Source organism: Helicobacter anatolicus (genome assembly GCF_021300615.1).
In the GTDB taxonomy this organism is placed as follows: domain Bacteria; phylum Campylobacterota; class Campylobacteria; order Campylobacterales; family Helicobacteraceae; genus Helicobacter_H; species Helicobacter_H anatolicus.
Genome location: NZ_JAJTMY010000001.1, coordinates 226,790 through 457,475 on the forward strand (window position 1 = coordinate 226,790; position 230,686 = coordinate 457,475).

A 230,686-nucleotide genomic window follows, 5' to 3' on the forward strand; every position below is an offset into this window, starting at 1 on the left:
GCATCTTGTGTTTCTTGCAAACTTGCGCTAGGAATAGAAGAGATATGCTCTTTTGTCGCGGGGTTATAAACTTTGATAAATTCGCCTTTATGTTCGATAAATTCGCCGTTGATAAAATTCTGATAAGTTTTCATTTTATTCCTTTTTAAGATTTTTTATGGTTTTTTACAATGAGTGAAGGGAAAAAATTATGGAGGAGAATAGGTAATTAAAAACTTCATAGTATTCCTTTAATCAAGATGAAAAACTTCTGTAATATCAAGCCAAGGGGAGTTTTCTCCCATGGGGATTTGACAAGCATCTGTTTGTATCCACCATTTTTGTGTAAAAGAGTCTTGCGCGATTTGTTGCATATCTTTTGAAAAGTCCTCTCCTGTATATTCAAAATATGCAAAGAGATAATCTCCGTAATGATAGATGCTATAGTTTTGAATATGAGCCTTTTTGAGTGTGTCATTGATTTCTTTCCATGCGTTGTAATGCAGGTTTTTATAAGTTTCTAACATATCTTGTTTGATTTTTGTAATCTGTGAGAATCTTTGCTTTTTGGGCAAAATCTCATAACATTCCATAGCATTTTTTGTAAAAATTTTTTGTATATTTTCGTGAGATATATGGAGATTTAAGAGTTTTGTATAAAGTATTTTTACCCAAAGATATGGGGGAATTTTACTTACAGGATAATTGCTGCCAAATAAAAGTTTTTCTACAGGAAAATAAGAAAAAATAATTTTTAAGATCTTGTCTAGGTTTTGTTCTGCTATTTGTATATCAAAACTATCACAAGGAGAAAGCTTGCAATAAATATTTGCAATTTTTGCTAATGTTTTTATTTTGTGTGTATAGCTTTCAAGATCGTTAAAATCTGGATTTCCAAAATGATTAATTACAATTTTTAACTTAGGAAATTTTGTAGCAATTTTTTCTAGTAGCAATAAATCTTTTTCTAGCAAACATGCTTCAAAAACAATTTTTGTATTTTCTTTGTAGATTTTTTCTATAGATTGTAAAATTTCTTCTTCGCAAGGAATTTCTTTATGCATGATTTTTCGTATCGCACAGGTTTTTGGTGATTTTTGCTTAGAAAAAAAGGTTTCTTGAGGAATGCAAATGCCTAAAATTTGATCCTTTTGTCTTGCAAGGTTTTGAATATATGCAAGTTCTTTTTCCTTTTGTGTGGAATCTACTTCAATATAAATTCCTCCATAAAAATTAAGATCTTTATAGGATTTTACATAGTCTTTGAAAGTAAAATTCCTGTCAAATTCGCTATTTTTAATCCATTCTATAGCAAAAAATTCTCTTTCCCAAATATGAAAATGCGTGTCAATGATTTTTAAATTTTTCATTATTTTTCCTTTGATCCAATAAATCCATAGTAAGAGACAAATAAAAAGCAAATTGTAAGGATTAAATATCCCATACTTGTGCCATAGAGATCATTAAAATATCCCATGATACTTGGCATAATTGCACCACCAACAATGCTCATAATTAATAAAGAACTTGCAAGCTTAACTTGGGATTGTGGGAGTGTGCTAATAGAGATTGCAAAGATTGTGGGGAATGAAATGCTCATAAAGAAAAAGATGGCAATTAAAGCAATTACTCCGCTAAATCCACTAGAGAAATACAAATACATACAAAGTAATGCATTAATCATGCTATAGATTCCTAGGATTTTATGAGATGAAATCTTTTTCATCAAAGGCGTGGTAAAAATTCTTCCTAGCATAAAAGCAATGAGTGCAATGCTAAAATAATATGCTGCTTGAGAGTCGCTGATATCTGTGTTATGTTCTGTAACATAATTGATAAAAAATGCTCCTGCGCCAACTTGTGCAGCGATATAAAGAAATTGTGCAAATAATCCTAAAGAAAAAATTTTATTTTTAAAGCAAGTTAGAATATTTTGAGATTGTTGAGTGGTGATTTCTTCTTTTTGTTCAGGTAGTTTTGCAAAAATAAAAGCCAACATTGTGAAAAACACAACAACAGCAATTGCTACATAGATGAGCTGAACATTTCCCATATTTTTTTGTAATAATTCTTCTATTATTTCTATAGGGGCATCTTTTGGTGCTTTAGTAATGGATAAAAAAAGTTGTCCCGCAATAATGGGTCCGATAAATTGACCAATACCATTGAAGCTCTGTGCAGCATTGATTCTAAAGCTTGAATTTTTAGAATCCCCTAATTTTGTAATATAGGAATTTGCATTAGTTTCTAGAGTGCCAAGTCCACAAGCTAGGATAAAAAATGCAAATAAAAATAAAGCAAAATTTGCAGAATTTGTTGCAGGAATAATCAAAAGACAACCAATAGCATAGAGTGCCAATCCCATTAAGATTCCAATTTTATAGGAAAATTTTTGTGCAATAAATCCTGCGGGTAGAGCGATAATAAAATACGCACCAAAATAGGCCATTTGTAAATAACCGCTTTCATGTTGGGTAATATGCAAGTGGTTTTGCAAGTTTTTGTTCATTACATCAATAAGACCATAACTAAGTCCCCAGAGAAAAAATAGAAAAGTAACAAGAGTAATAGCAATTCTTAACTGTATAGGTGAAATTTTCATGATTGATCCTTGAGTACTGTGGTTTGGTTTAATCCCAATTTAATGCTCTATCTAAGTGGACATATCCGCCATCAATATGGAATATTTGTCCTGTGGTGTGTGAGCTTTTGGGACTGATAATAAAAGTAGCAAAATCTGCAATTTCTTCAATTGTGGTAAATCTTTTGCCCAATGGGATTTTTGAAGCAATGTTGTTGTATTGAGCTTTTGGGTCTTTAAAATTTTGTAACCATTTTTCATAAAGTGGAGTCATAACTTCAGCAGGTGCTATGGCATTTACTCTCACATTATCTTTTGCAAAGGCACATGCCCATTCTCTTGTAAACCCTATTTGTGCAGCTTTTGCCGATGCGTATGCAGAGGTTTTTCCTTGTCCTGTGATTCCTGTTTTTGAAACAATATTTAAGATATTTCCTTGATTTTTTTGGATACTAGGAAATAGGATTCTTGTGAGTTCGTAGTAGTGAAAAAGATTGTTTTCATAGCTTTCTATGAGTTTTTTTACAGGTGTTTGTAGTATGTCTAAATTATCATTCATTCCAGCATTATTGACTAATGCATAGATGTTTGGGAATTTTTGTAAAATATTTTTAGTTAGATTCTCAATTTCTTGATGATTTTTGAGATCAAAATAATAAATTGCATAGTTTTTTGTGATTTTTTGCAGTTTTTCTTCAAAGGCTTTATTTTCTGTTCTTGAAATAATAATAGGGATAGCACCTTCTTTTGCTAAAGACAAAGTAATGCCCCCGCCAATTCCTTTTAATCCGCCTGTAATGATAATATTTTTATTTTGAAGTTGTAGATCCATTTTTTGCTCCTTTTAACATGTTGTAGCTAGACGCCAGATTGAAAAATCATTTTGTTTATTAATTTCTGCTTTTGTAAGTTCTCCTTGCGAGAGTTTGATAACAAATTCTAAAATTTCCTCCTTTTTTTCTTCCATAGTTTTTTTGCCATCTAAAATATCTCCTGCATTAATATCAATGCAATCTTGCATATTTAAAAAAGTTTTTGTGTTGGAGGAAACTTTGATAGTTGGAGTAATGGGAGAGCCTGTTGGAGTACCTCTTCCTGTGGTAAAAATACAAAGATTGCATCCACCAGCGACCATTCCAGAGAGTTGTTCTATATCATTTCCTGGAGTGTTCATTAGCGTTAGACCCTTTTGTGTGATTTTATGAGCATATTCTTTTACATCAACAAGGGGCTTACTTCCGGCCTTGTAAATACATCCCAAAGATTTTTCTTCAATACTAGAAAGTCCTCCCGCGATATTTCCAGGACTTGGATTTGCTCCTCTAATATCTGCATGAGAGTTAAGAACAAGCTGTTCAAAATTATTAATTGTGCTATAAACTTTGTTTTTGATTTCTTCATTGATTGCGCGTTTTGCAAGAAGGTGCTCTGCACCAATTAATTCTGTTGTTTCTGCTAAAATTACACTACCATCATGCTCGATGATAAAATCGCTAACTGCTCCTAATGCAGGATTTGCAGAAAGTCCTGAAAAAGCATCGCTTCCGCCACATTCTGTACCTAAAACAATATCTGACCAATCTCCAAAACTTTGTGTTTGTTTTTGTGCATTTAAAAGCATTTGTTTGACGATTGCATCACCCTTTTTTGTGGTATTTAAAACTCCACCTTCTTCTTGAATAATGAGGTGATGTACTTCTTTATATGGAGTGTTTTCTTTGATATTTTTAGCAAGATTATCAGCGCTAATTACCTCGCATCCAAGCCCTATAATCAACACGCCATAGACATTTGGATTTGTTCCATGCCCTGCCAAAACCATTTGGGTTTGCTTAGCATCATAATCAAGCTGGGAGCATCCGTGTTGATGTGTAATATATACACTATCGGGATTTAATTTTGCGATATTTTCTACACATTTATTTGCACAATGCACACTCGGGATAATAATAACTTTATTACGAAGACCAAAAGAATTATCCTCTCTTCTAAAGCCTAGTATTTTTGTATTTTTCATTGTTTATCTCCTCGTCCTCGGATTCCTTCAATATTGTGAATATGGACATGCGATCCTTTTTTAATATCACAGCTAGCTTGCGCGATAACTTCTCCGTATTTCACAATGTTCTCACCTTTTAAAATATCCTTAATGGCAAATTTGTGACCATTTTTGATATCTTGTAATAATGTAACATCTCCTAATTTTTCTCCACTTTTGCAATCTTTTAATGTGGTGGCAACATTGTCTAATTGGTTGATAATGATAAATTGCATGTTAGATCCTAAAGACTACTTAATCCCACTTCTTGGTGGATCTCTTGAATAATTTTTTTAGCCTCTTGTTTTTTAGTTTCAAAGCTTGCTGTAATATTTTCATGGATAGGGTGTGGACTTACTAGGCTGTTGAAATTAAAGCCTCTAGCTTCTAAAAGACATGCGTATCCTAAAGGAAATGGCAGACTTGATGCAAATGAAATTGCTTTAATGATGGATTTTTGAAGTTTTTGAGCGGTAGAGAAATCTTGATTGTGGAAGTTTTGATAGATTTTGCTCATGATCTCTGGAAATACGCCCCCACAAGAAGTCATTGAACCCTTAGCACCATTGATTAATGCTCCAAGATAATATTCCTCTCTACCTACAAAAATATCAAAATTACATACATCCATAAAATGTGCAAAATCCACCGCTGATCCTGAAGAATCCTTCATTCCTATAATATTTTCAATTTTGCTTAGGGTCTTTGCTACCTTGAGGCTGATAGGAGGGGCAAAAAGTGGAATATTATAGATATAGAGTGGAAGACTAATTTTTTTTGCAATTTGACTAAAATAGGCAATCATATTTTCTTCGCTAATGGGATAGTAAAATGGAGGTTGTAAAAGCAAGGCATCTACACCAATTTCTTTTGCTTTTTGTGCAAGCGCTAGAGTTTCTTCATAAATTACGCTACCAATTCCACTAATTACGGGGACTTCTTTTTTTGCCGCTTCGACGCTAAGTTTCATGAGCTGGACCTTTTTTTCAAAGCTTAGTGCCAAGCCATCGCCAGCAGACCCGTTACAAAAAATTCCATTTAATCCATTCTTGATACCAAATCTTGCAATTTTGATATATTCTTGCGTATTAATGCTTAAATCTTTATTGTATGGGGTTAGCATCGCTGGAAGTGTGCCAAATAGTTTCATTGTTATCTCCTGTAATGATTTGTACACACTATAATCAAAAAAATCATAAAAATTACTATAAGTAAAAAAAATATAAAATAAAATTTTATCTTTTTACAATAGGTAACAAAAAATATAATAAAAAATTTAATTTTTTGATTTAAAAAAGTTTAATTGTAATACTATAGATAAGATTTAGGCCGAAGAAAACAAAAATAATTCCAGCGACTATATCAATAAAAAATGCACGCTTTAAAAAGCCTTGATAAATTGTCTTGATTCTAAAAAAATATACTACAAACCAAAACCAAATACTAGGGATAAAAAGCATAAAAAATAGTAAAAGCAAATTGACTTGTAGGGGAGGTGTGGTTGGAAGATTGCTAAGAATAATGCTGATAAAAATTGGAGGTTTTGGGTTGGAGAGATTGGTAAAAACTCCAGAAATAAAGCTTTGTTTGGAGGAACTTTGCAATTGGATAGAATCTAGATTTTGTTCCTTTTTATTTTTGAGAGAATAAAAAATTTTACTTGCCATATAAAGCAAATAAATTCCACCACAAAATTGCACAATGTCAAAAAGTATGGTTTTGCTAAGAATATTGATTAAGAAAAATCCTACAATAAGCCAAATTAGTGTGCCAAAGATAATTCCTGCTACAGAACTTAGGGCTTGATGTTTGCTTTGTTTGATGGAGGATCGAACGATGAGAAAAAAATCTGGACCTGGCATGATTACTGCCAAAGTCCAAATTGTAAGAATACTTAAAATTTCTTTGTGATATTGAAAAATAAAATCTAGCAAAATAAACCCCTTATTATTGATTAGTAGGATATTTTAATCTTTTTGATAAAAAATCTCAAGATGAGATAGATTGAAAAATATCTTAAAAGACAGAAAGTAAAAATTTAAAAGTCAATTTTCTACTAAGATTAAAGATTAGTGGCATTAAAAAGCCCTCTAAATATAGTGTGTTTTTGCATGAGGAGTATATTCTTGCAATATTTTAGTATATTTGTTTTTACTCTTTCATGTTTCTAAATGGTGCTATTGAAAAGAATTGATAGAAAATAATTATAGGTTTGTATGTTTTATATCAAAAAATTCTGTTTGAAATTAAGAAGTGAAAAAATAAAAATTAGTGATAAGACTAGCAGTATTGTAATTTTTAAAATGCGCAATCTTGTTGCGATGTATTGTATAATATTTATAAATTTTTGAAATTAAAATAAATTAAGGAGAAGATATGAATTTACTCTGCAGTATTAATGATTTTAATGAAGCTAAACAAGTGATAGTTGGTGGAGTAAATTCTCCGGTTAGGGCTTTTAAAAGTGTAGGAGGAAGCCCGGTTTTTATACAAAAAGGGCAGGGGTATGAACTAATTGATGTGGATAATAATCATTACATTGATTTTGTGCAAAGTTGGGGACCTTTGATTTTTGGACATTGTGATAAAGATATAGAATCTGTGGTGATGGATGCAATTAAAGAGGGACTTAGTTTTGGTGCTCCTACGGAAAAAGAGACAGAATTAGCAAAGATGATTATTAAGATGTATGAGGGGATTGATAAAATAAGATTTGTGAGTTCTGGGACTGAAGCGGTGATGAGTGCGTTGCGTTTGGCGCGTGCTTATAGTAAAAGAGATGATATTTTAAAATTTGATGGTTGCTATCATGGTCATAGTGATAGTTTATTAGTAAATGCGGGTAGTGGTTGTGCAACTTTTGGTGCTCCTAGCTCGCCAGGTGTGCCAGAAGATCTTAGCAAACATACTTTTGTAGCAAGATATAATGATATAGAATCTGTTCAGGAATGTTTTAAAAAAGGTAATATTGGTTGTGTGATTATTGAACCAATTGCTGGAAACATGGGGCTTGTGCCAGCAGATATTGAATTTTTGAAAGCCTTGAGAGAGATTTGTAATGCTTATGATGCGGTATTGATTTTTGATGAGGTGATGAGTGGTTTTAGAGCAGGGATTAATGGAATACAGGCATATTGTGATATTGTACCCGATCTCTTTACATTTGGAAAGGTGATTGGTGGAGGCATGCCCATGGCTGCATTTGGTGGTAAAGAAGAAATTATGAAACTTTTATCGCCAAGCGGCAGTGTTTATCAAGCTGGAACATTAAGTGGGAATCCTGTCGCAGTTTCTGCAGGACTTGCGGCATTGTGCAAAATTGAGCAAAATCCACATATTTATCAAGAAATGGAAAAACTAGCTTTAAGGCTTACAGAGGGATTAAAAAAACTTGCAAAGGAAAATAATATTGCATTGCAAACTTGTGTAAGAGGTAGTATGTTTGGATTTTTCTTTAATGAAGGTGTAGTTAAAAATTTCGATGATGCTAAAAAAAGTGATACAGAAATGTTTGCAAGATTTCATCAAGCAATGTTACATAAGGGAGTTTATTTTGCTTGTTCGCAATTTGAAACAGGATTTATTTGTACTCCAATGAATGAAGAGGTAATTGATAAGGTGCTTAATAGGGCTGATGAAGTTTTTAAAGAAATACAATGAGTAAAGATAAAAAAATTAAAAAAATTATTTCTGGGGTTTATGATTTAAGCTTAGGAATCTCCATTGTTGTGGCGATTGTATTAGGTGTAGGAGTGGGATACATTTTGAAAAAATGGCTGGGTCTTGAATGGTTGTTTTGGCTTGGTGTTTTTTGGGGTATTGGAGGAGCATTGTTAAATATTAAAAAAGCATATAATCGTACAAAAAAAGAACTAGAAACCATAAAAGATGATATTAAATATAGTTATTATCAAGATGGAGAGAAAAAAAAGGATGTGTAAAATTAAATGCTTGTTTATTTTATTGGGGGTTAATTTAATAGGAGCTGCTGCATTATATGGATATATGGGGTGGAGTTGGTATTTATTAAATTATGAGATGGGATTTTTCGGGTTTTTTCTTGTGAGTATTGCAAGCTATTTAGGGTTAAAAAAGCGTGTGGAAAATGAAGTAAATGCTATGCAACAAGAAAATTTTAAAAAACAAAAATATTCTAAGTGGATTTTAGGAATTCAGGTTTTTACTATATGGACAAGATTGTTAGCTTATTTATTGATGATTGTTGGGATTTTTGTATTGATGTTTTTTGAAATTTTTAATCTTTATGTATATTTGTTTGGAATTTTTTTAAGTTTAATTAATATTTTATTTTTGCAGTATTTGAATTTAAAAAAACAATAAAAGTTGTAGATTTTCTATAAAATATTTAAAAAATTTTTCCTAAAATCCTTCCGAAAAACTAAAAAAATATTCTTTATAAGATATAATACTGCTATTAGATTGACATTTTTAGGACGATTAGATGTATGAAAAACTAATAAGAATTTTTTCGCAAGAAAAACAAAAAATCTTGCAAGAAAGTTTTGAAATCTATCAAGATTATTCTGATTTTTTGCGTTTTTATTCTTTAGAAATTGCTCCTACAGTATTGATTCTTGGTGAGGGAGAAGAAGTTGAAGAATTTGCAGCAATGTTAGATTCTTATGAAAAAATCAATTATCAAGTTGGCGTGCTGTCTCCAAAAGAGGTAGTAGCAATTAATGGTCATTTGGGGCAATTTGAAGCCAAGATAAAAAGAGAAGATTCCTTATTTAGCTTACAATTTGCACAAATGGTGTTATTTTATGAAGATGAGAATCTAAAAAGATTTATGGGCTGTGAAAATGTGCAGGATTATGAAACCCCACAAGATTTGATTGATATTTTAGATTCTAGAGTAGGGACTTATAGCTACCATAATATTATTCATTATAATGCTGATAAATGCCAGTATCATCATCGTCGTCCTGATAAAAAAGGAGAGGGATATTGCCATGCTTGCGCGGATTCTTGTCCAACTTTTGGCGTGAGTAAAAATGACTCCTTGATGGAGTTACAGTTTTCTGCGCTTGATTGTATTAGTTGTGGGGCTTGTGTGATGGCTTGCCCCACAGGTTCTGTACAAAGAGATGGGTATGATAAAGAATCTCTTTATGAAATTGCAAAACTTTATAAAAATATTGTGCCTGTGGTGGTGGATGCGAGCACAAGTCAAGATGTTTTAGATATTGATTTTGGTAATACATTAGCCTTTGTTGTTGCACAAACTCATCTTTTAAACGAAACCTATCTTTTAAGTATTGTGCAAGAAAGTAGTGCGCAAGTTGTAATTTATGATCCACAGAAAAATATGGCATTAATGAGTGCCATAGAGTTTTTAAATAATATTTTTCAGAAAAAATATCAAAGAGATGCGGTTTTACTAGCTCATGATAAAGAAAAGTTACAAGAAAAAATTAAGCTTGCTGGGGTATATAGTGACTTTGCCTATACCTATAGACAGGGTCAAAAAGATGCGTTGCGTCACATATTTTCAGAACGCTTAAAATTTGTAGTTAAAGATGATATTCTTGGATTTATCCCAAATACTTATAATACTTACGGGCGTGTGATTGTAAATCAAGATAAATGTACATTATGTATGAGTTGTGTGGGTGCATGTAATGTACAGAGTTTGAGTGCAGGAGATTTTTCACTGATGCATAATCCAAGCCTTTGCACTACTTGTGGTTATTGTGTAGATTCTTGTCCTGAACAAGCAATTAGCGTAAAATTTGATGGAATTAATTTGGAGCCAAAATGGTTTGAACATGAGATTGTAGCACGAGATAGAGGATTTGAGTGTGTAGAGTGCGGTAAGATTTTTGCTAATACAAAAGCTGTTGAAAAGATTAAAAATATGATGACGCCAATTTTTAAAAATGATGCTGCAAGATTACGATCTTTGGAGTGTTGTGAGACCTGTAAGGTTAAGGTAATGTTTGGAGTGCAGTCATGATTGAGCAAAAAAGTTTAGATAATCAAATAATAAAATCTAGAATCTTATACTATGATTTTCTTGCAAATTTATTTTTGTATGAACTTTTAGAGCAAAAACAAGAAGTTTTGGTAAAACAAGTTGAGCTTTTAGGACAATATCCATTAGATGAAATTAATGAAAATGATTTTAAAAATATGCATGCAAACTTGGTGGGTGATTTTGGTTTGATTGTGGCGCAATATACAAAAATTTTTTCATTACCTTTTAGCCTTGATGGCAAGAGTTGTGTATCGCTTTATCTTTCACATTATAAAGAAGGTTGTAATGGTGGTGAAAGTTTAGTGCAAGTTAAGCGGAGTTTGAAAGAAAATAGTTTTTATTTGAATAAAAACTTTTCAAAAGAAAATGAAGATCATTTAGGTATTTTATGTTTGTTCATGAAGCAACTTTTACAAGATGATAAAATTATTGAGGCAAATAAAGTCTATCAAGAGTATATTTTTCCGATGAAAGAGCCTATTATTTCAGGGATGAGGCAATTTGAGGAATGTGATTTTTATCTGAATGTAGCAAATATTTTTGAAGTATTTTGTATATTAGAAGATAGTATATGTGGCTTGATCTAAACTCTATGTGTTTGTAGGGTTTATATGGGGCTACCCCAAAATCTTTTCAAGGAGATAGTATGCAAAAAAATTCTCGTAGAGAGTTTTTGAAGACGACTACAAAAGCTTCTGTTGCTGTTGCTGTTGGCGGGCTTGCGCTCACAGGATGTAAAGAAGATAGCAAAAAGATTGGCGTTGTAGAAGGTAAGTCTGTAAAAGATGAAGTGCTGTATACAGGTAATACACAATATTGGAAAACCTATTATTCAGTAGCAAAGTAAAACTAAAAAAATAAGGAAGTAAAGTATGAGCGAAAATAACATAAAACGACAATCTCGTCGTGCTTTTATGAAAATGTCTGCTCTTGCTGGTGCTGCTTCTATTTCTAGTGTTTTAGCAAATGACACTGAAGAAATTTTGAAACATGCAGGAAAACAAGAGTTGGGTGAAGCATATCCAGGATCACAAAAAATCAAAACAATTTGTACGCATTGTTCTGTTGGATGTGGAATTATTGCTGAAGTAAAAGATGGCGTATGGGTGCGCCAAGAAGTTGCACAAGACCATCCAGTATCACAAGGCGGCCACTGCTGTAAAGGTGCGGATATGATTGATCGTGCAAGAAGTGAGACTAGACTTCGCTATCCTATTGAGAAGGTAAATGGCGAGTGGAAGAGAACTACTTGGGATTCTGCGATGAGTAAGATAGCAACACAGCTAAAAGAGATTCGTGAAAAACACGGCCCTGATAGTGTAATGTTTATTGGTTCTGCAAAAGTGAGCAATGAACAAAGCTATTATATTAGAAAATTTGCAGCGTTTTTTGGTACAAATAATATAGATCATCAAGCTAGAATTTGACATTCCCCAACAGTTGCCGGTGTGGCAAATACATTTGGATATGGTGGAATGACAAATCACCTAGGAGATATGCAATTCTCTAAATTTATCTTGATTATTGGTGCAAATCCTGCGGTAAATCACCCTGTGGGCATGGTACATCTTTTGCGTGCAAAAGAAGCAGGTGCAAAGATTGTATGTGTTGATCCGCATTTTAGTAAAACAGCGGTAAAAGCAAATGAATATGTTCGCATTAGAAGTGGTACGGATGTGGCATTTATTTATGGGATGATTAATTATATTGTAGAGCAAAAGCTTTATGATGAAAAATACCTAAAAGAGCGAGTATATGGATATGAGGAGATTTTTAAAGAAGCAAAAAAATATCCTTTAAATGTTGCGGCTGATGTTACAGGGATCCCAGCAGAAACAATTAAAAGAGTTGCCACTGAGATGGCAAAGGCTAAACCTGCATCATTGATTTGGAATCAAGGTTTGACACAACATACTGTAGGTACTAACAATACGCGTATTATGCCTATCTTGCAACTTATACTAGGCAATATTGGTAAAGTTGGTGGCGGTGTGAATATTTTAAGAGGCCATGATAATGTTCAAGGTGCTTCTGATATGGGAAATCTTTCTGATACATTGCCAGGATATTATGGTCTTGGAGAAGGTCCTTGGAGACATTTTTGTAAGCATTGGCATGTGGATTATGAGTGGATGAAGGGACGATTTAAGTCAAAAGAATTGATGGAAAAAACAGGTTATGCTTTATCTACTTGGAGATTTGGTGTATTAGAGGAAGAAAACTTTGCAAATAATGGTAGTACACCTCTAAAAGCTTTAGTAGTTATTGGTAATGGTATTTCTACAACATCTTTACTTGATAAGACTAAGGCAGCACTTGATAAGATGGATTTGGTAGTATTTATTGATCCTTATGTAAATGATGTTGCAGTAATAACAGATAGAAAAGATAATATGTTCTTATTACCTGCTGCTTCGCAAATGGAAACTAGTGGTTCAGTTGCTGCGACTAATCGTGCTTATCAATGGAGATATCAAGTCATCAAACCTATGTTTGAATGTAGAGAAGATCATGAAATTTTATTTGATTTAGCAGAGAGATTAGGGTTTAAGAAGGAATTCCAAAAATCACTATATGAAATTGCTAAAAAAGAAGGTAGAAAAGAATTTATTTGGCCAGATGACGCAACAACAGAAATGGCACAAAGTATTAGAAGTATTGCATTGCAAGGTATGAGTGCAAAACGCTTGAAGGAACATTGTGATAATTGGCACATGTTTGATAAGGTGACCTTAGCAGGCTATGGTCCAATGAAAAATCAGTATTATGGCTTGCCTTGGCCTTGTTGGAGTGAAAAACACCCTGGAACTCCTATAATGTATAATGATAGTGTTCCTGTAATGCAAGGTGGTATGGGCTTTAGAATGAATTGGGGTGAAAAAGCACCAGATGGTACTAGTATGTATAGTCCAAGAAAATTGCCAAACTCTAAGATAGCGGGACATCCTGCAATTACTGCGGACAATATTGAAGGCGTATTAAATATCAAATTGAGTGCTAAGGAAAAAGAAGCAGTGAAAGGAACAACCTTTGCTACCGGCACTACTAATATTTTGGTAGAAAAAGCATTGGAAGCAGGAATCTGTCCTTATGGTAATGGAAAGGCTAGAATGATTGTATGGAATTGGTATGATAAAATTCCTCTACATAGAGAGCCATTACATTCTATTAGACAAGATTTAGTAGGCAAATATCCGACATTCCCAGATAAAAAAGATTTATTCCGTGCTAATGTGAGATTTGCAAGTGAGCAAAATAAAGATTGGAAAAAAGATTATCCACTTAATATGCTTACAGGAAGACTTGTATCACACATGGGAACAGGAACAGAGACAAGAAGTGCTAAATATCTAGCAGAAATTTATCATACAATGTTTGTAGAGATCCATCCAAATACTGCATTTAATTTAGGTATTAAAGATGGTGATGATGTATGGGTACATGGAGTTGGTGGCACTAAAATTTTGGTAAAAGCTAAGCACTCTTATCGTGTTGATGAGCAAAGTGTATTCTTACCTCAAAACTTCTCTGGAATTTATAGTGGTAAGAATCTTATTGACCGTTATCCAGAGGGAACTAAGCCTTATGCGGTAGGTGAAGCAGCTTCTTTAGTAGTGGGGTATGGGTATGATTATAATACTGCATGTCCTGAGACAAAAAGCGGTTTATGTCGCGTAGAGAAAGCATAAGGAGGTTAAAATGAGCGGACAAAATCAAGTGCCTTTTACTGCAGGCGGTTTTAATGCAGTAAGTCATTCTAGAATTAAATTTTATTGTGATGATGAGAGATGTATTGATTGCCATGGCTGTGATGTTGCTTGTAAAGAAGCGCATCATTTGCCAGTTGGTGTAAGCAGAAGACGTGTCATTACTTTTAATGAGGGAATTGTAGGTAAAGAAAAGTCTATTTCTATTGCTTGTATGCATTGTGCTGATGCCCCTTGTGCAAAAGTTTGTCCTGTGGATTGTTTTTATATTCGTGCAGATGGAATTGTTTTGCATAATAAAAATACTTGCATTGGTTGTGGTTATTGTCTTTATGCTTGCCCATTTGGTGCGCCACAATTTCCAACAAGCGATGTGTTTGGATCTAGAGGTTCTATGGATAAATGTACATTCTGTGCAGGTGGTCCAGAAGAAACATTTAGTGAAGAAGAGTATAAGCTTTATGGACAAAATAGAATTGCTGAAGGAAAAGTTCCTGCTTGTGCTGCAATGTGTTCTACAAAAGCATTGTTGGCAGGTGGATCTGATGAAGTAAGCAATATTATTCGTCATAGAGCAGTTACAAAAGGTATGGGAACCGCAGAGACTCCATATATTTGGAGTAAGGCATATGGTGACAAATAAGGAGATTGAATGAAAAAAATGAAGTTTTTTGTTCTTGCTTTTTTTGTAGTTTTTGGAGTGCAGTTTGCATTTGCAAAAAAAGAAGAGCATACAAGTATAGATTTTTCATACAATCAAAAGATCTATGGCACACCACAAATTGAGGCTATTAAGGGGTGGGGGTTAAAATCCCCTACATCTGGCGTAGTAAGTGGTTCTGTAATGCAGATGGATGGTGTGGGTATTGGTTTGGCAGATAATGGGGAAAAAATTACAGGAATCAGGGGATGGCAAGGACTTGGTGAAGGTTTTACAATTTTACAGCATAAGTATTTTGCCCTGATCTTTTTTTTAATTCTCATTGGAGTGCCTTTGGCATTTTTTGGCCATAACAGAATTGTAGGACCAAAACGATTTGGGCATCATGGCAAGAAGATTAAGGTTTTTTCAAGCTATAATATTTTTGTGCATTGGGGTGCTGCTATTCCATTTGTTTTGATTTGTATCACAGGACTTATGATGGTCTTTGGTGATAAATTAGGTGGTGGTATGTTGATTCGTACAGCAAAAAATATACACTTCCTTGCAACTTGGGTTTTTATTGTTTTTGGTCCTTTGATGTTTTTGATGTGGGTAAAGCCTGCATTATTTAAGCTTTATGATATTGAGTGGATGAAAATTATGGGTGGTTATCTTTCTCAAGAAAAAAGAGAGATACCTGCAGGAAAATTTAATGCTGGTCAAAAAATGTGGTTTTGGCTTGCTACAGTTGGTGGCTTTATCATGGCTATTACTGGCTTGTTTATGCATTTTTTCTGGGCAGATATTAACACTTTGAGACTTTTTGCAATTATTCATAATGTTCTAGGTTTTGGTGTTTTAGCATTGCTAATTACTCATATTTATATGGCGGTATTTGCTATTGAAGGGGCTTTAGAATCTATTTTAAATGGACATATGGGTGAAGAAGAATTAGCACTTTTGCATAGTTATTATTATAAGGAATTAACAGGTGCAAAATAACTTTATAAGCTCTTTGCCTTGTTTAAGAGTTTATGAAAATGGCGAGAGTATCGACCAGCAAGATAGTATCATTAAGGAGGAGCGTATTGCTCTCTACCTTAATGGTACAAAAATTCTTTCTACAATGAGTATTCCTCAAGATCAAGATGCACATTCTATTGGTTTTTTGTTAAGTGAAGGTGTGATTGAGAGTGTTGCTGATATTATAAAAGTCGAGATTGTTGATGATGGTTTGCGAGTAAATGTTGATGCAAAAATTAATGAGGAAAATCTTGTAAATCTTTATCGGGAAAAAACTTTGACTTCTGGGTGTTGTGTAGGTGTAACGGGTAATTTTGAGGGCAAGATTATTGAAAAATTCGTGGCTTCACAAGTGCGTGTTCCTATTGAAATGATTTGGAAAACACTAGGGTATTTTTATGAAGAAAATGATTTGTTTAATCAGACAGGTTGTGTGCATAAGGCAATGTTGGTTGATGCAAAAGGGGAAATTATACAGCAGGCTTTTGATGTTGGTAGGCATAATGCAATTGATAAAGTTGTAGGTAAGGCAAGATTAAATCATGATGATTTAAGTAAATCAGTGCTTTTTGTTAGCGGAAGACTTTCTTTAGAGATGATGATTAAGACAGCAATGCATGATATTCCTATTGTGGTATCAAGGGCTGCAACTACGCAATTAGCGATTCAATCTGCTCAAAAACTTGGAATTACTCTTGTAGGATTTGCAAGAGAGGGGCGATGTAATATTTATACTCATAAATCTAGGATTATTCTTTAGCTACAAAAGAATGATTTTATTTTACATTTTGTAGTTAAATTTAAAAAAAATTTTTATTTAATAAAAAAATTAAGTTTTTATTAAAGAGGGGGGGGGGTATAATGTTTACTTCATATTACGAAGCAAGGATTATTTCATGAGAAAGAGTTTTATTGTTTTTATGCTCTCTTTGTTATTTTTGGGAGCTGTAGATTTCACTAGACAAGATGGCTATATAGATGGTTATAGAGATGGTCAAAATGCGTTAAGTAAGAGCGGTGCAGCAAAGTTAAAAAAAGATACTGATTCTAAAGAATATAATGATGGTTACGCAAAAGGTTTTGAAGAAGGTGTAAGAGATGGGGCAATGGCTCAAACAAATCAATCTATGAAATGTGATGTACCAGGATATTTAAGAACAGAAAATTGTAAAAGAAAAGATGTTCTTTTTAGTTGGAGAGTGATGTTTTCTTCTGCGGTATCTACTTATAATGATGATGATCTTACAGCAGCTTTTATTAATTTTGGTTTGTCTACTCAATTTGGTGCTTACTATCGTATATTAGATAATTTACTTCTTGGTGGAAATGCAGGTATAGGAATAGGTGGGCTTGAACTTTTAGCTATGGATATTTATGGTACACAACCAATTATTACTGCTATTGAAAGAAATATTTATATTCCTATAGAAGCAGTTGTAAAATATTATTTTAATTTTGCAAGTTTTGCAGTTGGCTTAGGTATCGGTGGAGATATAAGTTTTTCAAAGCATCATACTTTTAGAACTTTTGCGGAATTTGGTTGGCCAGGATTTTCTTTAAGACTTGGTTGGCAGCATCAAAGTGGTATAATAGGTCAAACTCCTTTATCAGAAACATTTTATAGTGCTTTAGTGTTTGGTTATTAATTTTTTTCTTTTCTGGCAGAGAGAGGGGAATCTCTCTCCTTCTTTTTCTTTCTTTTATTTTTAATTATTTGTTGTTTGTGCCATAATGCAAGATAAATAAACTTGATAATTTTATTTTATAATTTCAAAAAAAAATAGGTGTAAATGAAAAGTAATATTATCGATTCTTTGGAATTAAGAGTATTGGGTTTGCAAGATCTAGAACAATTTAATAAGCTTTTGCGTTATGCATTTCAGGTAACAAATAATGATTTATTAAAAGTAGGGTGGAATAGTGAGGAAATCAAGCAATCAAAAACCCCGATTCTAAAAAAAGCTGAAGTTTTGGGATATTTTGAAGATAAAAATCTTGTTTCACAGATTGTTTTATATCCTATGCAAATGAATATTTATGGGAAGTTTTACCAAATGTGTGGAATTACAGGTGTAGCTACATATCCAGAATATTCTTCTTTAGGATTAATGAAGAATCTTATTAAGATTGCTTTACATAAGATGAGAGAAAAAAAACAAAGCATTTCTTGTTTATATCCTTATTCTATTCCATATTATCGTTCGCGAGGTTGGGAAATTATTTCTGATAAAATGACTTTTATTTTAAAAGAGAATCAATTGCCAAATACTGTTGCCACAGATGGGAGAATTCGGCGTGTCGATCATAATCACAAAGATTTACTGGATTTGCACAATCAATTTGCCATAAAAACTCATGGATGTTTATTAAGAGATGAATTGGCATGGGGAGAGTATTGGCGTTGGGATTTAGATGATGAGATTGTGGCAATTTATTATGATACTAATGATCGTCCAACAGGTTATGTAGTATATTTGATTGAAAATGATGTTTTTAGTATCAAAGAAATGATTTATCTTGATACAGAAGCAAGAATGGGATTATGGAATTATATCAAGGCACATAAATCAATGTTCACTGATCTTAAAGGAGCAAATTATAATAATGAAACATTGGCATTTTTATTAGAAGATGCAGCAGTAAAAGAAACGATTACACCCTATATTATGGCAAGAATTGTAGATGTAGAAATGTTTTTTAAGGATTTTAATTTTGATAAAATTGTTGGTCAAGCCAGTCTTTCTTTTGAAGTGAGTGATCCATTGCTTGAGTGGAATAATCAAACTTTTACTTTGCGATTTGATAAGGATAAGGTAAGTTTTGGGGGTAAAAAAAGTAGGAATTGTGTAAAATTAGATATACAGACACTTACTACTATGTTTTTAGGGTATAAAAGACCTTTATATTTGAAGCAAATAGGGCGATTAGAAGCATGTGAAAATACGATTGATTTACTTGAGGATATCTTACCAGAAGGAAAGGCGTATTTTAGTGATTATTTTTGATGCCATCCTTGTAAAAGAATGGCATCAAAGGATTTATTTAACAGGAGCTGAAAAACTGATTTCTACTTGAGACCAAGTAAGACCACTATGTAAGTCATGACATGTTGTAGCAAGAGATTTGAATGCTTCTTTTGCACCAAATTCTAAAATATCTAGAATGCCTTTTGCTTCAAGTACGCCATCTTTAATGCTGTATTGCATAGGAACTTTTACAGTTTTCCCATTCATATTAACGCTTGCAAGAATACTTCCTTGATCTTTGCCTTCAATAACATTTCTAAAAGTTACTTTGATCATATCGCTTTTTGCAAATTTAGCAAAAAAAGACTCTCGAACATTTGTATTTTTTACTTCATCGTTAAGATTCACGCTAAGTGGATTGATAGTTGCAGTAGCACCTTCTAGGATTTCTGCGATACTGTTTTGCTTTTTACCAAATTTATATTTGATATCATTAAAAGTTCCACTAACAGCAACTTTTTCACTTGTTTTATATGCAGTCCATTTTGTTTTTGCTTGATCTATATCAAGTGTAGCAGCAAAAGATAAGCTTGATAATAGACTAAGCGCTAAAATGTTTGATAGAATTTTCTTTCTCATTTTATTCCTTTAAATTTTATTAAGATGTAAATATTCTAGTTTATCTTTTTAAACAAACAATTATTTTTTTTAAAAAAAAGTAAAACTTTAAAGTATTTGAAGGAATAAATAATGGTGGAGTATAGCGGGTTCGAACCGCTGACCCCAACGCTGCCAGCGTTGTGCTCTCCCAACTGAGCTAATACCCCTAGAAGATGAGGTATTATAGCAAAAAATTATGAATTTAACTCTTGATAATTCTTGAGATAAACTTCATGCATTGTGTTTTGTAATTCTTCATACCAATATGGATTGTTGATGTCAGGCATAAAAGATTCTAGGCAAATCATTCTGGCAGTGTTGCTTTTTGTTTCAAAAGGGGAAGTATTATAGAGTTTCCTTGTATTGACAAGCACAATGGGTTGAATTTTGAGCTGGAATTTTTCTGCTAGGATTTTTGCCCCTAATTTGAAAGGAAGGAAATCTTCATTCCCTCTACTTCTTGTACCTTCTGGAAAAATTACAATGGGTCTTTTTTGTTGTATTTTTTCTTTGACACTTTTTAGTAAAAAAGCTAATCCTTTTTTATCTTCACGATCAATTAAAATCATTTCTGGTCCTCTTAGTGCATAGCCATAAAATGGAACATCTCCAAGCTGTTTTTTTGCAACCCAGCAGATGTTTTGTGGATGGTAGGCTTCTAGACACATAATATCTGTTAAACTTTGATGATTCATAACAATTAGTGTTGCACTAGTGTCAAAATCACCTATTTTTTGTAGTTTAAAGCCACAAAGGGGAAACCAAATTTTGCAGGCACGACGAGCTTTAAGGGCATTATCTTTATTTCTGGTGAGAAAAATAAAGAACATAATAATTGCTAGGCCTAATGCCATAAGTAGTGTTGCATAAATTGCTTTAAGTTTTTTCATTTTACCTCTTTTTAATCCAGCCTATACGACCATCTTTTGTGATTATTTTATAAAAATTTTGATGCGATCCAATGATCTCTGCTTCAATGGGTTTTTCTACAACAAAAAGTGTTGTAGAATTTTGAGTGGGAAGTATTTTGATAGTTTGATTGGGTTGTAAGATAATATCATTGCGATAAAAAAGATGCCATGCAAGATAGATGCTTAGTAAAAAAATGGGTAGTAATAACCATTTGTTGCGCCATAGAAAAATATAAACTATTAATAAAATTAAAATGCCTGCAATTAAAAAAAGTGTAGAGTAGAGTAGAAAAATATTTTTTGGTTTGATGTCATCTTGTGCAGCAACATTATCATAAGAAACTAAAATCGGGATTGTAAGTGTTTGAAATTGATTGTTAGGCAGGGAGAAAAAATCAAAAGATAATGAAGAGATTGTTTTTGGAAGAATACAAAAATAAATTGCTTTATTGTCTTCAATGTTTTGAATACCCTGTTTGATGATTTTTGTATCAGGGAAGATAAAGTCTTCTAAATTTGCATTTTGTCCTTCAAGCTCTAATACCATAATATTGCTCTTTTCATCATATGCTTTTGTTTTTGTCCGTAAAATTTTAAGGTTATCAGCAATGATTCCAGAATATTTTGGGTTGTTTTTAAGGTTGTAGATATCTAGGTTAATTTTAGGAGAAATGGCTACATCTTGATATTTTTTATCAAAAGATACTGCAATGGCTTTGATTTGTGGGATTGTGGCATTTTTATTTAGAATTTTATATATATAGGTTTTTTGGTAGCTTTGAAAACCTTCATTGTTTTCATCATCTTGAATTTCCCATTCACTTTCTGCATTGAGAGGTTTAATGGATTTAGTATTGATAGTTGTGTCAAAATCTGTACTTATTAATTTGGCATTTGAAAACAATAAAAGATTATAGGTGACTTTTATGGTCTGTCCAATATAGATAGTTTTATTTAGTTCTTTTGTGGGGGTAATATTTTTAATATAGATAATTTTTGATGGCGATAATGGAAGGTTTAAAAACTCTTGTTTTTCAAGTGTTGTATCATCCTCCGCATATACATACAAAAAGAATAATACAAAAAGAAATAAAAATTGCTTTAAGAAATTTTTCATCACATAATCAATCACAAAGAGATTTTAGCATAACAAGTCCTTGATCACCACCAATAAGTTTTTCTACGGCCCTTTCAGGATGGGGCATAAGACCAAAGACATTTTTTTCTTTATTGCAAATTCCTGCAATATTTTTTAGAGACCCATTAGGGTTGTCTTCGTATGTCAATAAAATTTGATGATTTTCTTCAAGGCTTTCTAAGGTTTTAGAATCCGCAAAATAGTTTCCATCTGCATGTGCAATAGGTAGAGTAATTTTTTGATTTTTGTTATAAGCAGATAGAAATTTATTGTCTGTATTTGCAATAATTAAATTTTGTTGCTTGGAAATAAAAGAAAGATTAATATTGCGCTTTAAAACTCCTGGAAGAAGTTTGGATTCTGTAAGAATTTGAAACCCATTACAAATTCCTAAAACTAGTCCGCCTTGATTGGCATAACGGATAACATCTTGCATAATTGGTGCAAAACGCGCAATAGCACCACTGCGTAAGTAGTCGCCATAACTAAAGCCACCAGGGATTACTACAAGTTTTGTATTACTAGGAAGAGACTTTTCTTTATGCCAAATTATAGCGACTTCTTGTTTAAGAAGTGTCTGGTATGCATATTGCATATCTCTTTCACAATTAGTTCCTAAAAATTGAAGTATGGCAATCATTTTTTACTCTTCTATTTGAATATTAAAATCTTCGATTACAAGATTTGCTAAAAGTTCTTCAGACATTTTTTTAGCATCTTCTAGTGCTTTATTTTTATCATTATGTGTCAAATTTATAGTAATTTTTTTACTCACTTCTAGGGAATCAAAAGAGCTAAATCCTAGAGTTTTTAGTGCATTTTCAATGGCTTTTGCTTCGGGATTTAATACTCCATCTTTGAGTTGGATAAAAATATGAGCTTTCATTATAGTCCTTTGGTTAAGCGATTTAAAACTTCTTCATAAGCGACCTTAAGATCTCCTAAATCTTGTCTAAAGACATCTTTATCAAGTTTTTGATTTGTATCTTTATCCCAGAATCTACAACTATCAGGGCTAATTTCATCTGCAAGAACAATATTACCATCTTTAGTTTTTCCAAATTCTAGTTTAAAGTCAATAAGCTTTAAATTTTTTTGTATAAAAAAATCTTTTAGAATTTCATTTACTTTTCTTGCTTGAGATTTAAGGAATTCTAATTCCTCTTGTTTTTGTGTGATATTTAAAATCTTACAATGTTCATCATTAATAATAGGATCGCCAAGAGAATCATCTTTATAATAAAACTCAACGAGACTAAAAGGAAGTATTGTTCCTTCTTGTATTCCTAATCTTTTACTTAAAGATCCAGTAGCTACATTACGTACAACTACTTCAATAGGAATAATTTCTACTTTTTGGCATAAAATATGTGTTGTATCTAAGGTTTCTTCGTAATGTGTGGGGATTCCATGAGATTGGAGTAATTTAAAAATAAGGCTTGAAATTTGACAATTAATTGCACCTTTCCCGCTCTGACTCCCCTTTTTTTCGGCATTAAATGCAGTGAGATCATCTTTAAATTCAGCAATGATTAATCTCTCATTTTCTGTAGAAAAAATTTTTTTCCCTTTGCCTTCATAAATCATTTCTTGTTTTTTCATTTTTTATCCTTATTTTGATTTGATTGTAGTGTTTTGTGCTTGAGGTTTGATGATATTCCAAGTTTTTAGTAAGTCAATTGCGGTTTTTAGCTGGATATCACTATTGATATTTTCAAGAGTAATGATTTCTTTTTTATCTTCTTTTTTATCTTCTTTTTTTTGGGTTTTTGTATCTTTCTTTTCAAGTTTGATTAATTCATTTTGTAAATGATTTTTTAAATCCGCTTCTTTGATTTCAAAGCTATTTTCATTTTGCGGCACACTTCCTGCATGTACAATAATATCAGGAGTGATTCCTATAGCTTGTATAGTGCGGCCGCTTGGTAGATAATATTTTGCAGTAGTAAGTTTGATTGCAGAATTATTATCTACAGGTAATACAACTTGCACGCTACCTTTACCAAAAGAGTTTTCTCCTATAATTAAAGCGCGTTTGTAATCTTGCAATGCCCCTGAGACAATTTCACTAGCACTAGCAGTCCCCCCATTAATAAGTACAACGATTGGTAAATTTGCATAAGGTGCTTTTCCATTAGCTTTGTATTCGATATTTTCATTTTTGATTCTACCTTTTTGAGAGACGATCACACCTTCTTTGATAAAGAGTTCTGATAGTCCTACTGCTTGATTGAGTAGGCCTCCAGGATTATTGCGAAGATCTAGAACCATTCCATCAATTTTTCCAGCTTTTTTTAATGCTTCTTTTACAGAATCTGTGACATTTTTGTCAAAAGAATTTACACGCACATATAGAAAATTTTCATTTTCAATTTTGCGAGAATGAACAGATTTGACCTGTATGATGTCGCGTGTGATTTTAAATTCTATAGGTTTTGGAGCATTTTTTCTATAAATTGTAAGATTGATAGAGGTTTTTGGTTTTCCACGCATGAGATTTACCGCATCATCAATACTCATATTTAGAGTGCTTTCATTATTGATTTTTAAGATAATATCTCCACTTTCTAATCCTGCTTTTTGTGCGGGGGTATCATCTATTGGAGCAATTACTGTAAGAGCACCATCTTTGATTCCTACGGTGATTCCAAGACCACCAAACTCTCCTTCTGTCTGCATTTGTAATTCTTTAAATTTTTTTTCTGTTAAATAAGCAGAATGCGCATCTAAATTTGTAAGTAACCCTGATATTGCCTTATCAATAATCTCATCAATTTTTAGATCATCAAAATAGGCTTTCTCAACAGTGTTGATTATTTTTGTAAGTTTATTATAAGCTTCGATACGATCTTTTTGCATAGATTTTTTTTCTGCGATTTGTTCTGTTGCTTGAACATTTTGCATGAGTAGCGCAAGAGACAAAAAACTAGTTCCAAAAAATCCTGATAAGAAAAATTTATTCATTTTAAAAGTCCATTTCTTTAATATTTAAAATAAAATATAAGGTGGTTTGCCTTAAAAAATTGAGATTTTACATTCTATCAAAAATATCTTTATAAATTGCTAAACTCTTTATGTAATCAATATTTTTTTAAAAGTTTATGGGATTTTATTTATAAAACTTGACATTATCACACTAAACTTATATAATGATTTTCATATCAAAGTTAAGGAGTTTTGTGATGAATATTTTTGAAAAATTAACAAATCAATTCAAGGGAATTTTAGATTCTGCTGCAGCATTAGCCATGCATCAAAAAAATCAAGAAATTGACTTGATACATATTGCTTGGGCATTGCTCAATACTCCACAATCTATTTTGAATCAGGTTTTAGAAAAAATGCAAATTGATGCTAGACAAATAGAACCTTATGTAAAAACCCTTGCAGAAAAATTGCCTAAAACTTCAAACATAGTAAAGGAAAATTTAAGTCTTAGTCTTTCTTTGCAAAATGCTTTACAAAAATCTGAGGGTTTAGCGATTAAAAATGGAGATAAATTTATTGCGATTGATATTTTTATTCTTGCAAATTTAGAAGATTTTAAGGGGATTTTGGGAGAAAAAATTGATATTTTAGAATTGAAAAAAAATCTTCAGAATCTGCGTGCTGGAAGGAAGATTGAAGAGGAAAATGATGATGCAAAATTTGAAGCATTAGAAAAATTTGGCATTGATTTGACGCAAAAAGCGATGGATAATTTGCTAGATCCTGTGATTGGGAGAGATGAGGAAATTACAAGGATGATGCAAATTCTTATTAGAAAAACTAAAAATAATCCTATTTTGCTTGGTGAGCCTGGAGTAGGTAAAACTGCAATTGTAGAAGGATTGGCACAACAGATTGTAAAAAAAGAAGTCCCACTTTCTTTACAAAATAAAAGAGTAATTGTGCTAGATATGAGTACTTTGGTGGCAGGAGCAAAATATCGAGGGGAGTTTGAAGAGAGGTTAAAAAACATTGTTGATGAAGTAAAAAAAGCAGGAAATATTATTTTATTTATTGATGAGATACATACTATTGTAGGCGCTGGTGCAAGCGAAGGAGGAATGGATGCGGCAAATATTTTAAAACCCGCTTTGGCAAGAGGGGAATTGCATACTATTGGTGCGACTACTTTAAAAGAATATAGAAAATATTTTGAAAAAGATGCAGCATTAACAAGGAGATTCCAGCCGATAAATTTAAATGAACCTAGTATTAATGAAGCATTACAGATACTAAGAGGAATTAAAGAAAAATTAGAAGCACATCATAATGTAAGCATTACAGATTCTGCTTTGGTGAGTGCAGTAAAGCTTTCTCATCGCTATATTACAGATAGATTTTTGCCTGATAAAGCAATAGATTTGATTGATGAGGGGGCAGCGGAGTTGAAAATGCAAATAGAATCTGAACCTAGTGCCTTGCGAAATATAAAAAGAGTGTTGCAACGCTTAGAGGTAGAAAAAGAAGCTTTAAACATGGAAAATAAGAAAAGTAATCTTGAGCGCTTAGAAGAGATACAAAAAGAAATTGCAGACAATATAGAAAAGAAAAATGCCTTGCAAATGCAATTTGATAATGAAAAAGCTGTTTTTAAAGAAATTGCACAAATTAAAAATGATATTGATTCTTTAAAAAGAGAATCTGAACTTGCAAAACGCAATGGAGATTACAATAAAGCAGCAGAGATCGATTATTCTAAGATTCCGCAAAAAATCCAAAGAGAAGAAGAATTAAAAGAACGATGGGAGGTGATGCAAAAAAATGGGACACTTTTGCAAAATGCAGTCACTGAAGAAAGTATTGCTGAGATTGTATCGCGATGGACACAGATTCCTGTAAATAAGATGCTTCAAGAGGAAAAAGAAAAAATTTTACATATTGAAGATGAGTTGAGAAAAAGTGTGGTAGGTCAAGATGAAGCATTAAAAGCTATTGCTCGGGCAATTAAGCGTAATAAAGCAGGATTAAGTGAAAATAATCGCCCGATAGGGAGTTTTATGTTTTTGGGTCCAACAGGCGTTGGAAAAACACAAAGTGCTAAAACACTTGCACAATTTTTATTTGATTCTCAAAAAAATCTCATTAGGATTGATATGAGTGAATATATGGAAAAACATGCTGCATCTAGGCTTGTGGGGGCACCTCCTGGATATGTGGGCTATGAGGAGGGAGGACAACTCACTGAAGCTGTGAGAAGAAAACCTTATAGTGTGGTGCTTTTTGATGAGATTGAAAAAGCACATCCTGATGTGTTTAATATTTTGTTGCAGGTACTTGATGATGGAAGATTGACGGATAACAAAGGTGTGGTAGTTGATTTTAGAAATACAATTATCATTTTGACAAGCAATATTGGTAGTGATAAGATTTTAGAGATAGCAGATAAACAAGAGAGACAAAAGGCAGTGGAAGCTATTTTGAAGCAATATTTTAAGCCAGAATTTTTAAATCGTTTAGATGATATTGTGATTTTCAATTCTCTGAATTTAGAGGGAATTGTTGAAATTGTAGATATTATGTTTGAAAGTATTAAGCAAAAAGTGAGTGAAAGGGGAATTGAAATTAGTCTTACAAAAGAAGCAAAAGAGTTGATTGCACAAGCTGGTTTTGACCCTATTTATGGTGCAAGACCACTTAAGAGAGCTTTGTATGAAAAAATTGAAGATTGTTTGGCAGAGTTGATTTTAGATGATAAAATTTGTGAGGGTAGTAAGGTAGTATTTGATGGTAAAGATGGTATAATCATGCCTTCAATCCAATAAATATAAGGAAAAAAATGTTTTTTACTCCCCCCCCCCCCCCTTACTATTTTGTAGATATAAATAGAAAAAGTGAGGGGTAGATAATGGAATTTTTGAAATACTATTATGTGATGTTTGTTGATTTTTTGAAGGCTTTAAGAAAAACGGCGATTTTACAGGAAAGCCGTTTTCTCTATAAATTGAATCGTAAAATTTGGATGACAGATTATACTGCAATGCCAAAAGAAAATAATAAAATTATTATAAGTTTTACAACTCACAAAGATCGTATTTTTTATGTGCATTATATGTTAGATTCTTTGTTTTTTCAAACAATACGACCGCAAGAAGTGCGTATGTATGTAGCACGGGGTGAATATAAAACTTTTCCTGATATTTTGAAGCGTTTTGAGCCTTGGTTAAAGATTATTGAGGTGGAGGATATTGGAAGTTTTAAAAAGTTTATTCCTATTTTAAAGGAAGTAGGAGAGAAGGATGATAAAGATTTTAGAATTATTAGTGTAGATGATGATATTATCTATCCACCAAATTTTGTGGCAAGATTGCTTGATTTAAAAGAAAAAAATCCTTCTGCTATGGTGACTTTTATCGCTATAAGGGATAAAAAGACTGGTGAACCTGAGGGCGTGAATGGTACGGGGACTTTGTGGAATTTAGAAGTTTTTGACCCTAAGATACTCCCTTGCTTTTTTAAGAAGGAAAATTTTTGGGATTCTATGCCTTTAAAAAATAATGATGATATGTGGGTTAGCATGTTTTGTAAGCAAAAAGGAGTGAAAATTTGTGCAGTGTGTGGTAGTTATTATGAGAGTTATCGTAGGGAGTATGTGCCACTACCGAGTGAAAAAATGCATGCACTAACTTCTGCACCTTCGGAGTTAAATATTGGTAAAACTAGCTTGAAGCCAAAATATAAAAAACATGTAGAAGATTTGGTAAAAAAACTTCTAGAAGAAGAGAGTGGGGATTAAGAGGATTGGATTAACTCCTTAATCCATTTTAAAATTAATTTTTGATTTTGCGTGGTATTTAGAGTTTGTGCGGCGTTATGTGCAGAATTTTTGTAGCACATAATTTGTTTTTTTGTGAGAGTGTTTAGTGTTTCTGCAAGACTTTTTGCCTGAAAATCTTTTGCACACATGCCAATATTATATTTTTTTATTAGAGGGGCTAGAGATGGCAGAGGTGTGGAGATGAGTGCTAATCTTGCTTGAATGTATTCAAAAAATTTATTAGGCATTGCATTGGCGTTATTAAAGGTATTTGGCGAGAGTGTGAGGATACCAATATCAAAAATATTAGTAAAGTTGATGAGCTCTTGCATGGGGACTGGAGGAATAAAACTAACATTTTTTGGTGCCTTATCTTTTAGGCTTTGCAAATAATCTTTTTGATTGCTTAGTCCTAGGATGTTAATGTGAAAATCTTCTTTGAGTTGTGATGCAATTTCAAGTAAAAAATCAGAATTGCGATCAGGGCTAAGGAATCCATGATAAATAATTTGAATTTTATTATTAATTTGTGTAGGAGATAGATTGTGATAGGGGGGTAGAGAGTAGAAAATTTTACAATCAAGATAAAAATCTTGTTGATATTTTTTTGCAATACCTTCGCTTATGGTGATGGCAAAATCTACATAGGGTAAATAATTTTTGCAGATAAAGCTAAAAAACTCTCCAAAGCTTTCCATCCATTGAGGATTGTTTTCATATTCTAAAGGATAAAATTCTCGCAAATCAATTAAAATCTTTGTTTTTGGGCAGTTTTTTTTATAATCAATTGCAAAAGGGAGTAGAGTAATATCTTCGACTATAATCAAGCTTGCAGTAGGAATCTCTTTGAAAAAATCTAGGATTTTCATGCGATTTTTTGTGTAAATTAGAGGTATAAAATCTTTATTTTTTAGTTTTTTTATTAGTTCATCTTGTTCTTTTTTTGATCGATCTTTTGAGTTTTTTAAAGGAGGGTAGGCAAAGGTTTTAATTCCAGTAATTTCTTTACATTCCCTAGCGATAGCAAAAAGATTGTAATGATTTTTAAGCATTTCTAACATACGAAAAGGGCGTGGTCTTTGTGTGATATCAAAGTCATTTAATAAAATTATATTTTGTAGCATATTTCTCCTTTTTTGATAGCTCCTGTGTATGGTAGGATACAAAAAGTTTTTTGATGATGATTTTTTGAAAGTGTGATAATAAAAGGTCTTGTAAGTGGGGTTGGAGTTTTTCCACAATAAGGTTTGCCTTGATTGTCAAAATAGATTCTTGCGGTTTTATTTTCTTTGCAAGAAAGTTGATGTGTGATAGCAAGATTTACTCCATAACTTTCTTGCAAGCGGGTACTTGTTTCTGCATTATTTTTGCAAAAATCAGCAATGTTTGTGTTGTTATACCCGCTTATGCAGCGTAGATTGTTTCCTTGGATTGCAATGAGATCACCTGCCATAGGGCGATTGTCATAATGTGTAGTTTGTGCGATTCTTGGGGTATCAAAATAAATGCTAAAACTATTTTTTGTATATGTGCCATTAAGATGAAATTGGATTTGCCAAAGCATAGGTTTTGTGATTAATATTTCTTGTGCGATGCTAGGAAACATATCTTTTAGCCATTTGCTTTGTGATAGTGTAGTATAGATTGTGCTTTGTGTGAGGGCAAGATTTTTAGTATAGAGTATGTTTTGTAAAAGATATTGTGAGGCCCTATGGGTTTGGTTGTTTTGATAGGGTTTAGCAAGAGTAATACACAAAAGTAGCAAAGTGATTACAAAGACAAGTTCTATAATTCCAAAGGCTTTTTGCATTAGTGATTTTTGATATTATATTTTTTGATAGCACGACCATTATAGGTGATAGTAATATCGGAATTGTTTGTTTTTGTGGGAAGTAGTTCTGGGGTATGACTTTTATATATGCCATAAAATTTTAGTTGCATTGCTAAAGAAGAGTTAGTTTTGATGGCGGTAATATGCATATTTTTTAGTTGTTGTGCAATTTCTTTAGCAAAATAATAATTAGACGCGAAATTGGGTTTTTGAGAAAAAAGATAAGTGATTTTATTACCTAAAAAAAGAGAAGTTTCACAAAATAGAAAAATGATAATTAGACTAGATAGTATGTAGTGTTTGGTGCGAAATTGTGGGAGATGTGTTCTTAGGTCATTGAAAAAACATTGTATAAGAATTGGAATCCCAATAAGGCTTTGGGGGATAAGGGTATAAAAATTAATATCTTGACGTAAGGATAAAAGGATGCAAAAAATAATGCTTGATCCAGCAATATAAGCTAGAGGGCTATTTTTGTGAATAATTCCCCAATAAATAGAATATGTATAATAAATAAATAAAAGAGGAGAATAAAGCATTGCCATTTGCCCTAGAGTGTCAAGAATGTATCCTTGAGGCTTGCCGTTAATATCAAGATCATAGATAAAATAATTAATTCCTGCACAAAGTAGGCAAAATAAAAAGGTTTTGTAATATTTGTTTCTTAGTGCAAAAACAGCTATGCCAAGGACAACAATGATTGTTCCGGCACTAAATAAAGAAAGGATAAATAATAAAATAATAGGGATTTTTTTATAGCGTGTGATGATATAACCAACAGCAAGGGTAGTAAAAATAATTTGATTGCTTTCAATCAAAAAGAGGGTAGCAAAATTTACCCCAGGCAATAAAATATAGATAAAAATTGCTACAAGAGAATCACTTTTATGCTTGAGTATGTGGCGACAGATTCCATACAAAAGCATAAGATTGAAAAAATGCAACACTAAAAGAGGGGTTTTTGCAATAAGATCGGTTTGGGAGAAATATTGTGTAAGCCACCTTGAACATACAAAGAGTAAAGAAGAATTATTGAAAAAATTTTTTACTTCCTTTTCACTGAGTGAGAGCTCATTGATCATAAAAATAAAAAGTAAAACAGAACATCCCGCAATAAAAATAAATAAAATATCAATAAAATCGAGTTTTCGTGATGTCTGATGTGCGAGATTAAACCAGAGACGAATATAAAGGATAAAATTTTTGATTAATAATATATTTTTAATCAACATTGTAGTAGAACTTTTGGTGCTGTATTTTAATGCATTGATTTTGAATAAAAATAATATTTTTAGATTCCGCAAGTTTTTTGGCATCTTGATTGATGATTTCTAATTGAAGCCAGATAACTTTGGGAAGTAGAGAGCATTGCACGATTTCTTTGGTAATGTTTAAGCAAGCTTCACTTTTTCGAAAGATTACTACACAGTCAATAGGGTTTTCTTGTATTGCTTGTGTGTAAGTACGATAGACTTTTTTATGCAAGATAAAATCTTCTTTGGGGTAAATAGGGATAATATTTAAGCCTTGATTTTGAAGATAGAGTGCAACTTGATAGCTATCTTTTGTAGGGTTTGGGCTAAGACCAATAATAGCGATATTTTTTATAGTGTCAAAGATTTTTTGCATTTTTAAGCCTTCTAAGGTCATGAATAAAAATTGGTAGAGCAATCAATAATCCTGAAAAAGTAATTAGAAAAATTCCTGTTAGGGTTTGTATGTTTGGAAATGCATCTCCTAAATAGATACCAAAAATAATCCCCCATATAATTCTTGTGTAATCAATGGGGGCAATAATTCCTGCAGGGGCACTCATATAGGCCTTTGTGAGAAAATGTTGACCCAATGTACCAGCTAATCCCATAGAAAAAAGCAAAACCCATTCTTGTAGTTTGGGTTGATGCCAAGTGTTATCAATAAGGTCTAGATCAGGTAGAAGTAGCAAGACCCCACCAATTAGTGTTGTGCTAAGTCCGAAAAAAAAGATAATAAAATTGTTACTAAAATATTCTTTTAGTGTTTTGAGAGTGATAAGTGCTAATGCAGAGAGTGCGCCGCTAATAATCCCCATAATAATATTTATAAATGCCATAGGTTCCCCAAAAGGATTGCAAATAAAAAGAATACCTATAAAGCCGATACAAGTGGCAAAAATATTTTGCAGACTAATTTTTTCTTTGAGAAATAAAAAAGCAAAAAATAAAGTATAAAGAGGTGTGCTTTGCATAAAAGTTGTTGCAATACTTAAAGAAATACTAGAGATGTTATAAAAAAGCGCAAGCATTGCAATAGCACCTAAAATGGCGCGTGTCCAAAGTTTCCCCCACCCCCCTTTTTTTAAAATAAATTTTTTTTTATCAAAAAAAATAAAACTCATAAAAAACACCATAAACAAAGATCTGAAAAATAAATTTTCAAGCGGTGGAACATCTTCTGAAAGAACTTTAACAAAAGCATTCATAATGGCAAAGAAAAATGAAGCACAAAACATATAAAAAATGCCAAATGAAAGACTTTGCATATTGTTTAATACCTTTTTTAAAGATTAAAAGATAGTAAGTTATAATTATAGTCAATGATTTTAAAGGGATGGAAATGAAAGTTGGCATTATTGATTATGGTGCAGGAAATATGGGTAGTGTGATTCAGGCATTTGGAGCGATTGGAGTGGAAGTAGAGAGAATTAAAGATAGCGAATCAATGGCAAAATGTGATAAGTTAATTTTGCCAGGCGTGGGAGCATTTGGTGATGCAATTTTTAAGTTGCGATCTAAAAATATGGATTTAGGAATCTTGGAGTTTATTAAAAGTGGTAAATATTTTTTAGGTATTTGTGTGGGCATGCAACTACTTTTTGAAAGAGGGTTTGAATTTGGTGAACATAGGGGACTCGGTGTATTTAGTGGAGATGTTGTTCGTTTTGATTCTCAAAATCTTGGTCCATTAAAAATTCCGCATACAGGTTGGAATCTCTGTAGATGCAATAAAGAGCACAAAAAGTTTTTTGCAGGATTAAAGGAAGAGTTTTATTTGTATTTTGTGCATAGTTATTATGCAAAGGCAAAAGAAGAAGATCTTCTTGCAATTTGTGATTATGGACATGTTTTTCCCGCTATTGTGAATAAAGAAAATGTTTTTGCTGTCCAACCTCATCCGGAAAAATCAGATAAGCATGGCTTAAGGCTTTTGCAAAATTTTATCAATCTTTAATATAGGGGCGTAAAAATAGATCTTTATTAATTTAATTCCTTGTTGTGATTATTTGAAAGTGATGAGTTTCTTGTAGGCGTATGGGGTTTTATTTTTTGCTGTAGAATTGGATATATCTGTAGAGTATTAAGGCTAAACTTAAAGGGTTTAGATAAATTTTTGTCTTGATAGCTAATATATTTGTATTGGCTATTTTTTCGCTTTATTATACTAAGACGGAGTGTTTTATATGATATGTTGGATACTTACACTTACTAAATGCAGTATTCTTAAATATTATTTTATGTTCTATATGTAGGTGATGGGTTTTAGCATTATTCTTTGCTTTTCTTATCTTTTTTATTTTAGGATATTATTTTTGCTGTTATTAAGAATATTTTTTTAAATCCGCAATTTTACTAATTTTTTTAGATTTTCATAGGTGTAGGTATTACTCATATTCCTGTGTTAGTGTAGATTTGTATATTTTTGTCATCAATGAAAAAATTAAATACGAAATTAAATCTTTGATTACTCTAAAACAAAAACTTAATCAAGAAAGAATAAGAGGAAAAAGTAGATGGTGAGTAACTCTCAAACCTCGGGTATCTCGGACACGATTCTAAGAATCTTTAAGGCTTTATGCCTTTTAAGGCTTTTACAGGTATCCCATCCAACTCAACCAACAGAGTTACTTGATGGAATACTAGCAAAAAATAATAAAAGGAGAAGAAATGAGTGAAGCAATTATTATTATTGAATCTCCCAATAAGGTAGAAAAAGTAAAAAAATATAGTGGTTATGAAACTTTTGCCATAATTGGACATTTTATGAATTTAGTGAGTTTTGATGAAAACTTTAAAGCTAAATTTGTCTATGATGAAAAAAAAGAAAAAGAGTATTTTTTATTATATTGAGCGATGCAAAAATAAAGTTGTTTATATTGCCACAGACCCAGATCGTGAGGGTTATGCAATTGGAAAAATGTTTTTTGATAAAATTAAAAATGTTGCAAAAGAAGTGTATCGAGCAGAATTTCATGAAATTACTTTAAATGGAATTAAAAAAGGTTTAAAAGAAGCTATGAAGCAAAGAATTATCAAGCTGAAGCACATGAAGCAATTAGAATTACTCATACACATACATTTGAAGATTTATCAGAAGTTTTAAAAAATATAGGAATGAAAGAAGAGCTTGATAAAAAGCTTTATAATTTCAATGGCTTATCTAAAGTTATTTAACATAGTTTCTAGTTTTTCTACTCTGTTTTTTATTTGTTGTAGTGGTTTTATTTTCTATGTTTATTGGCAGGATTGCCATTAATATCTTAGCATATTAATGGCTTTTTAGAAATTCTTTTGAATAATATAGTGGATTTCTACATTATTTTGAATGATTTCTAAAATATCATAACCATAATTTTTCGCATCATTAGGGATAGCATGAATGCTTTGGGGACAATCGCTAATAATTTGTAAAATCTCACCTTTTTTGAGTTGCTGCATTGCTTCAATTCCTTTGATAGCAGGATATGGGCAAGGTTCTCCTAAAAGATTGAGATGATAGGTGATTTCATAATTTTTCATGCGATTTCCTTTAAGATTTTGTTTTTTACATTTTTTTCTATAATAAAAATTAGTGCTAAAAATAAGAGTAATAATAAATAATTTACCAATAATCCACCATAGTTTCCAAAACTTTCTAAAAGATTGATTTTTGGGAAGTTTGTTGCCAGTATTTTGGAATAAAAAGGCCAAGTGTATGCAAGAATTACAGAACCAATAAGATTGCCAATTCCTACAAGTACATAATGCATTTGCCCTTCCATTGCCCGATACATCCATCCGCATTCGCATCCTCCTGCAACAACAATTCCTAATCCAAATAAGAATCCGCCAATAATTACATTTGGTCCTGCCCAGATAATTTTTGGTGGGATTCCTAGTATGATAAATGCAAAAACTCCTAGTGTGGAAATCAACATTCCAGCGACAATGGCTTTTGCAATTTTACCTCTTCCGGTTAAAAATAAATCTCGAAAAGCTGAAGTAAAACAAATTTGTGCTCTAGCAATTACAAATCCAAAAATAAGGCCAAACAGGGTTGCAATGCCTAGTGTAGAGAGCGGGTTGAAGCTGTCATTTTTCATAAGTGTAATAATGTAAATTAGGCTAAAAATCAACACTATCACACCTAAAATAAAAAATATTTTTTCATAATTTTTTGGCTTTTTAATCTCAAAAGATCCTTTTTGTAATGTTGCGTGAGATTGTAAAAAAGGCATTTTGATAATTTTTGTCCCTACATATACACCAATAACACTCATAATGGTAAAAAACCATGCATGAAGACTAAATTGCGGGATACCTGTAAAAAAACTTGCAAGATTGCATCCCATTCCAAGTCTTGCTCCAAAACCAGCGATAGCCCCACCAATAAGAGCTTGTAAGATTCTAGTTTTGTTTTGCGGGAAGCGTATTTTAAAATTGTTAGCAAAAAGAGATGCGATGAGCGCACCCAAAAACATACCAATAATCATTACCCCGTCTTTGCGTGTAAAAATATTGCCTTCAAGACTAATGATTTTAAAATACTCCCACTCTTTGGTATTGATTCCAAAAAGTTCTAAAATTTCTCCACCCCATCGGGTAAATTCGCCTGTTACTGCCCATGCAGATCCTGTAATACCAAAATAATACGCTGACAATAAGCCTATAAATAAAATAGAGGGTATAGGGTCCCAAAATCGGGTGAGGTATTTATTTTTAAAAAATTGCCACATAAAATTTCCTGAAAGATTAAATCAAAGGATTTTTAGAAAGAATTGAGAATCTAAAAATGTATTGCTAAACTTAGCACTTTTTATAAAAAGAGGATTATACAAAAAAAATAAAAGTTTTTGTTAAAGTTTTATTAAATAAAGTTGAGTGTAAAATAGAGCAATAGGGGAGTATGATTATGATTTTTGAGAAGTTTTTGGCGATTTGTTTTCTTTTTTTCTAGAATCTTTATAGATTTGTCCATAAGATAGAGAGATTCCAATCATAAGATTTGTGGCAACATTTTTGATAGTTTGGCCTTTGAGAAGATAGAAATTAATAAATGGTGCAACGCTAAAATATTTAAAAATTGCTGTTTCAAGGCGTGTTTTTAACTCAAATTCATATTGAGGTTTGTAATTTGTAGGATAATTATTATAAAGATAATGTTTGAAATTTATATAGCTTGTTAGTTTTGTGGTATCGTTAAATGGATAATTTAGTGTGGCACCAATATTATATCCAAGGTTTTGTACAGGGGAGGCGTAGGTAAAATTTTGTTCCCCAAAAAAATTGACATAAAAACTTTTAATATAGATTCCATCAAAAAGTTTCATCCCGCTACCAAGATGTAAAATATTAATACGATTAATATCTTTTTGTTTAAAAAGTTGGGTTTGGTAATAAAATTGAACATAAGGGCCTATACTAAAGCCACTCATAGCATCAAAATTCCAAATTTTTTGTGTATAGTCTGTGGAGAATATAATCTTATCTAGTGTAGTGTTGTCAATAGTTTTTTGTTTTTCAGGATAGATAATATTGCGTCCATACTCTCCAAAAATTGTATTAAAAATTACAAAATTTTGCGCATAATAGTTACTATGAAATAGTAAAGATGCTTCAGCAATAATTTGTGAGTTTCCCTTAAAATGTGTGTTGGAAAATTTATTATAAGGGGAGTGGTTTTTAATACTTGTGGAGGAAAAATTAAGATTAATATGATCAAAACCAATATCCCATCCTTCACGCGTTAAATCGGTATTTATTGATTGAATTTTTGTGTCATCTTGTCCATAAGCAAAAATAAAAAATAAAAAAGCATAAATTTGTTTTTTTGTCATAGGCTTTATCCATTTTTTTTGGAAGTGATTTTTTCTAACCACTCTTGTAGTGTTTTTTCAAAACCTTTTGTGGTTTTTTTAACAAAATTTAGAGGTTTGGTGAGATAAGTTTGTTGTACCCATCCGCCAAAATCATGAGGATAGAGATAATTTTTATTTTTTGGAAGAATGTGTGTAGGGATGGAGTTTGGATGATTTTTGACATATTCAAGTGCAGAATTAATGGCCTCATATGCAGTGTTTGATTTGGGTGAGCTTGCAAGATAGATTACACATTGAGAAAGAATAATTCTTGCTTCAGGGTAACCAATTTTAGAAACTGCCAAAAGGGTTGATGTGGCGATATTTAGGGCATTTGGATTAGCATTTCCAATATCTTCGCTTGCAAGAATCACAAGTCTTCTTGCAATAAAATCTGGACTTTCGCCATTATTAATTAGGCATGCAAGATAATAAATTCCTGCATCTATATCACTCCCGCGGATAGATTTGATCATTGCAGAGGTTAGATTATAATGTGTGTCCTTTTCATAGCTTCCCTCACTCATGTGGAAGGGGCGGAGTTGTTTTAATATTGGAAGAGTGATTTTTTGAGATTGTGAGGCGATGTCAAATAAATGTAACATGGCTCTAGCGTCGCCATTGCTAGATTCTATGAGGTATTCTTTTGCTTCAGGAGTAATATTTGTGGGATAGATTTTTAGTGCTTTATCTAGGATTGTTTTTAAATGAGAGTTTTTAAGTGTAAAAAGTTCTAGCAATACACTTCTAGAGCGAATAGCATTTGTAAGAGTATAGTAGGGATTTTGGGTGCTAGCACCTAAAATAATTGCTTGATAACTTTCCATAATAGGCAATAAAAATTCTTGCTGAGTTTTACTTAGGCGATGTACCTCGTCGATAAAAATTACAGGTTTTGTGAGTGTATTTTCATATTGTTTGAGTTGGGTACGTAAGTTTTCTAGCTTAAAGTCTACACCATTTTGTTGAATAAAAGGTCTATTAAGACTTGTAGCAATTAATTTTGCTAATGTGGTTTTTCCTGTCCCTGGAGGACCATATAAAAAACTATGTGGAAATTGATTTTTTTGCAATGCCGAAATTAGAGGGGAGTTTTGAAAAAATAAATGCTCTTGTCCTATGAAATCCTCAAGAGTTTTTGGGCGAAGAGCTTCTGCAATGTTGCGCATTATTTTTTAGAAAAAATAATGACATCATAAGAGTTTTTTTTGATAGTGAGGTCATTATTTTGTGTTTTTTTATTGAGTTTGGAATAGAGTTCAAAATTGAGCTTGTCTAATTCATCAAGTTTTTCTTTGAGGCGCAAGATGATATCTACGCCTGCTAAATTTACACCCATATCTCTTGTAAGACGCAAAATAGTTTTGATTTTGTCAATATCTCTTCGGGAATAAAGACGGATTTTTCCATCTGTGCGTCCTGGTTCAATTAACCCTTCTTTTTCATACTGTCTTAAGGTTTGAGGATGGATTTCTAGGATTTTGGCAACGACGCTGATTAAATAAACGGGCTCATCATAACTATAATGCATAAAATCTCCTTAGTTTAATTCTTCTTGTAATTTTTGTTGTAATTCAGGAGAGAGATCTTGAAGTTTTGGCATAATGATATGTGATTTGAGATATAAATCCCCAATCTTTCCTGTTTTTCTATTTTTAATTCCAAGCTCTTTAAGACGGAATTTTTGACCATTTTTTGTATCTTGCGGTACTTTGAGTTTAATATCTTTATGAAGGGTTTTTACTTCTATTATACCTCCAAATAATGCAATCTTAAAGGGTATCTCACATCGCATAATTAAATCATCATTCTCTAGTGTATAGAGAGGATCTTCTTGGATATGAATAGTAAAAATTGCACTCCCTTTAAGGTTCTGATAGCTCTTGCCTTTTCCTTCTGCACGGAGTTTATCGCCCTCACGAATTCCTGCAGGAATTTTGATTGTAAAGGTGTTGTTTTCAAGATTTACTTGTTGTTTACCTCCAAGAACTGCGGTTTGTAGAGAGATAGATAGCTTGCAATGTAAATCAAGTTCTGTAGGATCAAAACCTCCAAAACTTCCAAAACCTCCAAAACTACCAAAAGGATTGCCCTGTGTAAAGCCATTATTAAAACCACCTTGTCCACCAAAAATACTGGCTAGAATATCTTCTATATTGACATTTCCTTGCTGACGTGCAAAATCTCCAAAATCCTGCCCGCCAAACATTTTATCGCCAAATTTATCATATTGTGCACGCTTGTTAGGGTCGCTTAAAATTTCATAGGCCGCATTGATTTCTTTGAATTTTTCTTCCGCATCTTTTTCTTTGTTGATATCTGGGTGATATTTTCTAGCTAATTTTCTGTAGGATTTTTTAATGTCCTCAGCGCTAGCATTTTCGCTAACTTCAAGAGTTTTGTAAAGGCTTTTTTTCATTGATTACCCCTTGAATAAATGAAATATTAGTGTAGACGTATTATAAAACTTTAGTGTAATTAAATCAAGTTTTGAGAAAAAATAAAGATATAAGTTAATATGGAATATAAATTGCTTGTATTTAATGTAAAAGCTTAAAAATAGGCGAACAAGACTAGGATGATTAAAGGACATTGGATGTCAAAAATAAAAAAGATTGTTGTTTTAATACTCTTGTTTTTTGCAAAACTTTCTGCTGAAATTGAAAGTGCAAGGACTATTGAAGAGGCATTTAAAGGGGGAAAAATCGGTGGTCATGTTGGATTGTTTGCTCAGCAGTCTTTGAATAAGGAACCTGGCTTTTTGGATATTAACTCTTCTTTTGCATATAGCACTTTGCGTTATAAGGGCTATAAAATTGGTACAGAATTTTGGCTTAATGCAAAGCTTTTTGAAGCAAAACCAGGGGATTTTTCACGAAATAAAGATATTTTTGTAATTACAAATCTTTATGCAGATTTTTATAATCAATATGAAAAATTTGGAATCCGTGCTGGTCGTTATCAGATTGATGAGGAGTGGATCACACATAATGCAGAAGGTTTTAGTGTTGATTATGATGGCATTGAAAATGTGTCCTTGAATTTTTCTTGGGTATTTCGTAATGCTTATACAGAAAATTATTATACAAGTGGTTTTAGAAGGATGTATCGTGTGATTGGGGCAATGTTGCTTCGAGGCTCTATACAACTGCCACAATTTCCTATTAGTATTACACCTTATATGTATTTCGCTCCTGGAGTATTTTTTTCCCCTGCAGTGAAGGCAAATATGAATTTGCCGCTCCCAAAAGATGTATTCTTAAAATCAAATATGCATTTTTTGACCTATGTGCAAGATAAGGGCTATTATGGTTCTGATGCAGGGACTGGGGTGTTATTTATGTTAGATACCTCTGCGAGTTGGTATGGCATAGAAGGAGGGGTTGGGTTTTCAATTACAAGTGAAAAAGGTGCTTCTTTGATTGATGCATTTGGGCAGCATACTGCGTTTGAAAGACCTGTGGGAATGTTTTATGGTGGAGCAATTACTGCCTATTCTTTTTTGAAGTATAGTCTTCCGTATTTAGATGTTTATGGTGCAATTAGGGAGACATTTTTAGAGAATAAAAATATTTTTAACTGGGAGGTAAGAATAAGTGGAACACCTTTAAAAAATATTTCAGGATTAGAGCTTGGATTTTCTGCAATTGGGTTAGATAATCCTACAAGTGCAGTGGATTATTTTGGAGGGAGTGAATATATTTTATTTAGGGGTTATGTGCAATATAAATTCTAATACATTTTGTTATAATATTTAATGTAAATTAAAAAAATAAATAGTAATAAATAATTTATAAAAGGGTTTTTAATGATAAAAAAAGGATTGATACTTGGTTGTAGCTTATTGTGTTTGTGGGGTGAGAATCTAGATTTTGAAATTAAGCCATTTGGGGCTTTGGGTGGATTGTATAATCAAGGGCTTGGATCTTCACATAGCTATGGAAATGTCATGGCACATGTTGGAGCAGATTTTGTCTTGGAAAATGGTTGGAAGTTTGGGATCGGTGCAATTGGAGGGTGGAATGTATTTAATAAATCAAAAACTTCTTATGGGGATATAAATTATAGTGGTATTGGCGATAAGGGGGATATCTCAGAGGTTTATGCGCATTACAAAAATTCGCGATTAGAATTTGCCTTGGGAAGATTTAATACAGATTTTGTAGATTTTGAATATTTATCAGGAAATATTCAAGGAGCGTCTGCACAAGTAAAGGTAGAAAACATTAGCTATTGGGGGATTTTTATGGATTCGCTATTACTTACAGGTGCACACAAAAATACTTCCTCAACACTTTATGGGACAAATATTATTGGGAGTTATTATCCGACGAGCAAGAAAAATATTTTGGGTAAATGGGGAGAGGTTTTTGCTGTGGGATTTAATTATGCGAATGAACAGTTCAAGGCCTCTGTTTTTACGCTTTTAAATACGCAGGTTCCAGCAAATGTGCTTCCCGATAGAAAAGGGATTTTATTTCAAGTTGGAGGTGATGCGCAATACAAGGCAAATATTAATGAAGAATGGTTTTTTGTAAGTACTTTACGAGGAATATTTCAATTAGGAAATACAGAAAAACTTAATGGTGCTTTGATTGGTGCAAAAGATTCTATTGCAGGTTTAGTGTGGTTTGATCAACTATTTAGATATAGGATTTTTGAATTTGGCTTGGGTGTGTATGGCGTGATTGGAAGTGAGAAAAATGGAGGGATTTATACTTTTAGTGACCCTTCAAGATTTTATGGAAAAATCATTAACAATCCCTTGGAGTTTGCAAGTCCGTATTTTACAAGCAATAATATTACAGGATATGTTTTTGGAAGTATTGATTTAAGTAAAAATAAAAATCTACCATTAAAATTAGACGGAATGGTGAGTTTTGGAAATTATACGGAATATTCTATTGTGTTAGATTATAATGCATGGAGTTCTGGGAATATGAAAATCAATACAGGGATTGGGTATGTGTATTCTAAAAGCAGGGAACTTGCTTTGAGTGGATTAACTCCGACTTATGTAAATAATGATACAAGTAGTCTAATTATTTTTGGTAAGTTTTTTTATTAAAAATAATTCATTTTTGTCGATTATAATATCTGAAAAGATTCAAAGAAGTCTTTTGAATTCCAAACTATAAAGGAAAAAAAATGAAAAATAAACTTTTGAGTTCTATCGTTGTAACAGGCTTGGCGTTTAGTGGTGCACAAGCGGTAGAAATAAATGCGTTTGGTCATATTGGGGGTGTATATGATCAAGGGCTTTCAAATGGAAATATCCCTCAAGAGCATACTAAAAAAGGTGCTTTTGGTGGTGCAACAGGGCATCTTGGCGTGGATGTAGGGTTTGGGTCTATCCATATTGGTGCAGGTGCTTATAGTGGCGTTTCTATTTATAGAAGCAACGGTATGCCAAATAGATATGGTAGTGACTATATTGACCTCTCTGATCTTTATTTGAAATATGATTCTGGGATGTTGCAAATCGCAGTAGGTAGATTCGATAATGAATTTTTGGGTACAGATTGGCTTACTGCATATACACAAGGTGTAGGATTTAAATATCAATCTAGAAGCATTGGAGTTTGGGCTACTTGGATGAATGATTTTACAACTTATGGTTATGCACCAGGACGTATGGCTTCTGAACTTGCATCTTGGGGAAAATTTCCATCAAGCTTTAATTCTTTTGATATTGGCAAGCGAGATATTATTGCAGGTGGGGTGAATGTTAATTTTGGATTCTTAACAATTGATCCATTCGTGCATTATTATAGATATCCATATGATGGAAAACTCCAAGCAGGTGCAAAACTTGGCTTAATTTTTGGAGAAGATGGAAGTGCATTCCAATCTAAGACTTCTCTTAGATATATGTGGCAAAATATTTTGGGTGTAAAAAATGATGATAGTATGCTATTTTGGGGTGATCAGGAGTTTATTTTTGGTGGTATCTTTAAGCTAGGTGGTGGTTATTTTGCGACTACAAGAAACGGTATCAGTACTGTAAATAATATGACAAGATTTTATGGTGCTACATTCTTTACTCCTTATAGTGGTATAAATGGTACAGAAGCTTATTTTGGTTATAAAACAAATACATGGTATGCATTTACAGGTGTAAAGTCACAATTCTTTGATTTAGATGTGCTTTATGCAGATGGAGATTATAGTGAGTTTTCTGCAATTGCATCTGTAACTATTTTTGATGTAAAAACAAAAGGTAGCCTCAATGGTATTGCTTTAAAAGTAGGTGGTGGTTATGTAAGCAATGGGTTCTCCAAAAAACGTGACTTAAGCCTAAGCAATGTAGTAGGTTTTGTAAAACTTTCTTATTAATTCTTCGTCTCTCCCATTTTGGGGGAGATTTTTCTATTTTCTAAATTTTTATTTTTTAATTTTAATAGTGGCTTTAAGCTTTCTAAAAATATCATACAATATTTTTGGTTTTATTGTTGATTTTCTAGTTTATATAGAAAATTTTAAGATATATAAAAAATATCAAAATAAAATTTATTTTTCAAAATTGTTTTTTTGTATTTGAAATGTAATTTTAGGATATTGTCTAATTTAATAGATAGCAAGGCAAAAAAAGTAAAATATAAAACCATATTAGAAAAAATAATCTTTTGATTATTTTTAATTCTGCTTACGGGGAGAGGAGATAGGTATAGAAAAATTTTCAATACTTAAGTATTTTGTTCCTTTTCTTTAGCTACTTTTTCTACTTCAGTAATAAAGGCTTCAAGCAATTGAGATTCTGGAAGTTTACATAAAATTTCCCCTTGTTTAATGATAAGACCACTTTTGTTACCAAATGCAATAGCGATATCAGCGTGTTTTGCTTCGCCAATTGCATTCACAGCACAACCCATTACGCTTACTTGTAAAGGTGTTTTGATATGTGCGATTCTTTTTTCAACTTCTTTGACCATAGCAACTAAATTGGCTTCAATTCTTCCACATGTAGGGCAAGAGACAATAGTAATTCCTTCTTTTTGTCTTCCACTATATTGGAGAATAGCTTTGGCAACTCTAATTTCTTCTTCTAGCTCTCCTGTGATAGAAATACGCATTGTATCACCAATGCCATCAAGCAGAAGGTTTCCTAATGCCATTGAACTTTTAATCATAGAATGAAAAAGTGTCCCAGCTTCTGTAACGCCAAGATGAAAGGGGTAGTCTACGAGAGGTCTTAGCATTTTGTAAGCCTCTATAGTGCGTTCTACATCACTAGCTTTTAAAGATACTTTGATGGAATTAAAGCCAAAATCTTCTAAAAGCTTAATGTTGTAAAGTGCAGATTCTACCATTCCCTTTGGTGTGGCACCATATTTGATTTCAAATTGCTTTTCTAAACTTCCGCCATTTACTCCAATCCTAATAGGAATATTTCTTTGTTCGCAGGCTTTTGCTACTGCCTGAATGCGTTCTTTATTTCCAATATTTCCGGGATTTATCCTGATTCCATCTACACTTTCTGCTGCAATAAGTGCAAATTTGTAACGAAAATGAATATCTGCCACTATAGGAAGTGTGGAAATTTTTTTGAGTTCTCTTAATGCTTTTGCATCTTTTTCATCACTCACTGCCACACGAACAATATCTGCTCCTGCTAAATGTAGGCGATCAATTTGCTCTTTTGTAGCTTTGATATCCGCAGTTTTGCTAAAAGTCATGCTTTGTACACTAATTGGGGCATCACCGCCAATTTTTACATTACCAATTTGTATTTGTTTGGTTTTATAGCGAGGATTCATATTTTTTCCTAGTAGAATTTTGATGATTAATAAATTTAATTAGTAATATTATTATATTAAGATAATAAAATTATAAACTATTTAAATTTTTGCGAAGTTAAGAAACATGTCTTATCAAAAGTATAATTTTAAGTTATTGCATACAATTTTAAGTATTGGTTTTAGTGAAGATTTTTTAGTTTTTGTGGATACGCACTATGGAGTATATCTTTATGCGCCTGCTATAAAAAAGATTGTCTTTGGCAAGAGGGTTTTGCAACGATCTATTAAACATCATATTTATTCTAAGGCAGTGGCTTGTTCAAAAAATGGAGATCTTTTGATTGCTGGGGCAAATTCTAAAGTATGCGGACTTTTTGCTGTGCAAAATCAAGAACTCAAAAAAAAGCAAAGTATCCAGTGGCACAAGGCAGATATTAGCAGTATGGTTTTTTCACAAGATTCTAAATTGTTTGCCACAGGCGGAGAAGATGGAAAAATTTTTGTATATACAACCTTTGATGCAAAGTTTTTTGCAATTTTACCTGCCCAAGCAGAATATATTTCTTGTATGAATTTTGATGGAAAAAGTCGTTATTTAGCATTTGCAACTTTTGAAAATAAAATTTTTCTTTTTGATCTTTTGTCTCATAATATTACAGCAGAATTTGATACTCGTAGCGTTGCAGAATCTTTGAATTTTTTTGATAATGATGGAAAGATTATTTATGTATGTAAAAATGGGGAAATTGGTGTTATTGACTTGCTAAATAAAAAGCAAAGAATAAAAGGAGTGCTCAATATTTGGTTGCAACACTGTTTGGTACATCCTAATGAGAAATATGCCTATATCACAGGAAGAAGTAATAAGCTTATTATTTATAAAATTGAAAATAATAGTATTTTTATGGAACTTGATTTAGCAGAAAATGGCGTGAGTTTTATGCAGTTTGTGGGAGATTTATTGTGCATTTGTTTTGTAAGTGGCAATGTAGTATTTTTGGATCAGAAGCATTGTTATGATGAGTTTAAGATTTTATTAGAATCTAAAAATTATGAAGAAGCCAAAAATTTTGCAGAGACAAATAATGTTTTTTTAAAATTAGAGGAACTTTATTATTCTGTACGTTTGGAGAATTGGCAGGATGTGTTGAAAGATATTCTGAATCTTTTTCTTAATAATCAAGCTGATAGTGCTTTAGATATTGCCACACCTTATTTAGAAGATTGGGACTTAGAAAAAGAATTTCGTTATTATTTTGATGAAAAGGAAGTGGTAGCAGAATTTTTATTAATGATCAAAAGAGAGCAATATGCTCAAGCTTATGCAATGGCAAATAAAAAACGAGGGTTAAGAAATTTGCGATTGTTTCAAGAATTAGAAAATTATTTTTCTTGCATCTTTGAAGCAAGTAAAAAAATGTTAGAAGAAGATGCTAATCATGCTACAAGGGTAAAAAAAATCTTAGAACCTTTTATGGAAGTGAATGAAAAAAAAGATATGATTATTTTCTTGCTCAATAATTTTTTACAATACCAATATATTGAAAAGGCATTTAGAGATAAGGATTATGAGGAATGTTTTAAGCTTGCACAGAAATTTCCCTTTTTACAAAAAAGTAAGGCCTATTATGGTGCAATGCAAATTTGTAGCAATTTACTTTACCAACTTAAAGAAAAATCTCATACACATAGTTTTGATTCTCTACAAAAAAGTATTGAATTTTTAGATAAAATACCATTTTTTCAAGACGAAGTTCGTGCTTTAAGCAATTTTTTATTAAAGCAAGAAGATTTGAAAAAGAGTTTTCATGCAAAGAAAATGCATGATTGTTATACACTTTTAAAGCAAAATCCAGATTTATATTCCTCAGATATATATTTTGAGCTAGAGAGTCATGTATTACAGGCTTTAAAAAATGCCTTAGATTTTGCAAAACAAGGTGAAACATCACGTGTTTATGAAATTTTAGGGCAATTTATTGCCTTGGATGTATGGAAGGGGCGTGTAGAATCTATTTTTCAAATTTCATATTTTTATGAAATTAAATATGGGGATACACATGAGGCAGTAAATTGGTATGAAACGATTAAAAAATATATTAATTTTTTTGGGAAAACAAGTGAGTTTAAAGTGTTATGTGATTCTAGGGGATTGCAAGAAGTTTTTGATGAAATTTTAGAAATTAAAGATAAGAATGTGGAATTTTTACCTACAATTTTAGTGAAGGAATAAAAATGCATGAATATTCTGTTGTAGCTTCATTGATTGAATTGTGTGAGGAAAATGCTAAAAAGCATCATGCAAAAGAAATTAAAAAAATTGTTGTTTCTATTGGTGTGCGTAGTGGAATGGATAAGAGTCTTTTTATCAGCGCGTTTGAAACTTTTAGAGAAGAAAGTATTTTTTGTAAAGATAGTTTGCTAGAAATTATTGATCAATGTGTTGTTTTGGAATGCAAGGGATGCAAACATCAATTTGAGACACAAGAGATGGAATATGGGATTTGTCCCAAATGTCAAGAGAATGATTTGCAGATTATTAAAGGGACTGAAATGTTTTTAATGAATCTGGAATTGTTGCAGGAAGAGGATGTATGAAAGACTTTGAAGCATATTTTCAACAACTTAGTGAAATTAAAGAAACTTGGGAAATTTATCAGATTTTTGAGGGGGAGCGAAAAAAATTTTTAAGTGAAGTGCAAGGATATAATGCGGAAATTCAAGCGCATCAAGAGATTTTAAAAGATTATCGTAGGCAAATTAGAGAGGCAAAACAAGAATTAGAATCTATTTTTGCCCTAAAACAAAAAGAGGAAATAGAGCTAGAGGCTCTTAAGGAAAACAAGAGTAAACAAAAGTTGAAAAATATCATCAAGTCTCTGCATCAAGAAAGGCAAAAAATTAAAGAGAAAAAGCATGAATTTATGCCTAGTGTATTAAAAGAAGTAGAGGTTTATGATCAAAATAAACAGAAGCAAACCTTGCAGCCGGTGTATAATATTTATGGTGAAGATTTATATAAAAAATATCGCGTTAATCTTAAGGAAAGTCGAGAATTGAAAAATAAGGTTATGGAACTTGAGTTGGAAAATATGCAATTAAAAGTTGAAATTCGTGATTTTTATACTGAAATGGCTTTAAAAGAACGTACGGAATTTAAATCCAAGGAGGAAAAATGAAATTATTAGTTAGTGCTCTAGAGCCTAGTTCTAATGAACATTTGAAAATCTTGGTAAAGGAGTTGCCTCCTGAAGTTGAGTTGATTGGAATTTTTGATGAGAGTTTGGGAAAGCCTTTGTATTCTCCTAAAGAATTTTCTGTAATGATGTTTTTTGATGTTTTAAAGAAAATTTTCTTTTTTATGAAAGCACAAAAACAAATGTTGGAATTAGCAGAACAAGCTGATAAAATTTTATTTTTAGATTCTTCTTCATTTCATATTCCGCTAGGGAAAAAAATTAAAAAAAAGTTTCCACATAAAGAGATAATTTATTATATCTTACCACAAGTTTGGGCGTGGAAATCTTGGCGGGCAAAGGAGATTGAAGCAACTTTTGATCGTTTGGGGGCAATTTTACCCTTTGAGGTAAAATATTATAAAAATAAAGCGCAGTATGTAGGACATCCTTTAATGGATACTATCAAGCATTTTAGGCATTCTGTGTATGGAGATGGAATTATTTTTATGCCTGGTAGTAGAAAAAGTGAAATCAAGAGAATCTTCCCTGTTTTTGTGGAGTTAGCACAGAAGTTTTTTCCAAATAAAAAGAAGATTTTGGTGGTTCCAAAAATTTTTAGTAATGCAAATTTGAAAGAAATTTATGGCAAGGGGGTAGAGAATTTTGAAATTTCTTTTGATGCGCATAAAAGTTTATATATGGGTGAATTTGCTTTTATTTGTAGTGGAACAGCAACACTAGAAGCAGCATTAATTGGTATTCCTTTTGTATTAGGATATAAGGCAAGAAATATTGAATTTCAGATTCTTAAAAAAATGGTAAAAGTCAAATATATAGGGTTGGCAAATATCTTTTTTAATGCCTTAAATGGAGAGGAGGCAGGTAGGGGAGAGAAGAAATTGCATCCTGAATTATTGCAAGATGCATTGAATGCAGAATCCTTATTTGAAGCATATTGCAAAATGGATAAACAAGAATTTTTTACACAAGCAAGTAGATTAAGGGAATATTTGGGGCATGGGAGTGCAAAAACTATTGCACTCTGGCTAGAAGATGATGTTTATTAAATTGCTTTTAGTATCATTATCCTTTTAATCTTAAGGAGAGAATATGGCTAAAGATCCAATTACACAATATGGTTATGAAAAGCTTTGTGCAGATCTCAAAGATCTTAAAGAAGTGCAGCGACCAAATATTGTTAAAGAAATTGACATAGCGCGTGATTATGGGGATTTGAAGGAAAATGCAGAATATCATGCCGCAAAAGAAAAACAATTGTTTATCGAAGCGCGTATCAATGAATTAACTCTCCTGCTTGCTAATGCGCAAATTATTGATCCATCGACTTTAAGTCACGATAAGGTGAGTTTTGGTAGTAGTGTAAAAATTTTAAATCTTGATACGGAAAAAACTTTTTGTTATACAATTGTAGGAGTAGTAGAGAGTGATCCTTCTAGAGGACTTATTTCGATAGCCTCACCGATTGCTAAAAATTTGATTGGTAAAAGCGTGGGAGATGAGGTGAGTATTGTTTTACCAAGTGGCGAAACAGATTTTGAAATTTTAGAGGTTTTTTATAAGCCTATTGAGTTTGAAGTATGAAAGTAAAAATTAAGAAAATAGATCAAAAAGCAATAATTCCATCTTATCAGACACAGGGTGCGGCAGGGTTTGATTTTCATTCTATTGAGGATATTGTAATAAAAGCAGGTGAAAGAGGGGTTGTAAAAACAGGGTTAGCAATGCAACTTCCAGAAGGCTATGAACTTCAAGTGCGACCAAGAAGTGGATTAGCACTAAAACATGGCATAACAGTTTTAAATACACCGGGCACGATTGATAGTGATTATCGTGGAGAAATTATGGTGATTTTAATCAATCATTCTCAAGAGGATTTTAGAATTTCTAGAGGTGATAGAGTTGCACAAGGTGTGATCACGCAGTATAATATAGCTGAATTTCTTGAGTGTGAGGAGCTAGATCATACACAAAGAGATGACAATGGCTTTGGAAGCACCGGAATTAAGGGGTAAAAATGAGTTTGAAACAAAATTTAGAGCATGTAAAAAATGAATTTAAAAGTGATGAAAAAATTTTTGAAAGTGCATTTAAAATTGAACGATTTTTTAAAAAATATAAAATACTTTTGTTTGTATTGCTAGGGGTATGTATTGCACTATTTGCGTATTTTCAAATCTCTGGGATAATAGAGGAAAATAGAGCAAAAAAAGCTACGGAATTTTATAATAAATTATTAGATGAGCCGAATAATCAGGCACTTAGAGAAGGTTTGGCAAAAAACTCTGAAGAATTGTTTTTATTTTTTGAGTTATCGCAGGCTATGAAAAGTGGAGATGAAGCAAGTCTAAAAAAATTGGAAGATTCTAAAAATGTTTTAGTTGCGGAGTTGGCAAAGTATCAAAATGCTTCTTTACAAAAAGATTTGCAAGCATTAGCAAATGTACAGATTTTTTCTTTACAAGAACTTGCAAGGCTTCAACAAGCATTCTTATTGATTCAAAATAATCAAGTTAAAGAAGCGCATGAGTTATTGCAAAGTATTCAAGAAGATTCCTTGCTTAAAGATGTAATAAAAATACTTTTGCATTACAAAAATGAGGATAAAAAATAATGAGATCTAAAGGGTTATTTTTTATAAGCCTTATTGTGTTTTTGTATTTTGTTGGTTGTAGTCAGCGTAAGCCTTTTGTCCCTGAACGCTTGCAAGGATCTGTAACATTAAAGTATTTGTTACCTAGTGAGTTGGATTGGGCGAATCGTAATGGTGTGGTACTAAAAGATGGAGGTGTGATTTCAGGAGGTGGAAAAACGCTGCTTAAGTTGAAAGAAAAAGAAAAATTTTTAAATGAAACACAAAAGTTTTATATCATTGCCAAAGATTGTAATACTATTGAGTTAATTGATAAAGAAAAACAAGTTAGTAAAAAAATTCATACAAGTAATTGTGCGATCAGTGCAAATATTAGGGATAATTTTTTAGCCTATGTTTTGATTGATAATTCTTATGGGATTTTTAATCTCGATACTGGAGAAAGTTTATTTAGCGATCGCGGGGCTTCAGTTATTGCCATAAATACCTTAAATGCTAGTCCGGTTTTTTTAGAAACTTTGGTTGTATTCCCTACGCTAGATGGTCAGCTTATTAGCGTATCTTTAAAAACCATGAAGGTAGAAAGAACGACAATTGTACATTCTGAGAAATTTTTTAGTAATGTGATTTTTTTACAATCAGAAAATAATAAAATTTTTAGTGCTACTCCTAAAAAAATTATTTCTTTGGTGGGGGGTAAGCAGTTTGATTATGAGGCAAACATTAGAGACTTGAAATTGCATAAAGGGTATTTATATGTGCTTACTCTAGATGGAAGAGTGGTACAGCTAGATGCGACAATGCGCGTAATTAACGAAATTTTACTTCCTTATGCAGTTTTAAGTGGTATTGTCATTGTTGATGAAAAGCTTTTTACTATGGAATATCGAGGATATTTAATTGAAGTGGATTTAAAAAGCTTTGATTATAATGTTTATATGTTGCAAGATATTTTAGGCAAGGTTTTGAGAAATAAAATGTTGTTTTATGATGATTTAAGATTTTATTATTATAAATATTATATTGATTTTTCAAAAGTTTGGAAAAAATGATATTGTGTGATATTGGTAATACTTATTTACATTTTTATAATCAGCGTAATATTTGGAAGGTGGCACCTCAGAATCTTAAAAAAGATTTTTTAGATTCTGAGGTTTATTATATTAGTGTATGCCCAAAAAATGAGGAAAAATTATTAAGAATCCATAAGCAATGTTTTGATATTGGCTCATTTGTCAAGCTTGATACCGTGTATCAAGGTATGGGAGTGGATAGGAGAGCAGCTTGTTTGAGTATTTTTGATGGGATTGTTGTTGATGCAGGGAGTGCGATTACAATTGATGTAATGCATGAGGGTATGCATCTTGGAGGGTGTATTTTACCGGGTTTGTGTAGTTATGCTCAATCTTATGAAATGATTTCAGATGCCTTAAAAAAGCCGATAAAAACTTCAGTATCTCTTGAAGAGTTGCCACAAAATACGCAAGATGCCATGAGCTTTGGAATCTTAAAAAGTATTAAGCTTTTGGTGCAGAATATGGCTAAGAATAAAAAGATTTTTTTGACAGGGGGGGATGGCAAGTTCTTCTCTACAATATTTGAAAATAGTATTTATGATGAAATGTTAATTTTTAGGGGAATGGAAAAAATTCTTGAAAATATGCAAAAGGGAGTGTGATTTATGATTACCATTGCTTTGCCTAAGGGAAGAGTTGCAGAAGACACATTGAAAATTTTTTCGCGTATTTTTGGAGAAAATTTTGTTTTTAGTGATAGGAAATTGATTTTAGAAATTGGTGAATTGCGTTTTTTATTGGTGCGAAATCAAGATGTCCCTACTTATGTGTATTATCAAGCAGCAGATATTGGAATTGTGGGGCTTGATGTTTTAGAAGAACAAAATTTAGATGTCTTAAGGCTTTTGGATTTAGGAATTGGAAAGTGTAAAATTGTAGTGGGTTCAGAGATTAATAAGCCTATTGATTACACAAAATCACAAATTAAAATCGCTACTAAAATGCCAAAGATTACGCGTGGTTTTTTTTCTAAAAAAGCAATAGCAGTTGATGTGATTAAGCTGTATGGTTCTATTGAACTTGCACCATTAGTGGGACTAGCAGATGGGATTGTGGATATTGTAGAAACTGGCAGCACAATGCGACAAAACAATTTAGAGATTGATCAGGTGATTATGGAATCTAGTGTATTTTTGATTGCAAATAAAAATAGTTTTTTAACAAAAAAAAGTAAGATTTTAACTTTACAAGAACAGATTAAGGCACATTTATGAGAGTTTTTGTAGGGCTGATTTTTTGTTTTGCTGTAGCTTTTTGTGAATGGCATATGTTTGCAGATAAAGAGGAGACTTATTTATACAACACCACTACAGGAGAGGTTTATGTCAAGCATAAAAAAGGTGGTAAAAACTATCAGGATGTTTTTGTTAAGATGCCAAAAGGAGTTTTAAAAATAGAAGAAGAGATTCCTGTGCAAAAACAAGGAGATGAGCAAAAAATCAGTAAGGAAATGCAGTTAGAAAGTATAAAAAAAGCCCAAGATTTAATGCAAAAATCTTTTGATACGGGAGGTATGTAATGTTGGATTATTTTGCCATTTTTACTATGGCATTGTTAATGTCCTTTTCTCATTGTGTTGGGATGTGTGGCGGAATTGTTGTAGCTTATAGTATGAAACTAAATCAAATGAGTTTTTATAAAAAAATTTATATGCATTTGTTTTATAATTTTGGACGTTTGAGTATGTATGTACTTATTGGCCTTGTTTGTGGAATTTTGGGGCAAAAAATTAGTGTTAGTAGACAAGTTAGTGGATATTTTTTAATTTTATTAGGTGCGTTAATGATGCTATTTGCAGTATTTTTTGTTTTTTATCCAAAAGTGCTTGCAAAATTAGAGCCAAATATTTCACAAAATCAATTTTTTAAAAAGCTTTTTTCTTATTTTTTGCATTATGGAGGGGGTGTTGGAATCTATTTTTTAGGTATCTTAAATGGACTTTTGCCTTGTGGTATGATTTACTATTTTGCAAGTTTAGCATTGTCTGCTGGAGGGGTTCTTGATGGTATGGGAGTAATGGTAGTTTTTGGTATCGCAACAATGTTACCCTTGATGATTTTAGGGATTTTTGTAGGATTTGGAATTAGCAGTATTTGTAAAAAATTTTTTTTGTGTTTAAGTTTTATTTTTATGATGGGTTTTGGTATGATGAACATTTATAAAGGTGTGCAGAAACTAAATACACAAAATCATCAAGAACATCATATGCATCATCATTAGGAGTGGATTTGAAAGCGGTATTTTTTGATAGAGATGGCGTTGTAAATAAGGATTTTGGCTATGTGTATAAGCAAGAGGACTTTATTTTTTTGGAGGGAATTTTTGAAGTTTTAGAATTTTTTAAAAAAAGGGGATATTTGTTGATTTTAGTAACCAATCAATCTGGGATTGGTATGGGATATTATACGATTGAAGATTTTAAGGAGTTGTCACAATATATGCAAAAAGAGATTAAAAAACGATTGCGTTTTAACTTTGATGGAATTTATTTTTGTCCGCATACAGCCCAAGAAGAATGTTTGTGTCGTAAGCCTAATCCTGGCATGATACAAAAGGCAATTAAAGATTTTAAGATTAATGTTTCAGAAAGTATTTTGATCGGAGATCGTATTAGGGATATTGAAGCTGCACATCACGCAGGGATAAAATATAAAATTTTGTTGCAAAATGCAGTGTATCAAGAAGATATAAAAACTCTTACAAAAGAAAATATTGAATATTGTTTTCAAGCTAAATATTTAAAAGAGATTGTTAATATTATTTCAAATGAGGTGCGATAATAATGGATTTTAATTATAAAACAATTGTAATTACTGGTGGAGCAGGTTTTATAGGAAGTAACTTAGCAATGTATTTGCAAGAGCATTATCCTAGTGCAAGAATTATTATTTTTGATAAATTCCGTACAGGAGAGAAATTTGAAAGTGGTAATTTCACATCTCTTGGCCATTTTAAAAATCTTATTGGTTTTAAAGGGGAGATTATTACTGGAGATATTAATTTTAAAGAGGATTTAAAAAAAATTGCACAAATAGATTTTGATATTTTATATCATCATGCTGCAATTTCAGATACCACAGTGATGGATCAAAAGCTAGTGATGCAGACAAATTATCAAGCATTTTTAGATATTTTAGAAATTGTTTTGCAAAAAAATGCCAAGATGGTTTATGCCTCATCAGCTGGCACATATGGTAATACAAAAGCACCGAATATAGTGGGTGTTGGTGAGAATCCAGAAAATGTTTATGGATTTTCCAAACTCATGATGGATATGAGTGTACGATCGCTTTTGAAAAATAATCCAGAGTTACCTATTGTGGGTTTGAGGTTTTTTAATGTTTATGGTGAGAGGGAATTTTATAAAGGGAAAACTGCGTCAATGATTTTACAATTAGGTTTACAGGCATTGAAAGAAAAAAAGGTAAGATTGTTTGAATTTGGAGAGCAGAGGCGAGATTTTGTGTATATCAAGGATGTGATCTTGGCAAATATTCTTGCTGCATCTGCTAAAAAAGGGGGGATTTATAATGTGGGTAGTGGAATTGCAAGAAGCTATAATGATATCGTCGCATACTTAAAAGAGGTATTGGGTGATTTTGATGTGGAATATATTCCTAATCCCTATAAATTTTTTCAAACTCATACACAAGCAGATATTACAGAGTTTTATCAAGATTTGGGATATCAGCCAAAATTTGATCTAAAGACTGGAATTTTGAGTTATATTGCAGAAATTAAAGAAATTGCAAAAGGATTATAAAATGTTATTTACTAAAAAAACACCTAGAATTTTAGTAATTGGTGATTTAATGGTGGATCATTATATTTGGGGTGAGAGTACGAGAATATCTCCCGAAGCACCTGTGCAAGTGATTGATGTAAAAAGTGAGAATAATCGCTTAGGTGGTGCTTGTAATGTGGCAAATAACCTAGCAAGTCTTGGGGCTAATGTCGATATTTGTGGAGTTGTTGGGCAAGATAGTATGGGGGATTGGCTTGTAAAAGCGTTAGATGGTATTGGTGTGGATATTCAGCATGTTATTCGTGATACAAGCCGTCCTACAACACAAAAATCACGCTTTTTGCTTGGGAATCAACAAGTTTTACGCGTAGATCGAGAAATTAAAAATGATATTTCTAAAGCTTTGCAAGAAAAAATATTTTTTGATTTGGAGTGTAGAATTTGTGATTATGATGCAATTGTTTTGTCAGATTACAATAAAGGGGTACTAAGTAAAGAATTGATACAAAAATTCATTTCTTTAGCAAAAAGTGAAAATAAGCCAATTTTATGCGATCCTAAGGGGAGGGATTTTACAAAATATAAAGGTGCAACCTTGTTAACACCAAATAAAAAAGAAGCACAAATTGCTAGTGATATAGAAATTGTTGATCAAAAAACTCTCCAAGAATGTGCCAAAAAAATCAAACAAGAGTGTAATTTGACAGTGTCTTTGATTACACTTAGTGAAGATGGAATTGGGATACTTGATAAAAATGATGAGATTTGTATTGTGCCAACGAGTGCAAGAGAGGTTTTTGATGTGACAGGTGCGGGAGATACTGTAATTGCTGCTTTGGCATTTTGTCTTGCGCAAAAAATAGATATTTATGAAGCTTGTAAATTTGCTAATGCTGCTGCTGCCGTGGTTGTAAGTAAAGTGGGAAGTGCTACTGCAAATTTAACGGAAATTGAAAAGATTTTAAATCCTATCGTAGAATCTAAGACAAAAGTTATCTCTTTAAATGTGTTGATGGAAATTTTGCATCATCAACGCAAAAAAGTTGTTTTTACAAATGGTTGTTTTGATATTTTACATAGAGGTCATGTGCAATATTTGGAGCAGGCTAGGGCATTAGGGGATCTTTTAGTGGTAGGATTAAACACTGATGCTTCTGTAAAAAGATTAAAGGGGGAAGGACGTCCAATTAATTCTCAAGAGGATCGTGCTTTGGTGCTCTCTGGCCTTGAGAGTGTGGATTATATTGTGTATTTTGATGAAGATACGCCATATCATTTAATTGAGCGAATACAGCCTGATTTTTTGGTAAAGGGTGCAGATTATAAAGATAAAGAAATTGTGGGGAGTGAATTTGCTAAAGAGGTGGTATTGATGGATTATGTAGAAAATCGTTCAACCACCAATCTTATTAAAAAAATAAGAGGATAAGAAATGATAAAATTTATAGAAGAGGAATTGGGTAAACATTTAGATGTTGCGCAAAATATGCAGAAGATGTTTCCTGAAATATTAAAAGTTTTAGAACTTTTAGAAGGTGTATTAAAAAATGGCAATAAAATATTGATTTGTGGTAATGGTGGAAGTGCAGGAGATTCTCAACATTTTGCTGCAGAACTTACAGGGCGTTATAAAAAAGAAAGAAAAGCGATGGCTGCAATAGCGCTAAATACTGATACTTCTGCTCTTACTGCTATCGGAAATGATTATGGGTATGAACATGTATTTTCTAGACAAGTAGAGGCATTAGCAAGTGCTGGAGATGTGTTATTTGGAATTTCAACAAGTGGGAATTCCAAAAATGTAATTTTAGCAATGCAAGCAGCAAAAAATAAGCAATGTCATACAGTTGCCTTAAGTGGAAGAAATGGGGGAGAAATGAAAAATCTAGCTGATTTAAATCTTATTGTGCCTAGTGATGATACACCAAGAATTCAAGAAATGCATATTTTTATTATTCATACGCTTTGTGGATTGTTAGAAAGGGATTATTAATACCCTTTCTCATTAAGTTCTCTGTATTTATCACAACCTTCTTGTTCACCAATATCGCAGACTATACCATAGTATTCTTTTGCAGTTAAGAGATTTTGTTTAACATCTTTTCCTTTTGCGTAAATATCACCCAATGCTAAGCAGGCAAAGGAATTAGAACCATCGCAAGCTTTTTTGAGGAGACTAATGGCTTTTTCATTATCTTGTTTAACATTTTTGCCTTCATAATATACCATTCCAATAAGATAGCATCCAAAAGGAATATTTCCTTCACAAGCTTTTTCATAAAGTGTAATCCCTTTGTGTTCATTTTTTGTAACTCCCCTTTTGCCATCGTGGTATAAAATTCCTGCAGTAAGACAACTTACAGCATCTTTTCCGTTGCAAGCTTTTTCATAAAGTTCTGCGCCTAGTTTTGCATTTTTTTTGATTCCATTTTTGCCTTCATAATAAATTGCACCAAGCAATCTGCAGCCAACTGCTTGTCTACCTTCACAAGCCCTCTCTAAATAATCGGCTGCAATTTTATAATCTTGTCGTACACCTTTTCCATCAGAATATAAAATTCCTAAAGATAAGCATGCAGGAGCATTATTTTTGTCGCAATATTCTTGATAGATATCAAATGCTTTTTGGTATTGTTTTTCATCAATATATCTTTTTGCATCTGCTAGTGTCTCTGTATAACAAAAAGATGAAATTAAAATTAAAAAAGACAAGATTTTTTTACTAAACATTGGAATCAACCTTTTAAAATTTATATTTTTATTAGTTCGGAATGAACTTCAATATACTAAATAATATTTAATATATGTTAAATATTATTTAGTAAAAGAAATTTCTGTGCCTCCTCTTTATTGTACGGCGTTAAGTCATATTCTTCAGAACCTATTTTGACTTTATAGGTTTGTTCTAGGTTTGTTTTGCCATATCCCAAAGTAATACGCCCTGCTAAAATTTTATCCGATAAGCTGGCATTCTTTTCAACAAGCCCAACTGGTCCAAGGCAATTTAACAATTCTATTTTTTCCATCATCGGATTAAATTGTGATAACTTTATATTTTCTTCCTCATTTCTTGCAATTACACATCTTGCATTTTGTTCTAAAATCATATATCTTCCGACTTTTACCATATGTGTATCTTCAAGAATCATTTTTCTGTGATTGCTTAAATCTTTGAGTTTTAATGCAACACTTGTGTTTGTAAGCAGGCATCCTCCACCTGGTTTTTCATAATATTTCCAGCCAAAATCTTTTGCCATCTGTAATTGTCTTGTTCTGCCGCGACCAGAAATATCAAGTAATCTTTCGCGATCTACCCAACCATTTTTTTCCATGAAACTTGGTTGTAGAAGTTTTGCACACATAGGGCGCAAAATAAGCTCGTCAAGACTTTGAGGCTTGCTTGTATCATTAGTATCTTTTGCAAGTAGATGCGAGAACTTTGGATTCTTCCCTGCTTCTTTGATGAGTTTTTTAACTTGATCTAGTGCTTCTCTTCTTTGGCTTTTTGGTCTTTGTCCTAAAACTTCGCCACTAATGACGAAATCCGCATTTAATTCCAAGAGTTTGTCAAAAGCTTGAATAAACATATTTGCATGGCAATCAATGCAGGGGTTAAAATATTTGCCATAGCCATATTTTGGAGTAAAAAGCACATTGTCAAAAAATTGTTGTCTAATATCGCAAATCATTAATTCTACACCAATTTGTTTTGTAGCATTTAAAAGATATTCTCTTTTGTCATAATTACCGCCAAAACCAATATTAAAATGTAGAGCAATGACTTCAATACCTTGATCTTTGAGTAATTTCATGGAAATTAAACTATCTAGTCCGCCACTAAAAAGTGCTAAAGCTTTCATAGGCTATCAATTCTCCTTGTTTTAATCTTAAAATACTATTTTTTATTTTTCTGATTCTAAAGCTTTTTTCAGTAAAATCTAATGTAGAATCTTCTGAAACCTCGTTTAAAAGCCTGTTATTATAGCGTAAGATGAGGATTTTTAATTCATTTTGAAATCCATTTGGTGTAGTGATAAGTTTAGGGTTTAGTTGGATTCCAATAATTTTTGGATGCATAAGATTACCATCAATAAGTGCTTGAAATGTATCTTGATGTATGCTAAAAATGCTACTATCAATATAATCTAGTGCAAAATTTAAGAGATTGGGGTCATCTAAAATATATTTAATAATAAGTTCTTCTAAATGGGAATTTTGTTCTAAAAAAGGGGGGATAAAAGTTTTTGAAGCAAAATTTTGTTTTTGGGTTTTATATTTTGTGGGAATGAGGTGCAAGGGGATAGAGAGGGTTTTTGCAATAAAATTTTTATATTCTTCTTGTAATAATGGACTTAGATTATGTAAAAAATTTAATGATTCTTTGAGTGCTTGTTCTTTTTGTAGGGGATTTTTGAGATCAAAATTTTTAGAAATTTGTTCTAAAACAAATTCAATAAATGGTTTTGGTTTATTAAAAAGATTTTGTAGTTGCTCAATTTGTCCTTTTTGTACCATATCCGCAGGATCTAGACCACCCTCAAAGATTACCACTCCTCCTTCTTTTTTTGCCATTGCAAGCATGAATGCAGCTTTATGTGCAGCTTTAATCCCTGCATTGTCTCCATCATAGCTTAAAATTATTTTTGGATTTCCTTTATTTAAAAGAGGGAGGTGATCACTAGTGAGTGCAGTACCCAAAGTAGCTACTGCGGTTTTAAATCCAGCTTGATGCAACATAATCACATCAAGATAACCCTCTGTGATGATAATTTGCTCATTGCGATAAATATGCTCTTTGGCAATATGGTAGCCATATAAAAGTTTGGATTTATTAAAAAATTGACTTTGTGGGCTATTGATATATTTGGCGACATTATCTTTTAAGCTCCTACCTCCAAATCCTACAGGTTTTCCAAGAGGAGAGTGTATGGGAAAAATGATTCTTTCATTAAATCTTGCATAATATCGATTGTTGTTATATCCAAGAATGCCAAGTTCTGTAAGTTTTTGTTTATTTAAAAGATTTTGATCGCAAAATTTTATCATTTCAAAACTTGTACTACAATATCCAAGTTCAAATTTTTCAATACTTTCTTTAGTTAATCCTCTTTTGGTGAGGTATTCATAAAGATGCTTATGTATTGTAAGTTGGGATTTGAAAAAGTTTTTAGCATCATCAAAAAGCTTATATTCTTCATCAAATTTTTTTTTGGTATTTTTTTCATACTCTAGCGTAAAGTTGGAGAGTTGAGCAAGTTTTTCAATAGCTTCTCTGTAGCCAATTTTTTCAATTTCCATAATAAAAGTAATACTATCTCCGCCAACACCACATCCATAGCAATGATAGAGATTTTTAATGGGGCTTACCATAAAACTGGGGGTTTTTTCATTGTGAAATGGGCAACATGCACCAAAAACACTCCCCATTTTTTTTAGATCAACATAATTTCCAATAATCTCTACAATATCAATTTGTTGTTTGAGCATTTCTATGGAATCTTGCTTGATCATTGCTTCTCCCTGTTTTTTAGGAATCATAGCAAAAAAGCAATGGAATTTTAAAGCTAATTAAGGGAGATTCCAAGTAATAAGAAAAGTGCTACCTTCTTGAGGTTTGCTTGTTAAAAATAGATTGAAATTGTGTAAAGAAATAATATGTTTGACAATGCTAAGCCCAAGACCTGTGCCAGGAATATTTGAAGAATGGCTCTTATCCTCTCTAAAAAAGCGTTCAAACACTCTTTTTTGATTATGTAGATTGATACCTATGCCAGTGTCTTGAATGCTAAAACTTGCATTTTTATTATTTTGTTTGAGAGTGATAAAAATTTTTCCTTGAGGTTTATTGTATTTAATAGCGTTGTCACAGAGATTAAAAATAAGATCTTTGATTAGTGTTTTGACACCATAAATTTGACATTCTCCTTCTAATGTGATAGTAATATCTTTATGATTAAGATGGCTCAATACATTTTCTACTACTTCTTTGAGATAAAAAAGTTCTTTTTCTTCTGTGAAATGATTTTCATCAAGTTTGGAGATTTTGATAATATCATTAATAAGATTTAAAAGATGCTGGGATTGCTGATAGATTTTATCTCCAAAATTTGACATGTCTTTTGTATCTACGAGATTATTTTTGATAAGTTCTGCATATCCTAGAATTGAAGTGAGTGGAGTTTTGAGTTCGTGGGAAACATTAGCACTAAATTCTTTTCTTAGATTTTCAACCTCTTTTTTTTCTGTTATATCAAGGATAAAAATCATTGCGCCCATGATTTTATTTTCTTCATAAATTGTGCTGATAAGAAATTGATAATATGCATTATTAAATTGCAAGGTTAATTCGCTTTGATTACCTTTAAGGGCTTGTGTAATTGCTTCTTTGATTTCTTTTTTGCGACTAATAGTAAGGATATCGGTATAAGGAGTGATGGGACCAAAAAGTTTTTGTGCGCTTTTGTTAAAACTAACAATTTTAAAAGAATGATCAATAATTAAAAAAGATTCCTGCATATTTTGCATTAAAACTTCAAGTTTTAGTTGCTTATTTTTTAGAGTTTGATTTTTTTCTTTGATGATATTTTCTTGTTGGGTGATTTTGGTAATAAAGGGGAGAAATTCATCATAAATTTGAATAGAAGGCTTATTAAAATCAAAAAGATTTAATGGCTTGATAATAAGCTTGGAGAGATAGGAAGAAAGTAGATAAGAAAAGAATAAGATTGCAAGAATTACACCAAAAAGGTAGTAAAAAACATTATTAAGAATCTGTAAAAAACTATCTTGATAGTTTGCAATACGCAAGATTGTATCATTATTTAGATATGTGGCATAGTAAAAAGTTTTTTGGTGCATTGTGTGGGAATAGCGAGTGATAAATTTTTCTTTGTTTGGGGATAGTTGGATAATTTCCTCCCTATTTTTATGATTATCTAAATGATCTTTATGTACTTTATTATCAAAAATTACTTCACCATTTTGTTGCAAAATTGTGATTCTGTTAGAAGTGAAAAGATTTGTGATTTTTTGAAGATTGGGAAAATAATTTTTGATAAATCGGGCTTCTTCTTTCATGTTTTGTAAAATTTTTTTGTGAATTTCTTGTTCTAAAAAATAACCAAATAAAAAAACCCCGATAAAAAAAGTCAGTAATGCACTAGAAAAAATCGCCCAAAAAATGCGTTTTGTCATTCTAAAATCTTTTTATCAAATTTATAACCTACACCACGAATGGTAGTGATTAAATCACCGTAGATTCCTAATTTTTTTCTCAATGTTTTGATATGTATATCAATTGTGCGACTAGCGCCAGCGCAATCATCTTTCCATACTAAAGATGCAATTTGATCGCGTGTAAAAACAATATTAGGATTGCATAAAAAAAGATAAAGAAGGTTAAATTCTTTGAGAGTGAGTTTGAGAGGGATATTATTGATAGAGGCAATATGCTTTTGTACATCAAAATAAAAATCTTTAAAAATAAAGGTGGTTTTTTTGTCGTTATTAATGCGTCTTAAAATAGCTTTGATTCTTGCTAGGAGTTCTAGAATTCCAAAAGGTTTGGTAATATAATCATCTGCACCCATATCAAGACCTTTGACTTTGTCAAATTCATTATCTTTTGCGGTGAGTAAAATGACAGGAATATTGGCGGTTTGAGATTTGTTTTTGAGTTGTTGTAAGATGCTTAGGCCATCTTGCTCAGGCAACATAATATCTAGTAAAATTAATTTTGGAGGGAATTCTTGCAAGGCTTGAAAAAAATCTGATGGCATATGGAAGGCTTTTGCTTCCATATTTTGTGTTTTTAGTGTGTAGGTGATAAGTTCAGCAATATTATTATCATCTTCAAGAATATAAATCATTTTGATCATTTCCTGTTATAGAGTAATATACCCATTCTGCGATATTAGTGGCATGATCGCCAATTTTTTCAAAATATTTAGCAATCATTAAATAATCGATATACTCCTCACTTTTTTCAGCATGCATTGTAAGTTTTGTAATAATTTTTTGTTTGAATGCATAAAATTCTTTGTCAATTATATCATCTTGCAAGATGACTTCTTGAACGATTTTTAAATCTTGTTTCACAAAGCAATCAATGCTTTTTGTAACCATATCAATAATACCATTTGCAAGATTTTTGATATCAAGATTAGAATTTACAGGAAGAGTTTTTGCAATTTTTGTAATATCTAGAGACATGTCTCCAATTCTCTCCATATCAGAAATTATTTTTAATGCAGAATATACTTTTCTTAAGTCTGTGGCAATAGGTTGCTGTTGCAATAAAATTTGCATACAAAGATCTTGAATATTTCGCTCTTGAGAATCAATAAGAGTTTCTAATTTATATGCCTCTTGATAGTGATCTTGAAAATGATTTAATGCTTGAATTGCAAGTAAAATAATTTCCTCACATAATCCACCCATTTTAATAAGTTCTGTATTTAGTGTTTCAAGTTGATGATTAAAAAGTGTTCGCATTATCCAAATCTCCCTGTGATATAATCTTCTGTTTTTTTCTCTTTTGGTTTAGAAAAAATTTGCTTTGTTTCTCCAAATTCTATAACCTCGCCTAGGAGAAAAAATGCTGTTTTGTCTGAAATTCTTGCGGCTTGTTGCATGTTATGAGTGACAATAATAATGGTGTGGTGTTTTTTAAGTTCTAAGATAAGATCTTCTATTTTTATTGTTGAGATGGGGTCAAGAGCACTTGTTGGCTCATCCATTAATAAAATTTCTGGAGAAATTGCAAGTGATCTAGCAATGCATAATCTTTGTTGTTGTCCTCCAGAAAGACCCAAGGCGCTTTTATGTAGTCTATCTTTGACATCATCCCATATTGCAGCTTTTTTGAGAGATTCTTCAACAATTTCATTTAATTTGACTTTGTTTTTTACTCCATGTGTTTTGGGGGCAAAGGCGATATTGTCATAAATACTCATAGGAAATGGATTTGGTTTTTGAAAAATCATCCCAATTTTTTTTCGTAAAATATTAAGATTTGTTTTTTCATAAATATTTTGTCCATTGAAAAGAATCTCCCCATTAATTCTACATCCATCTACAAGATCATTCATGCGATTTATAGATTTTAAAAGTGTGCTTTTTCCACACCCGCTAGGCCCAATAAATGCTGTAATTTCTTTTTCCTGTATAGATAGATTAATATTTTTTATGGCATGAAAATTTTCGTAAAAAAGATTGAAATTTTTGATTTCTAGCTTTTGCATGTTCTTCCTTTTGTAAAATATTTAATACTAAGAGTTGATAAAAGATTTAGTAAAATTACAACTACAAGCAAAATACTTGCTGCACCATAAGCTTGATTGATATATAGTCCTTCTGAAAGTAGCGCATACATATGCACACTTAAACTTCTCCCTGAATCAAATCCACTTTGAAAAATTTGTGCCAATGTGCCTGAAGTGTAAATTAATGCAGCACTTTCACCGATAATGCGCCCTGTGCTTAGAATGATTCCACTAATAATCCCTGAGAGGCTTGAGGGTAAAATGATATAAAAGATTGTTTTGAGTTTTCCAATTCCTAGTGCAAAACTTCCTTCTTTATATCCTACAGGGACAGACATAAGTGCTTCTTGTGTTGTTTTTATAATTAGTGGTAAAATCATGATACTTAGGGTCAAAACTCCACTAAAAAAGCTATATCCAAACCCAAAAAATACGACAAATAAAAGATATCCAAATAATCCAAAAACAATGGAGGGGATTCCTGATAGTGTTTCTGTCATAAGATTAATAAGCATGAGGAATTTGCTATTTTTTTTCGCATATTCTACAAGATAGATTGCACCAAAAACCCCTATAGGAGTGCTTAGCAATAAACTTGCAAATACTATAAAAATAGTATTAATGATTGCAGGTAGCATGGAGACATTAACGCTATTATAAGTGGGGGAGAAATTTTGCCATTGTAATGCAGGGATTCCTTTAAAAAGAATATATCCTATTAAGATTGTAAAGATGCAGACTACTATAAAAATTGCACTATATGTGCAAAATAAAAGAAATAAAGAAAGTGTATCTTTGTGCATTTTCATGATTTTCTCCTACAAATAAGTGAAAAAGAGATATTTATCATTAATATAAAGACAAAAAGTACAACAGCAGTGCCTAATAGTGCATTGCGGTGTAAGTCTGTAGCATATCCCATCTCTAAGACAATATTTGCAGTTAGTGTTCTTGTGCCATCTAAGATGCTTTGTGGAATAATGGCTTGATTTCCTGCAATCATAACTACTGCCATTGTTTCACCAATTGCTCTACCAATACCTAAAATAATACTTGTTAAAATTCCAGATTTTGCCGCAGGAAGGAGAATAAAAAACACACTGCGTTCATGGGTAATTCCCAGTGCTAATGCTCCTTCATAATAGTTTGTGGGGACAGAATCTATTGCAGTTTTTGAAATGCTAATAATGGTGGGTAGGATCATGATACCAAGAAGCAATGATGCACTTAAAATACCTTTGCCACTGGTTCCAAAATAATATTGCACAAGAGGGACTATTACTACGAGACCGAAAAACCCATAAACAATGGAGGGGATTCCTGCCATAAGATGGATGATAGGATTTAGGATTTTATTTAAATATAAAGGGCAAAACTTTGATAAAAATATTGCACAAAGAACCCCAAATATCACGCCAAAAAAAATTGCCCCTGCAGTAACATAAATACTCCCTATAATCATAGGAAAGATTCCAAATTCTTCATCAAGTGGTGCCCAATTTACACCAAATAAAAAATCAAACAATCCAATTTCTTTAATAGCAGGAATCCCATTTGCAAATAAAAAAATACAGATTAATGCAACACAGATGATACATATACACGCACAGAATAAAAACATTCCATGCGCGAGTTTTTCTTTTAGATCCAGCATAAAAAGCCTTTATTTTAGGGTATCCCAATCTGTGATATTGCCTGTATATATCTCTTTTACTTGCTCTTTTGTAAGGGAGTTGATAGGATTTTGCTTGTTGATAATAATCACAATTCCATCCATTGCAATTACTTCAGAAATAAGCCCTTTTTCCTTTTCACTTTCTTTAAGATCGCGTGAAATCATTCCAATATCACTAAGTCCATGTAAAACAGAAATTGCACCTGTTGTAGAATCACTTTGTTGGATTTTTATCTCTACTTCTGGATTTAGTGCTACATATGCTTCTTTTAGAACTTCCATAATAGGAGTGATAGAAGATGATCCTGAAATTGTGATTTTACCTTTGATAGGGGTTTTTTGGAAATTTGTTGTGGTATCAAGACTGATATACCCTTTAGAATCTATGATTTTTTGCCCCTCTTTACTTAAAATAAAATTGATAAAATCTTTTGCTACTTTTGTGGTATTTTTTGTAATTGCAATATTAAAGGGGCGTGCAATAGGATAGGTTTTATTTTTTATATTTTCTGCATTTGGGAGAACTTGATTTATTTTTAAGGGTTTGATATTATCGTTTAAAGAGCCTAAGGAAATATAACCAATAGCATTTTTATTCCCTTCTATTGTGCTTAAAACCACAGAAGTTGAGTTTGTAATTTCTGCTCTTTTGGTGGTATTATCAATCTTTTTTCCTTTTTTATTGATTTTTTCTACTTGAAATAATTCAATAAAAGCACCTCGTGTTCCAGATCCTTCTTCGCGAGATATAACACTGATGGCCTCAGCATTTGCAAATTGATAGATAAGACCTAGTGTAATTAGAGATTTGAGCCAGTTTTTCATAATTTTCCTTTTTTGGTTTATGTAAGAAGGAGTATAAAAATGGCATGTAATTTTTGGATATAGGGATTGTAAAATTTCTGTAAAGTTTTTTGGATTTTAAAATTTAAGATGAGGTGTATCGTGAGTTTTCATGTGATCTGTAAACAAATTTTATTTTTGTTGCTTTTATTTATGTTTTTTGGATGTTCAGGGGGTACTTTAAAAAAATTTAATGAGGCTTATTATGGTGGCGATGCAAGTGGGGCTTATGGAATTGCTAAAAATAGAGTAGAAGAAAATATTGATTCTTCACAAGGAGAGGTAAAACAAGATGCAGATAATTTATTATGGCAGGTACAAGCGGGTGTGAGCGGATTTTATCTTAATGAAAAAGATGCATCAAGATATTTAAATCTAGCAGATTCTTTAATGCAAGAAAATATCAAAAGTTTTATAAAAAATTTTTTTCAGACTACAGCATCAATTTTGACAAGCGATAGTATTTTGCCTTATCCTATTTATCTTTATGAAGCAAGTATGGTGAATTATTATCTTGCTTTAGATGCGATGGGAAATGGCAAACAAAATGATGCGAGAATCTTTTTCAATCAAGCCCTAGAGCGTCAAAATGATGCAAAAGATTATTATGCTAAAGAATTGCAAGAAAGAGAGGAAAAACTTTTAGATATGCAAAAAATTAGTGAAGAGACGCCAAAAGATGAACAATATCTTGCCGTGGGAATATCTCTTGCAAAATCAAAAGATATAAATTTAAGCTTAGTGCAAGAAAATTTTATTAATCCAATGATTGTGTATATGAAGTTTTTGTTTGAAATGATACAAGGGAATTTTGCAGGTATTCATTCTCTAGGCAATGATTTTTTAGCGCTTATTCCCAAAGAAGATAAAAATATTTTTACAGCAAGAAAACAAGGGGATACTAAGCGTTATACTTGGATGATTATTGAGGATGGTAGAAGTGCTTTTAAAGATAGTATTGCTTTTTCAATTCCTTTGCCAATGGATCCTACAGCCTTTCTAAATTTTGGTGGAATGGCAGCAGCAATTCTTGCTTTTCAAGATAAAAAATCTGCAGAAACAATCGGAATAGCAGCAGCAGCACTTAGTGGTGGTGTGCTTTTGAATTATGCAGAGCCTGTGTTGCTTGATGGAGTGGATTTTTCACAAATTTATGAGGTAGATAGTATTAGGGCGACAAAATTTTTTGATATGCAGGCTTTGATTGAAACAGAATTTAACAAAAGAATGCCAGGTGTGCGTATTCGTGCAATCGCAAGAAGTGTGCCCCCAGCAATTACCTCTTATCTTGTAGAACAAGGAGGGAAACAAGCAGGATATAAAGGGTTGGGATTTTTGTTGAGTTTATTACATCGGGCAGTAATTAGTGCAGATACTAGAATGATTACAGCATTGCCAAATGCATTTTATATAATGCGTTTTGAAAATTTTGATGGTGAAAAAGAGCTTGTGATTGATGGAAAAAATAGGATAAAATTTAGTCTTAATAATCAGGAAGAAGATCACATTATTTATGTAAGAAATCTTGGTCATGAAGTTTTTATGAGAATATTAAACTGAAAGATTTAAAAGTTTTTATTTGAGAATTTTTGAAATTCTTAAAGCCTTTTGGTGTGTAAAATTACTTTCAGTAACAACTTGGGATTAAATGATTTTGAAAAAATCTTTTGCACCCAATCAAATTGATTCTATAGCCCTCATATGCTTTATATAATCAAGATTTAAAATTATAGCAAAGCTATTCTTTGAGAAAAACTCTACTACCAAACCACCATACTATTAAACCTAAAAATGCTACACTTCCTAGTGTCGCATAAGCATAAAAATATCCAAAGTACTCTGCTAGAATTCCACCCAAACTAGAACTTAGTGCTCCTCCCACACCACCCATAGCGAGGCTAGCACTTACTCCTGTAGCCATTCTTGTATTTTTTGAAAGCAAATGGGCTAAAAGCACAGGGGCTAAAACTCCACTAATTCCGGCACCTATGCCATCTAAAATTTGTATAAATATCATGGCTATCACGCCATTAAAACAGGCTGCTAAAATACCCCTAAGGATTAATTCAAAAAAGCAAATTGCCATTAAAGATCGCCAAAGGTGAGTAGAGGTGTTTAGATATTTTCCGCACCAAAAAGAAACTATAATCATCACACTTTGAGCAATTACAATGGTAATTGCTGCATAAGCACCAGTAGAATCCACACCCATAGCATGCGCTTTTTGGCTTAATAATGGAAGCATTGCGGCATTACTAAGGTGAAATAAAAATAATACTACTCCCATAAAAAGTACACGAGAATCTAATAAAACCTTTAAAATATGAGACCTTTCAACCTCAAGGCTTTTTAGATTTTTGCTTGAAGTTTTGGTATTGTTTTTATGATCTAAAATATAAGGCTTTGTTGAATTTGATTCTGTATGACGCAAAAGAGCTAATAAAATTAAGGCTATACTACTAAAACCTACCATGATGCCAAAGATACTACCCATTCCAAAATATAATGCACCAAAAAAGCATACCAAAGATGCCACTACTGCACCAAAATGTCTGTATGCCTCATTTCTGGCAAATTGCGAGGGTAGATGGGCTTGACCGACCACACCAAGAGTTAGAGCTAAAAATGCTGGTGCCAAAAATGCTCCACCAAGAGCAATGGCAAGCTGTGCTAAAAATGCACTCTTTAATGATGGTAGAAAAAAGCTCAATAAAAGTGTGCTCATGATTCCAAGAATGCAAATGCCAATCCATGCGCGTAAGTTTTTAGTTTTATCTATAAGTATACCAAAAGGAATAGCAAGGCTTAAAGCAATAAGATTGGCTATGGTGCTAAAAAGCCCAATCCGTCCTTCGCCTAAACCAAGTTCCCTTAAAAACACACCAAGATAAGGGCCAAAACCATCTCGAATATCTGCAATAAAAAAATTTAACCATGCTAGAATATTTACCATTACACTCCTTTAGAGTAATGTTAGTATTTAGGACTTAATTTTGAAAAAACCTATTTTTCATTCAAAAATCATAAAATCAAATTACTTAGTGGCTGCTAAAGCTGCGTGAGATATCCTTTTATGCTCAAAGCTTTAAAACCACTATTTAAATTTGCGTATACAAAGGCTGGTGGCAAACTAAAAAGTATTTTGTTTTTTGCACACCATAACAATATTATATGGTTTAAGAGTGATTCTAGATTTTATAAAGACACTCTAAAACTTTATCTTATGGTATTGTAAAAGAAGTTTTAGTAAATATTTAATGCTTTTGGCTCTTCAAAATCTTCATTCACAACATTATCATCTTATAAGTATAGCCATTTTCAACTTATGTACTATTAATGGCTCTGAAATATTATATTTTTTTCTCTAGTTAGAATCTTATTTTGTTTTGAAAATTTTGATGGTGAAAAAGAGCTTGTGATTGATGGAAAAAATAGGATAAAATTTAGTCTTAATAATCAGGAAGAAGATCACATTATTTATGTAAGAAATCTTGGTCATGAAGTTTTTATGAGAATATTAAACTGAAAGGAGAGATAATGAAAAAATCTAAAATATTTTATAAAATTGGTGCTTTTGTAGTTTGTTTGGCTTTGACGGGTTGTACACCTATGGCTAAGACAATTGATTCTAATGCAGAGTTTCACACTATGGGTCTTGATTATAATAATTTGAAAGATTTGATGCAGGGAATGGTAGATTCTTTATTGCAAGATCCTTATGTCCAAAAAATCAAAACAGGGATGCCAAAAGTAGTGGCAATCTCTGATGTTATAAACGATACAACGCAAAAAATTGATGTAGAGAGTTTAAGTAGAGAACTTACGCGAGCAATGCGTAAAAGTGGCAAATTCAAGCTTACTTTGGCGGTGGCAAGAAGTGGGGGAAGTAAAGATCATATGATTAGTGATGCAAGAGAATTGCGTAATGATAAAGAATTTGACCAATATACTACCGCAGAGGAGGGGACGCTAAGTGCTCCGTCACTTTCTTTATCAGGTAAAATTGGACAGAGAATTTATCGCAATGGAAATGTAAAAAAAGTAGATTATTATATTTTATTGACTTTGACAGATATTAAATCTGGGGAAGTGATTTGGGATGAACAAAAAGAAATTTCAAAATTAGGAAAGGGGAATTTGTGGTAAAAACCATAGTATTTTTATACAATTAAATTTTTAAATAGGAGAAAAAATGACAAAGTTTTCAAAAATTTTATTAACTAGTGCTATAGGATTAATGTTGGCAGGATGTGCAGGAAATAATATTAGCAAGGAGGCAAGAGAAGCAGTAGGTTGGGAAAGTGCACCACAATGGGTAATTGATGGGCATGATGGTGGATATAGTGCAGTAGGTGATGCACCAATTGTTGATAAAAATGTACAATTTGCAAGAACTGAGGCTACTGCTGCTGCTAGAGCAGAACTTGCAAAGAGGATTGAAGCCAGAGTATTAAGTAATCTTACAAAACAAGCTGTAAGAACTGATGGACAAATCAAGGAAGAAGTAAGTAATACAATCAAAGAAGCAGCACAAAGAAATTTACAAGGTGTAAAAACAGAAAAAACTTGGATTGATGATGCGGGAATAAGAATTTATATTCTTGTAAAATTGGAAAAAGAAGCGACAAAAGATTTACAAAATAAACTTGCAAAGCAATTTAAAACCCTTGATCCAAGCAAAATTTTAGATGAGCAAGAATGAAGAAAATCCTTTTTTTTCTAGGAGTTTGTGTATTTTTAAGTGCTGAAGTACCAAAATGGTTTGGCAATACACAAGATTCCATGTTGTTGATTGGAAATGGTAGTGCTAAAAATATGACAGAAGCAAAGTCTCATGCATTCTCTGATTTGGCAAGTCTTATAAATGTCAATATAAATAGCTCTCTTTCTATTAACACGCAAAGAAAGGATGAAGAAATTAGTACGCATGCACAAAATCAAGTTTTTTTGGATATTTCAGATATTGAACTTTTGGGTGTTAAGGTATTGCAACAAGAGTTTAGTGATGGAATATATTATATGCAAGTGGGATTAAATAAACAAACTTTTTTAACACAGGTGCAAAAAAATATTTATACAGATCTTGAAAGAGCAAAGGCGTTGCATCCAGAAATTTGCACAATTATTACCCCAGATATTTTTGCAAATTTAAAAACCCTTGTGGATAAAATTTATAAAAATATTGGTATCTATGAAACTTTTTCACACACACGCTATGTACAAAAAGATTTGGATAAATTTATAGAAATTTTGCAAAAAAATGGACCAATGCCAAAGATTAATATCAAGATAAATGATGGAGAGATCTTAGCGCGGAATGCTTTGCAAAAAGAAATTGCAAAATTTTCTATTATTGATGAAAAACTTACAGAAAATTATCCATTTTGGCAGATTAAGTTCCAAAAAAATGGAGATAGTGAGGTGGTGGATTTAATGCTAAAGGATTGTAAAAAAAATATTGTTTATCAAGATCAAATTATATTAGAGCAGAAAAATTTGCATCGTGTGGGGTTTGTATTTTACAAAAAATTTAAAAAATGGCTTGATAGCTTTGGTGAAAAGTAAATATTTTTATGCAATCCCTACTTAATAAACCCCTTAACATCTGTGGCTTAGAACTCCTCTCACAAATTCAAAATACAAGCATTGATTTGGCATTTTTTGATCCTCAATACAGAGGTGTATTAGACAAGATGAAATATGGCAATGAAGGAGAGAGGCAAAAGGGTAGGGTAAAGTTAGTGCAAATGAGTGAAGAAATTATTATGGAGTTTATTAAAGAGATTGATAGGGTACTCAAAAAAAGTGCATATTTAATGCTTTGGATTGATAAGTTTCATCTTTGTGAGGGTGTGCAAAAATGGCTAGATAAGACAAGTTTTCAGAGCGTGGATCTCATTACTTGGGATAAACAAAGAATGGGAATGGGTTATCGCACAAGAAGACAAAGTGAGTATTTGCTAGTCTTACAAAAAAAACCCATCAAAGCTAAAGACACTTGGAATCTTCATAATATTCGCGATATATGGAGTGAGAAGCTTTCTCAAGAAGAGATCAAGCTCCATCCTCATAGCAAACCCAAAGGCTTGCAAAAAGCACTCATACAATCATGCACAAAAGAAGGAGATATCGTGTTAGATCCTGCAGCTGGGAGCTTTAGTGTGTTTGAGTGTTGCAAAAATCTTAAAAGAGAGTTTATTGGTAGTAATTTAGAGGTATAATTTCAAAACTAAGACAAACAAGAATCCACAATATAAAATTAATAGGCAATTGAAAGGATAAAAAGATGACATCATCAACACAGGTTCAAATTTTAGTGCTAGATTTTGGGAGTCAATATACACAACTCATTGCAAGAAGATTGCGTGAATTTGGTGTTTATACCGAGATCGTCCCTTATTTTGAAAGTCTAGAGAGTATTAGGGCTAAGCAACCTAAGGGGATTATTTTGAGTGGGGGTCCGGCAAGTGTGTATGAAGAGGGAGCATATAAGCCTGATTGTGGTGTATTTGATCTTAAAATCCCTGTACTTGGAATCTGCTATGGAATGCAATATATCGCTGATTTTTTTGGCGGGAGTGTTGTGAAGGCAGAACATCAAGAGTTTGGCAAAGCTACACTTGAATTAATGAGTGAGAGAGGAATCTTTGAGGGGGTGAAGCAAGAGAGTGTTGTGTGGATGAGTCATGCAGATAAAGTTGAGAAAATCCCACAAGGTTTTATAGAACTTGCAAAAAGTGGCAATACACATTATTGTGCGATTGCAAATTTAGAGCGAAAAATCTATGCCCTGCAGTTTCATCCAGAAGTCGTGCATAGCGAGTGCGGAGGGGAGATGCTCAAAAATTTTGCAGTCAAAATCTGTGGAGCAAGCACAGAGTGGAATATGCATCATTTCGCAGAAACAGAGATTGCCAAACTCAAAGAGATTGCCAAAGATGGCAAAGTGCTTTGTGCGGTGAGTGGTGGGGTAGATTCTAGTGTGGTGGCGACATTACTTTATCGTGCGATTGGTGAGAGGTTAATTCCTGTATTTGTGGATCATGGGCTTTTGAGGGCAGGAGAGAGAGAAGCAGTGGAAGCAATGTTTAGAGAAAATCTTGGTGTGCCATTAATTACTGTGGATGCAAGTGAGATTTTCCTAGGCAAACTTAAAGGTGTGCGAGATCCTGAAATGAAGCGCAAAATCATCGGAGAAACTTTTATCGAAGTATTTGAAGCTGAAGCTAAGAAGCATAATAGCAATGGAGAGATCAGATTCCTTGCTCAAGGCACGCTCTATCCTGATGTGATCGAATCTGTGAGCGTCAAGGGGCCAAGTAAAACCATTAAATCTCATCACAATGTGGGGGGGTTGCCTGATTGGATGAAATTTGAGCTTATTGAGCCACTTAGAGAATTATTTAAAGATGAGGTGAGGGCGCTTGGAAGAGAGCTTGGGATGCCCGAATCTATGCTTATGCGACATCCCTTCCCTGGACCTGGTCTTGCTATCCGCATCATGGGAGAAGTTAATAGAGAGGATTTGGAGCTATTGCGCAAGGCAGATACGATCTTTTTAGAAGAGTTGCATAGAAGTGGATATTATGATAAGGTGTGGCAGGCCTTTTGCGTGCTTTTAAATGTCAAGAGCGTAGGAGTGATGGGAGATAATCGCACTTATGACAATACGATCTGCGTGCGTGCAGTAGAGGCTCTAGATGGGATGACGGCGACTTTTGCTCATCTTCCTCACGAGCTTTTGGAATCTATTTCTAATCGAATCATCAATGAAGTGGAGGGAATCAATCGCGTGGTGTATGATATTACAAGTAAACCCCCAGGAACCATCGAGTGGGAGTGAGAAGAGCAATTTAGAAAGGAGTGGTTGTGGAGTTTAAACCCAAAAAGGAATATATATACAAATTTTTAAGTGATGAAGGGCAAAAGTTTATTATTCCTGAATACCAAAGACCTTATCGTTGGGGAATTGATGAGTGTGAAGCACTTTGGAATGATCTTCTTGAAGTTTTTGGTGATGGAGAAAATATCCCTGAATATTTCTTCGGTTCTATCGTTGCTTATCAGAATAAGCAAGATGAACTTGAAATTATTGATGGGCAACAGAGAATCACAACGTTTACATTAATATTTCGGGCATTCTATGAACATTTTCATTTAGAAGGTGAAAATGTCAAACAGGATTATATAAAAGGATTTGGAAGTTGCATTTGGGAATATGAAATAGATGTTGGATTGGATTTTAATCAATCGCATCTATCAAGTAAGGTGGCAATCGATTCCGATCAAGAGGCATTGAATTTTATTCTTCAAAATAAAATTGACCTTATAAATACAAAATCTACCATACAAAAATCTAGATATATTTTGAACTATACGTTTTTTTATAAAAAAATCTCAGACTTTAAGCAAAGCAGGGCTTTGCAGTGGGAAAGTTTTTGCAAAATGTTTTTGCAAAAAAAATTATTTATTTTGCTAGTTGTTTGTGATAGTCAAGAGTCGGCTATGACAATTTTTAACACGCTTAATTCTCGTGGATTGCCGCTATCTCCTGCTGATGTTTTAAAGGGATATATTTATAAGCAAATTACAGAGAAAAGTAAATTCACAGAAATGTGGAAAGAGATTGAAACTAAAGTTGATGAAAGTGAGAAAATTAAGGATCTGGATTTTTTGTTTTTGCAATATATGCATATTATTCGTGCCGAAAATCAAGATTCGGATACAACGATTCAAAGTGTTCTAAATTTCTTTACAAAAAAGGATAAGAAAGTATATTATGGGGCAATCGATGGCTGGCTATATAAAGAAGACACTATGCCATTTCTTGCTCTTCTGACTGATTTTTGGACACAACCTTCAAATTTTTTGAGCGAGCAATCTATTAAATATATGGATATTCTCAATTTATTTCAAAATGATTCGTGGAAGGCATATGTAAGCTATTTATTGTGGAAGAACCGTGAACAAGTGGAAAACACTACTGAATTCCATAAAGTTTTTGATGAGCATCTTTTATTTTTGGTAAAGATTCTTACACTAGCTTTTATTAATGATGATGCAACACTTAACAATACAAAAGATATTGTATTTAAGATGAATGTTGCAATTAAACAAGGTAAGAAATATCATGCAAAACAAAATATGCCTAGCTATGAAAGTTTTTGCGAAATCATTGAATATTTTGATACAAGAAAAGTAAAATATCTTTTATTCTTTTATACGCATGTTTGTGCTGATTTTAAATATCGAATCGACCCTAAAGAGTTGGAAGTTGAACATATTTTGCCCAAACAATGGCAAAATGCGAATTTTAATGATTGGAACAGTGAATTACATGAAGAGTTTTTGGAGCAGATTGGGAATAAGATATTGTTACCAAAAAGAAGCAATATAAAATGCATTGAAAACTTTTTTGCCAAAAAACAAGAATTTTATCGAAATACTAAGCATAAAAATCTTATTGAAGTTCTCGAACTTGGAAATCGCAAAAAAAACAATTGGACAAAGGAAGATATTACTGAAAGAAACAAAAAGATTTATCAAACATTGACTGAGTTTCTTGACTTCTCAGATGAAGCATAAATCTAAATCATTAAAGAAATAAGGGGTGGTCTTGATATTTTGCAAGTCTTGTTGCCTTCTTTCTTTGCAAGTGTTTTGTCACATAGACAACATATTAAAATTTTTGCTTGTGATTTTTATACTTGATTTCAAAAGGCTTTTATGTTAATCGACTTCTTGCGATGCCCTTTTATTTTTTACCTATTACTTTGGTTTTCTTGGTTTGAATTTTACTAGCCTCTTGCTCTCAATTTGACTTTTATTTTTTTTAAAAAGGGAAATTTTGAAATCTTTGCTCAATCTGCCCCTTAACATCTGTGGCTTAGAACTCCTCTCACAAATTCAAAATGAAAGCATTGATTTGGCATTTTTTGATCCTCAATACAGAGGTGTATTAGACAAGATGAAATATGGCAATGAAGGAGAGAGGCAAAAGGGTAGGGTAAAGTTAGTGCAAATGAGTGAAGAAATTATTATGGAGTTTATTAAAGAGATTGATAGGGTACTCAAAAAAAGTGCATATTTAATGCTTTGGATTGATAAATTTCATCTTTGTGAGGGTGTGCAAAAATGGCTAGATAAGACAAGTTTTCAGAGCGTGGATCTCATTACTTGGGATAAATGCAAGATGGGAATGGGTTATCGCACAAGAAGACAAAGTGAGTATTTGCTAGTCTTACAAAAAAAACCCATCAAAGCTAAAGACACTTGGAATCTTCATAATATTCGCGATATATGGAGTGAGAAGCTTTCTCAAGAAGAGATCAAGCTCCATCCTCATAGCAAACCCAAAGGCTTGCAAAAAGCACTCATACAATCATGCACAAAAGAAGGAGATATCGTGTTAGATCCTGCAGCTGGGAGCTTTAGTGTGTTTGAGTGTTGCAAGGAACTAGGAAGGAATTTTATAGGGACAAACCTATCTAATAATCTTACGGATTTTATTGATTTTGAAGCTTGAAAAGCTATTACCCCCTCCGTTTTATTATCAGTATAAAATTACTCACTTTTTTCTTGCTTGGTGCTAATGCTAGGATTTATTTCTTTAGATGGCTGTCTTAGATTATCTACTTTTTTGACTTCACAAGGTTTTCCTAAATAACAGGGGCCGTCCATTGTTACAAGAATGCTGATCTTTTTTCTATCTTCAGATATTTTGTAATCCTCAATCGTTAAGATTCTATCTCGTGGAAAAAGTAATTCATATTGTGATGGGAATGCAGCTAAGCCTTTGATGGATACAAACATTGTAAGAGAATATTTTGGAACTTTGATCACTAGCTCTATAGCTCGATGTTGAAAAACACTATTTTTAATAAGGGTGGTAGACATAAAGCCATAGTCTTGGTATCTTTTGTTTTTTATAGAATCAAGATAACTTGTAGCAGAATCTAGAAATTTCCCATCTTTATAAATGTGACTAAAAACAATATCTTGCCCAAGCAATCTTGAAAGAAATGAAAGATCTTCATATCGATAGGTAAGAGTATCTTCAAAAATAATTGTTTTTGATAGGGCTTTATCAAGAATTGCAACCATCTGTTTTTGTTCATTGTTTAGTGAAGATAGGGGATCTCCTGAACGCAATTTGCTATTGATGACAACAAAATTCCCATAGGTGTAGCTATAGATTGTTTTTTTCTCTTCCTCGCTAAGTTTTAATCCACTATAAAGATTGCTCCACCAAGCAATAGCCTCATTTCCACTATAAAATTTTTTATAACCAGTTGTCTCAAACTCTATAAGATTCTTAGAAAAACAAAAGGTGTGTAGTGTTAGAACAAGCGCAATGTAAAAAAGTTTTTTCATATTTAATCTCCTTAATTAATTTTATATCGTAAAGCCTAGATTTATCTATAAAAAGAGGGCTAAAGCTACCATTGGAATTGGAAAATACAAGTGAATGATATCACAGGAGTTTATAATTTTGTGTAAAGTAGTGATTATTTATGGAGTTAAAAAATTTATTTTTTTATCATGTTCCTATTGTTTTTTCTTGCGAAAAATTAATAAAGAATAAGTATCCCGAATTTTTAAATAGATTTTGATATTTATAAGTAATAGCAAAGAGTAAATTATTTTTTGGCTATTTTTTCTTTTATTTTATTTTGCATATAAGATGAAATCTTTAAGATTTGTGTTTTATATAGGCCGAAAAGAAAAACAAAAGGACAAAAATTTTGATGGGTCGTAAAAAGTTACTGGGTAATTATGTATTTTTTTGAGACAAGAATAAGAAAAATTTTTGCATTGTTTCTCCAGGAAAACCCTACATTTTATTTATTTTTTTCAATTTTAGAATTCATGATTTCTAGAGCTTTAGTGAGTTCTTGGGGGTTTATATAAACATTTTCTTGTTGCGGATGGATAGAAGTATCAGGTGTGTTTCCAACCATATAGGAATAATTGATATTTTTAATAAAGGCTATGGTTTGAGGAATCTTATCGTGATAGAATTCTGAAAAAATTTCAAACGCAAAGGTATTTTCTTGCATAAATATCATGTTATTTAATCCAGAGCCGTGCATTGATGCAATACATTTTATTTGAGAAAAAAAATCAATTTTTTCCCATAGTGTTAGAGTATCTGGTAATACAATCTCATAGCCAAAGTGTTCAAAAATAGCTTCAACTTCTTGAGAATTAATGATATTTCTATTGGATTTTTCTGGTCGTTTTAAAAAAACTTTTCGAAATGGCTTTGCCTTTGAAGCAAGATTTGTGTAGAGATCTTTGATAAAAAGAGGAGACATGCTTACTGCTGTTTTAACAAAACCTCTGTAATCCACTATGTCATAATCTGATGTGAGGGTGGGTATAATGAGATTTTTTGCTTGAATAGCAATTTTGCTTTCTGAGGGTATAATCTGGTTTTCATCTATTTGTAAGAGTTCAATAAGCTCTTTTTGAAAATTTAGTTTTGTAGGCAGGATATAATAATCGATTTTTATATTGTTTTTTTGACAAAAGGTTTTAACTTGATGATATCCAGCCATAATATCAATAATTAAATGACCATAACAATCTTGAATATCAGGTCTAGTTAATAAGGCGATATTTTTATTAAGCTTTTTTGAGAAAAGTAACTTAATTCTTGCAATCAGACGCTTATAAAAAATTACTCTTTTTCTTGCCCATCTTATAACAAAGTTGGTTGGACTTTTATCCAAGCAAAGAGGGTGGGTTCTATAGGAAGTATGTTCAAATAAGATATCTTTTTTGCGAGTAAAAACAATTTCATTATTTGTAAAACAATATCCATGATTTAGAATACTAACTCTAAATTCTTGAGTTTTGTGTATATAAGGGCGAAAAAATTTATGATGCTTGCCAAAAATATCTGCAAAGTGGTAATTCCCCCCCCCCCATTAAAATCTATAGTTTTACTAGGGAAAAGTATTTCAGAATGAGAAATTAAGTGTTCTTTTAGGGCTTTATCAAGGGTTATTTCTTTAAAAAACATTTTTTTACTCTAAACTTTTATAAGATTTTTAGAAAATAAGATTCTGGAAATTTTGTTGATAATGCGCGTTAATAAGCAAGGAGGCTTAAAGGAAATTTCCCAATCTATTTTATCCAAAGCAATATTTCGTTTAATTTCTTTGGGATGTATCATCTCTTTTTTATGTAAATTATTGTAGGTTTTGAGTTGAGAGAATTTGCTCTCTGATGTTGTATGGACGGCATCTTGATGATTGAAACCAATATTATTAATCATATTATTTTTTGGGTAAATTGATAGGGCATTGTGTTTCCACATTGAATAGGTAAAAGGATAGTCCCAAGTATCAATTTTTCCTTTGCTATAAGATTTTAAAACTTTAAACCAATACTTTTTTTCTTCTTTAAGGTCAAAAATTTTTAATTGTTTAAATTCTGCATTAAAATCCATAAACTCTTTTTGATAGAGTTGCCAAGAGCGTCTCCAAGATGCCCATCCCCACAAATGAGTATATTTTGAAAAGAAGTAATCTTCCTTGAGGCTTTTTTTGGCCTCTGGATTTAAATCCAAACCACTCCATCCACTAATACAAAAAACTTCTTGATTGTCTTTGTAGAGTTTTAGCATGTCTTCACAAAAATAGAAAAAATCTTGCGTTGGTACACAATCATCATCAAAAACAATTCCCCATTCTTCCTTATTAAAAAAGTATGTGATGGATTGTACATTTGATTCTTTGCAGCTTAAATGTTTATCTCTCCATAAAAAATCAACTTCACAATCCCAAGTGATCATACTGGCTAATTTATCTCTTAATGCTTTTATTGTGTGAGATTCTTGAGGAGTTTTCCAATGATTAGATGCGATATAGAGTTTTTTGGGCTTAATGAGTGCAATTTGCTCAAGAACTTTTAATGCGGTATCTTTTTTATAAGTAAGTAACAAAATCGGAATGTTAAAAGAAAACAAGATCAATCCTTAGGTATTACTAAATCCTAATTATAGCTAATTTTTTGGATGATAAAAACCTAACAATGTTTTTAACTTTGAGCAAAAAGACAATATAAGAGTTTTAAATAAATAGTAGGCAGAGATGAAGGTAGATAAAAATAGTGGCAGCTTGGGCTTGAGTTTTTTTTGTAGAATAATCTTTTTTGTATATTGATGCAATATAGGGTAGTTAGACAAGGCATTGTGAAGAGAAATAAGTCTCCTATAACTTAAAATTCTTCCATAAAATTTTGGTTGAAATAGTTGAAATAATGGAAGACTAATAAAGAAATAATATAAAAGAGTTTTAGGTCTTAAACCCTCGCTTATCTCTATATCCTTATTTTGCAGTAGTTTTTTATAGATATAAATCTTCTCGTATAAGAAAGCTCTAGTGTGAAACAAGGTATCACCACTTGGATATTCATCTTGATTATAACCACCTAGATTGATACATCTTTTTTTGTGGTGCAAGATAGCATTTGGCGGAATTTGCTTGATGATTCCTTGATAGCGACAATCATCTACATCACTATTTTTTAAGATAAGGTCTATAAGATTATCTCTTATGATTGTTGTGATTGGTTTGCTTGGGGAAATATTTTCTAGACAGCCAATTAGCGCAGCTTTACTATATTGAGGGTGATTAATCATGTGTTTCATTTCACTAAGATAGTTAGGTAGAATTTCATCGTCACTATGAAGAAGACAAACCCATTCTCCCTTAGCTAGAGTAAGGCATCGATTCCAATTACCAAACATTCCTAAATTACTTTCATTTTTATAATAAGTAAGCTTGCCTCTAAACTCTGTTTCTAGCATGGTTTGAGTAGGTGTAACTATAGTGAAATCATCCACATTTTCTACAACAATGATTTCATAGTATTCTTTAAAATCCTGATTGATAGCTGAAAGTATAGAGCGTCTTAGAGAATCTAGTCTTTTATATGTGGGTATAGCTATGCTAAATTTTATTTTACCCCCCCCCCTTGGTTCATTTTGATTAAAGATTTGAATGGATTGTATATGGAGGGTTTTTGCAAAATTATCATGACATTTAAGAAATACTTTGTTGTCAAAATCTTCCTCTAAAAATTTAGAATATTGACTTTCAACTTCTTTGATGATTGCAAGTTGTTGTTGTATTGTAAGTTTTTCCATATTTTCACCTATTAAAAATTTGTACAGCATTATATCCGCTTAGAAAGCTCTGATCACTCCATAAATAGTCCCATTCTCCAAATCTTCCGCAAGAAATTATATTTTTACTTTTTAAGAAATCTAGTATTTTGTTACGAAATTTTTCCATATCATGCGTAAAAATTACATTAGCATATGGGATGATTCTGAAATCTTCACAAATAATATCATGAGCCTTGCAGATACCCATTTCTATGAATTTTTCTTTAGTATGTTGAATGAGATATTCCCCTATATTGTGTGTCTTACATCCTACAAGGTCAGAGATACCCTTAAGGGATGAAAAGTAAATTTCTGCTTGTAGGCTTGAACAACCATCCGGAGCATTTTTAGGAGATTTAAAAGATGGACTATAAACTCTTGCAAAAAGTTTGTCTTTATCATAAATATAAAACCATAGTTCTTTTGGAATATCATTTCTATTGAAGCCAAGTGATACAAGTGCTACAGAAGTAGCATGAAGTTTTAAAGATGTATCTATAATCTCTTCTGGGGTATTTTGTATTATTTTTGTGATTTCTTTTAAGGGGAGGGTAGATACTAGGTGAGTGTAATGATCCTCTGTACCATCCTTAAATAGAATTTTTTTTGCATCTGTATCAATCAAGACAACTTCTTTATTAAAGCAAATATTTACTTTTTCTCTGAGTGATCTAAAAAAAGATCTATATTGCCCTTCTTTTGGATATCTCATTTCTTTTGCATAGTAGGTATTTGGAGTTTGAGGACTCATGGCACCATAAAGTATCTCTTCTAAGTTTGGGGTATATAATCTCTTGCCGACCCAAGATGTGCTAAGATTTTTAGCTTCTGTTGTCCAATATTTTTCTGTATAGCACATCGGAAAATTTTCAGTAAAGTAATTCCCGTATTGCGCCCTTAGCCATTGTTCAAAATTATTTATATTATCTTTAGGATTATGATTATGTATCATATCCTTTAGTGCAAGAACTTTTTCTTCTAGTGGGAGAGGATAAAGATTGTTTTGAGCAGGATGTTTGATCCAATGTCCTTTGTAATAGTTCATGGGTTTAGGGATATGTCTAATTGGTTGGCTTGAGTTGTGAAAAACCTCTTGGACATAATGATTCTCTGCGAATGAAAGATGCACAGCATGATCAAACCAAAAATTACCAACTGGGCTAGTGAGATTGAATCCTCCACACATTCCGCCCCAGTCCTGATTTTTTTCATAAATTGTGACTTTAAACTTTGGATTTATATGATAGCCTGCTGATATTCCAGCTATTCCAGCACCTAAAACAATAATTTTATTTTCCATAAATCTCTTTTATCCCTTCTTGTAATTTTATTTTTGGATTCCAACCAGGTAGTTTTGGAAGACTTGGCTCTGATATTGGAATTAATGTTTCACAAATTCTATAGGGTTTTGCTCCCCATTTGATATTGATTTTTGTGTTTGTAGCTTGCATGTAAAGATTAGCAAGATCTCTTAGGCTATAGCGTTGATTTTGTAGAGTGTAGATAATATTTTTGGGTTGCTTGGTTTTAAGGTTAAGTTGGATTAATAAATCAAATCCTCTAATTACATCATCAATATGGCTGATATCAATTTCTTGAATCCCCTCACTCATTTCTAAAACCTCTTGAGAATTAGCATATTTTTGCCATAAGTTAAAAATCTTTGGTCTTGGATCATTTGGACCATAGGTGTTATATAAAAGAAGATTACAAAATTTTGTTGGAATTTGTTCTTGATAAAAACAGATAATGTCAAAAAAAGCCTGTTTCGTCGCATCATATAGGCTTGATGGGGTGTATGTTTGAGAATTTGAGAATTGAGAGAATGTAAGTGTATTGATAAAAAATTTTGGTGGTTGGTGTTTGCAAGCCTCTAAAAGATAAGTTCCAAAAGTTATATTGGCTTGTAAAATTTCTGGAAGGTTTTGTGGATAATGCACGCTTTGGTAATTTGTTGCCAAATGGATAATGCCATCAAAATTTTGTGATCTAAAAAATTCTATAAGATTTTCAAGGTTTTCATCATAGTGGTAAATCGTGCAACAAGGCTTAATCATTTCAATATTGCTATTTTTGCGAACAAGAGCTACAATTTCATATTTTTCATGCAGTTTTAATATTAAATTTGTTCCTACAAAGCCTGTGGCACCAGTAACAAGAAGTTTCATTTTAATCCTCTAGTCATTAATATCCATTTTAAAAATTTCTATTGCATTTTTATAAGTCTTGTTTTTTGTATTTTTTAAAATATTTTTCACTTTACAACTTTTCAGAGTTTGAGAAATCTAAGGTTATAGACTTTTTTATCTGTAAAATTGCATTGCGTAAATTCTTCCCATGCTGTAGCGATAATACAAACATCGCATGCATCAACAAGCTCTTTAGAAGTTTTTGTGTAGCAAATGGGTAATGCATATATTTGTTTAAAGACATCATTTGCAATAGGATCATAAGCAATTATATTTTTAAATCCTCTTTCTAGTAGTCCATCAATAAGAGATTTTGACTTGCTGTCTCTAACATCATCACTTCCTGGCTTAAAACTCAGTCCCAAGATCCCAATCTTCGTATCTTTTGAAACTTCTTGTGAAATTTTTTCAAGATAGAAAGTCAAAATTCGCTCATTAGTTTCTATAATTCCTTTTAAAATTTTTGTATCAAAACCTTTTTCTTGTGATTTTTTGTGAAGAGCTAATGTGTCCTTTGGTAGGCAATATCCCCCAAAACCAAGCCCTGGATAAATATAGCTTGTGATATTGGCAGGACTCCCGTGGAATCTTTTATCTTGATGTAATACTTGAAAGGAGAGTTGTATATCTATATTTCCTATTTTTTCTGCAATCATACTCATTTCATTGGCAAAACTAATTTGCATTGCTAAGGTGGTATTGCTTAAGTATTTAATAAATTCCGCAGAGTTGAGATTTGTAAAAATAATTGGTGCATTAAATGGAGCATAAATCTTTTTAATAATTTCAAGTTCTTGTGATGAGCCAACAACAATTCGATCAGGATTTAAAAAATCTTGATATGCAAATCCTTCTCTTAAAAATTCTGGGTTATTGGCTAAGAAACAATCAGAATTATCTCCCATATTTACTTTTAAACCAAGTGTTTTTAAAAGAGGAATAAAAACCTCTTGTGAAGTTGATGGAGGAATGGTTGATTTGATTATAAGTGTAGGTTTTGGTTTGCAGATTTTTATGAGTGAAGCAGTTTCTTTTAAAGATGCGATTAAAAAGCTAAGGTCTGCAAAACCTTCTTTATTCATAGGAGTTCCAATACAATAAAAAACTACATCGCTATCACGCAGAGCATCTTCAAGACTATTTGTAATGAAAAACTTTTTCTCAATTACATCTTGCAAACCTTCTTGTAAACCATCTTCAAAGAAAGGTATTTGACCTTTTTGTAGTAATTTAGCTTTTGATTGATCTATCTCATAACCAAAGGTTGTAAAACCTTTTTTAGCAAAACCAACTGCTGTGGTAAGTCCAACAAACCCTAATCCAATAACTGTGATTTTAACGGACTTCATTATATTGTTCCTTTAAGAATCTAAGATACCTTCCAACTCCCTCATATACAAGTATCGTGGGATTATAATCCACCTCTTTCTTTGCTTTTTGTATATTTGGGCATCTTCTTTGAGGATTATGTGTTAGATAATCTTTTTCTTTGGATTGATCATAAATAGCTTTTCCTGTATAGCCAAAAATCTCTTTTCCTTGTTGCACATATATATTTGAGAGTTCTGTGATTGAAATTTCTGGCTTATCTATTCCAATATTGAAATAGTCAAAACGATCGTGTAATAAAACTTTTAGATAGCCAGAGATTGCATCTGATATATAGCAAAAAGTTCTAGTAGGAGTTCCTTGACTTAGTATTTTAATATCTATATTTTGAATTACTGCTTGTGCAAAGTCAGCAACAACCCTTTTGTCATTAACACCGATACCAGGTCCATAGTTATTAAAAGGTCTTGCTATTGTAATTGGCATTTGGTATTTTTGGTGGAATAAGTAACAAATTGTTTCCCCAAATCTTTTTGATTCATCATAGCATGCTCTTGGGCCAATACAAGCTACATTGCCGCGATATTCTTCCGAAGTTGGTATATTTTCTAATGAAGGATCTCCATAGATTTCAGAACTCGAAAAAAATAAAAAACCTTTTAATGCTCTATTTTTGTAAAACTCTAGTAGGTTTCTTAGTCCCCAGACATTTGCATCTAGTGTCTCAATTGGATATGCCCTATAAAAACTAGGAGAAGCAATACTTGCTGCATGAATAATTAAATTTGCATCAGCAGCATTTGGAATTGTTGCAATATCATCTTTAATGATATTAAATTCATTGATTTCTAGGATATTGCCAGAATCTTGCATCAGAAGATCTAGCCACTTTGGTTTACCAAACATAAAATTATCAAGACCAATAATTTTTTTTAGATTCAAAGTTTTTGCATATTGCACAAAGAAGTGCATAAGATAGAAACCCAAAAAACCGCCACATCCTGTAACAAGTATGGTGGAATCTTGAAGTTTTTTCTTTTGTGTAGAGTTTAAGCTTTCAAAGATATAGTTTAAATCTTCATTTACAATATGATTCATTGTTTCTCCTTATTGCCATTTTTTCCACGGAGCGCAGTTGTGTTGCCATAAATACTGAAGGTCATTTTTGTCTTTTAAAGTATCCATACATTTCCAAAAACCATGATGTTTATAAGCATATAGCTCCCCATCTTTAGCTAGATCTCTAAGAGGGTCTTCTTCAAAAACAACACTAAGTGGATCTTCTTGTATGGATAGTTTTTTTTGTTGAGCTTGATAAATATAATCAAAAACTTTAGGTTCGCACACAAAAAATCCTCCATTGATATAACCAGAGTCATTGATATTTGCGTCCCCTTTGGGTTTTTCTACAAAACTATTGATTTGATTAGTTGTATTATTAATATCTAAGACACCAAATCTGCCATTTGGCAAAATTGAAGTCATTGTTATTGCTTTTTTGTGTTTTTTATGAAAATCTAATAATTTATTGATATCAACATCACAAAGCCCATCGCCATAGGTAAGCATAAAAGTTTCATTATTTACAAAGTCTTTTGCATGGTAGATTCTACTACCGGTCATTGTATCTTGTCCTGTATATAACATTGTAACCTTCCAGGGTTCAATCCTCATTTTATGCATATGGACATCATTATTAGACATATCAATCGTAATATCAGAATATCTTGCATAATAGTTCAAAAAATATTCTTTGATTACATGACCTTTATACCCTGTTAATATAATAAAATCATTAAAGCCATAATGGCTGTAGATTTTCATAATATGCCATAAAATAGGCTTCCCTCCCCCTATTTCCACCATAGGCTTTGGTTTTAGGGTAGTTTCTTCAGACAACCTTGTTCCAAGTCCGCCAGCAAGAATTAATACCTTCATGTTTCCTCAATCTGTTTAACTTTTTTCTCATTATATCAGTTTCATGGTTTAATTACAAGATATGCCTAAAATTGGCATGAGTGACCGAGGTATTGAAAACTTTATGAAATAAATATATTTTGTTTATTTTTTTGATATTATTTTTGAAACTTGAGGGTAATGCTCTAATATTTTTTCAAGTTGAACTTGATTTTGACCCCCGATACCATTTTTATCTCCAAGATTTGGACTTTCAAAATGAGAAATACTTTTTTTGGGATATTTTATGCTATTGTTTACCACCACTGTTTGAGTGTTTTTTAAAATAGCCATACACCAGAAGTATAAATCATCAGCCAGTGGAGCTAATTTTGTTATTTTTTCATAATCAAGAATGTCTTCATGAAGACAGTTTGGGGGATACATTACACCTGCTGCCCCTACAGCTAGGTGGTTAAGAGAAGGTACTTTGCTTTCTGTAGAAACCCATTTATTTACAGGAGTATGAAGCTCAACTTTGGCTGCTAAATGCGTGTTAATACACATTGGAAATTTGCAATAAGATTCCCAAAGAGAGGTTAGCCAATATTTGGGATAATAAATATCATCATCTACAGTTATGATAGGTAGATTAAGATTGAGCTGCAAGGTTGGAAGGAGTTTTTTGTATGATTTAAGATCTTTACACCATCTAATCTCTATAGCCCCCCCCCCTCTTACTTTTTTGTTTTCTACTATTTTTATTAAAGTTGTAGGAAGTTTTTTATCAGGAAATTGTTCTGTTGCTAACCATAATATAATTTTTTGAGGAAGTTTATCTTGTCTAATTAATGATTGAAGCGTGTAATGGACATATTTGATTCTTGCTGGAAATGATGTGAGAGAAATGATACAGGGTAAAACTTCCTTATCTAATCTTGATTTATGAAATTTAAAAACAATATTCCACCATACACGATGAAGAATAACCACGGCTGTATATCTAAAAAATCTGTAAGTATCAACAAGAAGTTGATAGCGTTTTAATCTTGCTCGAAGTTTTTGAAATAAAGACATTTGAATCCCTTGATAGTTTTATAAAAAATAAAGTCTTAAATTAGCTTTTCAGCTACGGGTATTTCTTTTAGATAACTTTAGAGGCATTTGACTTTATCCAAAAGAAATCCTTAAATAAAACTTAAAAAATGTTGAAATTATAATACTTTTCTAAAAATAAATCAATATAATTATTGATGAAGAATTCAAGGTGAATAAGAATCATAGAAGTCAAATAAGTTGCAAAGACTATGTAATGTCTTGTTTGATATTACAGAGAATATTTTTTGCTCCAAACAAAGAGTGGGAGTCGTTAAAATTTAAAAAGCCAATCAAAAGTTTATTTTATTTGTGTAAAGCAATGCTTTTTCTCAAAAAAATTTATAGAAGGGTAGGGGAGACTTGTCTTGATAATTTGTTTTGATTAAGTAATAAAAGAATTTTAATCTTTCTAGTCTAAATATTTTTTATTATATAGAGGATATCTTAATGAGAGTATCAAAGGAAGAAAGACACTTAAAGACTCCTTTCTTTTTGCAAAAAGTTTTGGTGCTAAAAATACCATGATAAGATTCAATTCCACTATTGCCCATTCCTTTAATGAAAAGTTATTGTTGGTAATTGTATGTAATACAATCATTGATTTTTGGATAAAAAAGCAAAGTTAAAGAAGATTATAATGCAAATACGCTGCCTTTAGTGGCTGATTTATATTGAAAAGGAAGAAATAGTGATGTTCTAACATAAGCATAAATAAAAACAGTACGAAAAGCAGAAATTTTAATATGTTCTTTAGCTGGGCTTGGAATTATAACTAATTTTTTAGTAAAACTAATCAATAAGCCAACTATTGCAGAAGTAAAACCAATTGTTTTTAATGCGTATACCTCATTGTATTCTAAAGGAGAGTTAGATTTTCAGACAGATACAAAGCAAATTTTAGAAAATGAGATATTGTTTAAAAAACAATTTTTTAAAACAAAAAGACATATTCCAGCACTACTAACTCTTAATCTTTATGTAAAATATCCAAATCAAGCAGTTAATATTAAAGCTGAAATTGAACATATTTTTCCAAAAACCACACAATGGAGACCAAGTTATACAGGTTGGGATAAAGAAGAAGCAGAGTCTTATATTGAATCTATTGGTAATAAAATGTGGCTTGAAAAAAGATTAAATATTAAAGCAGGTAACAATTATTTTGACGACAAGAAAGAAAAATATAAAGAATCAAAATTTTTAGAGGCACAGGAGTTATCTCGAACCACAAAAAATGATTGGTTAAAGGAAGATATTGAAACAAGAAATGAAGAAATCTATCAAAGATTAAGAAAGTTTTTTGAGGAAAATATTTAAAAATATTTTAATATTAACTTTATATGAATTTAATCTTTGAGTTTGCTTATATATTTAATTTTTTAATAGCAAATAATGAGGATTCTATAATTTGCAATCCCTTTGGTAATTTTACTACAGGTATTGCAGTAATTTTGTTGAATGGAAAATTCATAGGTGCTGAAAAATAAAGTGAGTTTTATAGATATACCCAATAAAGAGAAAAACAGAAAAATTTTAATGTGATGAGTGTGGAGATTCTTATAAGCTATATATGAATTATAAAAAATTGTAAAACAATCTTTTATAAATAAGGTTAAAGGATAGTAAAAGCAGTGTAGTAGAGGCAGTAATATCCTGTATTGCAGGTGTATATTTTTCCTTTGAGGAGGGTTATAGAAGATATATAAAGTTTTTTAAAAATGTATATTAATTTAAGCTTTATTTTTGAATTATTTTAAAAGATATCTTTTTTGGAGCAATCCTTAAGGAATCTTATTTTTAAGTTGTGTTAAATTCTAGGTTTTGCAAAATATATAAAGTTTCTTTTGTTTGAATTTTATGATTTTTTTAGAAAATCTTATAGTCTTTAGTGCAAGTTGAGATATTTTTCTCATGACTTATGACTAATCTAACAAAAAACAAAGTTTTTTACATTAGAATAATTCTGAATAACTTTTGTAGTTTTTTATCTCTAGAAAAAAATATATTTTTTATATTTTTAGGGGGGCATGAGGTTATTTTAAAGCTCCTTCAAGTTTTAAGAGTTGTAGTTTTTTATCCAAACCGCTTGCGTATCCGACCAAACTCCCATTAGTACCAATTACTCTGTGGCAGGGCACTATAATCGCGATTTTATTGCTTCCTACAGCCTTGCCTACCGCTTGAGCTGACATGCGTTTTATATTGCGTCTTTTGGCAATAATTTGTGCAATTTCTCCATAGCTTATTGTCTTCCCAAAAGGGATTTTGCATAAGATATCCCATACTTCTTTTTGAAAATCACTACCAATAAAACGCATAGTAACACTAAAATTTGGCTCTTTTGCATTAAAATAAGTTTCCAGCCACTTTTTTGTCTTTGTTAAAATTGTATTTTCTTGATTTTGAAGGTGTGGGAAGTTTGTGTTTAAATCCAGATCATCTGTAAAATCTAGTGTAATAATACTATTAGAATCTGCAGTAATTGTAAGACTTCCAAGTGGTGATAAAAAGTTGGTGTAATACATAAAAACTACTCTTTTTGGATTGTAATGATTAGGGCGGTAAGATTTAGGCTCACGACCTTATCCACTCCAAGGCTACGCACTAATTAGGATATACCATACTCCGATAGTCGCGATTATAGCATAAAAGCTTAGTTTTTATTTTTAATCAATATCAAAATACTTTTGGTAATTTTTTTTGTATGACAAGTATGGGAATGATGATTATAGGGCGTTAAGATTTAGACTAGATTCTAATTTTGTTTTAAAATCCTCTTTGATTAATAAGAAGCTTTTTATTCCATTATAACAAACTATCAAGCAGGATTTGAGTATTACTTTAGTTTTGATGAGAGTAAATATATTTCTAACTCAAAGTCAAGAGAAGAAAGATAAAGAAGTAGAGAAAAAAGTAAAAAAGAAAGAAGTTTAGATTTGTTTAGGTTAAATTTTTAAAAATATTTAAATTCTCCATAGTATCAAATAATTCTGTTAATCAGAGTATTAAATAAAATTCTAAAAAATCATGGAATCTAAAAAATATGATGTGATTTATCAAATCTTTTAGGTTCGATATTGTGGTTTTGTATAGTTTAACAATACAAAAAGTAACATTTAAAAATTTTTGTAATTTTTTTTAAAAGCACATAGATATTTTTTAAAATTGTTGTATACACTTGTTGATATACCAAATAAAGAGATAAAAAATGAATAAAATTTTCTATTTGATCTTATTGATGATTTCTAGTTTACTTTATGCAACAGATTCTATTACTCAAAAATTAGCAGATGAACCCCATGATAGATCGTTGGTAGTTGATGTTGGGGAAAAGTACTATTGCTATACACCAACATTTGACAATAATGAAGGTTATGTTTTTCTTAGTGAAACAACTTGTGGAACAAGGGCAGCAAATATAGCAAGATATGATGTTTTTGAAAGAATTGCTTTTAAAGTTAAATCCACATGGCTTTGCTTGACTGCTCCAGATAGCGTCACAGGATATGAAGGAGAACAGAGTCAATCTTGGGATTATGTGGTTTTAAGACCTTGTGTTATTAATGATCCTAATCAAAAATTTATTATTAAAAATCGAGCATTCTATACTTATGATGGAAAATATAGGTTACAAGATTATCGTACATATATTGTGATTTCTAAAGATAATTCCTATACGAATCAAACATTAAATTTTAGAATGAACACTTGGCTACAAACAGTTGCCAAACCAGTAACATTGGCTATAAAAACACATCTCATTTGGTCATTAAAAGAAGGTGATAAAGTAGAAAATTATGCAATTGGTAATGGTGGTAGTAGCAAGGTTGAATATGCGCCGTGGCTTTATTATAATACTGATGATGGGAGAATTTTTTCTTATATTGCCAATAGTGGTAACTTAATGTGTTTATCGAGTTCTCAAACGGATTCGCAAAGTTGGAATTGGGTATCTTGGGTATATTGTAATGACTTGACACAAAGTCCAGAAAATACTCATTGGAAATTAAGAGCGTTTGTTGATAATAATGGGATTGTTAGTGATGTTAATGGAAATTTATTACGACTAACAAGATATGGAACTCATTGGGGGGTAGCTTATACTGCTGCTCTTGATTATGTAGAAACTGACACGACGCATTCTCCTACTTCTGATTTTACACTGTCTAAAGATATAGGAAAATGGCTTAGATATGCTTATGGAAATATGGGAAATAATCTTACATATTGTCCTGCTCCTGGCAAAGTTGAAACTCATAGAAAAAAAAGACAACTTCCACCCACTTTTAGTCTTACAGAAGAGTGGACACAAAGACTTTATGCTATAGCAACAACAGCAATAAGTGGAACAACCCCTGCTGTAGGTATTTGTGGAACATGTTTATTGCATACCCACGAGATGTTGGCTGAACTTATGAGACATGGTTATGGAAATCCTCCAACTACTGGAGGGCATTTTTTTGATGTAATCCCTCATACAAATCCTTTTATTAACTTTAGAGAAAGATTTCCTGATTTATCAGAAAGGCTAGAGGGAATTATGAATTATAGAAATGTTCCACTTGAAGATGATGGGGACATGTGGGATCGTAGAAGAAGGGTGATTTATGCCACTAATCAAGCACTTGCTCCACAAAACATTTGGATACCATCACCTATAGCAAGAAACACAGAAGAAATGCGTGATCTATATGCTAGAATCATGCATTCTCCTTTGGGGTCGATATGGACAATTAGTATGTCTTTTATAAGGCCGATTCAGCCACAACCTCGAACTATTGGGCATAGTCAGCCAATTATTAGAACTCAAGAAGGATTAATTTTACTACCCACAAATACACCTTCATGGAGTATGGAGCACTATAGACAAGAGCTTGCACCAATTACAAATTCTGATGAATTTATCAATAGAATAACTGATCGGGGTGGAAGGCAGATTTTTGCTACTTTTGCATTTATGGTTAGTGAATTTCATCAACAAGATACTTATGAGAGTTTTATTTCAGTAAATAACTGTGAAGGTGGTGGTGAGAATAGTAGAGGAAGTGGTAGATATCCTCGAATTAATGCAATTAATCAGTGTATGCCAGGTCGATGTGCAATACAATAAACAAAACAAGAGATAAAGAATGATAGATTTGTAAGTAGTAGAGATTTATAAAATACTATTACAAACTGCTATAATGGTTGGATTTTTGGTATAACTTTAATTATGTTGATATTGTCTAGTTTTAATGAAATTAAATATAATAAAAATTTCTATATACATGTTAATAGATTTGCTCCTAATAACATATTACATTATGGCATACCCATATGGGTATATAAAATAAATTGAGAGGTTTAAAAAAATGAATCATTTATCTTTTTTCACAAAGATAGGATATAAAATATTATTTATAATATCTATATTGATAAGTTTGATGAGTTTCACCAATGCAAATACTCCAGATACTGTAGTGCAAAAATTAGCTGATGAGCCTGTTGATAGAACATTGAATGTGGATATAGGTGACAGGTATTATTGTTTCACCCCTATGTTTGATTCTAAGGATGGTTATTTGCAACTTGATATTTCTTCGTGTGGCACTAAGGGGGCTAGTCCTTCGCGTTATGATATTTTTCAAAGAGTAGCCTTTAAGGTTAATTCTACATGGCTTTGCTTGACTGCTCCAGATAGCGTCACAGGATATGAAGGAGAACAGAGTCAATCTTGGGATTATACTATCTTAAGGCCCTGCGCAATCAATGACCCTAATCAAAGATGGATAGTTAAAGATAATGCTTTTTATACTTATGATGGTAAGTATAGATTGCAACATAACAATAAATTTTATACTGTTATTTCAGAAGGCAATATTTATGCTAATCATACGCTAAATGCTAGAATGGACCAGTGGAAGAAAACTATAGCTAAACCTGCAACTATCGCTGTTAAAACATTTTTATCTTGGTCTTTGGATTCTGAGTCCTATTACATAGAAGAATCTGTAAGCAAATCTCCTTTGCTTTATTACAATACTCAGGATGGAAGAATATTTTCTTATCTTCCTAGCAATGGTAGACAAAAATGTTTAGCAACTTCACAGCTCAAAGACCAGCAATGGAATTGGTCATCTTGGGTGCTTTGCGATGATTTTAGTGATTTAGATTATACGCATTGGGATCTGTTTGCTTTTGTTGGTGGTACTGGTGAAATTAAAGATAAAAATGGAAATTTATTGCGTGTTACTAGATATGGTTCAAATTGGGGGGTGCCTTATACTGCTACACCTAGTTTTTTACAAACCGATACCACTAACTCTCCTACATCTGAGTTTAGCATGTCTGAAGATATAGATAAATGGCTTAGATATGCATATGGAAATATGGGGGATAACCTTACTTACTGTCCAGCACCTGGTATTGCTAAGATAGATCAGCATTCACGAACCAAGAGGCAATTACCTCCAACCTTTGAGCTTACAGATGCATGGACTAATAGACTTTATACTATAGCAACAACAGCAATAAGTGGAACAACCCCTGCTGTAGGTCTTTGTGGAACATGTTTATTACATACTCATGAGATGTTAGCTGAACTTATGAGGTATGGTTATGGAAATCCTCCAACTACTGGGCATTTCTTTGATGTAACACAACATACAGATCCATTTTTAACCTTTTCTCAAAGATTTCCTGATTTGGCTGCAAGATTGGATGGAGTTATGAATTATAGAGATTATCCAATAACACCTGGTGAAGATCGATGGGTGAGAAGAAGAAGAGTTTTGTATGCAACAAATCAAGCTTTTTCTCCTCAAAATGATTGGTCTGTAACAGAAGTGGTTAGAACCCAAGAAGATATGCAAAATTTATATAGGACTATTATGGATTCCCCTCCAGGTTCTTTATGGACTATTAGTATGACTTATACAAGGACAGGGGCTAATATAGTAGGACACTCCCAGCCTATGATTAGAACACAACAAGGGTTAATCATTATACCTACAAACACTCCTACAGCCACCTTAAGAAATTTTAGGGCCCAACTAATTCCTTTTACTACTCCGGATCAATTTGTTCAATGGCTTAATGATAGGAGAACTATTCATGCAGTTTTTGCCTTTAGAGTAAGTGAAGCTCAACAAAGCTCTTATGATCGTTTTATTTCTGTGAGCAATTGTACAGGTGAGGGAGAAGGAAGTAGAGGTAGTGCCGCATTTCCTAGAATTAATGTAATCAATCAGTGTGTTTCTGGAAGATGTGCTATACAATAGTTTTTGTAAAAGATTTAGAGGGGTGATAGCCCCTCTTTGCAATCTCAATTAAAAGAATTCTGATTTTTTGTATTCTAAAATTAGAAGGCAATTAGAAGTGTTATAAATTAATTGTATTATCTTTTTTTATTTTTATTATGATGTTTGTAATTACATCTATAGTAATACTATTGCAAATTTTTTATATTTGATTTTATAGCTTTTTTGTAATTTTGGAGTAAAAAACATGGTCGGAGTAGCGGGATTCAAACCCACGACCTCACCCACCCCAAGGGTGCGCGCTAATCAGGCTGCGCTATACTCCGATAAATGTAATTATAGCACAAAAGCCTAGTTTTTAGTTTGTAGTCAATAGTAAAATATTTTTTGCAATTTTTTTGCATGTATGGGAATGGCGATTATAAGGCATTAAGATTTAGAATAGTTTCTAATTCTGTTTTAAAATCTTCTTTGATTGACAAGAAGTTTTTTTGATTGAAAAATGGTAAATGTATGGGCTTAATTTTTGTATGCTGATAGATAAGATCATCAATTTCTGGATTTTTTTCTCCATTAATAATAAGACCTAGGATTTTTATATTGCGACTTTTTAAGGCTTCTAAGCTTAAGAAAATATGATTAATTGCACCAAGATAATATTTTCCTACTAAAAAAGTTGGCAATTTATTTTTTAAGATAAAATCTATCATAAAGCTTGTTTCATCAAGAGGGCTAAAAAGTCCCCCAGCAGTTTCGATGATAAGATTGGATTCTAGAGGGATTTGTATGGATAATCCTTTATAAACCGCTTGCTCTAGTTTTTTTGCTATATGTGGAGATGCGGGAGTTTTGAGGAAAAATCCTTCTGGATAGGTTTGTATATCAGAATCAAAAGTTTTTATTTTGTCACTATCTTTTGGTAGTCCTGCCTGAATAACCTTGAAGTATTTATATTTTAAAATAGAGCATAGCATAGCGCTTGTATGGGTTTTTCCAGTATCTGTATGAATTCCACTGATACAAATTTGCATATCTTTCCTTTATTATTTTGTCTTATTTTATAAAAATACATGATAAAAAAGTAATTTTGTTATTATGGTTATAAAATTTTTGGAGTATTAAATGGCTATTATAAGAACTTTAGGTGTAGATATTGGGATTGCTAGCATTGGTTGGGCATTGGTGGAAAGCGATGATTCAAAGACAAAGGGTAATAATTTTGATGAAGATTTCCAGATTGTTGATAGTGGAGTGCGTATTTTTACAAAAGCGGAGAATCCAAAAGATAAATCTTCTTTAGCACTTCCTAGGCGTTGTGCAAGAAGCGCAAGAAGAAGAAATGCACGAAGAAGCGCAAGAATGCAAAATATCAAAAGATATCTTTCAGAGACTTTTAATATTCCTCTGCAAGATTTTTATTCAGATACAAATCATTTGCCTAAGATTTTTTCTACATCAAAATCTTTTTGCTCCCCTTGGGAATTGCGAACAATAGCCTTAGATAAGAGATTAGAAGATATTGATCTTGTTAGAGTGATTTTGCATATTGCAAAGCATAGGGGATATGATGATATTACTTATGGGATGAAAAATGAAGATGGAAAGATCAAAAAGGCCATTGCAAAGAATCAAGAAAAATCAAGCAATTATCGTAGTGTTTGTGAGATGTTATATAAAGAATATTTTTTACAAGGTAAAAATGTCAGAAATCGTGCAGAAAAAGATCATGATAAAACAGAGTTAAAAGCGACATATCACCATAGTATTGGTAGAAGTGAGCTAGAAAGAGAGCTAAGATTAATTCTTGAAAAGCAAAAGGAATTGGGGAATGAAAAAATCAATGATGTTTTTATGCAAAAAATATTAGGAGCAAAAGAGGGGAGTAGACAGGAAAGAGGGGGAATGATTTTTTATCAAAGACCTTTAAAGAGTTTTGAGGGAAAAGTTGGAAAATGCGAATTTTTCAAAGATAAGATTCGAGCTTGTAAATGTGCTCCAAGTGCAGAAAAATTTATTGCCTTAACAAAAATCATTAATACTTTAGCATATATTAGCAATCAAACAGGCCTTGTGTGGGATAATAAAGACGCTATCAAGGAGATTTTAGAAGAGGCTAAGAAAACAAATAGTGTGAGTTATAAAAAACTTAGAAAGATTTTAGAATTGCCAGAAACTTTTCAGTTTAGAGAGATTGATTATAGTAGTATAAATCCAGAAAATAAAAAATTTATAGAATTGGAGTGTACTTACAAGTTATCAAAAATTAATCCAAAAATAGATGAGAAATTGCAAGATAGGATTGCACAGATTATGGGGGTAAATAAAGATTGGGGGATTATAGAAGATAAACTTGCAAAAGAGATAAAATTATCAAGAGAGCAAATAGAAAGCATCAAAGAAAAATCTCTAAAATTTTCTAAAACAATCAATCTTAGCTTAGAAGCCTTGGAACTTCTCTTGCCGGAAATGGAGAAGGGAAAAAGATATGATGAGGCAGTAAAGATTTTGCAAGATGAAAAGAAAATTCCTAAAAAAGATTCTCAGAAAAACCAACAAGATACCTTACCTTCCCTAGACCAAGCAGCAAAAGAAGATGATTATTTTAATATCAAAAATCCTGTTGTGTTGCGTGCATTATCAGAGTTTATAAAAGTAGTAAATGCAATTTTAAAAAAGTATGGTAGCGTGCATTATTTTAATATTGAGCTTACAAGAGAAGTGGGTAAAAGCAAAGAAGAGAGAAGTAAAGATGAAAAATGGCAAAAAAATAATGAGAGAGACAACAAAGAAGCAGAGAAAATTTGCGAAGAGATAGGACTTGAAAAAACACCAAAAAATATTCTTAAATGTAAGCTTTGGTATTTGCAAAAAGAAATATGTATCTATAGTGGTAAAAAAATTACTTCGCAAGATTTAACAGATACTTATAAAATTGAGGTTGATCATATTATTCCAAGAAGTCGTAGTTTGGATAATTCACAAAGTAATAAGGTTTTGTGTTTTAAAGAGGAGAATCAAAATAAAGGAAAGCGTATTCCCTATGAGTATTTTGGAGAAGATGCAAAAAAATGGGAGACTTTTAAGACAAATGTTGCTAATAGTTGTTTTGATGAAGCAAAAAAGAAGCGCTTGATGCGTATGAGTTTTAAAGACAGAAATAGTGAAGAACTTTTGAATTTTCTTTCAAGAAATTTAGTGGATACAGGATATATCAATCGAGTAGTCAGTCTTTATATGAAGCAGTATTTTAAATTTTTACCTTTGGAAAATAAGGTGGAACATTTAAGAATTGTTTCAGGGTCTCTAACTTCTGCGATGCGTTATTATTGGGGGTTAGGTAAAAAGAATAGAGAGCATCATCTCCATCATGCACAAGATGCTATTATTATTGCTTGCATCAATCAAAGAACTATACAAAGATATAGTGAATTTTTAAGAGAAAAAGAAGAAAGATATAAAAGTGCTTCTTATGATAAAGCTAGAGAACTAAGTCAAGAGGAATATAAAAAGAAAATTGCATTTTTTCCACCAACATCAAATTTTATAAAAAAGGTTGAAGCGAGTATGGAAAAAATTTTTGTGTCTCATAGTGTTTCTAAAAAAGTTACCGGTGCATTACATGAAGAAACGATCGAAAAAAAAGCAAACTATATAAAAATGAGAAATGAAAAAGCAAAATATACAGAAGAAGATCTAGAAAGAGATCTTGCACTAGGTAAGATAAGAGAAATAAATGGTGGTATAGTGAAAAATGCCAATATGATAAGAGTAGATATTTTTAGGAAAAAAAATAAAAAAGGGAGAGAGGAATATTATGCCGTGCCAATTTATACCTATGATGTAGCCATAGGGAAGTTGCCAAATAAATCTGCTTATAGTTGGATAGAGATGAATGAGGATTATGAATTTTGCTTTTCTCTTTTTAAAAATGATTGTGTGCGTATTCAAAAACAAAATATGTCTGAGCCTACTCTAGCAATTTTTAAGAGTTTAAATTGTGCAAATGGAAGTATGGAATTTGCACATCATAGTGGAGAAAAAAAGCAAAGTCAAGGGGAAAAAGAGTTTTTCGGAGATAAAAATTCGATTCAGGGAGTTGGTATTAAAACTTTAAAAGAATTGAAAAAAATGGAAGTTGGCGTATTAGGAGAAGTGCGAGAATCTAGATTTGCTAAGCGTCTAGATTTTAGCAATAAAAGAAAGAATAAAGATTTAAAGGAGTAGGGGTGTTTGAAGAATCTTATCGCACACTTTTTTTAAGTACGCCTGCAAAACTTTTTCATAAAAACAATCAAAACTTTTTCATAAAAACAATTCCTTGTATATACAAAAAGAGCAGTGCATAAGTATTCCTCTTAAAGATATTGCAAATATTGTGATTGATACACCACAAATTGTGCTAAATTCTAGTCTATTAAATGCTTTTGCACAAAATAAAATTTTGGTGTTTGTATGTGATGCTAGTCATCTTCCCAGCGGGATTCTTACCCCTTTTTTACCTCATTATAAAAATGCACAAATTATAGAGAAACAAATTCATCTTACTAAGCAAAAAAAAGCAATCTTGTGGCAACAAATTATCAAAGCAAAAATCCAGAATCAAGTAAATCTTTTAAAAATGTTGCAACAAGAAAAAGTTGCAACAAAATTGGAAGTATTGCAAAAAAGTGTGAGATTATGCGATGGGACTAATAACGAAGCAAAGGCTTCTAGAATGTATTTTCCAGCTTTATTTGGTAAGGGGTTTGTTAGGGAAATGGATTGTATAGAGAATGCTGCATTAAATTATGGGTATGCAATTGTGCGTGGGAGTATAGCAAGAAATATTGTTATTTCAGGATTGCTGCCTACTTTAGGAATTTTTCATCATAATCAGTTTAATGCTTTTAATCTTGCAGATGACTTGATAGAACCTTATAGAATCTTTGTAGATTCTAGGGTAAAAGGCTTAAAGCTTGATAAAGAGATGTTAGATGGTACAATTAAGGCTACATTAGTAGATATATTACACACACGCGTTTTACTTGATGGAAAGTTTTATCCACTTTATAGAGCGATACCAAGGAGCGTGTGGAGTTTGGTAGATGTGATTTGTAAGGGAAAGAAAGAATTATCTTTACCTGTTTTTGATAGGGGAAGTGATGGAAGAGAATTTTATGAGAGTTTTAGTGATGTTTGATATGCCAACAGGCACAAAATTAGAGAGAAAGGCAAGTGCAAAGTTTCGTCAAAGATTGTTAAAAGAAGGATTTTTTATGATGCAATTTTCTGTGTATTGCAGAATATGCAAAGGTATAGCAAGTGCAAATAGCTGTATGAATAAGATTGAAAGCTTTGTTCCGCAAAAAGGGCATGTAAGAGCATTAATCTTAACAGAAAAGCAATTTGATAGAATGAGAATTTTTGTCGGATATAAAAGTGCGACAGAAGAGGTTCAAGCACCAGTGCAGTTATCAGTACTTTGATAAACATGGTTTTGAGGGGATGCTAGGCAGTTACCCCGCGGAGAACCATAAAACTCCTTATTTTAGCACACATTGTTTAGGTATTTTGAGGACTTACAAAACCTGTAAGCCCCTAATATACGCTATTTCATCTTTATAATTTTACCATAAAAAGATTTACTAAGTAGCTAAAACAATTGATAACGCAATTAATAACATTCTTCTATTTTACCATAAAAAGATTTACTAAGTAGCTAAAACAAAATTTCCTTATTCACAAAACAGAGTGAAATTTTACCATAAAAAGATTTACTAAGTAGCTAAAACAAAGATAAGAGTAAAGTTAAGTCGGAACTAATTTTACCATAAAAAGATTTACTAAGTAGCTAAAACAACCCTAAGAAAATTTGCAAGGCAGTGGGATTTTACCATAAAAAGATTTACTAAGTAGCTAAAACCCGGATTATAAAAAGACTTTGGAATTTGGTATTTTACCATAAAAAGATTTACTAAGTAGCTAAAACTAATAATATTTTAAAGTCAAAAATAAAAAAAATTTTACCATAAAAAGATTTACTAAGTAGCTAAAACGCAGTGCAGGTATAGGTGCAGGAGCTTTAGATTTTACTATAAAAAGATTTACTAAGTGGCTAAAATAATATCCTTACAATTCCCTATTTTACGAAGTTTTTATATTCCTATCCCCAAAATATCTCCAGTAATTTATGGAATCCATCTTTTTCCCTCCATCCTATTCTTAAACTATCCCCAGTAAAAATTTTTAATATTGCCATGCAGTTTCTTTATAGCAAAATTTCTTGATTTTATTTTATCTTTGTGCTATATTCCACATATAAGGATAGATAAAAGGCAGGGCAATGGCTAGAGCTTTAAAGCGTAATCACAATAAAGCAATAAAAATCAATAATCAAAAATTCCATAGAATAAATAAATACAAAGAATTACAAAAAACACAACTTAATGAAGAAGTAAAAGAAAAAGAACTTACAATGGAACAATGGCTAAAAGAAATCGTTGTGCGGTGGTGGAATTTTAAAAACTTTATTGACGATGAAGAAGAAAAAGAAAAATGGAGGAAAGCAGATTTATTTCCTAAAGCCTTAGCGGTGATTGCTATTATGATTTTGTATATCTTTAACACAGCAATAGTTTTGTTTGGTATATGTATTTATATCATCACCAAAGTTTTTGGATTTATTTATGTCATCACAAATGTTTCTGGACTTATTTATGTCATCACCAAAGTTTTTGGACTTATTTATATTGTTGCCAAATTTTCCGGACTTATTTATGTCATCACAAATGTTTTTGGACTTATTTATATTGTTGCCAAATTTTCCGGACTTATTTATGTCATCACAAATGTTTTTGGACTTATTCGCAATATTATTAAGGTTTCAAAGTTTATAGGTAATGCTTTATTAGGTGGAACATGTGGTATCTTATCTGCTCTTTTTTGGTGTTTTTATATTGTTTCAATTCCTATTGTTTGGGGAGTTAGTATGGTTTTTGTTATCTGGCTGTTCTTTTTTCTCCCCTTTAGCATTTAATCCTCTAAATCTGCATAAGTGTAGCTATTGCTTCTAATAGCTCTTTGCACTTCTTGTGCTCCTGCATTAGTATAGATTTGTATTGTTTTATTATCTATGATTTGTTTTTGTGTATGATGGTTTTCTCTTAGCTCCATTTGCCTTTGTTTTACTTGTTCAATAAGGCTAGGTTGTGTAAATACTTGCTTTTGTGTTTGATTGATTTTTATCTCTCCTAAAGGCAAGGTTAATTCTTTTCTTAAAACGCCTAGTTTTTCTAAAATAGTGCTAATAGGTGAAGTAATAGCATTAAAAGTCTTTTTTACAAAATTAAAAAATGGAGATAAAAAACCCATCATTTTATCAACTCCAATTCCTATCCATTCTACAACCCTATCCCAGTTTTCATAGACATAGGCAAAGACTTCTCCTAAGATAATATAAAAAGCACCGATGCCTGTGCTAACTAAGGCGGATTTTATCATTTTTGCCATTCCTTTAAATGCAAAGCCAACCCATGTGCCAATAACCCCTAATTTCTTTAAACTTAACCCCGCTATTTTTGCAACATTAGGAATTTTTAATAATTGTATTCTAAGCTTAAATATGCTTGCTGATAATAAAACACTTCTTATTCTTGTCTGTATAAAACTCGGCATTAAGCGGGATAACCCTATTGCTGTAAATTGTATAGGATAACGCAAGAGTTTAAATCCTTTAGATAAAAACAATAATCCATTGCCTGTCGCCTTAATAGGTGCAATTAATAATTGAAAGCCCTGTTTCATTATGTTTAATGGAATTTTTAATGCAAGTGAGCCTATTCTTGCTAATTCTGCTTGATTGCAGAATGTTCCGAGCATTTTGATGGGTAATATAACACAAGATGCAAAAGCTTTAAAAAGTGGTAGCACAAGAGATATAATTTTTAATCCTCCGATACTAGCAATAGCTAATCCTATGACTTTGACTAAGCTTTTGTGATTTTCTACAAACTCTGTAAGCTTTGAAATGATTTTTTCTAAAGTATTAAAAAGCTTATTAACGAGGGGTAAAAAAATATCACCAATTGCAACGCTTAAGCGGTTTAAAGAGCTCTGCATTCTCTTCATTGCACCTTCTGTGGTATTTGCTAGAGTCCTCACTTCATTTTCCATACTTCCTTTTTGCGATTTTTTATCCATCGTTTTTTTATAAATTTCATCAAACTTTGCAAGGTTGCTTGTGATTTGTGCAATTTTTGGTCCTGCCTCTTCTCCAAAGATATTTTTAAGTAATCCAATTTTATCTCCATCATCTGCATTGGCGATTGCACCTAAGACTTCTCTGATTGCCTGAAATCCATTATCTAATATTGCTTCTTTTAATTCTTCTTGATCAAAGCCTAAACTTTCTAATGCATTTTGTGCTTTTGGAGTTAAAACCTCAATCCCGCCTAATACGCTCAGCATTTTATTAATTGCTGTGGCACTTTGTTCTGCTGGGATTTTCATATTTGCAAAAGATGCGGATAATGCAATGCCTTCCTCTGCAGAGAGTTTCATTGTTTTTACTAAACCCCCTGTTCTTCCCAATATCTCTGCAATCTCTTTAGGAAGTGCGGCGGTGTTGTTTCCTAGGTAATTCATGGTATCACCTAGCTCTCTTACTTTATCAATCCCAATATCTAACTTTTGCATGATACCTGCAATAGTTTCACCTGCTTGTTTTGCATTAATATCAAAAGCAAATGCCATTTTTGCTACAACATCGCTAAAAGGTGCAAGAATGTTTTTTTCTAATCCCAACTGACCTCCACTTGCCATAATCTCTGTGAGTTCTTTAGCACTTAAAGGAACTTCTTTTGTCATTTTCCATATTTCATGTTGGAGTTGTCTGCTTTCTTCTTTTGTTAAATCGACAACTTTTTTCACCATTGCAAAAGCACTTTCAAAGTCCATAGCAGAAGTGATAGGTTTTTTGAAAGCAAGGAAACCACCTATTGCTCCTAGTATTTGATATTTTAATTTTGCTACTTGATTACACGCTTCTTCCACATCAAGCTTAAGTTTAAACCTTGTGGCTTGAGCAATCTCTCTTTTAACCTTCCTTGTTTCTTCAATAGGACGATTTATAGAATTGCTTAAGGCTTTAGTGGCATTTTCAATATCTCTGCTAATACCTTTGCTAATGCCTGATACTTGTTTGTTTATTTTATTGATGGTATCACTTAGTTTTTTAAATTCTGGGATAACTTCTAATTTAACTTGTGTTTGCATGGCTTACCTTGTATTTTTTAAAAAAAGTATAAGGTAAAAACTCTAAAGGAGTGTAAGCTAGAGGTTAAGAGTTTATCGCCCTGCTACTGCTTACAAGATAGCAGGGGGATTTTTTATCCTCTTAAGATTGTGATTATTAACCAAATAATAGCTATAATAAGTCTTAAGAGTAAGCTAATAAACTCTTTCATAAGTTCGCCTCCTTTCATAAAGTAGGCAACCTTAAGAGGTTGCAGCCTCTTAAGGCAACCTCTGATAGAATTCTACATTAATATTTTAAAAAATCCTAGTTTAAAATTTCGGTATTTCTAAAAACTTTTTGGCAATATTTAAATAATCTTGAAATGTTCTAAACACTGTCTAGTGCTTTTATAAACTCTTTTTGTATCATGCTGTTTCCACCCTAATTGTTCCCATTTCTTCATCTTTATATAAATCTCTTAATAACATATTCAAAAAATCATAATTTCTATAATCTTGTCTGTAATCTCTTTGATTAAAATTAAATTTGCTTGATGACTTTCAATGCTTCCAAAGCTATCAAGTCTGTCTTTGGAGTATAATCTCTCTTGCTTGTTTTGATTTATCATAATCATCTTTTTATTTTTTGTTTTTGTTGTTTTAAATTTTCTTGCTGATGTTGATTTAAAAAAATCTCCATACGCTCTTCTTCAACTTCTTGTTGAGTTTTAGCGAGTTCTTTAAATTTATTTAAATTATTTTCTCTTAGAATTGAAACATGCAAAGGCTTTTGTATTTTTTGTATTACAAAGGGTGTAATTTGATTTTCTATACAAAAATAAAACATTAAAAGTCTTCCCACTCTTCCATTGCCATCACTAAAAGGGTGGATTCTTTCAAAATGAAAATGAGATTGTAAGATAGCTTCTAATATTTCATCATTATTTTTAGATTGTTTAATTTGATAATCTAGGTTATTTAGCATTTCTTGCAAATGAGTGGGAATAAGATAGGGCTTACTTGTTTCAAAATCTGCTTCTATAATGAGGTTTGGAATCGTTTTAATTGTCCTTTATTCTCAATTAAATTATCCATAATAATGTTATGCAATTCTTTAATCTGATAGATATCAATACTTTTTTCTTCTTCTAGGTTTTTCTCACAAAATTCTAAAATCTTAGGAATTATAAAACGATAATTTCTTACCTCAAAAAATTCCCTTTCACTTGTTTGGTGAGAAATAAAATTATCAAGAATAATACTTGCAGTTTGCTCTTGAGTAAGAGTATTGCCTTCAATAGCAGTGCTATGATGTGCCATTCTAATCGTTAAATCTTTTAAATACTCTTCGTTTTTTAAAGCTTTAAGTAGCAAGGCTTTATCCTTAAAAATCACACAATGCTTTTAGTATTTATTTTTCTCCCTTATAAACTAAAACCGATAAGCATAATTTAAAGCAATATAACTTTGAGTAAGAAAGCTAAATCTTGCAAGGTCATAAACTCTAAGACCATCTGGTTCTTGAGCTTTTTCTTTTAATAGAGTTCTACTATTATGTATTCTTAAAATTCCACCAAAACGATAATTTAATTCCATTTGATGATGTTTATAATTATAATGTAATCCAATGGTGGGATAAATTTCTTGATTGATAAGACTTGATGGAGTAGGTTCCCATATGTCGCGACTTATAATTGGTGTTTCTTTATGAAATAAACCTCTTTTAACATTAAAATTGCTAATATAATAACTAAACTCATATCCTAAACCCACATTAAGCCCTAAAATATGATTCTTTTTTTCTAAAAAATCCCAAAGATATTTAATATCAAATCCAACTTTAATAGGAATAAGGGTATGATTTATACCTGCATACAAATGGTATCCACCAGAATCGTGAATTGAAACATGGGTTTTATTTGATTTGTTATACCCCCTTCCAAAACCACTATAAAGATGACCTGAGAGCTTTAATCCATGTTTTTGTGTTTCTCCAAAATACCATTGATACCCAAGTAATAAACCACCATCAAAAGTAGTAGATCTACTGGAATAATTAAAGGCAGAATTATATAAAGCCTCTGTCGTATATCTTGTATAACTACTACTTCCCAAGACTGCTTCTATCCCCAAAAAGAAGCCATTTTTGTCTTTTACTTTAACTTTTTTTGCTTGAAGTGAATCTTTTTGTATTTTATTGTCAGTTACTTTTCCTGCTTCTAAGTCTGAAGAGAGTTGTTGATTTCTTTGCTTTAATTCTAGGGGTTTATTTTCTAATCTTTGAATTTCATTATCTATATTTTCTGCAAACATGAAGTTTGTTAAGGCTAGGGTTATGCTACCATATACTAAAGTATTTTGCATCTTTTTACCTCTCTTTTGTTTTTATAAATTAAAATTGATAAGCATAACTTAATTTTTATTGATATAGTTCTATTTTTAACTTATCGTGATTCTTGTATTCTATAAAGTAGTTTATATAAGATAAAAACTTTCAAAAAAAGTATTATGAAGAATCTGTATACTAAAACCCTAGTGTTAAAAGCATGGTTTTGAGGGGATGCTAGGCAGTTACCCCGCGGAGAACCATAAAACTCCTTATTTTAGCCACTTAATAAATCTTTTTACAACGGGATTGTATCATAAAAAAGTTATAAAGTAAAGTGTTTAGGGGTTTAATTTTATTTATTGTGAGGTAAAAATTTATTGTGTAGAGATATGAAAAAATATTTTTGGGATTTTTAAAGAAAGATAGATTTTTTTAGATAAGTTTGTGGTTAATAAATTTGCATTGCTTTGGCTAGAATGATAATAAATAAAGAGAGGATAAAAGCAATTAAGTGAGATTTTCCTCGAAATGGGTCGGGTTTTTGAAAAAATTTTATGCGTATGATTGCAAAAAGCGTTAATATAAAAATAAGTAGAACTAAAAAAAGTTTAATACTTAAAAATATTACAAAAGGATAAGAGGAAAGATTGGCTATTTGATAACTAAGGAGTAGTCCACCACTAATAAGCAAAAATAAAAATAAAATCCCAAATATGATACCACCGCCATTTTTTGTGTAGGTGTGTTTGATATGATCGCATTGTTTTTTATCAAGTTTTTTGTAAGCAATAATGTAAATACAAGCATCAAAAAACACATACCCCACAAAGCAAACTGCACAAATGAGGTGTATGCATAAAAGGGTAAAATACATTTATTTTTTATAAGCCTTAATTGCAGCATCTAAGATTTCAGTTGCTTTTTCTTTGCCTTCGTAATTTTTGACTTTTACCCACTTATTTGGTTCGAGCATTTTATAAGTTTCAAAGAAATTTTTAATACGATCTAAAGTGATTTTTGGTAGATCATCTAGAGTTTTAATATTGTCATAGCGTGGATCGATTTTACTTACAGGAATTGCAAGTAATTTTTCATCAATTCCGCTTTCATCTTCCATGATTAGCACCCCAATTAAGCGACATTTTATCACGCTACCTGCTTGCAAAGGATATTCATTAAGTACCAAGACATCGGCAGGATCGCCGTCATTACTTAGTGTGTTTGGTACAAAACCATAATTTGCTGGATAGAACATTGCGCTATACATTACACGATCTACTACTATTGCACCGCTATCTTTGTCAATTTCGTATTTAATATTTGACATATAGGGAATCTCGATAACTACATTAACTTTCTCTGGATTTTCCCCAATTTCAATTTTTTCTAGTTGCATAATTACTCCTTAGATTTTTGATTGAATAAAATTTTTCATTTCAGAAACGATCTCTTCAATAGAGCGTTCTCCATTGATTTTTTGTAATTTTTCTGCATAAAATTTTTGAATAGCAGAAAGTGGTTCTAAGAAAACTTTCATGCGATTATTAAAAACTTCGTCGTTATCATCAGCACCTCTAGCGCGCCCCAAAACTCTTTGTCTTGCCACTTCTTCGCTCACTTCTACTTCAATAACGCTTACAAGTTCAATAGAATCTTGTTCTTTTAATACTTTATCAAATGCTTCCATTTGTTCAATACTTCTAGGATAACCATCAATTAAAATTATATCTTTTGGCGCATGACTAATTGCAGATACAATTGTGTCTACTACAATTTCAAGTGGTACAAGATTTCCTTTTGATGTAAAACTTTCAATAAGCTTACCTCTTTGGCTTCCTTTAGCAGTTTCTGCACGCAATAAATCTCCTGTAGAGTAATGCACAATTGTATCACTATGGTCTTTTGCAATTAGTTCTGCATCTGTAGTTTTTCCGCTACCTGGTGCACCAATAATTAAAAATAGTTTTTTCATATTAATCCTTTTTATTTGATATTTCTTAATCGAATATGAAGCTCTCTTAATTGCTCTTCATTGACACTGCTAGGTGCGCTAGTAAGAGGACAAGTAGCTTTTTGAGTTTTTGGGAATGCAATCACATCGCGAATGCTATTAGCTTGTGTGAGTAGCATTATAAGACGATCTAATCCAATAGCAAATCCCCCATGAGGTGGCGCACCAAATCTTAGTGCTTCAAGCAAGAAGCCAAATTTATCATTCGCTTCTTCTTTTGTAATTCCAAGTAGTTCAAAGACTTTTGCTTGTGTTTCTTGTTTATGGATTCTAATACTTCCTCCGCCAAGTTCTACGCCATTTAATACGACATCATAGGCAATGGATTTTATGCTCTCAATATCAGGATTATCGATATCTTTTGGCATTGTAAAAGGATGGTGTAGTGCAGAAATTTTACCATCATTTTTTTCAAACATTGGAAAATCAACTACCCATAAGAATTCATAAATATTAGATTGGATAAGATTAAGATCTTGCGCGATTTTTAGACGCAATCTCCCCATATAATCCCATACAACTTGCTTTGCACCTGCACCAAAGAATACAATATCTCCAACTTGCGTATTGAGACGCTCTAAAATAAGTGGAAGGTTTTTTTCGCTGATAAATTTTGTAAGAGGCCCTTTGGGTCCTTCTTCTTTGATTTGTAAATATGCAAGGCCTTGTGCACCAAATTTTCTTACAAATTCTTCTGCTTCACTTAATGTTTTTCTACTAAAAAAATTATCTCCATTTTTAACCACAAGGGCTTTGAAACGATTTTTTTTGGTATCTAGAGCAATATTTTTGAAAATTTCGTTGCTAGAATCTTGCATTAAATCACTAATTTCAATGAGCGGCATATCAAAACGCAAATCTGGCTTATCTGAGCCATATTTTTCCATGGCTTCCATATAATCCATGCGTCTAAAAGGTATTTTGACATCTATATTTTTACTAGCAAAAATATTTTTAATGAGTTGTTCGGCTACTTGCATTACATCTTCTTGATTGCAGAAACTCATTTCCACATCAATTTGACTAAATTCTGGCTGTCTATCTGCACGCAAGTCTTCATCTCTAAAACATTTTGCAATTTGAAAATAACGATCAAAACCACTCACCATTAAGAGTTGTTTAAAAATTTGCGGACTTTGTGGAAGTGCAAAAAATTCTCCATCATGTACGCGACTAGGAATAAGATAGTCTCTTGCACCTTCTGGAGTGGCTTTTGTGAGAATCGGGGTTTCTACTTCGATAAAATCAAGTGCGTGAAAAGTGTCTCTTATGATTTTGTAAATATCAGAACGCGTTTTGAAAGTATCAAAAGATTTTTTAGATCTAAGATCAAGATAGCGGTATTTTAGTTTTAAATCCTCGCCTATATTCTCATCACCTATGCTAATTGGTGGAGTTTTGCTTTGGTTTTCAATAATGAGTTCATTGACAACAATTTCAATTTTTCCAGTTTTGAGTTTGGGGTTTTGTAGTCCTTCGCCTCTAGCACGCACCACTCCTTTGGCAATTAGCACATATTCATCTCTTACACTCGAAGCAAGATTATAGGCAGGGGAAGTAGGATCGCATACAAGCTGAATTAATCCACTCTTATCACGAAGGTCTATAAAAACAACTCCTCCATGGTCTCTGTATGTATTGCACCATCCTGCTAGTTCTACATTCTCACCAATATGGTTTTCATTTAATTGTGCGCATAAATGTGTTCTTAACAACGCTCACTCCTTTTCTTCTAAAATTAATTTAAGATATGTATAAATTTCACTAGGTTCAGATTTGGAAACAAAGCCAAATGCTCCAAAAGCTTTTGCTGCATCTAAATTTGCATCATTATGCATAGAGGAATTGATAATTACAGGAATATGACAAAATTTTTCATTATTTTTGACTTGTTTTAAAACTTTAAATCCCGATAAAACAGGCATTTCCAAATCTGTGATTATAGCAGCAATTTCTTCAGGATTTTCGCAGTTTTCTAGGTATTGTAAAATTGTGTTACCATTTTCAAAAGTAAGATATCTAAGACCAATTTTTTCTAAAATAATTTTTAGGGATTTGGTGGCACTTCTAGAATCTTCAGCAATCAATATAGTTTTATTGCTATTGATTTTTTGCAAGGTTTGTAATTGAAATTCATCTCTTTCATCAAATAGAGTGAAAGCGTCATAGAGCATTTTTTCCGCATCTAAAATTTGCACAATGCTTCCATCTTCATAGCGAGTAGTAGCAATAAATTTACTATCTTCTTTTAACCCATTATCGCTACCTGCTTGAATATTTTCCCAATTGCGTTGGATAATGCGTTTGACTTGTGCGATTTTTATTCCAATTGTACAACGCGAAAAACTACATACTACTATAAGGCTTTTTTCAGTATTGATAGAAAAATCTTGCAAATTTCTTTCTGGAAACTTAGGATTGTAATGCAACCACCTTCCTACATCAATAATAGGAATGATTTCATCACGGACAGTAAGCGAGCCTAAAATAATGCTATTTTCATTACCTTCTGTGAGTGTAAGGTTGCTTTCTTGATAAATTACTTCTCTAATTTTAAAAACATTGATACCATAAAGTTGAGCGTCAGAATTATTATCTACATTATTTACAAAAAAACACAAAAATTGTGCTTCATTTTCGGTGTGTAAAATATCATCCTTTGAGTGTGCCATTTTTTAGTCCAGTTTTATTTTTATTGTCTGATTTTACCAAAATTTCAAAGATATTTAGACATTAATAAATTAAGTAAAATTGATTTAAAGGCTTAATCCTAACATTTTATGATAAATTTTTAGAATCTTTTTTCCAGTTTTTTATTCGTAGACTATTTGTAATTACAAGCAGAGAACTAAAACTCATACTTAATGCAGCAAAAAGTGGGATAATCCATCCACAAATTGCTAAGGGAATCATTAAAAGATTGTAAAAAATACTTAAAAAAATATTTTGTTTGATAGTCTTGTAGGTTTTGTGAGAGATTTTAAGGGTATTTTCCAAATTTTTTAGATTTTGGTCTAGTAAAATAATATCAGAATTTAGAGAAATAATATCATTTTTTGTGCTGAAAGAAATTCCAATATTACTTTGCTTTAGTGCGAGGGTATCGTTGATTCCATCTCCAACCATAATGGAGATTTTTTCTTTATTTTTTTGTAAGATTTGTAATTTATCTTGCGGCAAAAGGCTGTGGTAATATTCTTTGATACCAAGATTTTTTGCGACAAATTCCACGCTTTTTTGATGGTCACCACTTAGTAAAACGACTTGAGGAATTAGGGTTTTTATTTGCTGGATAAAGTTTTTTGCATCTTGTTTTAGAGCATCTTCAAGAAGAAAAATTGCGCAGATTTTTTTATCAATCCCAAATCCAAAGGTGATAAAGTTTTTAGGATCAAAATTTGTGATTTTTATGCCATTTTCTTGTAAAAATTTTAGACTCCCACCAATGAGTTTTTTTCCGTCTTTTTTTGCTATTATGCCTTTACCTAGTATCTCTTGTGAGTCTTGTAATTCCAAGCTTTTAGTGATATTTAGATAATTTTTGATGCTTTTTGCGATAGGATGATGGCTAGAATCTAAAAGGCAGGCTAAGAGATTTTCATCAAAATCACAAAATTTTTTTACTTGAATGACTTGAGGTTTTCCTAGTGTTAGGGTGCCAGTTTTGTCAAAAAAGATACAATTTGCACGTGCAATGGATTCTAAAAACTTAGTTTCTTTGAAAATAATTTTATGCTTAAATGCCTCTGAAATTCCAACAATAGAAGCAATCGGAGTGGCAAGTGCTAGGGCACATGGACAGGAGATAACAATAACAGAAATTGCAATCATCAATGCAAATTCAAAATCACGCTCCCCGATAAAATACCATCCACAAAAACTAAGTAGGGCGATTAATAATACAAATCTAGAGAAATGTTCTGAAAGTGCGTTGGCGAGGTTTTGAATTTGAGGTTTATTAGAAAGAGAATTTTCAAGAATATTGATAAGTTGAAATAGTGTGGAATCATTATAGGTTTTTGTGCTTTGATAACGGATAGTTTTTTGTGTATTGATACTTCCTGATGTAAGGATATCATCTTTTTTGATGAGTTTGGGGAGCATTTCACCACTAATATTTTGTGTATCTAAAAGTGCTTCTGAAGAAAGTAAGATTCCATCAATGGCGATAATTTCATTAGGAGAAACTTCAATAATACTACCTATTTCTACTTCTTGTGGAGAGAGGGTTTGTTTTTGGTTATTTTTGATAATGGTGAGCTGTGTGGGGAGTATTTGGCTTAATTTATCAAGATTGTCTCCCGCATGTTTTTTTGCTCTAATTTCTAAAAACTTTCCAAAAAAAACAAAAGTGATAATCATGCTTACGGCTTCAAAATAGGTTTCTCCACTTTGCGTAAGACTTGCATAAATTGAGTAAAAATAAGTGAGAAATGCCCCCGTGCTTACAAGCAAATCCATACCAATGATTTTGTTTTTGAGTTGGTAGTATGCTTGTATATAAAAAAATCTTCCTGTCCAAAATAAAACAGGAGTGGCAAGTAAAAAAGATGCGAGATTTAAAACATTTTTCATTGAAGTGGAAATATCAGAGAAATATCCTGCATATTGCGCTACTGCAATCCACATAATATTCATTGTGCAAAAAATTGCAATGATGAGTGCAAAATAGTATTTTTGACTTTGTTTTTGGTGTTTGTTTTCTGAGGTTTTGGGATCATAAATATTAGCATCATAGCCAAGCATTCTAATGGTTTTGATAATTTGACTTAGGGGGATTTTTTGTAAATCAAAGACAATTTTTAATTTATTGTTTGTGTAATTGAGAGATGTATCATAGATTCCATCTAGCTTTTGTAATGCTTTTTCGATAAGCCATGTGCAAGCGACGCAATGAATGCCTTCCAAGGTTAGGGCAACTTGTTTAAGTCCCTTAGAATCTTCAAAAAGATATTTTTCAAAGGCTTTGGAATCAAAGTGTGATAAATCTGTAATTTGCAAATCTTTTGGGGGGGTTAGGGTGTGGTGATTGCGTTTTTCATAGAAACTTTCAAGATGGTTTTCTAATAAAAGAAAATATACCCCTTCACAGCCATTGCAACAAAAATATAATATTTTATCATTGTGTTTTATTTCTTTGAGCGAAGATTTGGGATACTTGAGATTACAATGTGAGCAAGCTTGCATATTTTTCTTCCAAAATAATATTTGTGGAGTGGATTTTAATGCTATAGGTATTGCATTTTTTATAAATTTCTTTAACTTCTGGTGAGTTGTCTGTCTGTTTTTCTCCTATGTGTGTGATAAGTGGAGGGAGAAAGTTAAGGCTATTTTTTGTGTTGATTCTTGCTTGGACTAAAAGTAGTGTTGCTTTTTTGTCAATCTTGGGATAAACAAGACGCGAGGTTTCAGTATTAAATCCATAATTTTGCAAAGTTTGAAAAATATGGTGAGATTCTTTTGCATCATAGCAAAAAATAAAATGTCCTTTGGGATGTAATATTTGTTTTACTTTTTTGCATAAAAGTTCAAAAGGGAGGAATTTGGCATTTCTAGCAGTTTTGATTCTATCATTTTTGGAATCTAAGATACCTTCGCGATAAAAAGGAGGGTTAGAGATAATAGTTTGGAATTTTTGAGTAAAAGAAGTATGAAGAAAATCACCACAAATTACATTTGCATGAAGTTTATTGCTTATTGCATTTTTTTGGGATAAAAAAGCTTGGAGTGGATCTGCTTCAATAGCGTTAAGCTGAATGGAATAATCTCTTGCACACAAAAGTCCCAAAATTCCGCTACCAGACCCTATATCTAGAATCTGTGTATTATTTTTTAAAAACAATGTAGCAAAATCATAGAGAAATAAGCTATCGCTATTATAACAATAGCCATCTTCAAGTTGATAAAGTCTTAAGAGTTTTTTATCCATAAGATTACATCTTCTCCTATACGCTGATGGTGCAATATTTTGCCATTATAGCTAAAGCCATATTGGTTGGCATTTTCTCTTAAAGTAGGGGAGATGTGTACAAGTAAAAGATCAATTTGTTCTTTAAAGGATTGAAAAAGTTTCCACCCTCCTTCAATAATGTTAAATCCTTCTTGCAAGATAGGAGTATGTGTATGAAGTAATACTTCTCTTTTGTTTTCAAAAATTTTATAGGTTTTAGCAAGAGAATCTTTATTTTTTGTAAGAATTCCTATACAGGGTTGTTTTTGCAAAAAAGGTTCTGTAGCAAAACGAGAATCTAAAAGTGGATCATCTGCAATAAGAGTATTTTGGCTAATTAGTATTTGATTGCTAATACTGCGCTGTTTATGTGTGAATATTCTTGCTTCATGGGAGGAGATAGCACCACTTTTATAATCTCCATTTAGACGTTGTGCAATTTTAAAAAGATTAAATTTTTTTTGATTTTGATAGCGTATGAAAGGAAATAAAAGATCTTGACACTGCTCTTTGCAAATTTCGCTAACTACTTCAATATTTTGTGCTTTTAAAATTTCTTTTCCGCCTTTATTGTGTGTATGTTCTAATGCTCCAATGATCACTCTTTTTGGGGATAAAGTTTTTAATAGTATTGCACAAGGTGGGGTTTTGCCATAATGAGTGCAGGGCTCAAGGGTTACATAAATACTGCAGTTATGAAAGATTTTATTATGATTTATGCTAAGAAAATCATGTAAAGCTTTAGAATCTGTAATTTTTTGGATACGCTCGTCATTTGTAAGTGCGAAATATGCCTCTTTGAGTGCCAAAACTTCTGCATGAGGTAGACCGCTTTTTTGATGTGATGCTAAGGAGAGAATTTGTCCATTTTGATCTACAACCATCGCTGCTACCGCGGGATTTGGTAGGGTTAGGGTTTGCGATTCCCAGGCTTTGTTGACACATAAAGACATTAAAAGTTTATCATGTAGCATAATCTTTCCATTATTTTCTTAAAATTATAATGTTTTTTTGATTTATTTTATTTTGGTAAAGCAAACTCTATGATAAAATAACATGAAAATAATATCAGGTGTTGGAAATTATGGTAAAAAAAATTTTATTTTGTTTAGGATTGGTTGCTTTTGTTTTTGCACAAGAGGCACAAGATGAGGAAGAAATTGCAAGCACAGGAAAACAGAAAAATAGTGAGTATTGGAAGTCTGTGTTTCAGCCATCAGAGGTAGAAGGGAATGTGTATGGTACTTTTAGAATAGGATATGCTTATCAATATCAGAATGGATCAAAAATTACCAACACACAAACATCACATACTTTTGATAGCAAACAGCAATTAAATAGTGTATATTTTGGTATTGAGCGAGGATGGATTGGACTAAAAAATAAAATGTTAATGGTGGGGGGATATTTAGATGGTGCGGCAGGACAGACTTTTTTCCTTTCTGTTGGTGCGCGTGTTTCTGCACGTTTATTAAATGGTTGGTTGATTCCTCATGCGAGTTTTGGCTATCAAATACAGCATTTGAGTTTTCCTACAGATACAGCACAATATAACATGCATGGTGGAGTAGGGACAGTAGGGTTATTTGTAAATGTGGCTAAGGGATTTGGAGTAGATTTTTCATTGCGTGCAGGTACGCCATTTTATCTCGTTAAGGCAGCAGATGCTAAAAAATTTAATCATCCTGTAATTAATCATGTGGGGTTTATGATAAGTTTCACATTTTATGATTTTAGTATATGAGATTTTTAACCTTAGTTTTACTTTTTTGCTTTAAGCTTTTCTCGTGCAGTGGAGATTGTGCGAGTTGTCATTATAAAATTGATTATCAAAACGACACAAGACATAGTGCAATGCTAAAGTGTAAGACTTGCCATACTCCAGAAAAAATGGCAGGAATTAATATGGGGGATACCTGTGGTCAGGATTGTTTTGCCTGTCATGATGCAAAAAAGTTGCAAAATCAAGAACTAAAAGCCTCGCATAAAATGATTAGTTCTTGTATAAATTGCCATGTAAATCTTTCTGAAGATACGCTGAATAAAAGTATTTTTTTACAAGAAAAAATGCATCAAAACTTCTTTAATTCTCCGCGTTCTTCTGATTTTTCAAAATAGTTTTATTTTTGTTATTTTTTTGGGAATTTAGTGGAGAATGCAAAAAGCTAAAAATTGCTTGCAGTTCTGTATCTGTGAGATAGTATTTTGGCATAACGCCTTTGTCGATTAAAGTTTTTTCTTTAAATGTTTTAAAATCAAGTTTTGTAATATCAGGACCTATGAGGTTTTTTGCGATATTTTTGTGTTTATACTTTGCAATTATTTTTCCTTTCCCATTTTCACCATGACAATGTATGCACCCAATGCCTCTAGGGTTTTTATAAAGCTCTTTTCCATATTCTTCGATTGTGATAAAACTTTCTTCTTTTGCAAAAAGGAGAGAAAAAATTAAGAATATAAGATTTTTGTTCATTTTTCATCCTGTGATTTTTAAAGTTTAATTATAATTATAGTATGCAAAAATTATTTTAAGGGGCACGATGATTCTTTTAGATGGTAAGCTTTTGGCAAAAAAGCAAGAAGAAAAAATGATTAAAGTAGTAGAAGAGTTGTATAAAAAAAATATTATACCAACTTTGGCAGTGATTTTAGTAGGAGATGATGCAGCAAGTGCTTCCTATGTTAACATGAAGACAAAAGCCTCACATAGAATTGGTATTGATTCTATTACAAGAACTTATCATAAAAATATCACAGAAAATCAATTGCTTGAAGCAATTTATAAGTTTAATCATGATGAAGATGTTGATGGTATTTTGGTGCAGTTGCCTTTACCAAGTCATATTAATACACAAAGAATTTTAGAAGCAATCGATCCCTTAAAAGATGTAGATGGATTTCATCCTTATAATGTGGGGAGAATGTATGCGGGATTAAATGGATTTTTACCTGCAACTCCGATGGGTGTGATGGAATTGCTGAAGTTTTATGATATTGAAGTATTAGGAAAAAATGTTGTAATTGTAGGTGCGAGTAATATTGTTGGCAAACCTCTGGCTGCGTTGATGTTGCAAAGTGGAGCGACAATTAGCCTTTGTCATATTCATACAAAAGATATTAGTCTCTATACAAAACAAGCGGATATCCTTTGCGTAGGTGTTGGTAAGCCCTCATTAATTACAAAAGATATGGTTAAAGAAGGAGTGGTTATTGTAGATATTGGAATCAATCGCTTGGAAGATGGAAGAATTGTAGGAGATGTGGATAGCGATGTAGTAAAAAAAAGTAGTTATTTCACACCTGTTCCTGGGGGTGTGGGTCCCATGACAATTGCATCTTTAATGCAAAATACTATTATTGCAGCTAAAAATAGAAAGGAAAAATAATGAAAAAATTTTTAGAAGCCTTGTTGAGTTTTTCAAAGACTTGGACGGGTAGTATTATAATTATTTTATTGATTATTTTTTTTATAGCACAAGCTTTTATTATTCCTTCTCGATCAATGGTTGGGACATTGTATGAAGGAGATATGCTATTTGCCAAAAAATTTGCTTATGGGATCCCTATTCCTCGACTTCCTTGGGTAAATACACCAATTTTTCCAGATTTACATAATAATGGACATTTGATTGAAGGGAAGCGTCCAGAACGCGGGGATATTGTAGTATTTATGCCTCCACATAAAGATAATGTATATTTTGTAAAACGGAATTTTGCAATTGGAGGTGATGAGGTACTTTTTACTCAAAAAGGTTTATATTTGCACCATAAAGAAGGGAATGAATATATAAAAGCACATTATAAAGATGAGGAAAAAATAGAGTTTGCAGGAAAAATTTTTGTTCTTAATCCTTACATGAAAGAATATCATGGTATACATTATCAAAAAGATAATCAGACTTTTTATTTGATGCAGATGCTTGCAAATAGTAAAGATCAACTCAATTTTGACAATCATGGTAGAGAAAAAATTGCAATGCAGCCTATTGAATTGAATGGTGATTTGGTATTTTACAAAAAGATTCCACAAGATGAATTTTTTATGATCGGGGATAATCGTGATAATAGTGAAGATTCTAGATTCTGGGATAGTGTGCCTTATTCTCGTATTGTTGGAATGCCATGGGTGGTTGTATTTAGCCTAAATTTGCGTAATAGTCAAGAAGCAGATGTGGCCAATAATCCTAAAAAGTTTTTAAGTATTCGTTGGGAGCGTATGTTTAAAAATATTAAAACTTTAGAAAAGGAAATGTTGCAGTAGTTTAGATAAAAACTTTGGTTTTTTGCTAGAATTTTTATGAAATTAAAAAAAGGGTTTGATGAGATGAAATATTTTTTAGGAGCGGATCATGCAGGTATAAAACTTGCAAGCTTTGTAAAAGATTTTTTAAAACACAAAGGGCATGAGGTAGTATGTTTTTTGCCACAAGAAAAAAAGGTAGATTATCCTGATTATGCAAAAGAAGTGTGTAGGGCAGTTTTAAAAAATCAAGATTCCAGAGGAATTTTGATTTGTGGAACAGGAATTGGTATGAGTATTTGTGCAAATCGTTTTAAGGGTATTCGTGCTGCTTTGTGTTTAGATGCTTATATGGCTAAAATGACGCGTTTACATAATGACGCAAATATTTTGTGTTTAGGAGAGCGTCTTTTAGGAGAAGGTATTGTAGAATCGATTTTAGAAGCTTTTGTGGATACAGAATTTGAGGGCGGTCGCCATTTGCAACGACTAGAAAAAATTGATGAGGGTGCACATGTTTGATAATAATTTGGTTCGTTGGTTTTTGATAACAATCTTTATTATTTTTGTACTTTTTGTGGTTATTCGTGCAATATTTTATAAATCTATCGCAGAAAAAGAAGAGCGTAATTCTGCTTCCATGAAGCTTACATTGCAAGAGGCAGAGATTTTGATACAAAAACATCAATTACAATTACAAAGAGCATTAGGAAATATTGACTTACTAACTCAAGAGTTAAATAACTTAAAAAATGAATTAAAAACTGTAAAACAGAGAAATGCACAATATCGCATGGACACTGATAAATATAAAACGCGCATTAAAGATCTAGAGCAAAAAATTGAGGCATTGTTATGAGTGGTTTGTCAATTGACGATTTAAAAATACAGATTTTAGAAAATATTAGGATTATTAATGATTATCCTAAAAAAGGTATAAAATTTAGAGATATTACAACTTTGTTGCAACATAAAGACTTATTTTTTGCTTTGATTGAGGTATTAAAAAATCGCTATGAAAAATATGAGATTGATTTTGTTGCGGGTATAGAATCTCGTGGATTTATTTTTGGTAGTCCTTTGGCATATGCACTAAAAAAAGGTTTTGTGCCTATTCGCAAAAAAGGAAAATTACCTTACAAAGTATTTCAAAAAGAATATTTATTAGAGTATGGAAGTGATACTTTAGAGATTCATCAAGATGCATTTTGTGGTGTTTTAAATCCTAAAGTATTATTAATTGATGATTTGATAGCTACAGGTGGAACTGCTAAGGCGAGTGAAGAGTTGATTATGCAAGCGGGTGGAGAATGTATTGAGGCGTGCTTTTTGATGGATTTAAAAATGCTTAGTCAAGATGTCAAATTAAAGGCAAATGTTTTTAGTGTTTTGGAGCTTTGGGATTGATGAAAAAAATAAAATGGTTTGTGTTTGGTGGAATAGGGATTTTAATTATTTTTTTGCTTTTTTTATATGTAAAACATGTGGATTTTTCTTTAGAAGATGCAATTATTGAAATTTGGAAAAAATATGTATCAACTTGGGGTTATGCAATTTTATTTTTTTGGAGTGTTTTGGAAGGGGAGCTGGGATTAATTTTTGCCGGAATTGCTGCACACACAGGAGATTTAAATGTATGGTTGGCAATTTTTATTGCAGGACTTGGAGGATTTGTAGGAGATCAAATTTATTTTTTTATCGGAAGATCTAACAAGGCTTATATTCAAAAAAAGCTTACAAATCATCGTAGAAAGTTAGCTCTAGCGCATTTATTGCTACAGAAATATGGCTGGGGAATTATATTTATTCAACGCTATATGTATGGCATGAGGACAGTTATTCCTATTAGCATTGGTTTGACGCGTTATAGTGCATTAAAATTTGCATTAATTAATCTTGTAAGTGCATGGATTTGGGCGGCAATTACCATTTTGCTTGCGTGGATTTTAGGAGAGCAAATTTTAAGTATCTTGAAGTTTTTAAAAAACCACCCTTATATTCTCGTGATTTTTATTGCTATATTTTTATTATGTGTAATTTATTATTTTAATCGTCATGCTAAAAAATTAAAAAGTCAAGAAGTTGAAAGCATAAGTCATGATATTGAAAATCAATTAGAAAGGAAATAAAAATGAAAAATCAATATGAAATTATTTTAAATGAGCAAGAAAAGGCAGATGTGCGTGTTGTTTTTATACCTAACAAACAATTACCAAATGAAGAGATTTTTAAAACTTTTAATTATAAGGGTGAAGGAAGTTTTTTTGATCAGTCAAAAATGATTCTTTATTGGGGAATTAAAGAAATGCAAAAAGATTATTTGCGTGAAGCAGGTTGTCAAATTTCACGTTATTTTGAGAATTATGCATTTAAGAGTTTTGAATTAGATTGTTGTGAAGATTTAGAAACTATGCGTGCATTGGTTTTGGGAATTTTACTTGGTGGATATTCTTTTGATTCTTATAAAACTAAGAAAAAAGAAAATGTTTTAAAACAAGTAATTTTAAAAGAGACAAAAAAATGTAAAATCACACAAGAGGATATTCAAGAATTGCAAATTATTGCGCAGGCAATTTGTGATGTGAGAGATATGGTAAATACTCCACCACAAGATGCTACACCAGAATTTTTAGCACAATGGGGTAGAGATGTAGCCTCTCAAAATAATATCACATGTAAGATTTTAGATGAAAAAGATTTGGAAAAAGAAAAAATGGGTGCTTTTTTGGCTGTAAATCGTGCATCGGTACATAAGCCAAGATTAATTCATTTAAAATATCAGTCCAAAAATCCACGCGCAAAAATTGTACTTGTTGGCAAGGGATTAACTTATGATTGTGGGGGATTGTCTTTAAAACCTTCTGATTTTATGGTGAGCATGAAGGCGGATAAGAGTGGTGGATGTGCGGTTATTGGTATTTTGCAAGCTGTGGCGGCTTTGCAAATGGAAGTGGAATTACATGCTATTGTTGGGGCGACTGAAAATATGATTGGCGGAGATGCATATAAGCCTGATGATGTGTTGTTTTCTCGGGAGGGAAAAAGCATAGAAGTGCGTAATACTGATGCAGAGGGTAGATTGGTTTTGGCAGATTGTTTGAGCTATGCACAGGATTTAAAACCTGATTATTTACTAGATTTTGCAACTTTAACAGGTGCTTGTGTAGTAGGGCTTGGAGAATATACAAGTGGTATTATGGGATATAATGAGGAGTTAAAAACAAGATTTGAAAAAGATGCATTAAGAAGTGGCGAATTAGTAGCAAAACTACCTTTTAATAGACATTTAGAAAAACTTATAGAATCAAAAATCGCAGATATTTGCAATATTGCAAGTTCTAGGTATGGTGGAGCAATTACTGCGGGGATGTTTTTGGGAGCATTTATTAGAGAAGAATATAAAGATAAATGGTTGCATATTGATATCGCAGGTCCAGCATATGTAGAAAAAGATTGGGATGTGAATACTTATGGAGGTAGTGGAGCAGGTGTTAGGGCTTGTGTAGAATTTATTAAGAATATTGTAAAAAAGGGATAAAATGGGATTATCAATTGGAATAGTTGGTCTGCCAAATGTTGGAAAGTCAAGCACTTTTAATGCACTTACAAAGGCACAAAATGCGCAATCTGCAAATTACCCATTTTGTACAATCGAGCCTAATAAGGCGGTTGTAGAAGTACCTGATGCAAGGTTGCATCATATTGCAAAAATTATTAATCCAGAAAAGATTTTGCATTCTATGGTGGAGTTTGTTGATATTGCTGGTCTTGTGAAAGGAGCAAGTAAGGGCGAGGGATTAGGGAATCAATTCTTAGCAAATATTAAAGAAACAGATGTAATTTTGCATTTGGTGCGATGTTTTGATGATGAAAATATCACTCATGTGGAAGGAAGTATAGATCCTATTAGAGATGTTGAGATTATTGATCTAGAATTAATTCTAGCTGATTTGGCAACTTTGCAAAAAAGGATTGAAAAACTAGCTAGACAAGCAAAAGCAGATAAAGAAGCAAAGGCAATGTTAGAGCTTGCAGAAGCTTTACAAAAACATTTAGAAGAAGGAAAACCTGTAAGAAATTTTGAAAAGCAAGATAATGAAGAGTTTTATCTTTTAAATCGTGAATTGCGTTTTTTGAGTAATAAGGAAGTGATTTTTGGAGCTAATGTGTCAGAGGATGATTTGGCAGGAGATAATACTTATGTAACGCGACTTAAAGAATATGCACAAAAAAATGGTTGTGAAATTATTAAGCTTTGTGCAAAGCTTGAAGAAGATATGGTAAGCATGAGTGATGAGGAAAAAAAAGAGTTTTTAGAGAGCATGGGGTGTTCTGAGAGTGGTTTGGAGCAAATTATTCGCACGGGATTTTATAAATTAGGGCTTATTAGTTATTTTACAGCGGGGGTAAAAGAAGTGCGATCTTGGACAATTAAAAAAGGAGATAGTGCACCTGTGGCTGCAGGGGTAATTCATAAGGATTTTGAAAAGGGCTTTATTCGTGCTGAGACAATAGCATATGATGATTTTATCAAATATGGTGGTGAGGCAAAATGCAAAGAAGCAGGGGTTTTGCGTATTGAAGGGAAGGATTATATTGTCCAAGATGGGGATATTATGCACTTTAGATTTAATGTATAAAATATAGAATTTTTATAGAGAATTAAAAAATCCGTTTTTTTTGTGTTTTGCTTAGAATGGATTTAGTGGTTTTATTTTTTTGTTTAAGAAGCTTTGATTTTTAATTCATAACTAAAAATTTCAGGACTTGCAGCATGAAATGCACTACAAGTGATTTTGTTCCAAAATTTATTATTGATTTTATAAAGTTTTAGAAAAAATTGACGCATGAGTTTTTTGATTCCTTTGAGGTCATCAAGGCAATCTTTATCAAGGAATTCAAGGTTTTCAAAACCTGCCATTTTTAAGACATAGATTAAACTACCAGATGTAAATAAAACATTATGGGTAAAGTCTTCATAGGCCCAGTAAGCACCTGTATGGCTCTGTGCATTTGGTACAGCAATAAGTAGCATTCCCTTATCTTTAAGAAGATGAGATTTGAGATATTTTAACAATGGAATGATTTGGTCTTTTGGAAAATGTTCTAATACATGAGTGATAAATATGATATCAAATTTTTCGATAGGTTGATAGGTAAAAATATCTTCTACAACTTCTGCATCAAGTCCTTGATTTTTGCAAGATTCTATTGCCTGAAGATTAATATCAATCCCTTTTACTTGCCCCCCCCCCCTTGCTGTTTTTAAGATTTGAGAAATCGCTAGGAGATTTTGACCAAAACCGCAACCAAAATCTAAAATTTTTGCATTTAAATTTTTGTGAATAATATTTGCCATATAGCTAGGTAGTTTATAATTTTCATAAGTAAGGGGGCTTATTCCTCTTGCATTAAAATAATCCATAAAGATCCTTATTTTTTTGGGTAGTAATTTAATATCGTATAAAAATCAGTTTTGTAAAATGATTTTTGAATCTTCTTGAGTTTTGCTTTGCATAAAAAATTTTGGTAGAAGATGAAACCCTATTTTACTTAATATAATAATACTTTTGAAGATAAATTTAGGAAATTTTTTTGTTGTAAAAAGATGAATATTGCGATAAGAATAAAAATAAAGTTGGTGTTTTTTTGCAAGGACTTCAAGACTTTTGTAAGAATAAAAACTAATATGTTGCCCATGAGAAAAACCATAATACCACCATGTTTGCTCTCCATTGAAGGGTGGAACTTCAGAGGGGATTAGCTCAGTTGAGAATAAAATATTTTTTGATATTTTTAATAAAGATTCTAATGTTTTTTGTGGATCTTCAAGATGTTCAAAAACTTCAAAAGATACAATTAAATCTATTGGGGTTTGATGGCAAAAAGTAAAGGGTTTGGCAAAAATATTTTGTGCATAAGCATCATAATAAAATGTTGAAAAACCAATATCTCTTAGCATTCTTACTAAAATACCATACCCCCCCCCAGTCAAGAATCTTTGCTTTTTTGCCAAATAAAAAATACGCAAGAGTAGAGATGGTTTTTTGTAAAAAAAGATTGCGAGAGAGGATTCCTGTGTCTGATGCATTAATTGCTTCTGTGTAACTTTCATCAAGCCAAAAAGCTTTTTGACATTGGATAAAACCGCAGTTTTTACATTTAAAAAAAGGAATTTGATATTTGTTTAATATAGGGGCATTAAAAATAAAATTACAGGTTGTTTGACAGATTTTGCATTGCATAATTATCCTTTGAGATGATTTTTTAAGATAGAAATGACATCTTGCGCTTTTATGGCATTAATGTCAAGTCTACTTTCTTGTAAAAAGTTTGAAAAAATGGCGTAGGCACTGGGATTTTTTCGTACAATGGGGTGGTAGATTCCATAGTATTCACCTCCTAAATCCTTTGGATAGGGGGTGAATCTATGGAAGTGATTGCCATTATACACGACAAAAATTTTGTCGTGTCTAATGGCCTTAGCAATGTGCACACAAGATGTTTCATTGCTAAGTAGTTGATTGCCATTATACACGATTTTTGCAACCTCACTAAGTGAGGTTGCACCACAAAGATTTATACTTGTTTGATGAGAAATATTTTTTTGAATATATTCCCCAGTATCTCTATCTTCTTTGCCACCACAAATTACAATATTTAAGCCTTGTTGTGCAAGAAAGTTTCCTACTTTTATAAAAGAGTTGGCACTCCATTTGCGATAAGGATTTGAAGCACCGATAAATAAAACTGCATAAGGTTTAGGAAGTTGGAATTTTTGTAAAACTATATCAGGATTTTTAAGTTCAAGTAAAAAAGGTATATTTTTATCATTGAGAAATGTACTAAAAAATTCTTGATTCCTGTGAAATTCAAAAGTGACTTGCGGGGAGCTTGGAAGGATTTGTGTATAAAATTTATCAAAGTATTTTTTAAATTTAAGACTAAGATTTGAAGTATTACCTGTGGAGGTGATTTTATTTTCAGCAGTGATAAAATGTGCGATTTGCTCACTGATTAAATCTCGACTAAAAAGAGGGTTTAGTAGGGTTGTAAAATGATTTTTTTTAAGTAAAAAAAGAATCTTTAGTCGATAGAAAGGATTTTTAAGGAATTGTTTTCTATTGATAGGGATAAAAGTATCCACATAATCTTTGTCAAAAGTATTAAATAGCTCTTGATAAGCGATATTACCAATAAGTGTGATTTTTCCATATTTTTCGTTAAGTGGTTTGAGGAAATTGCGAAATAAAATATAATCCCCAATTGCATCTGTTTTGATAATGACAAGTCCCTTTTTTTCTCCTTTTTTTTGGAAAATTTGAAGTAAAATTCTTGATAAAAAGTCAAATATTTCATAGAAAAAAAATCGAATAATTTTTAGAAAAGATTTTGTGATTTGAGGTTTTTGTGGAATATAATAAAGTATTTCTTGATTTTTAGCAAGACTTTTTTCAGTTTCATCTGGCATGAAAATAAGGTCGCAATGCAAAAATGCATTTTCTTTTTGAGAAAGTGTTTTTATCGCTAAATTTTTTTTTGCAATTACATCTAAAATATTTTGATTTTTGCTTGAAAATAGTAGTTCTTTTTGTAGATATCGCAAGGAAAAAAGAAAATCAAGAAGTAGTTTTTTGTCTGTATTTTTGCCAAGATAAATATGCATAAAATGCCTCAGAGTAAAATAAATACCGATATTATAGCAAATTTTCTTTCATCCTTATAGGTTTAAAAAGCCCTTAGTATAAAGCGCATCTTTGTTTTTTGATAAATAAGATTGTGTTTTGATGCTTTATAGATTTTTTTGTAAAATTTTTAACAAATATTGATTGGTATTTTTTCAAAATAAACTCCATAATATTTTTTAGGTTGATAGATGAGTTTCTAGGATTTTAAGTGCAGTTTTTAAAGCTTGAGGATTGATATAAACATTTTCTTTTTGAGGATGCATGGAAGTGTCTGGAGTTTCTCCAACTAAATAAGAATAGCGACAATGTTTAAGTAATGCTTTAAGTTGAGGACTATTGTCAAAATAATATTGTGAAAAGATCTCAAAAACATAAATTTCATCATTTGCAAATAAAATATTATCTAGTCCGGATCCATGTAAAGATGCAATACAAATTACTTGTGAAAAAAGTTCTATAATTTGTTTAAAATTTAAAATATCTGGAAAAACAATTTCATAACCAAAACTTTTAAAAATTTCTTCTACTTCATGGTTGTTTTCAATAAGACGATTAGAATTTTCAGGGCGTTTTAAAAAGATTTTTTTATGTGGTTTTATATTTTTGGGTTTAAAAGAATCAAATATTTTTGCGATTGCACTGTGAAATGCATTGGTGCGATAGTGTAAATAACCTCTATATTCAATAAATTCATAATCTTTAGTAAGTGTGGGGATGATAATATTTTTTGCTCTTAAGGTTATAGATAAACAAGAAGAGATAATTTTACGGGTGGGGATATTAAAAATTTTAATAAGTTCTTTTTGAAATGATTTGGAGTTTGGTAGAATATAATAATCTATTTTTATATTTGTTAATCTTTCAAATTGTTGAATTTGATAGAGATTAAAGGCTACATCTGCAATGAGATGTCCATAACAATTCTCTATATCAGGACGCGTTAATAAAGCAACATTTGCGTGGATGTTTTTTGCAAACAGAAGTTTAAAGCGGGTTTTAATATTTTTATAAAGAGGAAAAAGACTATTTATAAATACTCTTGCCCCCCCCCCCTCGGGTTTTTTTGCCTTTTGTGCTTTTAAACTTTGATAAAAAAGTGGATGTGTTTTACAGCTTGTTTGCTCGATTAAAAATTTTTTACTTTGTGTGAGAATGATTTCTTGATTGCTAAAACAATACGCATTTGGAAGCATATAAACATTAAATTCTTGTGTTTTATGACGATAGGGTCTAAATGCTTTATGATGATTTCCAAAGATATCTTTTAAATAAAAGTTATAGTCCCCGCCATTGATATAAATTTCTTCAGATGGAAAGATTGTTTTTTGCATAATAATTTCATGATTTTGTAAAGCTTCTTGTATTGTAGTATGTTTGAGTAATAGCATTTTAAGAAATTCCTTAACCTAGATTGTATGATTCTATCTCATTTTTTGATTTTATTAGATAATTTAAGAAGGTTTCAATTTCAATACAATCTCTTTTTTTCCAATAAATAAGATTGTGTTTTTGATGCCTTTTTTCATAGGATTTTCCGATAAATTTTGCATTTTTTTTGATGTTTTTTATAGGAGTAGTTAAAAAATCATTTAAAGAGAGAAAATCTTTTTGCTCTTTTCCATTGATAAGAATATTGCGTTTTTTTAGTCCATAGTGAAAGGAAAAAATCCCAAGGTTTAAGATATGTTTTAAATGATGCATTTGGAGTTCTTCAAAGCCATTTGGATTCATTTTATAGATATTATTTGCTGTAATTGGAGCGATAACATGATCTGCACCATTATAGATTTGAAATCCTTGATGTTTATGAGGATTGATTGGAATATATAAGCAATTATATTCTTTAAGTGGAAAATACTCTTCTTGTTCTTTGATGGAAAAATCCCTATATTTTTTTGCGCCAATATTAAGGCCAGAGAGGCTAAAAGCACATCTTTTATTAATGAGATAACAGAATTTAATGAAATTTTGAAAAGAAGTTTTAGAACTCATGGGTGCATAAAAATGAGTAAAAAGCTTTCCAATAAGCTGATGAAAAATGTTGCGTTTTTGACCAAGTAGATGATCACACGCTAATAATGCTTTTCTAAATTCTAGCAATTTATTTGTAAGATAGATGTGATCAGCATCAATTTTTATATAGTATTTATAGCGAATTTTTACAAGTCCATAATTGTAGTAATGTGCGATGCTGTGGATAGAATTTTCAGGAATATGATTGTTATAGTGTTTTAAAATTTCTTGCATTTCTTTGTTTTGGTTAGAAATATGTGAATTGCTTACTGCAAAAACTTCTGGCGTATAGTAAAAAAGTCTAATTTTGTTGGGATATTTTTTTGCAAGATCAAGGCATTGCAAATAGGTTTCATCTTGATTGCTTTCATTAATGAAGGGTTGGCAGGTGATGATGAGTTCATCTAGCACAGGTAAGATGCTAAGGATAGCTAATGTGACACTATGAGGTTCATTTTTTACACGAAGATGCCCGCTAATCCCTAGGATTCTTGGGGAGTTTAATGCATTAATTTCATTTTGAGTGATAGCAAATGGGCTATGGGTTTCTAGTGTGTAATAAGAAGAATCATTAGGTGTTTTAAATTCCATGTGTGAGGGGGGGGGGGTAGCATAATATTCCTTTGTTTTATCGCAATTATAACAAAAATGCTAGATTTTATTTTTGCAAAACAATTGGAAAATGTAGCATGGTTTATATTTAAAAATAAAAGAGTGGGTATGATGAGTTTATTTAAAAATATGTTTTTTAAAAAATGTACGAGAGATTTTATTAATAATTCTAAAAATTAAATTTTTCTTTTTGAAATTTTTGAAATATTCTATCTCTAGATTTATATCTCGCGTAATTTCTTTGGGATCTGTTAGAGGAAAATGCATTTCTTGTAATGTTAATTTGTGGAAAAAGTCATCAAAAATTTTGTGTGTAGCATTTTGATGTGTAAGGCCAATATTGATAACTAGATTATTTTTTGGGCTAATGTTTAGTGTTTTTTTATAAAGCAAGTGGAATCCAAATTGATAATCCCATGCATCTTCAAATCCTTTTTTTTGCCAGATATCAAAGATTTTTTTGCATTGAGCTTTTTCTTTTTTAGAGATAAAAAGTGGAATAATCTCTTCAAAATTTCCTTGAAAATCTTTAAAATCCATTGCTACATTTTCCCAAATTCTTCGCCAAGTAGCCCAACCATTTGTATGTACAGATTTTGTAAAAAAATAATCTTGAGAAAAATTTTTGGTGTAATGTGTGCAAAATTGCATGCCACTAATAATTCCGATATTTTCATGGTTTTGATATTTTTGGAGCATAATATCGCAAAAATGAAAAAAACTTAGAGAGGGTAGGCAGTCATCTTCTAAAACAATTCCTTGAGATTCATTTGCAAAAAACCATGAAATTGCTCGATATGGACCCATTTTGCATCCAAGATTTGTTTTTGAAAAAAGAGTAAAAACATCACATTGCCAGTCAATACTTTGTAATATTTTTTCTCTTAGAATGATGATTTTTTGCTGTGTTAGTTTATCCCCCCCCATCACTAGCAAGATAAAGTCTTTTTGGTTTTGCTTTTTTAATACTTTCAAAAACTTTTAAGGTGGCATCAAATTTATTGTAAAAAATTAGTAAAACAGGATTTTGACAAAAATAAGTCATGTTTATCTTTCTTTTAAAACTTTTTTAATTATATTAATTATTATCGCTATTGTTCCGCAAAAAAATCTTTTTGTATCGATGAGAAATTTTATATAGAAGTTTTCTCGCGTAACTTGATATTTTATTAATGTATTTTTGAGGAAAATTTTGATTTTTACAAGCCCCCCCCCCCCTTGTTGAAATCAGGAGGTAAGATCACATCTTTTGTATAATTTTGTGGTTTTTTGATAGGAAGTGTTGGGCTTTGATTTTGTTGTGGGGCTAGGGGGATATATTGAGATAGGGTAGAATCTGGTGTAATACTATAGAGTTTTATATCTGGGAATAATTCTTGGATTTTTGCTATAGCTTGTAAATCGACTTCCTTAGAGTGCCAAGGGTCTTTAAAATCTTGATTTTGAAAATGCGGAATCATAGTAGTTAGATTTTTGAGATCTTTTACTTCAAATGCATAATTTACCCCTCCGCCTTCATAAAAATCAATTCCTGTAAGATAGATTTCTTTATAGCCTTGTGCGATTGCAACAATAATCATTATGATGCTAGCAGTAAAGTTTTTTTGATAATAGTATTGATTAAATTTTAATAAGGCATGGAGTTGTGGGACTTTAGTAAAATAATTTGCTGTCATTTTAACTAGAGGAAAAAAGAATTCTATCTCTTTAATTTGATGTTGATTATCAAATCCTGCAAAATTACAATATACATCTTTTACTTGATATTCATGATTATTGATAAGATGGTTTAGTGTAAAATATTGAGTTTTAAAGACAAAGGGATTAAAAAATACACCTGTAATATTTTTGCCTAAAAAATAAGAATCTTCAAGGTAGAATTGATTGCACCGAAAGAGATCATAGTTTTCTGGAATTCTTGTGTAGTCAATGGATTTTAGTGAAGGACCATTTCCTGCTATGATAATAGGTTTCATCTCTTCTCCTGTTTTTGATTTTTTATTATTTTATGAGATTTTATGGATTGTGATAGTGTTTTTAGGAATCTATAAAATCAACATTTTAGATTTATGTTTAAAAACATCATTTTTTATTCTTGTTTTATAGGATTTTTGTAAAAGCAAGAAAATAAAGCCTATAGCGACCAAGAAAGCATTTTATTTGCATGCATTGGAATGATTGTCTGCCCATCTTTTGTTGTAACTTTTTCTACAATTTGACAAGGTTTTTTATAAAAAGTTAAAGTTTTTTCCACAAAATCCTTAGAATCTAGTGCATAGTTTTTGAATGCATTATCGCTGATAAATTTTTGTAAATTTTCTAATGCATGATTTTTATCAAAAAGCTCAATAAGAGATTCTAAAAGATAAGGAGCTGAAAAAATCCCTGCAGCAGCATTATCTTTGAGTTTATTTTCTAAAGTGTGTGGCGCACTATCTGATCCAAAAGAAATTTTAGGGTGAGCATTTAACGCAAGTTCTAGAAGCTTTTCTCTATCTTTTGGAGTTTTTAAAATAGGTTTGCAAAAATAATGAGGTGATAAACCTTTGCCCAAAAGCGAATCTAAATCTAGGGTAATGTGATGCAAAGTAAGTGTGCCAAATAGATTTTCATAATCTTCTAGAATTTTTATACTTCGATGATCGCTCATATGTTCTAATACAATTTTTAGTTTTTTGTATTTTTTTGCTAAAAATTCAAAAATACTTAAAAATTCATACTCCCTATCTAAACTAAAGCCATTGCTTTCGCCATGAATGCTGAGTATAAAATCCATATCTTGAGCAATTTCTAAAAGTTTTAGCATTTTAGAATCTAAAATATCATCTACACCATTACTGGAATTTGTAGTAGCGCCCTTAGGGTAGAGTTTGAGAATTTTTATACCTAAATCTTTAGCTTTTTTTAGTTCGCTTTCATTAAGAGTAGGAGTGATATAAATTGTCATTAAAGGATAGAAGTCCGGACATATATTTTGTATTTGATTTTTATATTGTATTGCATCTTCTGCTGTGCTTACTGGATTTTTTAGATTTGGCATTACTACGCCACCTAAAAAAGTTCTTGCACTAAAAGGCAAAACAGATTCTAAGATTGCATCTTCTCTGAGATGCAAATGCATATCAAATGGGTTTTTAAGTGTAATAGTTTGCATGCAAACTCCTAACTTTTTTATTGATATTTTACAATTATAATACCATTTTTTGTTCTAATCATATCAAGGAATTTAAGAGTAAGGAGATAGAATGTTGTGGTTATTGCTAGGAGTAGTAGCAGAGATTTTTTGGGTGAGTGGGTTGAAATATTTTTCAGATAATTTGCCTGGAATTATAAGCATTGTTATAGGAGTTTGTATTTCTTTTAGTTCCTTGATTATGGCTTGTAAAAAAATGGAGGTAAGTATTGCTTATGCAATGTTTGTTGGGCTTGGTACTTTTGGTGTTGTTTGTATAGATATTTTTTATTTTAAGCAGGATTTTACTATAGTGAAACTTTTTTTAATTTTTGTTTTAATGATTGGCATTATTGGTTTAAAGTTGATTAAGGAGGAGAAAAAATCATGAATTTTATTTTTTTAATTTTGGCGGGATTGCTTGAAGTGGTAGGTGTTCTGGTGCTCAAAAAAATTTCTATGGGTAAAAAAGTTTTACAATGGATATTATTGCTTTGTATTACCTTTGGTTTATCGCTTTATTTTTTAGGTTTGAGTATGAGAGAGTTTTCAATGAGCGTAGCTTATGCGATTTGGACGGGGATAGGAACCTTTGGGGGAGTGATATTAAGCATTGTTGTATTTAAAGAGAGCTGTAATTTTAAAAAGCTCTTTTTTATTTTTTTGATTGTGGCTTCAGTGATTGGGTTAAAGACTTTATAGTCTTTAATTAAAAAATATAAGAATAATTTAAAACAAAATAATTATTATATTGTAGTTTATGGGTTATGGGATCTAATTTATCTTTATCTACTTGCGAGTTTACAATGATGCTATCATCGGGGTTAATTTGCTTAATTAATCCAGTATAGCGATAGTTGATTTCAAACTTATGGTGTTGTTTTAGAATGTAGTAAAACCCTAGAGTGGGATAGATTCCATGTGCAATGAGATTTTTAGTCTTAAGATTGGCAGGTCCAAGAATAGGATAATGGCTATATTTTCCATTGCTAGGAAGATAGACATCAACTTCATATCCTACACCAACGCTAAAACCAACTTTATGTTCTTCTTGATTATAAAAATTAAAAATATAAGCAAGATCTAAACCAGTTTTAATAGGGATATAGTTAAGTTCAAAAGAATAAAAATCATGTGCTTTTGATGATATTTTATATCCAGTGCCTCCATAAAGATGAAGAGAGGCTTTTAGACCATGTGCTTTTTTTTCATCAAAGAGATGTTGATAGCCTAAAAGTAATCCCGCATCAAAAGAAGTAGATTTAGAGTCTGTATAGATATATTCATTGATTGAAGGCTGCCCATTTGCACATCTTTCACCACAAACTTTTTCTTTAATATTGGTATTTCCTAGTTGCATCTCTGCACCGACAAAAAAACCATCTTTTGCAAAAAGGGCTTGCATAAAAAAGAGAAGAGGAATAATTTTTTTAAATTGCATATTTTTTCCTTGGATAAAATTCATGAATTATAACAAAAATAGAGGAAAATATTAAATATTTTTAGTAGTGTAAAAAAAAAGCTGATCGACTTTTTGTAGAAAAATTCTTTTTTCATTAAGTAGAGCGGTAAGATGACTTAATGTATCTTTTGTAAAAATCTTTTGTGCCTCTGTAGCTTCAATAGGGCGACGCGCAATAAGATTAAAAAGTTCTTCTTTTTCGAGATATTGTGCATCTTGTAAGGGGGCTTTACGCTTAGGAATACTTATAGGGATATGAGGTAATTCTTTTTGTAAAAATTTAGCAATTAGTTCTAGTTCTTCAAAACTTAAGGGAGTAGTTGTGTAAGCAGGAGGGCGATCAATTGTGCTAAGATCAATTCTTGCTAATTTTAAATCTTTAAAGAAGTTAATAAGATTATCAAGGTTTTCTTGCTTGTCATTGATATTTTTGATAAATAAAATTTCTGCAAAAAGTTCTCCTTGATAAATTTTTGAAAAATTTCTAATTCCTTCTGTAATATTTTGGAGCATAAGATTTTTGTGTGGCCTATCGATACGAGAAAATATTTTTTGATTTCCACCATCTAGAGAAAATTTAACTTTATCAAATAAAAGCAGAGCTTTTTGCACACAGCTTTCGCCAAATCTTGACCCATTGCTTAAAATTAGAGTCTTTGTTTTTTGCGGGATAATAGTTTTGATTTTTTGTATTAGCTCGTAGAGATGAGGATAGAGGGTTGGCTCACCATTTGCAGTAATCGTCAATACATCAATAGAATCTAAAGAAGTATTTTGTAGTGCTTGAAGGATAGAATCTACACTAATAATATCTTCCATTTTTTCTATAGCTCTTTTGCCTTCTAGTTCGCAATATAAGCAGTCAAAATTGCATTGTTTTATATTTGGGGAGAGATCAATCCCCAAAGAAGTGCCAAATCTTCGTGAAGTAATAGGGCCAAAAAGTATAGGTTTCATTTTTCAATTCTATGCTTACATTTGATGCACTCAAAGACTTCCTTGTTTCTATAAGTGCGCTCTGCCATAATATAATTACATTCAGGGCAAGTTTGTTTTGTAGGAAGAAATTTGGAAATAAAATTACATTTAGGATAGTTTGCACATCCATAAAAAAGCCCTCTTTTGCTTCTCCGTAATAAAATCTCACCTTGACACTCAGGACAGGAGATATTTTCTATAACTTGTGGAGCAGTATTATTATTATGTAGAGGTTTTGTATTTTTGCAATCAGGATAACCGCTACAGGCTAAAAATTCACCATTTCTACTCATTTTTTTAACCATGGGCTTTCCGCATTTTTCACAATTTTCTTGGCTTTCTTCTTGCGTGGTATTATTTTCTCTTGGCTTAATATATTTACATTTAGGATAGCCACTGCAAGCGGTAAATTCCCCATATCTACTTTTTCTAATTACAAGTTCGCTATTACATTTTGGACAAAATTCTCCTGTGGAGATAACGACTTTTTGCGAAACAATATCTTGTTTTCCTTGTATGATTTTTTTCTCAAAAGGTTCATAAAATTCCCAAAGTACTTTTTGCCAATCTAGTTTTTCTTCAGCAATAGCATCAAGTTTAGATTCTAAAGAAGCACTAAAAGTAGAATCTACAATTTCATTAAAGTATTGCTCTAGCATTTCTATGACTTTAAAAGCACTATCTTGCGGGAAAATTTGTTTTTTTTCTACATTGATATAGTCGCGATTATTTAGTAATGTGATAGTGGGTGCATAAGTACTTGGACGCCCTATTCCTAGGCTTTCTAGCATTTTAATCAAAGATGCTTCAGAATAGCGTGCTGGGGGTTGTGTTGTGTGTTTTAAAACTTCGATTTTTTGTAATTTTGCTACTTCATTTTCTTTAAGATCAGGGAGTAGTTTATCTTTGTCCTCATTACCTAAAATTTTATAAAAACCATCAAAAACTAGTTTGCGCCCACTGGCTTTAAAGATTCCATCTTCGCCAACAAAACTGATGCTTTGACTTTCAAAAACCGCATCTTCCATTTGCGAAGCTAAGAAGCGATTGTAAATTAATGTATAGATTCTTAATTCATCTTTTCCGAGATAGGATTTTGCAATTTCTGGAGTAAAATCAAGGTTTGTAGGGCGTATAGCTTCATGTGCTTCTTGCGCACCTTTGCTTTTGGTATTGTAGATTTTTGGCTTTGTGGGTAAATATTGCTTACCAAAATCTTTAAGGATTTTTTCTCTAGCAAGATCTTGTGCTTCTTTAGCGATATTTAGGCTATCTGTTCTCATGTAGGTGATTACCCCCATGTTGCCTTGATGGGTTTGTACACCTTCGTAAAGCTTTTGAGCAATACTCATGGTTTTTGTTGGAGAGTATCCCAAAATACTGGAAGAACTTTGCTGTAAAGTAGAGGTCATAAATGGCGGAGGAGTGGGGGTTTTTTTAGATTTTTTTTGCAAGTCTTTGATGATAAAGGTATTTTTTGCTAATACTTCTTGCATTTTTTTTGCAAGGTCATAATTTACAATATCTTGTTCTTTGATTTTTTGACCTCGATAAGAAATAAGTTGAGAATCTAAATCTAAAAAATTTCCATGAATGGTGTAGTAATCTAGCGGAATAAATTTTTTAATCTCTCTTTCTTTATCTACAATAATTTTTAAAGCTGCACTTTGCACTCTCCCTGCGCTAAGTTTTGATGCAATTTTACTGGCAACAAGTGAGCTAAGTTTAAAACCCACGATTCTATCTAGAAACCTTCTTGCTTGTTGTGCATTGACTTTATCCATATCAATGAGACGAGGACTTTTTAATGCATTTTGTATAGCAGTTTTTGTAATTTCATGAAAAACAATACGTGGAAAATCTTGTACATTTTTACCAATAGCTTGTGTGATGTGATAACCAATAGCCTCACCTTCACGATCCTCATCGGTTGCGATATAAATATTTTTTGCTTTTTTTGCAAGTTCTTGAATTTCTTTGACGATATCCTTATGATCTTTAGAAACTTGGTATTTTGCTGAAAATGTTTGATCTTTTATAGTGATACCTAAGGTAAATTTAGGTAAATCTCTAATGTGTCCTTTGGAGGCGATGACTTCATAATCTTTGCCTAAAAAGTTTTTAATGGTTTTTGCTTTAGCTGGAGATTCTACGATAATTAGATTTTTCATTTTTTACTACTTTATAATTAATATGAATTTAAAAATTTTTTATTCTATCACATTTTTTTCATTATTGCTATTTTGCTGTGTGAAAAATTTGGAACACTTATTGCTTTCATTGTTGCGTTAATTCAAAATATAGCAAAGGATGCAACATGAGTTTTAGGATAAATACAAACATTGCGGCATTAAATGCCCATAGTATAGGTGTGCAAACAAATAGGCATATAGCAAACTCTTTGGAGAAGTTAAGTTCTGGTTTGAGAATCAATAAAGCAGCAGATGATGCTTCAGGTATGGCAATTGCAGATAGCTTGCGAAGCCAGAGTGAGAGTTTAGGGCAGGCAATTAAAAACGCAAATGATGCGATTGGTATTATACAAATTGCAGATAAGGCTATGGATGAGCAGTTGAAAATTTTGGATACAATCAAAACTAAGGCTATTCAAGCCGCACAAGATGGTCAAAGTCAAGAGACAAGAAGATCTTTACAAAGTGATATTAGAAGATTGATGGAAGAGCTTGATAATATTGCAAATACCACAAGCTTTAATGGGCAACAAATGCTTTCTGGTGCATTTACAAATAAAGAATTCCAAATTGGTGCATATTCTAATACAACTGTAAAAGCTTCAATTGGTTCTACAAGTTCTGATAAAATCGGACATATTAGAATGGAGAGTGCTTCAGTAGATGGCGAGGGGATGTTAGCATCTGCTGGTGGTAATAATCTTACAGAGGTTTCATTAAATTTTAAGGCTACTGATGGTGTAAATAATTATGAGCTTGAAACCGTGAAAATTTCTACATCTGCAGGAACAGGTATTGGTGCATTAAGTGAAGTAATTAATAGATTCTCTGATAAATTAGGTGTAAAAGCAACTTATAATGTTATGGCAACAGGGACAAGTCCTGTAATGTCTGGTACAGTAAGAGGATTGACAATTAATGGTGTAGAGATTGGAACAATTAATGATATTCGTAAAAATGATGCAGATGGGAAATTGGTTAATGCAATCAATAGCGTGAAAGATCAAACAGGTGTAGAGGCATCTTTAGATATTACAGGAAGATTAAATCTTACTTCTGTTGATGGGCGTGCGATTGCTATCCATGCGGAGAGTGAAGATTCTTCAAGGGTTTTTGGTGGCGGAAACTTTGCAGGAATCTCTGGAAATAATCACGCAATTGTAGGGCGTTTGACACTGATTAGAAATGATGCAAGAGATATTGTTGTAAGTGGTACAAACTTCTCTCATATTGGTTTTCACTCTTCTCAAGGTATTGCGGAAGTTACAACAAGTTTGCGACAAATTAAAGGCATGTTTAGCGCTGATATTGCTTCTGCTTCTGGAGCAAATGCTAATGTGGCGCAGGCAGATTTAAATAGACAGGGCTTGGGTGCTGGTGTTACAACATTAAAAGGTGCAATGATTGTAATGGATATGGCAGATTCTGCAAGATCACAGCTTGATAAAATTAGAGCAGATATGGGTTCTGTACAAATTCAATTGGTATCAACAATTAATAATATTTCTGTAACACAAGTAAATGTAAAAGCTGCAGAATCTCAAATTAGAGATGTGGACTTTGCTGCAGAATCTGCAAACTTCTCAAAAAATAATATTTTGGCGCAAAGTGGAAGTTTTGCATTAGCACAAGCAAACGCAGTCCAACAAAATGTATTAAGATTATTACAATAGTTTTAAATAAAAAGTTGTGGTTTAGCCCACCACAACTCTCACTCTTTGAGAGTTAAAGTAACAATCGACAAGAATTTTAAATAATTAATCTCCTTTTACTCTTTTTAATTTTTCTTTATTTCTTGCTTTTTTGTTTTGTTACAATAATGAAAAAATTCCTAAGGAAGCGTGCCATGGATATTTATAAAAAGAATCTTGATGCTTTAAAGAAAAAAGATCCACTTTTAGCATTGGCGTTAATGCAAGTAAAGCCAAATGAAAATTTTGAAGTTTATATGGATGACAAAGATAATGCAAATTTTAATATTATAAGAAAAAAGGATGCTGTGCCCTTATTTACGCATAAACCTCTAGAAGAGAGTATGCAAAAAATTAATGAATTTGTTCCTTATAGTTATTATCCGTATTTATATTTTTATGGGCTTGGTAATGGGGTTTTTTATAGATTATTGCTGAGCAATGAGCAAATTAAACGCATTGTTATTATTGAACCAGAAATTGAAATTTTGTTTATTGTGTTAAATTTAGTGGATTTTAGTGAGGAAATTTTGAGTGATCGTGTGATTTTGCTTTTTTCACCACATTGTAATAGCGTGATGATTAATTCTTTATTTTTGATGGATAAAAAAAGCAAATTATATGCAAAAGTTTATGATCTTTTTGTGTTTAACTTTTTTTATGAACAATATAAAGAGGAGATTGTAAGAATTAATCAAGATTTTATCAAAAGCATTGAACATAATGTTATTAGTGTAGGGAATGATACAAGAGATGCAATTATAGGATTGCAGCAGCATATTTTTAATTTGCCTGATATGTTGGAATCTCCCACATTGATTGAATTAATTAATAAATTGCAAAATCGTGATACAGCGGTTATTGTCTCCACAGGCCCAAGTCTTAATAAACAATTACCATTGCTAAAAGAAATTGCACCTTATGTTACATTATTTTGCATTGACGCTTCTTTTCCAATTTTATACAAAAATGGAATTAAACCAGATGTGGTATTATCTTTAGAACGCGTGGAAGCGACAGCAAAATTTTATACAGATACTCCAGAGCAAGCACAAGAAGATGTGGTGTTTGCAATTACTTCTATTGTGCATCCCAAGTTAAAAAATGCTATTACAAAAGGGGTGAAGCAATTTAGCATGCGACCTTTTGGTTATACAAATATGTTTGGATTCCATGAGTATGGTTATCTTGGTATCGGAATGAGTGCAGCAAATATGGCGTATGAAATGGTGGTGCATTCTAGATTTAAGCGGTGTATTTTGATTGGACAGGATCTGGCATTTGGAGAAGATGGGAGTTCGCATGCACAAGATGCAGTTTATGGAAGCAATGAAATTAAACCAAAGGAACAAAAAGTATTTGTAGAAAAATATGGTGGAGGTGGAGAGGTAGAGACTACTCTTGTATGGAAGTTATTTTTGCAATTTTTTGAAACAGATATTGCACATACACCCTATAAAATTGAAGTGATTAATGCAACAGAGGGTGGAGCAAGAATTCATGGTGCAAAAGAAATGGCTTTTAAAGATGCAATCAATTTGATTGAAAAAAAAGAAAAACAAAAAATAATATTATCTTATCCCGATAAAAAAAAGAGTGCAAAAAACCTCAAATTAGCACGTAAAAAATGTGAAGATATTATTCAATATGGTATGCGTAAAAAAAAGATGATTGAAGAATTGTTTTTGAAAATAGCAGGATATATCGAAGAGATAGAGGAGTTAAATAAGATCAATGCACTAAATCGTATTAATTTTAAAAAAATTGATTCTTTAAATAAGAAAATTGATAAGGTAAAAATGCTTTTTGAAGATATAAAATTTGTAAATTATTTTAGTGATGCAATACAATCTTATATATTTCATCAAGAGCTAGATATTGCAAAAATTTTAGTGCGATATACAAAAAATGAAGAAGAAAGAAAGGCAAAGCAGCTTGAGTGGTTGTATATTCATAAATACTGGTTATTTTCATTGGCTGGAGGAATGGATTGCGTTATTAATGTAATTAAGGATACATTAAAAGAGCAAGGGGAATTTACAAAAATTTAGTAGTATTTTGGCAAAAAATAAGGAATATATATTGATAAGAATGTATGGAATCACAAATTGTGGCAGTGTAAAAAAAGCGCGAATATTTCTTGAAGAAAGGGGGATAGATTATGAATTTATCGATTTCAAAAAATTCCCACCTACAATTGAATTGGTAAAAAACTGGGTAGAAAAGCAAGGCATTGCTAAGGTTGTGAATAATAAAGGTATGACTTATAAAAAACTAGGTTTAAAAGATAAGAATCTTAGTCAAGAGGAACTATTGGAATGTTGTGTGCAAAATCCTTCTTTAATTAAGCGACCTGTGGTACAGAGAGGGGATATATTATTATTGGGTTTTGATGAGGAGATATATAAGGAAAATTTATGTTAAAAAAGGTTGTTTTAACTTCAGCAATCCTTGTTGTTGGGTGTATAATTGCCCTATCTTGGGTAATTGTAAAAAAAGAAATTACTGAAGCAAAATTAGATTTACCTCAAGATGCAAATTATTATATAACACAACAAGCAGAAGTGGAACTTCCTAAAGATATTGAAAAAATTTTACGAGCAAAATATCTTGAAAAATTTTATAGCCCCTGGGATGAATCTATAGCAAATCCAAATATTGATGAGGTATTTTGGATTGTGCCATCTTTGTTAAAAAGACCAGCTTTTGGTCCTAATTTGAAGCGTTATAGTCAAGAAGATATGCAAAAAATTTATAATAGTATGGATATTGAACACTATCCCTCTGTAGCGCTAAAGGCTATTATTACACAGGATACCTCGGTAAGAGCAGTCCCTACAATTTTACCAAGTTTTAAGGCTAGAGATGATTATCCTTTTGATCGTTGGCAAAATGCGTTGATTTTTAAAGGAACTCCTGTTTTGATTACGCATTATAATACTACGAGGGATTTTGCACATATACAAAGTGGTTTTGTTTATGGTTGGGTGCAGGTGGAGCATTTGGCAAAAATCGCACCAGAAAATGAAAAAATCCTACGAAACACACAAAAATACGCAATTCCTAATACTGATAGGATTCCAATTTATAATACACATAAAGATTTTGTAACAATGGCAAGAATGGGAGAAATTTTTCCAATCAAAAAAGAAACTCAAGAAACTTTTACTATTTATATTCCTGAGAAAAAAAGTGATGGTTTTGTAGAGTTAAATAGAGCAGAGATTCTAAAAAATGATTTTTCACTTTTCCCCAAAAAGTTTAATCTCTTGAGTATGGCAAGTGTGATTGATAGCATGATGGGGCAATTTTATGGATGGGGTGGAGAATTGCAAAGCAGAGATTGTTCAGCTTTTTTAAGAGATAGCTTTACAAACTTTGGGATCTATCTTCCTAGAAATTCTGCTGCACAGGCAAGATATACAGAGAATTTGATTGATCTTAGAGAGATGAATGCAAAAGAAAAAGAGGCTTATATTATCAAAAATGCTACACCATTTGCTACGATTTTGTGGTTGAATGGACATGTTATGTTATACCTTGGTGTGCTAGATGGAAGGGCTATTGTGGCTCATAGTGCATGGGGGGTAAATACAAGTAAAATGTTTAATCAGTCAATGAATTTATTAGGTGGTGTTGTGATTACTACATTGACTCCTGCTAGTGAAAAAAATGGAATTTTTATCAAGTCTAAAACTTTGTTAGATAGAGTTAGGGGAATGTCAGATTTGTATGATTATATTTTAAAAATAGCACAAGAAGGATAGATATGAAGAGTATTTTGATTTTTTTCTTTGGAATTGTTTTTTTACAGGCAAAAATAAATGTAGCAGTAAGTATTGAACCTCAAGAATTTTTTGTAAAAAAAATTGGTGCAGATTTGGTGGAAACTTATGTTCTTGTACCAAAAAATAAGAATCCAGAAAATTATGAACCTTTATTATCTCAAATGATGTTTTTAAAAAATGCAGAAGTTTATTTTGGTATAGGGATGGAATTTGAAGAAAAATGGAAAAATAGGTTTTTGAGTGCAAACTCTAAAATGCAATTTTTTGATCTTTCTTTGATGGATGAAGAAATAAAAAAGAAAAAAGAACAAGGTATTTTGAGTGATCAGCATGTTTGGCTTTCTGTGAACTTTGCAAAAAAACAAGCCTATAAAATTTATGAGGTTTTTAGTGCATTAGATTCTAAAAATTCTGAAATTTATAAAAGAAATTTGGAAAAGTTTTTGAAAGAAATTGATGAGATTAATATAGGGATTAAAGAGATTTTTGCTACATCTGAAGCAAAGAGGGAATTTTTGGTCTTTCACCCAGCTTTTGAGGATTTTGCTAGGGAATATAATTTGAAAGAGTGGGCAATTGAAGCATATAATAAAGAAACAAAAATTAAACATATGCAAAAAATTTATGAAGTAATTAAGGAAAAGAAACTAAAAGTGATTTATATTCAACCACAATTCTCTACTAAGCAAGTAGAGCTTTTGGCCCAGCAGTATAAAATGCGTATTTCTACCCTAGATCCTTTTGCATCAAATTGGGGTGAAAATCTCTTAGAGATGGCAAGAAAAATTGCCACAGAACAATGAATATGCTTATTGAATGCAAGGATCTCTGTTTTGCTTATCGAAATGAATTTGTGCTTAAAAATGTAAATTTTAAAGTATATGAAAAAGACTTTTTGGCAATTATTGGTCCAAATGGTGGGGGAAAGACAACACTTATAAAATTACTTTTAGGATTATTAAGACCAAGTCAAGGCGAGATTATTTATAAAAAAAATTTACAAAGCCTTATTGGGTATGTTCCACAAGATACTAGTATTAATAGTGATTTTCCTATCCAAGTAATTGATGTGGTAAGAATGGGATTTTTGCAGTCAAAATGGTTTGGTTTTCGGGCGAAAAAAGAGCAAACAAATGAAGCTATGGAAATTTTAGAAAAGCTGGAAGTAGCACATTTGGCGAAAAAAAAGATTGGAGAACTTTCAGGGGGGCAGCGACAAAGGGTTTTGATCGCGCGAGCGATGTGTGGAAATCCAAGTATTATTGTCTTAGATGAACCAACTTCAAATATTGATTCTAAGACACAAAAAGAAATTTATCAATTATTAAAGCAATTTAATGAATTTCATACTATAATAGTTATTAGTCATGATATATCTGTTTTGCTAGGTTTTGCCTCTAGTGTTTTATCTGTAAACAAAGAGGCTGTATGGCATGATATACCAAAGTTAGACTTGTCTTTAGATGGCCATGTGTGTGAAATTGACATTTTAAACAAAATGTTAGAAAAGGATAAAAAATGAGAGATTTTGATGTAGTAATTATTGGTGGTGGTGTTTCTGGTTGTGCTGCATTTTATGTATTAAGCGAATATACAGATATTAATAGCATTGCGATTGTAGATAAATGTGATAAATGGGCTAATGTAAGTTCAAATGCAAAAGCAAATTCTCAAACTATCCATGATGGATCAATTGAGACAAATTATAGTGCAGAAAAAGCTAGAAAAGTGCGTTTGTCAGCCTTAAAAGTGCGTAATTATGCTTTAAATAAAAACTTACAAAATAAGGCAATTTTTGAGAATCAAAAAATGGCAATTGGTGTAGGGGATAAAGAATGTGATGTAATGAAAAATCGTTTTGAAGAATTTAGATCGGTTTTTCCTGATATGGAATTTTTTGATAAACAAAAAATTAAAATTTTAGAACCTAAGGTAATTGAAGGGGCAGATGGTAGAGATAGATTTGAAGATGTTGTGGGTATGGGGTATGAAAAAGATTGGTGTGCTTTAAATTATGGATATTTAAGTGAGCATTTTATTCAAGAGGGAATGGAAAAAAATAAAAATAATCAGACTTTTTTAAATTATTGGGTAAAAAAAATTGAACCCAGAGGAGATGGTTATGCAATCATTTCTAAGAATAATGAAGAAATTTATGCAAAATTTGTTTTGGTAGATGCGGGGTCTTATGCATTACCTCTTGCGCAAAGTATGGGGTATGGAATGGATTTGGGATGCTTACCTGTGGCAGGGAGTTTTTATTTTGTACCTGATTTGTTACGTGGTAAGGTCTATACAGTACAGAATCCAAAACTACCTTTTGCAGCATTGCATGGGGATCCTGATGTAGTGATTAAGGGAAAAACGCGTATTGGACCAACAGCTTTGGCAATGCCAAAGTTAGAGAGAGGGAAATACTGGTTTAGTAAGCTTAGTCCTGAACTTTTGAAATTAGATCTCAATATGGATGTTATTAAAATTGCGATGGACTTAATGTCGGATAAAGAAATTCGAGATTATGTTTTAAAAAATATGGTATTTGAAATGCCTTATTTTGGTAAGAAAAAGTTTCTTAAAGATGCACAAAAGATCATACCTTCTCTAAAATTCTCTGATTTGCATTATGCAGAAGGTTTTGGTGAAGTAAGACCACAGGTTTTAGATAGAACCGCAAAGCAATTAGTATTGGGTGAGAAAAAAATTGCCACACAAAGAGGTATTACTTTTAATATGACGCCATCACCTGGTGCTACAAGTTGTTTGCAAAATGCTATGATTGACACTGAAGAGATTGTGGCTTATTTGAATAAGACTTTTGACAAAGAGAGATTTTTAAAGGATCTTTCACCAGAAGAATTAAATGCTTGATTTTTTTGCGACCTACCCATTTTTATGGAATGCTTTTGTCGCATCATTTTTGGTAAGTATTTGTGCGGGGATTATAGGAACTATTGTTGTATCTAGCAAGAGTGTTTTTTTGACAGGTGGGGTTGCGCATGGTGCTTTTGGTGGCGTGGGATTAGCATTATTTTTTGGAATTAACACAACAATTGGTGCAAGTGTCGCAGCAGTTTTGATGGCATTGTTTGTGGCTTTTGCTTCGTTAAGATATAAAAATTTTTTAGATAGTTATGTAGCTGCATTGTGGTCATTGGGAATGGCGATTGGTATTTTATGTATTGATGTTTCTCAAGGGTATGGCAGGGATATTTCAAGCTATTTGTTTGGATCGATTTTGGCGGTGAGTACGCAGGATTTATATCAAATTGCTATTTTTAATTTTGTGTTAATTTTATTTATAGTAGTTTTTTACAACGAAATTTTAAGTGTTTTTTATGATAGTGAATTTTGTAAGCTTAAGGAAATAAATACAGGATTTTTTCAAATTATTGTGTTTGTATTTATTGCGTTGGGGATTGTAATGAGTATGAGTGTTGCAGGTTTGATTTTAGTGGTTTCGATTCTTTCAATCCCTGCATATATTGCAAATTTATTTACTTCTTCTTTGAAACAACAAATGTTTCTTTCTTGGTTTTTGTCTTTAATTTTTATGTGGTCTGGATTTTTTATGGCTTTTAGCATGGATTTGAGTGTAGGTGCTTGTGTTGTGGTAGTTTCGGTGTTATGTATGATTTTGGCACTTTGTTTTAAGGTATTTTTAAGAAGGATGATATGGAAAAAAGATTAGTAATTTTTGGTTTAATTTGTGCATTTTTATTTGTATTTTTATTTATTACCATGGGAATTTTGGCAAATATAGTTGCACAACAAACACGAGAAATTAGAGATTTACAACAAAAAGTAGAAAAAATTCTTCCACGATCTTTGTGAATTTATAAGCCTAGTTTCTCCTATTAAAAAATAATAAATATAATAAAAGAATTTATATTTTTTAATAGCATTAAGGCCAGAAAGTGAAAAAGTATTTAATTTTATTTTTAATAAGTTGTTTGTGTTTGGAAGCAGCAAATACGCGTTATGCAAGAAAGAGTTCTGTAAGAAAAACTCGCCAACATCAACAGCAAGTCCCTTTTCCTAGTATAATTTTGAGTGGTAGTGCTGGTTTAGGGATAGATTACTATCATTATGAAGAACCAAAAGTAATGAATATTCATGGTCCAATGATTAATTTTTATGGGGATTTTGGTATCACGAAAAAACTTTTTAAATTTCAGTTAGATGGTTATTTTGCCACACATTTTGGGGCAAATAAATACAATGGTGCCCTGCAAAGTCATGAAACACAAACTCGTACTCCTTATAATGCAAAATCTACAGATTGGTATGTGGGAGTAAGCACAAAATTTGGTTTAAATTTGTGGCAGCATAATAAGGAATTGATTTTTGCTTATTTGGGGCTAGGATATAGATTTTTACATAATTTTGTAATCGATAATCCCGGGGTTCAGGCAAGTTATTTTAGGAATCAGGGGTATTTATATTTACCTATCGGGATTGATGGTGAGATTCCTATTAATCCAAAAATTTCACTTGTTGGAGAATTTGAATATCGCTTTTTTTTACTAGGACATAATACAAGCGGGTTTTCAGATTTAGGTTATGACAAGGATTTATATTTTATACAAAAAGAAGGTTATGGAATTAGAATTGGCTTTGGATCAAAATTTTATTTCGATAATGGTGGCGCGTTGCGTGTAAAAGTACATTATGAATATTGGGGAGTTGAAAATTCTAATATTGTAACTGCAACACAAAATGGTGTAGCAAAAGGTAATTATGTGGAACCAAAAAACTTTACACGTTCTTTTGGTGTAAGCATTGCTTATGTTTTTTAATTAAAAAAGAGGGGAGTGCATTTCTTTAGGGATGGGTAACCCCATAATTTTTAAGACACTTGGAGCAATATTACTAAGATTTCCATTTTGTAGGGTTTTTATACCCTCTGCAAAAACAAAACACCAAACATCCCCCACTGTGTGATTTGTAAGAATTTTACCATTAGAATCTTGCATTTTTTCACAATTTCCATGATCGCTTGTAAGGATAATAGCATAGTCTTTATCTTTTGCTTCTTTAAAGATTCTTCCCAACTCTTTATCTACTGCTTCTACTGCTTTAATAGAGGCTTCATAATTTCCTGTGTGCCCTACCATATCACCATTTGCAAAATTTACAACGATAAAATCAACTTTTTGTTTTATAAAATTTAGCACAGCATCACCTACTTCCTTTGCACTCATTTCAGGTTGCAAATCATAGGTTTTGACTTTTGGAGAGGCAATTAGTGCGCGTGTTTCACCCATAAATGGCTCTTCAATTCCTCCATTAAAGAAAAAGGTTACATGTGCGTATTTTTCAGTTTCTGCGACATGTGCTTGTGTGAGTTGGTGCTCTGCAATGATTTTTGCAAGACAATTTGCGATATTTTCTTTAGAAAATAAAATAGGGTAAGTAAAGTTTTTGTCATATTCTGTCATGGTAACAATATCAATTTTTGCAGGGTTAAGGGAATCAATAGGTGCTTTTTTGTCAATTGCTTCAATAATTTCTCTAGCTCTATCACTTCTAAAGTTGCTAAATAAAAATCCATCGCCATCTTTAAATCCTGTATAATCATGAAAGCTTGCAGGAATGATAAATTCATCATAAATTTCTTGATGATAAGATTGCTCTATATAATCTAAAATAGGGAGTTTTGTAGAGTTTTTTCCATTTGCAATAGCCTGATATGCTTGATTTATTCTTTCCCAGCGTTTATCTCTATCCATTGCGTAAAATCTTCCACTTAAAGTCGCAATTGTGGTATTTTGATTACAAAAAGGTAGGATTTGTTTGATAAAAGTTTTTAGTGTTTGGGGTAATACATCTCTACCATCACCAATAAGATGTAAAAATATTTGTTTTTGATAGGATTGTGCAATTTTTAATAACGCAATGAAATGTTCTATGTGGGAATGTACACCGCCATTACTAAGCAGACCACAAAGATGAATCCTTTTATTTTTTTGAAGAAAATTTTGTAAAATCTTATTGTCTTTTAATGTATTTTCTTGAATAGAACGATTAATTTTTACTAAGTCTTGATAGATAATTTGCCCACTTCCTAGACTCATGTGCCCAACCTCAGAGTTTCCCATTTGTCCATCTGGCAATCCTACATGCTCGCCATAGGTATGGATAAGAGAATGAGGAATATTTTCAAACAACCAATCATAAGTGGGTTTTTTGGCATTTGCAAAGGCATTGTAGTTATGGTCGGGATTGTGTCCAATACCATCTGTAATAATTAAAATAGTTTTTTGAGACATATGAGCTCCTATTCAGAGAGAAGATAAAATTTTGTTTCTTTACTAGGTATTGTATCAGTTTTTTTAAAAACAGATGGTTTTTGGATTTTCATCATCCTTTCTTCGGCTAAAAATTGTGGAATAAAAAGCTTAAGGAGACGAATTTTTTCTTGGATATCTTTAAAATAGCGTTCTGCTTTTTGATTGCTTGCTTGATTTTTTTTCCATGCAGTACCTTTGTGATAAGACTTGATGATTTTTTTATAGTCTTTTTTAAAGATTTTTTCCCATTCTAGAAGTTGTTCTAGTGCTACTTGTGAGGCAAAATCATGATTTTCAATAAGAATTTGTCCAACAAGATTTCTATTAAAAGAAGTATTTTTGAGTTTAGAGTATTTTTTAATGACAACTGGAATGAGGGCATGATAGATTCCTGCACTTGGATCAGAAAAATTTAACAGATATTTTCCTGCACAAGATTCTTGCCATGCAATTGCTGCCATTGTATAGCCAAAATCCTTTTTATTTCCGTAGTGATAGGCTCTAAGAATGACAGATTTTTGATCTTTTGTAAAATTTTTGGGATGATTGCAATCTCCTTGTAAAGTTTGCATAGGAATCTTAGCATCAAGAAAAAAAGAGAATAAAAAAATAAGAAAAACTTTAAACTTCATTATTGCATTGTTAGTAAAATATTTTAGGCTTAAAAATTATTGGTATATGAAGATCGATTTTTTCGTGAAAAATTTTAATTTTTTGTTGTGATAAGAAGAAAGTAAAATTAAAAAATGTATTAAAAAATTCTTATTTTGCTAAACAAAATATGCTAAAAAATGGGCGTTTAGGTTATAATTGCAGTTTGTATGTAAGCGTAAAGAGTGAGGAAAGTAGTTTGAATAAGGCAGAATTATTTGTTGAGATTTTGGTGGAAGAATTACCCGCAATCCCCTTTTTAAGAGAGTTTAAGAATTTTCATACAAAATGGGAAAGTGTTTTAAAAGAATTTGGAATTTGTGCGAAGAGTGAGTTTTACTATACTCCAAGGCGTATAGTAATTTGGTGTAAGGATTTTCCTTTGATGACAGAGGATAAGATTTTAGAAGTTTATGGTCCACCTGTGCAAGTAGCATTTCAAAATGGCGATAAAAATGGAGCAATGACACCAGCAGGTGAAGCATTTTTGAAAAAAAATCATCAAAAACTAGAGAATTTACAATTTAGAGAAAAGCAGGGAAAGGAAGTGCTTTTTGCGGTAAATGTGGAAAAAGGTATGGAGGTAAAAAATATTATTGCACCTATTGTGCATAAATTTTTGATGAGCTTGCATTTTGGGAAACATATGAGATGGGGGGATGTGCAGGAGGATTTTATTCGTCCTGTGCGTAATATCGCGATATTTTTAGATGATATTTTTGTGTCTTTGCAAGCATATGGAATTTGCGGAAAGCCTCAAACACAATTACATAGAGATTTTGGTTTTGTATGGCAAGAAGTGAAAAATTTTACAGATTATAAGCAAAAGCTTGCGCAAGGTGGGGTAATTTTACAGCAAGATATGCGTAGAGAATTGGTTTTAAAAAATATAGAATCTCTACAAAAAACAAAAAAAGTTTTTATAGAGATTGATGAAGAGCTTTTAGATGAAGTAGTGGCAATTACAGAGTGTCCAAGGGTAATGCTTGGAGAATTTGAAAAAGAATTTTTGAAGCTACCAAAAGAGGTGATTATTACTTCTATGAAAGAAAATCAGCGCTATTTTGCGGTTTATCAAGAAAAAAATTTACAGCAATTAAGCCATCATTTTGTGATGGTGGGGAATGCTACAACGCAAGAAGAAGAAGTAATTCTTAGTGGTAATGAAAAAGTATTGAAAGCTAGATTAAAAGATGCAATGTTTTTTTATGAAAATGACTTAAAAAATGGTTTAAGTAACACAGGACTTAAGAATCTTATTTTTATTGATGGTGCAGGAAATATGCAAGATAAAGTTGTGCGTGAAAAACAGATTGCACAAATCTTATTAACTAGACTTTATGGAGCAAATAAAGCATTAAAGGATAAGATATTAGAGTGTATTGAGATCTCAAAAGCAGATTTGTTGAGTGAGATGGTATATGAATTTTCTAACCTTCAGGGGGTGATGGGATATTATTATGCTCTTGCAATGCAAAAAGATAGTGATGTAGCTTTGGGGATTAAAGAGCAATATTTGCCATTTGGCGAAGATTCTGTTTTGCCAGATACAGATGTAGGAATCCTTGCTTCTTTGGCCTATCGTTTTGATAATATTCTTACGCTTTTTTCTGTGGGGAAAATTCCTACAGGTTCTAAAGATCCTTTTGCGCTAAGAAGAATGGCAAGTGGAATTTTAAAAATTCTAATTAAAAACCAATTTCCCTTTTTATTGCGTAGTTTTTTGTGTGAAATTGTAGAAAAGGTAGGGTATAAAAACATTGATATTGATAAAATTTTTTCTTTTTTTATAGAACGCATGGATGGAATTTTGATGCTAAATCCAGTATTTTTGAAAAGTGTTTTAGCAACACAAGAAGAAGATATTAACAAAATTGTAGCAAAGACGCAAGCAGTCAATGTTGTTTTATCTTCCAATCCTGATGCATTGACTGCTACTTTTAAACGTGTTGCAAATTTTTTGAAAGCAGAGATAGAATTACAAAATATCAAGCCAGATCTTTTTGTTCAAAAAGAAGAAAAATCTCTTTATCAAGAATATGAAAAAATTAAACAAAAGGATTTAACAAATTATGTGGAAAAAATACAAAATCTTTGCACTCTAAAGCCTTTTTTAGATAGATTTTTTGATAATGTTATGGTAAATGTAGATGATGAAAAAATTAAAAATAATCGCATACAGCTTATTACACATATTTATAAGGAGTTTTTGGAGATTGCAGATATTAAAGAAATTGGTTCTATAAATAATTGACAGAAAATTCATTTTTTTTATGTTAAATACAGATTTTTTAATTAGGTGAATGGATGAAAAAAATAATAATTTTAATTGTTCATTTGCAACTTTTGGCATTTGCTTATGAGTTGAATTATGAGCAATTTATCAATAGGGTTGAAAAAAATTCTATTAATTTGATAAAAAACAAAGCACAAATGGATTCTGGATTACAGGATTATAGGGCCTCAATGGCATGGAAAACCTCGTATATAGAGAGTGAAATTGCTATGGGGAAGACAACAGAATTTAATATTGAAAGCACAACGCTTTTAATGATTACTCCAAGACTTCCTTGGGTGAGTGCAATGCTTAATGAAAGCTTGCAAACTAAAACCTTGCAATATAAAAAAACCTATGATTTAATGAAGCAAATTGCAATTATTGGGGCAAAGAGGGTTTATTTTTCCTATATTTTGGCACATGAAAAACATCAAATCTATAAACAAAGAGAACAAAATTTTCTTTCACAACTTCAAATTGCTAAGGCAAAGTTTGAGGCAGGTAGTGTTTCTAAAAAAGATTATGTAAATTTTAAAAATTCCTATTATGAAGCTAAGCTTGCAAGAATTCAAATAGAAAAAGAATTATTTGATCTTGAAAGTTCGCTTTTAAAACTTCTTGGGTTAAGTCAAAAAGAGCAAAAAGAGGTAGCGTTTAAGGTTTTAGGCTTAGAGTTTGGTTATCTTGGGGTTAGAGTTTCTGAACTTGAGGAATTGATAAAAAATTCTCCTTATTTGGAAATTATTGCTTTAAGTGCAAAAGATCATGGAATTAATGCAAAAGCTTCGAGTTATGAAAGATGGGATAGTTTTGAGATTGGGGCGGGGTTGCAAAATACAACAATTGGTAATCATAGTGAAAATCTTGCATCTATTAGATTACAAATTCCAATTCCCATTACAAGAAAATATGATTTTTTGAAGAAAAAATACCTTGTGCTGCAAAGTGCAAGTTTGCGTGAAGGGGAGGTAACAAAAAATAATATTCAAGTGCAGGCAAAATCTTACTATAAGCAATTGCAGACTAAAAAAGAATATATTGAATTGCAAAAAGAAAGTATACAAAATAAAAAAGCTTTGGTAGATATGAGTAAGACTGCCTATGAAGCACAAAAGGTTAGCCTTTTTGAATATCTTGCTTATCAAAATGCTTATATGGATTCTTTAATTACTTTAATTAATGCAAAAATGGATTATATACAAACACAAACTCTTTTAGAAGAGACTTTGGGTGTTGTATTGCAGAAAGGAAAAAAATGAAAAAATTCTTAGTAGTATTAGGAATGTTATGTGGTATTTATGCATATGATGAGGTAAAAATCTCTGCTAATGAAATTAAAAAATTAGGAATACGAACTATTGTTGTGGGCGAAGGCGTAAAAACAAAAGGAATACCTTTTAATGCATATGTAGATTTTGATTCTAAAACTTCGATTACACAAAGTTCTACAATTGATGCGATTGTGGTAGCGTTACATAAAAGAGGTGGGGAGAAGGTGCAAAAAGGCGATGTGATTTGTGAGATTAGTTCTAATGAATTAAATAATTTATTTTTTGAGTTGGAAAATGCACAAAATCGCTATAGAATTGCGCAAGAAATTGAAGCAAAAGATAAAAAACTTTTTAAATCTGGAGTGATTTCTCAAAGAGAATATCAAGTAAGTTATCTTAATGCCAATGAATTACGTCTAAAGGTTATGCAACTTCAGACAACATTTAATACTTTTGGAATTGATTCTAAAAATCCAAAGGGAGAATTTGGTTTTCGTATTATTGCAAAAGAAAGTGGAGTTTTAGCTATTGCGCCTAAGCAAACAGGGGAAAAAATTTTTGCATTTACTCCTTACATCCGTATTACAGATGGTGTAGATTTATTAGCCTATCTTCGTGTGCCTATTAATATGGCAAATTATGTAAAAACAGGTGCAAAAGTTTTTAATAAATTAGGTGAGTATGTTGGAGAGATTAAAACAATTTCTGTAGTAATAGATCACACAACAAATACAGTGGTAGCTACTGCTTTGCTTAATCAAACTCGTTATAAAGTTGGAGAAACTATTGAACTTTATGTAGATGGAAGTTTTTCTAAAAACTCTTTAGTAATTCCATCAGATACGGTGATTAAAAGCGAGAATGATTATCTCGTGTTTAAAAAAACAAAATCAGGATTCCTACCCATAAAAGTTAAAATTTTGGAAGAAAAAAATAAAGCATTTATTGTAGATTCTTTTAATCAAATTAAGGCAGGGGATGTAATTGCAACAGGTGCAATTATTACACTTAAGGGTATAATGAATAATATAGGAGATTAAAAAATATGCTAAAAAGAATTATAGAATTTTCTTTGCGTCAAAGAATCATGATAATTCTTTGTGCATTGGGTTTGTTGGTATTTGGGGGTTATAGCTTTTTAACCATACCTATTGATGCATTTCCAGATATTTCTTCAACACAAGTAAAGCTTGTTATTAAAGCTCCGGGAATGGCACCTGAAGAAGTGGAAAATCGTGTGATTCGCCCTTTGGAATTAGAACTTTTGGGACTACAAGGGGAAAAATCTTTGCGTAGCATTTCTAAGTATGCAATTGCAGATATTACCTTGGATTTTGAAGATGATGTTGATATTTATCGTGCTAGAAATATGGTAAGCGAACGAATTACGGGAATACTTGATGATTTGCCAGAGGGTGTAAGTGTTACTTTAGGACCGATTGTAAGCCCATTGTCAGATATGTTTATGTTTACTATTGATGGAGATATGTCAGAGATTAAAAAGCGTGAAATTATGGATTTTACCATTCGTCCAGCTTTAAGAAGTATTCGTGGGGTAGCAGATGTGAATTCTATGGGTGGATATGCAAAGGCTATCGCAGTTGTCCCAGATTTTAACGATATGGCAAGGCTTGGGGTAAGTATTAGTGACTTACAACAGGTTTTAAAGGAAAATTTAAAGAATGATGGTGCGGGAAAAGTCGATCGCAGTGGTGAGACTTTTTTGGTAAAAATACAATCCGCATCACTAGATGAAGAATCCATTAGAAATATCACAATTCCTACAAAAAATGGTTATTTAAGATTGGGGGATTTTTGTAATGTGGTTTCAAGTTATAGAACAAGGCTTGGATTTTTAACAAAGGATGGTAAGGGTGAAGCGGTAGGTGGTTTGGTTCTCTCTGTGAAGGGATCAAATTCCAAAGAAACTATCCAAAGAATTTATGAAAAATTTGAAGAGTTGAAAAATATTTTACCAAAAGAATTGAGTATTAATGTTTATTATGATCGATCTGACCTTACTCAAAAAGCTGTAGATACAGTAAGTAAGACGCTTATTGAGGCAATCATCTTGATTGTAATTACTTTATTTTTATTTTTGGGTGATTTACGTGCGGCGGTTACGGTGAGTGTAATCTTGCCTCTTGCTTTAGGAATTGCTTTTATTTTGATGAAAAAATATGGAATCACTGCAAATTTAATGAGTCTTGGGGGATTGGCTATTGCAATTGGAATATTAGTAGATTCTGCTGTGGTTATGGTGGAAAATGCTTTTGAAAAGCTAAGTACAAATAAGACATTAACAAAATTACATCTTATTTATCGTGCTTGTGCTGAGATCTCTACATCAGTATTTAGTGGGATTTTGATTATTATTGTCTTTTTTGTACCTATTTTGACGCTAGAGGGTTTAGAAGGAAAAATGTTTAGACCTCTAGCACTTAGTATTGTATTTGCCTTGCTTGGATCATTGATTTTAGCAATGAGTGTGATTCCTGTAGTGAGTTCTATTGTTTTAAAATCAAAAGATCATCATGAAACTTTTTTAGTGAGAATGTTGCATAAATTTTATGATCCAGCTTTGGAATTTTGTCTTAAACATAGCAAAATAGTATTTATCGGAGCTTTTGTATTTTTAATTATTTGTTTTTCGCTTTTTCCCTATATTGGTAAATCTTTTATGCCAACTTTAGATGAGGGAGATTTAGTTTTGACGATTGAAACAAGTCCATCGGTTTCTATAGATCAATCCAAGGAATTGATGTTGAGAATCCAGCAACAACTCAGAGAAATCAAAGAGATTAAGTCTGTTGTGGGGCGGACTGGTTCTGATGAATTAGGGTTAGATTTATCTGGGTTTAATCAAACAGATATTTTTGTTTCTTTTATTCCTAAAAAAGAATGGGGGGTAAAAAATAAAGAAGAGTTGATACAAAAAATCCATGACCAACTCGATGGGTTTAGGGGGATAAGTTTTACTTATACACAGCCAATTGATATGCGTGTATCTGAAATGTTAACAGGTGTAAGAGGGGATTTAGCAATTAAGGTTTTTGGTGATGATATTGATACACTTAATAATATTAGTTCACAAATTGTAGAAATTATTGAAAAAGTTCGTGGTGCTAGTCAAGTTTTTACTGCATTAAATAAGGGGGTAAATTATTTGTATGTAATTCCAAATAAGCGCGTAATGGCAAATGTGGGGATTACAACAGAAGAGTTTTCAAGATTCATGAAATCTTCCCTAGAGGGTATTATTGTAGAATATATTCCTCAAGGAACTGCAAGAATTCCAGTTTTGATTCGACAAAATAGTGAAATTTCTAAAGATATTACAATGTTAAAAAGTTTAGAAATGAGTTCAGAAAAAGATCTTCCTGTGCCAATTAGTTCAATTGCACAAATTCAGGAGGTCGATGGCCCTGTAACAATTTATCGTGAAAACGCAAGAAGATATAGTGTAATTAGAAGTAATGTAGAAAATAGAGATTTGGGTGGTTTTGTGCAAGAAGTGCAGAGTAAAATCAAACAAGAAGTAAAAATGCCTAATGGATATTTTATCACTTATGGTGGACAATTTGAAAATCAGCAAAGAGCAAATGCAAGGCTTTCTACAGTAATACCATTAAGTATTGTATTTATTTTCTTTATTTTATTTTTTACTTTTAAAAGCATTCCTTTATCCTTACTTATTTTATTAAACATTCCTTTTGCAGTGACTGGTGGACTTGTTTCATTGTTTGCAACAGGGCAGTATATTTCTGTACCTGCAAGTGTTGGATTTATTGCACTTTTTGGAATCGCGGTATTAAATGGTGTGGTAATGGTGGGGTATTTTAGAGAATTGATTGCACAAGGATATAGTGTAGATGAGGCAGTAGAAAGAGGTGCAAAGCGAAGACTAAGACCTGTATTAATGACGGCTTGTATCGCGGCATTAGGGCTTATCCCGATGCTACTTTCAGATGGTGTGGGATCAGAAGTGCAAAAGCCACTTGCGATAGTTGTTTTGGGCGGACTTGTAACTTCAAGTATGTTGACTTTATTGATTTTGCCACCAATGTTTAAAGCGATTGCAAAAAAGATTACGATATAAAGAGGGTTTATGTTAGAAATTTATTTAGAGGCAGAATTAAAAGATAAAATTGTGGATTTATTTTTAGAGAAAGGATTAGATAATTTTTATTGTTTTGAAGCACAAAGATATGCAACAAAAGATCTTTTGGTGAGTGAAAAAGAAAAAGTAAGTGGTAGAAAAGATTATGTGATGATTAAGGTATTTGCCAAAAAAAAACAGATTAAAGAAGTAGTTTCCTGGCTTAGTGATTTGGAAGAAAATCGTTATTTTATTTATACGGATAAAAAGAACAAAGATAAAGAAAATATCTAAGATGAGATTGTAAAAGAAGGGGGTAGAGGTGTGGTATGAGGGTGATTACTTATCACTTTATTAGAAAATTTGATACAAATTTCCCTTTTTTTAAATATCTTTCTTTTGAGAATTTTTGCAGACAGCTTGATTTTTTTGAAAATAAATATGGTTTTGTTAAATTGGAGGATTTTTTATCTTTATGTCAAAAACCTTCAAATTTTGCAAACTTTCATAGAATTAAAGGAAAAATTTTATTGACTTTTGATGATGCTTATAGAGAGCATTTTACATTGGTGTTGCCAGAACTTAAGAGGCGTGGTCTTTTTGGAATCTTTTTTATTCCAACAGGAATATATCAAAATAAAAAAGTTTTAGATGTGCATAAGATTTATTATTTGCTAGGTAAGCATGGGGGTAAAAAGTTGGTAACAATTGGAAATTTTTTAGCAAAAGATTTTTTCCTAAAAAAGATTGTTGGTATCTTAAGATCTGATTATGATGAAATATTTTTTATTACAGAATTCAAGAAATTTTTCAATAGTTTAAAAAATTATAGTCTTAGAGAGAAATTTTTAAATAAGATAGCATTGGAGCTTAATGAGGAAGAAGAGAAGATTTTTAGTGAATTTTATATAGCAATAGAAGAGTTGAAAAATATATATAAAAATCAAATGATTGGTTCTCATAGTGTAAATCATTATATTTTATCAGATTTGGATAAAAAATCACAAGAACAAGAAATTGCAGAATCTTTTCAATTTTTGGAAAATCTTTTCGGCACCTTAGAACCAAAATTATTTTGTTATCCTTATGGAATGTGTGATACTTTTACAAAAACTACTCAGAAAATTTTAGAAAATCAAAGATGTGATTTTTCTTTTAGTTCAGAATCTAGAGATGTAGAATTAAAAGATTTTCTTCATTATAAACAGAGATTGCCTAGGTATGATTGTAGTGAATTTTTATTTGGCATTCCAACTTTTGGCAATTTGGTATAGTTTAAAGATTTTTATAATGGCGTAGAAGCATTAGGAGATTTTAGAGTTTGACAAAATTATTTTAAATAGGAGTTTAAATTATTTCTAATTTTTCATTATTCAAGATGAGGTTTTTTGTAAAAATTGAACTTTTTCTACAGACTTGATTATCATATTTATATACTCTAAATCCCACTTTTTTGGCATTTTGATAGATAGTTTTATGTGTGGAATAGCTCATTATCATTCCATCAGACTTAAGGATTTTATATAGTATTTCAAAAAAATTTTGATTCCAAAATTGTGGGGTGGATTTTTGAGAAAATGCGTCTAGATAGATAATATCGATATCTTGCAATGTTGGGATAAAAATAAGTGCATCGCAAAAATGTACTTGTAGTGTGAAATTCGGAGCAAGTTGCACAGGGCATTGATTTTTAATTTGTTGTAAGATCTTTGTCTTATCAAGGGTAAGATTAGGATAATTTAGTAAGGCAATTTTATCCAATACGCTTTTATCAATTTCTGGTGCAATAATTTGTACAAGATAAGGATAATTTTTATAGGCTTCAAAGCTTAAAAAACTATTATAACCCAGCCCAAAGCAAATATCTAGAATCTTTAGTGGACGATTAGAAAAATTACCAAATAAAAAGGGTGGTTTTATGTATTTGTGGATTGTTTCATTATATGCGCCATCTTTGAGGCTATGGTAGCACTCATCAAAAAGATGGCTATAATAAGTAATGCTCCCATCTGCACTTTGGAGCTTTTTATCCATGATAATTTGGAGCTTCTTTAGTGATATCTACATCATGCACATGAGATTCTCTCAAGCCAGCCGCAGTGATTTCCACAAATTCTGCCCTTTTCCATAATGTTGGAATATCTTTACTTCCTAAATATCCCATCGAAGAGCGTAAGCCTCCAGAGAGTTGATGAATAACATCAGCGATTTTTCCACGATAAGGAACACGCCCTTCAATACCTTCTGGTACAAGTTTATCTTGTGCAGTACCTTCTTGGAAATAACGATCAGAACTTCCTTTTGTCATTGCTCCAATACTACCCATACCACGATAGGTTTTATATTGTCTTCCTTGATAAAGAACAAGATCTCCAGGAGATTCGTGTGTACCAGCAAGGAGGCTGCCAACCATCACGCTAGAAGCACCTATAGCTAGAGCTTTTGCGACATCACCAGAGTATTTGATACCACCATCTGCGATAATAGGAACATTATATTTTGCAGCAACATTGACACAATTTTCAATGGCAGAGATTTGAGGCATTCCAACACCTGCTACAATTCTTGTTGTACAAATACTTCCTGGTCCAATACCTACTTTCACTGCGTCTGCACCTGCATTAATGAGATCTTGCGTAGCTTTTGCAGTTACAACATTACCTACAATTACATCGATATTAAAATTCTTTTTGATTTTTTCAAGAGTTTTAATTACATTGATAGAATGTCCATGTGCACTATCAAGTACTAATACATCTACGCCAGCCTGAATTAGTGCTTCAGCTCTATCAAGTTGTCCTACACCAATTGCTCCACCTACGCGTAATCTTCCTAAATTATCTTTATTTGCATTAGGATAGGTGAGGCGTTTTTGGATATCTTTGATTGTTGCAAGTCCTTTGAGTTTTTGATCTTGATCTACAATGGGGAGTTTTTCAATACGATTTTGATGCATAATTTCTCGTGCCTGATCTAGATCTATACCTACTGGTGCAGTAATCAATGGGGCTTTTGTCATAACATCACCAACTTTTTTATTCATATCTGTTTCAAAGCGTAGATCCCGATTAGTGAGAATCCCAATTAATATGCCATTATCATCTATAACAGGAACACCAGAGATTTTATAATTTTCTGTAATTTTTTTGGTATCTGCTAGTGTTTTATCTGCACGGATAGATATAGGATCAATAATAATTCCATTTTCTGATTTTTTTACTCTTTTAATTTCTTTTACTTGATTTTCTATATCCATGTTTTTATGAATAATTCCGATACCTCCAAGTCTTGCCATAGCAATCGCAGTTTTATGTTCCGTGACTGTATCCATTGCTGCAGAAACAAAAGGAATATTTAGAGCAATATTTTTGGTAAGTTTGGTTTCTAGACTTACTTCTTTAGGCAAAATCTCAGAATAGGCTGGAATTAGTAAAATATCTTCAAAAGTTAAAGCTTTTTGCACAATTTTCATCTCAATCTCCTTAAAATTTTAATTGTAATTCTTGCTCTAAACCATAGGCAGCATCCAAAATACTTTGTTCATCAAATGCTTTACCAATAAATTGCATTCCAATAGGTAGATTATCTTGTGCAATTCCTACAGGAAGGGATAGTGCAGGGAGTCCTGCAAGATTAACACCGATTGTATAAATATCACTTAAATACATTTCAAGTGGTGAAGATGTGCTACCAAATTTTGGTGCTACATCAGGTGCGACAGGGATAAAAATACTATCACAATCCATAAAAATCGCACGATACTCTTCTTTGATCATTTCTCTAATTTTTTGAGCTTTGAGATAATAAGCATCATAATAACCGCTACTTAAAACAAAACTTCCTAGCAAGATTCTGTTTTTTACTTCCTCACCAAAACCCTGTGTTCTTGTTTGTAGATAGAGGTCTTTGAGATTTTGTGGATTTTTACAACGATTTCCATAGCGTACGCCATCAAATCTTGCAAGATTAGAGCTTGCTTCTGCAGCACAGATGATATAGTATGTAGCAATATGATATTCAGTGTGTTTCATAGTTTTTTCTACGATAGTATGTCCCATTTTTTTTAATATTTCAATGGTTTCAAAATAAGCATTTTTGATTGTATCACTTGCATTTTCTACTAAATCTTTTAAAATAGCAATCTTTAATTTTCTTTGCGGATTGAGTTTTGAAAAGCAAGGTTCTTGTATGATATTTGCACTTGTAGAATCTTTTGGATCATGCCCTTTGATAATATCAAATAAAATTGCACAATCTTCAACATTTTGGGTGATAGGTCCGATTTGATCAAGGCTTGAACTATAAGCAATAAGACCATATCGGCTTACACTTCCATAGGTAGGCTTTAAACCTACGCATCCACAATATGCCGCAGGCTGTCTAATTGATCCTCCTGTATCACTTCCAAGTGCTGCTATAGCAATACCTCCTGCAACAGCTGCTGCACTTCCTCCAGAGCTTCCACCAGGCACATGTGAAAGATTTCTTGGATTTTTTGTAATTCCATAGATACTGTTTTCTGTGGTGCTTCCCATGGCAAATTCATCCATATTGGCACGCCCAAAACCACAAAGAGAATGATTGTGCATTTTTTCAATCACGCTAGCGTTATAGGGAGCAATATAATTTTTGAGGATATTGCTCGCACAAGTAATCTCCCATCCTTTGACATTAATATTGTCTTTAATTAGAATAGGGATTTTATTTGGCATGCTTGATTGTATATCGCCAACATAGGCATTTAGTTCGCTTTTTTGAGCAGATTCTAAGATTTCTTTTTTAATATCTGTAAGTTCAGATTCGCTAAGTTTTAGTGCTTCTTTTAAGGTAATCATAATACTATTATCCTTATGGTTTCATTTAAAATTTTTTAAAAATTTGAAAATTATAAGATTTTTATGCTTATATATTCCTAATTGTGAGTAATAAATTTTGATTTTTTGCTCTATGATGAGAGATTATATTTTTAATATTGTTTTGTTTTTTGTGATTTTATTTGAGTTGCAGGTATTAAAATGCATTAAAACCTAGGTTTTTTTCTTTATCAAAATCTGATCGTAATTCTTTTTGGATAGATTCTATAAAATCTTTTTCTTCAAAAATAGGCTTTGTTTTGAGTGCAACATTGTATGCTGTGTTTTTAACAATAAGAGAGATTTGTCCTCCGCTAAGATTGTATTTTGCGAGTGTTTGAGCTAGGCTTTGTTTTGAGTGTTCTTTAAAGGTTGCATTTTTTGGGAGATAATATTCCCATAATAAGATTCTTTCTTTTTCTGCTGGTCTTTTAAATTCAATTTTATGGTCAAATCTTCTAGAAAATGCATTATCAATTGTTTCGAGTAAGTTAGTGGTAGCAATCAAAATGCCTTCAAATTTTTCAATTTGTTCTAAAAAAATATTTTGCATTTGGTTATGCATTTTTTCTGCACCACTACCGCTGTTAATTCTAAGACTTAAAAATTGATCCGCTTCATCTAGTAATAAAATAGGGTGATTTTTAGATTTTTTGGTAATTTCTTTGTAATTGTCAAAAATTTTTCTAACATTTTTTTCTGATTCTCCAACATATTGAGAAAGTACTTTGGAGCAATCAAGACTTAAAACTTGTTTTTTTAGACTTTTAGCAATACCTAATGCGCTAAGAGTCTTACCCGTTCCTGACGCACCATAGAAAATAATTTTGGATTGAATGGAGGTTTTTTCTTTTATTCCCCAAGTTTTGAGAAGCTTAGTTACTTTAGGGTCTGCTTGCTGAAGAATGGTTTCTAGTGTGTTTTTTGTTTTTTCAGGAAGTATAATCTCATCAAGAGAGAGTTTTGGTTCTAAAATCTCAAAAAGCTCTTGTTCTTTGATAAGGTTATGTAAAGAAAATTTATTTTTTTGTTTAGTTTTGGGGTGGATAATTTTTTGCAAAATATCTTCATGGATATAAAATGTCCTTGAAATTCCACCAAAAACATTGAGTAATTCATCATAATCCAAAATATTTTTTTCAATCAAAGGGCTTTTTTCATCAAAAAGTGCACGATTTTTGATTTTATCATACTCATCGTTACTAATAAGATTAATAAGAACATTCATATCGTGCAAATTACTATTGCTGCTTGTATATTCTTCTTTGAGTAGAGCAAAAAATATAATTTCTTCTTTTGATGTGAGATGGTTTTCTGTAATGATTTGGTGTGCAGGTATCGTGGTTTTGGTGATTTTTAATCGTGCTGTGATTTTATCTTCGATATTTTTTAGATGATATTTTGTTTTAACACAAGGAGTGGAATCTAAACGTTCCTCACTCAATTTTTGAAGTAAGGAGATTCTAAAAAATTGGTCTTTGAGAAATTCAAAATGATCATCATAAGGTGTGATTTCTAAAGATTCATTTTCATGATGATAATCAAGATTTTCTTCTTCAAATAATTTAAAAAAACTTGGTGACAGAGCAATTTCTGAATGCAAAATCTCCAAAAGTGTGAGAGAGTTTATTGGATATTGTTCGCCAATAATCCAGCCTGATTCTAAGAGATTTTTAATTTTTGGTAGATAAGTAAAAAGTTCTTTAGAATCTTTTTTGTTAAAAATTTCTTTTAAAAGCAAGGAGACTTCAAATTCTTTTTGATCGTTAAGATATTCTTTTAGCATAAATTGCAAAATTAAAATTTCTTCAGCATCACATTTAAGATAGGAGCATATTTTGCTATTTTTTGGGTTTATATCTTGTAAAAAATCAAAGAGAAGTTGCATGGTTTTCCTTAATTATCTCAACTCTTGATTCCATCATCTTGAGAGATAGATTTTTTATGTTTTGGCGTGATAATGATAGGGGAGCCTTCAAAATTAAAATGAGAGCGTAAATAGTTGATTAAATAGCGTTTGTAGCTAAAATGCAATGCTTTGGGGCGATTCATGATAAGTGAGATTTGCGGGGGATTAGTGTCATATTGTGTTGCATAATAAATGCGGACAATCTTTCCATGATCGCTTGGCAGAGGATGTTTTTTTGTCGCTTCCAAAATTGTATTATTTAATAAGCTTGTAGGAATGCGGTAGCTAAAATGCTTATAAACTTCGATAATTTTATCTTTTAGTTCTTTGATGTGTCTTTTATTTAGTGCGCTTACTGTGATTATTGGTGCATATTCTAAGAATCTAAATTTATATTTTAATTCCTGAATAATATTTTTATATTCTGCATTTCTGATATCCCATTTATTTAAAACAATAATTACACCTAACATGTATTTATCTACAAGTGAGCTGATTTTTTCATCAAGTTCTACAAAAGGCACACTAACATCTAGCACAAGTAGTGCGATATTACTTTTTTCCAAAACCTTACTTGTACGATCTAGAGCAAATTTTTCAATTCCTTTGATTTTACTTCTGCGACGCAATCCTGCAGTGTCGACAAAATAAAGATTATGATCCTTATAGGTAATGCTTTCATCAACAGGGTCTATTGTGGTACCCTCCATAGGACTTACTACACTTCTTTCTTTGCCAATAAGCGCATTAAGCAAAGAGCTTTTTCCAACATTTACTCGTCCGATGATTCCAATAGAGATTTGCGGTAAAATAGTATTATCTTCTTGCTTATCTTTTTGCAAAAACTCTTCTAGACTCTCTTCTGGGTCTTCATGATGTGGTGTAAGGTTAAGTTTATAAAGAATTGAATTAATAAGATAAGTAATTCCGCGATTATGGCTTATAGAGATAAAAAATATATCTTTTACTCCAAAACTATCAAAATTATAAGCAAGTTGTTTATCTTTGTCGTTATCTACTTTATTGATAACTAGAAAGCAATTTTTTTGGATTCTTTGTAAGCTGTAAAATAATTTTCTGTCTTCGTCGCTAGGAGCAAGTTTTCCATCTACTACATATAAGATCAAATCTGCTTGTTTTGCTGTTTCAAAAGAGATCTTTTTGACTGTAGAAAAAAGTTCAGTACTTTCATCGATTCCACCAGTATCAAGGATTTCTAGAAGATTTCCATTAAGAGAGATAATCTTTTTATTTACATCGCGTGTTGTTCCAGAAATATCGGAGGTAATGGCGATTCTTTCTCTTGCTAGTCGATTAAATAGAGAGCTTTTTCCTACATTAGGTTTGCCTAAAATTGCTATTTTATTCATAATTTTTTATTGCTCTTTAATTAGATTTTTTTTATAATTATATACTAAATTATGCCGATAGTTATTGATAATCAAGGTATAACATAAAAATATTATGGGAGTATAGGCGTGAAATTGCTTAAGAATATATTTTGCATTGCATGCATTGTTTTTGTTTGTAATGCTCAAGAGGCAGGGGGGCAAACCACACAAAAAGAGGAGTTGCAAGTAGAGCATGTTGAAAATACGATATTAGCAGCACAGGCAGAGCAAACAGAGGAGGAGATTGATCTTCCTACACAAGAAAGTCAAACTCAAGAATCTACACAAAATTTAATGCAAGAAAATACTAATCTTGAGCAAAACACTGGTGCTACAGAGATGCCTCAGAATGCAGAACAAATGCAGGAAAATATCCAAGATCAAGGACAGATTATTCAATCTCAAGAAACACAAAATTCTCAAAATCCTCAAGAAACACAAATCCCGCAAGAAAACCCACAGGAAGCACAAGAATTGCAAGGAAATCCACAAGATTTTCATCAAGAAGTTGGGCAGGAGTATTTGCATGATGTGGAGCAATATCAAGAAAATTTACAAATGTATGATAACAATGAACAAAATCCACAATTTTTGCAAAATCAAGGTTTGCAAAATCCTAATATTCAAGAAAGTCAAACTCAAGAATCTACACAAAATTTAATGCAAGAAAATACTAATCTTGAGCAAAACACTGGTGCTACAGAGATGCCTCAGAATGCAGAACAAATGCAGGAAAATATCCAAGATCAAGGACAGATTATTCAATCTCAAGAAACACAAAATTCTCAAAATCCTCAAGAAACACAAACCCCGCAAGAAAACCCACAAAATTTAACAACAAAGGAAGATTCTCAGAGGGTTTATCAATTTACAAAAGAAGATGAAATGAGTGTGCCCCAGGTAAATCTTGAAGAGCAAGATAACCGTCAAGAGCTTTTTATGCAAAAAATGAGACAGGTTGAAGATCATTATAAAGAAGATAGTGATGGAATTTTGGATTTTTTAGATACAACACAAACAGGTTTTTCAATCCAAGGATCATTTTTAGAAAGAGATAGTAGACGCGCAATTTTGGATAAAATTAATGAATTAAAGGGGATTGAAGTAAAAGAAGAGAAGCAAGAACCAAAAAAAGTGCAAGAAAAACAAGAACAAGAAGTGAATGATGAGAAAGCTAAGAAAACTACAAAAAAAGAGAAAAACACTAAGGGGAAAAGCACCAAAGAAAAAAATAAAAAAGAAGAGAATAAAAAAACCCAGAAAAATGAAAAAGCACAGAAAGAAGAAGGAAAAGAAAAAAAAGATGTAAAAAAGCAGAAGCAAGCAGAGAATTTACAAAATAGAAATCTATTGGAAGAAAAAAGATCCAAACAAGTGATTTTGTCTCAAGAAGAAGTTTATGAGTTAGATGAGGCAGATTTTTCCTTGGTGCAACAAAGAGGTGGATATGCAATTAAGGTGTTATCAGCAGAGTTAGAAAATTTTATGTATGGTCAAGGGTATAATACTCCAAATCAAGTGCAAACTTTTAGTGTCAATGATAGCCACACACAAATTATTAATAAAAATGGCAAAATTAAGGAATATCGTTATTATCAAAAAAAATCTAAGAAAAACTTTTTAGGTAATCAGTTAAAATATCCTTTAGAGAAAATGGATCTAGATTTGTATAAAATTATTATTAAAACCCCACCACCATTATTTGATATTTCAGAATGTAGAATCACAAGAACCAAGCAGTTAAATGCAAATCTTATCACCAATCAAGAGGTGATTATGGATTTAGATTTGAAACGAGAAATGCGTAATATGCAAGATTATAGATTATTCTTAGAATGTCCGCGATGATGTCTGATATTGGATCAAAAAGTTTTTGCTATAACTTTAAAAAAGCCACCAGAATTATTTTTTTGTTTATTGCAAATATTTAGATTTAATAAAAGTTTAAAATTAAAGGAAGATTGATGCCCTTATCTATTTTAAATTGTGAGCAAAAACTTGCAGCTACTGCACCAATGGGGCATAATCTTATTATTGCATCTGCAGGGACAGGCAAGACCTCTACGATTGTAGGGCGTATTGCATATTTGTTTGAAAATAATATTGCTCCAGAAACTATTTTGCTGCTTACTTTTACAAATAAAGCAGCGGAAGAAATGATCACGCGTGTAGCAAAAAAATTTGGAGAAAAAAAAGCCAAAAGTATACAGGCAGGGACATTTCACGCCGTGGCTTATCGTTATTTAAAAGATAAATACGATATTACATTAAAACAACCACGAGAATTAAAAATTTTGTTTAAAAGCATTGCAGAAAAGCGTGTCTATCTTGATGTAGATTCTAAAACTCCTCCTTATACTGCACAATATCTATATGATTTTTACTCTCTTTATCTTAATGCTTCCAAAAATCAAAATTTTGAAGCATGGTTAGAGGAAAAAAGCCCTGAGCATATGCGTTATGCTATGATTTATGAAGGGATTTTTGATGAGTTTAGAGAATTAAAAGAATCTTATAAATATGCAGATTATAATGATTTGTTATTGCGGTATAGAAAAGAAATGCAGGAAAATTTTTCTCCTTATGAAGAAGTTTTGTGTGATGAATATCAAGATACAAACCCTTTGCAAGATTCTATTTTAGATGCATTGAAGCCAAAAAGTCTGTTTTGTGTAGGGGATTATGATCAGAGTATTTATGCATTTAATGGTGCAGATATTAATATTATTGGCAATTTTACGCAAAAATATGCAGATGCAAAAGTTTTTACTCTTACAAAAAACTATCGTTCTAGCGGACTTATTCTTGATTTGGCTAATCGTGTGATTCAAAACAATGAACGCATTTATCCTAAATCTCTTGAAGTTGTTAAAACGGGAAAATTTACCCCTCCTAAGCTTTTAATTTTTGATGAGTTATTTTTGCAATATCAAGGTATTGCTAAAAACATTGCTACAGGAAATCCAAACTTAGATGAGGTGGCAGTAATTTTTAGAAATAATGCTTCAGGTGATGGTTGTGAGGCAAGTTTGCGAAGTTTTGGAATTCCGGTAAAACGCAAGGGGGGGACAAGTTTTTTTGAAACAAAAGAAATTTCTTTAATGTTGGATTTGTGTTCGTTATTAAATAATTCTAAAGATATGATGGCATGTATTCATATTTTGAGTTATGGGGCGATGATTGGAAACTCTGTTGCTAAAGATATTTATGAGGGCTTGTTGGTGCTAGGTGATGGAGATATATATCAAGGATTAGTAAATCCAAATGATAAACAACCCTACCAAAATAATAAAAAAATCCCACAACTAGGGTTGTTTAATGATTTTTTTATGACGGATCAAGCAGGACGATTTGATGAATTTTTAGAATCTTCTTTCAAGTCACACCCCATTTTGTCTTATCCTAAATTTAATAAAGAAAGTGCTTTATTTTTGCAAGATTTTTATATGGTTTTTAAAAAATTGTATCGGCAAAAAGATCCTACAACTCTTGTTGCACAGATTTCAAAAAGTAGTTTTTATACAAGAATCATGGAGATGTTAGCAAAAGATCGTGCAAAAAAACGAGATGGCAGTATTGATAATAGACGCAAGGATGAGGCACTTGAACAAATCAATAATAAAATATTTATCCTAACAAATCTTGCAAAAAAATACGATTATATTAGTAGGTTTTTAAATGCCATGGTTTTAGGATCTTCTGAAGCAGTGCAGGGAAAGGGTGTGAGTTTGCTCTCTGTCCATGCATCTAAAGGGCTTGAGTTTGAAGAAGTGTATGTGGTAGATTTGATGGAAGGAAGATTCCCTAATCAAAAGCTTGCAAATCGCGATGGTGGAAGTATTGATGAGGAGCGTAGGCTTTTTTATGTTGCAGTTACTAGGGCAAAAACTAAACTTACCCTTTCTTATGCAAAAACCTACAACAATAAGGAAAAAACAAAGAATATTTTATATGAGCCATCAAGATTTTTATATGAAGCGGGAATGGTTGATAAAACTTTATAAATATTTTAATTTTATGTTAGAATCACACTCTATTTTAGGTATTTCTTCGTTAAATTGGAGTGCGGTTTTTTTGATATAATAAATTCATGAAGAATGGTTTTAATCTATGAGAATTGCAAAAATAAAAACAACTTTTGTAGCTTTTTCGTTAGCAAGTATTTTTTGTCCAATATTATCGGCAGAACAAAGCAGTATTGATAATAAATCTGATCCTAAAAAAGTCGTAACAATTGGCACACCCGCTATGTCTGATAAACTCAATGGACATATTTCTACAACTGGTAGTGGAAATAATACCACAGTAATTTTTCGTGGCAGCTCTAGTATGGAAAATGGTTATATTTATGTCGATAGTAATGCTATGGGGAGTGGAAATGGCGGGGGAAATGGTGCTGCATCAAGCAATACTATTATTTTGCAAGAAAATTCCTTTTTAAACCTTACAAAGCAAACTGCTACTGCTACAAAAGCAGGGGATAAAACTACAATAAATATTAATGGCACTACTCCTGAAAAAAAGAAAGAAAAAACACAAGAGCAGGAAACCAAAAATATAGATTTTTCTATCCTTGCTGTAGGTAATGCAACAAATAATATTAATGATCTTACTACTGGTAATACAACAGCAAATCAAGGTAAGATCGAAAGCAGTATCATCGCATTAGATAAGGGTAAAAACATTATTACAAATTTGCGTAATACTACAATTGAAGGCTCTTTGATTAGTGAAGATGGCGGAAGTAATACTCTTAGTATTGATATTGGTTCAAATCTCAAGGGTTATATGTCAGCCACAAAGGGCGGAAGCAACATTTTAAATGTTAATAGAACCGCAGTGCTAAATATGGAAACCACGCAAGAAAGTGAAGCTGCCTCAATTTTTGCAGATGGGGAAAATTCTAGCAACACTATTCAAGGAAGCACAACAAATAAAGCCACAATCTCTGGTGCTGTTTTTGCAAGCAATAAGGCAAACAATACCATTACGCTAAGTAGTGCTGATATCAAAGGTCATATAAAAGCACAAGATGGTGGAAGTAATAGTGTAGTTTTGAAAGATGGCAGTATTGCAAGCGTTGTAACTCAAGGCGAGGGCGCTAATAATAGTATTACTTTGCAAGGAAGTGCTAGTCTTACTGGCTATATCGCAAATCTAGAAACCACGCAAGGAGAGCAAGGGCAGATTCCTTCTAAATCTGAAAATAATATCGTGTTAAATGGTACTTCTAAGCTTGATCTCAAAGCTAATGCTATGAATGGAACTAAGCAGGATATTAACGCAAGTAATGCTGCAATCTCTTCCATTGGCGAGGGAAATAAAAATACTATTACAGGAAACACCACCGCAGAAAATATAATCACTAATGATATTTTTGCTAACAAAAAAGGAAGTAATACAATTTTTCTAAGTAATGTAAAAATTAATAGTGGTGGTATTATTGCAGATGGTGGGAGCAATACCTTAAATCTTGATAATCTAAATCTCACAGGAAATGTGAGCGCAAAAAATGAAGGTATAAATAATCTCACAATAAAAAATCTTACAATGACAGGAGATGTTACTGCAGATTCTAAGGGACAAAATCTACTTACTATTGGTAATAGCACAACACAAAGCACTATCGCTGGAAATATCACTGCTACAGGTAGTAAAAATGCTACTCCACAAGAAAATCAAAAAGAAGTTGAAGAAGAAGAAAAAGATAGTTCTAATATAATTCATTTTAACAATGTCGCAATGACTGGAAAAATTGCTGCCACAAAGGGTGGAAAAAATGATATTACCTTGATTGGTAGCACGATTACTGGAGATATTACTGCTACAGATAATGGGCAAAATACTATTATAATTGGTAATGCTAGCAGGTCTTCTATGATTAAGACAAATGGGGGGCAAAGTGGTAAAATAGAAGCGGGAGCAAATGGTAAAAATACTATTTTGTTTAATAGTGGGGATGTAGAAGGGGGGATTATTGCAAATGGCACGGGAGCGCAAAATACCATTACACTAGGCAATGAAAAATACACTGGTCAAATCAAAGCAAATATCTCTTCTACAAGTGGCGGAGAAAATAATATTACAATCGCTGCGATGGATATGACAGGGAATATTACTGCAAATACTCAAGGGACAAACATTATAAAAGATAGTTTTCCTGTTGCTGGACAAAGTAGAATGGAAGGCGGAATCTATGCTAAAGATGGTGGAAATAATGCAATTACTTTGCAAAATATTGCAATTACACAAGGAATTAATGCAGAAGGTGATGGATCAAAAAATACCATTACTCTAGGTAATGGGAGCATTAATAAAAATGGAATTATTACTTCAGATATTAATGCAACAACACAGGGAAATAATACGATTACCTTTGGTAAAAATGCAAGCTTGATTGGTAGTATTAATGCTAAAGATGGTGGTACTAACACAATTACAGAAGATAGTGCTAAAACCACATCTTTTGAGGTGACAGGAAAGATTCTAGCAGATAATGGGACAAATACTATTACATTAGCTAATGCACAAATTAGAGATGGAATCCTTGCGCAAAATAAAGGAAAAAATGAACTTAAAATTTCAAGTGCTCATCAAGATTATAAACTTCAAAGTAATATTGTTGCAGATACTGGCGGAAGTAATACTATTACTATTGGTGGAGAGAAACCCCCAGCACAAATGCAAAACAATGGGACTTTTGGGAATTTATTAGGAAATATTCTTGCAAAAGGTAATCAATCTAGTAATGAAATTACGCTAAATAATTCTGGGTTTCTTAAGGGCAATCTTTGGTCAGATACAAAAAATGAGGCAAATGCTCTACAAAAAAACCACAACACGATTACATTAAATGATAATTCTCATCTAGAGTTAGTTGTATTAGATGAAAATAATCCTTATGCGGTGTATGCATCAGGGAATGGCGCAAATAATACAATCAAAGATAATGCTGCAACTAGCACTCAAAGTGTGATAAAAGGTGGAATTACAGCAGATAATATAAAAAAAGATAGTCTTAATGATGTTGCGATGAATAATATCCACTTAAAAAATCTTTCTCTTCATGGTGATATTACAGCATTTAATGCAGGGCAAAATCAAATTACATTTTTGCAAGCCCAAATGCAAGGCAATATCAATGCTGATACAAAAGGTAAGAATCTTATCACAATGGATGAGAATAGTAGGGTAAATATCAATGGAAATGTCACTGCTACTGAGGGTGGTGAAAATACTCTTACATTAAAAAATAATGCGAATTTACAAATTGCTTCGGATAATAATGATAAATCTTTTCAAGCTATTGGTGAGGGTTCTAAAAATACTTTGAGTGAAGATAAGGGAGTGATGGATTCTAGTGGTTTGGTGCAAGGGCATATTTTTGCAAAAAATCAAGGTAAAAATACCATCAATGTAAGAAAGATTAATATTACAGGTGATGCTATAACACAGGGCGGAAGCAACACTATTACCATTGGTGGCAAAAATAGTACAAAGGCTGATGCAGATATTGCTGCGGATATGCAAGGAAGTTTGATTGCAAATAGTGGTTATAACGCAGGGATGATTGAAGATTCTACAAATACTTTAGTTCTTAATGGTGCTGCATTATTTCATGATGGCCAGCTTCTTGCTCAGCACACAAGCGCGCAGGAAAAAGCACACAATAAAATCACTATCAATGATAATGCGGCAATTAGCTTAAAAGGTAAGCAAGTCTATGATAATGAGGGTAGTAAACAGGGTTCTGGAAATGATGCAATTTTTTCAGATTCTTTGCAAGCTTATAATGAGATTACAGATAATTCCATGGGAAAAAAAGTTCAAAATATTACAGGAAATATCTATGCAAAAAATAACACAATTAATGATACAAGTATCCAAAGTGGAAATAAAGTCCAACTACAAAATGCTAATATAGCTGGAAGTATTATTGCAGATGATAGTGGAATAAATACTATTGCCTTAGGAAATCAAAAACAATCTGATAACCAAGCTCCGAGTATTCTTATGGGAAATGTTATAGCAAACCAGATGGGGAAAAATACTCTTACTTTGCATAATACTTCTATGAATGATGGGGCAAATGTTTATGGAATTTCTGCTAAAGCAAATGGGAATGTTCTTGAAACTAGCAATACACTGACTTTTAGCGGAAATAGTCGCATTGCAAATACTTATCTCTCTGCTATCCAAGAAGGAGGCAAGAATGATACAACAAAAGAAGTTGTAAACACCCTAACACTAAAAGATAATACAAGTATGCATCTTGTAGCAAATCGTGAGGATAATCGCGCGGTTTATACAAGCGGATATAATGCAAAAAACAAAATTAATGACATGAGCACAGGAGATAAAAAAATCACCGGAAGCATCGTGGCAAATGATATGGGGGTAAATGATTTTAATTTTAAAAAAATTACAATTAATGAGGGAGGGACAATTTATGGAATCGAGGCTACGGGAAAAGAAAGCAGTGTCACTGAGACAAAAAACACCATAGTTTTAAATGATAATTCTAGTATTTTTAATACTTATGTGCTTGCTACACAAGAAGGTGATGGAGATGCAGCAGAGACAAGCAATACCATTACGCTTGATGATACAAGCATAATTAATTTGAAAGCAAATCATGATGAAAATGCTATTACAGCAGATGGGAAAAAAACTAAAAATACTATTGCAGATACAAGTACAAGTACAAGTACAACTCCAGCTCCTGTTGCAAAAGAAGATGAGGCAATCAAGGGTCATAGTATTGTAGGAAATATCTATGCGAATAAATCAGGACAAAATGTAGTTACATTAAAAAATCTCACTATGCAAGGTTCTATTCTTGCAAATGAGACAGGGCAAAACAAATTGGTTTTTACAGATTCTTCTCTTAATGCCTCACCTATTAAACAAGGAATTATCTCAAGTGCAAATGCTAATGAAGATTTTGATACGACAAATTCTCTTACACTTAATGGTAATAGTTCTTTAAGCAATACCTATCTTAAAGCTTATCAACAAGCTCAAACTGACTCAGAAAAAAAAATAAAAACTGCAGGAAATACGATTATTTTAAATGGGTCTTCTACTTTAAACCTTGTTGCGGGTGAAGTAACAGAGCAGGGCTTAGATGGGGAGGAAAAAGCAGCAATTTTAGCATATGGTGTGTGGGCAAAAAATACCATTACAGATACCACTACAAGCCAGCATGTAATTACTGGTGATATTAAGGCAAATTTTAATGCAACTAATGAAATTACTTTAAATAAAGTCACTATGCGTGGGGATATTATTGCAGAGAGTGCAGCAAATAATAAAATCACTTTTGGTAAAGAGAGAGATAGTGGAAGCTTTGATGGGGATATTATTGCGATTACAAAATATAGTGCAAGTAAAAATGAAGTGATTTTTAATGGTATGCAAATTGGGGGAGCTGAGATTAATAAAATTTATAATGAAAATGGTGGAAATAATGCAATCACGCTAGATAAAGGCTCTACATTAAATAATATGTATATGTATGCACAAAAGCGTACATCTGAAAATAAAATTACATTAGCAGATACAGAATCTATTCTTCATTTAAATGCAAATCCTGAGACACAATTTGCGATGTTTGCAAGTCAAGACACGGCAAAAAATATCATTGAAGGAATGGATACAAATGAAAAAGACCATAGCATTCAAGGTGATTTGCAAGCCCAAAATAATGCTAGCAATAGTGTTACACTAAATAAGCTTACTTTGACTGGTAATATGGTTGCTGATACTGAGGGAAGCAATACAATTACTATTAAAAAAGGCGGTATGGTTAAAGGAGATATTTCTGCATTAGGAGGCGGAAAAAATACATTAATCTTAAAAGACACAATGATAGATTCCAAAAGCATTAGTGCAGAAAATCTCAAATCCAATAATGCAATCACAATGGATGGAAATAGTTCTTTGATCGTGCAAAATGAAACACAAAATGCAATTTTTGCAGATGAAGGTAGTAATGATATCAAACAAGGAACTACCACAGGGGAAAATAGTATTGTTGGAGATATTTTGGCACAAAATAAAGGGAAAAATACCATCACGCTAGATAATCTCAAAATGAAGGGGAATGTCCTTGTAAATACCGGTGGAAGTAATACATTAAGCTTTGGTGTGGATGGTAAACAAAGCACACTTGAAGGAGATGTTCGCTCAACTGGTGGAAAAAATGAGATAACAATTAATCATGGTGCAATTAAGGGTGGAATCTTAGCTACAGGAAATGAAACTGATAATCTTAAATCTAGCAATACGATATCTTTAAATACTGCAAAGCTAGAAGATTCTTATCTATTTGCAAAGACTGAGGGTGAAGCTGGGAGGTTTGAAGCACGAAATAATGTAAGTTTAAAAGAGGATAGTAGTGTTATTTTTAGAGATTATGAGGGGAATGCGATTTTTGCATCAGGGGTTAATAGTGGAAATATTATCAATGGTTTGAGTGCAAAGGCTAGTACAAGCATTATTTCAAGCAATATCCTTGCAGAAAACAAAGGAACAAATACGCTAAGTTTAAGTAATGTCAATGTTACTGGAGATGTTTTAGCATTAAATGAGGGGAGTAATAGTCTTGAATTTGGTAAATCTAATGGACAAAATACCTTGCAGGGCAATCTCTATGCAGATGCTGGGGAAAATAAAGTCACACTGACAAGTTTTAGTATGACAGGATCTATGATTGTTTTGAGTGATAATTCTAAAAATACGCTAACTCTTAGTGGTTCAACAATGACAGGATATATGCAAGCAATTTCAGAAGAAACTGGAGCTAGCAATACTCTAACTATTAATGATACTTCTACAATCATGCTAAAAGGTGCAAGTTTACGTGATAAAAATAATCAAAGCGTTGGCACAGGCAATGATGCGATTTATACGCAAGGGGCAAATTCTAAAAATATTATTCAAGATAATAGTGTTGATGGGACTTTTAACACAATCTCTGGAAATGTGACCGCGGTATCTGGTGGGCGAAATAGCTATAATTTTAAAAAATTGCAAATGCAAGGCTCACTTTATGCACTAAAGGAGAATGCAAGTAATACTATTACTATTTCTGATCAATCTCACATCCGTGATGGTTTGATTCGTGCTGAGGGAAATGGGGTGAGTAATACAATTACATTAGATAGTAGTGCAAAAATACAAAATATGTATTTAGAAGCTAATGCACAAGAAGGAAATGCTAGTAACTCTCTTACGCTAAATGGCACAAGCACAATGAATCTAAGTGGTTCAGCTGTGGCTGTGAGTGCAAGAGGTGAGGGTTCTAGTAATATGATTGCTGGAACATCTAGCGGAAATCATGAAATTTTGGGAGATATATTTGCAGATGCAGGAAATAATAAAATTGATCTTACGGGAAATCTTACTTTAACTGGAAATATCAATTCGCAAAATAATGGAAGCAATACCATAAGTATTAATCAAGGAACTTTTACAGGGAATATTGTTGCATTAGGAGGTGGAAAAAATACACTCACTGCTACAAAAGAAGCTAGTCCAAAATTAGAGACTTATAATACAAGCATTTTGGCAGAAGGAGAGGAAAGTATTAATACATTAACCTTAGGCGGTGCATCTGTTTTAAATGGTGGGACATTGACTGCTAGGGCAGGAGGAAAAAACTCTCTAACATTTGAAGGAACTTCAAACTTTACTTTTCAAGGTGAGCAGTATGCACTTTTAGCAGAAGGAGAAAACTCTCTAAATCACATTATTGGACCTACTGGCAAAATTGTAGGAAATATTTTAGCAAGAGATGGCGGGGTAAATGAACTAAGACAGGCACAAAGCCTAAATATTGCAAGTGGTTATATCTCTTCTATTGGTGAGGGATCACAAAATAATATCCTTGCAAATTTAGCAAATGGTAATGTCATAATTATTGCAAACTCTAATGATGGTAATGCAATTTTGGCACAAGATGGCGGTAGTAATAAGATAGAAATCAACAATATAGAAAAAAATAATTTTGATAGTATTACTGGAAATATTACTGCTAAAAATGCCGGGGTAAATAGCATAACTTATGGTGGAAACCTTCAGCTAGATATCACAGGAAGTGTTATTGCAGAGGGTGAAGGATCAAAAAATACACTAAATTTAAATTCCCAATCAAAACTACATTCTGGTTATTTGGATGCAAAATCTGGCGGGGTAAATACTTTGATTTTTGGTGGGGAAGCAAATTTTGCACTTAAGCATCAAAATGGAGATTATGCAATTTTAGCAGATGGTGAGGGAAGTAAAAATGATTTGCAAAGTGAAGAACAAAGCAGTGTCACAGGAAATATTATTGCTAAAAATGGTGGAAGTAATGATCTCTCTAAGGTTAAAAAACTTACTTTGATGGATGGCTACATCTCTGCGGTTGGAGAAGGTTCAAGCAATACAATTATTTCAGATCTTAGTAGTTTTAAACTTATCAAAAATGCAAATGATAATAATGCAATCCTAGCAGATGGTGGAAATAATATTTTTACATTAAACTCTACTGATTCTTCTAATGGAAATGAGATGAGTATCACTGGAGATATTACTGCTAAAAATGAAGGATCTAACACTCTAAGCTACACAGGAACAAAAGAGCTAGGTATCACAGGAAGTATCCATGCTCTTGGGGGTAGGAATACTTTGATGTTCAATAGTGCTTCAAAGATTTCTCAAGGTGTTTTAGAATCTACAAATGGTGGTGGTAATACCATTACATTTAGCAATGGTGGGAATTTTGAATTTATCGGGGATAAATTTGCAATCCTAGCAGATGGTGAGGGAAGCACCAATACAATCACCTCTACTACACAAAGTAGTATTACAGGAAATATTTTGGCATTAAATGGCGGAATTAACGATCTTTCAAAAGTTGAAAATATTGATATAAAAAATGGCTATATTGTAGCAAGTGGTGAGGGCGGTAAAAATATTATCACACCAAAAACTGCAAGCTTTGTATTGCATGCAAACCCTAATGATAACAATGCAATTTTGGCAGATAATAGCGGTGGTAATACAATTACACTTCCTACTATGATGCCACAAAATGGGGGATATAGTATTACAGGAAATATTTCAGCGCTAAATTCTGGGAATAACTCTTTAAAAAGTGAAGCAACAATGCAGATTCAAGGAAGCATTATTGCAGAAGGTGATGAGTCAAAAAATATGCTAGACTTAAAAGGTAGCTCTAAAATTAGTAATGGATTTTTGCGTGCTACAAATGATGGAAATAATACCATTACTTTGAGTGAAAGTTCTAGCTTTGATTTTAGTGGTGCGGAATATGCTTTACTTGCAGATCATGGAAAAAATATGATCACAAATCCAAATATGGGCAATGGAAGTGTGGCAAATACTATCATAGGAAATATTATTGCTAAAAATGGCGGAAGCAATGATCTTTCCAATGTGGCAAGCTTGAAAATCTCTCAAGCAAGTATCATTGCACAAGGCATGCAGGCAAAAAACCTCATCAAGCCAACACAAAATAATTCAAAAATTGAACTTATTGCTAATGATGGTAATGCAATTTTGGCAGATAATGGAAGTAATGATATTAGTCTTAAGGGTAATTCTCATAGTATTGCTGGGGCGATTGTAGCAAAAAATAATGGGCAAAATATTTTAATCTTTGAGGATACAAATTCTGGTAAGGTCGTGATTAATGGGGATATTATCTCTAGTGGCACTGATTCTAAAAATACACTGACTTTAGGTGGGGCTTCAAGTGTTACTGGAGCAATTAGTACTACAAATGCAGAAAATTCTATCACGCTAAATAATACTGCGAGTTTTGCTATCAAATCTATTCTTGCAGATGGCGGAAAAAATACTTTAGTAAATGATATGACTACTAATAATAATGGTGTAAATCAAATCACTTTATCTATTATTGCTAAAAATGGCGGAAGCAATGATCTTGCAAAAATTAAAAATTATGAAATTTCTAAGGCTTATATTTCTGCTCTAGGAAATAATGCAAATAATACTATCGTATCAAATGAGATGAATAATAAAATCAATCTTATTGCAAATACCGATAACAATGCAATTTTAGCAAGCAATGGTTCAAATACTCTAAATTTGACCGCAGGAACTCATACAATCACAGGAAATATTACTGCAAAAAATGGAAGCAATACAATTAATTTTGGTGTGCAAGATGGGGCATCAGTAGTAAAAGAAAATGGTGGAAACATCATGATTACAGGTGGATTTGAAGCACAAGGAACAGGAAAAAATACAATTATTATCAATTCTAAGGATTCTAAAATTACGCAAAGCTTTTTAAAAGCACAATCAGCAGGTGCTACAAATGAAATCAAACTTATGGGGGGTGCAAGTTTTGCATTGATTAATTATGAAGAATCTTATGCAATGTATGCTGATGGTGGGGTGAATAATATTGTAAATGAAACAGGAGAAGATGCAGCTATGGCTGCAGCAAACACTATCACAGGAAATATTATTGCTAAAAATGGCGGAAAAAATAACCTTGATAAGATTACAAAATATACACTTACAGAAGGTTATATTAGTGCAAGTTCTAATGGATCAAAAAATACGCTAATTGTGCAAAATGGCTCTAGTATTTCTTTAGTGAGTGATTCTAATAAAAATGCGGTTTTTGCAAATGGTGGGGAAAATAGCATTACTGCAGGGGTAAATATTAGTGATGGCGTTGATGGTGTGTCAGATATGGCAATGGCACAAAAAATTGCAGGGAATATTACCGCGCAAAATAGCGGAATCAATCAAATTACACTTAAAAAATTAGAAATCAAAGGTGATGTAAATAGCTCCACACAAGGTAAAAATACCCTTATGCTTTCAAGTAGTGGAGGTGTTTTAAATGGTGCATTTAAAGCAACTAGCGGTGGGGTGAATACTCTTGAATTTTCTAATCAAGCAAAGATTGATTTAAAAAATAATTCTGGTGATGGGTATGCGGTTTTTGCAAGTGGAGCAAGTACAAGTAATACTATAACAGATAAAAACACAAATGGAAATGTAGCAAATACGATTAATGGTAATATCGCAGCATTTTCTCAAGCAATAAATACATTGAGCGTGAATAATGTGACATTTGAAGGTAATATTATTGCTAGAGGTGGTGGAGTGAATAAAATTACCTTTACTAAAGGACTAAGTCAAAACAATCATGAGATTTTTGCAGATGGTAAAGATTCTCAAAATATTTTGAGTTATACAGATTATGAAGCACATGGCTTAAGGGTAGAATCTGCAAATAATGGTAATAATGTGATTAGTCTTGCATTAGGTGCTGCTAAGGTTAATACAAGTAGTGTAGGAGATGCATTTGATTTAACAATCTCTACAAGCGATACAAGTAAAAATATTATTGTTGTACAAGGGATAAGTAATGGTGCGACAAATAAGATTTATTATACAGGTGGGGTGACAGAGGTTTTACTCTCCACACAAAAAGCTACAAATCAAGCAGATATTACAAATGGGCTTAATCCGAGTAATTATAATAATGGGGTAATGTTAAGTTTAGATTCTGCTAAAGCTAATGATGTTTTAGGGGATTTTAGAGAGTATTCAGCATTTGTGACAAATATTGCTAGTGTGAAAATGAAAGATGAAAATGCCTATGTAGTTGGTGGAAATTATGTGGGTAGCTTTAATGTTTTAAATATGAAAAGCAAAGCAAGAGTGGGTGGTAGTGGCGATGTTGGTATTAGTATTGATAAGCATTCAAGTTTTAATGCTGATCTTACAAATCAAAGTGCAACTTATCATATTAATTTAGATGAGAGTTCTAAGTGGTTTGTTAATAGAAGTACAAAGATTAATCTGCTTAGCGCTACAAATACTAAGGCATATAGCGAAGATATGGGATCTACATTGTTACAAAATAATACAATTGTAGATATGGTAAGCGGTGGATATAGTGCAAAAAGAGGTTTTAGTAAAGAAGATAAGGATTTAGTAAATCTTACGCTTGATAATGTTAAATCTCTTGATCATGTAATTTTTAGAGGATTTGCAACACTCAATAGAAAAAAAGCAGACTTTATTGATGTAAATCAAGCAGATGGCACTAGTAGTGCAAGATTGCAAACTTATTATGATGATGAGAGTTTGGAGAATGCGGGGAGTTATTCTTATCAAGTAAATAATCGTGCAAATAATATTTTGGTAGCAACAGTTGAAAAAGATGCAAAAAATAATTTTTCTTTTGATACTACAAAAAAATCTATTGTAGAACAAGGATATTTGTTAGTAGAGACAGAATATATCAAAGTGCGCGAAGATAAAGAACCAAAACCTAAGCCACCAGAAGGTAGTGAGGAAACTCCAACATCAGAAGAAGAATTGGTAGATAATTATTATATTGGCTCTTATACTGCAAGGATTAATCCTAATGAGAGTACAAGAACTACTTCATTATTATCAAGCCTTTATCTTGTCTATCTTTCGCATGTAGATAGTCTTAATAAAAGAATGGGTGAGCTTAGGGATAATGTTTATGATAATAACCTTTGGGTACGCAGTTTTGTGGGGCAGTCTAGCCAAAATAAAGATTTGAAAAATATTTTTGTAAATGCACAAGTAGGTTATGATTATGGATTTGGTTTTGAAGAGAGTATGCACTATATTGGTTTTAGTGCAGGTTATGGATATAACAATCTCAAATCCAGTCTTTTACAAGCAAATTCTAATCTTATTGAAGCATCGATGTATTATGTATATGTGGGAGATACAGGATTTTATTCTGATACGACTTTAAAATATAACATGATCACATTATCACCAAAAAATAGTGATGTGCAAAATTCTTTAATGGCACATGCATTTAATCTGGGAGAAGAGTTTGGTTATCGTGTACATTTTGGTGATACTCGAGCATTTTATTTGGATACAAATATGAGTTTTATTGCAGGTGCTATGACAAAAATAGATCTATTGCAAAAAACAGGTGAAAAAATTCAAACACAAATGCATTCTCAAAGCGATTTGGCTATTTTACTTCGTGGTGGTGTAGGGATGACTTTTGGTTATAGCTTAAAAACTTCCAAAAATCAGACAGATTTTAGAGTGGGCGCTTCTTATATAGGGGATTATATCCTTGGAAAAGTGCAACTTGATGTGGGGAATATCGCAAAAGAAGAGCATAAGTTTGGTTACAATCAAATGGTTGTTATGTCTTTTGGAATCAATAGCTATCTAACAAAAAATCTAAGACTTTATTTTGAAGGACAGGCTGGATTTATGGGAAAAGTTGTTAATCAAGACTTTTTGGCAAATATTGGTTTGCGTTATAGTTTTGGTAATGAAAAAAGAGATTATCCAAATTATGCTATGACTTTTGATTTAACAAGTGATAAAGCAAGTAATAATGAAGATGATGAGGATGAGGATGAATAATTTTGATATTTTGGTAATTGGTGGGGGACATGCAGGAATTGAAGCAAGCAGAATTAGTGCTATGATGGGAGCAAGAACACATCTTTTGACAATGCTTGTAGAAAATATTGGTTTGGCAAGTTGTAACCCTGCAATCGGTGGGCTTGGAAAAGGACATTTGGTAAAAGAGATTGATGCGCTAGGTGGTGCTATGGGGTTTTTGACAGATCAAAGTGGTTTGCAATATCGAATCTTAAATGCTTCCAAAGGTCCTGCAGTAAGAGGTACTAGAGCACAAATTGATATGGATTTATACAGAATTCATGCAAGAAACTTGATTTTAAATACACAAAATTTAAGTGTCTCACAAGAAGTGGTAGATTCTTTGATTTGCAAGGAACAAAAGATTGTTGGAGTAAAAACAAATATCGGAAAAACTTACTATGCAAAAAAGATCATTATCACTACAGGGACTTTTTTGCGTGGGCTTGTACATATCGGAGAGAGTAAAAGTCATAATGGAAGATTTGGCGAGGATAGTGCTAACAATCTTTCAATAAGCCTTAAAGAACTTGGATTTGAATTAGGGAGACTAAAGACGGGGACTTGTCCGCGTGTAGATGGAAGAAGTATTGATTTTTCTCATTTAGAAGTGCATTATGGAGATGAGATTCCTCCATATTTTAGTTATCACACCAAAGAGTTTAACCCTAAGCAACTTCCTTGCTATGTGACTTATACAAATGAAATTACTCATCAATATATCCGTGATAATTTTTCTCGTGCACCACTTTTTACAGGACAGATTGAGGGGGTAGGACCTAGATATTGTCCAAGTATTGAAGATAAGGTCAATCGTTTTGCAGACAAAGAAAGGCATCAATTATTTTTAGAGCCCCAGACTTTTGATAAGATTGAATACTATATCAATGGTTTAAGCACTTCCTTGCCTTTTGATATACAGGAAAAAATGATTCACTCTATAGCAGGATTAGAAAATGCAAGGATCACACGCTATGGTTATGCAATAGAATATGATTATGTTAATCCTACAGCACTTTGGCATACACTTGAGACAAAGCTTATTAAAGGGCTTTATTTTGCAGGTCAGATTAATGGTACTACAGGATATGAAGAAGCTGCTGCACAAGGAATTATGGCAGGGATTAATGCAGTTTTAAGTCTTAAAAAAGATGAAGAGAGATTTAAGGGTTGTTTTGGCGACTTAGAAGAGTTGGTTTTGCGAAGAGATGAAGGATATATTGGGGTAATGATTGATGATTTGGTCACAAAAGGTACAAATGAACCTTATAGAGTTTTTACCTCAAGAGCGGAATATCGCCTACTTTTGCGAGAAGACAATGCTATTTTTCGCTTAGGAGAATATGCTTATAAATTAGGCTTAATGCAAGAAGAAGAATATCAAAGGCTTAAGCAAGATCAAGAGGATATATTTCAAGGAATGGAATTTTTGAAAAATACAATTCTTACTCCTTCAAAAGAAACATTAAAACTTTTAGAAAATTTAGGGGAAGCACCAATAGGTGATAAATGTAGTGCAATTTTGGTGGCAGGAAGAGATAGTTTTGATGATAAAAAATTAGAAAGATTTGCACCGATGTTTGGCAATATGAGTAAAAGAGCAAAAGAGCAGATAAAAATCCTTGCAAAATATGATGCTTATATCCAAAAACAAATGTTAAGTGTTGCACAAATGGATGAGATGTTAAAAGTAAGAATCCCAAAAGATTTTGTTTTTGATGGTATTGCGGGATTAAGTTTGGAAGTAGTAGAAAAACTCAATAAGTTTCGTCCTAGTACGCTTTTCCATGCATCAAATATTAGCGGAATTACTCCAGCAAGTTTAGATGTATTGCATTTATATATTCATTTGCATCATAAAAAAAGGGCAGAAAATGTCGGTTGTTGAGATATTAAAAAAACTTGTAAGTTATCCTACAGTTACACCAAAAGAATGTGATATTTATACTTATATTAAGAATCTTTTGCCTGATTTTGAGGCATTAAGTTTTAATAAAAATGAAGTAAAGAATCTATTTTTATATAAAGTTTATGGGGACTTGCCTAAAAATACTTCCTTAGATAATCTTATGCATTTGTGTTTTGCAGGACATGTTGATGTAGTTCCTGCTGGAGAGGGTTGGGGGAGTGATCCTTTTGTTCCCATGCTAAAAGATAATAAGATTTATGGTCGCGGCACGCAGGATATGAAAGGTGGTATTGCAGGATTTTTAGATGCATTAATGCAAAATACTCACAAGATAACAGAACCAAAGATTATTTCTATTTTATTAACTAGTGATGAAGAAGGAGTAGGGGTTGATGGTACAAGATATGTATTAGAAGAATTAAAAAAAATCAATCTTTTACCGCATTTTGCTATCGTAGCAGAGCCAACAAGCAGTCAAGAATTTGGTGATACAATTAAGATTGGGCGAAGAGGATCTATTAATGGAGTGTTGCATATTTTAGGAAAACAAGGGCATGTTGCATATCCTGAGAAATGTATCAATCCTGTGGAGGTTTTGGGTGAAAGATTAGGCATGCTTGCAGGGGTAAATCTTGATAATGGAGATGAATTTTTTGCACCTTCAAAGCTTGTGATTACTGATATTCGTGGGGGTATGGAAGTAGTTAATGTGACACCAAATGATTTAAAAATCATGTTTAATGTAAGAAACAGCACACTAACTACTAAAGAAAGTGTAGAAAAATATCTTATTGATACATTAAAGGGAATAGATTACCATTTAGAGTTAAAGCAAAGTTCTTATCCTTTTAGAAGCCTAAAAGATGGTTTTTTGGTGAAAAATTTTCAAGAAATTTTACAAAATCTTATAGGAAAAGAGGTAAAGTTAAGCACAAGTGGTGGGACAAGTGATGCAAGATTTTTTGCACAACATCAAATTGAAGTGATAGAATTTGGTGTAATAAATGATAAAATACATAGTATTGATGAATGTGTGGAGATTAAGGAATTAGAGCTTTTGTCTCAAGTTTTTTTACAAATCATACAAAAATTTTTAGGAGTAGAGAATGCAAAAAGTAATTTTAATGAAGGGTGATAAGATTGGTGAGGGTGAATTAGGGAAAATGGTAGGTGCAGGATTTATACAAGCTATTTGTATGCAATGTGAAAAAAATCAAAATTTATTACCTAAGGCAATAGTTTTTTTGAATAATAGTGTTTTATTTGGTTTAGAGGAAACAAATAAAGAGGTTTTTGCCGCATTAAAAAAATTAGAATCTATGGGTGTAGAATTGGAGTTTTGTGAGACTTGTTTAAATTATTTTAATATTAAAGATAAGTTAGCAGTAGGTAGAATAAATCATGCAATGTATATTAGTGAACTTTTATTGAGTGCTGAGGTACTTAGTTTATGAGTGAAAAGCTTACGCATTTTGTACAGTGTGCAGGGTGAGCTGGAAAAGCAGGTCCGGGAGATCTTTCACAAATTTTTTCTAGCTTAAGCCAACCACAAAATCCAAACCTTGTTGCAGGTTTTGAGCACAATGAGGATTGTGGAATTTATCAGATTGATTCTAATAATTTTTTGTTGCAAAGCGTGGATTTTATTACTCCAGTGGTAGATGATCCTTATATTTATGGAAAAATTGCTGCAGCAAATGCTTTGAGTGATATTTTTACAATGGGGTCTGAAGTGCAAACCGCATTAAATATATTGATGTGGGATAGAGAGCATGTAAGCAAGGAGGCGTTAGGGGAAATTCTAAAAGGTGGTATGGAAAAGATAATAGAATCTAATGCTGTTTTATTAGGAGGGCATACCATTATTGATAGGGAGCAAAAATATGGACTTAGTGTGAGTGGAATCGCACAAAAATTTTGGAAAAACAATACTGCAAAAATCGGTGATGTTTTGATTTTATGTAAGCCTATTGGTAGTGGTATTATTACAACTGCACTTAAAAAAGAAAAACTCTTGTTATCTCAAGCACAAATTTGTATAGATTCTATGCAGCTTTTGAATTTATATGCAATGCGTGTTGCAAAAAATTATCCTATTAGCGCATGTACCGATATTACTGGTTTTGGGTTAATTGGGCATATTTATGAAATGTGTAGAGAAGATTTAGGAGTAAATCTTTTTGTAGATAGCGTGGCGATTTTTCCACAGGTAACGGAACTAATCTTGCAGGGGTGTGTTTCAGGTGGTAGTAAAAACAATAAAGCCTATTATGAAAAATATGTTAAAAAAGAAAAAGAAATGCAAGAAGATATCTTTTTGTATGATGCACAAACTTCAGGTGGAATTGTTTTTGCTTTGTCAAAAGAAAAGGCAAAATTTCTACTTGATGAGTTGAAAAAAACAAAGTATGAATATGCAAGTATTATTGGCGAGTTTGTACCACGAAGAGGTGATTGTGCAATCGTATTGGGATAATGGAGGATTTTTTTGAGAATCTTAAGTATTGTGGGATTATTTTTGTTATTTATGACAGGTTGTGTGAAATTGAATATGGGATATTATTCAGTATTACAAAAAGATTATCGTTTTAATATTAATGCGCCTTTGGTGATTATGCATGATACAAATGATTTGTTATCGGCATATTATGTAGATTTGATTATTTATGAATTGCAAAAAAGAGGGTTTAATAGCATTTATAAGCAAAATGAGTTGCATCTCTCTGGAGCTAGAAATGCGGTATATATTCGTCTTTTTAAGGATATACGATCCTATCCTAGCGTGAGTTATAATTATAGTGTAATTAATGATGGTGTGGTTTCATCTTGTTATTTTTATGGTGAAAAGTTTTATTGCGATAATTCTCCACAAAAAAGTTTTAATTTGACAGATTTTTCGCAACGCACTAATTATGCTTTGAGTTATCATTTTACGCTTGATTGGTATGATTTAAACACAAAACGGCGAATTATGTATGTTGATGGAAGTGTGCAGGGGAAAACTTGTGGTTATAATTATGTATTTAGAGATTTGATTTATCATACAATTAATCGTATGGATTTTACGCGTGAAGAAAACTATAATTATACCTCTCCTTTGCCTTATTATTGGGTTTGTGATTAATGATTATTAGAAGAAGTTTTAATTTTTGTGCTGCACATATTGTGAGAAATTGCACATCAGAGCGTTGTTCAAGAAGTTTGCATGGACATAATTATAAAGTTGAGGTGTTTGTAAGTGCTAAAAAACTTGATAATGCGGGAATGGTGTTAGATTTTGGAATCTTTAAAAATCAGATTGCGGAGTTTATTGATAGTTTTGATCATGCACATCACTTTTGGAATAAAGAAAATGAAGAAGTAAAAAATTTTTATCGTATGCATTCCAAACGCTATGTGGAATTGAGTGTTAATCCTAGTGCAGAAAACTATGCATTATTATTTTTGTATTTTATAAATAAGATTTTAGGTGCGATGCAATATGAAAATAATGAAGGGGAGATTATATTAGAATCTGTGCGCGTACATGAAACAGAAAATGGTTATGCAGAGGCTTTTAAAGAAGATCTAGATAATATTGATTTTATGCGTGAAATAAATTTGGAGAGTATTGTTTTTTCTAAAGGAATTATGGAAGTATGGAAAGATAGAAAGATGATGGATAAAATGAAGAATTATTATATTATAGGCGGAGAAAAACCTTTTAAAAATCCTATTCCTACACAACAGATTCTATGTTAAAAATTGTAGAAATTTTTTATAGTATTCAAGGGGAGGGAAAATATATTGGAAGCCCTAGTGTTTTTGTGCGTGTGGGATTATGTAATCTTAAATGTAGGGGCTTTGGGCAAGAAATTTCCTATAGAGGAAAGAGACTTGTAGGCTGTGATAGTATTTATGCAGCTAATGCAGCTTTTAAGGAGGAATGGACAAATTTTAATAATGCAAAGGATTTGATTGAAGCGATCAAAAAAGTTGCAAAAACACAATATTATGATATTGTTTTGACAGGAGGGGAACCAAGTTTATATTTTGATAACCCTGTACTTTTGGAAACCTTAGAGTATTTTTTGGCAAGATCTCATCGTATTTGCGTGGAGAGTAATGGGAGTATATATTTTACTTTTAATGAGATTTTAAAACAAATTGAATTTACTTTGAGTGTGAAATTAAGCAATAGTTTGGAGGAAAAAAATAAGCGTGTAAATATTCCCGCGATACAAAATATTTTAGATCATGCAAAAGATGTAGTTTTTAAATTTGTTATAGATGAAGCATTATGTCAAGAAGAGAAGGGGATCAGTGAGATCAATGAGATTTTATCACAAATTTCTGGGAGCTATGAAGTATATTTAATGCCAATGGGAAGTGAGACTATAGTGCTTGATAGGAATATTCAAGCAATTCTTCCATTATGCTTAAAATATAATTTTAAACTTACAGATCGACTACATATTAGAATCTGGGGAGATAAAAGAGGGGTGTAATTGCCTCTATATTTTCTAGATTATTTATTTTTATAGATAATAATGCATTGCACAACAAGAGCAAAGCCCATTGCAAAATAAATAAAATTTTTTGAAAAATGGATTTTAAAACTATCTAGCATTAAAGTTGCACCAATTAAAATCAATATACAAAGTGCCAAAACTTTGATAGAAGGGTGATGATGTATAAAATTTGTAATATACCCTGATACAAAAAGCATAATAAGCACGGTAATAATGATCGCTATACTGGCAAGAGAGATAATGTGTTGAGATTTTGTGGTAATATCTTGTAACATTCCAACTGCAGTAATCACAGAATCTAGAGAAAAAATAATATCTAGGATTCCAATTTGTATAACACTTAACCAAAAGTTTGTTGAGTTTTTGGTATCAAGAGTGGAATATTCTTGAGTTTTGAAAGAGAGTTCTTTGAGTTCTACAATACTTTTATAAATTAAAAAGGCTCCACCACAAAAAAGAAATAAATCTTTTCCAGAAAATGAAAAATTTGCAAAATACACTAAAGGAGAAGTAAGTGTAACAATCCAAGTAATAGAAAAAAGTAGAGCAATGCGCATAAACATTGCTAGAATAAGTCCTAAAATTCTTGCCTGATCTCTTTTTTTTTGAGAAAGTTTTGAAGTTGCAATAGCGATAAAAACAAGATTATCAATTCCCAAAACAACTTCTAATGCAATAAGAATACATAAAACCCCCCATGTGCTTGGATCATAAATCCATGCAAACATTTATAACCAGCCTTTTTTCTTAAAATATAAAACAGGAAGAATGGTTGATACCACCATTACAATAATTGCAATTGGATAGCCAAAAGCCCATTCTAGTTCAGGCATATTTTTGAAGTTCATTCCATAGATTGTTCCAATGAGTGTGGGGGGCATCATAGCCATGGTTGCAACGGTAAAAAGTTTGATGATTTTGTTTTGTTCGATATTGATTTGGTTAGTAAATAGACTTTGTACATTATCCAAAATATTCATATTAACTGTTGCGAATTCTACAAGAGAATTAAGGTCTTTTAATACAATATTGAGATTTTTTTTGGTATCCATGTCAATTTTATCACTTTTTAAAAGCGCAGTAATCGCCCTTCTTTTGTCAGCTAGAGAATCTCTTACGCTCATATTAATTTCTTGTAAGTTTGAGAGGCGTTGTAAAATATTTGTGTAATCAGGTTGATCTTTGTCAAAAACTTCTTTTCTTAATATTTTTGTTTCATGGCCTACTTCTTCTAACATATCCGCATCTTTTTCAACACGTACTTCATAGATTTTACTGATAAGATCAAAGCCATCTTCAAAATTTTTAGGACTAGCTAAAACTCTTTGTTGAATTTCATCAAAAACCTTGAAATCCCCATATCTAATAGTAAATAAGATTCCATTATAAAGGATAAAAGTTACAGTCTCATTGTGAAGCTGCAATTTGGCAGGACGCACTAAAAAAAAACTATTAATAGTTACACTAGTGCTATCTTCCCAATATCTTGCACTTTGCTCGATTTCTTCTCTTTCTTCTTTGGTGGGGATATCAAGCTTATAGGTTTTAGCAATATATGCAACCTCTTCAAAGGTAGGGTGCAATAAATCAATCCATAAAATAATTTGATCTTTGAGTTGTATGGTATCTGTATTGCTAAAGCTTTCTCTTACAACAAGAGAGTTTTTTTTGATAAAAATATTCATCATTTTTTAAGCCTTTTTATCAAGCACTTCAAAAGCTGGTAAAATTTTTCCCTCTAAAAGTTCGAGTGAAGCACCTCCACCAGTAGAGATAAAACTCATATTTTCTCTTTCACCTGCCTTATCTACCGCATCAGCCGTATCACCCCCACCAATGAGCGAAAATGCATAAGAATCGCTAATTGTATGTGCAATAGAGAAAGTTCCACGAGAAAACTTTGGATTTTCATAGATTCCTAATGGTCCATTCCAAATAATTGTTTGGCTTGCACGAATTACTTGATTGAATAATCTTGTTGTAGCAGGACCGATATCTACTGCCATAAAACCTTGCGGAATATCTTGTGATGGTGAAGTTTGTATATTAGCATTATCTTCTAAGCTATTTGTGCTAATTACATCTACAGGAAGATAGATTTTTACTTTCTTTTGGACTGCTAAGGCAAGGATTTTTTTAGCATCTTCTAGTAATCCATCTTCAACAAGAGATTTTTGCATATCATAACCAAGTGCCTTTAAAAACGTATTGCTCATTGCACCACCAATAATTACTTTATCTACAACATCAAGAATATTATAAAGAAGTGCTAATTTAGAGCTTACTTTGCTACCTCCTACAATAAGTAGCACAGGTTTGATAGGATTAAAAAGTGCTTTGGCAAAAGAATCGATCTCTTTTTTTAGCAATAATCCCGCGACTTTTTGCGCTGTAAATTTTGCGATTCCATAAGTACTGGCATGTGCTCTATGACTTGTTCCAAAAGCGTCATTGACAAAAACATCGCATAGTAAAGCAAGCTTTTTGCCAAATTCTGTATCATTTTGTTCTTCTTCAGGATAAAATCGGATATTTTCTAGCAAAATGATTGATTGATTATCAAGTGTATTTTGTAAATCTTTTGCTTGCTCGATTGTTTCTGCAAAAGTGATATTCTTGTTTAATAAACGCTCTAAGCGTTTAAGAATGTGTCGCAAAGAATGTTTATGATCTCTAGACTTTGGTCTGCCAAGATGGCTTACTAAAACAATATTTTTTACATGATTATCAATACAATAATTAATTGTTGGTAATGCTTCTCTAATCCTTGTATCATCTGAAATATTAAATTCCTTATCCATAGGGACATTAAAATCTACACGAATTAAGATCCTTTTGTTTGTAATATCTATATCTTTAATACTTTGAGTTTGTTGCATAAGGTTAATGCCGGCTACTTGTAACATAGAGAACTCCTTATTTTTTTGGTTATTTTATCAAAAATTAAAACATTTTTTTAAGCAGAACTTTTCCGTATTCTACTCCTGGTTGATCATAAGTATTGATATTTAAAATCACTCCCACTGCAGATGTTAAAAGTTCAAAATAAATAATTAATCTTCCAACACTATTTTCACAAAGTACGTCAATTTCTATACAGTCTGTAGGGATTTTTTCATTTTGTATGGCTTGCATGGTTGCAATTTGCTGCATGTTAAGAAGTTTGGCAAAAGAAGTTCCATTGACAAAATTTGTATCTTCTAGATATTCTAGAGAAAGATTGGGAATTTTTGGTTTAGCATATTTGGCTTGATTGAGACTAATAAATGTAATGGTTTTATCCATAACGCCCTGTGTAATGAGTTGCAAAAATGAGTGTTGGTCAATACTGCCAATTAGGCTAATTGGAGTAAGTCCAACTTTTTTGCCATAAATATCAATTTTACCAAGAGATTCTCCCCAGAGTTGCACAAACCAAGCATTAAAATTTTTAAAAACACTAGAGTAGGAAAAAAGAATATTTATAGGATAACGTTCTTTGTTTTTTGCAAGAAAAATTGCTTTTTTTAATACATGCTCTTCTTTACGTTGTAAAAAATTTTTTTGAAAATTATATGCTCCTTCTAGAATCTTTTCTACATCATACCCCAAAAGTTTGAGTGGCAAAATTCCCACAGTGCTTAATATGGAAAAGCGACCACCAATATTTTTATTAATTCCAAAACATTGAAATGCATTTTTTTGCGCAAAATTCCAAAGAGGAGAAAAATCATCAGTGATAAAAATGAGATGTTTTTTGTAAGCAGAATCCATAAGATTGTATTTGTTGATTACAAACTTGAGTAAAGATGAAGTTTCAATTGTGGTGCCAGATTTTGAAATCGTAATAAAAAGAGTGCTTTTTAAAGAAATTTTACTGAGATTTTTTTGAATTTCAATAGGGTCAGTATGCTCTAAAAAACGTAGTTTTATAGGTTTTCTTGATTCTAGGTGTTTGAGCATACCATCAATGGCTTTAAGTCCAAGGGAACTACCCCCAATTCCTATAATTACGATATTTCTTATATTTTCTAAAAAAGTAGAGTTTTTTTGAATAAAATCATTAGAATCTTGTATTGCTCTTTTATCACTAGTAAGATCGTAGTAGCCTGTTTTTTTTTGATGGATTTCTTCTTGCAAGAGATGAAATACTTTATCTAAAGCATTCTTGTTGGGTTTTGCAAGATTATTGTCTAGGGTATTTTTATCAAAAAAATGTGTAAAATTTAACATTTATACCCTTAGAAATCCATCATATATGCACACATATCTACAAGTCGATGGGAATATCCCATTTCATTATCATACCAAGCAAGAACTTTTGCAGTATTTCCCTGTACTAAGGTTTTGTCTGGGACAAAAATCGCACTGTAGCTTGATCCAATAAAATCGCTTGATACACATTTTTCTTCATCTATAAGTAAGAGATCTTTGAGATAGCTTTGTTCTGCTTCTTTAAAGGCCGCATTGATTTCTTCTTTGGAAGCTTGTTTTTCTAGATTTAAAGTGAGATCTACCAAACTTACATCAGGAGTTGGTACACGGATTGCAAATCCATTAAGTTTTCCATTAAGCTCAGGCATAACAAGACCAATGGCTTTTGCAGCACCAGTGCTTGTGGGAATCATATTGAGTGCAGCAGCTCTAGCACGGCGTATATCTTTGTGTTTTACATCAAGAAGATTTTGGTCATTGGTATAGCTGTGGATAGTTGTCATGAGACCATTTTGGATTCCAAAGTTTTGGTGTAAAACCTTTGCGATTGTAGCGAGACAATTTGTGGTACACGAAGCATTAGAAATTACAGACTCGTTGTTATAAGAAGTATGATTTACTCCGAAAACAAAAGTAGGAGTGTTTTCTGCAGCAGCTGAAATAATAACTTTTTTGACATTATTTTTGATATGTTGAGATGCCTTATCAAGTGCATTAAACTTTCCTGTACATTCTATTACTGCTTCTGCACCATAAGGAGAAAAATCTAGAGAAGCAATATCTCTATTGCTTACGATTTTTACATTTTTGCTATTTCCTATTGTTAGAGTAGTATCATCATTTTTTTTAACTTCATAGTGTTTATGTACAGAATCATATTTGATTAAATGTAAAAGAGTATCAATGTCTGCTGTAGTATTTATTGCGCTAATTTCCATATCTTGACGCGATCCAATAATCCTAGCAACACACAAACCAATTCTACCTGTTCCATTAATAGCAATTTTTTTCATTTATATCCTTAAAATTCAAAACAAAGTTTGTAAAAATTGTTATTGAAATATTGTAATGGGAATATTATACTTAAAAACAAATACTTTTGTAAAGTTGGTAAAATCCCAAAAACTGCTTTAAAAACGCTTGATTTTTAAAAAAAAACTGTGTAGAATAACGCGTTTTTGAAACAAAAACATCATTCAAATGAAACATAGATACTCATTTTAGGGAGGAACTAAAGATGAATAAGGCAGAATTTGTTGATTTAGTAAAAGAAGTTGGTGATTATACAACCAAGAAAGATGCAGAAAATGCAATAAATGCATTTGTTGTATCTATTGAAACTGCACTAGCAAAAAAAGAAAGTGTTGAATTGGTTGGTTTTGGTAAGTTTGAAGCAGTATTGCAAAAAGGCAAGGAAGGAAAAGTTCCTGGAAGCGATAAAACTTATAAAACAGCTGATAAAATGGTTCCTAAGTTTAAACCTGGAAAAGGTTTAAAAGATTTAGTATCTAAAGCGAAGTAACCTTCCCCTCCTTTTGGGAGGGAAATATCCCCGTAGCTCAGTGGATAGAGCGTACGATTCCTAATCGTAAGGCCGTGGGTTCAAATCCCTCCGAGGATACCACTTATATTTAAGTTAATTTATTTTTGGAGAAATTGATGGAGCAAACACTATCAATCATTAAACCCGATGCAGTAAAAAAGGGTGTAATTGGAAAAATTATAGATAGATTTGAAAGTAATGGTTTGCGTATTGCAGCGATGAAGAAAATATCTTTAAGCTTACAAGATGCGCAACAATTTTATGCAATTCATAGGGAAAGACCTTTTTTTAATGATCTTGTACAGTTTATGATAAGCGGTCCTGTTGTTGTTATGGTGCTAGAAGGTGAAGGTGCTGTTGCAAAAAACCGTGCATTAATGGGTGCTACAAATCCAAAAGAAGCTGATAAGGGAACAATTAGAGCAGATTTTGCTGATAGTATTGATGCAAATGCTGTACATGGAAGCGACAGTTTGGAAAATGCAAAAATTGAAATTAATTTCTTTTTCGCTAAACGAGAAATTTGTTAAATTGTTATGAAAATATCTTTTCGAAAAATTACTTCGCAGCCTAAACAGTATGTTTTTGATACACGAGGGTTACGCTTAGAATGTGAAATTTTTCGAAAATTTAATAATCTTTTTGTCTTAAAGGGAAATTTAAGTGGTTCTATTATTTTAGAGTGCTTTAGGAGTGGCGAAGAGTTTGAAAAAACTATTGCGCAAGAGTTAGTTTTGTATATTTCAGATGGAATGTGGGATATACAAAGCCAATCTAAACTTGATAGCTTTGATGTTATAGAATTTTTTGATGGCTTTATAGATATCGAAACAATTGTTTCTGATGAAATAGAACTAATAAAATCAGATTATTATACTAAGGAGTAAGACATGGCAGTTCCTAAGAGACGCGTGAGTAAAACAAGAGCAGCTAAGAGAAGAACACATTATAAAATTACTTTAGCAACACCAGTTAGAGATAAAGACGGCAGCTGGAAAATGCCACATCATATCAATAAGTTTAATGGTTCTTACAAAGCATAATTTGAGGTTTTGATGATAAAAATAGCAGTTGATGCAATGGGGGCAGATAATGGGGTAAAACCCATTATAGATGGAGTAAAACAAGCACTTCTTCATAAAGATATTTTCATCTATTTGGTTGGAAATTCTGAACAAATACATCCTCATTTAAATTCAAGAGATTTTGGAAATCTTGCTTCTCGAGTGGGAGTTGTTCATTGCGATGATTATATACGAATGGAGGAGCAGGCCTCTAGTGCAGCAAAAAGGAAAGATTCTTCAATTTATATTGCTACAGAAATGCTAAAAAATCAAGAAGTTGATGCATTAATTTCTGCTGGTCATAGTGGGGCTACAATGAGTTTAGCAACCTTGAGATTAGGGCGAATTAAAGGAGTGAGTAGACCTGCGATTTGCACAATGATGCCAACAACTTCAGGTAAACTAAGTTTAGTATTAGATGCTGGAGCGAATACAGATTGTAAACCAGAATTTTTAAGAGATTTTGCCTTGATGGGATATGAATATTCTAAACATGTTTTAGAAAATACGAATCCAAGTGTAGGTTTGCTTGCTAATGGTGAGGAAGATACAAAGGGCAATGAATTGACTAAAGAGACATTTAAACTTTTAAAAGCTTATGGATTTTTTAAGGGAAATGTTGAAGGTAATGATATTTTTAATGGTACTGTAGATGTGATTGTATGCGATGGTTATACAGGAAATGTAAGTTTAAAGGTAAGTGAAGGGGTAGCAAGTTCTGTGATGCATCTTTTAAAAACTGGTATTAAAGAATCTTATGTAGCTATGCTAGGAGCATTTTTATTAAAAAGTGTTTTTAAGAAAATGAAGCAAACAATAGATTATGCAGAATATGGTGGTGCTCCGTTGCTTGGAGTTAGTGGAAATGTAATTATTAGTCATGGAAAAAGCAATGCTAGAGCTATCGAGTGTGCTATTTATCAGGCAATAAAAACAATAGATTCTCAAATTATTCAAAGAATTGAGGAATCTTTTGGAAATAGAGAATAAGATTTGAAAATGTATGCTGCTTTAAAATCCATTGCTTCCTATGTTCCTAAAAATCAAGTAACAAATTTTGATCTTGAAAAACAGATTGATACTTCACATGAATGGATTGTTGAGCGCACAGGAATTAGTAGTAGATTTTTTGCCAGTAAAGATGAAAATACTAGCGATTTGGCTGTAAAGGCGGGCAAGATTGCAATACAAAGAGCTGGGTTAAAACATCAAGATATTGATATGGTAATTGTAGCTACGTTAAGCCCTGATTACTTGACAATGCCTTCTACAGCATGTTTAGTAGCAGCAAAGCTTGGCATTATTAATAAACCTGCATTTGATATTTCTACAGCTTGTACAGGGTTTATTTACCTTCTTTCTATTGCTAAAGCTTTTATTGAATCAGGAGGTTATAACAATATCCTTATCATTGGTGCAGAAAAAATTAGTTCAATTTTGGATTTTAGTGATCGCACAACCTGTGTACTTTTTGGTGATGGAGCAGGTGCTGCTATTGTGGGACGCACAAATGAGAAAAAAAAATCTATTTTAGATGTGCATATAGCAGCTGATGGGAATTATTCTAACTTGCTATGCACCCCAAGGAATACTCTACAAGATCAAGCAAAACAATTTTTGCAAATGAAGGGCAATGAAGTTTTTAAACTTGCTGTAAAAACACTTGCAAGTGATGTGGAAAATATTCTACAAAAAAATCATATTACTCCACAAGAAATCAAATATTTTATTCCTCATCAAGCAAATCTAAGAATTATTAATGCTGTGGGTAATCGCCTCAATTTTCAAGATGAACAAATTGTATTAACAGTGCAAAAATATGGGAATACTTCGGCTGCAAGCATTCCTATGGCAATTAATGATGTTTATGAGAGTGGAAAATTGGATTCAGGAGATTTAATTTTACTTGATGCATTTGGAGGAGGGTTGACTTGGGGGTCTGCTTTAGTTTATTTTGATGGTAGGAGATAAATTCATTCCTTAAAAACCATTTTTATTTAGTATAATTTTACCGCCTGGATAATGCGTGTTTTTTAAATGTTCGTCCGTTAATCATAAGTATTTTAGGTTATGGTAGTAAGTTTTGTGTGTTCAGTATTTTTGTTTGAAGCCTTAGGGATTAGAATCTGCTGCCTAAAGAATTTCTCCTAGCCTTGTTTGTTGTAGCTTTTGGGCTCACACTTTAAATAACGCTTGTCTGGGTATTTTATTAAAGGATGATAATGAAAAATATTTTGATTCTTGGTAGCGGTGGAAGAGAATATGCAATTGCCCTTCATTTGTTAAAAGATAAATTTGTAGATAATCTTTATTTTACTCCAAATAATGCTGGTGTTGCTAGACTAGGTAAAATTTTAGAATACAAAACTCCTCAAGAATTGATAGAAAAAATTCAAGATTTAAAAATTGATTTTGTGATTGTTGGTCCTGAGGCATATATTGTTGATGGAATTACAGATTTATTGCACATAGCGGGTATCAAAGTGTTTGGGCCTAGTAAAAAAGCTGGTATGCTAGAGGGGTCTAAGGCGTATATGAAAGATTTTGTTACACGCTATAATGTTCCCACTGCACGCTATATTCAAACCACAGATCTTAAAGAAGCAATTGCATTTTTGAAAAATCTTACCCCTCCTTATGTTTTAAAGGCTGATGGTTTATGTGCTGGAAAGGGTGTTTTAATTTTGGAAGATTTTAATGAGGCGGTGAGAAATTTAGAGGAAATGCTTAGTGGAAAGGCTTTTGGAGATAGTGGAAAGTGCGTGGTAATTGAAGAATATCTTGAGGGGTTTGAGCTTTCTGTTTTTGCTGTTTGTGATGGAGAGAATTTTCAGGTTCTGCCTGCATGTCAAGATCATAAAAGATTGTTAGATAATGATGAGGGTCCAAATACCGGTGGAATGGGTGCATATTCTCCTGCCCCATCTTGTGATATAACTTTGATGGAAAAAATTAAAAATAAAATTTTAAAACCAACTTTAGATGGCTTATTGAAAGAAGGCAATCCGTTTTGTGGCATTTTGTTTGCCGGGATTATGGTGCAGGAAAAAAATGGAGAATTAGAGCCTTTTTTGCTGGAATATAATGTGCGTTTTGGTGATCCGGAATGTGAAGTTTTGATGCCATTGTTAAAAACACCATTAAGGGAAATTTGTGAACATGTTTTTGAAAAAAAGCTAGATTCTTTAAAAATTGAATTTTATCCAAAAAGTGCAATGGCTGTTGTGGTGGCTTCAAAAGATTATCCTTATACAAAAAGTATCCCGATGCCTATTAGTTTTAAGGATTATGATTCTACACTTGGACATATTGTTTTTGCTGGAGTGGATGAAATTGATGGTAAATTGTATGCTACAGGTGGTAGAGTGCTTCTTTGTGTGGGGATTGGTGAAAATGTTCTAGAAGCAAGGAATAATGCATATAAACTTATTGAGAGTGTGTATTTTGAAGGAATGCACTATCGTAAAGATATTGGATATAGGGTTTTAGATGCGATTAAGTGATGAAAAAATAGAAGAAATTTTATTTAGGGAAAAGCTTCAAGTAGCACCATTTTCGAAACGAGCTTTAGCTTTTTTGATTGATGAGATTATTATTTCCATGTTGTTTGTTTTTATTTTTTATGCAGATTTTACAAGTTTTGGGGAAGATAGAGCTGAATTGTTGCAGATGATTTCCCATACTATGATTTATCTTATTTTGTTGAAATATGCTTATCATAGTATTTTTACATTTTTTTATGGTGCTAGTATAGGAAAACTTTTTGTAAAAATTAAAATTATTCAAATTGATAGTTTAGATACGCCTGATTTATTCACATCTTTATTGCGATGTTTTTTTCGTTTATTAGGGCAAGAATTATTGTATATAACTTACTTTTTTGCGTCGGGTGATCGTTTTGTGAGGACTTTGCACGATCGTTTTGTGAGGACCATTGTGATACTTCAGGATTAGATGTGTGAAAAATATTTTTATATTTTTTTTATTATGCTGTGTTATTTTTGCTGAAGTAGGATTGGAAAAATTTGATAAAGATGACAATAAAATTTTTGAGTTGTTAGCAGATAAGGTTTATCAAAAAGATCAGAAGATTCATGCCGAAGGCAATGCAGTATTACTTAATAATGATATTTATATTATTGCTCAAAAAATTATTTATGATCAAGCTGCGCGTAAGGCAGAGGTGGAAGGTGATGTGAAGATTTATAAAGGCGGTAATCTTTATGCACAATCTAAAAAAATGCTTTTAAATGTTAGTGAAAATTATATGCTTATTGAGCCTTTCTATGTCCAAGATACTGAAACTGGAATGTGGATTAATGCAAAATTTGCAGATAGTTCAAATAAAAAATATTACTTTAAAAGAGCTGTGATTTCTGGTTGTAGTATTGAAAGACCTGTGTGGCATATGAATGTGAGTTCAGGAAGTTTTGATTCTGAGAAATCTATTTTGAGTATTTGGAATCCCACTTTGTATTTAGGCTCTGTTCCTGTGTTTTATTTTCCTTATTTGCGACTTTCTGTAAAAGATGAGCGTTCTACTGGATTTTTGTATCCGCAGTTTGCTTCTTCTAGTCGTGAAGGTTTTATTTATATGCAACCTTTTTATTTAGCCCTACAAAAATTTTGGGATATGACTTTTACACCTCAAGTTAGGACACAAAGAGGTGTTGGAGGGGAAGTAGAATTGCGAATTGCTGATCCATCTAACAATCTTTTTTATTTTAAGACAGGGTATTTTTATAATAAAAAATCTTATGTAGAAGAATTTAATTTAAGAAATAAAGAGGTTTTTGGATTTGAGTTTTTTTATAGCAACGAGAACCCTTTACAAAAATATTTCGGTGTTAAACATCCTTTTAAAAATGGTTTATTCCTTGATTTTTTATATATGAATGACTTGGACTATCTACGACTTGAACAATTTAATGCAAGAATTACAGATGGTACAAGGGTGTCAAAGGCTAATGTTTTTGCACAAACACAAGATCATTATTTTGGATTAAATTTTCGTTATTTTTTAAACCTTAATAAAATTAACAATGATACTACATTTCAGACTTTGCCTAATGTACAATATCATAAATATTTAGATAATCTCTTTTTTAAAGATTTATTGTATTCTGTGGATTATGGTTTTAGAAATACCTATAGAGATGTTGGGTATGGATATGTGGAAAATAGTTTAAAAATTCCTGTGGGTATGCAATTTTCTTTACTAAAAAAATATCTTTCTCTTGGGATATGGTCGGATTTATATATTAGTAATTTAGGAATTAATAATTCTTCAAAAAGCTATATTAATAAAGATATTACTACGCGTGGTTTTGGGAATTTTGTATCGACAAATCTTCATGTTATTTTAAATACAGATCTAGCAAAATCTTATGATAAGGTTTTTCATGTTATGCAGTTTGAAGCATCTCTTACAATACCTTATTTTAAACATTCTGATGGTTTATTGCATGAAAAATTTTTTACTTCTAATGACTACGGACAATATTACAATAAGGCAACAGGGCAATATAATATTAATGGAAATTTTTATAATGATATTTGGAATCCATCGACATTAGGTGAATATGTTACTACTTTAAAAAGATTAGATATGAAAATGATGCATTATTTTTATGGTATTGGAGGCAAAGAGCTTTTTTATTGGCGTATTTTACAAGGATTAAATTTTGATGATCCTGTCGCATTTTACCGCAATCCCCTTGAAAATAAAATTGGTTTTTCTCCAGTAGATGGCCTGGATTTATCTGCAATTTTTTCTTATTCTTTTTATTATCAAAATATTCAAGAAATTTCTATTAGTGCTACTTACAACAGAAAATATTTAAAAAGTGGAATTACTTACTATATTAAGAATCAATTTATTGATATTACTACACTTAAACAAGCAACAACATCAGCTAATTATTTATCATTTAATTTTAGCAATGATTTTGGATATTTTGGACTTAATGCTTCAGCGAGTTTAAATTTTAATAATTGGGGAAAATATCGTGATTATTCTACTGTGGTTACTAATTGGTCAGTTGGAATTTTTAAAAATATTCGTTGCTTTGGATTTGCATTAAAATTAGCAAGTCAGCGTACCCCAATTCTTACAAATGATACAAATTCTGGAGGTTATGCTTCAAGTGTTTTGAATAATACTTATATTAAATTTGAATTTAGTTTTGTGCCATTAGCACAAACTGGTTTAACTTATCGATTCTATAATAAATAATGGCATAATAATAAAAAAATAAGGCAGGAAATGCAAGAAATAAATGTTACTCTTAAAGACTTTCAAGAAAAGTATCAATTAAATTATGTGGCAAGACAAGCAAGTGGCTCTGTATTTTATCAGAATGGAGGCACGGTAATTTTAGCTAGTGTAGCAATTGATGACAAAGATGTGGAGGGAGATTTTTTACCTCTTAGTGTCCAGTATATTGAAAAAGCATATGCAGTAGGGAAGTTTCCTAGTGGTTTTGTCAAAAGAGAAGGAAAACCGGGGGAATTTGAGGTTTTAACTTCGCGTATTATTGATAGGACTTTGCGGCCACTTTTTCCCAAAAATTATAAAAGATCTACACATATTAGTATTTTTGTGTTGAGTTATGATAAAAAAAGTGATTTACAGGTTTGTGCTTTAAACGCTGCAGCAAATGCGCTTTTGGTTTCAGAAGTACCTTTTAGTATTCCTGTGGCTGCTACAAGGATTGCAAGAATTAATCAAAAATTTATTATAAATCCTAATATTGAAGAATTAATACAGTCTAAAATGGATTTATATATATCAGGAAGTTTTGAAGATTTATTGATGATTGAGATGAAGGGGGCAAGTACACAAGAAGATGGTATTAATGAGGAATTGCTTTTAGAGGCTATAGAGCTAGCTAGAGAAAATAATAATAAGCTTTGTAAACAATATCAAGAAAAGATTCAACCATACAAGAAAACCATGCTTCTACTTTCAGAAGAAAAAGGTTTATTTATTACAGAAATTTATGATTTTATACAAAAAAATTATCATGAAAAAGTAAAAAAAATTCTCAATCAAATGTCCAAGAGTGAGCGTAATATGCAGTTAGATTCTCTAGGAGTAGAGATTTTTGAAAATTATAAAGAAGAAAAATCTTGGGAATTAGAGCAGGTGCAAACTACGCTTAATCAATATAAAAAAAATATCATGCGTCAACAAGTTTTAGAGAAAGGAATCCGTGCAGATGGTAGAAATACTAAAGAGGTGCGATCTATTAGTATAGAAACTAATATTTTGCCATATACGCATGGGAGTGTACTTTTTACAAGAGGGCAAACTCAAAGTCTTGTTGTGGCGACATTGGGTAGTGAAAATGATGCACAAGGTAGAGATGGTTTAAGTCTTTCTATGCAAAAAGAGTGTTTTACATTCCATTATAATTTTCCAGGTTTTAGTGTTGGTGAAGCATCTATGATTGGTTCTGTAGGAAGACGCGAATTAGGACATGGAAATCTAGCAAAAAAAGCTCTTGAAGACAGTATTGTGGATAAAACAAGGGTCTTGCGTCTTGTATCAGAAATTTTGGAATCCAATGGTTCAAGCTCCATGGCTAGTGTATGCGGAGGGTCTTTGGCAATGTGTGCTTGCGGCTTAGAAAATACAGGACTTATTGCAGGTGTTGCAATGGGATTAATTAAAGAGGGGGAAAAATATGCAATTTTGACAGATATCATGGGATTAGAAGATCATGATGGAGATATGGATTTTAAAGTTGCAGGTAATAAAGATTATATTACTGCAATGCAGATGGATATTAAGTTGGGTGGTATAGAGTTAAAAATTCTTAAAGAGGCACTCTATCAAGCAAAAGAGGCTAGAATGTATATTTTGGATATTATGGAAGATGCAAAAAGAAAGATAAAAATTAATAATTCTATTTTGCCAAAAATTGAAGTTTTTAAAGTACCTGCAAATAAGATTATTGATATTATTGGTGCTGGTGGAAAAACTATTAAAGAAATTATTGAGAAATTTAACATTAGTATAGATTTGGATCGTGAAAAAAATGAGGTAAAAATCTATAGCACTAATGCTGTAAATGCTTCTGAAGCTAAAAATTATATTTTATGTCTTATTGGAGAGCAGCAAATTTATCAAGAAAATGAAGAAATAGAGGGGATAGTAAAAAAGGTTGTAGATTTTGGTATTTTTGTTTCTTTGCCACGAGGTGGAGGTGATGGATTGTTGCATATTAGTAAATTTACACAGAACAAAAGTGAAAAATCAAGTGATTATTTTAAAGAGGGGCAAAGTGTTAAATGTAGAATTATAGGATTTAACAAAGGAAAAATTGATTTAGATATAATAAAATAATAGAGTTTTAAGGTTTTTTAAGGTTTTTTTTGTAATAATATCAAACTAGATTTTGAGTAGGGGACTTGATCCGAAAGAAAGTAGATTTTTAATTTTTATTAGGAGTATAGTTATGAGATTTTTTCTTGCTATGTTTTTAGGTATGGTTGGTTTTGCATTTGCAGATGATGCAAGTGGAACTGATATGATTAAGGCTTTTTCGGTATTGGCAGCAGTAGTAGGATTAGGGATTGCAGCATTAGGTGGCGCGATTGGTATGGGTCACACAGCAGCAGCTACAATTTCTGGAACAGCTAGAAATCCTGGAATTGGTGGGAAATTATTTTCTACAATGTTTATTGCACTTGCTATGATTGAAGCACAGGTGATTTATACTCTAGTATTCGCAGCAATTGCACTTTATGGAAATCCTTTCTTAGGATAATTTGAAATCAAGGGAGGGGATTTTGCGCTGGTGGTGGAATTGGTAGACACGCCATCTTGAGGGGGTGGTGAGGCAACTCGTGCGAGTTCAAGTCTCGCTCAGCGCACCATGTTTTAAAAATTTGCCGAAGTGGTGAAATTGGTAGACGCGCCAGACTCAAAATCTGGTGGGGGCAACCCCGTGTCGGTTCGATTCCGACCTTCGGCACCATATCTTTAAGAATTGTTATTTTTATTATTTTAGGTTTTGTTTACATCTGTCATATTCTAATAGACTGCTATTTCTATTTTATTTTTTTCATATATATTTTTGTTTTTATTTTCTTTAATTTATTTATTTGTTTTTGTGTTATCATTGCTTAATTTTTTTTAGGATTGATATAATGAAATATTCAAATAAAATACTTAATTTAGCAGAATCAGCAACAATTGCTATTAGTACATTGGCACAAAATTTAAAAGCACAAGGTAAGGATATTTTAAGTTTTTCAACAGGAGAGCCAGATTTTGATACTCCAGAAAAAATTAAACAAGCTGCAATAAAGGCTTTAGAAGAGGGATTTACAAAATATACAGCAGTTGCTGGAATTTTAGATTTAAGAAGAGCGATTGCAGAAAAATTATTTAAAGAAAATTCCCTAAAATACGATCCATCAGAGATTTTAGTGAGTAATGGTGCCAAGCAATCATTATTTAATATTTTTCAAGCCTTAATTAATGAAGGAGATGAAGTGATCATTCCTGCTCCTTATTGGGTGACCTATCCAGAATTAGTGACTTATAGTGGAGGTAAAAATATTTTTATTAATACAGATGAGACGACACAATTTAAAATTACTCCGCAAATGTTGAAAAATGCTTTGAGTGCCAAGACAAAAATATTGGTTCTTACAACCCCATCTAACCCTACAGGAATGGTATATAATAAAGAAGAAATTAAAGCATTATATGAGGTAATCAAAGATACAAATATTTGGGTTGTTAGTGATGAGATGTATGAAAAACTTGTATTTGATGAGGAATTTTGTTCAGTTGCGAGTATCAATGAAGATATGTTACAACGCACAATTACAGTGAATGGATTGTCAAAATCTGTGGCAATGACAGGATGGCGTATAGGATATTTGGCAAGTAAAAATAAAGAACTTATCAAATTAATGGATAATCTTCAGAGTCAATGTACATCAAATATTAATTCTATCACGCAAAAAGCTTCTATTGTGGCGTTAAATGGTAGTGTTGATGACGATATAGAAAAAATGCGTCTTGCTTTTAAGGAACGGAGAGATTTAGCATGTAGCCTAATTGATTCTATACCTAGTCTTAGCGTGATGAAACCTCAAGGAGCTTTTTATCTTTTTATTAATTTAAAATCTTTAGAAATTTATAGAAACAATTCCATGGCCTTTGCAAAAGATTTATTAGAAGATCAAGGGGTTGCAATTGTTCCAGGTGTAGCATTTGGAATGGAGGGGTATGTGCGTTTATCTTTTGCATGCTCTGTGGAGCAGATTGAAAAAGGGATGGAGAGAATCAAAAATTTTATCGCTAAAATAAAATAATTTTTGCTACTTATAAAGATTCATGACTTAGTTTAAGACTAAGCCTTTTTAACTTATTATTTATTCTGTTTTATTTTTTAGCGTATAGCGCCCCTATTTACTTCTTTGAAGTGATTTCTATTTTTAAAAGAGCGTCTTTGTGGGTTTTTTTCTAGGTTTGGATCATAGGGTTGAAACACTTGTTTAGTGTTTCTTTTTCTTTGAACCTCTTTTGGCCTTACGCTATATCTACCTTTTGGTTTTTTGATAATTTGTCCAAATTTATATCGTAAACCCGTAGATAAGAGCCAGTAGGTATTGATTTTTCCAAAAAATTCTGTTTTAAAATCTGCAAAAAATCGCAAGCTATCATAAAAGAGTAAAACCTCTGCACCAAGCCCTAGCCCTAAATGATGTTGTCCTTTCTTATCGTTATTAAAAAGAGGAATATTTGCATCATCAATTAGCATAATTTTTCCTCCTGTATTTAAATCATAAGAATAAGTAATTTGCGTATTTGCTTTAACAGAAAAATTTCCATAATCATAGCGTTTTACCCCGAGTACGCCAATTTTTGTAATAAGTGCAGGAGAGGCATCAAGAGCAGATTTTACAGTGTAATTTGTTGTTTTGTCTAAAAAATCTAATCTTGCGTTGGATATGATTCCAGGGGTTAATGAGATAAATGGCTGAATATAAAAGCGACTATCCCTTACATAGCCTACAGAAATATCATTACGGCAAAAAAGTTTCCCATCTCCACCTTTTTTGCATTTTTGAATTGTTTTATTACGCGCATTTCTAAAAGGATAAAAACTATAGCCAATTCTTAAATTTACTAAGAAAATATTAGCATAAAAATCAAAAGGTGTCTTTGCTTGAATGAGACTATTTGTTGAGTGACCTAAAATGTATTTAATTTTTCCATCTATAAATAAATCATCATTTTTAATAAATCCCCCATAAAATCCAAAACCATAAGCTTTTGTAGATCCTGTATAACCTTTATCACTTCCAAAAAGCTCTAAAAAGTCAAAACTTCCTCCAAAAAAATATCGCATATCCTGGATATTTGCTCCATAGTCAAATCCACCTTGTAGGCTATAAAAAAGATTTTGTGTTGTTTCTTTTTTGTCAAAATCATTTTTTTGATAGATTCCACCACCATATACTTTAAACCATGCACCAAAATTCATAGGAGGAAAAAGAAGATCATTGATGCGATTATTAATACTATCTGCTTCAAGCTTGAAGATTCTATAAGGTATGGAGAAAATATTAAAAAGTGTTTTTGCAGTTTGATTGGGAACATAATCAATTTGTGCTAATACCCAGTCAGTCCCTCCACCTTGCCCTGGGATTTTTGCTAGTGTGGGGATATAGTTATAGATTCCCGTGATGGTTTCAAGCCCAATAAAATCCCCCTGTACTTCATTTGCATGGGCTACTATCATATTTTTTCCTGCTACATCAAAGCTAAGTCGTGAACCTTTTTGATAGAGTTGTATATAGTGATTGCCTGAAAGTTTTTCTGTGCTTACTTTATCAACCATTGCTTTTGGGACATCTGCCATCAAGCGAAATACCCCAGAATTTCCTTTTAGTTCTCTTTGGATTTTTAATTCACGCTTTTTGAAATCCGCATCGCTAGTAAGCCTAGAATTTTCTCCATCATCAGCAATTGTAGTAAAATCTACGACAGCAATTTTTTCGATATTTCCATATTGATTTTTTATATCATTGGCATTGTTATTTGCTACAAGAGTCCGTATCGCAGAATTAGCAGTTAAAAACCATTTTCCTCCCTTATCAAGTAATAGTTCCGCATTTGCTTGCCCTTGTAAAGAGAATCTCCCTTGGAAAAAACTCATAGGATTGGTTAGATGGATAATGGCTTCACTTTTTGTTGTAGATGCTAACTCTACAGCAATATCTCCTTTGAGTTGAATAATATTATTGGGATTGTAGGTGGTTTTTGTATCGGGATTGTAGTTAATATAAAAAACACCATTTCCACTAATACTTGTAATGCTACGATATCCTACACCAGAGCCATGCCATCCTAGAGATTTTTGCATTTTTGAGACATCAATAAAGGTGTTTTGATTAAAATAATATCCTCCATCTCCATCATTAACATTAAAAATTCCTCGTGTGATATAAAAATTTTCTGTGGCATCTACATAAATATCTGTGTTAAATTTAAAAATAGCAGGTAGATCTGAATGTCTGCGTCTTGTGAGAAATACTCCTTCTACAGGTGAAGCTGAGTGAGGATTTGGTAGAGAGAGGAGGTTTAGTCTAAAACTTCCACCTTTAATTTCATAAGTTTTTCCTCCCTCGCCTCGGAAAAATACTGCCGCCCAACTCCCATAATTCCCAGTGGTAGTAAGATTTACTGTAAGATTGGCATTATTATTTAGAGTAAGAGTATTATATGTACTAAAAATTGCTCCTGTGTAGCAGTCGCTTTGATCGGAATTACAGCCATAAAAGCCACCTGCCCCATTTGGGGTATTATCAAGGTTTATCTGTATATTTAGTGTAGTATCAGCATCGTATTTTTCTTGTATTTGTGTGACGGTTTTATTTGTAGCAGAAAAAAGTGGAGAAAAGAACAATGATATGAAAACAAGACACAGGCTTTTTTTCAAATAAATATTCCTTCGTGGTAGTTTTACATAATGTTTTAATTTAATTTTATTTCTAATTATAGAATCTTTTTTGATAGGTAAGTAATAATCGTTCCACAAAGAGAGAATTAGTAAAAAAGTGGAATAGAGCCAGTATAAAATACAATTTAAAAGCTTTTTTTTAGATTTTTATTAGTAAAATAGCAAAATTTTATATTCTAGGAAGGTAGCATGCCAAAGCGCAAAGATATCAAGACGATTTTGTTGATTGGGTCAGGTCCCATAGTTATTGGTCAAGCTTGTGAGTTTGATTATTCTGGTACACAAGCAGTAAAAACGCTAAAATCATTGGGATATCGGGTAGTTTTGATTAATTCAAACCCTGCGACAATTATGACAGATCCTGAATTTGCAGATAGAACTTATATTGAACCTATTACTGAGGAAATTATTGCAGCAATTATAAAAAATGAAAAAGTTGATGCTATCCTTCCTACTATGGGTGGACAGACTGCTTTAAATGTTGCTATGAAAATGTATGAAAAAGGTATGCTTGAGGGTGTGGAGTTTTTGGGGGCTAAGCCTGAAGCGATTAAAAAAGGTGAGGATCGACAAGCATTTAAAGAAGCGATGTTAAAAATTGGTATGGATCTTCCAAAATCTTTTTATGCATATAATGAAGAGCAAGCACTTGAAGCGATCAAAGAAATTGGTTTCCCTGTGATTATTCGTGCTAGTTTTACATTGGCTGGTGGAGGTAGTGGGGTAGCTTATAATATTGAAGAGTATAAAAATTTAGTAAAAATAGGGCTTGAAGCAAGTCCAATCAATGAAATTTTGATTGAAGAATCGTTGTTGGGATGGAAAGAATATGAAATGGAGGTAATCCGCGATAAGAATGATAATTGTATTATTGTATGCTCGATTGAAAATCTTGATCCCATGGGGGTGCATACAGGAGATTCTATTACCATTGCACCTGCTTTAAGTCTTACTGATAAAGAATATCAGCGTATGAGAGATTATTCTTTTGCAATTTTACGCGAGATCGGTGTGGATACAGGAGGAAGCAATGTGCAATTTGCTATTAATCCTAAAAATGGTAGAATGACGGTTATTGAGATGAATCCAAGAGTATCAAGAAGCTCGGCACTCGCATCAAAAGCTACGGGATATCCTATCGCAAAGGTTGCTACATTATTGGCAGTAGGGTTTAGCCTAGATGAAATTCAAAATGATATTACAGGCACGCCCGCAAGTTTTGAACCTAGTATCGATTATATTGTGACAAAAATTCCACGCTTTACTTTTGAAAAATTCCCACAAGCAGATTCTACGCTCAGTACTTCAATGAAGAGTATTGGTGAAGTAATGGCAATTGGTGCGAATTTTACACAAAGTTTGCAAAAAGCACTTTGTAGCCTAGAGACCGGATTATGTGGTTTTGATAGTATTAGCACAGATTTAGAATTTATCAAAAAGGAGATTCGTCGCCCAAATGCAAATCGCTTGCTTTATATTGCAGATGCTTATCGCTTAGGCATGAGTCTTGAAGAGGTTTTTGAATTAAGTCAGATTGACCCTTGGTTTTTGGAAAAAATTAAGGAAATTATTTTATTTGAAAATAAAGTTAATGTAGGAATCTTGCAGGAGAAATCCATAATGCTAGAGGCAAAAAAACTAGGTTTTAGTGACAAAATGCTTGCAAAATTAATTAGTAAAAACGATGGATTAGAAATTAGTGAAAATGAAGTTTATCAAGCAAGAAAAAATTTGGGGATTGAGCGTATATATGAGGAAGTGGATACCTGTGCAGCAGAGTTTGAAAGTTTAACACCTTATTTATATTCTAGTTTTTATGACTTTAATTTTCATCCTGAAAAAAAATTTACACAAGATAGAAAAAAAGTTTTGATTATTGGTGGGGGACCAAATCGTATTGGGCAGGGAATTGAGTTTGATTATTGCTGTGTGCATGCGAGTTTTGCGCTTGAGGATATGGGGGTGACAAGTATCATGTATAACTGTAACCCAGAGACTGTTAGCACGGATTATGATACTTCAGATATTTTATATTTTGAACCTATTAGTTTTGAATTTGTGCGTGCTGTATTAGAAAAAGAAAAGCCAGATGGTGTGATTGTGCATTTTGGAGGACAGACACCATTAAAACTTGCAAAAGAAATTACAAAATATGGTACAAAAATTATTGGAACTTCTGCAAAGGTGATTGATATTGCTGAAGACAGAGAAAAGTTTTCAAATTTTGTAAAAGAGTATGGATTAAGACAGCCAGAAAATGGAATTGCTTTTGCAAGAGATGAAGCACATTTAATTGCAAACCAATTAGGATTCCCAGTGCTTGTTCGTCCTAGTTATGTTTTAGGGGGGCGGGCTATGCGGATTGTGGAGAATGATGAAGAGTTGAGAGCCTATATGGAGGAGGCGGTAAAAGTTAGTGAAAATTCTCCAGTATTGATTGACAAATTTTTAGATGGTGCTGTTGAGCTTGATGTGGATTGTATTTGTGATGGCAATGATGTGTATATTGGTGGAATTATGCAGCATATTGAAGAAGCAGGAATACATAGTGGAGATTCTGCTTCTTCATTGCCTACAATCACGATTTCTCAAGATATGCTAGATGAAATTACGCAGACCACAAGTTTGATTGCTAAGGAAATGGGTGTTATAGGGTTGATGAATGTGCAGTATGCAATTTATAATCAAGAGCTTTATCTTATAGAAGTAAATCCTAGAGCCTCAAGAACTGTTCCTTTTGTGAGTAAGGCTACTGGTATGCCTTTGGCAAAAATTGCAACACGAGTGATGTGGCAAGGGAATTTAAAGGAAGCATTGGAATTTTATGGAGTATTTGGTAGTATAGAATATAAAAATGGTGTTTATCAGCCAAAGAAGAGTAAGCATATTGCAGTAAAAGAATCTGTATTTCCATTTAATAAATTGCAGGGTGCAGATTTATTGTTGGGACCAGAGATGAAGAGTACTGGCGAAGTAATGGGGATTAGTGAGAGTTTTGGATTGAGTTTTGCAAAAAGTCAAATGGCAAGTAAAAATACATTACCAATTTCTGGGAGAGTATTTTTATCGCTTAGTCATAAAGATAAAAAACATGCAGCAAATATTGCGAAGCGATTTAAGGAATTGGGATTTGAGATTTGTGCTACAAGTGGAACACAGGCTGTTTTAGAAGAAAATAAAATAGATTCTTTAAAAGTTTTAAAAATTTATGAAGGAAGACCAAATATTCAAGATATGATTACAAATGGTGAGATACATTTGGTGATTAATACGGTGGAAAATCAAAGCAGTAAAGAAGATTCTAAAATTATTAGAACACAGGTTTTAAAGAGTTCTATTCCTTATTTTACAACACTAGAGGGTGCAAGGGTTGCTAGTGAAGCTTTGGAGGAAATGCGCATTAAGGATGTAAATCAACCAAAAGCATTGCAAGATTTTTTAAAGGATAATCAATAATTTTTCTAGCACAAACGGATACGACAATAGGAATACTGGCCTTAGATTTTGAAAAAATCAATCAAATTAAGGGGCGTGATATTTCTCAAAGAACTTTGTCGGAAGTGGCAAGTTTTAGAGTATTGAGAGAATGTGTTAGAATACCATCTTATGCAAAAAATACTGTGAGGCGAGCAAAGAATACAACTTTTATTTATGGAAATAATCAAGCTTTTAGAGTAATAAAAGATAAGATGCATATTAAATTTGTACAGAAATTTTATAAAATCTTTTCTTCTTCTGCGAATGCAACAGGAGAGCATTTTTGTATGGACTGGGCATTAGAAAATAGTGATGTTTGGATTTGCGATTCTAGAAAATTTGAAGAAAAAAAAGCTTCTAGAATTTATAAAATTTTTAGAAAAAAAATGAAAAAAATACGATAGGAGATGATATGAAAAAATATTTCATCTTTTTGTTTTTGTGTTTGGTTGGTTTGAGTGCATTTGATAGAGATGAAAAACAAGTTGAGGGGTTAATAATACAGGAAGAAGAATCTAAAATTTTACAATCAAATCAAGAGCAAGATTTGCAAAATACACAAAATAATGTCTTAGAGATTCCTTATCAAAATGCATATAAAAGAGGGATCTTTTTACAAATAGGTATAGGGAGTGCAATTCATTCTGCAAAATATAAGGAACTTTGTCAAGGTTGCTATACTTATGATGTAAAACAGATTAATAGTGCAATTCAAGCGGGATTGGGATATCAGATTTTTTTTAATCATTATCATGGGTTGAGGATTTTTAGTACAACTTATTATGCGGATTTTAAGATTAGAGAATATAATAATAATAAACCATTTTATATCGCTACAACAAATCTTGGATTAGATTATATTGTAGAATTTTCTAAATCAACACACCCGTTTGGTATTTTTATAGGTGGTGGATATGCGTGGAATTATGGGAAGTTTATTACAAGTTTGCGAAGAAATTATCCAGAGAGTAATCAATATTTAAAAACTCATGGGTTTTTTGCGCATGTGGGAATCTCACAAACTTTTTCTTATAGGCATCGTTTAGAGTTAGAGTATAATTTTCCTTTTTATTCTTTTTATAAGGCTTCTAACTTAAAAACCATGGAAAAAGATATGTTTTTTAATATAAATTTTAGAAATTTGGGGGTTATTAGTTTGAGATATATTTATGTTTTTGGAAAGAAAAATGCGCATTGATAAGTTTTTAAATACGACAAATATTGTCAAAAGACGAGCAATTGCACAAGATATGTGCGATAATCATGTAGTTTTTTTAAATGGAAAGAAAATAAAATCTAGTAAAGAAGTAAAAATAGGAGATATTATAGAGATTGTATTTTTGGAAAAAAGTAGAAAATTTTGTGTTCTTGCTTTACCAGAACAAAAAACGATTCCAAAATCTCAAAGCACAAAATATGTGCAAGAAATTTTTTAGGAATGTGATATAATTAGAACCTTTAGTCGTTTGGGTCTGTTTTGCCTCATTAGACTATAAACAAGATGCTTTTTTTGTGTAGAACACATGGAGAATAAACAAATTATTTAAAAGGAATAAAATGTTAGAAGGAATAATTAGAGAGAGTATGTCAAAAGGTGAAGTAAAAGCCTTAAGAAACAATGGTTATCTAATTGCAAATATTTATGGGAAGGGTGTACAAAATATTCATTGTGCATTTAAAACTAATGATTTTATTAGAGCAATAAAAACAAAAACTACTTTAGTGTTTCCAGTAAAAGTAGATGGCAAAACTTTGGAAGTAGTTGTGCAAGAATATCAAAAAGACCCTGTAACTTCTAATCTTTTGCATGTAGATTTAATGCTAGCACAAAAAGGTGTTGTATCAAAATATAAAATCCCTGTAAAAGCGGTTGGTACACCAGTAGGGTTGAAAAATAAAGGTGTGTTAATTTATTCTAAAAAGAGAGTAGGTGTGCAGGCAGCACCGGAGAATCTTCCAAATGTTTATGAACTTGATGTATCAAAACTTGATGTTGGTGATTCTATTTTAGTGAGAGATTTGCCAGAAAATGCAAATGTTAAAATTATTGAGAAGCCTTCAGTAGCAGTTGTTGGTGTGATTAAAGCAAAATAATGAATTATCTCATTGTGGGACTTGGAAATCCAGGTCCTCAATATGCTCACACTCGCCATAATATCGGTTTTGATGTCTTAGAAGCTTTGGCTGATAGTTTAAAAATATCTTTTAAATATGAATCAAAGTTTTTATGTGAAATGGCACAATATAAAAATGCAGGTAACACTTTTTATCTTGTCAAACCTCAGACTTTTATGAATCTTTCTGGAGAAAGTGTTGTTAAGATAAAAAAATTTTATAAAACAGAAAATATACTTGTTGTACATGATGAATTAGATATTGCTTTTGGTGCTATTCGTTTTAAGGTTGGGGGTAGTAGTGGAGGTCACAATGGATTAAAGTCTTTAGATATGCATTGTGGAAATTCTTATCAAAGATTGCGTTTTGGTATTGGGAGAGATACGGTAATTCCGGTTGTTGATTATGTATTAGCTATTTTTAAAGAAACTGAAAGAGATAAAAAAGAAAAATTAATTAAGCATTGTGTATCAGCCTTGACAGATTACTTAGAATATCAAGATTTTAAGAGATTGCAAAACTTTTTTACTCTTAAGGATTTTTAATGTTTCTTTATTTAGGCCGAAGATATGTGCGTTTTATTTTGATTATTTTTTGTGCTTTAGAAATGTTTTTTATTAGCATTGATAGTCTAAAGTATATTGATCAGTTTCCAAATTCCGCAAACTTGATTGTCTTATTTTTTGCATATGATTTTCTTTATGCGTTAAATTATACTCTTCCTATTGCAATTTTATTATCTACGGTAATGTTCTACCTAAATTTAGTAAAGTCTAATCAATATACGGCTTTTTTGGCTCTGGGTTATACAAAAAGACAAATACTTTCTCCCATTTTTTGTATAGCATTTTTATTGAGTTTATTTTATGTGGGATTGAATGCCACGCCATTTGTTTATGCGCAAGAAAGGGCTGAGGCGATTATTTTGCAGGAAAATTTTTCAAATATTACTGAAGATTTACTTGTAAAATATGAAAACAACTATGTATATTTTGAAAAACTTTATCCTTTAATTAAAAAAGCAGAAAATATTAAGGTTTTTCAGCTTGATGAAGAAGGACAGGTGCAGGCTTTTGCACATTCTAAAGAGGCAAGGTTTATTGATGATTATTGGGTGCTTAGTTATGCAATCGTGTCGCAGGTCCCCAAAGATATCACACTTGGTAAAAATGGTTTAAGCGTAGCAAATGTTGATCAGTTAAAAATATTAAAAGGTTTTAGACCAAAGATTTTGGATACAATTTATCAGAATAAACCATCAGTTTCTATTATTGATGCAGTGCAATCTTTGATGATTTTGCAGAATCAAGATGCAAATAGTGAGAAGATTCGTGCAATTTTATATGCATTTATTTTAATACCTTTTTTTGTCCCTTTAACCACTATTATTATTGCGTATTATGCTCCTATATTAGCAAGGTATAGTAATTTGGCACTATTAGGATTTATATTTATTGTTATTTCTCTTGTGATGTGGGGATTGTTTTTTGCATTTGGAAAATTAAGTATGAGTGGGTTGTTGCCACCAGAATTAATGTTGCTTGTTCCCTTTGGGATACTTTTTATACTTTCTATTTTCTATTATAAAAAAATAAATTTAAAAATATAAAATTGTTTTTACTTTGATAGAATAAGTTAAAGTAAAGAAATGAAATGTGAGGAGTAAAGGTGAAGGTATATTTTTTTGCTACCTGCTTGGGAAGTATAGCTTATAGTAGTGCTTGTGTGAATGCTATTAAGCTTTTGCAGTATGCGGGATTTGAGGTGGTTTTTAAAAAAGATCAGACTTGCTGTGGACAGCCTAGTTATAATTCTGGTTATTTTGAGGAAACAAGGAAAGTTGCGCTTTATAATATGGATCTTTTCAATGAAGATTATCCTATTGTACTACCTAGTGGTTCTTGCGCTGGTATGATGAAGCACGATTATTGTGAACTTTTTGAAGGACATCCAGAGTATCAAAGGGCTAAAGAGTTTTCCCAAAGAGTTTTTGAAGTTTCAGAATTTTTAGATCTTCATTCAGATATTAAATTACAAGATAAAGGTGAACCAACACGCATTACTTGGCATTCTAATTGCCATGCTTTAAGGGTGGCAAAGTGTATTCCATCAGCAAAAAAACTTTTGCGACAATTGAAGAATGTTACCTTAGTAGAGTTGGAAAAAGAAGAAGAATGTTGTGGATTTGGTGGGACATTTAGTGTGAAAGAACCTGAAATTTCAAATGCTATGGTTATGGAGAAAGTTAAAGATATACAATCGAGAAAAGTGGATTATTTAGTTGCAGGGGACGGGGGTTGTTTGTTGAATATTTCAGGAAAAATGCAGAAAATGGGGCTTGATATTAAAAGCATGCATCTTTATGATTTTTTAGCACAAAGAATAGGTATTAATTAAGGAAAATAGATGAAAACTTTTTATCATTCTACACAAGAATATCAAGAAATTATACAGGAAAAACTAACAAATAAACAATTACGAGAAAATCTTAAAACCGCGATGGATACGCTAAAAAACAATCGCAAGAATTTAATTAACGCACGCTATACAAAATGGAGTGATTTAAGAGAAGAGGGTAGAAGGGTTAAATTAAAAGCACTTACACATTTAGATGCTTTATTGAGAAGGTTTGAAGAAAATGCCACAAAAAATGGTATTAAGGTGCATTGGGCAAGTGATGCAAAAGAGGCAAATGAAATTATTTATAATCTCATGCAAGAAAAAAAGGTTACTTCAATATTGAAGGGTAAATCTATGGCAAGTGAAGAGATTCATCTCAATGCATTTTTGAAGCAAAAGGGTCTTGATGCGATAGAGACAGATTTAGGAGAGTTGATTATTCAGCTTATTGATGAAACTCCTGTTCACATTGTTGTGCCTGCGGTACATAAAAATCGTTATGAAATTGGTGAGATTTTTCAAGAAAAACTTGGTGCATCTTTGGAAAGTCAGCCAGAAAAACTTAATGAAATTGCTAGAAAACATTTGCGCAAGGAATTTAAAACCTTTAAAATGGGGCTTACAGGTGCAAATTTTGCAATTGCAGATGAAGGTGCGATTTGGCTTGTGGAAAATGAAGGTAATGGTCGTATGACAAGTACGGCTTGTGACATACATGTAGCAATTTGTGGAATCGAAAAAGTTGTTGAAAGTTTTGAAGATGCATCTATTTTGGGGACATTGCTTGTGCCTTCTGCTACGGGTGCACCTATTACTTGTTACAACAATATTATTACTTCTCCAAGAAAAGAAGGTGAAAAAGATGGTCCTAGAGAAGTGCATGTTATTTTGTTAGACAATAATCGTTCAAATATGCTCAATGATAGGAATTTTTTTAAATCTTTAAGTTGCATTCGCTGCGGGACTTGTCTTAATCATTGTCCGGTATATGATAAAATTGGAGGACATGCATATTTGAGTACTTACCCAGGTCCTATTGGGGAAGTTATTTCCCCGCAACTTTTTGGTTTAAATAATTGTGCTCCTATGCTTGATCTTTGTAGTTTATGTGGTAGGTGTTCTGAAGTTTGTCCAGTTAAGATTCCTTTGGCAGAATTGATTAGAGATTTGAGAAGTGAGAAGGTTGGGCAGGGATATGGTAAGGTTTTAGGTTATAAAAAAGAAGTAAAGAATTCTATTGAACAGTTTTTGATGAGTGGGTTTGCTAAAAATGCTACTTGTGGTAAGAAATGGAGAAGTGTGTTATGGTTAGCAAAAAATCTTGGTGGCATGGGAAAAATATTCCATCGTTTTATCCCAATTCTTAATAAATGGACAAAATATCGCAACTATCCAAAGATTGATGCAAATTTGCATAGTGAAATTAAAAAGCTTCAGGGGGTAATTTATGAGTAGAGAAACCATATTAAAAAATATAGAAGATGCATTGCAATACAGAGAAAAGTTTGAGTTTAATACTTCTTTTATTGATGCAATTAATCATGAAGAAAATACACTTTTAGAAGAATTTATTAAATTTCAAACAAATAATAAGGCAGAGGTAATTCTTTCAAGTAGAGATAAGGTTATGGAAGATTTGCAAAAAGTTGTAAAAAATGCAAATATTAAAAAAATGCTTTGTGCAACAGATTTGAGCATAGATATAGATAATTTAAAAGATGTAAAATTGCTTCCTTATGAAAAAAGTATTGAAGAAGTGCGTGAGGATCTATTTGAAATTGAGGCAAGTATTGTGGAAGCAAAATGTGGTATTGCAAATTTAGGAATTGTTGGTATTGTAAGTTCGATACAGTCCCCGAGATTGGCATCATTAATTGCACCTTATTGTATTATGCTTTTGGATTCTACAAAGATTATGCCTAATTTATATGCAGGAGTGCAGTATCTTAAAGGTTTGCATAATGTTTTAGCAACTAATATTTTATTTATTGCAGGTCCTTCAAGAACTGCAGATATTGAATTGCAAACAGTATTTGGGGTACATGGTCCTCAAAAAACAAGTGTAATTATTTACTAGAGGTGTTAATTTTGTCTAATAAAATTATTCAGAGCTTTTGGTATAGTAAAGATCCTTCAAAAAATAGTATTAGTGTTATTGAAGTTTTATGTGTACTTTCGTATTTAAAAAATGGGCATGAATTTCATCTTTATACTTATACTCCTAATGATGTTTCTATGCAATTTTTGCGAGAAAGAATTATGCAAGAAAGTCAAAACAATGAGATTGATTTATTTAAAATTTGTGATGCTAGAGAGATTTTAGATGAAGATAAAATTTTTTTTGACGATCGAGGAAGCGTGGGAATTGCTGCTTTTAGTGATTATTTTCGCTATCACATTTTGAAGAAAAAGGGTTCTTATTGGTCGGATATGGATGTAATTTGTTGTAAATCTTTTGATTTTCAAGAAGACTATGTCTTTGCTATGCAGCGTAATGATAATGAGGGGGAGGTGATGGCTACTACTTGTATTATTAAAACACCTAAGGAATGTGATTTTATTAATACTTTATTGAAAAGATGTGATGAAATCTTAAATGATGAAAAAAATATTGTTAATTATAGCAATGGAGTTAAAAAAGTTTTGTGGGGTGTGATTGGTCCTGAATTGATAGATAAAATGATACAAGATTTTAATATGCAAAAATTTTTAAAAACTCCAAATACATTTTGTGAAATTAACTGGTTTGAAGCAAAAGACTTTATTAAGCCTAAGGGATATTATAAGCTGCAGTATCAAAAGGATATTTATGCATTGCATATTTGGAATGCAGTATGGGTAGATTTAGATGAAAAGCTTGATAAAAATATGCAGTATGACAAAGAAAGCGTGCTGGAAGTTTTGAAGCTAAAATATTTAGAAAAATATCAAAATAATATACACAAAAGTTTATTGTTGTTTGAATTAATAAGATTTAAAAATCTTATAATAGAAACAAGCGAAAAAAAAATTACTAAAATAAAGCATGGTATTATAAAAAGGATAAAATATGTTAAAAATTGGAGATATAGCTCCTGAGTTTTGTTTAAAAAATCAGGATGATATTGAGATCTATTTAAAAGATTTAGAGTCAAAGACTGTTGTTCTTTATTTTTATCCAAGAGATAACACACCAGGTTGTACACTGGAGGGTCGTGATTTTAGCGCCTTGTTAGGAGAGTTTGAAGAGTGTGGTGCGGTGGTTGTAGGAGTAAGTCCAGATAGCACAAAAAGCCATAGAAATTTTATAGAAAAACAGCAATTGCAACATATATTACTTAGTGATCCTGATAAAAAAGTAGCAAGTAGTTATGGAGCTTATGGGAAGAAAATGATGTATGGCAAAGAAGTATTTGGAATTATTAGGAGTACTTTTATTATTAAAGATAAAAAAATTCAACATGCATTTTATAATGTAAAAACAAAAGGGCATGCACAAAGTATTTTAGATATTCTCAAGAATCAATAAGATTTATATTTTGGGAGATTTTAAAATATTTTCAATCTAATTTTTGGAAATGAAAGCAGCGCATTTTTGCACTTCTTGATCGTGGATTTTTTTTGATTTCTTCTGGGGTGGGGATAATGGGTTTTTTAGTGAGAAGTTTTCCTTTTTGGTGGTTGTTTCCACAGATACACTTAAATACACTATTATCACAAACACAGCTTTGTGAATATTCTTTTAGTGTTTGTTTTAATATTCTATCTTCAAGAGAATGAAAGGTAATTACACAAAGTAATGCATCACTAAGATTTAATGAAGCGTTAAGTAGTTTTTTTAGCTCTTCTAATTCTTGATTGACTTCGATTCTAATGGCTTGGTATACAAGCGGTAAAATTTTGGGATTTTTAAAATATGATTTTAAGAAAACACTAAAATCTTTTGCAAAATAAAAAGGTTTTTTGGTGCGTTCTTGTGTGATAAGTTGAGCGAGTTTTTTGCTTTCTCTGAGCTCACCATAAGTGGAGAAAATTTTTTCTAAATCATAGCTTGAGTAATGATTAAGGATATATTTTGCATCAAAAGCATTTGTGCTATCCATACGCATATCTAAAATATCACTATCAAAGCCAAAACCTCTATTTGGCATATCAAGCTGATAGGAACTTACACCAATATCTGCCAATACACCTCTGATTTCTTTGCCATATTTGGCAATAAGTTCTGTGATTTTATCTCCAAATCCTCCAGCAACACATGTAAATCTATCATTATATGGTTGTAGTAAATTGCAAGCATAATTTCTAGCGTCGCTGTCTTTGTCAATCCCTATAATTTTAATATTTTTGTTTTGTTCAAGTAGGGCTTTTGTATGACCGCCAAAACCTAACGTGCAGTCAATAACAATACCTTCGTAAATGTCTTTGAAAATTTCTAAAACTTCATTAAGTAAAACAGAAATATGTGGTGAATTTGAAGTTTGTAAATTCACAGATTTCCTTGAGAAAAAGATGCAGTTTTGGTATAGCGATAAGCCGAGTTCTGTCGTTGGGTGATTATTTATCTAGGCTTTGTTTTACAACAAAGCTCAAGCAAAGAGTTTTATATAATGAGACAATAACCATACTCTTCTTGCTACGGATTGGGTTTACATAGACAAATTTAATTACTTAAATTCCGGTGAGCTCTTACCCCACCTTTTCACCCTTACCAAAAATGGCGGTTCTTTTCTGTTGCACTTTCCCTTAGCTTGCGCTAGCCATTTGTTAAATGGAATCCTGTCTCTGTAGCTCGGACTTTCCTCTCAGTAGTGAGCAATCACCTGCTATACCAAGTTTTATAATTGTAGCATAATTTTTTAGAACTAAATAAAAAGGAAGTAAAATAGATTTTAAAAAAATGAGATCTAAATAGAGAAAAATTAATCGTGTAGTTTTTTGCTATAATTTAAAAAATAATTAAATAGTGATTTTTTAAGCGAGATATTTGATGAAATATGAAGAAAAAAATGTTGTTAAAGCGTTGTTTTTTGCCGCTAAAAATATTCGTGTACTACTTGCTAATATGCTAAGGGAATTTGATATTGGATTTGAGCAAGCAGGGATTTTGTCGGTTGTAAAAAAAAATAAAATGTCAAATATCAATGAAATTGCTGCAATTTTTGATAAAGATAAGGGGACGATTTCTCGAGCAATGAAAACACTCGAAGCCAAGGGACTTATATCACGGATTCATCAAGATGGGGATAAAAGAGTAGTGTATATAGAATTGACAGAGTTAGGGAGGAAAAAAGTAGAGATTATTGAAAAGGTTATGCAAGAGATTAATGAACAAAAGATTGATAAAGCATTGCAAGATGAAGAAAAAAAAGCGTTTTTAAAAACATTAAACAAAATTTTAGAAGCTTTTTATGAATAAGATTTTTGTTATATTTTTTTTAGTTCTTGAGGTTTTCTTTGCAAAACCTATTGCTATTAATACTATTCCTATCAAAAAAGGTTATTTACAACAACAAGAAAACTTTGTAGGCAATGTAATTTTTAAAGAAGTAGCAAATATTGCTTCGCAATCTAATGGCGCAGTAGAGAAGGTGTATTTTCGCTTAGGGCAGCATGTAAAAAAGGGTGAAAAACTCCTTAGTCTTAATGATGAGTTTTTGCAAAAAGACATTATTATAAAGCAGGCTAAATTGGACCAAGCTCGGTATATTTTGGAAAAAAAGAAAAAAGATTTGGAGCGATATAAAAATTTGCTGGAGACACAATCAATTCCCTTGCAACAGTATGAAAATATAGAATATGAAGTAAAATCACAAGAAGCAAGTATTTTGGCATTGCAAACTGAGTTGGATATTTCGATTTTGGATTTAGGGCATAAGGAGATTTATGCACCATTTGATGGTGTGATTGTAGATCAAAAGGTCCATCATGGTGAGTGGATTAGTTCAGGTGAAGTAATTTGTCAGATTCTAAATACTAAAGATGTGGAAGTTGTGGCTGATGTGCCAAGTTTTATGACTAATCATCTTGTATTAGGACAGGCTGTTAATGCAACAATTAATAATAAAACTTATAAGGGAAAAATTGTTGCTATTATTCCAAAAGCTGATGTGAATTCTAGAAATTTTCCTGTGTATATTAGTATTAATGGGGATAATATGTTGCTTGATGGAATGCCTGCTACAATTAAATTAAATGTAGATAGGAAAAATAGTGGATTTTTAATTCCTAGAGATAGTATTGTGCAGAGAAATGGCAAGGCTGTTGTATTTATTGTTAAAGACAAAAAAGCCGTGCTTGTAGAAGTAGATGTTTTATCTGTCAATCGCAATCAAGCATTAGTGCAGGGGAATATGCAGGAGAATCAAAAAATTGTTTTGCGTGGGCAAGATAAATTAGAAGATGGTAGTGAGGTTAGAGAAATCCCGTGAATCAATGGATTAAGTATTGTTTAAAAAATCCTGTTGGGGTTTTTGTTGCAGCAATATTTTTGCTTTTGTTTGGTTTAATGGCTTTGCAAAAAATGCCTTACCAGCTTTTGCCACAAGTGGTGCGCCCTGTTGTGAGTATTTATACTTCATGGAGTGGTGCAACGCCTTATGAAATTGAAAAAGAAATTACAGAAAAACAAGAAAAATATCTCAAAAATATCCCCAATCTTTTGAGTATTACTTCAACTTCAAAACAAGGAATGGCAATCATTACCTTAGAATTTGATGTGGATGTAAATTTGCAAAATATGCTTTTGAATGTGACTTCAAGGCTTGAAGAGGTGAGAGGCTATCCTACAGATGCATCTAAGCCTATTGTCAAAATGACGGGTGAAAATGTTCCAATTTCTGTGTATTTATTTGCTAAGACTTTATATCCAAGTGATGATATTGATACTTATAAAAACTTTATTAGCGATGAGATTATTAAATATTATGAGCGTATTGATGGAGTAGGGGAAGTTTATGTTAGCGGAGGGAGAAAAAAGCAAATTTTCATCACATTAGATACACAAAAACTTGCATTTTTTCACATAGGAATTGATGATGTGATTGCAAGTATCAAAAAGCAAAATGTTAATATTTCTGCAGGAAGTATGAATTTTTCACAACGCAGTTATAGAATTACAACAACAGGGGAATATGCAAGTTTAGATTCTATTAGAGATACGGTGATAAAAACACTCAATCATAAAAATATTTTACTTCGAGATGTAGGGAGTGTTTCTGAGGGCTATGAGCAAATTTCTAGTTATCATTTGCATAATAATAGTAAAGTGATTTCTATACAGATTCGTCCGACTGCACAAGCCAATATTTTGGATCTTACAAACAGAGTTGAAGAACTCACACAAAAACTTAATCAAAATTTTTTAGAAAAGCGTGGAATTGTGATTGAGTGGGGGAGGGATCAAAGACAATATATTCAAACTTCTATTAATCTTGTTAAGCAAAATATTTTGATAGGTATTATGCTTTCTACCCTTGTTTTATTGATATTTTTGCGAAATATTATGTCCTTAGTAGTGATTACTTTGGTGATTCCGTTAAGTATTATTGGCTCTTTTATTGTGTTAGAGATTTTTGATCGTACGCTAAATGTGGTTTTACTCGCAGGAGTTTCTTTTGCAATTAGTATGATTATTGATAGTGCAATTGTTGTATTAGAAAATATTTTGCGTCACACTAAAAAGGAACAAAGTCTTTTTCAAGCTTGTTTGAAGGGGACAAGAGAGGTTGTGGGGGCATTATTAGCATCTAGTATTACAACTATTGCTATTTTTATTCCTATTATTTTTTTAAAAGGTGATGCGGGAAAATTATTTATTGATATTGCAATGGCTGCAAGTAGTTCGATTGGTATTTCTTTTTTTGTTTGTATTTTTATTATTCCGACATTTTTATATGTACTTTTAAAATACAAAAAACCTCAAAGAAAAACTTATAAAACCACAGGGTATCTTGATAATTTTTTTGTTAGCATGGGAGAGAAGATTGCTACATGGATTATGAAGGGTGTGCAATTTTGTGTAAAAAATACTTGGCGACAGATTGCAAGTATTGTAATTTTTGTGGGAATGTGCGGAGTATTTAGTTTTATTGCATTTCCCAAAACAGATTATCTTCCCAAAGGGAATCAAAATTTTATCATTGCTTATTTGAGTGTGCCACCAGGGCTTTCATTGGGGGAAAAGCAGCGTATTGTAAAGATGCTTCAAGCAGATTTTGAACCTTATTTATCAAAAAATCAAAAAAATACTACTCATAGCGAAGTACCATTAATTAAGGATTTTTTCATTAGTGCAGGGGATAGTTTGTATTTTTATCTTGTTGCAGAAAATCCTAATAGAATCAAAGAGTTAATGGAATATGCTCAAGAAAGTATTGATACTATTCCTAATGTAAGCGGTGTAGTATTGCAGCAAGAAGTCTTTAGTGGGGCATTGAGTTCAAGTATTGATATTAATATCACAGGGGATAATTTAGATTCTTTAAGTAGGAGTGCAGGAAAAATTATTGCAGCTATTAAGGAGGTGTTACCAAATCTTAATATTAGAGTGGTGCCCTCTTTAGAATTAAATAATCAAGAAATCAATCTCTATCCTGATTCTAGGAATCTTGCATTAAATGGTTTAAATGCACAAAGTTTTGGAACGATTGTAGAAGTGCTTTTGAAGGGTAAGAAAGTGGGAGAATATCGTAATGAAGGGAAGAGTCTTGATATTATCTTGGATACTAAAGGAGTGTTTAGAGGAAGGGAAGAGAGTTCCCCAGAAGATATTTTATATTCTCAAATTTATACTTCAAATGGGAGTGTAGTTTCTGTAGGATCTCTTGCTAGAGTAGAAAATGAATTTGGTGTTTCAAATATCAGACATTTTGAGCAAAAGAGAAATCTATTATTAATTTTGAATGTTAAGGATTCTATGCCAATTGAAAAGGTTACAGAAATTTTACAAGAAAAAGTAGTCAATCCTATTTTAAAGGACGATGAAAATGACATTGTTTTATCTGGAGGTGCAGGGAAGCTACAAGCGTTAAAAGTAGAATTGTTTGATGGTTTTGTGTTGGCAATTTTAATTACTTATTTGATTTTATGTGCATTATATGGGAATTTTTTATATCCTTTTATTATTATTTTGACAATCCCGCTGGCTACAACAGGAGGATTGATGGGGTTATTTTTGGTGGATAAATTTATTGCAAAACAGAATCTAGATGTGTTGACAATGTTTGGCTTTATTATTTTAGTGGGTAGTGTGGTAAATAATGCAATTTTGATTGTTTATCAAACTTTAATCAATCAAAATACCTATCATATGTCTATTAAAGAATCTGTGCTTGATGCGACAAAAACACGATTAGTGCCTATTTATATGAGTATGTTAACTAGTGTATTGGCACTAATTCCTCTTGTGCTTTTTGCTGGAAATGGGAGTGAGATTTACAGAGGTCTTGGAGCGGTATTAATTGGTGGAATTGTTTTTTCTACACTTATTACAGTTCTGATTATTCCTGCTTTATTATTGCTTTGTTTAAGGGATAAAAAATGAAAATTTTTGTTTTTGTTTTATTTTTTTGTTTTGTAAATGCATTGAGTATAGATGAAGCAGTTATGATTGCACTACAAAAAAGTGATTTTATTGCTACGCAAGAAGGTTTAAAAAAACAAGGTGAATATCTTAAAAAAGCAAAATACTCTGCACTGATGCCAGCATTTGATGGGGGTTATAGTTTTAGTTATAACGTTCCAGGTAAGAGTAGTGATTATTATTTAAATGCGTTTCATCTTAAATTTTCTTATAATTTATTTAATGGCTTGAAAGATTATTATGCAATTAAGGATTCTAAAGAAGAAGTAAAGCGTTTGGATTATGCACTTAGTGATTCTGTATTTAATGTTGTGCTTAAGACAAAAAGTGCTTATATCCATGCCTTACAGTCTAAAATTTTACTTGAAATTTTAAAAACAAGAAAGAAAAATCTCGAAATACAAAGAACAAAAGCGCAGCAATTTGTTTTTCAGGGAATCCGTGCAAAAAATGAATCATTAAGTATGGATATTTTGTTGTCAAACACATTGATTAGTATTAAAAATGCTGAGTTGAATATTGATTATCAATTAAAAACTTTAGAGCAATTATTAAAAATTCCTGTACATTTGGAAGAATTAAAAGATATAGAAATTGATACAGAAATCGTGTTAAATGAGGAGGAGATTTTTTCCCAAGTTTTAGAGAGAAATACACAATATTTAAATTTATTATCTTTGTTAGATTCTGCAAAATTGCAACATAAAATCAGTTATAGTAATTTTCTTCCTAAGCTTGATTTATCTGGGATAAAATATTGGTATATAGATGGTGGAAGTAGCATCGTTTCTACTAGCTATGGATTACAAAGCCAATTGCGTTTGAATTTAAGTTGGAATTTTTTTAATGGACTTAGTGATGGTTATAAATATCAAGCCTCGCGTGTATATATTTTATCTTTGCAAAATAAGATTAAGGCTTTGAAAAGAGAATTAAAAATTAAACTTCAAGATTATTTCAAACGTCTAAATCTTTCTAAAGAACAATATACAATTAATAAAGATTCTTTGAATAAAGCAGAGGAAAATTATAAAATTACAAATAATCGTTATGCACAAGGAATAGGTACTTATACCGAACTAATTGATGCAGAATTATTGTTAAATACAGCGCGTACAAATATTGCACAAGCAAAATATGATATTGCACTTATTTTGGCAGAGTTGGATTATTTTATTTGTCGTCCTTAATTTATTTTTTAAAAATCTTTTTTTCTTTAAAAAATTTTTTAATTTTAAAATTTTTTTTAATATAATTATAAGAATAATTATTATAATATAAACTAAAATTATCTTAGTGAGATTTTTTTAAAAAATAGTTAAGGAAAGTTATGAAAAAAAAGTTTTTTTGTTCAATTGTTGGTGCTTGTTTATTATTGGCCGAGGATAGTGTGGTGTTGCAAGATATTACTACGCAAGATGAAGCAATTATTGATGGCGCAAGTTATAAGAGTGAGGATATTGTTAATAATCCTGGATCAAGATCTGTGCTTAGTAACAAGCAATTAAAACAATCTGGACATGTTACTATTGATGCTGCGTTACAGGAAGTTCCTGGTGTGCAAGTAAGAGAGTATTCTGGAACGGGTGTTTTACCAAAGTTGCAATTTAGAGGTTTTGGTGGCGCAGGAAACGGGCATACAAATACAGGATTGATTTTACTAGATGGTAATAATGTTTATGGTGGTCCTTATAGTAATATTGAACTTGCAATTTTTCCAACAACTTTTCAGATGGTAGAGCGTATCGATGTGATTAAAGGTGGAGCAAGCGTGCAGTATGGTCCAAACACTTTTAGTAGTGTGATCAATATAATTAGTAAGGAAATTCCAAAAGAATGGGAAAATGAAATTTCTGAGAGAATTACATTTTGGGGCAAAGATACAGGTCAGCCTTTTAATAGCAAAATTGGCCTTGCAAACAATATGCTTTTTGATACTTTTTTAAGAAGTGGAGGGATGATTGGCGAGCACTTTGGGATTCAAGCACAAGCTAATATTATTGGAGGACAAAGTTTTAGAGAAAATAGCGATACTAGTGTGCAAAATTATAAACTTGATGCAATTTATAAAATTAATGCAAATCATGTGTTTAAGGGATTTTATCAATATTATTACTTTAAGGCAAATGATCCAGGATCATTAGGAACAAAAGATTATTATAATAATCGATTTCAAAACCTTCGTCCAAATCAATATAATAGTGGTATAGCTAAGCGCATGGGTGTGAGTTATAATTGGTTTTTTGGAAGTGGCGAAAAATTTGATGGAGATTTTAGTTTGAATTATTATTTCCATGATGCGACAAGAAATTTTGTAATTGATCAAGGCAGATATAATCAAGTTACAAATGGTAGTGCTCTAACAGGTGATATTATAATAGATAATTTAAGACGATTTGTAGTTAATACTTTTGAACCAAAGGCAAATTTTAGAATTACAACAGGATCTGTGAAACAAAATATTGTTGTAGGTGCAAGATATACAGGTGAAGATTTGTATTATAGCACTTATCATAATGGTGTTATGCAACCAAAGACTACAAAAGGCACAAATTATTACAATAATTTTTGGGCATTTTATATCAGTGATGAGATTAAATTTTTTGATGAAAAATTAAGCATTAATCCGGGTTTGCGTTATGAGTTATTAAATCCTGGGTATAGTAATATAAAAGATGGCGTGAGCAATGGAATAGTAAGAGAGACTTCTCATCAATTTAATCCGGCAGTTAGTATTACCTATAAACCGATTAAAGATTTGGTGTTTTATGCAAACTATCAAAAAAGCTTCTTACCACCACAAACAGGTGATATTACAGGCACAAGCTTTGAGGTAACAACAACTTTTCAAAATACAGAAGTAGGAGCAAGATATTTTCTCAATCCTTATGTAAGCTTTAATGCTACATATTTTGCAATTTTTGCAGATAATTATCGCATTGGAAGGTTTGCACAAGGTTTATATGGAGTATCTGCACTTTCTCAAGGCGTGGAGTTAGAGACTTATATCACACCTGTGCG

General features: G+C 32.0%; 206 protein-coding genes, 5 tRNA genes, 1 other RNA gene, 2 pseudogenes and 1 CRISPR repeat array (2 of these 215 cut by a window edge). Of the genes and pseudogenes, 121 read left to right on the forward strand and 93 right to left on the reverse strand.

Features of this window, described 5'->3' with window-relative positions; genetic code table 11:
* The 8 genes from aldA to LW133_RS01305 form a co-directional block, all read right to left on the reverse strand.
* A protein-coding gene (gene aldA, locus LW133_RS01270) for an aldehyde dehydrogenase (protein ID WP_233075639.1) crosses the window boundary here: on the reverse strand, positions 1-134 show its 5' end (the start). Its footprint begins 1,306 nt before the window's first position; the window shows 134 of its 1,440 coding nt (coding positions 1-134); the start codon lies at positions 132-134; the stop codon falls past the left edge of the window.
* 96 nt (positions 135-230) lie between these two features.
* On the reverse strand, positions 231-1,349 hold the full coding sequence (locus LW133_RS01275; RefSeq protein WP_233075641.1) for an L-rhamnose mutarotase: 1,119 nt from the start codon (positions 1,347-1,349) through the stop codon (positions 231-233).
* A complete protein-coding gene (locus LW133_RS01280) occupies positions 1,349-2,581 on the reverse strand; it encodes a sugar MFS transporter (protein WP_233075643.1) in 1,233 nt (410 codons plus the stop codon). The genes LW133_RS01275 and LW133_RS01280 overlap by 1 nt, the downstream gene beginning before the upstream one ends.
* Before the next feature lie 28 nt (positions 2,582-2,609).
* Positions 2,610-3,392 carry an SDR family oxidoreductase gene (locus tag LW133_RS01285; RefSeq protein ID WP_233036775.1) on the reverse strand — a complete coding sequence of 261 codons (783 nt, stop codon included), beginning with the start codon at positions 3,390-3,392 and terminating at the stop codon, positions 2,610-2,612.
* 12 nt (positions 3,393-3,404) lie between these two features.
* On the reverse strand, positions 3,405-4,577 hold the full coding sequence (locus tag LW133_RS01290) for a UxaA family hydrolase (RefSeq protein ID WP_233075645.1): 1,173 nt from the start codon (positions 4,575-4,577) through the stop codon (positions 3,405-3,407).
* Positions 4,574-4,834, reverse strand: a complete 261-nt coding sequence (locus LW133_RS01295; RefSeq protein ID WP_233075646.1) for a UxaA family hydrolase — start codon at positions 4,832-4,834, stop codon at positions 4,574-4,576. Before LW133_RS01295 ends, LW133_RS01290 begins: the two co-directional genes overlap by 4 nt.
* A gap of 8 nt (positions 4,835-4,842) precedes the next feature.
* The gene (locus LW133_RS01300) at positions 4,843-5,748 is read right to left on the reverse strand and encodes a dihydrodipicolinate synthase family protein (RefSeq protein ID WP_233075648.1); all 906 of its coding nucleotides are present in this window, start codon (positions 5,746-5,748) and stop codon (positions 4,843-4,845) included.
* A gap of 139 nt (positions 5,749-5,887) precedes the next feature.
* Positions 5,888-6,532, reverse strand: a complete 645-nt coding sequence (locus LW133_RS01305; protein WP_233075650.1) for a LysE family translocator — start codon at positions 6,530-6,532, stop codon at positions 5,888-5,890.
* A 442-nt stretch (positions 6,533-6,974) separates the two neighbouring features.
* Here LW133_RS01305 and hemL point away from each other — a divergent pair, with 442 nt between their 5' ends.
* The 12 genes from hemL (at position 6,975) to LW133_RS01365 (ending at position 18,974) form a co-directional block, all read left to right on the forward strand.
* Complete coding sequence (gene hemL, locus LW133_RS01310; protein WP_233075652.1) at positions 6,975-8,258, forward strand: glutamate-1-semialdehyde 2,1-aminomutase; 1,284 nt, start codon at positions 6,975-6,977, stop codon at positions 8,256-8,258.
* Positions 8,255-8,539, forward strand: coding sequence for an AtpZ/AtpI family protein (locus LW133_RS01315; protein WP_233075653.1), 285 nt, complete (start codon positions 8,255-8,257; stop codon positions 8,537-8,539). The genes hemL and LW133_RS01315 overlap by 4 nt, the downstream gene beginning before the upstream one ends.
* Entirely contained in the window at positions 8,532-8,939 is a 408-nt protein-coding gene (locus LW133_RS01320) for a hypothetical protein (protein WP_233075654.1), read from the forward strand. The genes LW133_RS01315 and LW133_RS01320 overlap by 8 nt, the downstream gene beginning before the upstream one ends.
* Positions 8,940-9,060: 121 nt before the next feature.
* Positions 9,061-10,575, forward strand: coding sequence for a 4Fe-4S binding protein (locus LW133_RS01325; protein WP_233075655.1), 1,515 nt, complete (start codon positions 9,061-9,063; stop codon positions 10,573-10,575).
* Positions 10,572-11,183 carry a TorD/DmsD family molecular chaperone gene (locus tag LW133_RS01330; protein ID WP_233075656.1) on the forward strand — a complete coding sequence of 204 codons (612 nt, stop codon included), beginning with the start codon at positions 10,572-10,574 and terminating at the stop codon, positions 11,181-11,183. Before LW133_RS01325 ends, LW133_RS01330 begins: the two co-directional genes overlap by 4 nt.
* A gap of 59 nt (positions 11,184-11,242) precedes the next feature.
* Positions 11,243-11,443 (forward strand): twin-arginine translocation signal domain-containing protein, encoded by a 201-nt coding sequence (locus tag LW133_RS01335; protein ID WP_233075657.1) that lies wholly within the window; start codon positions 11,243-11,245, stop codon positions 11,441-11,443.
* Positions 11,444-11,468: 25 nt separating this feature from the next.
* Complete coding sequence (locus LW133_RS01340; protein ID WP_233075659.1) at positions 11,469-14,285, forward strand: molybdopterin-dependent oxidoreductase; 2,817 nt, start codon at positions 11,469-11,471, stop codon at positions 14,283-14,285.
* Between the two features lie 10 nt (positions 14,286-14,295).
* On the forward strand, positions 14,296-14,946 hold the full coding sequence (fdh3B, locus tag LW133_RS01345; protein ID WP_233036760.1) for a formate dehydrogenase FDH3 subunit beta: 651 nt from the start codon (positions 14,296-14,298) through the stop codon (positions 14,944-14,946).
* 9 nt (positions 14,947-14,955) lie between these two features.
* Positions 14,956-15,948, forward strand: coding sequence for a formate dehydrogenase subunit gamma (locus LW133_RS01350; RefSeq protein WP_233075660.1), 993 nt, complete (start codon positions 14,956-14,958; stop codon positions 15,946-15,948).
* Positions 15,938-16,729 carry a formate dehydrogenase accessory sulfurtransferase FdhD gene (gene fdhD / locus LW133_RS01355; RefSeq protein WP_233075661.1) on the forward strand — a complete coding sequence of 264 codons (792 nt, stop codon included), beginning with the start codon at positions 15,938-15,940 and terminating at the stop codon, positions 16,727-16,729. Before LW133_RS01350 ends, fdhD begins: the two co-directional genes overlap by 11 nt.
* A gap of 136 nt (positions 16,730-16,865) precedes the next feature.
* Entirely contained in the window at positions 16,866-17,615 is a 750-nt protein-coding gene (locus LW133_RS01360) for a hypothetical protein (RefSeq protein ID WP_233075664.1), read from the forward strand.
* A gap of 144 nt (positions 17,616-17,759) precedes the next feature.
* Entirely contained in the window at positions 17,760-18,974 is a 1,215-nt protein-coding gene (locus tag LW133_RS01365; protein WP_233075670.1) for a GNAT family N-acetyltransferase, read from the forward strand.
* Between the two features lie 33 nt (positions 18,975-19,007).
* Here the strand turns inward: LW133_RS01365 and LW133_RS01370 are convergent, their stop codons facing one another.
* From LW133_RS01370 to LW133_RS01405, 8 genes are all read right to left on the reverse strand, one after another.
* A complete protein-coding gene (locus tag LW133_RS01370; protein WP_233075672.1) occupies positions 19,008-19,574 on the reverse strand; it encodes a YceI family protein in 567 nt (188 codons plus the stop codon).
* A 112-nt stretch (positions 19,575-19,686) separates the two neighbouring features.
* Positions 19,687-19,762 (reverse strand) — tRNA-Ala (locus LW133_RS01375).
* 27 nt (positions 19,763-19,789) lie between these two features.
* The gene (locus LW133_RS01380; protein WP_233075674.1) at positions 19,790-20,485 is read right to left on the reverse strand and encodes a 1-acylglycerol-3-phosphate O-acyltransferase; all 696 of its coding nucleotides are present in this window, start codon (positions 20,483-20,485) and stop codon (positions 19,790-19,792) included.
* 1 nt (position 20,486) lies between these two features.
* Positions 20,487-21,623: an SH3 domain-containing protein gene (locus tag LW133_RS01385; protein WP_233075676.1), complete on the reverse strand. Its 1,137-nt coding sequence runs from the start codon at positions 21,621-21,623 to the stop codon at positions 20,487-20,489.
* A gap of 7 nt (positions 21,624-21,630) precedes the next feature.
* A complete protein-coding gene (gene purQ / locus LW133_RS01390; RefSeq protein WP_233075678.1) occupies positions 21,631-22,284 on the reverse strand; it encodes a phosphoribosylformylglycinamidine synthase subunit PurQ in 654 nt (217 codons plus the stop codon).
* 3 nt (positions 22,285-22,287) lie between these two features.
* Positions 22,288-22,530, reverse strand: coding sequence for a phosphoribosylformylglycinamidine synthase subunit PurS (gene purS / locus LW133_RS01395; protein WP_233036750.1), 243 nt, complete (start codon positions 22,528-22,530; stop codon positions 22,288-22,290).
* Entirely contained in the window at positions 22,530-23,246 is a 717-nt protein-coding gene (gene purC, locus LW133_RS01400; RefSeq protein WP_233075680.1) for a phosphoribosylaminoimidazolesuccinocarboxamide synthase, read from the reverse strand. The genes purS and purC overlap by 1 nt, the downstream gene beginning before the upstream one ends.
* Before the next feature lie 9 nt (positions 23,247-23,255).
* Positions 23,256-24,608, reverse strand: coding sequence for a S41 family peptidase (locus LW133_RS01405; RefSeq protein WP_408610448.1), 1,353 nt, complete (start codon positions 24,606-24,608; stop codon positions 23,256-23,258).
* 218 nt (positions 24,609-24,826) lie between these two features.
* On the opposite strand from LW133_RS01405, the gene LW133_RS01410 reads away from it, so the two are divergent.
* Positions 24,827-27,394 (forward strand): ATP-dependent Clp protease ATP-binding subunit, encoded by a 2,568-nt coding sequence (locus tag LW133_RS01410; protein ID WP_233075682.1) that lies wholly within the window; start codon positions 24,827-24,829, stop codon positions 27,392-27,394.
* Between the two features lie 83 nt (positions 27,395-27,477).
* Complete coding sequence (locus LW133_RS01415; protein WP_233075684.1) at positions 27,478-28,365, forward strand: hypothetical protein; 888 nt, start codon at positions 27,478-27,480, stop codon at positions 28,363-28,365.
* Here the strand turns inward: LW133_RS01415 and LW133_RS01420 are convergent.
* From LW133_RS01420 to LW133_RS01440, 5 genes are read right to left on the reverse strand one after another with little or no spacing between them, the layout of a single operon-like run.
* Positions 28,362-29,510, reverse strand: coding sequence for a glycosyltransferase (locus LW133_RS01420; protein WP_233075686.1), 1,149 nt, complete (start codon positions 29,508-29,510; stop codon positions 28,362-28,364). The genes LW133_RS01415 and LW133_RS01420 overlap by 4 nt on opposite strands.
* The gene (locus tag LW133_RS01425; RefSeq protein WP_233075687.1) at positions 29,495-30,196 is read right to left on the reverse strand and encodes a hypothetical protein; all 702 of its coding nucleotides are present in this window, start codon (positions 30,194-30,196) and stop codon (positions 29,495-29,497) included. The genes LW133_RS01420 and LW133_RS01425 overlap by 16 nt, the downstream gene beginning before the upstream one ends.
* Positions 30,196-31,449, reverse strand: coding sequence for a hypothetical protein (locus LW133_RS01430; RefSeq protein ID WP_233075688.1), 1,254 nt, complete (start codon positions 31,447-31,449; stop codon positions 30,196-30,198). The genes LW133_RS01425 and LW133_RS01430 overlap by 1 nt, the downstream gene beginning before the upstream one ends.
* A complete protein-coding gene (locus tag LW133_RS01435; protein WP_233075689.1) occupies positions 31,439-31,846 on the reverse strand; it encodes a CoA-binding protein in 408 nt (135 codons plus the stop codon). The genes LW133_RS01430 and LW133_RS01435 overlap by 11 nt, the downstream gene beginning before the upstream one ends.
* Positions 31,830-32,738, reverse strand: coding sequence for a DMT family transporter (locus LW133_RS01440; protein WP_233075690.1), 909 nt, complete (start codon positions 32,736-32,738; stop codon positions 31,830-31,832). Before LW133_RS01440 ends, LW133_RS01435 begins: the two co-directional genes overlap by 17 nt.
* A gap of 74 nt (positions 32,739-32,812) precedes the next feature.
* Here LW133_RS01440 and hisH point away from each other — a divergent pair, with 74 nt between their 5' ends.
* Positions 32,813-33,427 carry an imidazole glycerol phosphate synthase subunit HisH gene (gene hisH, locus LW133_RS01445; protein ID WP_233075695.1) on the forward strand — a complete coding sequence of 205 codons (615 nt, stop codon included), beginning with the start codon at positions 32,813-32,815 and terminating at the stop codon, positions 33,425-33,427.
* Between the two features lie 713 nt (positions 33,428-34,140).
* Positions 34,141-34,492: pseudogene (locus tag LW133_RS01450) on the forward strand (toprim domain-containing protein); the annotation flags it as partial.
* A gap of 260 nt (positions 34,493-34,752) precedes the next feature.
* On the opposite strand, the gene yedF reads toward LW133_RS01450, so the two are convergent.
* The 6 genes from yedF to LW133_RS01480 form a co-directional block, all read right to left on the reverse strand.
* Positions 34,753-34,992 carry a sulfurtransferase-like selenium metabolism protein YedF gene (gene yedF, locus LW133_RS01455; protein WP_233075696.1) on the reverse strand — a complete coding sequence of 80 codons (240 nt, stop codon included), beginning with the start codon at positions 34,990-34,992 and terminating at the stop codon, positions 34,753-34,755.
* A complete protein-coding gene (gene yedE / locus LW133_RS01460) occupies positions 34,989-36,188 on the reverse strand; it encodes a selenium metabolism membrane protein YedE/FdhT (protein ID WP_233075699.1) in 1,200 nt (399 codons plus the stop codon). The genes yedF and yedE overlap by 4 nt, the downstream gene beginning before the upstream one ends.
* A 174-nt stretch (positions 36,189-36,362) precedes the next feature.
* A complete protein-coding gene (locus LW133_RS01465) occupies positions 36,363-37,289 on the reverse strand; it encodes a hypothetical protein (protein ID WP_233075701.1) in 927 nt (308 codons plus the stop codon).
* A 5-nt stretch (positions 37,290-37,294) separates the two neighbouring features.
* The gene (locus LW133_RS01470) at positions 37,295-38,479 is read right to left on the reverse strand and encodes a replication-associated recombination protein A (RefSeq protein ID WP_233075703.1); all 1,185 of its coding nucleotides are present in this window, start codon (positions 38,477-38,479) and stop codon (positions 37,295-37,297) included.
* Positions 38,479-38,841, reverse strand: a complete 363-nt coding sequence (locus LW133_RS01475) for a heat shock protein transcriptional repressor HspR (RefSeq protein WP_233036735.1) — start codon at positions 38,839-38,841, stop codon at positions 38,479-38,481. The genes LW133_RS01470 and LW133_RS01475 overlap by 1 nt, the downstream gene beginning before the upstream one ends.
* 9 nt (positions 38,842-38,850) lie before the next feature.
* Entirely contained in the window at positions 38,851-39,729 is an 879-nt protein-coding gene (locus tag LW133_RS01480; RefSeq protein ID WP_233075705.1) for a DnaJ C-terminal domain-containing protein, read from the reverse strand.
* A gap of 177 nt (positions 39,730-39,906) precedes the next feature.
* Between LW133_RS01480 and LW133_RS01485 the strand changes: the two genes are divergently transcribed.
* From LW133_RS01485 to LW133_RS01495, 3 genes are all read left to right on the forward strand, one after another.
* A complete protein-coding gene (locus tag LW133_RS01485) occupies positions 39,907-41,046 on the forward strand; it encodes an outer membrane family protein (RefSeq protein WP_233075707.1) in 1,140 nt (379 codons plus the stop codon).
* Between the two features lie 72 nt (positions 41,047-41,118).
* The gene (locus LW133_RS01490) at positions 41,119-42,378 is read left to right on the forward strand and encodes a hypothetical protein (RefSeq protein ID WP_233075709.1); all 1,260 of its coding nucleotides are present in this window, start codon (positions 41,119-41,121) and stop codon (positions 42,376-42,378) included.
* Positions 42,379-42,458: 80 nt separating this feature from the next.
* On the forward strand, positions 42,459-43,646 hold the full coding sequence (locus LW133_RS01495) for a hypothetical protein (RefSeq protein ID WP_233075713.1): 1,188 nt from the start codon (positions 42,459-42,461) through the stop codon (positions 43,644-43,646).
* 350 nt (positions 43,647-43,996) lie between these two features.
* On the opposite strand, the gene ispG is transcribed toward LW133_RS01495, so the two are convergent.
* On the reverse strand, positions 43,997-45,067 hold the full coding sequence (gene ispG, locus LW133_RS01500) for a flavodoxin-dependent (E)-4-hydroxy-3-methylbut-2-enyl-diphosphate synthase (protein WP_233075715.1): 1,071 nt from the start codon (positions 45,065-45,067) through the stop codon (positions 43,997-43,999).
* 106 nt (positions 45,068-45,173) lie between these two features.
* Here ispG and LW133_RS01505 point away from each other — a divergent pair, with 106 nt between their 5' ends.
* Genes LW133_RS01505 through gmhA form a run of 16 tightly spaced genes read left to right on the forward strand, consistent with a single transcriptional unit; the run spans position 45,174 to position 57,653 of the window.
* Positions 45,174-47,282: a WD40 repeat domain-containing protein gene (locus LW133_RS01505; RefSeq protein WP_233075717.1), complete on the forward strand. Its 2,109-nt coding sequence runs from the start codon at positions 45,174-45,176 to the stop codon at positions 47,280-47,282.
* A gap of 2 nt (positions 47,283-47,284) precedes the next feature.
* A complete protein-coding gene (hypA, locus tag LW133_RS01510) occupies positions 47,285-47,647 on the forward strand; it encodes a hydrogenase/urease nickel incorporation protein HypA (protein ID WP_233075719.1) in 363 nt (120 codons plus the stop codon).
* Positions 47,644-48,228 (forward strand): nickel-binding protein Mua, encoded by a 585-nt coding sequence (mua, locus tag LW133_RS01515; RefSeq protein WP_233075720.1) that lies wholly within the window; start codon positions 47,644-47,646, stop codon positions 48,226-48,228. Before hypA ends, mua begins: the two co-directional genes overlap by 4 nt.
* Positions 48,225-49,295, forward strand: coding sequence for a lipid-A-disaccharide synthase (gene lpxB, locus LW133_RS01520; RefSeq protein WP_233075721.1), 1,071 nt, complete (start codon positions 48,225-48,227; stop codon positions 49,293-49,295). The genes mua and lpxB overlap by 4 nt, the downstream gene beginning before the upstream one ends.
* Positions 49,296-49,338: 43 nt before the next feature.
* A complete protein-coding gene (gene greA / locus LW133_RS01525) occupies positions 49,339-49,830 on the forward strand; it encodes a transcription elongation factor GreA (protein ID WP_233075722.1) in 492 nt (163 codons plus the stop codon).
* Entirely contained in the window at positions 49,827-50,261 is a 435-nt protein-coding gene (gene dut, locus LW133_RS01530; protein WP_233075723.1) for a dUTP diphosphatase, read from the forward strand. The genes greA and dut overlap by 4 nt, the downstream gene beginning before the upstream one ends.
* Positions 50,262-50,263: 2 nt before the next feature.
* A complete protein-coding gene (locus tag LW133_RS01535) occupies positions 50,264-50,860 on the forward strand; it encodes a tetratricopeptide repeat protein (RefSeq protein ID WP_233075726.1) in 597 nt (198 codons plus the stop codon).
* A complete protein-coding gene (locus LW133_RS01540; RefSeq protein WP_233075728.1) occupies positions 50,860-51,891 on the forward strand; it encodes a hypothetical protein in 1,032 nt (343 codons plus the stop codon). The genes LW133_RS01535 and LW133_RS01540 overlap by 1 nt, the downstream gene beginning before the upstream one ends.
* Positions 51,888-52,517, forward strand: a complete 630-nt coding sequence (locus LW133_RS01545; RefSeq protein WP_233076179.1) for a type III pantothenate kinase — start codon at positions 51,888-51,890, stop codon at positions 52,515-52,517. Before LW133_RS01540 ends, LW133_RS01545 begins: the two co-directional genes overlap by 4 nt.
* Positions 52,518-52,520: 3 nt before the next feature.
* Positions 52,521-53,129 carry an ATP phosphoribosyltransferase gene (gene hisG, locus LW133_RS01550; protein WP_233075729.1) on the forward strand — a complete coding sequence of 203 codons (609 nt, stop codon included), beginning with the start codon at positions 52,521-52,523 and terminating at the stop codon, positions 53,127-53,129.
* Positions 53,126-53,434, forward strand: a complete 309-nt coding sequence (locus tag LW133_RS01555) for a hypothetical protein (RefSeq protein WP_233075730.1) — start codon at positions 53,126-53,128, stop codon at positions 53,432-53,434. The genes hisG and LW133_RS01555 overlap by 4 nt, the downstream gene beginning before the upstream one ends.
* Positions 53,434-54,135 carry a sulfite exporter TauE/SafE family protein gene (locus LW133_RS01560; protein ID WP_233075731.1) on the forward strand — a complete coding sequence of 234 codons (702 nt, stop codon included), beginning with the start codon at positions 53,434-53,436 and terminating at the stop codon, positions 54,133-54,135. Before LW133_RS01555 ends, LW133_RS01560 begins: the two co-directional genes overlap by 1 nt.
* A 2-nt stretch (positions 54,136-54,137) precedes the next feature.
* Positions 54,138-54,695, forward strand: a complete 558-nt coding sequence (locus tag LW133_RS01565) for a D-glycero-alpha-D-manno-heptose-1,7-bisphosphate 7-phosphatase (protein WP_408610449.1) — start codon at positions 54,138-54,140, stop codon at positions 54,693-54,695.
* Positions 54,696-54,697: 2 nt separating this feature from the next.
* A complete protein-coding gene (rfaD, locus tag LW133_RS01570; RefSeq protein WP_233075735.1) occupies positions 54,698-55,678 on the forward strand; it encodes an ADP-glyceromanno-heptose 6-epimerase in 981 nt (326 codons plus the stop codon).
* Between the two features lies 1 nt (position 55,679).
* Entirely contained in the window at positions 55,680-57,089 is a 1,410-nt protein-coding gene (gene rfaE1 / locus LW133_RS01575; RefSeq protein ID WP_233075737.1) for a D-glycero-beta-D-manno-heptose-7-phosphate kinase, read from the forward strand.
* A gap of 3 nt (positions 57,090-57,092) precedes the next feature.
* Positions 57,093-57,653 carry a D-sedoheptulose 7-phosphate isomerase gene (gene gmhA, locus LW133_RS01580; protein WP_233075739.1) on the forward strand — a complete coding sequence of 187 codons (561 nt, stop codon included), beginning with the start codon at positions 57,093-57,095 and terminating at the stop codon, positions 57,651-57,653.
* Here gmhA and LW133_RS01585 read toward each other — a convergent pair.
* From LW133_RS01585 to LW133_RS01630, 10 genes are all read right to left on the reverse strand, one after another.
* Complete coding sequence (locus LW133_RS01585; protein WP_233075741.1) at positions 57,650-58,390, reverse strand: tetratricopeptide repeat protein; 741 nt, start codon at positions 58,388-58,390, stop codon at positions 57,650-57,652. The genes gmhA and LW133_RS01585 overlap by 4 nt on opposite strands.
* Before the next feature lie 77 nt (positions 58,391-58,467).
* Positions 58,468-59,520 carry an argininosuccinate synthase domain-containing protein gene (locus LW133_RS01590; RefSeq protein ID WP_233075742.1) on the reverse strand — a complete coding sequence of 351 codons (1,053 nt, stop codon included), beginning with the start codon at positions 59,518-59,520 and terminating at the stop codon, positions 58,468-58,470.
* Positions 59,498-61,171: a DNA primase gene (dnaG, locus tag LW133_RS01595; protein ID WP_233075743.1), complete on the reverse strand. Its 1,674-nt coding sequence runs from the start codon at positions 61,169-61,171 to the stop codon at positions 59,498-59,500. The genes LW133_RS01590 and dnaG overlap by 23 nt, the downstream gene beginning before the upstream one ends.
* 57 nt (positions 61,172-61,228) lie before the next feature.
* A complete protein-coding gene (locus tag LW133_RS01600) occupies positions 61,229-62,854 on the reverse strand; it encodes an ATP-binding protein (protein ID WP_233075744.1) in 1,626 nt (541 codons plus the stop codon).
* On the reverse strand, positions 62,851-63,528 hold the full coding sequence (locus LW133_RS01605) for a response regulator transcription factor (RefSeq protein WP_233075746.1): 678 nt from the start codon (positions 63,526-63,528) through the stop codon (positions 62,851-62,853). Before LW133_RS01605 ends, LW133_RS01600 begins: the two co-directional genes overlap by 4 nt.
* Positions 63,512-64,153, reverse strand: a complete 642-nt coding sequence (phoU, locus tag LW133_RS01610; RefSeq protein WP_233075748.1) for a phosphate signaling complex protein PhoU — start codon at positions 64,151-64,153, stop codon at positions 63,512-63,514. Before phoU ends, LW133_RS01605 begins: the two co-directional genes overlap by 17 nt.
* Positions 64,153-64,902, reverse strand: coding sequence for a phosphate ABC transporter ATP-binding protein PstB (gene pstB, locus LW133_RS01615; RefSeq protein ID WP_233075754.1), 750 nt, complete (start codon positions 64,900-64,902; stop codon positions 64,153-64,155). The genes phoU and pstB overlap by 1 nt, the downstream gene beginning before the upstream one ends.
* Positions 64,890-65,732: a phosphate ABC transporter permease PstA gene (gene pstA / locus LW133_RS01620; protein WP_332908884.1), complete on the reverse strand. Its 843-nt coding sequence runs from the start codon at positions 65,730-65,732 to the stop codon at positions 64,890-64,892. The genes pstB and pstA overlap by 13 nt, the downstream gene beginning before the upstream one ends.
* Positions 65,729-66,577: a phosphate ABC transporter permease subunit PstC gene (pstC, locus tag LW133_RS01625; protein ID WP_233075756.1), complete on the reverse strand. Its 849-nt coding sequence runs from the start codon at positions 66,575-66,577 to the stop codon at positions 65,729-65,731. Before pstC ends, pstA begins: the two co-directional genes overlap by 4 nt.
* A 9-nt stretch (positions 66,578-66,586) precedes the next feature.
* On the reverse strand, positions 66,587-67,423 hold the full coding sequence (locus LW133_RS01630) for a substrate-binding domain-containing protein (RefSeq protein WP_233075758.1): 837 nt from the start codon (positions 67,421-67,423) through the stop codon (positions 66,587-66,589).
* 120 nt (positions 67,424-67,543) lie between these two features.
* Here LW133_RS01630 and LW133_RS01635 point away from each other — a divergent pair, with 120 nt between their 5' ends.
* Complete coding sequence (locus LW133_RS01635; protein ID WP_233075761.1) at positions 67,544-69,001, forward strand: hypothetical protein; 1,458 nt, start codon at positions 67,544-67,546, stop codon at positions 68,999-69,001.
* 178 nt (positions 69,002-69,179) lie between these two features.
* On the opposite strand, the gene LW133_RS01640 is transcribed toward LW133_RS01635, so the two are convergent.
* Positions 69,180-70,394 (reverse strand): MFS transporter, encoded by a 1,215-nt coding sequence (locus LW133_RS01640; protein ID WP_233075769.1) that lies wholly within the window; start codon positions 70,392-70,394, stop codon positions 69,180-69,182.
* A gap of 120 nt (positions 70,395-70,514) precedes the next feature.
* On the opposite strand from LW133_RS01640, the gene LW133_RS01645 reads away from it, so the two are divergent.
* The 8 genes from LW133_RS01645 to LW133_RS01680 all read left to right on the forward strand — a co-directional run bounded on the left by LW133_RS01645 (position 70,515) and on the right by LW133_RS01680 (position 77,966).
* Positions 70,515-70,676 (forward strand): hypothetical protein, encoded by a 162-nt coding sequence (locus LW133_RS01645; RefSeq protein WP_233075770.1) that lies wholly within the window; start codon positions 70,515-70,517, stop codon positions 70,674-70,676.
* A 302-nt stretch (positions 70,677-70,978) separates the two neighbouring features.
* Positions 70,979-71,587: a penicillin-binding protein activator LpoB gene (gene lpoB, locus LW133_RS01650; protein ID WP_233075772.1), complete on the forward strand. Its 609-nt coding sequence runs from the start codon at positions 70,979-70,981 to the stop codon at positions 71,585-71,587.
* A 46-nt stretch (positions 71,588-71,633) separates the two neighbouring features.
* Positions 71,634-72,143, forward strand: coding sequence for an LPP20 family lipoprotein (locus LW133_RS01655; protein WP_233075773.1), 510 nt, complete (start codon positions 71,634-71,636; stop codon positions 72,141-72,143).
* A complete protein-coding gene (locus LW133_RS01660) occupies positions 72,140-73,006 on the forward strand; it encodes an LPP20 family lipoprotein (RefSeq protein ID WP_233075774.1) in 867 nt (288 codons plus the stop codon). The genes LW133_RS01655 and LW133_RS01660 overlap by 4 nt, the downstream gene beginning before the upstream one ends.
* Before the next feature lie 8 nt (positions 73,007-73,014).
* A complete protein-coding gene (locus LW133_RS01665) occupies positions 73,015-73,662 on the forward strand; it encodes a DNA-methyltransferase (protein WP_233075775.1) in 648 nt (215 codons plus the stop codon).
* A 65-nt stretch (positions 73,663-73,727) separates the two neighbouring features.
* On the forward strand, positions 73,728-75,284 hold the full coding sequence (gene guaA / locus LW133_RS01670) for a glutamine-hydrolyzing GMP synthase (protein WP_233075777.1): 1,557 nt from the start codon (positions 73,728-73,730) through the stop codon (positions 75,282-75,284).
* Positions 75,285-75,310: 26 nt separating this feature from the next.
* On the forward strand, positions 75,311-77,026 hold the full coding sequence (locus LW133_RS07400; protein WP_233075779.1) for a DUF262 domain-containing protein: 1,716 nt from the start codon (positions 75,311-75,313) through the stop codon (positions 77,024-77,026).
* A 262-nt stretch (positions 77,027-77,288) separates the two neighbouring features.
* Complete coding sequence (locus tag LW133_RS01680; RefSeq protein WP_408610450.1) at positions 77,289-77,966, forward strand: DNA-methyltransferase; 678 nt, start codon at positions 77,289-77,291, stop codon at positions 77,964-77,966.
* A 38-nt stretch (positions 77,967-78,004) separates the two neighbouring features.
* On the opposite strand, the gene LW133_RS01685 is transcribed toward LW133_RS01680, so the two are convergent.
* The 10 genes from LW133_RS01685 to LW133_RS01730 all read right to left on the reverse strand — a co-directional run bounded on the left by LW133_RS01685 (position 78,005) and on the right by LW133_RS01730 (position 89,110).
* The gene (locus LW133_RS01685; protein ID WP_233075781.1) at positions 78,005-78,814 is read right to left on the reverse strand and encodes an ADP-ribosyltransferase; all 810 of its coding nucleotides are present in this window, start codon (positions 78,812-78,814) and stop codon (positions 78,005-78,007) included.
* Positions 78,815-79,281: 467 nt separating this feature from the next.
* Complete coding sequence (locus tag LW133_RS01690; RefSeq protein WP_233075783.1) at positions 79,282-80,175, reverse strand: glycosyltransferase family 61 protein; 894 nt, start codon at positions 80,173-80,175, stop codon at positions 79,282-79,284.
* Positions 80,176-80,477: 302 nt separating this feature from the next.
* Positions 80,478-81,416 (reverse strand): methyltransferase FkbM, encoded by a 939-nt coding sequence (locus LW133_RS01695; RefSeq protein ID WP_233075785.1) that lies wholly within the window; start codon positions 81,414-81,416, stop codon positions 80,478-80,480.
* 36 nt (positions 81,417-81,452) lie between these two features.
* Complete coding sequence (locus LW133_RS01700; RefSeq protein ID WP_233075787.1) at positions 81,453-82,598, reverse strand: glycosyltransferase family 2 protein; 1,146 nt, start codon at positions 82,596-82,598, stop codon at positions 81,453-81,455.
* Between the two features lie 4 nt (positions 82,599-82,602).
* Positions 82,603-83,919 (reverse strand): protoporphyrinogen/coproporphyrinogen oxidase, encoded by a 1,317-nt coding sequence (locus tag LW133_RS01705; protein ID WP_233075789.1) that lies wholly within the window; start codon positions 83,917-83,919, stop codon positions 82,603-82,605.
* Positions 83,909-84,787, reverse strand: a complete 879-nt coding sequence (locus LW133_RS01710; protein WP_233075791.1) for an NAD-dependent epimerase/dehydratase family protein — start codon at positions 84,785-84,787, stop codon at positions 83,909-83,911. Before LW133_RS01710 ends, LW133_RS01705 begins: the two co-directional genes overlap by 11 nt.
* Positions 84,788-84,888: 101 nt before the next feature.
* The gene (locus tag LW133_RS01715) at positions 84,889-86,157 is read right to left on the reverse strand and encodes a UDP-glucose dehydrogenase family protein (protein ID WP_233075792.1); all 1,269 of its coding nucleotides are present in this window, start codon (positions 86,155-86,157) and stop codon (positions 84,889-84,891) included.
* Positions 86,144-87,235 (reverse strand): NAD-dependent epimerase/dehydratase family protein, encoded by a 1,092-nt coding sequence (locus LW133_RS01720; protein WP_233075794.1) that lies wholly within the window; start codon positions 87,233-87,235, stop codon positions 86,144-86,146. Before LW133_RS01720 ends, LW133_RS01715 begins: the two co-directional genes overlap by 14 nt.
* Positions 87,236-87,244: 9 nt before the next feature.
* Positions 87,245-88,075, reverse strand: coding sequence for a glucose-1-phosphate cytidylyltransferase (rfbF, locus tag LW133_RS01725; protein WP_233075797.1), 831 nt, complete (start codon positions 88,073-88,075; stop codon positions 87,245-87,247).
* A 123-nt stretch (positions 88,076-88,198) separates the two neighbouring features.
* Complete coding sequence (locus tag LW133_RS01730) at positions 88,199-89,110, reverse strand: hypothetical protein (RefSeq protein ID WP_233075799.1); 912 nt, start codon at positions 89,108-89,110, stop codon at positions 88,199-88,201.
* Positions 89,111-89,980: 870 nt separating this feature from the next.
* Between LW133_RS01730 and LW133_RS01735 the strand changes: the two genes are divergently transcribed.
* Positions 89,981-90,448, forward strand: coding sequence for an HNH endonuclease family protein (locus LW133_RS01735; RefSeq protein WP_233075801.1), 468 nt, complete (start codon positions 89,981-89,983; stop codon positions 90,446-90,448).
* Positions 90,449-91,164: 716 nt separating this feature from the next.
* Here the strand turns inward: LW133_RS01735 and LW133_RS01740 are convergent.
* Positions 91,165-91,656, reverse strand: coding sequence for a methylated-DNA--[protein]-cysteine S-methyltransferase (locus LW133_RS01740; protein WP_233075802.1), 492 nt, complete (start codon positions 91,654-91,656; stop codon positions 91,165-91,167).
* 713 nt (positions 91,657-92,369) lie between these two features.
* Here LW133_RS01740 and LW133_RS01745 point away from each other — a divergent pair.
* Both LW133_RS01745 and LW133_RS01750 read left to right on the forward strand, forming a co-directional pair.
* Entirely contained in the window at positions 92,370-94,241 is a 1,872-nt protein-coding gene (locus LW133_RS01745) for a DUF1561 family protein (protein ID WP_233075803.1), read from the forward strand.
* Positions 94,242-94,554: 313 nt separating this feature from the next.
* Positions 94,555-96,390: a DUF1561 family protein gene (locus LW133_RS01750; protein ID WP_233075804.1), complete on the forward strand. Its 1,836-nt coding sequence runs from the start codon at positions 94,555-94,557 to the stop codon at positions 96,388-96,390.
* Positions 96,391-96,617: 227 nt separating this feature from the next.
* Here the strand turns inward: LW133_RS01750 and LW133_RS01755 are convergent.
* Positions 96,618-96,695: transfer RNA gene (locus tag LW133_RS01755), tRNA-Pro, on the reverse strand.
* A 93-nt stretch (positions 96,696-96,788) separates the two neighbouring features.
* The gene (bioD, locus tag LW133_RS01760) at positions 96,789-97,400 is read right to left on the reverse strand and encodes a dethiobiotin synthase (RefSeq protein WP_233075806.1); all 612 of its coding nucleotides are present in this window, start codon (positions 97,398-97,400) and stop codon (positions 96,789-96,791) included.
* 91 nt (positions 97,401-97,491) lie between these two features.
* On the opposite strand from bioD, the gene cas9 reads away from it, so the two are divergent.
* The 4 genes and pseudogenes from cas9 (at position 97,492) to LW133_RS01780 (ending at position 103,384) form a co-directional block, all read left to right on the forward strand.
* A complete protein-coding gene (gene cas9 / locus LW133_RS01765; protein ID WP_233075808.1) occupies positions 97,492-100,593 on the forward strand; it encodes a type II CRISPR RNA-guided endonuclease Cas9 in 3,102 nt (1,033 codons plus the stop codon).
* A gap of 76 nt (positions 100,594-100,669) precedes the next feature.
* A pseudogene (gene cas1 / locus LW133_RS01770) lies at positions 100,670-101,548 on the forward strand (type II CRISPR-associated endonuclease Cas1); the annotation flags it as partial.
* On the forward strand, positions 101,511-101,834 hold the full coding sequence (cas2, locus tag LW133_RS01775; protein ID WP_233075812.1) for a CRISPR-associated endonuclease Cas2: 324 nt from the start codon (positions 101,511-101,513) through the stop codon (positions 101,832-101,834). The pseudogene cas1 and the gene cas2, both read left to right, overlap by 38 nt.
* Positions 101,835-101,972: 138 nt before the next feature.
* A CRISPR array of direct repeats spans positions 101,973-102,470; the repeat unit is 36 nt; unit sequence ATTTTACCATAAAAAGATTTACTAAGTAGCTAAAAC.
* Between the two features lie 221 nt (positions 102,471-102,691).
* A complete protein-coding gene (locus LW133_RS01780) occupies positions 102,692-103,384 on the forward strand; it encodes a hypothetical protein (RefSeq protein WP_233075814.1) in 693 nt (230 codons plus the stop codon).
* Here the strand turns inward: LW133_RS01780 and LW133_RS01785 are convergent.
* The 13 genes from LW133_RS01785 to ribD all read right to left on the reverse strand — a co-directional run bounded on the left by LW133_RS01785 (position 103,381) and on the right by ribD (position 116,846).
* A complete protein-coding gene (locus tag LW133_RS01785; protein ID WP_233075817.1) occupies positions 103,381-105,621 on the reverse strand; it encodes a phage tail tape measure protein in 2,241 nt (746 codons plus the stop codon). The genes LW133_RS01780 and LW133_RS01785 overlap by 4 nt on opposite strands.
* Positions 105,622-106,073: 452 nt before the next feature.
* Entirely contained in the window at positions 106,074-106,211 is a 138-nt protein-coding gene (locus tag LW133_RS01790) for a hypothetical protein (RefSeq protein WP_233075819.1), read from the reverse strand.
* 2 nt (positions 106,212-106,213) lie between these two features.
* Positions 106,214-106,567: a Fic family protein gene (locus tag LW133_RS01795; RefSeq protein ID WP_233075823.1), complete on the reverse strand. Its 354-nt coding sequence runs from the start codon at positions 106,565-106,567 to the stop codon at positions 106,214-106,216.
* A 53-nt stretch (positions 106,568-106,620) separates the two neighbouring features.
* On the reverse strand, positions 106,621-106,956 hold the full coding sequence (locus LW133_RS01800; protein WP_233075825.1) for a Fic family protein: 336 nt from the start codon (positions 106,954-106,956) through the stop codon (positions 106,621-106,623).
* A gap of 57 nt (positions 106,957-107,013) precedes the next feature.
* Positions 107,014-107,946, reverse strand: coding sequence for an outer membrane beta-barrel protein (locus tag LW133_RS01805; protein ID WP_233075826.1), 933 nt, complete (start codon positions 107,944-107,946; stop codon positions 107,014-107,016).
* A gap of 413 nt (positions 107,947-108,359) precedes the next feature.
* The gene (locus tag LW133_RS01810; protein WP_233075827.1) at positions 108,360-108,785 is read right to left on the reverse strand and encodes a trehalose-6-phosphate synthase; all 426 of its coding nucleotides are present in this window, start codon (positions 108,783-108,785) and stop codon (positions 108,360-108,362) included.
* Positions 108,786-109,307 (reverse strand): inorganic diphosphatase, encoded by a 522-nt coding sequence (gene ppa, locus LW133_RS01815; protein WP_233075828.1) that lies wholly within the window; start codon positions 109,305-109,307, stop codon positions 108,786-108,788. It lies immediately after the preceding gene.
* Positions 109,308-109,316: 9 nt separating this feature from the next.
* Entirely contained in the window at positions 109,317-109,883 is a 567-nt protein-coding gene (locus tag LW133_RS01820) for an adenylate kinase (protein ID WP_233037363.1), read from the reverse strand.
* Between the two features lie 11 nt (positions 109,884-109,894).
* Complete coding sequence (gene aspS / locus LW133_RS01825; RefSeq protein WP_233075829.1) at positions 109,895-111,637, reverse strand: aspartate--tRNA ligase; 1,743 nt, start codon at positions 111,635-111,637, stop codon at positions 109,895-109,897.
* A 3-nt stretch (positions 111,638-111,640) separates the two neighbouring features.
* Positions 111,641-112,594, reverse strand: a complete 954-nt coding sequence (locus tag LW133_RS01830; protein ID WP_233075833.1) for a chemotaxis protein — start codon at positions 112,592-112,594, stop codon at positions 111,641-111,643.
* A 106-nt stretch (positions 112,595-112,700) separates the two neighbouring features.
* Positions 112,701-115,109 (reverse strand): heavy metal translocating P-type ATPase, encoded by a 2,409-nt coding sequence (locus LW133_RS01835; RefSeq protein WP_233075836.1) that lies wholly within the window; start codon positions 115,107-115,109, stop codon positions 112,701-112,703.
* Positions 115,087-115,851 carry a tRNA1(Val) (adenine(37)-N6)-methyltransferase gene (locus LW133_RS01840; protein WP_233075841.1) on the reverse strand — a complete coding sequence of 255 codons (765 nt, stop codon included), beginning with the start codon at positions 115,849-115,851 and terminating at the stop codon, positions 115,087-115,089. The genes LW133_RS01835 and LW133_RS01840 overlap by 23 nt, the downstream gene beginning before the upstream one ends.
* The gene (ribD, locus tag LW133_RS01845) at positions 115,833-116,846 is read right to left on the reverse strand and encodes a bifunctional diaminohydroxyphosphoribosylaminopyrimidine deaminase/5-amino-6-(5-phosphoribosylamino)uracil reductase RibD (protein ID WP_233075843.1); all 1,014 of its coding nucleotides are present in this window, start codon (positions 116,844-116,846) and stop codon (positions 115,833-115,835) included. Before ribD ends, LW133_RS01840 begins: the two co-directional genes overlap by 19 nt.
* Before the next feature lie 98 nt (positions 116,847-116,944).
* On the opposite strand from ribD, the gene LW133_RS01850 reads away from it, so the two are divergent.
* Together LW133_RS01850 and LW133_RS01855 are read left to right on the forward strand one after the other, a co-directional pair.
* Complete coding sequence (locus LW133_RS01850) at positions 116,945-117,616, forward strand: hypothetical protein (RefSeq protein ID WP_233075844.1); 672 nt, start codon at positions 116,945-116,947, stop codon at positions 117,614-117,616.
* Positions 117,617-117,726: 110 nt separating this feature from the next.
* On the forward strand, positions 117,727-117,990 hold the full coding sequence (locus LW133_RS01855; protein WP_233075845.1) for a hypothetical protein: 264 nt from the start codon (positions 117,727-117,729) through the stop codon (positions 117,988-117,990).
* Here the strand turns inward: LW133_RS01855 and LW133_RS01860 are convergent.
* Positions 117,956-118,345 carry a c-type cytochrome gene (locus LW133_RS01860; RefSeq protein WP_233075846.1) on the reverse strand — a complete coding sequence of 130 codons (390 nt, stop codon included), beginning with the start codon at positions 118,343-118,345 and terminating at the stop codon, positions 117,956-117,958. The genes LW133_RS01855 and LW133_RS01860 overlap by 35 nt on opposite strands.
* Positions 118,346-118,412: 67 nt before the next feature.
* On the opposite strand from LW133_RS01860, the gene folD reads away from it, so the two are divergent.
* Genes folD through ychF form a run of 8 tightly spaced genes read left to right on the forward strand, consistent with a single transcriptional unit; the run spans position 118,413 to position 124,752 of the window.
* The gene (folD, locus tag LW133_RS01865) at positions 118,413-119,258 is read left to right on the forward strand and encodes a bifunctional methylenetetrahydrofolate dehydrogenase/methenyltetrahydrofolate cyclohydrolase FolD (protein ID WP_233075847.1); all 846 of its coding nucleotides are present in this window, start codon (positions 118,413-118,415) and stop codon (positions 119,256-119,258) included.
* Positions 119,258-120,133 (forward strand): signal peptidase I, encoded by an 876-nt coding sequence (gene lepB, locus LW133_RS01870; RefSeq protein WP_233075848.1) that lies wholly within the window; start codon positions 119,258-119,260, stop codon positions 120,131-120,133. The genes folD and lepB overlap by 1 nt, the downstream gene beginning before the upstream one ends.
* Positions 120,134-120,169: 36 nt before the next feature.
* Positions 120,170-120,634, forward strand: coding sequence for a ribose 5-phosphate isomerase B (rpiB, locus tag LW133_RS01875; RefSeq protein WP_233075849.1), 465 nt, complete (start codon positions 120,170-120,172; stop codon positions 120,632-120,634).
* Complete coding sequence (locus tag LW133_RS01880; protein WP_233037381.1) at positions 120,627-120,971, forward strand: hypothetical protein; 345 nt, start codon at positions 120,627-120,629, stop codon at positions 120,969-120,971. Before rpiB ends, LW133_RS01880 begins: the two co-directional genes overlap by 8 nt.
* Positions 120,968-121,519 (forward strand): adenine phosphoribosyltransferase, encoded by a 552-nt coding sequence (gene apt / locus LW133_RS01885; protein WP_233075851.1) that lies wholly within the window; start codon positions 120,968-120,970, stop codon positions 121,517-121,519. Before LW133_RS01880 ends, apt begins: the two co-directional genes overlap by 4 nt.
* Positions 121,519-122,241 carry a DedA family protein gene (locus LW133_RS01890; protein WP_233075853.1) on the forward strand — a complete coding sequence of 241 codons (723 nt, stop codon included), beginning with the start codon at positions 121,519-121,521 and terminating at the stop codon, positions 122,239-122,241. The genes apt and LW133_RS01890 overlap by 1 nt, the downstream gene beginning before the upstream one ends.
* Before the next feature lie 2 nt (positions 122,242-122,243).
* A complete protein-coding gene (locus LW133_RS01895) occupies positions 122,244-123,650 on the forward strand; it encodes a leucyl aminopeptidase (protein ID WP_233075854.1) in 1,407 nt (468 codons plus the stop codon).
* A 1-nt stretch (position 123,651) separates the two neighbouring features.
* Positions 123,652-124,752, forward strand: coding sequence for a redox-regulated ATPase YchF (gene ychF / locus LW133_RS01900; protein WP_233075856.1), 1,101 nt, complete (start codon positions 123,652-123,654; stop codon positions 124,750-124,752).
* A gap of 83 nt (positions 124,753-124,835) precedes the next feature.
* On the opposite strand, the gene LW133_RS01905 is transcribed toward ychF, so the two are convergent.
* The 8 genes from LW133_RS01905 to pyrC all read right to left on the reverse strand — a co-directional run bounded on the left by LW133_RS01905 (position 124,836) and on the right by pyrC (position 133,579).
* On the reverse strand, positions 124,836-125,537 hold the full coding sequence (locus LW133_RS01905) for a class I SAM-dependent methyltransferase (protein ID WP_233075858.1): 702 nt from the start codon (positions 125,535-125,537) through the stop codon (positions 124,836-124,838).
* Positions 125,538-125,582: 45 nt separating this feature from the next.
* Positions 125,583-126,227, reverse strand: a complete 645-nt coding sequence (locus LW133_RS01910; RefSeq protein ID WP_233075860.1) for a class I SAM-dependent methyltransferase — start codon at positions 126,225-126,227, stop codon at positions 125,583-125,585.
* A gap of 132 nt (positions 126,228-126,359) precedes the next feature.
* Entirely contained in the window at positions 126,360-127,778 is a 1,419-nt protein-coding gene (locus LW133_RS01915) for a glycosyltransferase family 9 protein (protein ID WP_233075861.1), read from the reverse strand.
* A 198-nt stretch (positions 127,779-127,976) separates the two neighbouring features.
* On the reverse strand, positions 127,977-129,188 hold the full coding sequence (locus LW133_RS01920) for a glycosyltransferase family 61 protein (RefSeq protein WP_233075862.1): 1,212 nt from the start codon (positions 129,186-129,188) through the stop codon (positions 127,977-127,979).
* A 13-nt stretch (positions 129,189-129,201) separates the two neighbouring features.
* Complete coding sequence (locus LW133_RS01925) at positions 129,202-130,404, reverse strand: hypothetical protein (protein WP_233075863.1); 1,203 nt, start codon at positions 130,402-130,404, stop codon at positions 129,202-129,204.
* 138 nt (positions 130,405-130,542) lie between these two features.
* Entirely contained in the window at positions 130,543-131,400 is an 858-nt protein-coding gene (locus LW133_RS01930) for a hypothetical protein (protein WP_233075864.1), read from the reverse strand.
* Positions 131,401-131,624: 224 nt separating this feature from the next.
* Positions 131,625-132,401 carry an alpha-2,3-sialyltransferase gene (locus LW133_RS01935; RefSeq protein ID WP_233075865.1) on the reverse strand — a complete coding sequence of 259 codons (777 nt, stop codon included), beginning with the start codon at positions 132,399-132,401 and terminating at the stop codon, positions 131,625-131,627.
* A gap of 158 nt (positions 132,402-132,559) precedes the next feature.
* On the reverse strand, positions 132,560-133,579 hold the full coding sequence (pyrC, locus tag LW133_RS01940; protein ID WP_233075866.1) for a dihydroorotase: 1,020 nt from the start codon (positions 133,577-133,579) through the stop codon (positions 132,560-132,562).
* A 91-nt stretch (positions 133,580-133,670) separates the two neighbouring features.
* Here pyrC and LW133_RS01945 point away from each other — a divergent pair, with 91 nt between their 5' ends.
* The gene (locus tag LW133_RS01945; protein ID WP_233075867.1) at positions 133,671-133,988 is read left to right on the forward strand and encodes a DMT family transporter; all 318 of its coding nucleotides are present in this window, start codon (positions 133,671-133,673) and stop codon (positions 133,986-133,988) included.
* The gene (locus LW133_RS01950) at positions 133,985-134,299 is read left to right on the forward strand and encodes a DMT family transporter (protein ID WP_233075868.1); all 315 of its coding nucleotides are present in this window, start codon (positions 133,985-133,987) and stop codon (positions 134,297-134,299) included. Before LW133_RS01945 ends, LW133_RS01950 begins: the two co-directional genes overlap by 4 nt.
* A 7-nt stretch (positions 134,300-134,306) precedes the next feature.
* On the opposite strand, the gene LW133_RS01955 is transcribed toward LW133_RS01950, so the two are convergent.
* From LW133_RS01955 to topA, 3 genes are read right to left on the reverse strand one after another with little or no spacing between them, the layout of a single operon-like run.
* Complete coding sequence (locus LW133_RS01955; protein ID WP_233075874.1) at positions 134,307-135,038, reverse strand: outer membrane beta-barrel protein; 732 nt, start codon at positions 135,036-135,038, stop codon at positions 134,307-134,309.
* Positions 135,039-135,089: 51 nt separating this feature from the next.
* A complete protein-coding gene (locus LW133_RS01960) occupies positions 135,090-136,016 on the reverse strand; it encodes a radical SAM protein (RefSeq protein ID WP_233075876.1) in 927 nt (308 codons plus the stop codon).
* A complete protein-coding gene (topA, locus tag LW133_RS01965; RefSeq protein ID WP_233075877.1) occupies positions 136,013-138,208 on the reverse strand; it encodes a type I DNA topoisomerase in 2,196 nt (731 codons plus the stop codon). The genes LW133_RS01960 and topA overlap by 4 nt, the downstream gene beginning before the upstream one ends.
* 146 nt (positions 138,209-138,354) lie before the next feature.
* Between topA and LW133_RS01970 the strand changes: the two genes are divergently transcribed.
* The 10 genes from LW133_RS01970 to LW133_RS02015 all read left to right on the forward strand — a co-directional run bounded on the left by LW133_RS01970 (position 138,355) and on the right by LW133_RS02015 (position 148,504).
* The gene (locus LW133_RS01970) at positions 138,355-139,902 is read left to right on the forward strand and encodes a flagellin B (protein WP_233075879.1); all 1,548 of its coding nucleotides are present in this window, start codon (positions 138,355-138,357) and stop codon (positions 139,900-139,902) included.
* Positions 139,903-140,075: 173 nt separating this feature from the next.
* Entirely contained in the window at positions 140,076-141,971 is a 1,896-nt protein-coding gene (locus LW133_RS01975) for a motility associated factor glycosyltransferase family protein (protein WP_233075880.1), read from the forward strand.
* 40 nt (positions 141,972-142,011) lie between these two features.
* A complete protein-coding gene (locus LW133_RS01980; RefSeq protein ID WP_233076185.1) occupies positions 142,012-142,344 on the forward strand; it encodes an arsenate reductase family protein in 333 nt (110 codons plus the stop codon).
* On the forward strand, positions 142,338-143,687 hold the full coding sequence (locus tag LW133_RS01985) for an SH3 domain-containing C40 family peptidase (RefSeq protein ID WP_233075881.1): 1,350 nt from the start codon (positions 142,338-142,340) through the stop codon (positions 143,685-143,687). Before LW133_RS01980 ends, LW133_RS01985 begins: the two co-directional genes overlap by 7 nt.
* Positions 143,688-143,689: 2 nt before the next feature.
* A complete protein-coding gene (locus tag LW133_RS01990; protein WP_233075882.1) occupies positions 143,690-144,511 on the forward strand; it encodes a metal ABC transporter solute-binding protein, Zn/Mn family in 822 nt (273 codons plus the stop codon).
* Positions 144,508-145,230 (forward strand): metal ABC transporter ATP-binding protein, encoded by a 723-nt coding sequence (locus LW133_RS01995; protein WP_233075885.1) that lies wholly within the window; start codon positions 144,508-144,510, stop codon positions 145,228-145,230. Before LW133_RS01990 ends, LW133_RS01995 begins: the two co-directional genes overlap by 4 nt.
* Positions 145,227-146,576, forward strand: coding sequence for an FAD-dependent oxidoreductase (locus LW133_RS02000; protein ID WP_233075887.1), 1,350 nt, complete (start codon positions 145,227-145,229; stop codon positions 146,574-146,576). Before LW133_RS01995 ends, LW133_RS02000 begins: the two co-directional genes overlap by 4 nt.
* Positions 146,569-147,396 (forward strand): metal ABC transporter permease, encoded by an 828-nt coding sequence (locus tag LW133_RS02005; protein ID WP_233075889.1) that lies wholly within the window; start codon positions 146,569-146,571, stop codon positions 147,394-147,396. The genes LW133_RS02000 and LW133_RS02005 overlap by 8 nt, the downstream gene beginning before the upstream one ends.
* Positions 147,381-147,539 (forward strand): hypothetical protein, encoded by a 159-nt coding sequence (locus tag LW133_RS02010; protein ID WP_233075891.1) that lies wholly within the window; start codon positions 147,381-147,383, stop codon positions 147,537-147,539. The genes LW133_RS02005 and LW133_RS02010 overlap by 16 nt, the downstream gene beginning before the upstream one ends.
* A gap of 83 nt (positions 147,540-147,622) precedes the next feature.
* Positions 147,623-148,504, forward strand: a complete 882-nt coding sequence (locus LW133_RS02015) for a hypothetical protein (protein ID WP_233075893.1) — start codon at positions 147,623-147,625, stop codon at positions 148,502-148,504.
* Here LW133_RS02015 and gpmI read toward each other — a convergent pair whose 3' ends face one another.
* On the reverse strand, positions 148,505-149,977 hold the full coding sequence (gene gpmI / locus LW133_RS02020; RefSeq protein ID WP_233075895.1) for a 2,3-bisphosphoglycerate-independent phosphoglycerate mutase: 1,473 nt from the start codon (positions 149,975-149,977) through the stop codon (positions 148,505-148,507).
* 8 nt (positions 149,978-149,985) lie between these two features.
* Positions 149,986-150,570, reverse strand: coding sequence for a hypothetical protein (locus LW133_RS02025; RefSeq protein ID WP_233075898.1), 585 nt, complete (start codon positions 150,568-150,570; stop codon positions 149,986-149,988).
* Between the two features lie 209 nt (positions 150,571-150,779).
* Between LW133_RS02025 and glyS the strand changes: the two genes are divergently transcribed.
* From glyS to LW133_RS02055, 6 genes are read left to right on the forward strand one after another with little or no spacing between them, the layout of a single operon-like run.
* Entirely contained in the window at positions 150,780-152,903 is a 2,124-nt protein-coding gene (gene glyS / locus LW133_RS02030; protein WP_233075900.1) for a glycine--tRNA ligase subunit beta, read from the forward strand.
* Between the two features lie 53 nt (positions 152,904-152,956).
* Complete coding sequence (locus LW133_RS02035; RefSeq protein ID WP_233075901.1) at positions 152,957-154,186, forward strand: TolC family protein; 1,230 nt, start codon at positions 152,957-152,959, stop codon at positions 154,184-154,186.
* The gene (locus LW133_RS02040; protein WP_233075904.1) at positions 154,183-155,238 is read left to right on the forward strand and encodes an efflux RND transporter periplasmic adaptor subunit; all 1,056 of its coding nucleotides are present in this window, start codon (positions 154,183-154,185) and stop codon (positions 155,236-155,238) included. Before LW133_RS02035 ends, LW133_RS02040 begins: the two co-directional genes overlap by 4 nt.
* A gap of 5 nt (positions 155,239-155,243) precedes the next feature.
* Positions 155,244-158,297, forward strand: a complete 3,054-nt coding sequence (locus tag LW133_RS02045) for an efflux RND transporter permease subunit (protein WP_233075906.1) — start codon at positions 155,244-155,246, stop codon at positions 158,295-158,297.
* A gap of 9 nt (positions 158,298-158,306) precedes the next feature.
* A complete protein-coding gene (locus tag LW133_RS02050; protein ID WP_233075908.1) occupies positions 158,307-158,591 on the forward strand; it encodes a DUF3240 family protein in 285 nt (94 codons plus the stop codon).
* Positions 158,592-158,626: 35 nt separating this feature from the next.
* Positions 158,627-159,571 (forward strand): polysaccharide deacetylase family protein, encoded by a 945-nt coding sequence (locus tag LW133_RS02055; RefSeq protein ID WP_233075909.1) that lies wholly within the window; start codon positions 158,627-158,629, stop codon positions 159,569-159,571.
* A gap of 73 nt (positions 159,572-159,644) precedes the next feature.
* Here LW133_RS02055 and LW133_RS02060 read toward each other — a convergent pair whose 3' ends face one another.
* From LW133_RS02060 to der, 5 genes are all read right to left on the reverse strand, one after another.
* Positions 159,645-160,331 (reverse strand): MnmC family methyltransferase, encoded by a 687-nt coding sequence (locus LW133_RS02060; RefSeq protein ID WP_233075910.1) that lies wholly within the window; start codon positions 160,329-160,331, stop codon positions 159,645-159,647.
* A complete protein-coding gene (guaB, locus tag LW133_RS02065) occupies positions 160,324-161,769 on the reverse strand; it encodes an IMP dehydrogenase (RefSeq protein ID WP_233075912.1) in 1,446 nt (481 codons plus the stop codon). Before guaB ends, LW133_RS02060 begins: the two co-directional genes overlap by 8 nt.
* 10 nt (positions 161,770-161,779) lie before the next feature.
* A complete protein-coding gene (gene gatA, locus LW133_RS02070) occupies positions 161,780-163,132 on the reverse strand; it encodes an Asp-tRNA(Asn)/Glu-tRNA(Gln) amidotransferase subunit GatA (RefSeq protein ID WP_233075914.1) in 1,353 nt (450 codons plus the stop codon).
* A 175-nt stretch (positions 163,133-163,307) separates the two neighbouring features.
* Positions 163,308-165,038 carry an ATP-binding protein gene (locus LW133_RS02075; protein ID WP_233075917.1) on the reverse strand — a complete coding sequence of 577 codons (1,731 nt, stop codon included), beginning with the start codon at positions 165,036-165,038 and terminating at the stop codon, positions 163,308-163,310.
* 17 nt (positions 165,039-165,055) lie between these two features.
* Positions 165,056-166,429, reverse strand: a complete 1,374-nt coding sequence (der, locus tag LW133_RS02080; protein ID WP_233075918.1) for a ribosome biogenesis GTPase Der — start codon at positions 166,427-166,429, stop codon at positions 165,056-165,058.
* Positions 166,430-166,543: 114 nt separating this feature from the next.
* Here der and LW133_RS02085 point away from each other — a divergent pair, with 114 nt between their 5' ends.
* The 10 genes from LW133_RS02085 (at position 166,544) to LW133_RS02130 (ending at position 190,297) form a co-directional block, all read left to right on the forward strand.
* Complete coding sequence (locus tag LW133_RS02085) at positions 166,544-168,298, forward strand: hypothetical protein (RefSeq protein ID WP_233075921.1); 1,755 nt, start codon at positions 166,544-166,546, stop codon at positions 168,296-168,298.
* Positions 168,299-168,414: 116 nt separating this feature from the next.
* Positions 168,415-170,454, forward strand: coding sequence for an ATP-dependent helicase (locus LW133_RS02090; protein ID WP_233075922.1), 2,040 nt, complete (start codon positions 168,415-168,417; stop codon positions 170,452-170,454).
* Positions 170,455-170,560: 106 nt separating this feature from the next.
* Complete coding sequence (locus LW133_RS02095) at positions 170,561-183,880, forward strand: hypothetical protein (protein ID WP_233075930.1); 13,320 nt, start codon at positions 170,561-170,563, stop codon at positions 183,878-183,880.
* Positions 183,873-185,789 (forward strand): tRNA uridine-5-carboxymethylaminomethyl(34) synthesis enzyme MnmG, encoded by a 1,917-nt coding sequence (gene mnmG, locus LW133_RS02100; protein WP_233075932.1) that lies wholly within the window; start codon positions 183,873-183,875, stop codon positions 185,787-185,789. The genes LW133_RS02095 and mnmG overlap by 8 nt, the downstream gene beginning before the upstream one ends.
* Positions 185,776-186,945: a succinyl-diaminopimelate desuccinylase gene (gene dapE, locus LW133_RS02105; RefSeq protein WP_233075934.1), complete on the forward strand. Its 1,170-nt coding sequence runs from the start codon at positions 185,776-185,778 to the stop codon at positions 186,943-186,945. Before mnmG ends, dapE begins: the two co-directional genes overlap by 14 nt.
* On the forward strand, positions 186,917-187,264 hold the full coding sequence (locus LW133_RS02110; protein WP_233075935.1) for a DsrE family protein: 348 nt from the start codon (positions 186,917-186,919) through the stop codon (positions 187,262-187,264). The genes dapE and LW133_RS02110 overlap by 29 nt, the downstream gene beginning before the upstream one ends.
* A gap of 71 nt (positions 187,265-187,335) precedes the next feature.
* Complete coding sequence (gene selD / locus LW133_RS02115; RefSeq protein WP_233076186.1) at positions 187,336-188,286, forward strand: selenide, water dikinase SelD; 951 nt, start codon at positions 187,336-187,338, stop codon at positions 188,284-188,286.
* A 12-nt stretch (positions 188,287-188,298) separates the two neighbouring features.
* A complete protein-coding gene (locus tag LW133_RS02120; protein WP_233075942.1) occupies positions 188,299-188,934 on the forward strand; it encodes a hypothetical protein in 636 nt (211 codons plus the stop codon).
* Positions 188,934-189,551 carry a 6-pyruvoyl trahydropterin synthase family protein gene (locus LW133_RS02125; protein ID WP_233075943.1) on the forward strand — a complete coding sequence of 206 codons (618 nt, stop codon included), beginning with the start codon at positions 188,934-188,936 and terminating at the stop codon, positions 189,549-189,551. The genes LW133_RS02120 and LW133_RS02125 overlap by 1 nt, the downstream gene beginning before the upstream one ends.
* Complete coding sequence (locus LW133_RS02130; protein WP_233075945.1) at positions 189,545-190,297, forward strand: 7-carboxy-7-deazaguanine synthase QueE; 753 nt, start codon at positions 189,545-189,547, stop codon at positions 190,295-190,297. Before LW133_RS02125 ends, LW133_RS02130 begins: the two co-directional genes overlap by 7 nt.
* Before the next feature lie 20 nt (positions 190,298-190,317).
* Here LW133_RS02130 and LW133_RS02135 read toward each other — a convergent pair whose 3' ends face one another.
* The 6 genes from LW133_RS02135 to LW133_RS07370 all read right to left on the reverse strand — a co-directional run bounded on the left by LW133_RS02135 (position 190,318) and on the right by LW133_RS07370 (position 195,724).
* Positions 190,318-191,049, reverse strand: coding sequence for a TerC family protein (locus LW133_RS02135; RefSeq protein ID WP_233075947.1), 732 nt, complete (start codon positions 191,047-191,049; stop codon positions 190,318-190,320).
* Positions 191,050-192,009: a magnesium/cobalt transporter CorA gene (gene corA / locus LW133_RS02140; protein WP_233075949.1), complete on the reverse strand. Its 960-nt coding sequence runs from the start codon at positions 192,007-192,009 to the stop codon at positions 191,050-191,052.
* 3 nt (positions 192,010-192,012) lie between these two features.
* A complete protein-coding gene (locus LW133_RS02145) occupies positions 192,013-193,227 on the reverse strand; it encodes a phosphoglycerate kinase (protein WP_233075951.1) in 1,215 nt (404 codons plus the stop codon).
* Positions 193,228-193,264: 37 nt separating this feature from the next.
* On the reverse strand, positions 193,265-194,533 hold the full coding sequence (locus LW133_RS02150; protein ID WP_233075954.1) for a glucose-6-phosphate isomerase: 1,269 nt from the start codon (positions 194,531-194,533) through the stop codon (positions 193,265-193,267).
* 8 nt (positions 194,534-194,541) lie between these two features.
* Positions 194,542-195,528: a type I glyceraldehyde-3-phosphate dehydrogenase gene (gap, locus tag LW133_RS02155; protein ID WP_233075956.1), complete on the reverse strand. Its 987-nt coding sequence runs from the start codon at positions 195,526-195,528 to the stop codon at positions 194,542-194,544.
* 70 nt (positions 195,529-195,598) lie between these two features.
* Positions 195,599-195,724: a hypothetical protein gene (locus tag LW133_RS07370; protein WP_269843708.1), complete on the reverse strand. Its 126-nt coding sequence runs from the start codon at positions 195,722-195,724 to the stop codon at positions 195,599-195,601.
* A 28-nt stretch (positions 195,725-195,752) separates the two neighbouring features.
* Between LW133_RS07370 and LW133_RS02160 the strand changes: the two genes are divergently transcribed.
* From LW133_RS02160 to LW133_RS02230, 15 genes are all read left to right on the forward strand, one after another.
* The gene (locus LW133_RS02160) at positions 195,753-196,037 is read left to right on the forward strand and encodes an HU family DNA-binding protein (RefSeq protein WP_233075962.1); all 285 of its coding nucleotides are present in this window, start codon (positions 195,753-195,755) and stop codon (positions 196,035-196,037) included.
* 26 nt (positions 196,038-196,063) lie between these two features.
* Positions 196,064-196,139, forward strand: a tRNA-Arg gene (locus LW133_RS02165).
* Between the two features lie 35 nt (positions 196,140-196,174).
* On the forward strand, positions 196,175-196,588 hold the full coding sequence (gene ndk, locus LW133_RS02170) for a nucleoside-diphosphate kinase (protein WP_233075964.1): 414 nt from the start codon (positions 196,175-196,177) through the stop codon (positions 196,586-196,588).
* A gap of 6 nt (positions 196,589-196,594) precedes the next feature.
* The gene (locus LW133_RS02175; RefSeq protein WP_233075965.1) at positions 196,595-196,945 is read left to right on the forward strand and encodes a DUF177 domain-containing protein; all 351 of its coding nucleotides are present in this window, start codon (positions 196,595-196,597) and stop codon (positions 196,943-196,945) included.
* A 3-nt stretch (positions 196,946-196,948) separates the two neighbouring features.
* Entirely contained in the window at positions 196,949-197,101 is a 153-nt protein-coding gene (gene rpmF, locus LW133_RS02180) for a 50S ribosomal protein L32 (RefSeq protein WP_233075966.1), read from the forward strand.
* 12 nt (positions 197,102-197,113) lie between these two features.
* Entirely contained in the window at positions 197,114-198,112 is a 999-nt protein-coding gene (gene plsX / locus LW133_RS02185; RefSeq protein ID WP_233075968.1) for a phosphate acyltransferase PlsX, read from the forward strand.
* Positions 198,113-198,115: 3 nt separating this feature from the next.
* On the forward strand, positions 198,116-199,093 hold the full coding sequence (locus tag LW133_RS02190) for a beta-ketoacyl-ACP synthase III (RefSeq protein WP_233075970.1): 978 nt from the start codon (positions 198,116-198,118) through the stop codon (positions 199,091-199,093).
* A 251-nt stretch (positions 199,094-199,344) separates the two neighbouring features.
* Positions 199,345-200,625, forward strand: coding sequence for a phosphoribosylamine--glycine ligase (purD, locus tag LW133_RS02195; protein WP_233075971.1), 1,281 nt, complete (start codon positions 199,345-199,347; stop codon positions 200,623-200,625).
* Complete coding sequence (locus LW133_RS02200; RefSeq protein WP_233075972.1) at positions 200,612-201,076, forward strand: RDD family protein; 465 nt, start codon at positions 200,612-200,614, stop codon at positions 201,074-201,076. Before purD ends, LW133_RS02200 begins: the two co-directional genes overlap by 14 nt.
* A 4-nt stretch (positions 201,077-201,080) precedes the next feature.
* Entirely contained in the window at positions 201,081-203,357 is a 2,277-nt protein-coding gene (locus LW133_RS02205; protein WP_233075975.1) for an LPS-assembly protein LptD, read from the forward strand.
* A 30-nt stretch (positions 203,358-203,387) separates the two neighbouring features.
* The gene (locus LW133_RS02210) at positions 203,388-205,472 is read left to right on the forward strand and encodes a polyribonucleotide nucleotidyltransferase (protein WP_233075977.1); all 2,085 of its coding nucleotides are present in this window, start codon (positions 203,388-203,390) and stop codon (positions 205,470-205,472) included.
* 112 nt (positions 205,473-205,584) lie between these two features.
* Complete coding sequence (locus LW133_RS02215; protein WP_233075979.1) at positions 205,585-205,896, forward strand: F0F1 ATP synthase subunit C; 312 nt, start codon at positions 205,585-205,587, stop codon at positions 205,894-205,896.
* A 24-nt stretch (positions 205,897-205,920) separates the two neighbouring features.
* Positions 205,921-206,005: transfer RNA gene (locus LW133_RS02220), tRNA-Leu, on the forward strand.
* A 14-nt stretch (positions 206,006-206,019) separates the two neighbouring features.
* A tRNA-Leu gene (locus LW133_RS02225) sits at positions 206,020-206,106 on the forward strand.
* Positions 206,107-206,278: 172 nt separating this feature from the next.
* A complete protein-coding gene (locus LW133_RS02230) occupies positions 206,279-207,457 on the forward strand; it encodes a pyridoxal phosphate-dependent aminotransferase (RefSeq protein WP_233075983.1) in 1,179 nt (392 codons plus the stop codon).
* A 77-nt stretch (positions 207,458-207,534) separates the two neighbouring features.
* Here LW133_RS02230 and LW133_RS02235 read toward each other — a convergent pair whose 3' ends face one another.
* Positions 207,535-210,090: an autotransporter outer membrane beta-barrel domain-containing protein gene (locus LW133_RS02235; RefSeq protein ID WP_233075984.1), complete on the reverse strand. Its 2,556-nt coding sequence runs from the start codon at positions 210,088-210,090 to the stop codon at positions 207,535-207,537.
* 210 nt (positions 210,091-210,300) lie between these two features.
* Here LW133_RS02235 and carB point away from each other — a divergent pair, with 210 nt between their 5' ends.
* The 12 genes from carB (at position 210,301) to LW133_RS02295 (ending at position 221,611) form a co-directional block, all read left to right on the forward strand.
* The gene (gene carB, locus LW133_RS02240) at positions 210,301-213,567 is read left to right on the forward strand and encodes a carbamoyl-phosphate synthase large subunit (protein ID WP_233075988.1); all 3,267 of its coding nucleotides are present in this window, start codon (positions 210,301-210,303) and stop codon (positions 213,565-213,567) included.
* 104 nt (positions 213,568-213,671) lie between these two features.
* A complete protein-coding gene (locus tag LW133_RS02245; RefSeq protein ID WP_233075990.1) occupies positions 213,672-213,992 on the forward strand; it encodes a Sua5 YciO YrdC YwlC family protein in 321 nt (106 codons plus the stop codon).
* 8 nt (positions 213,993-214,000) lie between these two features.
* Positions 214,001-214,786, forward strand: a complete 786-nt coding sequence (locus LW133_RS02250) for an outer membrane beta-barrel protein (protein ID WP_233075992.1) — start codon at positions 214,001-214,003, stop codon at positions 214,784-214,786.
* Positions 214,776-215,024, forward strand: coding sequence for an RNA-binding S4 domain-containing protein (locus LW133_RS02255; protein ID WP_233075994.1), 249 nt, complete (start codon positions 214,776-214,778; stop codon positions 215,022-215,024). Before LW133_RS02250 ends, LW133_RS02255 begins: the two co-directional genes overlap by 11 nt.
* Before the next feature lie 121 nt (positions 215,025-215,145).
* Positions 215,146-215,682 carry a 50S ribosomal protein L25/general stress protein Ctc gene (locus LW133_RS02260; protein WP_233075995.1) on the forward strand — a complete coding sequence of 179 codons (537 nt, stop codon included), beginning with the start codon at positions 215,146-215,148 and terminating at the stop codon, positions 215,680-215,682.
* On the forward strand, positions 215,682-216,248 hold the full coding sequence (pth, locus tag LW133_RS02265; RefSeq protein ID WP_233075997.1) for an aminoacyl-tRNA hydrolase: 567 nt from the start codon (positions 215,682-215,684) through the stop codon (positions 216,246-216,248). The genes LW133_RS02260 and pth overlap by 1 nt, the downstream gene beginning before the upstream one ends.
* Entirely contained in the window at positions 216,248-217,312 is a 1,065-nt protein-coding gene (locus tag LW133_RS02270) for an LptF/LptG family permease (RefSeq protein WP_233075999.1), read from the forward strand. Before pth ends, LW133_RS02270 begins: the two co-directional genes overlap by 1 nt.
* A gap of 59 nt (positions 217,313-217,371) precedes the next feature.
* Complete coding sequence (locus LW133_RS02275; RefSeq protein WP_233076000.1) at positions 217,372-218,100, forward strand: (Fe-S)-binding protein; 729 nt, start codon at positions 217,372-217,374, stop codon at positions 218,098-218,100.
* Positions 218,101-218,109: 9 nt separating this feature from the next.
* Positions 218,110-219,558 (forward strand): LutB/LldF family L-lactate oxidation iron-sulfur protein, encoded by a 1,449-nt coding sequence (locus LW133_RS02280; protein WP_233076002.1) that lies wholly within the window; start codon positions 218,110-218,112, stop codon positions 219,556-219,558.
* Positions 219,551-220,180 carry a LutC/YkgG family protein gene (locus LW133_RS02285; protein WP_233076003.1) on the forward strand — a complete coding sequence of 210 codons (630 nt, stop codon included), beginning with the start codon at positions 219,551-219,553 and terminating at the stop codon, positions 220,178-220,180. The genes LW133_RS02280 and LW133_RS02285 overlap by 8 nt, the downstream gene beginning before the upstream one ends.
* 11 nt (positions 220,181-220,191) lie before the next feature.
* Positions 220,192-221,181, forward strand: coding sequence for a glycosyltransferase (locus LW133_RS02290; protein WP_233076005.1), 990 nt, complete (start codon positions 220,192-220,194; stop codon positions 221,179-221,181).
* Positions 221,153-221,611 (forward strand): peroxiredoxin, encoded by a 459-nt coding sequence (locus tag LW133_RS02295; RefSeq protein WP_233076007.1) that lies wholly within the window; start codon positions 221,153-221,155, stop codon positions 221,609-221,611. Before LW133_RS02290 ends, LW133_RS02295 begins: the two co-directional genes overlap by 29 nt.
* Positions 221,612-221,642: 31 nt before the next feature.
* On the opposite strand, the gene rsmH is transcribed toward LW133_RS02295, so the two are convergent.
* Together rsmH and rnpB are read right to left on the reverse strand one after the other, a co-directional pair.
* A complete protein-coding gene (gene rsmH, locus LW133_RS02300; protein ID WP_233076010.1) occupies positions 221,643-222,575 on the reverse strand; it encodes a 16S rRNA (cytosine(1402)-N(4))-methyltransferase RsmH in 933 nt (310 codons plus the stop codon).
* 23 nt (positions 222,576-222,598) lie between these two features.
* Positions 222,599-222,917, reverse strand: an RNA gene (gene rnpB / locus LW133_RS02305) — RNase P RNA component class A.
* 155 nt (positions 222,918-223,072) lie between these two features.
* Here rnpB and LW133_RS02310 point away from each other — a divergent pair.
* From LW133_RS02310 to LW133_RS02330, 5 genes are all read left to right on the forward strand, one after another.
* Positions 223,073-223,501: a MarR family winged helix-turn-helix transcriptional regulator gene (locus LW133_RS02310; RefSeq protein WP_233076012.1), complete on the forward strand. Its 429-nt coding sequence runs from the start codon at positions 223,073-223,075 to the stop codon at positions 223,499-223,501.
* Positions 223,494-224,513 carry an efflux RND transporter periplasmic adaptor subunit gene (locus LW133_RS02315; protein ID WP_233076013.1) on the forward strand — a complete coding sequence of 340 codons (1,020 nt, stop codon included), beginning with the start codon at positions 223,494-223,496 and terminating at the stop codon, positions 224,511-224,513. Before LW133_RS02310 ends, LW133_RS02315 begins: the two co-directional genes overlap by 8 nt.
* Positions 224,510-227,626, forward strand: coding sequence for an efflux RND transporter permease subunit (locus LW133_RS02320; RefSeq protein WP_233076014.1), 3,117 nt, complete (start codon positions 224,510-224,512; stop codon positions 227,624-227,626). Before LW133_RS02315 ends, LW133_RS02320 begins: the two co-directional genes overlap by 4 nt.
* The gene (locus LW133_RS02325; protein ID WP_233076015.1) at positions 227,623-228,855 is read left to right on the forward strand and encodes a TolC family protein; all 1,233 of its coding nucleotides are present in this window, start codon (positions 227,623-227,625) and stop codon (positions 228,853-228,855) included. The genes LW133_RS02320 and LW133_RS02325 overlap by 4 nt, the downstream gene beginning before the upstream one ends.
* Positions 228,856-228,995: 140 nt before the next feature.
* A protein-coding gene (locus tag LW133_RS02330; protein WP_233076016.1) for a TonB-dependent receptor family protein crosses the window boundary here: on the forward strand, positions 228,996-230,686 show its 5' portion. Its footprint extends 433 nt past the window's final position; the window shows 1,691 of its 2,124 coding nt (coding positions 1-1,691); its start codon is at positions 228,996-228,998; its stop codon lies off the right edge, out of view.

What these genes read in the sequence shown, in the direction of transcription:
- LW133_RS01275 (WP_233075641.1), bottom strand. Translation starts at nt 1,349, where the DNA reads ATGAAAAATTTAAAAATCATTGACACGCATTTTCATATTTGGGAAAGA.
- LW133_RS01280 (WP_233075643.1), bottom strand. Translation starts at nt 2,581, where the DNA reads ATGAAAATTTCACCTATACAGTTAAGAATTGCTATTACTCTTGTTACT.
- LW133_RS01285 (WP_233036775.1), bottom strand. Translation starts at nt 3,392, where the DNA reads ATGGATCTACAACTTCAAAATAAAAATATTATCATTACAGGCGGATTA.
- LW133_RS01290 (WP_233075645.1), bottom strand. Translation starts at nt 4,577, where the DNA reads ATGAAAAATACAAAAATACTAGGCTTTAGAAGAGAGGATAATTCTTTT.
- LW133_RS01295 (WP_233075646.1), bottom strand. Translation starts at nt 4,834, where the DNA reads ATGCAATTTATCATTATCAACCAATTAGACAATGTTGCCACCACATTA.
- LW133_RS01300 (WP_233075648.1), bottom strand. Translation starts at nt 5,748, where the DNA reads ATGAAACTATTTGGCACACTTCCAGCGATGCTAACCCCATACAATAAA.
- hemL (WP_233075652.1), top strand. Translation starts at nt 6,975, where the DNA reads ATGAATTTACTCTGCAGTATTAATGATTTTAATGAAGCTAAACAAGTG.
- LW133_RS01315 (WP_233075653.1), top strand. Translation starts at nt 8,255, where the DNA reads ATGAGTAAAGATAAAAAAATTAAAAAAATTATTTCTGGGGTTTATGAT.
- LW133_RS01320 (WP_233075654.1), top strand. Translation starts at nt 8,532, where the DNA reads ATGTGTAAAATTAAATGCTTGTTTATTTTATTGGGGGTTAATTTAATA.
- LW133_RS01325 (WP_233075655.1), top strand. Translation starts at nt 9,061, where the DNA reads ATGTATGAAAAACTAATAAGAATTTTTTCGCAAGAAAAACAAAAAATC.
- LW133_RS01330 (WP_233075656.1), top strand. Translation starts at nt 10,572, where the DNA reads ATGATTGAGCAAAAAAGTTTAGATAATCAAATAATAAAATCTAGAATC.
- LW133_RS01335 (WP_233075657.1), top strand. Translation starts at nt 11,243, where the DNA reads ATGCAAAAAAATTCTCGTAGAGAGTTTTTGAAGACGACTACAAAAGCT.
- fdh3B (WP_233036760.1), top strand. Translation starts at nt 14,296, where the DNA reads ATGAGCGGACAAAATCAAGTGCCTTTTACTGCAGGCGGTTTTAATGCA.
- LW133_RS01350 (WP_233075660.1), top strand. Translation starts at nt 14,956, where the DNA reads ATGAAAAAAATGAAGTTTTTTGTTCTTGCTTTTTTTGTAGTTTTTGGA.
- LW133_RS01360 (WP_233075664.1), top strand. Translation starts at nt 16,866, where the DNA reads ATGAGAAAGAGTTTTATTGTTTTTATGCTCTCTTTGTTATTTTTGGGA.
- LW133_RS01365 (WP_233075670.1), top strand. Translation starts at nt 17,760, where the DNA reads ATGAAAAGTAATATTATCGATTCTTTGGAATTAAGAGTATTGGGTTTG.
- LW133_RS01370 (WP_233075672.1), bottom strand. Translation starts at nt 19,574, where the DNA reads ATGAGAAAGAAAATTCTATCAAACATTTTAGCGCTTAGTCTATTATCA.
- LW133_RS01380 (WP_233075674.1), bottom strand. Translation starts at nt 20,485, where the DNA reads ATGAAAAAACTTAAAGCAATTTATGCAACACTACTTATGGCATTAGGC.
- LW133_RS01385 (WP_233075676.1), bottom strand. Translation starts at nt 21,623, where the DNA reads ATGAAAAATTTCTTAAAGCAATTTTTATTTCTTTTTGTATTATTCTTT.
- purQ (WP_233075678.1), bottom strand. Translation starts at nt 22,284, where the DNA reads ATGATTGCCATACTTCAATTTTTAGGAACTAATTGTGAAAGAGATATG.
- purS (WP_233036750.1), bottom strand. Translation starts at nt 22,530, where the DNA reads ATGAAAGCTCATATTTTTATCCAACTCAAAGATGGAGTATTAAATCCC.
- purC (WP_233075680.1), bottom strand. Translation starts at nt 23,246, where the DNA reads ATGAAAAAACAAGAAATGATTTATGAAGGCAAAGGGAAAAAAATTTTT.
- LW133_RS01405 (WP_408610448.1), bottom strand. Translation starts at nt 24,608, where the DNA reads ATGAATAAATTTTTCTTATCAGGATTTTTTGGAACTAGTTTTTTGTCT.
- LW133_RS01410 (WP_233075682.1), top strand. Translation starts at nt 24,827, where the DNA reads ATGAATATTTTTGAAAAATTAACAAATCAATTCAAGGGAATTTTAGAT.
- LW133_RS01415 (WP_233075684.1), top strand. Translation starts at nt 27,478, where the DNA reads ATGGAATTTTTGAAATACTATTATGTGATGTTTGTTGATTTTTTGAAG.
- LW133_RS01420 (WP_233075686.1), bottom strand. Translation starts at nt 29,510, where the DNA reads ATGCTACAAAATATAATTTTATTAAATGACTTTGATATCACACAAAGA.
- LW133_RS01425 (WP_233075687.1), bottom strand. Translation starts at nt 30,196, where the DNA reads ATGCAAAAAGCCTTTGGAATTATAGAACTTGTCTTTGTAATCACTTTG.
- LW133_RS01430 (WP_233075688.1), bottom strand. Translation starts at nt 31,449, where the DNA reads ATGTTGATTAAAAATATATTATTAATCAAAAATTTTATCCTTTATATT.
- LW133_RS01435 (WP_233075689.1), bottom strand. Translation starts at nt 31,846, where the DNA reads ATGCAAAAAATCTTTGACACTATAAAAAATATCGCTATTATTGGTCTT.
- LW133_RS01440 (WP_233075690.1), bottom strand. Translation starts at nt 32,738, where the DNA reads ATGCAAAGTCTTTCATTTGGCATTTTTTATATGTTTTGTGCTTCATTT.
- hisH (WP_233075695.1), top strand. Translation starts at nt 32,813, where the DNA reads ATGAAAGTTGGCATTATTGATTATGGTGCAGGAAATATGGGTAGTGTG.
- yedF (WP_233075696.1), bottom strand. Translation starts at nt 34,992, where the DNA reads ATGAAAAATTATGAAATCACCTATCATCTCAATCTTTTAGGAGAACCT.
- yedE (WP_233075699.1), bottom strand. Translation starts at nt 36,188, where the DNA reads ATGTGGCAATTTTTTAAAAATAAATACCTCACCCGATTTTGGGACCCT.
- LW133_RS01465 (WP_233075701.1), bottom strand. Translation starts at nt 37,289, where the DNA reads ATGACAAAAAAACAAATTTATGCTTTTTTATTTTTTATTTTTGCTTAT.
- LW133_RS01470 (WP_233075703.1), bottom strand. Translation starts at nt 38,479, where the DNA reads ATGCGCAACATTGCAGAAGCTCTTCGCCCAAAAACTCTTGAGGATTTC.
- LW133_RS01475 (WP_233036735.1), bottom strand. Translation starts at nt 38,841, where the DNA reads ATGCATTATAGTTATGATGAGCCCGTTTATTTAATCAGCGTCGTTGCC.
- LW133_RS01480 (WP_233075705.1), bottom strand. Translation starts at nt 39,729, where the DNA reads ATGAAAAAAAGCCTTTACAAAACTCTTGAAGTTAGCGAAAATGCTAGC.
- LW133_RS01485 (WP_233075707.1), top strand. Translation starts at nt 39,907, where the DNA reads ATGTCAAAAATAAAAAAGATTGTTGTTTTAATACTCTTGTTTTTTGCA.
- LW133_RS01490 (WP_233075709.1), top strand. Translation starts at nt 41,119, where the DNA reads ATGATAAAAAAAGGATTGATACTTGGTTGTAGCTTATTGTGTTTGTGG.
- LW133_RS01495 (WP_233075713.1), top strand. Translation starts at nt 42,459, where the DNA reads ATGAAAAATAAACTTTTGAGTTCTATCGTTGTAACAGGCTTGGCGTTT.
- ispG (WP_233075715.1), bottom strand. Translation starts at nt 45,067, where the DNA reads ATGAATCCTCGCTATAAAACCAAACAAATACAAATTGGTAATGTAAAA.
- LW133_RS01505 (WP_233075717.1), top strand. Translation starts at nt 45,174, where the DNA reads ATGTCTTATCAAAAGTATAATTTTAAGTTATTGCATACAATTTTAAGT.
- hypA (WP_233075719.1), top strand. Translation starts at nt 47,285, where the DNA reads ATGCATGAATATTCTGTTGTAGCTTCATTGATTGAATTGTGTGAGGAA.
- mua (WP_233075720.1), top strand. Translation starts at nt 47,644, where the DNA reads ATGAAAGACTTTGAAGCATATTTTCAACAACTTAGTGAAATTAAAGAA.
- lpxB (WP_233075721.1), top strand. Translation starts at nt 48,225, where the DNA reads ATGAAATTATTAGTTAGTGCTCTAGAGCCTAGTTCTAATGAACATTTG.
- greA (WP_233075722.1), top strand. Translation starts at nt 49,339, where the DNA reads ATGGCTAAAGATCCAATTACACAATATGGTTATGAAAAGCTTTGTGCA.
- dut (WP_233075723.1), top strand. Translation starts at nt 49,827, where the DNA reads ATGAAAGTAAAAATTAAGAAAATAGATCAAAAAGCAATAATTCCATCT.
- LW133_RS01535 (WP_233075726.1), top strand. Translation starts at nt 50,264, where the DNA reads ATGAGTTTGAAACAAAATTTAGAGCATGTAAAAAATGAATTTAAAAGT.
- LW133_RS01540 (WP_233075728.1), top strand. Translation starts at nt 50,860, where the DNA reads ATGAGATCTAAAGGGTTATTTTTTATAAGCCTTATTGTGTTTTTGTAT.
- LW133_RS01545 (WP_233076179.1), top strand. Translation starts at nt 51,888, where the DNA reads ATGATATTGTGTGATATTGGTAATACTTATTTACATTTTTATAATCAG.
- hisG (WP_233075729.1), top strand. Translation starts at nt 52,521, where the DNA reads ATGATTACCATTGCTTTGCCTAAGGGAAGAGTTGCAGAAGACACATTG.
- LW133_RS01555 (WP_233075730.1), top strand. Translation starts at nt 53,126, where the DNA reads ATGAGAGTTTTTGTAGGGCTGATTTTTTGTTTTGCTGTAGCTTTTTGT.
- LW133_RS01560 (WP_233075731.1), top strand. Translation starts at nt 53,434, where the DNA reads ATGTTGGATTATTTTGCCATTTTTACTATGGCATTGTTAATGTCCTTT.
- rfaD (WP_233075735.1), top strand. Translation starts at nt 54,698, where the DNA reads ATGGATTTTAATTATAAAACAATTGTAATTACTGGTGGAGCAGGTTTT.
- rfaE1 (WP_233075737.1), top strand. Translation starts at nt 55,680, where the DNA reads ATGTTATTTACTAAAAAAACACCTAGAATTTTAGTAATTGGTGATTTA.
- gmhA (WP_233075739.1), top strand. Translation starts at nt 57,093, where the DNA reads ATGATAAAATTTATAGAAGAGGAATTGGGTAAACATTTAGATGTTGCG.
- LW133_RS01585 (WP_233075741.1), bottom strand. Translation starts at nt 58,390, where the DNA reads ATGTTTAGTAAAAAAATCTTGTCTTTTTTAATTTTAATTTCATCTTTT.
- LW133_RS01590 (WP_233075742.1), bottom strand. Translation starts at nt 59,520, where the DNA reads ATGAAAGCTTTAGCACTTTTTAGTGGCGGACTAGATAGTTTAATTTCC.
- dnaG (WP_233075743.1), bottom strand. Translation starts at nt 61,171, where the DNA reads ATGATCAAGCAAGATTCCATAGAAATGCTCAAACAACAAATTGATATT.
- LW133_RS01600 (WP_233075744.1), bottom strand. Translation starts at nt 62,854, where the DNA reads ATGACAAAACGCATTTTTTGGGCGATTTTTTCTAGTGCATTACTGACT.
- LW133_RS01605 (WP_233075746.1), bottom strand. Translation starts at nt 63,528, where the DNA reads ATGATTTATATTCTTGAAGATGATAATAATATTGCTGAACTTATCACC.
- phoU (WP_233075748.1), bottom strand. Translation starts at nt 64,153, where the DNA reads ATGCGAACACTTTTTAATCATCAACTTGAAACACTAAATACAGAACTT.
- pstB (WP_233075754.1), bottom strand. Translation starts at nt 64,902, where the DNA reads ATGCAAAAGCTAGAAATCAAAAATTTCAATCTTTTTTACGAAAATTTT.
- pstA (WP_332908884.1), bottom strand. Translation starts at nt 65,732, where the DNA reads ATGAAAATGCACAAAGATACACTTTCTTTATTTCTTTTATTTTGCACA.
- pstC (WP_233075756.1), bottom strand. Translation starts at nt 66,577, where the DNA reads ATGCTGGATCTAAAAGAAAAACTCGCGCATGGAATGTTTTTATTCTGT.
- LW133_RS01630 (WP_233075758.1), bottom strand. Translation starts at nt 67,423, where the DNA reads ATGAAAAACTGGCTCAAATCTCTAATTACACTAGGTCTTATCTATCAA.
- LW133_RS01640 (WP_233075769.1), bottom strand. Translation starts at nt 70,394, where the DNA reads ATGGTAAATATTCTAGCATGGTTAAATTTTTTTATTGCAGATATTCGA.
- LW133_RS01645 (WP_233075770.1), top strand. Translation starts at nt 70,515, where the DNA reads ATGCTCAAAGCTTTAAAACCACTATTTAAATTTGCGTATACAAAGGCT.
- lpoB (WP_233075772.1), top strand. Translation starts at nt 70,979, where the DNA reads ATGAAAAAATCTAAAATATTTTATAAAATTGGTGCTTTTGTAGTTTGT.
- LW133_RS01655 (WP_233075773.1), top strand. Translation starts at nt 71,634, where the DNA reads ATGACAAAGTTTTCAAAAATTTTATTAACTAGTGCTATAGGATTAATG.
- LW133_RS01660 (WP_233075774.1), top strand. Translation starts at nt 72,140, where the DNA reads ATGAAGAAAATCCTTTTTTTTCTAGGAGTTTGTGTATTTTTAAGTGCT.
- LW133_RS01665 (WP_233075775.1), top strand. Translation starts at nt 73,015, where the DNA reads ATGCAATCCCTACTTAATAAACCCCTTAACATCTGTGGCTTAGAACTC.
- guaA (WP_233075777.1), top strand. Translation starts at nt 73,728, where the DNA reads ATGACATCATCAACACAGGTTCAAATTTTAGTGCTAGATTTTGGGAGT.
- LW133_RS01685 (WP_233075781.1), bottom strand. Translation starts at nt 78,814, where the DNA reads ATGAAAAAACTTTTTTACATTGCGCTTGTTCTAACACTACACACCTTT.
- LW133_RS01700 (WP_233075787.1), bottom strand. Translation starts at nt 82,598, where the DNA reads ATGGAAAAACTTACAATACAACAACAACTTGCAATCATCAAAGAAGTT.
- LW133_RS01705 (WP_233075789.1), bottom strand. Translation starts at nt 83,919, where the DNA reads ATGGAAAATAAAATTATTGTTTTAGGTGCTGGAATAGCTGGAATATCA.
- LW133_RS01710 (WP_233075791.1), bottom strand. Translation starts at nt 84,787, where the DNA reads ATGAAACTTCTTGTTACTGGTGCCACAGGCTTTGTAGGAACAAATTTA.
- LW133_RS01715 (WP_233075792.1), bottom strand. Translation starts at nt 86,157, where the DNA reads ATGAAGTCCGTTAAAATCACAGTTATTGGATTAGGGTTTGTTGGACTT.
- LW133_RS01720 (WP_233075794.1), bottom strand. Translation starts at nt 87,235, where the DNA reads ATGAATCATATTGTAAATGAAGATTTAAACTATATCTTTGAAAGCTTA.
- rfbF (WP_233075797.1), bottom strand. Translation starts at nt 88,075, where the DNA reads ATGAAGGTATTAATTCTTGCTGGCGGACTTGGAACAAGGTTGTCTGAA.
- LW133_RS01730 (WP_233075799.1), bottom strand. Translation starts at nt 89,110, where the DNA reads ATGTCTTTATTTCAAAAACTTCGAGCAAGATTAAAACGCTATCAACTT.
- LW133_RS01740 (WP_233075802.1), bottom strand. Translation starts at nt 91,656, where the DNA reads ATGTATTACACCAACTTTTTATCACCACTTGGAAGTCTTACAATTACT.
- LW133_RS01745 (WP_233075803.1), top strand. Translation starts at nt 92,370, where the DNA reads ATGATTTCTAGTTTACTTTATGCAACAGATTCTATTACTCAAAAATTA.
- LW133_RS01750 (WP_233075804.1), top strand. Translation starts at nt 94,555, where the DNA reads ATGAGTTTCACCAATGCAAATACTCCAGATACTGTAGTGCAAAAATTA.
- bioD (WP_233075806.1), bottom strand. Translation starts at nt 97,400, where the DNA reads ATGCAAATTTGTATCAGTGGAATTCATACAGATACTGGAAAAACCCAT.
- cas9 (WP_233075808.1), top strand. Translation starts at nt 97,492, where the DNA reads ATGGCTATTATAAGAACTTTAGGTGTAGATATTGGGATTGCTAGCATT.
- cas2 (WP_233075812.1), top strand. Translation starts at nt 101,511, where the DNA reads ATGGAAGAGAATTTTATGAGAGTTTTAGTGATGTTTGATATGCCAACA.
- LW133_RS01780 (WP_233075814.1), top strand. Translation starts at nt 102,692, where the DNA reads ATGGCTAGAGCTTTAAAGCGTAATCACAATAAAGCAATAAAAATCAAT.
- LW133_RS01785 (WP_233075817.1), bottom strand. Translation starts at nt 105,621, where the DNA reads ATGCAAACACAAGTTAAATTAGAAGTTATCCCAGAATTTAAAAAACTA.
- LW133_RS01790 (WP_233075819.1), bottom strand. Translation starts at nt 106,211, where the DNA reads ATGATAAATCAAAACAAGCAAGAGAGATTATACTCCAAAGACAGACTT.
- LW133_RS01795 (WP_233075823.1), bottom strand. Translation starts at nt 106,567, where the DNA reads ATGCTAAATAACCTAGATTATCAAATTAAACAATCTAAAAATAATGAT.
- LW133_RS01805 (WP_233075826.1), bottom strand. Translation starts at nt 107,946, where the DNA reads ATGCAAAATACTTTAGTATATGGTAGCATAACCCTAGCCTTAACAAAC.
- LW133_RS01810 (WP_233075827.1), bottom strand. Translation starts at nt 108,785, where the DNA reads ATGTATTTTACCCTTTTATGCATACACCTCATTTGTGCAGTTTGCTTT.
- ppa (WP_233075828.1), bottom strand. Translation starts at nt 109,307, where the DNA reads ATGCAACTAGAAAAAATTGAAATTGGGGAAAATCCAGAGAAAGTTAAT.
- LW133_RS01820 (WP_233037363.1), bottom strand. Translation starts at nt 109,883, where the DNA reads ATGAAAAAACTATTTTTAATTATTGGTGCACCAGGTAGCGGAAAAACT.
- LW133_RS01830 (WP_233075833.1), bottom strand. Translation starts at nt 112,594, where the DNA reads ATGGCACACTCAAAGGATGATATTTTACACACCGAAAATGAAGCACAA.
- LW133_RS01835 (WP_233075836.1), bottom strand. Translation starts at nt 115,109, where the DNA reads ATGCAAGCTTGCTCACATTGTAATCTCAAGTATCCCAAATCTTCGCTC.
- LW133_RS01840 (WP_233075841.1), bottom strand. Translation starts at nt 115,851, where the DNA reads ATGGATAAAAAACTCTTAAGACTTTATCAACTTGAAGATGGCTATTGT.
- ribD (WP_233075843.1), bottom strand. Translation starts at nt 116,846, where the DNA reads ATGCTACATGATAAACTTTTAATGTCTTTATGTGTCAACAAAGCCTGG.
- LW133_RS01855 (WP_233075845.1), top strand. Translation starts at nt 117,727, where the DNA reads ATGCTAAAGTGTAAGACTTGCCATACTCCAGAAAAAATGGCAGGAATT.
- LW133_RS01860 (WP_233075846.1), bottom strand. Translation starts at nt 118,345, where the DNA reads ATGAACAAAAATCTTATATTCTTAATTTTTTCTCTCCTTTTTGCAAAA.
- folD (WP_233075847.1), top strand. Translation starts at nt 118,413, where the DNA reads ATGATTCTTTTAGATGGTAAGCTTTTGGCAAAAAAGCAAGAAGAAAAA.
- lepB (WP_233075848.1), top strand. Translation starts at nt 119,258, where the DNA reads ATGAAAAAATTTTTAGAAGCCTTGTTGAGTTTTTCAAAGACTTGGACG.
- rpiB (WP_233075849.1), top strand. Translation starts at nt 120,170, where the DNA reads ATGAAATTAAAAAAAGGGTTTGATGAGATGAAATATTTTTTAGGAGCG.
- LW133_RS01880 (WP_233037381.1), top strand. Translation starts at nt 120,627, where the DNA reads ATGTTTGATAATAATTTGGTTCGTTGGTTTTTGATAACAATCTTTATT.
- apt (WP_233075851.1), top strand. Translation starts at nt 120,968, where the DNA reads ATGAGTGGTTTGTCAATTGACGATTTAAAAATACAGATTTTAGAAAAT.
- LW133_RS01890 (WP_233075853.1), top strand. Translation starts at nt 121,519, where the DNA reads ATGAAAAAAATAAAATGGTTTGTGTTTGGTGGAATAGGGATTTTAATT.
- LW133_RS01895 (WP_233075854.1), top strand. Translation starts at nt 122,244, where the DNA reads ATGAAAAATCAATATGAAATTATTTTAAATGAGCAAGAAAAGGCAGAT.
- ychF (WP_233075856.1), top strand. Translation starts at nt 123,652, where the DNA reads ATGGGATTATCAATTGGAATAGTTGGTCTGCCAAATGTTGGAAAGTCA.
- LW133_RS01905 (WP_233075858.1), bottom strand. Translation starts at nt 125,537, where the DNA reads ATGGATTATTTTAATGCAAGAGGAATAAGCCCCCTTACTTATGAAAAT.
- LW133_RS01910 (WP_233075860.1), bottom strand. Translation starts at nt 126,227, where the DNA reads ATGAAAGTTACACAGAAGCAATTAATGCATCAGACACAGGAATCCTCT.
- LW133_RS01915 (WP_233075861.1), bottom strand. Translation starts at nt 127,778, where the DNA reads ATGCATATTTATCTTGGCAAAAATACAGACAAAAAACTACTTCTTGAT.
- LW133_RS01920 (WP_233075862.1), bottom strand. Translation starts at nt 129,188, where the DNA reads ATGCTATTACTCAAACATACTACAATACAAGAAGCTTTACAAAATCAT.
- LW133_RS01925 (WP_233075863.1), bottom strand. Translation starts at nt 130,404, where the DNA reads ATGGAATTTAAAACACCTAATGATTCTTCTTATTACACACTAGAAACC.
- LW133_RS01935 (WP_233075865.1), bottom strand. Translation starts at nt 132,401, where the DNA reads ATGAAACCTATTATCATAGCAGGAAATGGTCCTTCACTAAAATCCATT.
- pyrC (WP_233075866.1), bottom strand. Translation starts at nt 133,579, where the DNA reads ATGCAAACTATTACACTTAAAAACCCATTTGATATGCATTTGCATCTC.
- LW133_RS01945 (WP_233075867.1), top strand. Translation starts at nt 133,671, where the DNA reads ATGTTGTGGTTATTGCTAGGAGTAGTAGCAGAGATTTTTTGGGTGAGT.
- LW133_RS01950 (WP_233075868.1), top strand. Translation starts at nt 133,985, where the DNA reads ATGAATTTTATTTTTTTAATTTTGGCGGGATTGCTTGAAGTGGTAGGT.
- LW133_RS01955 (WP_233075874.1), bottom strand. Translation starts at nt 135,038, where the DNA reads ATGCAATTTAAAAAAATTATTCCTCTTCTCTTTTTTATGCAAGCCCTT.
- LW133_RS01960 (WP_233075876.1), bottom strand. Translation starts at nt 136,016, where the DNA reads ATGAAACCTATACTTTTTGGCCCTATTACTTCACGAAGATTTGGCACT.
- topA (WP_233075877.1), bottom strand. Translation starts at nt 138,208, where the DNA reads ATGAAAAATCTAATTATCGTAGAATCTCCAGCTAAAGCAAAAACCATT.
- LW133_RS01970 (WP_233075879.1), top strand. Translation starts at nt 138,355, where the DNA reads ATGAGTTTTAGGATAAATACAAACATTGCGGCATTAAATGCCCATAGT.
- LW133_RS01975 (WP_233075880.1), top strand. Translation starts at nt 140,076, where the DNA reads ATGGATATTTATAAAAAGAATCTTGATGCTTTAAAGAAAAAAGATCCA.
- LW133_RS01980 (WP_233076185.1), top strand. Translation starts at nt 142,012, where the DNA reads ATGTATGGAATCACAAATTGTGGCAGTGTAAAAAAAGCGCGAATATTT.
- LW133_RS01985 (WP_233075881.1), top strand. Translation starts at nt 142,338, where the DNA reads ATGTTAAAAAAGGTTGTTTTAACTTCAGCAATCCTTGTTGTTGGGTGT.
- LW133_RS01990 (WP_233075882.1), top strand. Translation starts at nt 143,690, where the DNA reads ATGAAGAGTATTTTGATTTTTTTCTTTGGAATTGTTTTTTTACAGGCA.
- LW133_RS01995 (WP_233075885.1), top strand. Translation starts at nt 144,508, where the DNA reads ATGAATATGCTTATTGAATGCAAGGATCTCTGTTTTGCTTATCGAAAT.
- LW133_RS02000 (WP_233075887.1), top strand. Translation starts at nt 145,227, where the DNA reads ATGAGAGATTTTGATGTAGTAATTATTGGTGGTGGTGTTTCTGGTTGT.
- LW133_RS02005 (WP_233075889.1), top strand. Translation starts at nt 146,569, where the DNA reads ATGCTTGATTTTTTTGCGACCTACCCATTTTTATGGAATGCTTTTGTC.
- LW133_RS02010 (WP_233075891.1), top strand. Translation starts at nt 147,381, where the DNA reads ATGGAAAAAAGATTAGTAATTTTTGGTTTAATTTGTGCATTTTTATTT.
- gpmI (WP_233075895.1), bottom strand. Translation starts at nt 149,977, where the DNA reads ATGTCTCAAAAAACTATTTTAATTATTACAGATGGTATTGGACACAAT.
- LW133_RS02025 (WP_233075898.1), bottom strand. Translation starts at nt 150,570, where the DNA reads ATGCAAACTTTACAAGGAGATTGCAATCATCCCAAAAATTTTACAAAA.
- glyS (WP_233075900.1), top strand. Translation starts at nt 150,780, where the DNA reads ATGCTAAAAAATGGGCGTTTAGGTTATAATTGCAGTTTGTATGTAAGC.
- LW133_RS02035 (WP_233075901.1), top strand. Translation starts at nt 152,957, where the DNA reads ATGAAAAAAATAATAATTTTAATTGTTCATTTGCAACTTTTGGCATTT.
- LW133_RS02040 (WP_233075904.1), top strand. Translation starts at nt 154,183, where the DNA reads ATGAAAAAATTCTTAGTAGTATTAGGAATGTTATGTGGTATTTATGCA.
- LW133_RS02045 (WP_233075906.1), top strand. Translation starts at nt 155,244, where the DNA reads ATGCTAAAAAGAATTATAGAATTTTCTTTGCGTCAAAGAATCATGATA.
- LW133_RS02050 (WP_233075908.1), top strand. Translation starts at nt 158,307, where the DNA reads ATGTTAGAAATTTATTTAGAGGCAGAATTAAAAGATAAAATTGTGGAT.
- LW133_RS02055 (WP_233075909.1), top strand. Translation starts at nt 158,627, where the DNA reads ATGAGGGTGATTACTTATCACTTTATTAGAAAATTTGATACAAATTTC.
- LW133_RS02060 (WP_233075910.1), bottom strand. Translation starts at nt 160,331, where the DNA reads ATGGATAAAAAGCTCCAAAGTGCAGATGGGAGCATTACTTATTATAGC.
- guaB (WP_233075912.1), bottom strand. Translation starts at nt 161,769, where the DNA reads ATGAAAATTGTGCAAAAAGCTTTAACTTTTGAAGATATTTTACTAATT.
- gatA (WP_233075914.1), bottom strand. Translation starts at nt 163,132, where the DNA reads ATGATTACCTTAAAAGAAGCACTAAAACTTAGCGAATCTGAACTTACA.
- LW133_RS02075 (WP_233075917.1), bottom strand. Translation starts at nt 165,038, where the DNA reads ATGCAACTTCTCTTTGATTTTTTACAAGATATAAACCCAAAAAATAGC.
- der (WP_233075918.1), bottom strand. Translation starts at nt 166,429, where the DNA reads ATGAATAAAATAGCAATTTTAGGCAAACCTAATGTAGGAAAAAGCTCT.
- LW133_RS02090 (WP_233075922.1), top strand. Translation starts at nt 168,415, where the DNA reads ATGCCCTTATCTATTTTAAATTGTGAGCAAAAACTTGCAGCTACTGCA.
- LW133_RS02095 (WP_233075930.1), top strand. Translation starts at nt 170,561, where the DNA reads ATGAGAATTGCAAAAATAAAAACAACTTTTGTAGCTTTTTCGTTAGCA.
- mnmG (WP_233075932.1), top strand. Translation starts at nt 183,873, where the DNA reads ATGAATAATTTTGATATTTTGGTAATTGGTGGGGGACATGCAGGAATT.
- dapE (WP_233075934.1), top strand. Translation starts at nt 185,776, where the DNA reads ATGTCGGTTGTTGAGATATTAAAAAAACTTGTAAGTTATCCTACAGTT.
- LW133_RS02110 (WP_233075935.1), top strand. Translation starts at nt 186,917, where the DNA reads ATGCAAAAAGTAATTTTAATGAAGGGTGATAAGATTGGTGAGGGTGAA.
- LW133_RS02125 (WP_233075943.1), top strand. Translation starts at nt 188,934, where the DNA reads ATGATTATTAGAAGAAGTTTTAATTTTTGTGCTGCACATATTGTGAGA.
- LW133_RS02130 (WP_233075945.1), top strand. Translation starts at nt 189,545, where the DNA reads ATGTTAAAAATTGTAGAAATTTTTTATAGTATTCAAGGGGAGGGAAAA.
- LW133_RS02135 (WP_233075947.1), bottom strand. Translation starts at nt 191,049, where the DNA reads ATGTTTGCATGGATTTATGATCCAAGCACATGGGGGGTTTTATGTATT.
- corA (WP_233075949.1), bottom strand. Translation starts at nt 192,009, where the DNA reads ATGATGAATATTTTTATCAAAAAAAACTCTCTTGTTGTAAGAGAAAGC.
- LW133_RS02145 (WP_233075951.1), bottom strand. Translation starts at nt 193,227, where the DNA reads ATGTTACAAGTAGCCGGCATTAACCTTATGCAACAAACTCAAAGTATT.
- LW133_RS02150 (WP_233075954.1), bottom strand. Translation starts at nt 194,533, where the DNA reads ATGTTAAATTTTACACATTTTTTTGATAAAAATACCCTAGACAATAAT.
- gap (WP_233075956.1), bottom strand. Translation starts at nt 195,528, where the DNA reads ATGAAAAAAATTGCTATTAATGGAACAGGTAGAATTGGTTTGTGTGTT.
- LW133_RS07370 (WP_269843708.1), bottom strand. Translation starts at nt 195,724, where the DNA reads ATGTTTCATTTGAATGATGTTTTTGTTTCAAAAACGCGTTATTCTACA.
- LW133_RS02160 (WP_233075962.1), top strand. Translation starts at nt 195,753, where the DNA reads ATGAATAAGGCAGAATTTGTTGATTTAGTAAAAGAAGTTGGTGATTAT.
- ndk (WP_233075964.1), top strand. Translation starts at nt 196,175, where the DNA reads ATGGAGCAAACACTATCAATCATTAAACCCGATGCAGTAAAAAAGGGT.
- LW133_RS02175 (WP_233075965.1), top strand. Translation starts at nt 196,595, where the DNA reads ATGAAAATATCTTTTCGAAAAATTACTTCGCAGCCTAAACAGTATGTT.
- rpmF (WP_233075966.1), top strand. Translation starts at nt 196,949, where the DNA reads ATGGCAGTTCCTAAGAGACGCGTGAGTAAAACAAGAGCAGCTAAGAGA.
- plsX (WP_233075968.1), top strand. Translation starts at nt 197,114, where the DNA reads ATGATAAAAATAGCAGTTGATGCAATGGGGGCAGATAATGGGGTAAAA.
- purD (WP_233075971.1), top strand. Translation starts at nt 199,345, where the DNA reads ATGAAAAATATTTTGATTCTTGGTAGCGGTGGAAGAGAATATGCAATT.
- LW133_RS02200 (WP_233075972.1), top strand. Translation starts at nt 200,612, where the DNA reads ATGCGATTAAGTGATGAAAAAATAGAAGAAATTTTATTTAGGGAAAAG.
- LW133_RS02210 (WP_233075977.1), top strand. Translation starts at nt 203,388, where the DNA reads ATGCAAGAAATAAATGTTACTCTTAAAGACTTTCAAGAAAAGTATCAA.
- LW133_RS02215 (WP_233075979.1), top strand. Translation starts at nt 205,585, where the DNA reads ATGAGATTTTTTCTTGCTATGTTTTTAGGTATGGTTGGTTTTGCATTT.
- LW133_RS02230 (WP_233075983.1), top strand. Translation starts at nt 206,279, where the DNA reads ATGAAATATTCAAATAAAATACTTAATTTAGCAGAATCAGCAACAATT.
- carB (WP_233075988.1), top strand. Translation starts at nt 210,301, where the DNA reads ATGCCAAAGCGCAAAGATATCAAGACGATTTTGTTGATTGGGTCAGGT.
- LW133_RS02250 (WP_233075992.1), top strand. Translation starts at nt 214,001, where the DNA reads ATGAAAAAATATTTCATCTTTTTGTTTTTGTGTTTGGTTGGTTTGAGT.
- LW133_RS02255 (WP_233075994.1), top strand. Translation starts at nt 214,776, where the DNA reads ATGCGCATTGATAAGTTTTTAAATACGACAAATATTGTCAAAAGACGA.
- LW133_RS02260 (WP_233075995.1), top strand. Translation starts at nt 215,146, where the DNA reads ATGTTAGAAGGAATAATTAGAGAGAGTATGTCAAAAGGTGAAGTAAAA.
- pth (WP_233075997.1), top strand. Translation starts at nt 215,682, where the DNA reads ATGAATTATCTCATTGTGGGACTTGGAAATCCAGGTCCTCAATATGCT.
- LW133_RS02270 (WP_233075999.1), top strand. Translation starts at nt 216,248, where the DNA reads ATGTTTCTTTATTTAGGCCGAAGATATGTGCGTTTTATTTTGATTATT.
- LW133_RS02280 (WP_233076002.1), top strand. Translation starts at nt 218,110, where the DNA reads ATGAAAACTTTTTATCATTCTACACAAGAATATCAAGAAATTATACAG.
- LW133_RS02285 (WP_233076003.1), top strand. Translation starts at nt 219,551, where the DNA reads ATGAGTAGAGAAACCATATTAAAAAATATAGAAGATGCATTGCAATAC.
- LW133_RS02295 (WP_233076007.1), top strand. Translation starts at nt 221,153, where the DNA reads ATGTTAAAAATTGGAGATATAGCTCCTGAGTTTTGTTTAAAAAATCAG.
- LW133_RS02310 (WP_233076012.1), top strand. Translation starts at nt 223,073, where the DNA reads ATGAAATATGAAGAAAAAAATGTTGTTAAAGCGTTGTTTTTTGCCGCT.
- LW133_RS02315 (WP_233076013.1), top strand. Translation starts at nt 223,494, where the DNA reads ATGAATAAGATTTTTGTTATATTTTTTTTAGTTCTTGAGGTTTTCTTT.
- LW133_RS02325 (WP_233076015.1), top strand. Translation starts at nt 227,623, where the DNA reads ATGAAAATTTTTGTTTTTGTTTTATTTTTTTGTTTTGTAAATGCATTG.